The following is a 228,083-nucleotide window of genomic DNA, read 5'->3' as shown; positions in this document are numbered from 1 at the left end:
CGCACCAGCGCGCCGACGGCGCCGCAGTGCGAGTGCCCGCAGACGACGATGTCGCCAACGCCCAGCACCTCCACGGCGTACTCGATGGTGGCCGCCTCGCTGGTGGGGTGCTCCGAGGCGTACGGGGGGACGATGTTGCCCGCGGTGCGCAGCTCGAAGAGCTCGCCCGGACGGGCGCCGGTGATCAGGGCCGGGACGACCCGGGAGTCGGAGCAGGTGATGAACAGCACCTGCGGGGACTGGCCTTCGGCGAGTTTGGCGAACTCCTCAGGGCGCTGTCCGAACGTACGGGCGTTGTCGATGAGGGGCTGCATGGCGTGTGGACTCCTCCTGGCGCGCCGGAGCGGCGCGTCGGGCTTGCACGACGGTTGTGGGGGTGACGAGCCGGGGCAGAACCCGTCGCTCAGCAGCGGAAGACCTGAAGCGCGGCAGGCGAGTGGGTTCTGGACGGTCTTGACGTGCGTTGATGCTCGGCCGCGGCGGCCACGGAGGCCGGTATCGCCTCGGTGTGCCGGGCGGTGGGCGGACGGTCGTCGGCCCAGCCGGCGGTGGCGGTGCGGTGGCGGTCGGCGGTCCGCGGCGGGCTGGTGGGCTCCCCGCAGAGGCCATGGGCGCGGAGGGTGTGCGACCCGTCGCGCACCAACTTCCCCGAGAGCGTCGGACCGGGCTGGGCCTTGGCCTCGGCGTGACTGAGTGTGTGCGCGGCTGCGAAGGTTGCCGCGGGCGCGAAGAACTGGACGGCGAGCAGGGCGGCGGCCAGGAGCGAGAACACGGTCCGGGCCGTCGTACCTCGGAACATGAGCCCCCCTTGCAGCAGTTCGCGCCTCTTGTGTGCACCAAGCACAGGTCAATGGTTGGTCAAGAAACACGTTAACCCTGCAAAGTCGTTTGCAGGGTTAACTCGGTGTTGCGAACCGAAGAGAGCGTGAAAAATGCCGGTGGGGTGGCTCGATCGGGCTCTTGACCCGGCGATCTTGATCGAATAGAGGGGCCTACTCGGCGGCGACGAGCCCCTTGGCGTCCCGGGCCAGGGCGGTGAGCCGGGATATCGCGCGGAAGTATTTCTTCCGGTAGCCGCCGTTCAGCATCTCCTCGCTGAACAGCCTGTCGAACGGCAGTCCGGAGGCCAGGACCGGGATCTCCCGGTCGTAGAGCCGGTCCGCGAGGACCACCAGCCGCAGCGCGGTCGACTGGTCGGGCACCGGCCGCACATCGGTGAGGCAGACCGCCGTCACGCCGTCGGTCAGCGCGCCGTACCGGCTGGGGTGCACCTTGGCCAGGTGGTCCAGGAGCTGCGGGAAGTCGTCGAGCGAGGCGCCCGGGGTGGCGTACGCCGCCTTGGTCACCAGTTCCTCGGAGAACGGCGCCGGTGCCTCGGGCAGGCCGCGGTGGCGGTAGTCCTCGCCGTCGATGCGCAGGGCGCGGAAGCGGGCTGACAGGCCCTGGATCTCGCGCAGGAAGTCGGCCGCCGCGAACCGGCCCTCGCCCAGCTTGCCCGGCAGCGTGTTGGAGGTGGCGGCGAGCGCGACACCGGCGTCGACCAGCCGGCCCAGCAGCGTAGACACCAGGACCGTGTCGCCGGGGTCGTCCAGTTCGAACTCGTCGATGCACAGCAGACGGTGGCCGGAGAGGGTCTGAACGGTCTGCTGGAAGCCGAGGGCGCCGACCAGGTTGGTCAGCTCCACGAAGGTGCCGAACGCCTTCAGCGCGGGCTCGGCCGGGGTGGCGTGCCAGAGCGAGGCGAGCAGGTGGGTCTTGCCGACGCCGTACCCGCCGTCGAGGTAGACCCCGCGGGGGCCGGCCGGGGTCTTCGGCGCCCTGGCCTTCCCGAAGCCGAGGAAACCGCGCCTGCCGCCGGCCGCCGCGTGCGCGCCGCCGAGACCGGCCGCGAAGCCTTCGAGGACCCGTACGGCCTCGGTCTGGCTCGGCTGGTTCGGGTCCGGCAGGTAGGTGGCGAAGCGGACCGAGTCGAAGCGGGGCGGCGGCACCATCTCCGCGACCAGCCGGTCCGCGGGGACGTGCGGCGAGCGGGCGCACAGCGACAGCGGGGCCGCGTCGGCTATGGGGCTGACCTCGGAAGCGGCGGGAGAAGACGACACGGTTGTCCATGGTAGTTGCCGTGCCACACTGCACGACATGCGACGCCTGTTCCCTGTGACCGAAGAGACAGCACCCGGCGCCTTCGGCGGTTCGGCCGAGGGGGAGGGGTTGGCGGGCAGGGCCGGTGTCTCCGGCGGGGCGGGCCGTGGGGATGAGGTCGGTGCCGCTGGTGGGGCAGGCCTTGGGACGGGGGCCGGTGCTGCCGGGCGGGCGGAGGCCGGGGCGGGTGGTTCCGGTTCTGTCGCGCGGGAGTGGGGTCTCGCCGAGCTGGCGGACGCCTATGGCTATCCCGTCGGGCGGGGAGTCTGGCTGCGGGCCAACATGGTGTCCACGCTCGACGGCGCCGGTCAGCACGACGGGCGTTCGCAGCCCATCTCCGGCGCGGCCGACATGCGGATCTTCGGCACGCTGCGGGCCCTCGCGGATGTGGTGGTCGTGGGAGCGGAAACGGTACGGCAGGAGGGGTACCGGCCGGCCCGCGCGCGTGCGGAGTTCGCCGGGCCCCGGGCGGCGGCGGGGCAGGGCCCGGCCCCCGCGGTCGCCGTCGTCACCGCGAGCCTGGACCTCGACTTCTCGCTCCCGCTGTTCACCTCGCCCCTCGTCCCCACGCTGATCCTCACCGGCGCGGCGGCCGCCCCCGACCGTGTCGCCGCCGCCGAGCGGGCCGGCGCCCGGGTGGTGGTCGCCGGTGACGGCGCGGGCGTCGACCCCGCCCGCGCGGTGAGCGCCCTCGTCGGCCTCGGGCACACCCGGCTGCTCACCGAGGGCGGACCCCGGCTGCTCGGGCAGTTCATCGCCGCCGATGTCCTCGACGAGCTGTGCCTCACGATGTCCCCGATGCTCACGGCAGGGAGCGCGCAGCGCATTTCCGGGGGCCCCGGTGTCACCGTACCCAGGCGTTTCGAACTAGTGTCCCTGCTGGAGGAGGCCGGATTCCTGTTCAGCCGCTATCAGCGGTCCTGAATTCGGCGGAATCTACCGTTCCGCTTAGCTTCCGGCGGGCACACTGAATCCGGCAGTACCCGTGCGTTCACGGGGCAGGATGGTTTCCGCAGGGCTGCTAGGCCCCAGGGAGGACAGAGGGCCCGAGCGGCCCTCTCAGGAGAAGAGGCGCCTGGTGTTCACAAGCGTTCTGATGATCGAGAAGGCCCTGACGTCTGCCGACGTGGAGTTCGTCACCACCTTGCACGGGGACGAGCAGGTTTCCTTCCATGTGTTGCTCCAGCCGCGCGGCGACCAGGCGGACCGCCTGCTGCGGGCCATCGACGACATCGCGCTCGGCGAACTGGACGAAGCCGCGCGCGAGCGGGAGACGCCCGAGGGGGACGAGGCGAAGGGGCCGGCCGAACAGGCGCTGGACGTGTCCCTGGCGGCCCTGCGGGCGGCGGGGAGCACGGCGGAGGGGCGGATGGTCGAGGACCACCCGCTGGACGCGCTGAAGACGGTGGTGGAAGAGGTCGGCGCGGACGAGGTGATCGTGCTGACCGATCCGCACTACGTGGAGGAGTTCTTCCACCGGGACTGGGCCTCCCGGGCGCGGCACAAGGTGGGGGTGCCGGTGCTGAAGCTGTTCTCGCACAGTAAGGCGTAGACGCCCTGCGTGGACGGGGCGGCCCGTGGGCGGGTGCGGGTGCGGGTGCGGGTGCGGGTGCTTGGTGGCTGGTCGCGCCCACGCGGCGGAGCCGCATATCAAACACGGCCCCGCGCCTCTGAAGGGGCGCTGATGCTCGTGCCCGTTGCACGGCACCCGGTGCCCGAGCGCATAGGCTAGGGCCGCTTTCGCACGTCACCGTCTCTGGGAGAAACACATGGCACCCGGCCTTCCTTCCGCCATGGAGCGACCGCACTTCATCGGCATCGGCGGCGCCGGGATGTCGGGGATCGCCAAGATCCTCGCCCAGCGCGGTGCCGAGGTGGCCGGGAGCGATGCCAAGGAGTCGGCCACCGCCGAGGCGCTGCGGGCGCTGGGCGCCACCGTGCACATCGGGCACGCGGCGGAGTACCTGGCCGACGACGCCAGCTGCGTCGTCGTGTCGTCGGCGATCCGCGAGGACAACCCCGAGCTGGCGCGCGCGGCCGAGCTGGGCATCCCCGTGGTGCACCGCTCGGACGCCCTCGCCGCCCTGATGGACGGCGCGCGGCCGATCGCCGTGGCGGGCACCCACGGCAAGACCACGACCACCTCCATGCTGGCCGTCTCGCTGACCGCGCTGGGCCGCGAGCCGTCGTACGCCATCGGCGGCGACCTGGACGCCCCCGGTTCCAACGCCCTGCACGGCGCGGGCGAGATCTTCGTCGCCGAGGCGGATGAATCGGACCGCAGCTTCCACAAGTACGCGCCCGAGGTCGCCATCGTCCTGAACGTGGAGCTCGACCACCACGCCAACTACGCCTCGATGGACGAGATCTACGAGTCCTTCGAGACCTTCGCCGGCCGGATCGTGCCCGGCGGCACGCTGGTGATCAACGCCGATGAGGAAGGCGCGCGCGAGCTGACCCGGCGGCTGGCCGGGAAGGTGCGGACGGTCACCTACGGCGACGCCGCCGACGCCGACGTCCGGGTGCTGTCCGTCGTACCGCAGGGGCTGAAGAGCGAGGTCACCGTCGACCTGGACGGGACCGAGCTGACCTTCACGGTCTCCGTGCCCGGCCGGCACTACGCGCACAACGCCGTCGCCGCGCTCGCCGCGGGCGTGGCCCTCGGGGTCCCGGCCGCCGAGCTGGCGCCCGCGCTGGCCGCGTACACGGGCGTCAAGCGCCGCCTCCAGCTCAAGGGCGAGGCGGCCGGCGTCCAGGTGATCGACTCCTACGCCCACCACCCCACCGAGATGACCGCCGACCTGGAGGCCATGCGCGCCGCCGCCGGGGACGCCCGGATCCTGGTCGTCTTCCAGCCGCACCTGTTCTCCCGCACCCAGGAGCTGGGCAAGGAGATGGGCGACGCGCTGGCCCTCGCGGACGCGTCCGTGGTCCTGGACATCTACCCGGCCCGTGAGGACCCGGTTCCCGGTGTCACCAGCGAGCTGATCATCGAGGCGGCGCGGGCCGCGGGCGCCGACGTCACCGCCGTCCACGACAAGGACGAGGTCCCCGCCGTGGTCGCGGGAATGACGAAGCCCGGTGATCTGGTTCTCACCATGGGCGCGGGCGATGTGACCGACCTGGGCCCGAGGATCCTGGAACGCCTGGCGAAGTGAGGGGCTGAGAGTCATGTCGTACGACGTCGACAAGCCGGACGAGCAGTGGCGGTCGGAGCTGACGCCGGCCGAGTACGCCGTGCTGCGTCAGGCGGCGACCGAGCCGGCCTTCGTCGGTGAGTACACCGACACCAAGACCAAGGGCGTGTACTCCTGTCGCGCCTGCGGTGCGGAGCTGTTCACCTCCACCACGAAGTTCGAGTCGCACTGCGGGTGGCCGTCCTTCTACGACCCGAAGGACACCGACGCGGTCGAGCTGGTCGAGGACCGCACGCACGGGATGGTCCGCACCGAGGTGCGGTGTGCGCGGTGCGGTTCGCACCTCGGGCACGTCTTCGAGGGCGAGGGGTACGCGACCCCGACCGACCAGCGGTACTGCATCAACAGCATCTCGCTGCGGCTGACGCCGGACGAGGGCTGACACGAGCCTCGTTACGGACCCTGCGGGGGCCGGACGAGGCTGGCGCGTTGTACCAGGTCCGGGCCCGACTCGCCCCCGAGGGACCCCGCGCGGGGCTCCGGGTCGGTGGTCCGGTCTGTGCTCGGCGTCGCGGCGCACCGCGGTTGTCGCCGCGGTGCGCCGGGGGTGGGGGTGCGTGGGGGGCGGCCGGTCACGTGGGCTCGGCGACCCGGCTCCCGGAGGCGAGGACCACCAGGCCGCCGGTGACGGCGAGGGTCGTCAGGACGACGGCGAACACCGTGGCGCCGTTGGTCAGCCCGATCGCGTCGCTGAGGTAGCCGGCCGAGACCGGCAGCAGGCCCGCCGGGACGTAACCGCCCACGTTGAGCGCCGCGTTGGCCTCGGCGAGCCGCTGCGCCGGGACGCTGTGGTTGAGCAGCGAGAGCCCGCCGAGCTGTCCCATGCCCTGGCCGGCACCGGCCAGCAGCGCGGCGGCGATCAGCGCGGGGACCGACGAGGTGTGCACGGCGGTGGCGAGCGCGATCATGCTGAGCGTGGTGCTGACGGCACCGGCGGTCAGGATGGTGCGCAGGGGCAGCTTCCGCACGGCGAACTGCACCCCGGTGGCGGCCAGGAACATCGCGAACGCCATGGCCCCGGCGACGATCCGGCTGGTGGTGCCGAGCAGGCCGGACAGCAGCGAGGGACCGAGCGAGAGCACGAAGGACGTCGCGGTGATGCCGGGTGCGAACACCGCGATGCCGAGGGTGAGTTGCAGGCCGTTGCCGTGCGGGACGCCGGGTACCCGGAGCCACGCGCCCCTGGCGGGTGCGGCGGGGCGGCGCACCGGCATGCGCAGCACGGCGAGGATCGCGGTGGCGAGCAGCACCGCCTCCACCGCGAAGACGGTGACGGTGGGACCGGGCACGGTCTCGGACAGGACGCCCGCGAGGAGCGGCCCGAGTCCGGCCCCGAAGACCATCGCGCAGGAGGCGAGCAGGGCCGCGAGCCGCTTGCGGTGCCCGCCGGCCACGTCCGTCACGGCGGCCATGCCCGCGGAGACCACCGCGCCGACGGCGATACCGGTGAACAGCCGGGCCACGATCAGCGCGGCCACGCCGGCCGCGGTCGCGAAGATGACACAGGCGGCGAGCGCCAGCCCCAGGGCGGGCAGCAGGACCGCCTTGCGGCCGAGCCGGTCGGAGACCACGCCGCAGACGAGCAGCGACCCGAGCAGGCCGACGATGTAGAAGGCGAAGATCACGGTGAGGGTCCCCTTGGAGAACCCGATCTCACGCTGCCACATCACGTACAGCGGCGTCGCCGCGTTGGACAGGACGAAGACCGCCGTCACCGGCCAGGCGGCCAGCCATACCCACCAGATGGGAGCGGGCGAGGCGCCCGGCCCCGAGGGCTCGCCGGCCGCGGCCTCCCGCTCACCCGCCCCCTGTGCGGGCGCGGTTGGACTCTCCGGCATGACAGGTACCCCCTGCTGGTTCAGTACGAGTTTTCTCGAACATAGCATGCAGTACGATTGGAGTCGTACATAGGATTCGGGGGGATGAGGAGTCGCCCATGCCTTCCACGGCGCGTCCGGCGTCCGTACGGGTGCCGGACTTCAAGGTGCTGCCGCTCCCCGCGGACCTGCCCGAACCGCTGCCCGAGCCGGCGGTGGCGGACCTGCGCCTGGAGACGGTGCTGGGGGCGCTGAGCGATCCGCTGCGGCTACGGATCGTGCAGAAGCTGCTGCTGGACTCGGAGCAGTACGACCACACCTGCGGGTGGTTCGGGTTCGACCGCCCCAAGTCCTCGCTGACCCACCACTTCAAGGCCCTGCGCGAGGCCGGTGTCACCCGGCAGCGCCAGTACGGCCTGGAGCGGCGCAGCCATGTCCGCGTCGACGACCTGAACGCGCGCTTCCCCGGCCTGCTGGACCTGGTCGCGGCCTGGACGCCCGGCGAGGGCTGACGCCCCTTCCCGCCGTTCGGGCGTAACCGGTGTGCCGGACCACCGGGCCCGTCCGATGCCCGCAGGCCCGCACACCCGAGCCGTCCACGGCCCGGGGAGCCCGCGCGCCGGATCCGTCCGTGGCCCGCTCGCACACCGGATCCGAACTCCCCGGACGCGAGCGCGCACCGCCACCGACGGCGGGGCGGCCGGAGCTTCGGCCGCCCCGCCGCACCGCTTCGGCAGGCCGTGCGGCGCGGGTGGCTGGTGCCCCCTGGGGCGCTGTTTGAGATTCTGTGAGGGTGTTGGGTGTCGCGCGATGGTTCCAGTCCCGCAGGGGACCCGCGTCCGCCGACGGCCCCGGGGCAGTGGACGGGCCCATCGCGGGCGCCGACCCCGCCGCGCCCTTCAGGATGCTGCGGGCGGCCGCGGCCGGCATCGGCACCACCCTCGACGAGTCCACGACCTGCACGGAACTGTCCCGGGCGGCGGTACGGCTGACCGGCGGCGGGGCTGCCGTGATGCGGCGGGTCGGCGAGACCGTCTCCGGCTACGAGTCGATCACCGGCGACGCCGACATGCTGCCCGACGCCCGCTGGGCCACCGCGGTGGCCCGGGACGCGGGCTCCCCGGCCGCCGACCACTGGACGGACCCCTGGCTGGCCCGCCCGGCCGGCAGCCGCACCCGTCCGGCCGTGTGCGTGCCCCTGACCAGCGGCTCCGACCAGTACGGCGTACTGGTCTGCGCCCGCGAGGGGATGGCCTTCGTCCGTGCGGAGGCCGAACTGCTCGCCCTCCTCGCCGAACGCGCCGCCTCCCACATCCGGCACGCCCGCGAGTACGAGCACGTCAACCGCACCGCCGGTGACCTGCAACGCGCCCTGCTGTCCGAGCCCGGCCGGCCGCATCCCAACCTGGACGTGTCGATCCGCTACCTCCCGGCCGGCGGCCGGGTGCTGGTCGGCGGCGACTGGTGCGAGACGGTACGGCTGCACTTCGGCCGCACCCTGCTCGTCGTCGGCGACGTGATGGGCCACGGCCTGGAAGCCGCCGTCGACATGAACGCCTACCGGTCCTCGCTCCGCTACATCGCCTCCTCCGAGCTGCCCCCGCACCGGGTGCTGCGCCAGATGGACGCCATCGCCGCCCACGAGGCGGACCGCAGACCCGCCACCTGTCTGCTGGTGCGCGTCGACCCGAGCCGCCGTCAGGTCACCCTGTCCAGCGCCGGCCACCTTCCGCCCGCCATGATCACCGGGGAGGGCCGGACCTCCCTGCTGCCGGTCCCCGTGGGCCCGCCGCTGGGCACCGGCTTCGGGGGCTATGAATCGGCCACCCACCAGTTCGACCCCGACCACGCCCTCGTCCTCTTCACGGACGGACTGGTGGAACACCGTGGCGAGGACATCGACCGCTCCCTGAACCGCCTCGCGGAACTGCACTTCACCCCGGCCGTCGGCGTGGACGCCCTGCTGGAGTCCATCCTCACCCGCCTCGACGCCCGCAACGCCGAGGACGACGTCGCGGTCATGGCGGCCCGCCCGCATCCCCGCAAGGGCGGCTTCACGTCCGTACCGGAGGAGGAGGAAGAGCGGCCGGCGGGCCTGTGACGGTGAGCCCGGAGACACCGCAGGACCGCGCCGCGGCACGTACCGCCCGGGATCCCGTTGCCGACGCCGGACGGGGAGGCCGAGCCGACGCGGGGCCCCGGCGTCGGCTGCCCGCCCGCCGCCGCTGCCCCGCTCCGGGCCGCCGTGGGCTACCTGGGCAACGTCAGCGTGAACACGGTCGTGCCGTCCGGGCCGTCGCCCAGCCCGATGGTGCCGCCGTGTGCCTCCACCAGGGCCCGGGCCACCGACAGGCCGAGGCCGCTGCCGCCGCGGTCGCGGCTGCGGGCCTTGTCGACGCGGTAGAACCGGTCGAAGACCCGGGCCCGGTCGGCGGCCGGAATGCCGGGGCCACGGTCGGTGACGCTCACCGACGCCGAGCCCGGGGCCGTCGCGACCGCCACCGACACCGGCGTGCCGGTGGGCGTGTGGACGGCCGCGTTGGTGAGGAGGTTGTCCAGCACCTGGCGGATACGGACCGGATCCAGGCGGAGCGGCACCGGGCCCGGACCGACGGTCACCGTCAGCGGATGGTCGGCGTGCGCCGCCCGGAAGGCATCCGCGGCCTCCCGCACCAGCTCCGCCAGGTCGGCGTCCTCCAGCCGCAGCGGTGTCTCCACCTCGGCCGCGTCCAGGCGGGCCAGGAGCAGCAGGTCGTCGAGGAGGATGCCCATCCGGGCCGCCTCGGCGCGCAGCCGGGCCAGGTGCTTGTCGCGTTCGTCGGGGGCGTTGGCGGCGGCGTACTGGAAGAGGTCGGCGTAGCCGCGCACCGACATCAGCGGGGTGCGCAGCTCGTGCGAGGCGTCCGCGACGAAGCGGCGCAGCCGCTGCTCGGCCTCCGCGCGGACGGCGAGGGAGTGGTCGATGTGTTCGAGCATCGTGTTGAACGCGGTGCGCAGCTCCTCGACCTCGGGGCCGCCGCCCCGTTTGGCCGCGCGCAGTGGCAGCCGCGCCGCCGACTCCGTCAGATTGTGCGAGGCGATGCCATGGGCGGTGTGCGCCATGTCGCTCAGCGGTTCCAGGCCGTGCCGCAGCAGCCGCCGGCCGAACACCACAAGGGCCAGCAGCGCGAGACCGAACGCGACCACCTGGACCGTGACCAACTGCCGGACCGTGTCGTCCATGCTGCCCATCGGCGCGCCGCTGACCAGCACCACCCCCGGCTCCACCTCGCAGCCGCGCAGCCGGTACTGGCCCTCGCCGGTCAGGTCTTTGGTCCGCAGCACCTCCGTGCCCGCGGCGATCTGCGCCTTCGCCACCGAAGTGAGGTCGCCGATGTCCTCGGGCAGGTCACTGGTCTCCTCGGGCTTGCGCAGCACCGGGGTGCCGTGCGAGACGTCGTACACGGCGTAGTACCAGTGGTAGTACTTCTTGCCCTGGAGGGTGCCGTGCTGCGCGATGCTCTTGGACTGGGCCACCTGGGCCAGCCCCAGCTGATCGTCCAGCTGGGCCGACAGGTAGTCCCGCATGTACATGGTCAGGGCCGAGCCGACGACCGCGAACACCACCAGTGCCAGCGCCCCCAGCCCCAGTGCCAGCCGGGTGCCCAGGCGCATGCTCCGGTACGAGCGCCACAGCCGCCGGATCACTCGGCCGCCTGCTGCCGGACCACGTACCCGAAACCGCGCACGGTGTGGATCAGCGGTTCTCCGCCTGCCTCGTCCAGCTTGCGGCGCAGCCGGCTGACCACCAGCTCCACCACGTTCGAGCGGCCGCCGAAGCCGTACTCCCAGACATGGTCCAGGATCTGCGCCTTGGTGAGCACGGTCGGTGACTTGCGCATCAGATAGCGCAGCACCTCGAACTCGGTCGGGGTCAGCGAGAACAGCCGCTCGCCGCGCCGGACCTCACGGGTGTCCTCGTCCATCGTCAGGTCGGCGACCTGGAGGACCGAGCGCTGGAAGCCGGGCCCCGCGCTGCGCCGCAGCACCGTGCGCAGCCTGGCCATCAGCTCCTCCACCGCGAACGGCTTGACCAGGTAGTCGTCCCCGCCCCGGGTCAGGCCCGCGACCCGGTCGGCGACCCCGTCGCGGGCCGTGAGGAACACCACCGGCACCATCGTCCCGGAGCGCCGCAGCCGGTCCAGCACACCGAAGCCGTCCACGTCCGGAAGCATCAGGTCGAGCACGACGATGTCCGGCCGGAAGTCGGCGGCCCGGGCCAGCGCGTCCTCACCGGAGTACGCGGTGACCGCCTCCCAGCCCTCGTACCGTGCGACCGTCGCGACCAGGTCGGCGATCGGCGGGTCGTCGTCCACGACGAGGAGTCGTACTTTTTCCACCCGCTCATACTGCGCCACACGGCGGTGGGCGCCAGACCCGCGCCCACACAGAGAACACATCGATAACCAGTTGAAAGCAGCCCGACAGGAAAACGACAGCGATCACGGGTGAAGCTCGACTCCCAGGATCCGATCAAGGAGCTGCCGACCCGTGACGACCGTCCAATCGCCCCCTGCGCCCCCCACGGCGATACGCCCCAGGGTGGTGGCCCGCACGGGCCTGTACGCCGTGCTCGCCGTGAACGCGGCCGTGGTCGCCTACTTCTTCGCCCAGGCGGGCTTCGCCTCCAACGCCCTGATCGTCATCGGCCGCTTCCTCGGCCTGTACGGCGCCCTCGTCATGGCCTTCCAGCTGGTGCTGGTGGCCCGGCTGCCCTGGCTGGACCGCCGGATCGGCATGGACCGGCTGACCTCCTGGCACCGCTGGACCGGCTTCGCCCTGCTGTGGACGCTGCTCGGGCACGCCGTCTTCATCAGCTTCGGCTACGCCGACGGCGCCGGCGTCGGTCCGGTCGGCGAGATCGTCGACCTCGCCGAGACGACCGAGGGCGTGCTCCGCGCCGTCGTCGCCCTCGGCATCATCCTCGTGGTCGGCGCCGTCTCGGCCCGCTACGCCCGCCGCCGGCTCGCCTACGAGACCTGGCACTTCGTCCACCTTTACACGTACGTGGCCGTGGTGCTCGCCTTCACCCACCAGGTCGCGGTCGGTACGACGTTCACCGCGTCGTCCGCCGCGACGGCGTACTGGTACGCGGTGTGGGGCGTCGCGCTCGGCTCGGTGGCCCTGGGCCGGCTGGTCCTGCCGCTGTGGCGCAACCACCGCCACCAGTTCCGGGTCTCCGCCGTCGTCCCCGAGTCGGACAACGTGGTCTCGGTCCATGTCACCGGCCGTGACCTCGACAAACTGGGCGCGCGGGCCGGCCAGTTCTTCCTGTGGCGGTTCCTGACGAAGGACCGCTGGTGGCAGGCGAACCCCTTCTCCCTCTCCGCCGCCCCCGACGGCCGCACCCTGCGCCTGACCGCCAAGGCCGCCGGTGACGGCAGCGCCGCCCTGCGCCACCTGAAGGTCGGCACCCGGGTCTTCGCCGAGGGCCCCTACGGCGCCTTCACCACCCTGCACCGCCGGAAGACCGAGTCCCTGCTGATCGCGGGCGGTGTCGGCGTCACCCCCATCCGCGCCCTCCTGGAGGACATCGAGGGCCACGCGGTCGTCATCTACCGCGTCGCCGCCGACCGGGACGCCGTCCTCTACGACGAACTGCGCGACCTCGCCGTCGCCAAGGGCGCCGAACTGCACCTGGTCACCGGCCCGCCGGTCCCCGACAAGCTGGCCGCGCGCGAGCTGATCCAGCTGGTGCCGGACATCGCCGACCGGGACGTCTTCCTGTGCGGCCCGCCGCCGATGATGAACGCGGTGCTGCGCAGCCTGGGAGACCTGGGCGTGCCCAAGCCGCAGATCCACTTCGAGCGTTTCAGCCTGGCGGGATGAGAGAGACATCGTGAAGCGAGCCATACCTGTCGTCGCCCTGAGCATCGCGGGCCTGATCCCCGTCTGGCGCTACGAGCCGTCCGTCGGCGGTACGACGACCACCACCGCCGAGCAGCCCGTCACGACCCCGTCCACCTCCGCGACCGGCGCTTCGGGCACGGTCGTCAAGGGCACCACCGTCAACACCGAGAAGGGTCCCGTGGAGGTCCAGGTGACCTTCGACGGCGACAGGATCACCGCGGTGAGCATGCTCCAGCAGCCCGACCATCCGCAGACGACCGCGGCCGTCCCGGTGCTGATCTCGGAAACGCTGAAGGCGCAGAGCGCGGACATCGACACCGTGTCGGGCGCGACGATCACCAGTGACGGCTACCGGGAGTCCCTCCAGGCCGCGATCGACGCGAAGGGCTGACCGTGCGCCGAGTCGAACACGTCATGGGCTTCCCGGTCTCCCTGCGGATCGACGACCAGGACGTCCCGGAGAGCGCGGCGGACGCCGTCTTCGCCTGGCTGCGCGAAGCCGACGAGCGGTTCAGCCCGTTCAAGCCGGACAGCGAGGTCTCCCGGCTCGACCGGGGCGAACTCTCCGAGACCGAGGTGAGCGCGGACCTCGCCGAGGTGCTCGCGCTGTGCGAGGAGTACCGGCTGGCGACCGGCGGCGCGTTCGACGTACGGCTGCCGGGGCGGGGCCTCGACCCGTGCGCGGTGGTCAAGGGCTGGTCGGTGCAGCGGGCGGCGGACCTGCTGTCGGCGGCCGGGGCGCGGCGGTTCGTGCTGAACGCCGGTGGAGACGTGGTCGCCTCCGGCGGGCCCTGGCGGGTGGGCGTACGGCACCCCGAGCACGCCGACCGGCTGTGCACGGTCCTCGAACTCACCGACGGGGCGGTCGCCACCTCCGCCCGCTACGAGCGCGGCGACCACATCCTCGACGGGCGTACGGGACGTCCGGCGACCGGGCTGCTCAGCGTCACCGTCGTCGCCCCGACCCTGACGGAGGCCGACTCCGTGGCGACCGCCGCCTTCGCGATGGGGGCCGAGGGCACCGCGTGGGCGGCGGGGCGGCCGGGCTGCGAGGTGTTCGTGGTGGACACCGAGCACGCTGTGCTGCGTACTGCGGGGTTGCCCGTCGCGGATACGGGGCGGTCGGCCGCGTAGCCGTCGCCGGTCCCCGACCGATCGGCCGCCCAAGTCGTACGGAACGGTCGCGGCCCTGTGTCACGGCTGGCTACTCTGCTACAAGGCTGGAAAACGCGCGGCAGCGCTTTGTGGTTCGGGGGGACACAGATGGCCGAGATCCGGGTCGAGACGGTTGCTCTGGACGCCAGCGGGAGCCGACAGATAGCCAGTCGCACACGGACCAGCGCGCCCCTGGCCGACCGGGCGGCCGAGCTGGAGCAGGCCATCGTGCAGGCCTCGGCCATCGCCCAGGACTCGCTCTCCCGGGTCCCGCGCCAGCATGGCTGGCAGGTGTCCAGCATGGAGGTGACCTTCGGGCTGACGCTCGCCGCGGAAGCCGGGGTAATCCTGTCCAAGGCGTCGGCGGAGGCGTCCTTCGAGGTCAGCCTCACCGTCGAGCGGGTCGCGGAGACGTCGTGACCGTCACGGGCTACTGGGTGGAGCTCCATGGGTCCCAGCAGCGGCTCGGCGGCGGCTTCCTGCTGACGCGCCGTTACGTGCTCACCGCACTGCACTGCCTGCGCGGCTTCACCGCGCCGGACGAGCGCGTGGAGATCGTTCTGGCGGACGGCAGCCGCCTCGCCGGGCAGGTGTGCCAGCGCGATCAGGCCGCCGACCTCGCTCTCATCATGGTTCTCGGTTCGAACGGGGTGAAGGTTCCCATCCCCCGTTCCGGGACCGCCCGCAGCGGAGACGCCTGGCACGGGCCGTACCGCCCCGCGCGGACGGAGATGCACCTTCGCGGCCATGTGGACAACGGCGCGATGGACTACGAGCTGGAGAGCGGGGCGTCGATTCAGGCCCTGCAGCTGACGGCATACCAGTACTCCGGCGACTACTCCGGATACTCCGGCGGTCCGGTGGTCAAGGGAGCACCGGACGATCTCGCTCCGGTGGTCGTCGGCATCCTCCTGGAGCAGGCACCGGACCGGATCGCCCCGGGCCGCGCGGCCAACGTGCTCTTCGCCGCCACCATCGGGGAAGCCATGCGGCGTTTCGACCACTTCGACGTCGAGCACCTGATGGACGTCCTGCACCCGGCCAGTTCGCCCTCCCGCGACAACGGGGAAGCCAAGGACGCCAAGGACAGGACCATACAGGCGGCGATGACCTCGACGGAGTTGTTGCTCAAGCAGATCGCCCAGTGGGCGGAGGACCGACTGCTCGACCCCTCACAGGTCGCGGAGTTGAAGTTCCAGGCCGTCAAGACCCTTGTGGAACACCAGTGGGGCGGTGACACGGCATGACCGACCCCTGGCAGGAGGCCATCACCTGCGCCCAGGGCGCCTTGCGCGGAAACACCGCGGATCGGCAGCGCATCGAGGCCGCCACGGCCGCACTGCGCGGTGACACGCAGTTGCTGGACCGCCCTGGGATCGGCAAGGAGGCCGCCCACCTCGCGGCCCTGCTCGAAGCACTCGGCCTGGCCGACGAAGCCCGCGCGCTGCTGGAACATGTGGCGTCCCGCCTGATGTTCGATCCGCAAGCCCTGTCCGTGCCCATGGAGGTCCGGAACGAACTGGCGGTTGCGCTGGCTGACCGCGGCGACCTCATGGCAGCGGTGACCGTTCTGTCCACAGCCGTCATCATGGACGCACATGACCGGGACGGCCGTACGCCGGACGGCGTGGAGGCCCTGACCCTGGCGAATCTGGCGGCCCTCCGACTGCGCCTCGGCGATCTCGCGGGAGCCCGGGACACGGCCCGGCAGCTCCTCCTGGGTACCCCCGCTTCCCCCGGTGCCTCGATCGATCAGCTGGAGATCCGGCTGTTGATGGAAGCGGTACTGGCCGAGGTGGCCCGCCGAGAGGGGGACGACGCCTCGGCGGACGAGCTGGTGCACGCGTTGGCCCGCACGGCCCGCCAGGTGATGGGCCATCGAGGTCGTGATCACCCCGCCTCGCTGTCCGCCTTGGTCACCCTGGCGCGCGCCGAGTTCGCCTCGGCGCTCGCGGCAGGCGATCGGGTGCGGATGGAGAAGGCGGCCGACGTGCTCGACATCGCGGCGCAAAAGGCCTCCGCGACGCTGGGCCCGCAGCATCCCCTGTCCCAGTCGGCGTTGTTCAACCTCGCCATGGCCGAACTCGACGCCCCTGATGTGACAGGAGGCCAACGGCACGTCGAAGAAGCCCAGGCCCTGATCCAGGCGAGGCAGCGGCTCATCGTTCCGTCGCAGAGGCCCGCGCCCGCTGCGTCCGAGCAGGGTTCGGTGGCTTTCCTGCGGACGCCCCTGCGCCTCCCGGATTCGGCGCGACGCCTGAGGAAACTGCCGGCCGGGGTACGGCTCCACTTCCGCACCGACCTCGAGGAGGTCGCCTCGGCGATGCGCAGGGCCCAGGCCGATGCCGAGAGGTTCGCCGACGTGCTGGCCGGCACCGTTGTTCCGGACCGTCCGGTTCCCCGCGTCGTCACCCGTGAGCTCATCCGCGAACTCGTCCAGGACCTGGCCCGTGACCGCGCGGTCACCCTCGATCCCGGCCTGGTGCGCGATCAGGGGCTCGTTCCTGTTCTGAACCACGGTCGCTCCCTCGGACGTGCGCTGTCCCACGTCCGTAATCTCTCGCTCGATCTGGTCGGCAAGGTCCTTGACGCGGTGGCCGTCGACCTCGACCGGATCCGCGCCCGCGTCCTCGATCTGTCCGCCGATCTGATGCGCTCGCTCGACCGCGATCTCGCCCTCGAACTCGCTCGCACCCTCGACACGGACATCGCGGCCGACCTGGTGCGCGTCTTCGACAGTGTTCTCGACCTCGATCAGGTCCTCGACCGGGTACAGGACCTCGACTTCGACGGTGTTCTGGACCGCATCCGAGTCCGTTGCCTCGACCTCGCCCAGGCCCTCGCCGACGCACAGCGGGAATTCGTGGAACTGGCGGAGAATTTCGAAGGCGCGGACCTCGGGTGGGCCGACAACCTTGATACGGCAAGGCTGGGCGGGCTTCGCTGGAACGAACAGACCCGCTGGCCGTCGAGGCTGGCCGAGCGGATCCGGCGTTCCTCCCACGAGGCGTCACCGGGGGTGTTCGTCGTCGACCTCGCGTGGTCCGGCGAAGCGGCCGGCAGAGCGGGCATGTAGGAAGGGCGGGCTGCCGGTGGCAGCCCGCCCATGGTCCGTACGGCAGGGTCAGCCGACGTCGGACGCGTCCAGGCGGTACAGGCCGCTGTACGCGCTCACGGCCGTGCCGTGCTTCTTCACCCAGGTCGCGATCTCCGAGTTCGTGCCCTGGCCGCCCTCGCTGCTGACGACGATGTAGTGCAGCTTGCCCGCCTTCACCAGGCTCTTGAGCTTGGCGAGGGTCATCGCGTTGTCGCTGCCGGACCAGCCGCCCATGGAGATGACGGGCTGACCGGACTCCAGGATGACCGAGGAGGCCGTCTGGTCGGTGGCCACCGCGACCAGCCAGGTGGCGCCGTCCTGGTGCTTCTTCAGGTACGTGATCATCGCGGAGCTGACCTGGGTGTCGCCGCCCATGCCTCCGGCGGTCCGACCGGACTGCGACTGGCTGCTGGAGCTGGAGCTGGAGCTGGAGCCGGAGTCGGTGCCCGTGCTTCCCGTGCCGGTCGGCGGCTGCCCCATGGACTGCCCGCCGGAGCCGCCGGAACCGCTCGGGGCGGTGCCGCTCCTGGTCCCGCTCGGTGCGCTGCCGCTCGGTCGCTTGCCACCGCCGCCGCCCATACCGCCCCCGGTGCTGGGGCCGGCCGTCGGGTTGGTGCCGTTGGTGCTCGCGGTCGTGGCAGCCGAGACGGAGTAGGCGGCCGGGCCGGCCAGCAGGGCGACGATCGCCGCCACCGCCGCGAAGCCCATCAGCCTCCGCCGTTGCGTGAACCGGCCGACCAGCAGCCCGGCCACCGCCAGCGCACCGCCCAGCGCGACCACCACCTCGGCGACCGTGTACACCGTGCCGGAGCCCGAGACCCGCTGGAGCAGGACGACCGCCCACACCGTGCTGAGGCCGACGGCCGCCGGGAGCACCCAGCCCCACTTGGCCGCCGAACCGTCGCGGAAGGCCTGGTACAGCATGACCCCGCCGGCGCCGGCCACGGCCGCGACGCCGGGGGCCATCGCGGTGACGTAGTACGGGTGGAAGGTGCCCTCGGCGAGGGAGAAGGTCAGGAAGTGCAGGACGAACCAGCCGCCCCACAGCATGAGGGCCGCCCGCCTGGCGTCGGTGCGCGGCGCCCGGCCGCGCAGCACCAGGCCGCCGACGAGGGCGATCGCGGCGAACGGGATCAGCCACGAGATCTGACCGCCCATGATGTCGTTGAACATCCGGTACAGGCCCGAACTGCCACCGAAGCTCGCGCTGTTGCCCTGCGAGCCCACCGAGGAACTCGCCCCGAAGATCCGGCCGAAGCCGTTGTAGCCGATGACCAGGTCCCACACCGTGTTGTCGGTGGAACCGCCGATGTAGGGCCGCGAGGAGGCCGGGATCAGGTCGACGATCACCATCCACCAGGCGCTGCTGACGACCAACGCGACCGTGGCGACCGCGAGATTGCGGACGCGTCGGCCCAACGACGCGTTCGCTGCCCACAGGTAGACCAGGAAGAACGCCGGCAGCACGACGTACGCCTGCATCATCTTGGTGTTGAACGCGAAGCCGATCGCGACCGCCGACCAGACCAGGGGCAGCAGCCTGCCCGTCCGCACGGCCTTCAGCAGCGCGGCCGCGCCGAGCAGCATCAGGAAGACCAGGACGGGGTCGGGGTTGGTGTCGCGGTTGATGGCGACGGTGATCGGCGTGAGGGTCAGGACGAGGGCGGCGATCGTGGCCGCCACGACCCCGAAGTCCCGCTTCACCAGCCGGTACAGCAGCGCCACCGAGCCGACGCCGACGGCGACCATCGGCAGCAGCAACTGCCAGGTGCCGTACCCGAGGACACGGGCGGACAGGCCCATCACCCACAGGGCGAAGGGTGGTTTGTCGACGGTGATGAAACTCCCGGCGTCCAGGGCGCCGAAGAAGAACGCCTTCCAGCTCTTGGTGCCGGAGTAGACCGCCGCGTCGTAGAAGGTGTTGCCGGTGACGGAGGTGAGGTTCCAGGCGTACAGGGCGGTGGCCAGGAGCAGGATTGCCCACAGGGCCGGGCGGGCCCAGCGCGGGTCCTCGGGCGCGCCCATGAACAGCCTTCTGGCGCGGGAGACGGGCGGGGCGGCGGACCGGTGCCGGCCGTCCTGGACCGGGGCGGGCGGCGGGGCGAGGGTCGTCATGACGCGTACTCCATGGGCTCGGCGGCGCTGGCTGCCCCGGTGGGCAGGGCCGTGACGTTCTGGGGGACGGTGGTGCGGCGGGGTACGGCGTGGACGCGGGTGCGGCCGGTGACGGTGGCCCGGAGCATGCGGGCCATGCCCAAGAGGTCGTCGACGGCGGTGCGGACGATGTCGACCCGGCTGTCGGGGTCGTCGACCCAGTCGACCGGGACCTCGTGCACGCGCAGCCCGTTGCGCTGGGCGAGCACGAGGAGTTCGGTGTCGAAGAACCAGGCGGTGTCCTCGATGTGCGGGGCGAGCGCCCGGAACACCTCGGTGCGCACGGCCTTGAAGCCGCACTGCGCGTCGGAGAAGCGCGCGCCGAGGCCCGCCTTCAGCAGCAGGTTGTAGGAGCGCGAGATGAACTCCCGCTTCGGGCCGCGCACCACCGCCGACTGCCGGTGCAGCCGGCTGCCGACGGCGAGGTCGCTGTGCCCGGAGAGGAGCGGGGCGACGAGGGGCAGGAAGCCGTCGAGTCCCGTCGACAGGTCGACGTCCATATAGGCGACGACGTCGGCGGTGGACCCGCTCCACACGTGCTTCAGGGCACGGCCCCGGCCCTTGAGTTCCAGCCGCCGTGCGTGGACGTGCGGCAGGCGCAGGGTCAGGTCGGTCGCCACCGCCCAGGTGGCGTCCGTGCTCGCGTTGTCCGCGATCGTGATGCGGAACGGGAACGGGAAGGAGTCCTCGAGGTATGCGTGGAGACGGCCGATGCTGCCGGCGAGGACATGAGCCTCGTTGTACACCGGCACCACGATCTCGACCGACCGGCGCCGGACGCCTCCCGCGTTCGTTTCGTTCATGACCATGACGATCGAGGCGCTGTCTGGGGCGGCCGTGAGGCTTCACTGAGCGAGGAATGAGAATCAGGGAACTCACAGACTGCGCACAGCGGACGCCGGTCGGGCGCCCAGGAAGCGGCCCCGTGCGGGGCGGCAGGTCACAGACTGAAGACGACCAGTCAGCCGCCAAAGTGCTGAAACACTTGCGGTCTAGACTCTCCCCGCAACGGCCTGCACCACGGCGACCGTGGTCGAAACTGGGCAGTCTCAGCCAAACCCGAAGGGCATTCGGCGTTTTGATACGGATAGATTCAGTCACCAAGCGGTACCCGGACGGTACGGTCGCCGTCGACCGACTCTCCCTGGAGATACCGGATCGCTCGATCACCGTCTTCGTCGGCCCCTCGGGCTGCGGCAAGACGACGACCCTGCGGATGATCAACCGGATGGTGGAGCCCAGCGAGGGCCGTATCCTCCTCGACGGCGCCGACATCCAGGCGCAGCCGGTCAACACCCTGCGCCGGTCGATGGGTTACGTCATCCAGAACGCCGGTCTCTTCCAGCACCGCACGATCATCGACAACATCGCCACGGTGCCCCGGCTGCTCGGCTGGAGCAAGCAGAAGGCGCGCGTCCGCGCGGCCGAGCTGATGGACCGGGTGGGCCTGGACCCGGCCCTCGCCAAGCGCTACCCGTACCAGCTCTCCGGCGGCCAGCAGCAGCGCGTCGGCGTGGCCCGGGCGCTCGCCGCCGACCCGCCCGTGCTGCTGATGGACGAGCCGTTCTCCGCCGTGGACCCCGTGGTCCGCAAGGGCCTCCAGGACGAACTCCTGCGCATCCAGGACGAGTTGGGCAAGACCATCGTCTTCGTCACCCATGACATCGACGAGGCGATCAAAATCGGCACGATGGTCGCAGTGATGCGCACCGGCGGCCACCTCGCCCAGTTCGCCCCGCCCGCCGAACTGCTCACCGACCCCGCCGACGCCTTCGTCGAGGACTTCCTCGGCGCCGACCGGGGTATCCGCCGGCTGTCCTTCTTCCCCTCGGCGGACCTCGCGCTGCAGACCGCCCCGATCGTCCCGGTCGACGCCGACGCCACCAAGCTCGGCGCCCGCACCGCGACGGACGCCCCCTATCTCCTCGTGACGGACCTGGACGGCAGGCCGCTCGGCTGGGGCGAGCCGCGTGAGCTGACCGCCGGCTCGATCGACCCGGAGCGGCTGCTTCCGTACGGACGGCCGTTCGTGCCCGGCAGGGACTCGCTGCGCGCCGCCCTCGACGGCTCCGTGCTCTCGCCGACCGGCTGGGCGGTGGCCGTGGACGGCGAGGGCCGCGCGGTCGGCGTCGTCTCCCAGCAGGTCATCGGCGCCGCGATCCGCACCGCCCACGCCGAGGGCCGCGACCACACGAAGGTCGGGGGATGAGCGGCTTCTTCGACATCCCCAGCGACCTCCAGAACACCTACTTCGGGCTGATCGGCCTCCATCTGCGCGAGGCCCTCATCCCGGTGCTGGCCGGGCTGGTGGTGTCCCTTCCGATCGCCCAGCTCTGTGTCCGCTTCCGCTGGTTGTACCCGCCGGTCCTGGGCGTGACCACGATCCTGTACGCCATCCCCTCGCTGGCCTTCTTCGTCGTCCTCATCGACTACACCGGCCAGACCGAGACGACGGTGATGATCCCGCTCGCGGTGTACAGCCTGGTGGTCCTGGTCCCGGCGATCGTGGACGGCGTCCGCTCGGTCCCGGCCGAGACCCTCGCCGCCGCCACCGCCATGGGCCTCGGCCCCGTACGCCGTTACTTCCAGGTGCAGTTGCCGATCGCCGTCCCCGCGATCATCGCGGGCCTGCGGGTGGCCACCGTCTCCAGCATCTCGCTGGTCAGCGTCGGCATGCTGATCGGCAACCAGGGCGCCCTCGGCAACCTGCTCAACGACGCCAACACCTACCACCGCCCCGAGCTGGCGGTGAACTCCGTGGTGACGACGGCCGTGCTGGCGATCCTGGCGGACGCCCTCCTCGTCCTCCTGCGCCGTGTGCTGACGCCCTGGATGCCGAAGGAGAGCACCCGGTGAACGTCCTCAACTTCATCCACGCCTTTTTCAGCGACAGTTCGCACTGGCACGGCTACGACGGCATTCCCACCCGCCTGTGGGAGCACGTCCAGTACTCGCTGGAGGCGCTCGCCTACGCGGCCGTCATCGGTCTGCCCATCGGCCTGGTCACCGGCCACTACGGGCGTGGCGGCAACACCCTCGCCCTGATCGCCACGGCCGGCCGGGCGCTGCCCAGCTTCGGCCTGCTGGTCCTGATGTTCATCTGGCTGGGCTTCGGCCTGCTGCCGGTGATGATCCCGCTGGTGATCCTCGCCGTACCGCCGATCCTGGTCACGACGTACGAGGCGATGCGCTCGGTCGACCCGTCCCCGGTGGACGCGGCGCGCGGCATGGGCATGCCGGAGGCACGCGTCCTCTTCCAGGTCGAACTCCCGGTCGCCCTCCCGCTGATCCTCAGCGGTCTGCGTTCGGCGGCCATCCAGATCGTCTCGACGGCGACGATCGCGGCGTACGTCAGCCTGGGCGGCCTGGGCCGCTACATCATCGACGGCCTCTACCAGAAGAACTACGAGAAGGTCGTCGGCGGAGCCACCCTGGTGGCGGCGATGGCCCTGGCCACGCTCGGGATCTTCTGGGCGGTACAGAGACTGACGGTTTCTCCCGGCGTACGCAGGAGCAGCTGACTCAGGGGCGCGGGGCTGTATTGAATGTGCGGCTACCGCCGCGTGGGCGCGACCAGCCCCACGCGGCGGGCCCGTGGTTCCCCGCCCACCGCGCTACCCCTCAGGTCGCACTACCCCTCACGACGAGCCAGCGCCAGCTCCAGCACAACGAGCAGCGCGTCCCGCACCGAACCCCGTTCCCGCGCGTCGAAGACGACCAGCGGAGTGCCCTCCGCGACGTCCAGCGCCCACCGCACCTCGTCCAGCGTGTGCTCGACATGCCCGTCGAACGCGTTGATGGCGATGGCGAACGGAATCCCGCGGTGCTCGAAGTAGTCGACCGCCGCATAGCAGTCGTCGAGCCGCCGTGTGTCCACGATCACGAGGCCGCCGAGCGCCCCCTCGACGATGTCGTCCCACATGAAGCCGAACCGTTCCTGCCCGGGCGTGCCGAACAGGTACAGCTTCAGCGTCGGGTCGATGGTGATGCAGCCGAAGTCCATCGCCACGGTCGTGGTCGTCTTGCGCGGGGTGAGCGTCAGGTCGTCCACGCCCGCCGCGACCTCGGTGATCGAGGCCTCGGTGGTCAGTGGCTCGATCTCCGAGATCGAGCCGACGGCGGTGGTCTTGCCCACGCCGAAACCGCCCGCGATGACCATCTTCACCGGCAGCGGCGGCCGGACGGCCGTACGCCCGGCCCCCCGGGTCAGCGAGTCAGTCGGTGTCACGGAGTACCCCTCGGGAGTCTGGGATGGCCCGCAGGCCGTCGATAACCCTGCGCAGGACGGACGAGTCGTGGGTGGCTTCGAAGTCGGGCACATGCACGGTCAGCTGTCCCGCCTCTCGCAGGTCTTCGGCGAGCACCCGGACCACGTTCAGGTGCAGCCGCAGCCGCGCCGCCAGTTCCGCGAGCGACTGCGGAATCCGGCACGCGGCGACGATGTCGTGCTGCTCGAAGGAGAGCCGGGCGAGCGCGTCGAGCCCGGCGGTGGTCGCCACCACCTGGGTCTCGACGGGCATCGCCGGTCCGGAGGCGCTGTCCGCCACCCGGCCGGCGGTGACCAGGAACGGCCGTACGGCGGGGGCGGGGCCGACCGGGTCCGGGCCCGGGGGCGGGAAGCCGTCCGCCATGGCTGTGTCTTCCTCTCTCGACCGGCTCCGCCGGTCAGCGCGTCTGTGGGACGCCGACGCTGTTCTTCAGCTCCAGGACCAGCTGCGGGCTGAGCGCGGAACCGGCCCGGTTGGCGAACAGAGTCATCTCGTAGGCGATGTTGCCGAGCTTGGCCTCGTTGTCCGCGACCACGCCGAGCACGGCGCCGCTGCCGATCGCGGAGACGATGACATGGCCGCCCTCCAGGTCGATGATGACCTTGTTGAGGCCGCCCAGGCCGTAGTTGCCGGAGGCGCCGGCGGCCAGGCTGGTGATGCCGGAGACGATCGCGGCCAGCCGTTCGGAGTGCGCGCGCTCACGCAGCTCCGACACGGCGATCAGCAGACCGTCGGAGGACACGGCGATCGCGTCCACCACGCCGGCTGTCTCGGTCGCGAAGCGGTTCAGCAGCCAGGTGAAGTCGGCTGCGGCCGCCTGCAGGTCGGTCGGCGTGGCGGCGCCGCCCGTCGGGGTGTCACCTGTCGACGTGCTCACTGCTCGGCTCCTTCCGGAAGGTGGATCTGGTGGTGCGGCGGGTTGGTCTCGGGGTGCGGCGCGGGCCGCTCGTGGCTTCCGGTGTCGCTCTCGCGCCGGGCGCGCTCCACCGCCGCCTCGAACTCCTCCAGCGCGTCCCGCTCGGCGTCGGCGTCGCGTTTGCGCGGTGGCTGGGCGAGGGTCTGGGCGGCGCCGACGGTGGTGCGCAGGGTCGCGCCGCGTACCCGGCGGCGCAGCGGGCGCGCTCCGTCGGCGGAGTCGGCCGGGTCCTCGCCGGTGCGGGCGGCCGGGATCAGCGGGGCCGGTGCGGCCGGCGCCTCGGCGGCCGGTTCGCGGCGCGGCACCCGGCGGGGGAGCGGGCCCTCGGGCTCGGCGGCGGCCGGGACCGAGGCGGCGGCGGTCGGTCCGGTCGGCTCGGCCGGCACCGTCGGTTCCACGGCGAGCGGGGTGCCGGCGGTGTCGGCCACCGCGCTCATCGTCAGCAACAGCCGGGAGGGCAGCGTCACTTCGGCGGTGACACCGCCGCCCGGGGTCCGGGTCAGCTCGACGCCGATCTCCCAGCGCCGGGCCAGCGCACCCACCACGAACAGGCCGAGCACCTTGGTCGGCACCAGGTCGAGGCGTTCACGGCGGATCAGCCGGGCGTTCTCCTCGGCCAGCCGCTCGGCGCTCATGCCCAGGCCGTGGTCGGTGACAACGATGTGCGCGCCGTCGTCGCCGGTGCGGACGGTCACCTCGACCGGGCTGCCCTCCGGCGAGAAGGACACCGCGTTCTCCAGGAGTTCGGCCACCATCAGGGTGAGGTCGCCGATGATGTCCGGCTCGATCATGGCGTCCGAGCCGGCGTACAGCCGTACCCGCTGGTAGCCCTCGATCTGGCCGAGTGCGGCCCGGACCACGTTGGACAGCGGGGTGGGCCCGGAGGACAGCACCGTCTCGCGGATGCCCGCCAGCAGCATCAGGCTGTCGGCGTTGCGGCGCAGGCGGACGGCGATGTGGTCGATGGAGTAGAGGCGTTCGAGGAGGGCCGGGTCGGTCTCCGCGCGCTCCACCGCGTCGATGAAGGCGAGCTGACGGGTGGTCAGGTTGCTGACCCGGCGGCCGACGTTGCCGAACATCTCGGCGGTGTTGCGGCGGCTGAGCACCTGGCGTTCGAGCAGGGCCGCGGCCGTGGTCTGCACCTGGTTGAACGCCTCGGCCAGGTCACCGATCTCGTCGCGGGCGGTGACCGGCATGTCCCGCAGCCGGGGCGGGCTGTCGTCCTCGGTGTCGTCGTCGGCGACCCGGGCGAGTTCGCGGCCCGCCACCTCGGCGACCTCGTGCGCGACCCCGGTCAGGGCCTGCACCGGGCGGATCACCGAGCGGCGCACCAGCGCGGCGAGGGTGATCCACAGGACGAAGCCGAGCAGGGTGCCGTTCAGCAGGTAGATGGCGCGCCACTTGGCCGATTCGGCGCTGGCGTCGGCCCGGTCGGCGATCTGGCCGATGAGCGAGGCGGTGATGTTCAGCCGGGCGTTGGCCTGCTCGAGATAGTCCGGGTAGTCGGTCAGCGCGTCCTTGACCGCCCGCCGGATGTCGTCCTGGCTGCCCGCCTCCAGCCTGCTCGGGTCGATCTGCAGCTCGGCGTAGGACTCGGCGATCTTGCTCTGGGCCTTGGTGTGCTCGACGGAGGCCAGCTGGGCGGCCTGCCCCTCGGTGGCGAACCGGGTGAAGCGCTGAGCCTGGTGCTGGTACAGGTCGTAGGCGCCGACCGAGTTGGTGAACTCGATCAGCGCGTTGGTGTCCCCGGTGGTGGCCGCGAGCACGTTGGTCTCGAAGGCGCCGTGGGCGGCGTCGGCGCGCAGCAGCGAGTCCAGCAGGTTGCCGGTGAAGGTGGCGGCGAGGTCGGCGTTGCGGTCCAGACCGAGGCCGTCGATCAGGTCGTTGGCCGCGTTGCTGTACGCCGGGTCGATGTTGTCCGCCGGCAGGTACGACTGCTCGACGGACTCGCGCAGGCTGGACAGTCCCTCGACCTGCCGCAGGGCGTCCGACTCGGTGTCCGGCAGCCGGTCGCCGAAGGCATCACGGACCGTCCGGAGCTGGTCGGTCACCGCTTTCTGGGCCGCGCGGTAGGCGGCCTGCGAGGGGGTGTCGTCCCCGGACTCGTACCGCGCGGAGAGCAGGATCGCCTGCTGGTGCTCCGCCTCGACCTTGTCCACGAGCCGCGCCACCTGGGTGCTGTCCCGGACCAGCTGCGCCGCGTCTTCCGCGCTGGTGGACTGCTGCGCCAGATCGGTGAAGACATAGGCGAGCAGTACGGCGATGACGGCGAGCGGTACACCGACCAGCAGGTTCAGCTTGCGCCGGAAGGGCCAACGGTCGGCGAAACCCCGTATCCCGCCCCGCGCCTGGGCGGGCCGGACGGGCGCGTCCACCTGGTTCGTGGACACCGGGCCTCCTTCATGAGGGTGTTCTCGACTGTGGGGGGCGTCTTCACCCCGAGCTGTTGCGGAACGACACCGAGAAGCGGGCCCCGTGCACCGCTGTGACCGATATCAACTGCCGTGAGACTACAGCGTTCTTGAAGCGCGATTCCGCTTGCTCTTTATCAAGAATCCGTTACAAAGAGACCGCTCTCCGTCCACAACCGGCCACGGATTGAAGCCAATCGGTGACCCGGAGATACTTGACTGACCGAGAACCGGCTGGATTGGATCGTGTGGAGTGGTTCGCAACAACCCCACGTGGTTCGCAACACCCCCACCCTTCTGCCCACAGCTCCCGGAACGGCAACCGTGACTTCCAACACCCTTCCCAGCAGGTCAATCCGGACATACCGAGGCGCGGCGGCCGTCGCGCTCGCCGCGACGACGGCCCTGCTGGCGGGCTGTTCCTCTTCCGACGACAGCAAGTCCGACCCGCTGTCGGACAGCAAGGCGAGCGGGGACACCGTCGTCGTCGGCTCCAACAACTTCGCCGAGAGCACCCTGATCGCCGACATCTACGGCGAAGCACTCAAGGCCAAGGGCATCAAGGTCACTTACAAGCCGAACATCGGCAGCCGTGAGACGACCTACGGTCTGCTCAAGAACGGCTCCGTCTCGGTCCTGCCCGAGTACAACGGTGCCCTGCTCGCCTACCTCGACCCCAAGGCCACCCCGAAGACCGTCGAGGAGACCACCAAGGCCGTCGAGGCCAAGCTCGACTCCAAGCTGACGCTGCTGGACCCGGCGGAGGCGCAGGACAAGGACACGGTGACGGTCAACGCGGCGACCGCCGCCAAGTACAACCTCACCGAGAAGTCGTCCATAGCCGACCTCAAGGACATCGCCAAGGACCTGGTCATCGGCGCCTCGCCGGAGTTCCAGACCCGCCAGCAGGGCCTGGTCGGCCTGAAGTCCGTGTACGGCCTGGAGTTCAAGTCCTTCAAGGCGCTCGACGCGGGCGGCGCGCTCACCGAGGCGGCCCTGACGAAGAACGCGGTGCAGGCCGGCGACATCTTCAGCACGGACCCGACCATCTCCAAGGAGAAGTTCGTCGTCCTCCAGGACCCGAAGAACCTCTTCGGGTTCGAGAACGTCCAGCCCCTGGTCTACAAGAGCGCCGTGAACCAGACGGCCATCGACGCCCTCAACGCGGTCTCAGCCAAGCTCGACACCGCGACCCTGCTGGACCTGGACACCCAGGTGCAGTCCGACAACAAGGACCCGCTGGACGTGGCCCAGGCCTGGCTGAAGAAGGTCGGCCTCAGCAGCTGACCCGAACCGCGCCCGATCTCCCTTGGACAGCACCAGCGACATACCGACACAGGTGCCCGCGCGCTCCTGTGTCGTGCTCGACGGCAACGGCCTCGGCCTGCCCGGACTCGTCCGGCTGGCCGACGCCGTCGCCGACCCGGTCGTACCGCCCGAGGCGCTCGACCGGGTCGGCCACGCCCACGAGACCGCCGAAAACCTCGCGGGGCAAGGCCTTTGGTACGGCCGTGGCACCGGCGTGGGCGCCCACCGCTCGATCGCGGTCGACCCGTCGGACTCGGCCGGCCACACCCTGCGCCTGCTGCGCAGCCACGCCGGCGGCGCCGGCCCCCTGCTCCCGCCGCGCCGGGCCCGTGCCCTGCTGGCGGTCCGTGCGAACCAGCTCCTGGCCGCCGGCTCCGGCATCCACCCGTCCTTCGTCACCGCCCTGACCGAGGCGCTGCGTCTTGGCGTGTACCCCGCGATCAACGAGTACGGCGGTGTGGGCACCGGCGACCTGACCGCGCTCGCCCAGACCGGCCTGACCCTGATCGGCGAACGCCCCTGGCTGACGACGTCCCCCGACGCCGAACTGCCCGCGCCGGTCACCCTCCGCCCCGGCGACTCGCTCGCCCTCCTGAGCAGCAACGCCCTCGCCCTGGGCCGGGCCGCCCTGGCCTGCCACGACCTGGACGTGCTGCTGAGGGCCACCCACGCGGTGGCCGCTCTCTCCCTGGCCGCCGTCTCCGGCTCGCCGGAGGCCTACGCGCCCGAGGTGCACGCCCTGCGCCCCTACCCCGGCCCGGCCAGGGCGGCGGCGGAGATACGACGCCTCCTCGCGATACCCGACCACCCCCGCACCGCCGGCCGCCGCGTCCAGGACCCCTACGCCTTCCGCGCCTTCCCCCAGGTCCACGGCGCGGCCCTGGAGGCCGCCGACACCCTCCGCCGCGTCATCGAGACGGAGATCAACTGCCCCACGGAGAATCCCGTACTGGCCCCCGACGGCCACGTCTACCACCACGGCGGCTTCTTCGTGACGCCGCTCGCCCTGGCCCTGGACGGCCTCGACCTCGCCCTCCTGCAGACCGCCCAGCTCTCCGCGGCCCGCCTCCAGGCCCTGGGCCGCGCCGACCTCACCGGCCTTCCCGGCTTCCTGGCCACGGGCCCGGCGGCCAGCTCCGGCACGATGATCCTGGAGTACACGGCCAACTCGGCCCTGGCGGAGGTCCGTTCGTCCGCGACCCCGGCCTCGGCGGGCCACACGGTCCTCGCCCACGGCCTGGAGGAGGCGGCGACCTTCGCCGGCCAGGCGGCGAAACAGGCGGAACGGGCCGCGGAGGCCTACGGGGTGGTACTGGCCTGCGAACTGGTGGTGGCGGTGCGGGCGTTGCGGCTCGGGCCGGTGAAGCCGACGGTGCCTGCTTTCCGGGTGGCGGCGGCAGCGCTGCCGGCGGACACGGAGGACCGCGCGCTGACGGGCGACGTCACCGCCGCGACGGAACTGCTGCCGGTGCTGGCCGACCTGTGAACGGCTCGGCGGAGGCGGCGTGCGGTGCGGCGATCGCTCGCACCGGCGTGCCTCATGCCTTCCGTTCCATGGTTCGGTGCCGCTTGAGCCAGTGCAGCGCGAGATCCACCGCAGGCCGCAACGGAAGCAGGCGGGTGGGGGCCGCGCCGACCAGCCCGTGACGCACCAGCGGTCTGCCGGGGCCGATGGACTGGTCCTCCAGCCAGGCCCCGATCCGGGCGAAGTCGCTGTCGTCGAGTGCCACGTCCTCGAACTCGCGCCATTGCCTGCCGCGTTCCGCTCCCTGGGCGGCGAGGACACAGCTGTAGGTCTGGCGGGGCGGGTCGGCCAGGCGGTATTCGGCGAGGTGCAGGGCGGTACAGCGGTCGAAGCCGACCCCGAGCAGCAGGACATGAGCCTGCAGGCGGTAGAGGCGGCCGAGCGGCGACGCCTCCCCGAGGTGGCAGTCGAGAGGATGACTCGCGGTGATCTCCCGTGCGTGTCGTCCCAGGGCGGCCATCGAGGTCTGGGGATGGCCGCTGCGCAGGGCTCCCGGTGAGGTACGGAGCCGCTCGGCGAGCGCCCCCATACCGGAGCTGGCCGTGGTGCCGGGGTCGAAGCCCGGCATGTTCGCACGGAACGCGGCCGACTGCTCCGCCGTCATACCGCGGATCCGCTCCCGATGGGCCGACGAGGTGAGGGAGTTGTCGGCGGTGAAGGCCGGCACGACGATCGTGCCGGACGGTCCCACGGCTCGTCGCAGCGCGCCGAGCACCGTCTCCGCCCCCTCAGCGGTCCTGCCGACCGTGCGCAACGACGCGTGGACCAGGACCACGTCCCCCTCGCGCAGACCGAGTTCGCGCAGGTCGTCTCCGAGGTCTGCTGCGGTGTGTGCCGACTTCATCGGTGAACCTCCGCCGGTGCGGACAGGGCATGGGCCGCGCGCCGGATCCCCGTGGCCAGCAGACGGCCGGGACCCGAGAGGGACCGCTCGGTGCCGGCGAGGGCATCCAGGGCGCTCAGCAGGCTGCCGTGGCTCTGGGCGAGGACCCCGCCCGGGACGGGGAGCGCGCGGGCGGCTTCGGCGACCGCCAGTCGCAGGTAGGCGTCGCGAAGGGCCGGGCGGCCGGGACCGGCCAGGTCGTACAGGTCGTGGAGCGCCGCGAATTTCGCGTGCTGGAATTCCCTGACCAGCGACATCGCCAGTCGTGCGGGCGATGCCGAGAGGTGCAGGGCCACCGCGCCGAACGGCGGCCGGGGGACGTCCTCGGGCATGTCGTCCACCAGGGGGATCACGGTGTGCACACCTGCGGCCAGACCGTGCGCGCGGCGGGCGTGCCCACGGCGCAGGAGATTCCAGGCGGCCGTGAAGCGGGTTCGCAGCACCGCGGTTCCGGCAGTGTCGAGCCGCGGGACCTGGCCGGCCCCGCCGGACATGCCGAGCACGGGGCGGAGGAGATACGGCGGACAGAAGTCGCCGTCCGCCAACAGCGTCCGAAGAGCCCCGGCTTCGAGGCGGGGCATCGCCTGCCAGCGGGCGGCCCCGCCGTCGGCACGCCGGACCCGGACGCCGTCGGTGGCGAACGTGAGGGAGCGGCCCGAGGCCGAAGCCGGCAGCAGCAGCCTGCCGGCGGACGGCAGGACCACCGCTCCCGAACCCACGGTGATCGTCAGCTCCAGGGGCCGGCCGGCGAAGACCGCCGCCGACAGGGCGATGCACTCGAGCCGGCCCTCGTCGGGTGGCATCAGCCCGCGCGCGTGCGCCGTCCAGGAGTGCGCCGCCCAGCCGTGCACGGCCGGATCCGCGAGCACCGTGTCGAGGGCGGGGCCGTCCAGGGCGAACAGCGCCTCCCAGGCGGCCGGCGAGCCGATGCCCGCCCGGTGCAGGCCTGCCAGCATCGAGCGCCGCAGACTCGTCTGGGCCGCCCCCAGGGTCCGTACGGCCGCGGTGTCGTCGGCGTCGATCGCCGTCAGTGTCTCGAAATCCGACGTGGTCAGACCGTGCCGGGACGGCTTCTCCGCCTGCTGCACGTGGCGGACCAGGGTGAACAGGTCGGCACAGTAGACGGAGGGATTGTCGAATCCGTGGCCGGAGCGATGCCGGTGACCGTACAGGCCCCCGCCGCAGATGCCCACCACCGCGCAGCCGCGGCACTGCTCGCACAGACTGTCCGGGCCCGGTCGGCGCCGCTGGAAGCCGGGATGGGTCGCCGCCTCGTCGAAACTGTGGGTCAGGACATGGAATCCGGTCTCCGGCGCCCCCCGCGCCACGGTCTTGAGCCAGTCCGCCTGTTCGATGGAACCGTCCGTCTCGACCACCACGAGGTCCGGGCTGCCCAGCCCCAGTGCCTCGGTGAACGAGTTCTCGCCCGCGGCCGCCGCCTCGATCGACTCGAACAGACGGATGCCGAAAGGCCTGCCCGCCGCGTTCCAGCGTTCGTAGACGGTGATCAGCCAGTCCGCGTAGTCGTGGGTGCCGTGCGGACGGGGCGGCGGATGGTCCCAAGTGGCGTGCGGCAGCAGCAGATCGACACGGGGCGGGTGCAGTTCCGCCAGCGCCTCGTAGACCGCGTCCGGATCGTTGCGCACGTCCACCGTGCACAGCAGGCCGGCGAAGACATGCCGGTAGGCGGGCCGGGCAAGCAGCCGTACCGCCCGGACCACGGTGTCGTGACTGCCCGTGCCGTCCGCCCGCACGCGATGCCGGTCGTGGGAGGCCCGGTCCCCGTCGAGGGACACCCCGGTGAGGACCCGCTCCCGGGCGAGCATGGCGCACCACTCGGCGTCGAGCAGCATGCCGTTGGTCTGCATCCCGAGATCCAGCGCGGCCACCCCGTCCAGAGCCCGGCGCAGCTCACCGGCGGCCCACTGGAGGTTCTCCCGCCCCATGAGCAGCGGTTCGCCACCGTGCAGGACCACTCCGACCCTCTTCAGCCGGTGCGCCGCCGCGTGTTCCGCGATGCGTGCGGCGGTGGCCAGCACCGTGGGCCGGGCCATGCACCGGGGCCGGTCACGCCAGCTCTGATCGCGGTGCCGGTAGACGTAGCAGTGGTCGCAGGCGAGATCGCAGCGGCTGTGCACCTTGACCACGAACTGCTGGAAGGGGCGGACAGCGGCGGACGCCTCCATGGTCCCGGCCAGGCCTCAGAGGAACGAATTGAAACCGGGAATGTCCACATCACCGGTCGACATCGCCCGGTGCACGGCCCGTTCGTCCTGGAGGGTGCAGCGGTCCAGGGGAACGCGCCTGCGCTCGACCAGCCGGCCCGCGACGAACAGCGCGGCGGAGTCGGACGCGTTCGCTTCACACGGGGTGCCGACCTCGCGGATCGGGGCGCCCGTACCGAGCCGGGCGAGCCGCTTCGCCATGTCTGCGTCCACGGACGCTCCCCTCGGACGTGCGCGTCTAGGTGACTCATGTCTCGCGAACTGCACTGCTGCGCACGGAGGTTCGCAGACGTATCGGCAGCCGGGCGCTTTCATACTGCACGCCGGGCGCAGCCGCGACAAGGCGCCGTTCGGCCTAGGCACCTCCTTAGCCGCGGACGGCGGCGGGTTCGTCCGGACCGTGTCCCTCCAGCTCGGCCAGAAGAGCGGCTGCGGCTCCGGCGTCGGCGGAGCCGATGCGGCGGAGGATGTCGACTCCCCGCCGTAGGTTCCGCACCGCCGCCGCCCGCTCGCCCAGCTGCGCCTGGCAGCGCGCCGCCCCGGTGAGCGCGCGGGCCTCGTCGAGGTGACCGTGCACCGAGAGCGCGATCCGCAGGGCCTCCTGATAGAGACCGAGACCCCGCGCCGGCCCTTCGACCGCGGCCAGCAGGGCCGCCTTGCTGTTGAGCACCTCGGCCTGTCCCTGCCCGTCGCCCAGCTCCACGAAGAGGGCGAGCGACTCCTCCAACAAGGGGGCCGTCGCTCCGTACTCGCCCATCGAGAAGTGGTCTTCGCCGAGGTGATGGAGGGTGTTGGCCTGCCCACTGCGATGGCCGAAGTCCTGGAACAGGGACAGCGCACGGTGGTGCAGCGCGATCGCCTCGTCGAACCGGCCTGCCGCGCGGTGCACGGAACCCAGGTGATCCAGCGTGGCGGCCAGCCCCATCGTGAAACCGCTCTCCTCGTCGTCGGCCCGGGCCTTCTGCAGCAGACGGAGTGCCGTCTCGAGGTCCCCGGTGCCAAGGCCCACGCGCGCCAGACCCAGAGACGCCAGTGCCACTCCGGACGCGTCGCCGTACTCTCGGCACAGCTTCAGGCACTCTTCGAGCACGGGGGAGGCCGCGCGGAAGTCCCCGGTCGTCAGGTGCAGCTCGCCCAGGCGGTAGAGCGCGTTGGTCTGGCCACGGCGGTCGCGCACCTTCCGGTACAGGGCCAGCGCCGTCCGGAACTCCTCCTCCGCCTCGTCGAACCTTCCGGTCGCCAGCAGGGCATGGCCGCGGTTGTAGATGGCGTTGGCCTGTCCGTGCCGGTCGCCCAGGTCGTTGTACAGCGTCAGCGCACGCTCATGGGCATGGATCGCCTGCGGATAGTGCCCGGTCAGGAACCGCACCGCCCCCAGGGCGACGAGTGCGTCGGCCTCGGCGGCCCGGTCACCGATGTGCCCGGCGGCGGTGGCGGCTCGCTGGAGGAGGCCGGCGGCCTGGGCCCATGGGCCTTCCAGGCGGAGGAACGAGGTGAGGGCGACGGTGAGACGGATCGTGCGGGATGCGTCCTCGCGCATGTCGTCAAGACACGCGAGGAGGTTGGCGCGTTCGGCACGCAGCCAGGTCAGAGCGGCGCGTCTGTGCGGCAGGGCGGGCATCGCGGCGGGGGGTGGCACCGGCAGGGGCCGAGGGGACTGGGCGGAGCGCAGGTGGCTGTCGGCGGTGTGCGTGGTGTGCTCGTAGTAGTCCAGGAGCTGTTCCAGAGCCCGCGCGCGTTCGTGGACGGGATCGCTCTGCTCGCCGAGGGCGCGGGCGTAGGCACGGAGAAGGTCGTGGAGGCGGAAGCGTCCTGGCGCCGTCTCGTCCAGCAGGTGGTCGGTGTACAGCTCCTCGAGCTGCCAGCGGGCGTCGGCGAGAGGGAGGGCGCTGAGCGCGGCGGCGGCGTAGGGGTCGGTGTCGAGCCCGGGATGCAGGCTCAGGAAGCGGAAGACTCTTTGCCGTTCCGGCGGCAGGCCCTCGTAGGACATGGCGAACGCGGTCCGGACGGCGAGGTCGCCGGGGCGATCGCCGGCCCGCAGTTCGCCGAGGCGGTCCTGGGTGTCGGCGAACTCCCCGGCGAGCCAGGGGAGCGTCCATGAGTCGTGCCGGGAGAAGCGGCCGGCCAGCAGCGCGATGGCGAGCGGCAGGCAGCCGCACAGTTCCACGAGGGTGCGCAGCGCCGCCGCGGCGGACGCGTCGACAGGGCGGCGGGCCAGCCGGCGGAACATGGCTTCGGCCTCGTGGACGGGCAGGACCTCCAGAGACAGGGAGAGCGCGCTGTCCAGCCCGATCAGCCGACGGCGACTGGTGATCAGCGTGAGGCAGCCGGAGCCGCTGGGAATCAGCGGGGCCACCTGGGCATGGCCCACGGCGTCGTCCAGGAACACCAACAGCCGCTTGCCGGCGGTCTGGTCCCGCCACAGCGCCTGACGGCCTTCCAGCGTGGCGGGCAGTTGCTGGGCCGTGATGCCGAGCCGGGTGAGGAGGTCGGCCAGCACATCGGTCGGCCGGGCCGGCCGGTGACCGGGCGTGTGGGCGTGCAGGGCCTCGAAGAGCTGACCGTCGGGGTACTGCTCCCTGAGCCGGTGGGCGACATGGGTGGCCAAGGCGGTCTTGCCGATACCGGGCATGCCGTCGACCGCGTGGACCGACAGGACACGCTGGGGCCCTGCCGCCTCCAGCAGACGGCGCAGCTCGCTGTCGCGGCCGGTGAAGTCGGCCAGGTCGGGCGGCAGACTGTGCAGGGCGGTGGGAGCGGGGGGCGGCCCGGCGGAGGTCGTCGTGTTGATGTTCTGCGTGGTGATGTGCCCGGCGACGACGGTGGTGCCCTCCCCTGCCGCGTGGACCTCCTGCCGGATCCGTCGGGGGGAGGCGTTGTCGTCGCTCATGACGCTCGGGTCCGCGTCACCTGTACGACCGCGCCGGGGCACTTCTGCCGGGCGCCGGGCGGCGGGGCGGGCCGCCGGACGCCTTCGATCCACCCGGCCTCCGCCGTGGCTCCCCCCGACGCCGTGGACGCGACCGGTCTGATCGGATCCATCCCGCACCACCTCACGAACTCTGTCCCGGGCCCGACTACCAGCGTGCGGCCCGCACCGGAGAGTGCGCCATCGGCCAAAATGCATCGAACGCTGATCGAACGGCGAGGTGCCGGGGCTTCCCGGAGTGACGGGACAGGACCCTCCGTCGGTGTGCGGGCGGGGATGGGTGCGCGGCCCGAGACGTCGAGCGCGCCCCATCCCTCACACCTGGCGGACGGTCAGAGGTCGAACTCGTGCGGCGGCAGGTCGAGGGTGAAGCAGGCCTCGCGGACCACGGCCTGCTCGGTCTTGTCGAAGTCGCCGTCCGCGCCGCCGATCACGATGCCGATCTGGATGACGGCACGCGCCTCGGCCGGCTTCTTCTTCGCCTTGGCGACCTCCTGGAGCACGCTCACCTTGCCGAAGGCGAAGTCGGCGGTGAGTTTGTTCAGGTTCTCCTCGAAACGGCGGCGCAGGTCGTCCGCCGGGAAGTTCTGCAGCACCTCGTTGGTGGAGATGAGCTGGGCGACCCGCTGCCGCTCCGCCGGATCGATGGTGCCGTCGGCAGCGGCCACGAGCGCGCACATCGCCATGCTCGCATCGCGGAACGCACCGCTCTTCAAGTCGTTCTTCTTCGCCACGAGCTGGGTCTGCATCTGCGTCGCGGAGTCCTTGATGCGGTCCCACAGAGCCATGCGCACTCACTCCTCGGTCGGTATGTGCTTGCCAAGAGTCTTGCTTGCCCAAGAATTTACTTCTACAACAACGTAGAAACTGACGTGGAAGCCGAGAAGTTCCCGCGTCCTAGACTGGTCCCTTCGATCCGGAACGGGTCCCCTCGACGCGGTGGACAGGAGGAGTACGACAGTGGCGACAGCGCCCGGCAGCGGCCACGACGACCCCTCCGCGGACGTCCTGACTGAGGCGGCCGCGGCCTTCGGGCTGCTCGCCTCGCCCGCCCGGCTGCACATCGTCTGGGCGCTGGCGCAGGGCGAGAGCGATGTCACCGGCCTCGCCGAGCGGGTCGGCGGCGCGCTGCCCGCCGTCAGCCAGCACCTCACCAAGCTGAAGCTGGCCGGCCTGGTCCGCTCCCGCCGGGAGGGCCGCCGCCAGGTGTACCTGGTGGACGACCCGGACGTGGTCGACGTCGTACGCCTCCTGGTCGGCCGCCTCACCGCCCGCACGACCGGCGCCGAACTCCCGGCCCCCCGCCACCTCCGTGGTCTCTGAGGGCAGGACCGCCACCGCGCTGCAGGTGCTGCGCCGGCTGGACACGGGACCGCGCGGGCTGACCGAGGCCGAGGCCGCGGCCCGGCTCGCCGACGCCGGCGAGAACACCCCGCCCCTTCCGCACACCGCCTCCTGGCCGCTGCGCTGCGCCCGGGCCCTGCGCGACCCGTTCACCGCCGTCCTGCTCACCCTCGGCCTGGTCTCCGCCGCCGTCGCCTCCTGGGGCACGGCCGTCGTGATCCTCGCCCTGGTCGCGGTCAGCTGCGGACTGCGCGCCGCCGGCGAACACCGCGCCGACCGCTCCCTGGCCGCCCTGCGCGAACTCGTCGCCGGCACCGCCACCGTGCTCCGCCGCACGGGGGAGGAGGCGGCACCGCGGGCCCGGGAGGTCCCGGTCGCCGAGCTGGTCCCCGGCGACGTCCTACGGCTCGGCCCCGGCGACCTGGTCCCGGCCGACGTACGCCTGTTGCGCGCCCGTGGGCTGACCGTGCACCAGGCCGTGCTCACCGGTGAGTCGGCGCCCGTCGCCAAGGCCGCCGCCGAGGTCCCTGACGCGGGCTACGCGGCCGACGCGGGCCCTTTCCAGGAGCCGTACCTCTGCTTCCAGGGCAGCGGGGTCGCCTCGGGCAGTGCCACGGCGGTCGTCGTGGAGACGGGAGAGCGGACCCGGTTCGCCGCCGCGCAGAGCACGGCGGGCGGGCGGCGGGCGGCGAGCGCCTTCGACCGGTCCGTGCACGGCATCTCCTGGGTGCTGATCCGGTTCATGCTGCTCACCCCGCCACTGGTCCTCATGGCCAACGCCGCGCTGCGCGGCCGGGGTCTGGAGACGCTGCCCTTCGCGGTCGCGGTCGCCGTCGGGCTCACCCCCGAGATGCTCCCGGTGATCGTCACCACCTGTCTGGCCCGGGCCGCCGCCCTGCTCGCCCGCACCCACCGGGTCGTCGTACGACGGCTGCCCGCGCTGCACGACCTCGGCGCGGTCGACGTCATCTGCCTCGACAAGACCGGCACCCTCACCCAGGACCGCCCCGTCGTCGAACGCGCCCTCGGTCCCGACGGGCAGGACGATCCGGAGGTGCTGCGCTGGGCGGCCGTCGGCGCCTGGTGGACCCTCCAGCTCGCCGAACTGCCCGCCGCCGACGCCCTGGACGAGGCCCTGCTCACGGCGGCCGGCCCGGTGGGGGAGGAGTACGACGGCATCGGCGCCGTTCCCTTCGCCCCCGGGCGGCGCACCGCCACCGCCGTCGTCGCCGGCCGCCTCGGCACCCATGTCCTGGTCACCAAGGGCGCCATCGAGGACGTACTGGCCCGCTGCGACCTCGACCCCACCGAACACGGACGCCTGCTCGCCCTCGCCGCCCGCGAGGCCGGCGCCGGGCTGCGCGTGCTCGCCGTCGCCACCGCCGAAGCACCCGCCCGCACCCGCCCCTACACGGCCGCCGACGAACGCGGCCTCACCTTCCGGGGTCTGGTCACCTTCCGGGACGCCCTCGCCCCCGGCGCCGCCGAGGCCCTGCGCGACCTCACCGGCCTCGGCATCGCCGTCCGCGTCCTCACCGGCGACCACCCCGCCACGGCCGCCCGCGCCTGCCGGGACCTCGGCCTGGACGGGGAGCGGGTGACCGTGGCCGGTGATCCCCTCGACCTGGACGCTGTCGTCGTCGCCCGCTGCACCCCCGAGGACAAGGCCCGTATCGTCAGCGGGCTGCGCGCCGCCGGGCACACCGTCGGCTTCCTCGGCGACGGCGTCAACGACGTCCCCGCCCTGCGCGCGGCCGACGTCGGGATCGCGCCCCGCACGGCCGTGGACCTCGCCCGCGAGACCGCCGACGTCGTGCTCGCCGAGAAGGACCTCGGCGCGATCGGGCACGCCGTCGCCGCCGGCCGGCACAGCAGCGCCAACATCGCCTCCTATCTGCGGGTCACCCTCTCCTCCAACCTCGGCAACGTCATCGCGATGCTCTGTGCCGGTCTGCTGCTCCCCTTCCTGCCGATGCTCCCGGCCCAGGTGCTCGTCCAGAACCTCTGCTTCGACGCCGCCCAGCTCGCCTTCGCCCACGACCGCCCCGGCCGTGCGGCCCTGCGCCGCCCGACCGTGCTGCGGCCGCGTGCCTTCCTGCGGTTCATCACCGGCTTCGGCGTGCTCAACGCGATCGCCGACCTCGCCACCTTCGGCGTGCTCGCGCTCGCCCTGCGCGGCCCCGACGCCCTCGACGACCAGGCGGTCTTCCACTCGGCCTGGTTCACCGAGAACCTGCTCACCCAGGCCCTGGCGATGTTCCTGCTGCGCGGTGGCACCCGGCCCGGGCCCGTCGGCCGGGCCGCCGCCGCGCTCGCCGCCGTCGGCCTGCTGCTCCCGCCCAGCCCCCTGGGCGCGGCCCTCGGCATGACCGGGCTGCCGTCCGCCTGCCCGCTGCTGCTCGCCGCCGTCCTGGCGCTGTACGCCCTGGCCCTGAGGGCGGTGCGGGCACGCCACGACCGGCGCCTGCCGTAGCGATCACGGGGCCGTGTCAGGAACACCGCCGCCCGGCCCGGGTTGTACAGTTGCGCAATGTAGCAATCGTCGCTGCTCGGCCGGGCGCGTGAAGCACCCTCCGCCGGCACGGATCAACGTGAGAAAGGGAGGGGGCGGTCATGTTCCGCAACGGACTCGAACCCTGGCATCTGCTGGTCGTCGCGATCGTCTTCATCGTGCTCTTCGGCTCCCGGAAGCTGCCCGACACCGCCCGGGCCCTGGGCAAGTCGATGCGCATCCTCAAGAGCGAGGCGAAGGCGATGAAGACGGACGACACGGCGGCACCCGTGGAGCCGACGTCGGTACAGCGGGCGGCGGAGCCGGCCGCGGCGCCGGCGCAGCCGGGGCCCGGGACGGCCACCGAGCCGACCGTCACCACGAACTGACGCCTCCTGCCCCCGCGCTGCGCGGGTAGCCTCCGGATCGCCCTGGCCCGGCGCACGGCCGCCCCGGATCCGCAGCAGTGTCCGGTGGTCGCCGGCGGGCGCGACGGCACCTGGCGGGAGTGCGCGGTCGGGATGCTCGCGTTCCTGGTCGGCGTGGTCGGCGTGGTCGACGGGACGGCGGGGCGGTGGTCCTGGTCGTGGTGCACGTAAAGCGGCCTCCGCATCCCCCGCCGCCGGCCGGCGGGGAGGGCGCGGAGGCCGTGGTTCCCGGTCCCGTGAGCGCGCCGTCCGCGGAGCAACCGTCAGGAAGACGCTTCGCCTGTGGAGCACACGTCACTGCGCCTGCACGGAGTCCGTCGCCCGCGCCTGCTTCTTCCGTTGCCGCCGGCTCACCCGCGGCTCCTGGTCCGGCAGCCAGCCGAAGATCATGCAGCTGCCGACGGTCCCGAGGGCGAGGCCGACGAAGAAGCCGCCCAGGTTGGAGGTGACCCAGCTGCCCAGGGAGCACAGGATGCCGACGACGGAGTAGAAGAGGCGCTGCGAGGGGCTGAAGAGGGCCAGCAGGCCGCACACCACCATCACCACCGGCAGCAGATAGCCCGCCACGCCCTGCATGCCGACATGGATGACGACCTTCAGCGAGGCCTTCTCGGTGAGCAGGATCCACCCGCCCCCCAGGGTCAGCAGCAGCCCGCCCCAGAACGGCCGACGGGCCCGCCAACCGCGGAAGGCGGGCCGCCACCCCTCATTCGGAGTGTCTGTGCCGGACATCAGCAACCCGTGTCGCTGAAGCTGAGCTTCAGGCCGGGAAGCGTGAACGTCCCGGCGGTGGTCTTGTAGTTGGTCTGCCGCAGGTTGTCGATGTGCACGGTGTCGGCCTGCTGGCTGAAGACGCCCAGCGGGCCCTTGACTCCGGCCTTGGTGAGTGTGCTCGCGTCGTTGCCGATCTCGATGTTGTTGAAGGACGCGTCGCCCGTCAGCAGGGTCGAGTCGGTGGTCAGATCGGTCGCCTGCACCTTCGACGAGCCGCTGCCCGCCTTGATGAGCAGGTTGGTGCCGCCGAGGTCGACGCTCTGGCACAGGCTGTCCAGAGTCGCCTTCTTGATCGCGGAGGTGACGACCAGTACCTGGCCGCCGGTGTCACCGGCGTTCGGGCTGCCGTCGGCCATGGTGTCGAGCGCGCCGAACTGCTCGAAGCCGGTGCCGTCGAGCGACTTGGCGGTGACGGTGAAGGGCATGCCGGAGATGTAGAGCGTCACCCCCAGCGCCCCTTGGGCGGTCAGGACCGCGAGGCCGGCGAGGGCCAGGGTGGCCGGCACCGCCATCACCGCGGCGCGGCGCCCGCGGACCCGTCCCCGTCTCTGTCCCCCTCCGGTGGTCCCGGCGGTGTCTGGTGTGTCGGAAAGAGAACCGCTTCCCGGGTTCTCAGGCGGGTTGTCGGCGGACGGAACGTCCGGGGACGAGGCCATGTCTGCTCCCATGCATCAAGTCACGCGGGTTGGGCTTCAGTGGCACGTTGTCCTGGCGCGGACAGCGGCTGCCGCGTACGCCTCCTCGCAACTCCCGGCGGACGCAAGGGATTTCTGGTTACGCAGCAGTAGCCACGCCGCAAGTTACCGGCGGTTACTTTAATGGGTCAAGGCAGTTGTGAAAAAAGGGTGTTGAATATGCGTCAATTGTGTTCCGACCTCGTATTCCCTTGATCGGTTTCTCAACTCCCGTGATCGGCCTTGACGTTGACGGGAGATCAGGTCTAGAACTCTCCCTGGTTTCCTTCGGATCCGTGGCGCCGGATCCGCCGAGCGGCATCGACCGCTTCCCGGCCTCTTCGATCACCGCTCCGCTCAGCGGCGTCGGCACGGTCGCTTCCCCCCAGGGATCGTGCCCGAACGCCTTTGACCGGCCCGGCCGGAGGCCTAACCCCCCCAGGCTTTCGGCCGGTGTCCGGCCTGGCTGCCGTTGCCGGCCCGTCACGTACGGAGAAGGCGTGACGAGCCGGCAACGGCCGGCGCCGCATCCGCGCCCCCCACCCCCCCAACCCCCCACTTCACCCCACGCAAGACCCCCCAAAGAAAGAGGCAACCCGCATGCGTACGCGATCCCTTCTCGCCCTCGCCGGTACCGTCGTCGCCCTCTCGGTCGCGGCCACCGTGCCTGCCTCCGCCGACGGCGCCGTGCTCACCACCGGCAGCGCCGGCGGCACCGCCGTCGCGGTCGGCGACACCCTCAGCGCGTCGCTGGCCAGCGGCACCACCGCCACCCTCTACTCCAGCGCCACCAGCACCAGCGGCATCACCTGTGCGGCCTCGACCTTCACCGCGACGGTCACCGACAACCCGGCCGCCTCCGGCACCGCCACCGAGTCGGCCACCGCGCAGACCTTCGGCAGCTGCACCAGCAACGTGACCGGCGTGACCGGCGTCTCCAGCATCACCGTCGACAACCTGCCGTACACCACCGCGGTCTCCTCGGACGGCACGGTCGCGGTCACCCCGCCGAGCGGCTCGACCATCCAGACCACGGTGAAGCTGACCACCCTCCTGGGCAGCATCACCTGCGTCTACCAGGCCGCGAGCCTGTCCGGTACCAGCTCCAACACCGACAACAGCCTCGCCTTCAGCAGCCAGGCGTTCGCGAAGTCCTCCGGCTCCATCCTCTGCCCCTCCGCCGGCTACTTCACCGCCAAGTACGCCCCGGTCACCGACAACGGCGCCACCGTCTTCGTCAACTGACCTTGCAGCAAGGGCCGTCAGCGTCGACGTAGGCGCAACGCCAGGGCGGCGCCCCCGGTGAGCACCAGCACCGCGGCGGCGCCGCCCGCCAGCAGTGGCGCGGACGGGCCCGAACCCGAGCTCGTGTCGGAGGCCACGGGAGTGCTGTCGGCGGCGGTGGTTCCGGTCTTTGGGGAGACCGGGGCCGCCGCCGTCCGCCGTGTCGGGACGGCAACACTCTTCGAGGCGGTGGGAGCCGGGGTCTCGGAAGCGCTCGGAGTCGGCTCGGCACTCGCCCGCGGGCGCGCGCTCGCCGTCGCCCCGCCGTCCTTCTTCGCCGTGAACACCACGTCGGAACACGAGTAGTAGGTGTCCGTCGTGCTGCTGTTCTGCCAGATCGTGTACAGCATCTGACGGCCCGTCCGGTCGGCGGGCAGCTTCGCCGTGAAGTGGTACGCCCCGTTCGTCAGCGCGGGGTCCTTGAACTCGGCGAACGGCTGCGCGGGCAGCTCGGACCACGTCAGCGGCTTCGTCGGGTCGTACCCCTGCCGCGTCAGATACAGCTTGAACGTGCCGGCGTGCGCGATCGTCGAGGCGTACGTCATCGTCATCCGGGCGCCCGGGGTCAACCGGGTCGCGGGCCAGTCCGCGCGCGCCAGGTCGAGCCCCTTGTACGCCGGCAGGTTGCCGCTGCACAACTTTCCGTCCGGAATCACCTGCCGGTCACGGCCGTTGACCCCCGCCACCCGCAGGTTGTCCCACGCCACGAAGTTCTGCCCGCTCGCCGAGATCGCCGCCTTGCAGGCCGCCGTAGCCGCGCTGCCGCCGCTGGGGGAGCAGGCGTAGACCCGGCTGACCGGGTCGGTGGGTGCGCCGTGCGCCTGGGCGGAGCCCGCCGCCCACGACAGGAGCAGCAGCGGAGCCGCGACGGCGGCTCCCGTCAGACGGGCGGTCGTCCGGGTCATCGGGACCTCTCCTAGGCAGGCGCGGGTACGGGGTCTGCTGAGGTGAGTACGGGATGCGGGCGCGTACTGTTCACTGCGGTTGATCACAGGGCACGGCGGTGTGTGCGGCGCCGACCGGGTCGTCCCATTTGTGGGCAGCGCAGGCGTCGTTGAGAACCAACCGTCCGGCTCGTATCGTGGTGATCGCCGATGTGCGCCCGGCCGCCCGCGTCGCCTTCGAAAAACCGGCACGGACACGAGGGAGTGGCGTGTTCTGATCTCGTGCGTTTGTGCAGCGTGGCCGCCGATCACGGGGCCACGCCCGCGACTTGCACGAGTCCGTCACCAGGTCCGCACAGGTTGCCCCTCGTTCCCGCACGGTGAGCTATCGTGTGCACGGGGTAAAAAACAAACCGCATGCCCCGTCGGTTTGGAGCCGTGAGGAGTGTTGAGTCGATGGCGAGGCAGTTACGCGCGGAGCAGACCCGCGCCACGATCATCACGGCCGCCGCCGACCTCTTCGACCGGCGTGGCTATGAATCCACCAGTCTGAGTGAGATCGTCGAACACGCGAAGGTCACCAAGGGGGCGCTCTACTTCCACTTCGCCGCCAAGGAGGATCTGGCGCACGCCATCATGGAGCTCCAGTCGCGCACCTCCAGCCAGTTGGTGAAGGAGCTGGACAGCCGCGGTTACTCCTCGCTGGAGGCCCTGATGCGCACCACGTTCGCGATCGCCCGGCTCTCCGTCGACGGCCCGATCCCGCGTGCCGGACTGCGGCTCGCCACCGCGGACGTCACCGTACGGCCGCCGCTGCGGCATCCGTTCACCGAGGGCCTGGAGTTCGCCACCCGCAAACTCCAGGGCGCGGTCAAGGAGTCCGACGTCCACCCGGACATCGACATCGGCGCGGTCGCCCACTCACTGGTCTGCTTCTTCGTCGGCACCCGGGTGGCCGGCCGCAACCTGGAGCCGGTGGGACGACTGCCGCGCAGGGTCGCGGAGATGTGGTACCTGATGATCCGCGGCCTGGTCCCGGTGCACCGGCGCGCCCGTTACATGACCCTCGCCACCCAGCTGGAGCGCGAGATCAGAACGGCGTGACCGGCGCCGCCGGTTCGGCGGAGCCGGGCGACCCGCGCGATAGCGTGGCGCCCATGCCCGACTCCGCCGCCGCACCCGTGATCCTCGGCTCCACCGGCCCGTTCCCGCACAGCGTGCTGGCCGAACGGCACCCCGCGATCATCCGCCAGGTGCGGGACGCCTTCCCGTACGGCCCCGCACAGCACCGTGCCCTCGACGCGCTGCTGCACCACTGCACCGAAGGCGTCATCGAACCCCTGCCCGACGACGACCGGTGGCGCGGCTGGGGCCTGGACGGCTACCTCGGGCAGTCCTGGTTCGACGTGCCGTGGCTGTGGTCCGAGAGCTACTTCTACCGCCGGCTCCTGGACGCCGTCGGCTACTTCGGCCCCGGCCCCTGGCAGGGCATCGACCCCTTCCGGCCCTTCAAGCTCGCCGAGCTGGACGCCAAGGAGACCGACGAGGAACTGGCCGCGCTGGACGCCCTCGACGACGACCCCGACCGCGCCCTGCTGCACGGCTCCCTCTGGGGCAACCGCGCCGACCTCGGATTCCGACTCTCCGCCGAGTCCGGCGAGGCCGTCTCCGCCCTCGTCGCCGACGACAGCGCCGGCCTCTGGCCGCTGCTCCGGGGCGGCACCCTGTGCCTCGTCGCCGACAACGCGGGCCGTGAACTCGTCCCCGACCTGCTGCTGATCGCGCACCTCCTGGACACCGGGCGCATCGCGGACGCGGTCCTGCACATCAAGCCCTACCCCTACTACGTCTCCGACGCCACGACCGCCGACGTGCTCGACGCCCTGCGCAGGCTCACTGCGGCGTCCGGTGCGGCCGCCGGGTACGGCCGCATCCTCTGGTCGGCGCTGTCGGACGGCCGGCTCACCGTGCGCGCCCACCCCTTCTCCTGCGCCCCGCTGCCGTACAGCGAGATGCCCGGGGACCTGCGTGCCGAGTTCGCCTCCGCCGACCTCACCATCTTCAAGGGCGACCTCAACTACCGCCGTCTGGTGGGCGATCGGCTCTGGCCGCCGACCACTCCCTTCGCCGAGGTCACCGCCTGGTTCCCGGGTCCGGTGGCCGCGTTGCGCACCCTCAAGTCCGACGTGATCACCGGCCTGGCCGCGGACACCGAGGCGGCCCTGGACGCGGCCGAGGGGCAACGCTGGCGTACGGCCGGAACCCACGCCCTGATCCAGGTCAACGCACAGACACCGGAAGGGACTTGATGCCGTCGACGAAGTGGGAGACCGGCCGTTCGGCGGGCCCGGCCGGCTCCAGGGGACACGACCACGGTGACCCGCCCGGCGGTGCCCGGCAAGGGGACAGGCCCTAGCCCGTCTGCCAGACCGTCAGGTCCGCCATCAGGAAGCTGCCCCCGCTGTCCGGCAGCGCGTCCGACTTCACCTGGACCACGAACAGGGCGATGTCGCCGTCGCGGTCCTTGGCGCAGATCTCGCTTCCGGCCGCCACCGAGGCCAGCGTGCTGCGGTGGCTGGTGGCGTCGCCGAGCAGTTGACGGCACACCTCCAGGGAGCCGCGCGGGTCTCCCAGCACGTCGACGAACACGCTGGTCCGGCTCTCCAGCGAGCAGCCGTCCTTGGTGCACACGAAGCGGACGTCGCCCTTGCGGTCCTTGCGCTCGGCCTGCGCATCGATGTCGACGGAGTTCTTCTGGTCGAGAAACTCGGCGGGGAAGGGGTAGGCCACCGTGTGCGGCGAGGGTGACGCGCTCGGGGACGACGACGCCCGGGTCGTACCGCCCGAGGAGACGGCGCCGCCCTTGCCGGACACCGTCGAACCCGAGGTGCCGGACGAGGACGCCGCCTCGACCTGCCGGCGGACCCAGCTGTCCGTGTCCCTGACGATCAGTACCACGGCCGTCATCATCAGCACGACCGACGTCACGGCGGCGGCCGCTATCAGCGCCTTACGACGGCGGCTCATCGGCTGCCCGGCCGGCGGCGTCGGCAGCGGCCTCGTGCCCGGGGGCACGGGGTAGGCCCAGGTGGGGTCGGCGACCGGCGCGGGGACCGTCGGCTCCGGGCCGGTCAGCTCCTGCCACACGGCCGGCCCCGCGCCCGCGTCGGCGTCCGGGCCCAGTCGCCCCCGGCACCACTCGACGATCTCCGCCAGGGTGGCCCGCCGCTCCGGATCGGCATCCAGGCAGCGGGCGATCAGCGGACGCAACTCCTCGGGCAGCAGGCTGAGATCGGGCTTCGAGTGCACGATCCGGTACAGCACGTTGACCGCCGGGCCGTCTCCGTACAGCGGCTCGCCCAGCGCTGCGAACGCTGCCGTCTGGCCGAGAGCGAAGACATCGGTCGCCGGGGTGACCTCGCCTCCGGACGCCTGCTCGGGAGCCATGAACGAGGGCGTGCCGATGGCGGTGCCCGTCGCGGTGTGGAAGGTGGCGTCGGCGGCCAGCGAGATACCGAAGTCGATCACGCGCGGGCCGTCCGAGGCCAGCAGCACGTTGGACGGCTTCAGGTCCCGGTGCACGATGCCCGCGCCATGGATGGCCTGGAGCGCCTCGGCCACCCCCGCCATCAGCCACAGCACCGCCGGCAGCGGCAGCGGTCCGCGCCGCGCGACGACGTCGGAGAGGGCGGGTCCGGGCACGTACAGCGTGGCCAGCCAGGGCGGTATGCCGTCCGCGTCGGCGTCGATGAGTTCGGCGGTGTACGCGCCCCGGACCCGGCGGGCCGCGGCGATCTCCCTGCGGAACCGGCGCCGGAAGTCCGGATCGTCGGCCAGCTCCGGCCGCACCACCTTGATCGCCACCGGCCTGCCGCCTTGTGTGTGCGACAGATAGACCCGGCCCATGCCGCCCGCGCCGAGCCGCGCGGCGAGCCGGTAACCGGCCACCATCGGCGGATCGTCCGCCCGCAGCGATTGGAACACCCCGGTCGCGTTGTTCATCGGCCCCCGCCCCCTGATCCGTTGATCCGGCGAATGGACCAACAGCGGCAGCCTAAAGGATGCCCTGTGAAACCTTCGGAGGGAGGACGCCCGTCCGGAGCGGGCGGCGGAAGCGAGCGGCGGAAAAGCACCGGCAGAAAGGCAAAGGCAAGGAGTTCTTCCGCTCCTTGCCACTCTCAACTTATAGCGCACCGGGGGCCTTGCGGCAAGGCCCGGTCGGTGTTGCAGAATCTCGGACCGAAGCCGGTACCTGCGGAAATCAGTGATCCGTGACGTGTGCCTGCCTTTCTTTTCCTATGGGGGAATTTGATGCTCGATGTGATCATTGCCGGCGCCGGGCCCACGGGACTCATGCTGGCGAGCGAACTGCGGCTGCACGGTGTGCGGGTGCTCGTGCTGGAGAAGGAAGCGGTGTCGACCGGTCAGTCCCGCGCGCTCGGCCTGCATGCGCGCAGTGTCGAGATAATGGACCAGCGCGGATTGCTGGAGCGGTTTCTCGCGCTCGGCGAGAAGTTCGCGGCCCCCGGTTTCTTCGCCGGCATTCCCGCGCCGTGGCCCGACCGGCTGGACACCGCGCATGCCTATGTCCTCGGCATTCCGCAGACCACCACCGAGCGTCTGCTGGCCGAACACGCCGGGAAACTCGGCGCCGAGATCCGGCGCGGCTGTGAACTGGTCGGACTGAGCCAGGACAAGGACGGGGTGACCGTCGAACTCGCCGGTCCGGGCATGCCCGCCGGCGGGGGAGGCACGCGGCTGCGCTCGCGTTACCTCGTCGGCTGCGACGGCGGCCGCAGCACGGTGCGCGGGCTGCTCGGCGTCGGCTTCCCCGGTGAACCGGCCCGGAGCGAGACCTGGCTGGCCGAGCTGGAGGTGGCCGTACCGCCGGAGGAACTGGCCGCCGTGGTGGCCGAAGTCCGCCGGACCAGCGTGCGGTTCGGCGTCATGCCCCGCGAGAACGGCGTGCACCGCGTCATCGTGCCCGCGGTGAAGGTGTCCGAGGAGCGCAGGGTGCCGCCGACCCTTGAGGAGTTCAGGCAGCGGCTGCGGGAGTTCGCCGGTACCGACCTCGGGGTGCACTCCCCGCGCTGGATCTCCCGCTTCGGCGACGCCACCCGGCTGGCCGAGCGCTACCGGGACGGCCGGGTGCTGCTGGCCGGTGACGCGGCGCACATCCACCCGCCGACCGGCGGTCAGGGCCTCAACCTCGGCCTCCAGGACGCGTTCAACCTCGGCTGGAAACTGGCCGCCGAGGTGCGCGGCTGGGCGCCGGAGGGGCTGCTGGACAGCTACCACGGCGAACGGCACCCGGTGGCCGCCGCCGTGCTCGACAACACCCGTGCGCAGACCGAACTGCTGTCCGCCGAACCGGGTGCGCGGGCGGTCCGCCGGCTGGTGACGGAACTGATGGGCTTCGAAGAGGTGAACCGGTACCTCATCGAGAAGATCGCCGCGATCTCCGTCCGCTACGACTTCGGCGAGGGGCACGAACTCCTCGGCCGGCGGCTCCGGGACATCCAGCTGAAGCGGGGGCGCCTCTACTCGCTGATGCACGGGGGCCGGGGGCTGCTGCTCGACCGGACCGGCCTGCTCTCGGTGGCGGGCTGGGCCGACCGGGTCGACCACGTCGTCGACGCCGGCGAGGAACTGGACGTGCCCGCCGTACTGCTGCGGCCGGACGGCCATGTGGCGTGGGCCGGCGAGGACCAGCGGGAGCTGTTCGACGTGCTGCCCAAGTGGTTCGGGACCGCCGCCGGTTGAGTACCCGGGAGGATGCCGGGGCGGGCCGGGGTACGCGGCGGACGCCACAGAGGCCGTCCGAAGTTCCCGGATTCCGCCCCGGTTCACGCGATGGTGTGATCATGTGCCCCACGGTGGATGGGCGTCGGAGCCCACGGGTAGGGCCCCGGCCATGACGCAGCCGTTCGAACTCCCGCACTTCTACATGCCGTATCCCGCGCGGCTCAACCCGCACCTGGAGGAGGCCCGCGCCCATTCCACCGAGTGGGCCCGTGGGATGGGCATGCTGGAGGGTTCCGGGATCTGGACGCAGGCCGACCTGGAGGCACACGACTACGGCCTGCTGTGCAGCTACACCCACCCCGACTGCGACGGCCCCGCCCTGTCGCTGATCACCGACTGGTACGTGTGGGTGTTCTTCTTCGACGACCACTTCCTCGACATGTACAAGCGCACCCAGGACCGCGCCGCCGGCAAGGCCCACCTCGACCGGCTCCCGCTGTTCATGCCGCTCGACCCCGCGACGCCCGTGCCGGAGCCGCGGAACCCGGTCGAGGCGGGCCTCGCCGACCTGTGGGCGCGCACGGTGCCGTCGATGTCGGTCGACTGGCGCCGCCGCTTCTCGGTCGCCACCGAGCACCTGCTGAACGAGTCGATGTGGGAGCTGGCCAACATCAACGAGGGGCGGATCGCCAACCCCGTCGAGTACATCGAGATGCGCCGCAAGGTCGGCGGCGCCCCCTGGTCGGCCGGGCTCGTCGAGTACGCGACGGCCGAGGTGCCCGAGGCCGCCGCCGGGACGAGGCCGCTGCGGGTGCTGATGGAGACCTTCGCGGACGCCGTCCACCTGCGCAACGACCTGTTCTCCTACCAGCGCGAGGTGGAGGACGAGGGCGAGAACAGCAACGGCGTGCTGGTCCTGGAGACCTTCTTCGACTGCACCACCCAGGAGGCCGCCGACACGGTCAACGACATCCTCACCTCCCGCCTGCACCAGTTCGAGCACACCGCCCTCACCGAAGTGCCCGCCCTCGCCGTCGAAAGGGGCCTCACCCCCGACCAGGCCGCCGCGATCGCCGCCTACACCAAGGGCCTGCAGGACTGGCAGTCCGGCGGCCACGAGTGGCACATGCGCTCCAGCCGCTACATGAACCAGGGCGCCACCCGGTCCTCCCCCTGGCAGCACCTCACCGGACCCGGCACCTCCGCCGCCGACGTCGGGGCGCTGCTCGCCGCGGCCGCCGCGGAGCGCTTGCGGGCCTACTCCCATGTGCCCTTCCAGCAGGTCGGGCCCTCCCTCCTGCCCGACTTCCACATGCCCTACGAGGTCGAGCTGAGCCCGCACCTCGACGCCGCCCGCCCCCGGTTGACCGCCTGGATGCACGGCACCGGCATGCTCGCCGAGGGCGTCTGGGACGAGGACAAGCTCGCCGCCTCCGACCTGGCGCTCTGCTCCGCCGGCCTCGACCCGGACGCCACCCCCGAGGAACTCGACCTCAGCGCCGACTGGCTGGCCTGGGGCACCTACGCGGACGACTACTACCCCCTGGTCTTCGGCACCCGGCGGGACCTGGCCGGCGCCCGGCTCGCGACAGCCCGGCTCTCCGCCTGCATGCCCCTCGCCGACGAGCCCGTCCCGGTGCCGGCCACCGGCATGGAGCGCGGCCTGATCGACCTGTGGGCCCGCACGACCGCCGGGATGAACCCTGAAGACCGGCTCGCTCTGCGGCAGTCCGTCGACAGCATGACCGAGAGCTGGCTCTGGGAGATGTCCAACCAGCTCCAGCACCGCATCCCCGACCCCGTCGACTTCCTGGAGATGCGCCGGGCCACCTTCGGCTCCGACCTCACCCTGAGCCTGGCCCGCCGCGGTCAGGGACCCGCGATCCCTGCGGAGGTCTACCGCAGCGGCCCGGTCCGCTCCCTGGAGAACGCCGCCATCGACTACGGCATGCTCGTCAACGACGTCTTCTCCTACCAGAAGGAGATCCAGTACGAGGGCGAGTTCCACAACGCGATCCTCGTCGTCCAGAACTTCTTCGGCGTCGACTACCCGACCGCGCTCCGGGTCGTGCACGACCTGATGACCCAGCGGATGCAGCAGTTCGAGCATGTCGTCGGCAACGAACTCCCGGTCGTGTACGACGACTTCGAGCTGACGGCCGAGGCCCGTGCGGCCATGGACGGCTATGTCCGCGATCTGCAGAACTGGATGGCCGGAATCCTGAACTGGCACCAACGGGTCGACCGCTACAAGGCGGACCACCTGGCCCGCCGGGCCCACGGCTTCCTGCCGGACCGGCCCCCGCTCGCCCCGGCGCTCCCCGTGGGCTGACGCCGTACAACCCACCGGTGAGCCGTGCCATCGCCTCCGGTGGCGGCGCGGGCCCCTTCCGATGGCTCCGCCCGGTCCGCCGTCTCCCAGCAGATCGCCGCCCTTGGGACCCCGGCGCGACCGGATGTACCCTCGCCGCCACCCCGACCGCGCTCGGTCCCGCCGTCCTCGCCGCGGGCGTCACCATGCGCGTGTTCGCCCGCGACGACATCCCGGCCACCGCGTCCCGGCTCGTCCACCGGGTAGAACTGGTGTACGGCGGGACACCCGTAGGGGTGGCGGCGGACCTGGTGGCAAACCTTCCCGGCGAGGCCCGAGGTGCAGGTGGGCGCTGAGACTTCCCGCCCCTGACCCCGGGTCAGTCTCACTCGTTCGTGTCTCGTCGCGCCCGCGTGCGCCGGGTAGAGCTGCGGCTGGAGGCGAACCATGGAACAGACCGCTTTGCGTCCCAAGCCGATCCCAGGTCAGGAACGCCGGGACGACCCCGAACCCGGCCCGGCCCGGCACCCGCACGCCGTGCGCCGGCGCGGCCGGCGGGTCAGGTCCCTGCTCTTCGGCCTGATCGTCGGCACGGTCCTGGTGCTGTGCGGGGTCGGCATCGGCACCGTCGGCGCCACGGTGATCGGCATGAGCAGACTGGCGGAGCTCCGGCAGCAGGCTCCGCCGACGAAACCGAGCCCCGCACCCTCGGCGCCCCCGACTGCCTCACGGACGGTCGCCGCGACCCTGGGCGTGGAGGCCGTGGACGCCGAGAAGGTGGGCGCGGTGGTGGTGGGCGTCCATGTGCCGGGGCCGGGCTACACGGCGGGGCTGGTCCGGGGCGATGTACTGCTCCAGCTCGGCGACCGGCGGATCGACAGCGCCGCCGACCTGGTCCGGGCGGTGACCGAGGCCAGCCCGGGCAAGGAGGCCAGGCTCACGGTGCGGCACGAGAGCGGGGGGTACCAGCAGCTGACGGTGGTGCCGGGGGTCGTTACCTGAGAACACCCGCACGGAAGCGCCCCCAAGGGGCGCGGGACTGTATACATGTGCGGCTCCGCCGGGTGGGTGCGGCCGGCCGCACCCACCCGCACCGGCAGCGCAACCGCAACCCACGACGGCGGCTCTGCCCAAACCGGCTCGCGTGGCCACGCCGCACCCGGCAGGATGCATGCCGAGGCCACTACAGCCCCCTCACCCGCGCAAGGAGGCCCTGGATGACCGGCACCGCACCCGGCGCGCCCTTCACCGCCGACGACTACAAGTCCCGCATGACGCGCGCGGCGCACACCGCGGCCGACGCCGGACTCGCCGGCCTCCTGATCGCCCCCGGCCCCGACATGGTGTGGCTCACCGGCTACACCCCCACCGCGGTCACCGAACGGCTCACCCTCCTCGTCCTGACCCCCGGCGAGGACCCCGTGCTGGTCGTCCCCACCCTGGAGGCCCCGGACGCCGAGAAGGCCGACGGCTCGGCCGCCCTGACCCTGCGGGACTGGACCGACGGCATCGACCCCTACACCGTCACCGCCGGCCTGCTCGCGGAAGACGGCCGCTTCGGTATCAGCGACAACGCCTGGGCCATGCACCTGCTGGGCCTGCAGAAGACGCTCCCCGACACCTCCTACGCCTCCCTCACCGACGCGCTGCCCATGCTCCGCGCCGTGAAGGACACGGCCGAGCTCGAACTCCTCGCCGCCGCCGGGGCGGCTGCCGACGCGACGTTCGAGGAGATCCGGAAGGTTCCCTTCGCCGGCCGCCGCGAGTCCGACGTCGGCCACGACCTCGCCGACCTGCTGCGCGGCTTCGGCCACGAGCAGGTCGACTTCACCATCGTCGGCTCAGGACCCAACGGCGCCAACCCGCACCACGAGGTCGGCGACCGCGTCATCCAGGACGGCGACATGGTCGTCCTCGACTTCGGCGGCCTCAAGGACGGCTACGGCTCCGACACCACCCGAACGGTGCACGTGGGCCTGCCGACCGCCGAGGAGTGCGAGGTGCACGACATCGTGCGCGCCGCCCAGGAGGCCGGCTTCCGGGCTGTCCGCCCCGGTGTCGCCTGCCAGGAGGTCGACCGGGCCGCCCGCGCCGTCATCACCGACGCCGGGTACGGCGAGTACTTCATCCACCGCACCGGCCACGGTATCGGCGTCACCACGCACGAGCCGCCGTACATGATCGAGGGCGAGGAGCAGCCGCTGGTGCCCGGGATGTGCTTCTCCGTGGAGCCCGGCATCTATCTGCCCGGCCGCTTCGGGGTGCGGATCGAGGACATCGTCACGGTGACCGAGGAGGGCGGGCGTCGTTTCAACAACACCACCCGCGAGATGGTCATAGTGGGCTGACCGACCCGGCCCCGGGCGTATCCTCTCGCCCTACCCCACCCCGAACGGCGACGGCGCGATCCATGACCCAGGCACCGACACCCACCGCGGACACCGTCCGCCGACTGGTCCGTTCGCTGCTCAAAGAGAGTGCGACCGGAACCCCGGGCCCCGACATCCGGCCCGTCGTGGCGGGCGGTGAGCACTCCACCTGGTGGGTCGGCACGCGTTATGTGCTGCGCCTCGCGCCCGACCGCGAGGCCGCCGCACGCCAGCGCCGCGAACTGCGCCTGCGCGACCTGGTCCGTCCGCACCTGCCCGTGGCCGTCCCGGCCGGCGTCGCGCACGGCGAGTGGGCGCCAGGGCTGACCTACACCCTGGACACCGCGATTGCCGGCGGTACGGCCGAGGAGCACGACGTCTCCGCGGTCGGCGAGGCCGATCTGGCCGGGCTGCTCACCGGGCTGCGCGAGGTGCCGGTACGGCAGGCCGAGACGCTCGGCGTGCCGCGCACCCCGCCGCGCTCCCTGGAGGCGCTGCGCCGGATGGCCGTGCCCGCCGCCGAACGCCTCGCCGTCGCCGACGAGTTCGACCCCGCACCCCTGCTCCACTTCACCTCGCCGGGCGCCGCCCAGCTCGCCGCCCAGGCCGGTACGGCCGTGCTGGTCCACCACGACCTCAAGGGCGAGCACCTGGTGGTCAGCGCCGACGGCAGGGTGCGCGGGGTCCTCGACTGGACCGAGGCGGCGGTGGGCGACCCCGCCGAGGACATCGCCGGGCTCGCCCTCGCGGTCGGCTCCGGCGCGGCCGTCCGCGCGGCCACCCTGGCCGGCTACGGCGCCCGCCCCTGCCTGCGCGGCCTGTGGCTCGCCCGCTGCGACACCGTCATCCGCCTCACCGACCGCCTCGAAGGCCGCGACGACAGCCCGCTGCCCCTGCTGCGCACCCAACTCCGGCGCGCCTGGGAGGCGATCCTGCTGGAGCGCGTGTCGGACCTCCGGGAGGACGACGCGGACGAGGAGACGTAGGGCAGGCGCGCGTGCGGACGTACGCGTGTCCCAGCGCGCGCGTGCACCTCATACGTCGGAACGCGCGTGCTCACACCTGGATCAGTACCACGCAGGACTCGCCCGGCACCCGCAGCAGCCCGTTCGTGTCCGGTGGCGTCACGGTGTCCCACGCGGCCAGGACCTCCACCCGGGCGGTGCCCAGCGGGATCGCGGCCGGCTCCTTGCCCAGGTTCACGGCGACCCGAACGTCACCGCGTCGGAACGCCAGCCAGCGGGCCTCCTCGTCGTACGCCACCTTGGTGTCGGCGAGGTCGGGGTCGGTGAGGTCCGGCTGCTCGCGGCGCAGGACGAGCAGCCGGCGGTACCAGGTCAGCACGCGCGCGTGCGGCTCGCGTTCCGGCTCCGACCAGTCCAGGCAGGACCGGTCCCGGGTCGCCGGGTCCTGCGGATCGGGTACGTCCTCCTCGGCCCACCCGTGCGCCGCGAACTCCCGCCGCCTGCCGCGCCGTACGGCCTCCGCCAGATCCGGGTCCGTGTGGTCGGTGAAGAACTGCCAGGGGGTGCCCGCCGCCCACTCCTCGCCCATGAACAGCATCGGCGTGAAGGGCGCCGTGAGCGTCAGTGTGGCCGCGCAGGCCAGCAGGCCGGGGGAGAGGGTGGCCGAAAGCCGGTCGCCCTGGGCGCGGTTGCCGATCTGGTCGTGGGTCTGGGTGTAGCCGAGCAGCCGGTGCCCGGCCACCCGCGCGCGGTCCAGCGGCCGGCCGTGGTGGCGGCCCCGGAAGCTGGAGTACGTGCCGTCGTGGAAGTAGCCGCCGGTGAGGGTCTTGGCGACGGCGGCGAGAGGGGCGCGCGCGAAGTCGGCGTAGTAGCCCTGGGACTCACCGGTCAGCGCGGTGTGCAGGGCGTGGTGGAAGTCGTCGTTCCACTGCGCGTCCAGGCCGAGCCCGTGTTCCGCGCGCGCGGTGATGACCCGTGGGTCGTTCAGGTCGGACTCGCCGACGAGGAACAGCGGCCGGCCCGACTCGGCCGCCAGGCCGGCCACGGCCGACGACAGCTCCTCCAGGAAGTGGCACGCACGCGTGTCGCACAGCGCGTGCACCGCGTCCAGGCGCAGTCCGTCGATCCGGTAGTCGCGCAGCCAGGCCAGCGCACTGCCCACCAGGTAGGCGCGCACCTCGTCCGAACCGGGCGCGTCCAGGTTGACCGCCGCGCCCCAGGGCGTGTGGTGCGTCTCCGTGAAGTACGGCCCGAACGCGGGCAGGTAGTTGCCCGACGGGCCGAGGTGGTTGTGGACGACGTCCAGGACGACACCGAGCCCGAGTCCGTGCGCCCGGTCGACAAAGCGCTTCAGCGCCTCGGGTCCGCCGTACGGCTCGTGCACCGCCCACAGGGAGACCCCCTCGTACCCCCAGCCGTGCCGGCCCGGGAACGGGCAGAGCGGCATCAACTCCACGTGGGTGACGCCCAGTTCCTTCAGGTGGTCCAGGCGGCCGGCGGCGGCGTCCAGGGTGCCCTCGGGGGTGTACGTTCCCACGTGCAGCTCGTAGAGCACCGCGCCCGGCAGCGCGTGTCCCGGCCACGCGGCACGCCACTCGTACCGCTCGTGGTCGACGACCGCGCTGAGCCCGTCCGGTCCGTCCGGCTGGCGGCGCGAGCGCGGGTCGGGCAGCACCGGGCCGTCGTCCAGCGCGAACCCGTACCGCGTGCCGTCCTCGGCGTCCGCCTCCCCGGCCCACCAGCCCGGCCGCCGCGGATCACGCTCCAACGCGCGCGCGGCGCCGCCGCAATGGAGCGTCACACGGTCTGCCTGCGGTGCCCACACCTCGAACTGCACGGACGGTTCCCCTTCGTCTGGCTCATCGTGAGGTAGTCCGTCCATCGTGCCGTGAAAAGAGATCAATCCGCTTTGAATCCCGGCTTTGCCGACGGGTGTCGCCGTACGTACGCGCGCGTGACGGCCGTTTCCCCGTTTTCTGGACACCCGGGGTTCACTGACCCAGAATCGGCAGCGTGACGTCGTCCTTCGAGTTCAACACCTATCCCGCGCGGTTGTCCGACGCGGAGCGCGAGAAGGCGCTGAGTGTGCTGCGCGACGGCGTCGCCATGGGACGGCTGTCGCACGACACGTTCGTGCGCCGTATGGAACTGGCGCTCGCCGCCCGCCGCATGGACGAACTCGCCGTACTCACCGCCGACCTGCCCCAGGAGAGCCGCTTCGCACGCGTGCTCCTCGGCACCGTCGAGGCCGTCTCCGGGTTCACGGTGCGGCTGCGCCGGGCCTGGCAGGCCGAGCGGCTGCCCAAGCTGCTGCTGCCGCACCCCGGCACCGGGCATCCGCTGCGCATCGGCCGCGACCCCGCCAACGGCCTGCGGCTCAACCACGAGACGGTCTCCCGGGTGCACGCCGAACTCCGCCGGCAGGGCGGCCTGTGGGTGCTCAGGGACCTCGGCTCCACCAACGGCACGACCGTGAACGGCCGCCGGGTGACCGGCTCCGCGGTCGTCCGTGAGGGCGACCAGATCGGTTTCGGCCGGGTGTGCTTCCGGCTCTCGGCCCACTGAGTTCGCGCCTTCTCCCAGGTGGCTGAAAAACGTTTGTCCGCGACGGTGTTGACGTACCCCCCAAGTCGTGACTGACTGTGCGTACTCCATGCACATCATGTGAACCGACGGCACAGCATCGTGGAGGTGTGACCTGCCGCCCCTCCACCGCTTTCCGTCCGTGGACGAGCTGGCCTCGCGCGCGGCCGCACTGGTCGCCGACCACCCCCGGCACGCCCGGCTGCACCGGATCGGCACCTCCCGCGCGGGCACTCCGCTGTGGCTGCTTTCGATCGGTCACGGCAGCCGGCACGCCCTCGTCGTGGCCGGCCCGCACGCCAACGAACCCGTCGGCGGCGCCACCGTTCTCCGGCTCGCCGACCGGGTCCTGGCCGACCCCCGGCTCACCGAGGACGCCGACGTCACCTGGAACCTGCTGCTGTGCCTGGACCCGGACGGCTCGCGCCGCAACGAGGGCTGGCTGGCCGGGCCCTACACGCTGGGCCACTACTTCCGGAACTTCTTCCGGCCCGGCTTCCTGGAGCAGCCCGAATGGCTGCCCGACGGGGCCGACGCCGCCGCGCTGCCCGAGACCCGGGCACTGCTGGACCTCCAGGACGAGCTGCGGCCCTTCCTCCAGTGCTCGCTGCACGGCGTGGACGTCGGCGGCGGCTTCGTCGAGCTCACCGATGACCTGCCGGGCCTCGCCAGGCGCCTCGCGCACACCGCGAGCCGGCTCGGCATCCCCCGCGAACTCGGCGCCTACGACGCGCTGTACTGGCCCACCCTGGGCCCGGCCGTCTACCGGGTGCCGCCGCCCCGCCGGGGCGACCTGGCCGCCGCCATCACCGAGGCGGCCGTCGAGTCCACCTGGTTCCATCCGCACCGGCACGGCACCGTCACCGCCATCGTCGAGGCCCCCATGTGGGGCGTGGCCGCCGTCCAGGACAGCGCGCCGGCAGCCGACCGGGACGCCGCGCTGCGCGCCGTCAGCCACACCCTGCGGCACGACACCGGCCTCCTGGAGGCCGTCCTGGCCCGGATCCGGCCCCAGTTGTCCGGCGCGCCGGACGCGGCCCGGCTGCTCGCGCCGGTGGACGACTACCTGCTGGTCTGCCCGGGCCTCGCCGACGCCTGGGACCCCGGCACCGACGCCGGCCGCGCCCGCCCGCTGCCCCCGCTCAGCGCCGCCCATCTGGCCGCCCTGCGGATCGCCGGGCGCCGGCTGGTCCTGCGCACCGCCGGGCTGCTGCACCAGCTGCTGCGCGGCGCCGGCCACGACCCGGCCGGCGCCCTGCCCGACCTGGACCGGCTGATCGACACCTGGTGCGCGGACTACCACGAGGGCTTGGGCGCGCGCTGGATCCCGGTCGCGCGCCAGGCCGAGTACCAGACGCGCGTGGTCCTGAGCGCTTTCGAACTGGCACACCGCCACGCGCGCGTGCGTGCTCGTTCGGGTGAGTCGGACTGGGGTGCCGGGGCCGCCGTGCCGATGCACCGGGAATGACCCCTCTGATCAGAGCGACAGCGGCCGGTGGTGCCCTGCTGGCGGCCGCCGCCCTCCTCGCCGCCGGCCCGGCCCAGGCCGCGCCCGGCACCACCGACGGCGGCGACTACCTGTACCTGACCGTCGCCAAGGGCGACGGCCGGTCCGGCGACACGCCCGGCACGCTGCTGCTGTGCGACCCGCCCCAGGGGCACTCCCGCGCGGCCGAGGCGTGCGCCGAACTCGACACGGTGGGCGGTGACATCGCGCGCATCGCCCCGATCAAGGACGCCATGTGCCCGATGGTCTACGCCCCCGTGACCGCGCAGGCGCACGGGCAGTGGAACGGCCGGCCGATCGAGTACCGCGAGACGTTCTCGAACTCCTGCCAGATGGCCGCCCGTACCGGACCGGTCTTCGCCCTCGACAGCTGACCCCGAGGGCGGTGTGCGGCGCCTGGGGCGTGCTCCCACCGGGCAGGCCCCGGCTCCTCACGCCGCCCGCTCACGGGCGTGCTGCGCGGCCGCCAGCACCGTCCGGGACTGATGCTCCACCTGGCGCTCCAACGGCACCCAGCGGGCTTGGAAGCGCTCCCCGTAGGCGTCGCACCAGGAGGCCACCAGCTCTTCCAGCCGCGGCACCGCACGGTCGTCCGCCTCCCGCAGCACCCGCAGCAGCATCGACGCCGCCCGCAACGGCAGCCGCCGCCCGAAGGCGTCCACGCTGCCGACGTACGCCATCGTGGTGTCGATCGGCGGCCGCCGGATCCAGTCCTCGGCCAGCCCGGGAATCAGCCCCAGCGCCCAGCGGGCCGCCCGCAGCAGCGGCCCCTCCAGGAGGCCGTCCAGCCGGGGCAGCGCCTCGGTCAGCACCCGCTCCACCTCCCGCGAGTCCCGCAGCAGCCGGCCCGCCAGCCGCCGCATCGCCGCGGCCGGCGCCGGATGCGGCGCCGGGTCGTCGACCAGGTCGCTCGCCCACATCGGCACCTCGACCACCGCCGTCAGACCGCCGTAGCGATGCGCGTGGTACCAGGTGCTGTGCCGTGCGTCGTCCGGCATGCTCGGGTAGGCCACCCCCGACCCCGGACCCGGCATCACCCGGACCCCGGGACCGGACGCCGGCCAGCCCGCGGCGTCCGAGGCTCCCGTCTCCACCGGAATGTGCAGCTCCGCCGCGGACTTGGCGAACGGCTCGGCGAGCCCGGGCACGTCCTTCGTCAACTGCACCCAGCTGCCGCCCAGATCGGTGCCGTGCAGGGTCACCTGGAGGTAGGGGCGCAGCTCGTCGATCACCCCGAGCAGGGCCAGGGTCTCGGGCGGCAGCCGGTCCGGGGGCAGCACCGACGGCGACCACTCCGGCTGTTCGGGGCCCGCCGGGCGGTAGAAGCCATGGTGGTAGTCGAGCAGGCTGCGCGGTGCCGGGGTGACGTGCAGGCTCGCCCCGTCCGGGTCCGCGCACAGCAGGAAGTGCCAGGAGGTCTCCGCCCGTAGGTCCCGCTCATTCAGCACCCGTTCGGCGAGCACCTGGAGGGTGCCGCCCCCGGTCGGCTCGTTGGCGTGGGCACCCGCGACCACCAGCACCGCCCGCCGGGCGTGCCCGACGGACAGCAGGTGCAGGGGTCTGCCCGCGCGGGAGACGCCGATCTGCCGCAACGTGCACAGGCGGGGCCGGTGAGCGGCCAACGCCCGGGCGGTCGCGACCAGTTCGGAAACACTGGGGTAACGCAGCTCCGGCAGGAGACTCACCCCCGACTTGTCCGCCCGGCTTCGCTTTCCCCAGTCCCGCACGGCATAGGTGAACTGTCAAGAACCTCCCGGGGGAGGCTCCAGGGGGCGCCCAGGTGCATGAGCCGTCGGCCGACGAGGCGATGGACGCCGACGGGGGTGCGAAGCCATTTCGGGGCGCGGAACGGCTCCGCGCGCCTTTACGGACGCGGCGGGCGCCCGGCGAGTTTCGGCAACCCCCCGACCCGACCCCATCTTCACCCGTACGAGTGAATATGACCCGCAGTGCCCGCGGTGGCCTCAGTGCCCGCAGTGCCCGCGGTGGCTTCAGTGCCCGCACTCCCAGCAGTGCCCGCAGTCCCGCAGAGCCCTCAGTGCCCGTCGTTTTCGTCGCCCCCGCCGACCACTCGCTCCAGCAGCGCCACCGGCAGCCCCTCGAAAAGCTCGGCCATGCGCGCGTGCCCCGTGAACTCGCGGTCCGGCGCCAGCACGTCCGCCCACCGTCCCGGCGGCAGCGGCAGCACCGTGTCCCGCCAGCCGCCCGCCGCGGCCAGCCGCAGCGACAGCCGGGTCACCGCCGCGACCACATCGCCGGAGCGCGTGAACGCCAGACAGTGTGCCGCGGCCGGGCCCTCGGCCGTCAGCGGCGCGTACGTCGCCGTAGCGCCGAAGACCCCCGGGCGGCGCGCCCGCAGCCGCAGCGCCGCCGCCGTCACCGCGTCCTTCTCGCCCGGGTGCGCGGGCGGGAAGGAGACCGGCCGCCGGTTGTCCGGGTCCACCAGCGCCCGGAACTCCCCCTCCGTGCCCTGGTAGACGTCCGGCACACCCGGCATCGTCAGGTGGACCAGAGCCGTACCGAGGACGTTCGCCCGGACGTGCGCCGCCAGTGAGGCCCGGAAGGCCGCCACCCGCTCTCCTGGCGCCCCGCACGGGCCCGCCGCGACGAAGGAGGCCACCGCCTCCTCGTACGGCGGCTCCTGCTCCGTCCAGCTCGTGTACAGGCCCGCCTCCCGCACATGCTTCAGCAGCGCCCCCTGTACCCGCTCCGGGGCCGCCGGGCCGAGACCGAACACCGTCTGCCAGGCCGCCCAGGCCAGCTGTGCGTCCGGTACACCCGCGCCGTCCCCGGTCACCTCGGTCAGCACCTCCGCCCAGCGCTCCGGGCACTCCGTCAGCACGGCCAGCGCCGCCCGCACATCGGCGCTGCGCTTGGTGTCGTGCGTCGTCACCACCGTCCCGGTGAGCGGCCAGTCGCGCTGCACGCGCGCGCAGTACGCGTGGAAGTCGTCGGGGGAGACGCCCGGGCTGCCGGGAGCACCGCCCACCTCGGTCGCGGACAGCAGCGGCACATAGCGGTAGAACGCCGTGTCCTCCACGGACTTGGCCCGCAGCGCAGAGGAGGTCTGCGCGAACCGGGTCCGGAACTCCGCGGGCCCGGGGCCGTCGTCGCCCGCCAGCAGCAGCCCGCGCACCACGTCCACCGCCCCGCCCTCCTCGGGCACCATGAACGCCGACCGGGCCTCCTCGGCCGCCTGCTCGGTGACCACGGCGGCCGCGTCACCTGAGGTGTAGGGCCGGTACACCCGCATCCGCACCAGCAGCTCCTCCAGTGCGATGCGCAGCGCCCAGGGCGCCCGGTCGCGCAGCGCGGGGTCCGGCGAGGTCGCGCACGCGCGCGTGGCGACCCGGGTCAGCCGGTCCGTCTCGGCGGCCAGCTCGTGCGTGAGGACCTTGTACGCCGCCCGCCGCACGGTCGCCTCCCAGTCGCCGCCCCGGTCCGTCAGCGGGGCCGCGAACCGCCGGTAGCCGTCCAGCAGTTCACCGGCGCCGACAGGATCCGTGAACAGGCCGTCCACCTGCCGCAGCGCGTCGTACCCGGTGGTCCCCGCGACCGGCCAGGCGCCCGGCAGACGCTCGCCGTCGGCCAGGATCTTCTCCACGACCGTCCAGCGCCCACCGGTCGCCTCGTGCAGCCGCGCGAGATAGCCGTCCGGGTCGGCGAGCCCGTCGGGATGGTCGACGCGCAGTCCGTCCACCACCCCCTCGTGCAGCAGCTGGAGGATCTTGGCATGGGTGGCCTCGAACACCTCCGGGTCCTCCACCCGCACCCCGATCAGCTCCGAGATGCTGAAGAACCGCCGGTAGTTCAGCTCCGTCCGGGCCAGCCGCCACCACACCGGGCGGTACCACTGGGCGTCCAGCAGCTCCGGCAGCGGCAGGTCCGCGGTGCCCTCCCGGAGCGGGAAGGCGTGCTCGTGATAGCGCAGCACGTCGCCGTCGACCACGAGCTGCCCGAGCACCTCGCCGACCGGGCCGCCGAGCACCGGCACCAGCAGCTGCCCGCCCTGTGCCTCCCAGTCGACGTCGAACCAGCGCGCGTACGGCGAGCTGGGGCCCTCCCGCAGAACCTCCCACAGGGCGTGGTTGTGCCGTGGGGACATGGCCATGTGGTTCGGCACGATGTCCACGACCAGACCGAGACCGTGCTCGCGCGCGGTCCGCGCGAGCGCGCGCAGCCCCTCCTCGCCGCCGAGTTCCGCACGCACGCGCGCGTGGTCGACGACGTCGTAGCCGTGCGTGGAGCCCGGGACGGCCTCCAGGACGGGGGAGAGGTGCAGGTGGGTGACACCGAGCGAGGCGAGGTACGGCACGGCGGCTTCGGCGGCCGGGAAGGGGAAGCCGGGCTGGAGCTGGAGGCGGTAGGTGGAGGTGGGCACGGTGGCGGGGATTCGCTCGGCTGTCATGGAGACCTACGTACCCGCCCCGCCGGATTCTCTGTCACCGGCTACGGCAGAGCGCCCGCTAGGGCCTGTATCCATGTGCGGCTCCGCCGCGCGGGCGCGACCAGCCCCCGGCCGGCCCGCACCCGTACGACAGCCCACCGGAGCGCGCCCCCTACGCCGGCCTCTTCAGAACGGTCAGACTCCGCCCCACCAACGTCAGGCGTGCCCCGCCGTCCACCTTCGGCCCGGGTGGCACCGGCTCCGCGCGTGCCGTGTCCACCACCACCTCCCACTGCCGGCCGTGGTTCACCGGCACCAGGAACTCCAGCGGATCCGGTGACGCGTTGAACATCAGCAGGAAGGAGTCGTCGGCGATCCGCTCCCCGCGGGTGCCCGGTTCCGAGATCGCGTTGCCGTTGAGGAACACCGTCAGGGCCGACGCCTGTGCCGACCCCCAGTCCTGCTGGGCCATCTCATGGCCCTCCGGAGTGAACCAGGCGATGTCGGACAGCTCGTCGTGGGTGCCCTCCACCGGGCGGCCGTGGAAGAAGCGGCGGCGCCGGAAGACCGGGTGCTCCTTGCGCAGCCGCGCCATCGCGCGCGTGAAGGCCAGCAGGCCGCTGTCGTCCTCGGGGTCCGGCCAGTCCACCCAGGACACCTCGTTGTCCTGGCAGTACGCGTTGTTGTTGCCCTGCTGCGTGCGCGCGAACTCGTCACCGTGGCCGATCATCGGCACACCCTGGGAGAGCATCAGCGTGGCGACGAAGTTGCGCATCTGCCGCTCGCGCAGTTCGAGGATCCCGGGGTCGTCGGTGTGCCCCTCGACCCCGCAGTTCCAGGAGCGGTTGTGACTCTCGCCGTCCCGGTTGTCCTCGCCGTTGGCCGCGTTGTGCTTGTCGTTGTACGACACGAGGTCGTGCAGGGTGAACCCGTCGTGGCAGGTCACGAAGTTGATGGAGGCCAGCGGGCGGCGGCCGTCGTCCTGGTAGAGGTCGGAGGAGCCGGTCAGCCGGGACGCGAACTCCGCGAGCGCGCGCGGCTCACCGCGCCACAGGTCGCGGACGGTGTCCCGGTACTTGCCGTTCCACTCGGTCCACAGCGGCGGGAAGTTGCCCACCTGGTAGCCGCCCTCGCCCACGTCCCAGGGCTCGGCGATCAGCTTCACCTGGGAGACCACCGGGTCCTGCTGCACCAGGTCGAAGAACGACGACAGCCGGTCCACCTCGTGGAACTGCCGGGCCAACGTGGCCGCGAGGTCGAAACGGAAGCCGTCGACGTGCATCTCGGTGACCCAGTAGCGCAGCGAGTCCATGATCATCTGAAGGACGTGCGGGGACCGCATCAGCAGGGAGTTCCCGGTGCCGGTCGTGTCCATGTAATAGCGGGGGTCGTCGGTCAGCCGGTAGTACGACGGGTTGTCCAGGCCCCGGAAGGACAGCGTCGGGCCCAGGTGGTTGCCTTCGGCGGTGTGGTTGTAGACGACGTCCAGGATCACCTCGATCCCGGCCTCGTGCAGCGCCCGGACCGCCGACTTGAACTCCAGGACCTGCTGCCCGCGGTCGCCCCAGGAGGCGTACGCGTTGTGCGGGGCGAAGAAACCGATCGTGTTGTAGCCCCAGTAGTTGTTCAGGCCCATGTCGACCAGCCGGTGGTCGTTCACGAACTGGTGGACCGGCATCAGCTCCAGCGCCGTGACGCCCAGCTCCGTCAGGTGCTCGATGACGGCCGGGTGCGCGAGGCCCGCGTAGGTGCCGCGCAGCTCCTCGGGCAGGCCCGGGTGGCGCATCGTCAGGCCCTTCACATGGGCCTCGTAGATCACCGTGTGGTGGTACTCGGTGCGCGGCCGCCGGTCGTCGCCCCAGTCGAAGTACGGGTTGATCACCACCGAGGTCATGGTGTGCGGGGCCGAGTCCAGGTCGTTGCGCTTGTCGGGGTCGCCGAAGTGGTAGCCGTACACCTCCTCGCCCCAGCGCACCGACCCGCTGACCGCCTTCGCGTAGGGGTCGAGCAGCAGCTTCGCCGAGTTGCAGCGCAGCCCGCGTCCGGGGTCGTACGGGCCGTGCACCCGGAAGCCGTAGCGCTGTCCGGGCATCACCCCCGGTAGGTACGCGTGCCGGACGAAGGCGTCGCTCTCGCGCAGCTCCACCGCCGTCTCGGAGCCGTCGTCGTGCAGCAGACACAGCTCCACTCGGTCCGCGGTCTCCGTGAACACCGCGAAGTTGGTCCCGGCGCCGTCGTACGTGGCACCGAGCGGATACGCCTCTCCAGGCCAGACCTGCATGAAGTCGACTCTTCCAGGTGTGCATTGCGCGCGGGGGCGCCTTGGTCATGAGTCTGCCCGAAAGTAATGGAACCCCAGGTGACTTACACCCCTCTTACCCGGCGACCAGTGCACACAGCGACCCATGTGGCGAAGTGTGCCGAACCAGTGGGGCAAACACGTACTCCCTGTGACCAAGGGGGAGTAGGGGGAAGATGTGCGCAAGATAGTGCACCGCCATCTGGGCAAAGTGGTGGCCGGTGCGGGCCTGGCGGTTGCGGGGACCGCCGTGATGGTCGGGATCACCCTGCCGGGTACGGCGGGGGCGGACGACTCGGGAGGGAGCGACGGGACCGGCTCGGTCGCCGCGCAGCAGGCGGGACAGGGCAAGGACGCCGTCAAGCCGGGCGTGGTGGAACAGGCGCCGGCCGAGGGGAAGAAGGGCACGGGCAGCGACCCGCTGACCGACGACGAGACCAAGCGCGTCGAACAACTCGCTCTGACCAAGCAGATGTTCAACGCCGGGGAGAACGTCGAGGGCCGGCGCGGCCCGCAGCGGATCAGCGTCGACCTGGCCGAGCCGAACGCGAACGAGCTGGACGCCACGAACCCGCCACGGCGCGCGGACGTGACGTTCTACGACTACCGGGACGACAGCCTCGTCACCCGGACCGTCAACCTCGACACCGGCAAGGTCGAGCAGACCACCACCCGGCAGGGTGTCCAGCCGCCGCTCAGCCACGACGAGAACGTCGAGGCACTCCAGCTGCTCGTCGCCGACCCGCTCGGCGCCGGCCTGAAGGCGGACTTCAAGGACGCCACGGGTGAGGACCTCACCTCCCCGGAGCAGCAGCTGCTGCTCAACAGCGCGGTCTACCGCGCCACCGAGGGCGCCCAGCCGGCCGCGCTCGACAAGTGCGGCGAACACCGCTGCGTGCGGCTCTTCCCGAAGGTCAAGAACGGGCCCTGGATCGACGCCCGTTCCCTGATCGTCGACCTGAGCGCGCGCAAGGTCGTGAAGCTCGGCGGCTGAGCCCGTCCCGTTCGCCTTTCCCGAACTCCTTCTCCTTTTCGACTGCATCTCCCGCACGAGGAGTCACTTCGTCATGCACCCGAACAGAATCCGCCGCGCCCGCCGGACGGCCGCCGTGGGCCTGTCCGTGGCCGCGCTGGCCGCCGGCGCGACCACCGCGGCCGGACCCGCCGCCGCCCAGCCCAAGCAGGCCGCCGCGCCCGCCGCCGACTGCTCCGCCGCCTACCGGATCGAGCAGAAGCTCTCCACCGGCACCACCTGGCGGATGTGCTGGCGCTACGACAGCAAGGCCGGACTGGTCCTGGAGCACATCTCTTACCAGCCCAAGGGCGAGCCGGCCCCCATCAAGGTGCTCTCCAGCGCCCGCCTCGGCCAGATCGACGTCCCCTACGACGACGGCAGTGTCGAGTACGACGACCTGACCGGCTTCGGCTTCGCCCAGGGCCTGGTGCCGCTCGATTCGGCCGAGTGCCCCGGCGGCACCATCAAGACCGTCAAGGTCCCCGACGCCTGGGACCCGGCCCACCCGAACGTCAACGGCCTGTGCACCACCACCCGTTCGCGCGGTCACGCGTACCGCATGCAGGCCGACACCGGCAACAAGGTGTACCAGGCGCAGGGCAAGGACCTGCTGGTCTACACCGTCAACAAGGTCGGCTGGTACGAGTACATGACCGAGTGGCGGTTCCAGGACGACGGCACGATCAACATGAACATCGGCGCCACCGGCAGCCTCTCGCCGAGCGACTACGACGCCGGGGACGGCCGCGGCTGGCCGATCGGCAAGGGCGCCCACGCGTACGCCACCAGCCACAGCCACAACGTCTTCTGGAAGCTGGACTTCGACCTCGACGGCTCCTCCAAGAGCCGCATCGAGCAGTACGACTCGGTGGTCAGCGCGCCCGCGCACGGCCAGCAGGCGCCCAGCAACAAGACCACCCGCACCAACGTCACCAAGGAACTCGCCGGTGACTACAAGAACATGCGCTGGTGGCGGGTGGTCAGCTCGGCCGGCAAGAACAAGGACGGGCACGCCCGTTCGTACGAGATCGTGCCCGGCGCCAGCAACAAGTACCTGGGGCACGGCTTCACCAAACACGACGTCTACTTCACCCAGTACGACAAGTGCGAGCTGTTCGCCAGCAACAACCCGGGCTGCGCCAACGGCCACCCCAAGACCGTCGACCAGTGGGTGAACGGACAGACCCTCACCAACCCCGTGGTCTGGGTGAACGTCGGCTTCCATCACATCGCGCGTGACGAGGACCAGCAGCCCATGCCGGTCCACTGGCAGGGCTTCTCCCTCGCCCCGCGGGATGTCACCGCTATGAATCCGCTCACTCCGGCCGCCCTCGCTGATCAGAACGGACGGCCCGGAAACGGTAGTTGAGAAACGACCTGTCCATCCTGCTGCACCGCCGACCGCTCCCGGAGTACCCTTCCTTGATCGTTGGCACAGGGAGAGCTCGGGGGAGCGGAAGGCGGTGCACGGGTGGGCTCGGGAGGCCTGGAGCTGCCCCCTGGTGACGAGGGTCACGAGGGGAACTCCACAGACGTCCCGCCCGGCGCGGTGTCCCTGGCCCGGCCGATGGACGCCTCGGGCTCCATCGGTCCGGAGCTGGACTGGGACGCCGACGCCTGGCTGGAGGTGCGTACGCGCGCCCAGCGGGCCGGCCGTGCCTACATCTGGCTGAACCTCGTCGAGCAACGGCTGCGGGCGGTCGTGGCCGCCGTGCTGCGCCCCATCTACGAACCCGTCCACGGCGACGAGTGGGTGGTCGCCGCGGCCGGTCCCGCCGGTCAGGAGTGGGTCCAGCGGGCGGTCGCGGTCCGCGAAGTCAGCCGCCGCAAGGGCTACTTGCTGGACCCGGCCGACGACAACGTGATCAGCTTCCTGACGCTACCGCAGCTGCGCGAGCTGATGGTGCAGCACTGGCCCTGCTTCGAGCCGTACTTCGACGAACGCCGGGACGTCGAGCTCGCTCTCGACGAGCTGGAGGTGACCCGCAACGTCGTCTCCCGCAACCGCGCGCTCTCCGAGGCCGTCCTCAGCCAGGCCGAACGGGCCTCCGCCCGGCTCCTGGAGATGCTCGGCACCGGCGGCGACGTGCCCTCCGCGCGCCGGCTGCCGGTGGACGCGGTGGAGGACCTGGTGGGCGACCGCTACGCGGACGTCGTCGCCGTCCATCCCGACCGGGTCCGGCTCATGCGCCAGTTCCCGGCCGAGGACCTGTTCGGCGGCGCCCGCCGGCTGGACGCCATCGGCATCGGCCTCAACCTGCTCGTGCAGAACTTCTCCGGCCGCCGCCTGGTCCGGCTCGCCGAGACCGGCTGCCGGGTCCGGCTGCTCTTCCTCAACCCCGCCTCCAGCGCGATCAAGCGCCGCGAGCGCGAACTGGGGATGAAACGGGGCGAACTCTCCCGCTCGGTCGAGATGAACATCCTCCACATGCGCCGGGTCCGCTCCCGGCTGCGCGACCCCGGCGCCTTCGAGATCCAGGTCTACGACGACACCCCCCGCTTCTCCGCCTACCTGGTGGACGGCGACGGCGCCGACGGTGTCGCGATCGTCCAGTCCTACCTGCGCGGGGCGCGGGGCATGGAGTCGCCGGTGCTGGTCCTGCGCAACGGCGACAAGGTGGTCAAGTCGGACGACGCCCTGGAAGCAGGACTCTTCCCGACATACCGTGAGGAGTTCGAAATGGCGTGGGCGGATTCGCGCCCTGTGTCCTGAGGCGGGCGTGGCGGTAAGCGGAACGCGGTCCTCTGATTGTCAGTGGCGCATGCGAGGGTGGAGACCACTGGGGGAAAGCACCACCAAGAAGGGGGACCGCCCATGGGCTGGCACCAAGAGCTCCTGATCGGCTTCGATCTGGAGACGACGGGTACGGATCCGCGCGAGGCGCGTATCGTCACGGGCGCCGTGATCGAGGTCAGGGCCGGGCAGGAGCTGGGCCACCGCGAGTGGCTGGCGGATCCGGGCGTGGAGATTCCGGCCGACGCGGTGGCCGTGCACGGCATCAGCAACGAGCGGGCGACCGCCGAGGGCCGCCCCGCCGACCAGGTCGCCGACGCCCTCGCGGACATTCTCACCGGGTACTGGAAGACAGGTGTGCCGGTCGTCGCCTACAACGCGACCTTCGACCTCACCCTGCTCTCCGCGGAGCTGCGCCGGCACGGCCTGCCGTCGCTCTCCGACCGCCTCGGCGGCCTCGACCCCGCACCGGTCATCGACCCGTACACCATCGACCGCTGGGTCGACCGCTACCGCCGCGGCAAGCGCAACCTCGAAGCGGTCTGCGCCGAGTACGGCATCACCCTCGCCGCCGCCCACAACGCGTCGGCCGACGCCCTGGCCGCGGCCCGCCTGGCCGGGGCCATAGCCGAGCGCCACCCGAAGATCGCGGCGCTGGGTCCGGCGGAGCTGCACCGGCGCCAGGTGGAGTGGTACGCGGAGTGGGCTGCGGACTTCCAGAGCTTTCTGCGCCGCAAGGGAGAGGCCGACGCGGTGGTGGACGGGGCGTGGCCGCTGCGGGAGCTGGCCGAAGCGGTCTGAGCGTTCCGCTGCAAGTGCCGAGATGCGCCGTCGGTCGTCTGCGGCTTCGTCGTGGCTGGTCGCGCCCACGCGGCGGTAGCCGCACATCCAATACAGCCCCGCGCCCCTGCGGGGCGCTGGTGCTCAGAAGGGATACCAGCGCACCGACTCGTCGCCCTCCCGCAGCGATGCCACCCGCCGCTCGAACTCTGCCAGCGCCTTCGGGTTGCTCGGCGCGTGTTGGGCGACCCACGCGCAGCTGGCCGTCTCCCGGGCTCCGCGCAGCACGCCGCACCCCTCCCACTCCCGCACATCCCACCCGTAGGCCTCGACGAACGAGTCGTAGGCCCCGGCAGGCAAGCCGTACCGGTCCCGGGACAGCGCCATGACCACCAGGTCGTGCTCGCGCAGGTCGGACGAGAAGGTCTCCAGGTCGACCAACACCGGTCCGTCCGGACCGACGTGCACATTGCGGGGCAGCGCGTCCCCGTGGATCGGCCCCGGTGTCAGGTGTGGCGCCGGCGCGGCCGCGGCCACCGCGAAGCCGTCCCGGCGCTCGCGCAGATACGCCGCGTCGGCGGGGTCGATCGCGTCGCCGGCCAGCCGCAGCCAGCGCTCCACACCGCCCAGCAGCTCGCGGGGCGGCAACGCGAAGGGAGGAGCGGGCAGTGCGTGCACGATCCGCAGCAGTTCGGCCAGATCGCGCGGCTCGGCCGGCCGTACCGGATCCGCCAGCCGGTGCCACACGGTCACCGGGTGGCCGTCCACGAGCCGCGCCTTCGGCTCGGCGGCCCGTACGGCCGGGACGCCCGCCTCCGCCAGCCACCCGGCGATCTCCACCTCACGCCGGGCCCGGTCGAGGAGTTCGGCGTCCCGGCCGACCTTCACCACCAGGTCCCCGGCGGCGAACACCGCGTTCTCGCCCAGGGCGAGGAGCGGGGCGTCAGCCGCCGCACCGGGCAGCACGCCCGCCGCGGCCAGTACATCCCGTGCCCTGGCCTCGTCCATCGTCCGCCTCCGTGTCCGTTCCCGGTGCCCGCGCGCCCCCGCGGCTGTGCGGGTGCACACGGCGCCCTCTTCTCGCCATCCGCCGGCCAGTCTCGCATCCACGGAGGTCGCGGCGTGTGCGCGGTGCCTTGACGAGACCACCTGCCTTCACGACCATGACCAGGCCCGACCGGGCCGCGCAAAGGGGGATGACGTGGCATTGGCGACGAACGTGGCCACCGTACGGCGACCGGCCGCCGCACGCCTGACCGGCCACGGCGCCTGGTTCCTGGTCCTGCCCGCCCTGATCCCGATCCTCGTGCTGAGCGTCGGCCCGCTGCTCTACGGGATCCTGCTGGCGTTCACCGACGCCCAGTCCGGCCGGACCGCGGCCACCCGGTGGATCGGCGGCCTCAACTTCCAGGACCTCCTGCACGACACGCTCTTCTGGGAGTCGTTCCGGATCGGCCTGGTCTGGGCCGTCGGGGTGACCGTGCCCCAGTTCCTGCTCGCCCTCGGCCTGGCCCTCCTCCTCGACCAGGAGTTACGGCTGCGCTGGCTGGCCCGCGCCCTGGCGATCGTGCCCTGGGCGATGCCCGAGGTCGTCGTCGGGATCATGTGGCGACTGGTCTACAACCCGGACGCGGGGATCCTCAACGAGACCCTGCGCGACCTCGGCCTCGGCGACGGCCGGGACTGGCTGAGCGGACTCGGCAGCGCCCTGCCCGCCGTGATCGTCGTCGGTGTCTGGGCCGGACTGCCGCAGACCACGGTCGCCCTGCTCGCCGGCCTGCAGAACACCCCGCGCGAACTGCACGAGGCCGCGGCCGTGGACGGCGCCGGCGCCTGGCGCCGCTTCCGTGCGGTCACCTGGCCCGCCCTCAGACCCGTCGCCCTGGCCGTCACCGCGCTCAACCTCATCTGGAACTTCAACTCCTTCGCCCTGGTCTACGTCCTGACCAACGGCGGCCCCGGCGGCAAGACCCGGCTGCCGATGCTCTTCGCCTACGAAGAGGCCTTCCGCTACGGCCAGTTCGGCTACGCGGCGGCGATGGGCTGTGTGATGGTCGCGGTGATCGCGGTGCTGCTGGCCGTCTTCCTGGCGGGCCGGCTGCGGGGAGGCGAGGACGCGTGAGGACCCGTACCGGCGCCCGTGTCGCCCAGTACGCCGCCCTGCTCGGCTACCTCGTCTTCCTGGCCTTCCCGCTGCTCTGGCTGCTTTCCACGGCCTTCAAGTCACCGACCGAGCTGGGCAGTCTGCACCCCACCTGGATCCCCCGGCACCCGACCCTGGCCAACTTCCGCCAGGCCTTCGACGAACAGCCCCTGCTGCGCGCCGGCCTCAACTCCCTGCTTGCCGCGGTCGGCGCCGCGCTGATCGCCGTACTGCTCGCGACCCCGATGGCGTACGTCATGGCCCGGCGGCGCGGGGCGCTGTCCCGGGCGGCCACCGGGTGGGTGGTGGTCAGCCAGGCCTTCCCGTTCGTGCTGGTGATCATCCCGCTGTTCCTGGTGCTGAAGCACCTGCGGCTGATCGACTCCCTTTTCGGGCTGGTGATGGTGTACGTGGTGTGGGCGCTGCCGTTCGCGCTGTGGATGCTCGTCGGCTACGTCCGGGCGGTCCCCGTCGAACTGGAGGAGGCGGCGGCCGTGGACGGCGCCGGGCGGCTGCGGACGCTGGTGTCGGTCACGGCACCGCTGCTGGCCCCCGGGATCGTGGCGACCGGGCTGTTCGCCTTCGTCACCGCGTGGAACGAGTTCTTCTTCGCGCTGGTGCTGCTGAAGACACCGGAGAAACAGACCCTGCCGGTCGTCCTCACCCACTTCATCGGTGCGGAGGGCGTGGCCGACCTGGGCCCCCTCGCCGCGGCCGCCTTCCTGGCCACGCTGCCCTCGCTGGTCGTCTTCGCACTCGTCCAGCGGCGGATCACGGGCGGGATGCTCACCGGGGCGGTGAAGAGCTGATGCGGACCAGAGCCACCACCGCACTCGTCGTCCTGCTCCTCCTGCTCGCCGGCTGCTCGGCGGGCGGGAAGGGCACCGGCGGCCCGATCACCCTCCGGTTCCAGTCCCTGGCCTGGCAGGAGGAGTCGGTCGCGGCCAACAAGGAGCTGGTGAAGGAGTGGAACGCCACCCACTCGGACGTCAAGGTCGAATACGTGCAGGGCAGTTGGGACAGTGTCCATGACCAGCTGCTGACCTCGTTCGAGGGCGGTGAGGCCCCGGACATCATCCACGACGCCTCCGACGACCTCGCCGACTTCGCCTACGGCGGCTACCTCGCCGACCTGACCGGCCTGCTGCCTGCCCGGCTCAAGTCCGACATTCCGCAGCGGAGCTGGCAGACGGCGACCTTCGGTGACGGCATCTACGGCGTGCCGTTCCTCCAGGAGCCGCGGGTGCTGATCGCCAACACCACCTGGCTCGCGAAGGCCGGAGTGCGGATACCGACGCCCGAACAGCCCTGGAGCTGGGCGGAGTTCAGGCAGGTCACCAAAGAGCTCAGCGGCGACGGCAGGTACGGCGTCGCCTGGCCGCTCAAGGAGCCCGTCTCCGCCACCCTCAACCTCTCCCTGTCGACGGGCGGACAGCTCTTCCACCGGGGCGCCGACGGCAAGGTGACCGTGCGTTTCGAGGCCGCCGACCAGATCGTGCCGCGCACGGTCCACGACCAGGTCGGCATCGACCACAGCGCACCCGGCTCCACACTGGGCAGCGGCGGCTCGGACACCCTGCCGGGCTTCTTCGGCGGCAAGTACGCGATGGTCCCGCTCGGCTTCTCCTACCGGCAGCAGATCGTCCAGCAGGCGCCGAAGGGCTTCGACTGGGAGGTGCTGCCCGCCCCGGCCGGCGCCGACGGACTCGCCCAGGGCGTCAGCCCGCAGACGCTGTCCGTCGCCGAGGACAGTCCCCACAAGAAGGAGGCGGCCGAGTTCATCGACTTCCTGCTCCGGCCGGAGAACATGGTCCGGCTCGCCCTCGGCGACTGGATGCTGCCCACCGGCACCCAGGCCCTGCAGGACCCGGCCCTGCACACCGCCAAGTACGGCTGGGCCACCGGCACCGCCCTGGCCGGCCGGCTCAGCCCGGCCCCCGCCCAGACCGTCCGCGGCTACCCGGAGTGGAAGGACAAGGTGGCCACCCCTGCCCTCCAGTCGTACTACAGCGGCGCCATCGGCCTCGACGAACTCCGCCACCGCCTGGAGAAGGACGGCAACCTGGTCCTGGCCCGCTACCAGCGCTGAGCACCAGCGGGCAGCGAACAGGGCCCGTTGGCTCCCCCGGAGACCAACGGACCCTGTGTCAGAGGGTGTCACCCGGACGTCAGACCGGCAGCCGGTCCTGCTCGACCCGGGCCGCCGGCGGTGCCACCGGCTCCGGCGACTCGTCGTGGGTCAGGTCCGGCAGCCAGCGCAGCCGGCGGGGCAGGTACCAGTTACGCTCGCCGAGCAGGGCCATCACCGCCGGGAGCAGCACGCCCCGGATGACCGTCGCGTCGATGAGGACCGCGGCCGCCAGACCCACGCCCATCTGCTTCATGGACTGCATGGACAGCGTGCCGAAGATCGCGAACACGGCGACCATGATGACGGCGGCGCTGGTGACGACCCCGGCCGTGGTGACCACCCCGTGCTGGATGGCGTCCCTGGTGGACCGGCCGCGCAGCCGGGCTTCGCGGATCCGGGAGACCACGAACACGTGGTAGTCCATCGACAGGCCGAACAGGATCACGAAGAGGAACAGCGGCAGCCAGCTGACGATCGCGCCGACGCCCTCCGCGCCCACCAGTGAGGCACCCCAGCCGTGCTGGAAGACGGCGACCAGGATGCCGTAGGCGGCGCCCACCGAGAGCAGGTTGAGCAGGATCGAGGTGATCGCGACCGTCAGCGAGCGGAACGACAGCAGCATGAGGAGGAAGGCGAAGACCACCACGAAGGCGAAGACCGGGACGACCGAGCCCATCAGCTGGTCGTTGAAGTCCTCGTTGCCCGCGACGTTCCCGGTCACCGGCGCCTGCACCCCGTCGACCTGGCCGAGCGTGGCGGGCCGTACCTGGTCGCGCAGCTTCTCCAGGCTCTGGCCGGCCTTGTCCAGGTCGGAGCCGCCGACCAGCGGTACGGAGATCAGCGCGACGTTCTGGGCGTCGTGCACCTTGATGTCGACCGGGCCGCGCGAGGCACCCGAACTGATCGCCTGCTCCCGGAAGGCGGTCAGCGCCTGCCTGACCTCGGGGGCGTTGATGTCCTTCGCCTTGACGACCACCTCGGCCGGCTGGGAGCCGCCGGGGAAGGCCTGGTTGACCCGGTCGTAGGTCTGCACGATCGGCAGCGAGCCGCCGAACTCCTGGTCCAGGGTGAGCTGGGAGGTCTTCATGCCGAGGGCGGGTGCGGCGACCGCGAGCAGGGCGCCGGCCGCGACGAGCACGGAGACCAGCGGCTTGGCGAGCACGCCCCGCAGCACGGCGGTCCACAAGCGGCTCTCGGAAGGGCCGTGCGCGCGCCGGCGGCGGCGCAGGAACGGTATACGACCCTTCTCCACCCGGTGCCCCAGCAGGGAGAGCAGCGCGGGCAGGACGGTCACCGAGCCGACCATGGCGACCGCGACGACCATCAGGGAGGCCAGACCCATCGCCTCGAACTCGGCGAGACCGGTGAACAGCATGCCCGCCATCGCCACGCAGACCGTGACACCGGAGACGATGATGGCCCGGCCGCTGGTGGCGGCGGCGATCCGCAGCGCCGCGCCCGCGTCCCGGCCGGCCTCCCGCTCCTCGCGCTCCCGGCGCAGGTAGAACAGGCAGTAGTCGACGCCGACGGCCATGCCGACCAGCAGCATCACGGAGTTGGCGGTGTCACTCATCGGCTGCAGGTGGCTGACCAGGCCCATCAGGCCCATCGTCGCCATGATCGCGGTGACCGCCAGGCCGACCGGCAGCAGCGCGGCCACCAGCGCGCCGAAGGCGATCAGCAGGATGCCGAACGCCACGGGCACGGCGGAGTACTCGGCCCGCTTGAAGTCCTTGCCGAAGGCGTCGCCGTACTGCTTGTCCATGCTGGCGCCGCCGATCTCCGCGATCCGCAGCGTGCCGTGCGCCTTCTGCACCCCGGCCACCGCGTCCAGCACCGGCTCGACCCGGTCGGCGGCGGTCTCCGCGTCGCCGCGCAGGTCGAACTGGACCAGTGCGCTGCGGCCGTCCTTCGAGATCGTCCGGGTGTCGTACGGCGAGGTGATGTCCGTGACCTCGCCGGTGCCGTCGACCGCCTTGACGACGTCCGCGACGGCGGACCTGAACTCGGCGTCCGTGGCCTTGACCGACGGATCCTCGGACTGGACCAGGACCGTCTCCGCGGCCGGCTCCTTGATCCCCGCGTCGTCGATGATCTTCGCCGCGGTGTGCGTCTCGCCCTTGAGCTGGTCGCTCTCGTCGACGTCGACCCGGCCGGCCGCCGAGCCCAGTCCCATCGCCAGGACGACGAACAGTACCCATATGCCGACGGCGGCCCAGCGGTGCCGGGCGCTCCAGCCGCCGGCCCGGGCGGCCAGGCCCCGCACCCGCGTCTCTCCGTTTCCCATGACGGGATTGCCCCCTCGTGTGCGGTGGCGGCCGCCCCGGCCACCACGGTTTCTTCACGACTTCCTTCGTTCGATTCGAAGGTATGGGCCGGACAAGACCGACTCCTCGTGCTGTCCGGTGAAGTGCGACGGCCGGCTCTCATCGCCTGGGAGGATGTCGGGCCCCTACATCTATCGACCCATCTCGGGGGTGTTGATCAGGGGTGTCCCTTCCGACGACGCGGATCCGCTTTGTGATTACAGAACCTTGTTGAACAAGTCACAGGTGCGTGTAGGAGTTGATCCGAGGCGGTCCCATCGGCCAGAGTTTCGGGCAGTCCGGCACGCCCGGCACGGCCGTCGTGCCCACCCCCACGGGGCACGACGGCCGTTCTAAGGTGTTCGAATGACGATGTATGCGGCACTGCTGCGCGGGATCAACGTGGGCGGCAGGAAGAAGCTCCCGATGGCCGAGCTGCGGGCGCTCATGACCGGTCTGGGGCACGACTCCGTCGGGACCTACCTCCAGAGCGGGCAGGCCGTCTTCGCCGCCGCCCACGGGGATGCCGAGTCGCTGGCCGCGGAGCTGACCGAGGCGATCGAGGAGCGGTTCGGCTTCTCCGTCGACGTGCTCGTCCGCGACCACGCCTACCTCAAGGCGATCGCCGAGGCCTGTCCGTTCCCGGCCGCCGAGCTGGAGGCCAGGCAGCTGCACGTCACCTACTTCTCCGCGCCGGTCACCCCGGAGCGGTTCGCGGCCATGGACCCCGCCGCCCACCTCCCCGAGGAGTTCCGGCTGGGTGACCGCGCGCTGTACCTGTACGCCCCGGACGGGCTCGGCCGCTCCAAGCTGGCGGAGGCGCTGTCCCGTCCCCGGCTCAACAAAGGGCTGATCGCCACCACCCGGAACTGGAACACGGTCGTCAAGCTGGTGGAGCTCACCGCCCCGGGAGCGTGACCGTCGGCGGGCCGAGGAAGGGCACCGGCGACATGCTCTCGCGCGGTACGGCGAGCAGCGGGTCCCCCGCCCCAGGGTCAGGGTCAACGCCTGTGCGAGGCTCCTCCCATGCGCTACATCATCATCGGGGCAGGGGCCGTCGGCGGTGCGATCGGCGGGCGGCTCGCGGGATCGGGGCACGAGGTCGTACTGGTGGCGCGGGGCGCGCACCACGCGGCGCTGCGGGACGGCGGGCTGCGGCTGAAGGTGCCGGACGGTGAGTACACGTACCGGCTGCCGGCCGTCACCGGGCCCGGGGAGCTGGGCGAGCTGCGGGCGGACGACGTCCTCGTCCTCGCCGTCAAGACACAGGACACCGTGACCGCCCTGGCGACCTGGGGTCCGGCTCCGGTCGCCGGCGGCGGCACGGTGGCGGAGCGCCTGCCCCTGTTCTGCGCCCAGAACGGCGTGGAGGGCCAGCGCCTCGCCCTGCGCGTCTTCCGGCACGTCTACGGTGTCTGCGTCTGGCTGCCGTCGACCTACGTCGAACCGGGCGTCGTCTCCGCCGGCGGCGCCCCGCTCACCGGCATGCTGCACCTGGGCCGCCACCCCCACGGCACCGACGCGACCGCCCGCCTGGTCGCCGCCGACCTGGCGAAGTCGTACTTCGAGGCACCGGTCGTGCCCGACGTGGCGCGCTGGCAGTACGCCAAGCTGCTGTCCAACCTCGGCAACGCGCTGGAGGCCGTCGCCGGGCCCATCGCCGACGACGCGGCCATAACCCTGTTCCAGCGCGTGCGGGCCGAGGGCGAGGCCGTGCTCGACGCCGCCGGGATCCCGTACGCGAGCGTCGAGGAGCAGCGGGCGCTGCGTGGCCACAAGGTGGACCTGGTCCCGCTGGACGGCGCCCCGCGCGGGGGCGGCTCCTCCTGGCAGTCCCTCAGCCGTGGCACCGGCACCATCGAGGCCGACTACCTCAACGGCGAGATCGCGCTGCTGGGCCGCCTGCACGGCGTCCCCTTCCCGCTCAACGAACTCCTGCAGCACCTCGCCAACACGTTCGCGCGCGAGCGCCGGGCGCCCGGCTCGATGCCGGTCGCGGAGCTCGCCCGTCTCGCCGACGAGGCGGCGCGCGGCGCGAGCGACTCCCCGAGGAGCTGACGGCCCGCGACCTCACCGCGGACCCCGACCGGCGTTCCGGACGACGCCCCTGACGCCGCCCGCGCGCTCGCCTCCGGCGGGCGGGAGCCCGGCGCGGCCGGGCCCGGTCAACTGACCGACAAGGACGAGTCGTTGGCGGACCGAATTGGTAAAGCCCCTGGTGTGACACGTTCGCGGACCGCGGCGCAGAAGTAAGAGCCGGCCATGGCGGTGACGCTCGTGAGAGCCTCGCCGCGGGCCGGCCGTTCGCGGTCCGACGTCACAGGGGAGCGCCGGACCGCGAACCCCGAGCGTGCCTCTCGGACCCGACGCCGGACGGCTCAGGCCCCTACGGCGGCCAGGGCGGGGGTACGGGCCGCGTCGTACCGTTCCAGCAGGACCCGCGCCACCTCCGGCGCGGGGCCGAGCACCTCGGCCAGGACGTCCGCCTCCGCCGCGCCCCGCGCGATCCGGTCGGGCAGGAAGCCGGGGGCGAGGACGTACGGAGCCACCGCCACCCGGGCACAGCCGAGGTCGCGCAGTTCCCGTACCGCGTCCTCGGTGCGGGGGAGGGATGCGGAGGCGAACGCGGGCCGCACGGCGCACCAACCGGTGTGCCGCCACTCCCGCGCGATATCTGCGATCACCGCGATCGCCTCCGGGTCGCTGGACCCCGCCGAGGCCAGCACGACCCCGGTCGAGGACTTGTCGGCGGGGGTCAGCCCCGCCTCGTACAGCCGCCGTTCGAGGGCCGCCAGGAGCAGCGGGGACGGGCCGAGCACCTCGGCCTGCCGGATCCGCAGCCGGGTCGGCGCTTCCCGCAGGACGGCCGGGATGTCCGCCTTCGCATGGAAGGCGCGGGTGAGCAGCAGGGGGAGAGCCACGACATCGCGCACGCCCTCCGCCGCCAGCGACTCCAGCACCCCGTGCACGGACGGGATGTTGAAGTCCAGGAAGCCGGTCTCCACGCGCAGCCCGGGCCGCAGCGACCGTACCCGCCGTACCAGGGCGTGCACGGTCGCCGCGTGCCGCGGATCGCGGCTGCCGTGGGCGATCACCACGAGGACGGGGCGGACCGGCTGGCGCATGGGCGACCTCAGCTCTTCACCAGCAGACCGCGGCTGCGCAGCACCCACCGCTCCAGCGGGCTGAAGATCAGCAGGTCGATCGCGATACCGACGAACAGGATCAGGATGATGGCCTCGAACACCATGGCCATGTCGCTGGCGGTGCGCGCGTTCTCCAGGAGCTGGCCGAGGCCCACGCCGAGGTCGGGGAAGCTCGCGATGATCTCCGCCGCCATCAGCGAACGCCAGGAGAACGCCCAGCCCTGCTTCAGGCCCGCCACATAGCCGGGCATGGCGGCCGGCAGCACCACGTGCCAGATGCCCTTGACGCCGGTCGCGCCCATCGTGCGGCCGGCGCGCAGGAACAGCGGTGGCACCTGGTCGACACCGGAGACCAGGCCGTTGGCGATGGAGGGGACCGCGCCGAGCAGGATCACGGCGTACATCATCGAGTTGTTCAGGCCCAGCCAGATCACGGCCGGCGGCACCCAGGCCACCGACGGCAGCGACTGGAGGCCGGACAGGATCGGGCCGATGGCCGCGCGCACGAACTTCACCCGGGCCACCAGCAGACCCAGCGGGGTGCCGATGACCAGCGCGAAGAGGAACCCGAGGAGGCCACGGCTGACACTGGTCCAGATGTAGCCGAGCAGGTCGCCCTTGAGCCAGGCGTCCTTGAAGGCGTCGCCCACCGCGGTCGGCGAGGGCAGCTTGGACGGGTCGTCGACGACCGGGACGAGGAGCGTCCAGACCACGAGGACCACGGCGAGCGCGATGATCGGCGGCAGGATCTTGGTGCCGAAGGTCTGCCGGAACGGGGTACGGCCGGTGACGCCGGTCTCCAGGGCGTCCAGACCCGCCTCGATGCCGGCCAGCTCGCCGCCGACCGTCGCGGCCGTCCCCGGCGTCTTCGTCTCACTGCTGGCCATGACGGCGGATCTCCCCACGCAGTACATCGGTGATCTCAAGGGACAGTTCGGCCACGGGCGCGTCCTCGATGCGGCGCGGCTGCGGTATGCCGACCTCCCACTCGCGCGCTATCCGGCCCGGCCGGGACGACAGCAGGACCACCCGCTGGGCGAGCCGCACCGCCTCGCGCACATTGTGCGTGACGAACAGGACGGAGACCCCGGTCTCCTCCCAGATCCGGGTCAGCTCGTCGTGCAGCACGTCCCGGGTGATGGCGTCCAGGGCCGAGAACGGCTCGTCCATCAGCAGCAGTCTGCTCTCCTGGGCGAGCGCGCGGGCCAGTGCGGCCCGCTGGCGCATACCGCCGGACAGCTCGTGGACGCGCTTGTCGTACGCGCCCTTCAGCCGGACCAGTTCGAGCAGCTGCTCGGTCTTGGCACGGCGGTCGTTCTTGGGAACCCCCCTGAGCCTCAGGGCGAGTTCGATGTTCTTGCCCGCGGTCAGCCACGGGAAGAGGGCGTGCTCCTGGAACATCAGGGCGGGCCGCCCGTCCGTCGCGATGGAACCCGCCGAGGGCTGGTCGAGCCCCGCCACCAGGTTCAGCAGCGTGGACTTGCCGCAGCCCGAGGCCCCCAGGAGGGTGACGAACTCACCCGGCGCGACATCGAGCGTGATGTCGTCCAGGACGAGCTGCTGCCCGCCGGGAGTCGCGAAGGACTTCGAGACATGCTCAAGGCGTGCCGCGTACTCCACCGACTCGCCGGCCTTGGCGAGTGTCGTGGTCGTGGCCATGGTCGTCACCTCCTGGGAACGCGTCGGGACCGGGGTCAGCTGCTGCCGAGACCGGCGGCGTCGACCGTGCTCGCGCCCTCGGACTTGAGGATCTTGTTGAGGATCGTCAGGTCGTAGATGTTCTTCAGCAGCGGGTCGGAGAGCAGACCGGCCTTGACGGCGTGCTCGGCCTCGGTGTTGAGGGTGGAGGCCAGCGGGTCGTCGGTGAACTGGATCGAGGACCAGGCGGAGTTCAGGACGTCGTCCGGCAGCGCCTTGCCGGAGTCGATCGCCAGCTGCTTGTTGGCCGAGGTCTTGGCCGCGTCCGGGTTGGCGTTGATCCACTTGTTGGTCTCGACCGAGCCCTTGAGGACCGCCTCGACGACCTTCGGGTGCGCCTTGAGGAACTTCTGCGACACGATGATGTTCGTGATCACGAACTTCTTGTCGGGCCACAGCGTGGACTCGTCGAGCAGCACCTTGCCGCCCTCGGCGACCAGCTTGGACGCGGTCGGCTCCGGCACCCAGGCGCCGTCGATGGAACCGGCCTTGAAGGCGTCCGGGGTGATCTTGTTGTCGGTGCGGACGACGGTGACGTCACCCTTGCCGCTCTGCGCGTCGACCTTCCAGCCCTGGTCGGCGATCCAGTTGAGGAACGCCACGTCCTGCGTGTTGCCCAGCTGAGGCGTCGCGATCTTCTTGCCCTTGACGTCCTTCAGGGACTTGATCTTCTTCGGGTTGACGACCAGCTTCACGCCGCCGGACGCCGAACCGCCGATGATCTTCAGGTCGGTGCCGTTGGACTTGGTGTAGCCGTTGATCGCCGGGGAGGGGCCGATCCAGCCGATGTCGATGGAGCCCGAGTTGAGCGCCTCGATCTCGGACGGGCCCGCGTTGAAGATCGCGTACTTGGCCTTGGTCGCGCCGAGCTCCTTCTGGAAGAAGCCCTTCTGGTTGCCCACCAGCGCGGTCGCGTGGGTCAGGTTGCCGAAGTAGCCGATCTTGACGGTGTCGAGGCCTTCGATCTTCTTGGCCCCGGCAGCGACCTTGGTGGTGTCGCTCTTGTCGGAGTCCGACCCGTACCCGCAGGCGGCGAGCGTGAGCAGGGGGAGTGCGGCGAGCGCGGCTATGCCGCGGCGAAGCAGCGTTGAGCGGTTGGCAGGCACGGGAGGCTTTCCTCTCGTTGGCCCGGCGGTCACGGTCTCTCAGGTCGTGGCCGGGAGGTCGGCAGGTCTTCGTCGCATCCGGGACGTCGGGTGGGGGGCCGGGGCGCGCAGGCAGTGCGCGTACGTCAGCACGCACATCGCGCCACCCCGCCCTGCCCGCTCCCGAGGTCGCCGCTGCCGACGCGGCCGCCCTCCTTCGCGAACGTCGAGTAGACGTCGGTCATCGTCATGTCAGAAGTCCCACCCGTCCTCCTCGGCCGCGTCCTTGACGGGCTCGGGGGAGGCGAACGACTCGCCGACCATGCCCGCGGTGAGCGTGGTGCCGTCGGCGGGGTCGATCAGGATGAACGAGCCGGTGCGGCGCGAGTCGGCGTAGGAGTCGACCGGCAGCGGCTCGGCGGTACGGATCTTCACGCGGCCGATGTCGTTGGCGACGAGCTGTCCCGGGTGCGGGTGCAGGGACAGGTCGTCGAGCGTGAGCCGGGACGGGATGTCCTTGACGATCGCCTTGACCGTGCGGGTGCCGTGCTTGAGCAGCACCCGGTGCCCGACCGTCAGCGGCTGGTCGGCCACGTGGCAGACGGTCGCCTCGACCTCCTGGGTGGTGGCCGGGGCGTCCTTCGTCGGCACGATCAGGTCGCCGCGCGAGACGTCGATGTCGTCGGTGAGCAAGAGGGTCACCGACTGGGTCGTCCAGGCCGCCTCGACCGGCTTGCCGAGCAGGTCGATGCCCGAGATCGTGGTCGTACGACCGGACGGCAGGACCGTGACCGGCTCGCCGACGTGGAAGGTGCCGGCGGCGATCTGGCCGGCGTAGCCCCGGTAGTCCGGGTGGTCGGCGGTCTGCGGGCGGATCACGTACTGCACGGGCAGCCGGGCGTGGCAGTGCGCCAGGTCGTGGCTGACCGGGACGGTCTCCAGGTGCTCCAGGACGGTCGGGCCGCCGTACCAGTCCATGGTGGCGGACGGCTCCACGACGTTGTCGCCGACCAGCGCCGAGATCGGGATCGCGGTGACCTCGGGGACGCCCAGCTCGGTCGCGTACGCCGTGAACTCCTCGGCGATCCCCGCGAAGACCGCCTCCTGGTAGCCGACCAGGTCCATCTTGTTGACGGCGAGGACGACGTGCGGGACGCGCAGCAGGGCGGCGATCGCGGCGTGCCGCCGGGTCTGTTCCACGACCCCGTTGCGGGCGTCGACCAGGACCACGGTCAGCTCGGCGGTGGAGGCACCCGTCACCATGTTGCGGGTGTACTGCACATGGCCGGGCGTGTCGGCGAGGATGAACCGCCGCCTGGGCGTGGCGAAGTAACGGTAGGCCACGTCGATCGTGATGCCCTGCTCGCGCTCGGCCCGCAGCCCGTCGGTCAGCAGCGCCAGGTCGGGCGCGTCCTGCCCACGCGAGGCCGACGCGCGCTCCACGGCTTCCAACTGGTCGGTGAGGACCGACTTGGAGTCGTGCAGCAGCCGACCGACGAGGGTGGACTTGCCGTCGTCGACCGAGCCGGCGGTCGCGAAGCGCAGCAGGGTGGTCTCGGTCAGGCCGAGTTCCGTGGTGGTCGTGCTCATCTCTAGAAGTACCCCTCGCGCTTGCGGTCTTCCATCGCGGCCTCGGAGAGCTTGTCGTCGGCCCGGGTGGCGCCGCGCTCGGTGAGCCGGGAGGCGGCGATCTCGGTGATCACGGCCTCCAGCGTGCCGGCGTCGGAGTCCACCGCGCCCGTGCAGGACATGTCACCGACGGTCCGGTAGCGCACCTGCCGCTTCTCGACGGTCTCGCCGTCCTTCGGGCCGCCCCACTCGCCCGCCGTCAGCCACATCCCGCCCCGCTGGAAGACCTCGCGCTCGTGCGCGAAGTAGATCTGCGGCAGCTCGATGCCCTCGCGGGCGATGTACTGCCAGACGTCCAGCTCGGTCCAGTTGGAGAGCGGGAAGACCCGGACGTGCTCGCCGGGGGCGTGCCGCCCGTTGTAGAGGTTCCACAGCTCGGGGCGCTGGCGGCGCGGGTCCCACTGGGAGAACTCGTCCCGCAGCGAGAAGACCCGCTCCTTGGCGCGGGCCTTCTCCTCGTCCCGCCGGCCGCCGCCGAAGACCGCGTCGAAGCGCTCGCTCTGGATCTTCTCCGTCAGCGGCAGCGTCTGCAGCGGGTTACGAGTGCCGTCCGGGCGCTCCTTGAGCACACCCCGGTCGATGTAGTCCTGTACGGAGGCCACATGGAGGCGCAGCCCATGTGCGGCCACCACACGGTCCCGGTACTCGAGGACCTCGGGGAAGTTGTGTCCGGTGTCCACATGCAGCAGCGAGAAGGGGACCGCCGCCGGGGCGAACGCCTTCAGCGCGAGGTGCAGCATGACGATGGAGTCCTTGCCGCCGGAGAACAGGATCACCGGCCGCTCGAACTCGCCCGCCACCTCACGGAAGATGTGGACCGCCTCGGACTCCAGCGCGTCCAGGTGGGACAGGGCGTACGGGGTGCCCGTGCCCTCCCCGTGAGCCGCCACGGTCGTCGTCATGCCAGTCCCTTCCCGCTCAGCAGGGCGTGCACGGACACCGCGGACTCGCGCACGGTCTGGTGCTGCGACTCGATCCGCAGATCGGGCGTCTCGGGCTCCTCGTAGGGGTCGTCGACACCGGTCAGCCCGGTCAGCTCGCCGGCGGCCTGCTTGGCGTACAGACCCTTCACGTCCCGCTCGCTGCACACCTCGACCGGGGTCGCCACATGCACCTCGACGTACGCGGTGCCGTTCTCCTCGTGGCGCTTGCGCACCGCGTCCCGGCTGTCCGCGTAGGGGGCGATCACCGGGACAAGGGCCGTCACGCCATTACGTGCCAGAAGTTCGGCGACGAAGCCGATACGCTGCACGTTGGTGTGCCGGTCCTCGCGGCTGAAGCCGAGGCCCGCCGAGATGAACTCGCGGATCTCGTCGCCGTCGAGCACCTCCACGAGGTGGCCGTCGGCCCGCAGCAGGCCGGCCAGCTCGTACGCGATGGTGGTCTTGCCGGCACTCGGCAGACCCGTGAGCCAGACGGTGGCTCCGGTCGTCACGTTGTTCTCCTGGTTCGTCGAAGGCGTGGTGGCCGTCATCCGTGCAGGCCGCACTCGGTCTTGGCGCGCCCCGCCCAGCGGCCGGCGCGGGCGTCCTCGCCCTCCAGCACCCGGCGGGTGCAGGGGGCGCAGCCGACGGAGGCGTAGCCGTCCATCAGCAACGGGTTGGTCAGTACGCCGTGTTCGGCGACGTAGTCGTCCACGTCGTCCTGGGTCCAGCGGGCGATCGGCGAGATCTTGACCTTCTGCCGCTTCTCGTCCCAGCCGACGACCGGGGTGTTCGCCCGGGTCGGGGACTCGTCGCGGCGCAGCCCGGTCGCCCAGGCGGCGTACTTCGTCAGGCCCTGCTCCAGCGGCTGCACCTTGCGGAGCTTGCAGCACAGGTCGGGGTCGCGGTCGTGCAGCCTGGGCCCGTACTCCGCGTCCTGCTCGGCGACCGTCTGGCGCGGGGTGAGGGTGATGACGTTGACGTCCATCACGGCCTCGACCGCGTCCCGGGTGCCGATGGTCTCCGGGAAGTGGTAGCCGGTGTCGAGGAAGACGACGTCCACGCCCTTCTGGACGCGGGACGCCAGATGGGCCACCACCGCGTCCTCCATGGAGGAGGTCACGCAGAAGCCCTTGCCGAAGGTGTCGACCGCCCACTGGAGGATCTCCAGGGCGGAGGCGTCTTCGAGGTCGCGGCCGGCCTGCTCGGCCAGCGCCTTCAAGTCGTCGGTGGTGCGGTCTTCCTGAGCTGTGGTCATATCTGTTCCCCTCCGCTTTCGGAGTGCTTCAGCCCCCGGGCGAGCAGCCCGAGGAACTTCAGCTGGAATGCGCGGTTGCAGGCCGCGCATTCCCAGGCGCCGTGACCCTGCTCGTTCGGACGCAGATCCTCGTCGCCGCAGTAGGGGCAGTAGAAGGGGGCGGCCCGCTCGCTCATGAGAGGGCCTCCTCGCTGGCGCGGGACGCCCAGGCGGCGAACCGCTCGCCGTCCTCGCGCTCCGCCTGGAAACGCTTGAGCACCCGCTCGACGTAGTCCGGCAGTTCCTCCGAGGTCACCTTGAGGCCGCGGACCTTGCGGCCGAAACCGGCCTCCAGACCCAGCGCGCCGCCCAGGTGCACCTGGAAGCCCTCGACCTGCTCGCCCGCGTCGTTCAGGACCAGCTGGCCCTTGAGACCGATGTCCGCGACCTGGATGCGGGCGCAGGCGTTCGGGCAGCCGTTGAGGTTGATGGTCAGCGGTTCGTCGAAGTCGGGCAGCCGGCGTTCCAGCTCGTCGATGAGTGCGGAGCCGCGCGCCTTCGTCTCGACGATGGCGAGCTTGCAGTACTCGATGCCGGTGCAGGCCATGGTGCCGCGCCGGAACGGGGACGGCCTGGCGGTCAGGTCCAGCGCCTCCAGGGCCTCGACCAGCGAGTCGACCTGGTCCTCCGTGACATCGAGGACGATCATCTTCTGCTCGACCGTGGTGCGCACCCGGCCCGAGCCGTGTGCCTCGGCGAGGTCGGCGATCTTCGCCAGGGTGGTGCCGTCCACGCGGCCGACGCGCGGGGCGAACCCGACGTAGAAGTTGCCGTCCTGCTGCCGGTGCACGCCGACGTGGTCGCGCCAGCGCTGCAGGGGCTCGGCCGGCGCCGGTCCGTCGACGAGCTTCCGCTTGAGGTACTCGTCCTCGAGGATCTGGCGGAACTTCTCCGCGCCCCAGTCGGCGACCAGGAACTTCAGCCGGGCGCGGGTGCGCAGCCGCCGGTAGCCGTAGTCCCGGAAGATGCCGATGACACCGGCCCAGACGTCCGGGACCTCGTCCAGCGGCACCCAGGCGCCGAGCCGGACGCCGATCTTCGGGTTGGTGGACAGACCGCCGCCGACCCACAGGTCGAAGCCGGGGCCGTGCTCGGGGTGCTCGACGCCGACGAAGGCGATGTCGTTGATCTCGTGCACCACGTCCAGCAGCGGCGAGCCGGAGATCGCGGACTTGAACTTGCGCGGCAGGTTGGAGAACTCCTTGCTGCCGATGAACCGCCGGTTGATCTCGTCGATCGCCCAGCTGCCGTCGATGATCTCGTCCTCGGCGATGCCGGCGACCGGCGAGCCGATGACCACACGCGGGGTGTCGCCGCAGGCCTCGGTGGTGGACAGGCCGACGGCCTCGAGACGGTTCCAGATCTCCGGGACGTCCTCGATGCGGATCCAGTGCAGCTGGATGTTCTGCCGGTCGGTGACGTCCGCGCTGCCCCGCGCGAACTCCTGCGAGATCTCGCCGATCACCCGCAGCTGCTGGGTGGTGAGGCGGCCGCCGTCGATCCGCACCCGCAGCATGAAGTACTTGTCGTCCAGCTCCTCCGGCTCCAGGATGGCGGTCTTGCCGCCGTCGATGCCGGGCTTGCGCTGCGTGTACAGACCCCACCAGCGCATACGTCCGCGCAGGTCGTTGGGGTCGATCGAGTCGAAGCCGCGCTTGGAGTAGATCGTCTCAATGCGTGTCCGCACATTGAGACCGTCATCGTCCTTCTTGAACTGTTCGTTGCCGTTGAGCGGGGTGAAGTGACCCATAGCCCACTGACCCTCACCGCGGTGACGACTCACCTTGCGGCGGGGCGCGGAGGCGGCAGGGTTCTGCGGGGTGGCGGCCATGGTGAATACGTCCTTCGGGACAGGCGGGGAAGCGGCTCTTACCTGCGCGTACGGGCGCACGTGGGCATATCTGCGCGACACTGCGCAAGGGAAGGTCTGGACAGGAGACGGCGGCGGTGCTGTGCTCTCAGCCCGCCGGACAGATGGCGCTGGACATGCGGCCGAGGTCGACGTGCCGCCGACTCACCAAGGCGATTCCAGTTCCAGACATGACGGAAGCGTGTCACGCGGATCTCGGGGCAGTCCACCATCGTCCGCGATTCGGACGGATCTATTCTGAATACTGAGACAGGGTGGTGTGCGTCACGCCTCGGCGTGCGCCTGGGGCCAGGGTCCCGGCGCCGGGACGGCCGGTTCCTCCTCGGTCTTCGTGTCGAAGAGCCGGAACCCCCGCCGCTGATAGTTCGCCATCGCGTGCTCGCCGTCCAGACTGCACGTGTGCACCCACACCCGCTTCGTCGGCGGCCGCCCGTCCCACCGCTCCGCGAGGTCCCAGGCGCGCGCGGCGCCGTACGAGAGCAGGTGACCGCCGATGCGGCGGCCCCGGAACGCCGGGATCAGCCCGAAGTAGGCGATCTCCACCACCCCGTCGTCCTGCGGATCGAGTTCGACGTAGCCCGCCGGGGTGCCCCGGTCGTAGGCCACCCAGTTCTCCACGCCGGGCCGCCCCAGATGCTCCTGCCACCGGGCGTAGCTCCAGCTCAGCCGGTCGGTCCAGGTGATGTCGCCGCCGACCGAGGCGTACAGGAAGCGGCTGAACTCGGGGGAGGGCACCTCGGCGCGGACGATCCTGACCGCGTCACCGGCAGGGGCGGCGGCGGGGAGTAGGTCGGCCGGGGACGTCTGCTCCAGGTACCAGGTGGTCACGACGATGCTGCTCATGGGGCCAGGCAATCATCCCGGCCCCGGACGTGTCGACAGCCGTCATCCGAGCGACGCGTCGATCGAGCGCAGCGGCACCGAGAACAGCATGCGGTCCGTGACCGACCACACCTCGCCCGTGTCGGGGGCGTAGGAGAGCGAGCCGGTGGCCTCGCCCCAGCAGCGGTGCGAGGCGTCCGAGCCGCAGCGGGCCGCCTGCGCGCCCTCGGTGTCCTGCCGCCACAGACTGCCGTGCCCGTCCATGGCGCCGGGGAGGTGGCCGACGTACCACTCGGAGGCGATCGCGCCCGGCGGCCGGTACGACAGGACGCCCCGGATCTCGGAAGCCCCGGTCCGGTACGCCTCGACCGCGTCCACCCGGCCGGCGGCATCGGTGGCGAGCGATCCGTCGTGCTTCGGGTTCTCGTCGAACGCGTACCGCCACAGCCGGGCCCGCTGATCGCCGCCGGCGGGGGTCCACTCGCCGAGGACCAGGCTGTCCGGGGCCGTCCCGCGGTCCACGGAGAGCGCGCTCGGACAGGGTGCGCCGGCCGCTGAACAGGCTCCCGCGGAGAACCGGTACGAGCCCACGGCGGGCATCACGTACCGGAAGCCGTCGGCCGACCAGCCGCCGGGCACCCGGCCGACCGCGTCGGTCAGCACCGAGGTGCGCTGGATGCGGTTGAGGTCGTAGACGTAGAGCGCGTCGGCGCTGCCCGGGGTGGTGGTGACCAGCAGCTTGTCCTCATACCAGACCATGCCGGAGATCTCCGAGGTCAGACCGCGGTAGGTGCTGCCGTCGGCGCTGGGCACGGTCAGCAGGACCCACGAGTAGGAGGGGTGCGCCGGGTCGTTCTCGTTCACGACCGCGACCCTGGCCAGGCCCCGCGAGGCGGCCGGGCCGCTGGAGGTGCTGTGCGTCCAGCCGGCCAGGACGACCCTGTTGGCGCCCCACAGGCCGTCGTCGTCCGCGTCGGAGGAGGTGGTCACCGAGGCCGGCCGCCAGTCGTCGGTGAGGGTGTCGGTGGGGTCCCAGCAGTAGGCCTCGGTCGCCGCCGGGGTGGTCGGCAGCGAGTCCCGGTCGTCCGAGTCGCAGTCGGCCGCCGCGCGCAGGCTGTGGTCGGCGTCCGCCAGGACGTCGGCGACCCCGACGGTCCCGCCCATCGCCGAGGCGAGCCGGTCCAGCGAGCGGCGTGGCACGAGGTGTTCCTGAAGCTGGAGCGGCGCGGTGTCGGCGGCGGAGGTCAGCGGCTTCAGCGCGCCCGGGTTCTCGGCGACCGTGGCCTGCGAGGCGCTGACGATCGTGGCGGTCGCGGTCAGTGCCAGCGCGGCCCCGGCCAGGGCCGCGCGCAGTGCCGTGCCCCGCCTGCGCCGCCGGTGTCTGCCGCGATGCTTCATGTCTCCTCCCGAGGCGGGCCAACTGCGCCCCATGGTCCGTACGTTGACCGAGGAGCAGCTGGGGATGCCCGCACCGGGATGCTACGGCAGTCAGGGCGGCCGTACCGCGAAGACCCCGTAAATATGCGGAAGATACGTCACCTTATGCCCCCGATGCGTTAAATGAGCCCCGTGGTGCGGGCCTTCACCTGGACCGGGGGTCAGGCCCTCGGCCCGCCGTCACCGCCGGGGCGGTCGAGCAGGGCAGCAGGTCGTGCGGGTCGGAGGGGAGCAGCACCTCGATCTCCGCGTCCTCCCGGAAGCGATAGGGCCGGTGTTCGAGCAGCGCCCCCAGATAACGCCGGATCCTGGACATCTCGGCGCGCACGGTCACCGTCCGTGAGGCGTCCCCGAAGACGTCCTCGGCCAGCCCGGCCGCGCTCCGCCCGGCACGTCGTACCGCCAGCAGATACAGCAACTCGGCGTGCCGGGGGCTCAGTTCCCGGGACCAGGAGGAGGCGCCGCCGCCCACCGTCACCGAGGGCCGGCGCGGCCTGGCCAGGTCGAGCACCAGCCGGCCGCCGCCCGCCGGTGCCGGATCGTCCACCGCCCGCAGCAGCCAGCCCCCGGCCAGCGGCTCCACCGAGCACAGCCCGAGCGCCGGCAGCCAGCGGCGGTCCGGCGAAAGGGGCTTGGGCAGCGCGAGCCGCTGTGGATACGGCATGCCGGTGACCGCCGCCGTCCAGCCGTCGGCGTCCACCACCAGCGCCCGCCCGCCCAGCCGGGCCAGCACCGGCGCCGCGACCGCGCGCAGCCGCTCCAGCGCGTCCAGATGCAGCTCCCGCAGCCGGGCCTCGGCGAGCTTCGCCACCGAGTTCACCCAGGCCAGGGTGGCCGGATGCATGGTCTCCAGCGGACCGCTCACGTCCACCACACCGAGCAGCCTGCCGTCCCGGGGGTCGGAGATGGGGGCGCCGGAACACGTCCAGGAGCCGAGCGAGCGGACGAAGTGCTCGGCGGCGAAGACCTGGACGGGGCGCCCTACCACCGCCGGGGTGCCGACCCCGTTGGTGCCGACGACGTCTTCCCGCCAGTCGGCGCCGGGAGCGAAGCCGAGGCCGTCCGCCTTGCGCAGCACCGGCGAGGAACCCTCGCGCCACAGCACCCGGCCCTCGGCGTCGGCCACCACCATGATGTGCCGGGCGACGTCCGCGACCGAAAGCAACCCCTCCCGCAACACCGGCAGTACGTCCCTGAGCGGTGACTCCTCACGTCTGCGCCGGACCTCGTCGGCGGACAGCAGTCCCGAACGGAGGCGGTGGTCGGGGTCGACGCCGCTGCGCAGCGTCCGCCCCCAGGACTGCTCGATCACCGGCCGGGGCGCGATCCGCCCACGCTGTCCGGCGAGTCTGGCCTCGCGCAGCTCGCTCAGTAACCGCGCCGCCTGCGCCGCGTCCACCGCGGCCAGTCGCGCCACGTCCATCGGCGGGTTCCCCACTGAGGTCCTCCTGGACAGTCCTCGCAAAAAGGCATGGAAGAGTCTTGTCAAGCCGTCCGGGCGGCGGTTTCCGGTCCGACTGCGCGTCTCATACTGCCGTTTTCCAGGGCCCGAGGCACACAGTCCGCTCACAGACACCGATATGTTGCAACCCCTTGCAACCCTGGTGAACGGACCCGGGGTGGCCGAAAATTGAGCCGACGCTCCGGCGTCATGGCCTGACATGGGCCGAAACGGGGGTGGTGCCGTGTCGGCGCAGCACCACCCCCGTGCCCCGGCGGAAAGCCGACCGCGGCAGGGGGTGCGGCTCGCGGTGCGTCGGCGGCTGCGGCGGGGTCGTGGCTGGTCGCGCCCACGCGGCGGTAGCCGCAGGCCGGATACGGCCCCGCGCCCCTAGGGAGTCGCGGAGAGCCTTCTCAACAAGCTCGGGCCCGCTCTGCCACCGCCGCCAGGTCCAGGCCCTTCGGCAAGGTACCGAAGGATGAACCCCAGTCGTTGCCCAGCCTTGACGCGCAGAAGGCGTCGGCCACCTCCGGGGGTGCGAAGCGCACCAGCAGGGAGCCCTGGAGGACCGTCGCCAGGCGTTCCACGAGGCGTCGGGCCCTGGCCTCCATGCCCTCCAGGTCGGCCAGTTCGGAGAAGAGGTCCTTGACCGCGCGGTCCAGGCGATGGTCGGCACCGTGGGCGCGGCCGATCTCCTGGAGGTACGCGTCCAGCGCCGCCGGCTCGCGTTGCAACGCCCGCAGGACGTCCAGCGCCTGGACGTTCCCCGCGCCCTCCCAGACCGAGTTCAGCGGTGACTCGCGCACCAGCCGGGGCAGCCCCGACTCCTCCACGTAGCCGTTGCCGCCCAGGCATTCGGCGGCCTCCATGACGACCGGCGGACAGCGTTTGGTCACCCAGTACTTGGCGGCCGGCAACGCCAGCCGCAGCAGGGCCCGTTCGGACTCGCCCCCGTCGTCGTAGGCGGCGGCCAGCCGGAGCGCCAGCGTCGTCGCGGCCTCCGACTCGATCGCGAGGTCGGCCAGGACGTTGCGCATCAGCGGCTTGTCGGCGAGCTTCCCGCCGAACGCCTCGCGGTACGTGCAGTGGTGCACGGCCTGTGCCACCGCCTGCCGCATCAGCCCCGCCGAGCCCAGCACGCAGTCGAGCCGGGTGGCGGCGACCATCTCGATGATGGTCCGCACCCCGCGCCCCTCCTCGCCCACCCGCCGCGCCCAGGTGCCGTCGAACTCGACCTCCCCCGACGCGTTCGACCGGTTGCCGAGCTTGTCCTTGAGGCGCTGGAGGAGGAAGACGTTGCGGGTGCCGTCCGCCAGGACGCGCGGTACGAGGAAGCAGGTCAGTCCGTCCGGCGCCTGGCCCAGCACCAGGAAGCCGTCCGACATCGGAGCCGAGCAGAACCACTTGTGTCCGGTGAGCGTGTACGTCCCGGACTCGGCTAGCGGGACGGCGCTGGTCGTGTTCGCGCGTACGTCGCTGCCGCCCTGTTTCTCCGTCATGCCCATGCCGAAGAGGGCGCCGGCCTTCCGGTCGGCGGGCCGCAGCTCACGGTCGTAGATCACGGACGTCAGCAGCGGCTCCCACACGGCGGCCAGCTCCGGGTCGGCGCGCAGCGCGGGCACCGCCGCGTTCGTCATCGACAGCGGGCAGCAGTTCCCGGCCTCGGCCTGGGTCCAGACCAGGAAGGCGGCCGCCCGCCGGACGTGCCCGGACGGCCGGACCCAGCCGGTGGTCAGGCCCGCGCCCACGCCCTTGCCGAGCAGCCGGTGCCAGGCGGGATGGAACTCGACCTCGTCGATCCGGTGGCCGTAGCGGTCATGGGTGCGCAGCCGCGGCGGGTGCTCGTTGGCCTGCGCCGCCCACTCCTGCACCTGCGCCGAACCGGCCGAGACGCCGATCGACGACAGCTCGGCGCGGACCTCGTCCAGCAGCTCCGGGCCGGTGTGCCGGGCCACGGCCTCGACGAGGGCGCGGTCGGTGGCGAAGAGGTCGTACCCGGCCAGCGGGGGCGGCTGGTTGGTCACGGTATGGGTGGTGGTGCCTGCCATGTCTGCGAACCTACCCGGGACGACGGCGGTGGTCTCCAGCGTGACACGGCGGTACCCCCGGTCGCGCCGCAAGGTCCCGCCGGGGGCCGGAAGATCGCCTCGGGGCCCCGGAAGATGAGTACCGCCCCGGACGGCGGATACCGTTAGGGCGTGCAGCCAGCAAGCGATACCCCCGAGCGGCCCTCCGGCCGGCTCCACCGGGCCAGGGCCCTCTACCGGAACGTCTCCAAGCGCAGGACGGCCTGGCTGCTGCTCAAGGACACCGTCAATTCCTGCATGGAGTACCGCATCCTCGGCCTCGCCGCCGAGGCCGCCTTCTTCACCCTGCTCTCCGTGCCGCCGCTGCTGCTCAGCCTCATCGGGCTGCTCGGCTACGTCGACGACTGGACCGGCGCCGACACCATCGCCAGCCTGGAGGCCAACCTCCTGGACGCCTCCCGCACCGTCCTGTCCGACAAGGGCGTCAAGGAGATCGCCGAGCCGATCCTGCACGACGTGATGCGGGGCGGCCGCCCCGACGTGATCTCCATCGGCTTCCTGTTCGCCCTGTGGTCGGGCTCCCGCGCGGTGAACGTCTTCATCGACACGATCACCGTGATGTACGGCCTCGACGGCGTCCGGGGCATCGTGAAGACCCGGGTCGTGTCCTTCCTGCTCTTCATCGCCGCGCTGCTGATCGGCTCCGTGGCGCTGCCGCTGATGGTGGCCGGGCCGGACGCGGTGGTCGGGATCGTGCCCTGGTCGGAGACGCTCGTACAGGTCCTGTACTGGCCGGTCGTGATCGTCCTGTCCATCGTCTTTTTGACCACGCTGTACCACGTCTCCGTGCCGGTGCGCTCCCCGTGGATCGAGGACGTGCCGGGCGCCCTGGTCGCCCTGGCCATGTGGGTCCTCGGCAGCTTCCTGCTGCGCATCTACCTGACCAGCACCATCGAGGGCGCGACGATCTACGGCTCCCTGGCCGCGTCCGTCGCCGTGCTGCTGTGGATCGGTGTGGCGGCCTTCGCCGTGCTGGTCGGCGCCGCCATGAACGCCGCCATCGACCGGGTCTGGCCGGCCGCCGCCACGGCCGCGGCCCGCGCCGCCAACGAACGGCTGCGGGAGGCCCAGGTCGCCGACTACGTCGCCCGCGCGGCCGCGGCCCGCGAGGTCGACCCCGACGATCCCGACATGCCCTCCGAGTTCCCGGAGCGCTGGTCCCGCTTCCTGCCGCCCGAGGACGTCACGGCCCGGCTGCGCACGCACGTGAAGAGCAGCCATCCGCCGCCGCGTAAGCCGGAGGCTTGAGGGCCGGGGCGGATTCGCCGTGGGGGTGGTGTTCGGCGGGGTGCGGGTTGTGGGTGGTTGCTCGCGCGGTTCCCCGCGCCCCTGAAGGGGCGCGGTGAGGTCGGCGTATCTCACACAGCCCCGCGCTCCTGACGGGCGCGTCTACGCTGGCGTACGTGTACAAGGAACGGGCGTCTCGGCTCTCCGGTGCCGTCGTCTGGATGAAAAGGCCGGACGGGGGCGGCGCCGGGCGCGTGCTGCCCGACGGGTGTATGGATCTGCTCTGGCACGAGGGGCGGCTGCTGGTCGCCGGGCCTGATGCGCACGCCTACGTCACCGAGGGCGACCGCGGTGTGTGGGTGGGCCTCCGTTTCTACCCCGGCACCGCGCCCGCCGTCCTCGGCGTGCCGGCGTACGAACTGCTCGACCGGCGTGTGGAGCTGGGCGACCTGTGGCCGGCCTCCGTCGTACGGCGGCTGCGCGGCCGGGTCGGTGCCGCCGACGATCCCGCCGCCGCGCTGGAGCAGATCGCCCTGGAGCGGGCCGGGCCGCCCGACCCGACGCTGCGGCGGCTCGTCGAGGCGCTGGACGCGGGGCGCCCGGTGGCGGCCACCGCGGACGAACTGGGCCTCGGCGCCCGCCGGCTGCACCGGCGCAGTCGCGACGCGTTCGGCTACGGGCCCAAGACGCTCGCCCGGGTGCTCCGGATGCAGCGGGCCCTCTCGCTGGCCCGGGGCGGGATGCCGCTCGCCGAGACCGCCGTCCGGGCGGGGTACGCGGATCAGCCCCATCTCTGCCGTGAGGTGCGGGAGCTGGCCGGGCTGCCGCTGACCGGGCTACTCGGGTAGCGGGGCGAACAGGTCGACGCCGTTGCCGTCGGGGTCGTGCACGGTGGCGTACCGCTGGCCCCAGAAGGCGTCCCACGGCTTGAGCTCGCCGTGGTACCCGGCGCCGACCAGGTCCTCGTAGACCGCGTCCACCTCGCCCGGCGACCCGCAGCGGAAGGCGAGCCCCACCCGGCCGCCGCCGGCCGGCGGGCGCCAGGCCGGGTGGAAGGAGCGGACCGTCTCCTCGGTGTCCAGGGCGAGGGTGAGCCCGCCGGGCAACTCGGCCTCGACATGCGGCTGTTCCTCGGCGCCGGGCGGGAAGTCCAGGCCCAGGCGACGGTAGAAGGCAAGGGACGCGGTCAGGTCGGAGGCGACCAGACCGAGCACGGCGAATCGTGGAGTCATGGAGTCACCGTAGGCGCAGGGCCGAACGCCGGTCTTGAAGGAATCGGACACCCGGCCAGGGACACCGGATGGTTGCGAGTGCCGAGTTCCAGGTGGGCGCCGCCGGCGGGGGTCACACCGGTCCGCCGGGCGAAGGCGGCGACCGTCGCGGCGAGGCCGGGGGCGCCGGCACCAGGTGGTCGAGGAGGGGCCGGGTGGCGTTCATCGAGGCCGAGGCCGGGCACGGTCGGCGAGGACGGCCAAGCGGTGGGGCGACCGGAAAAACCGATGCCTGTGGAACGCCTGTGCGGCACGATGGGCGCATGATCCGTGCCGTGCGCGCTCTGCCGCCCCTGCTCCTCGCCGCCGCCCTGCTCACCGGATGCGGTACCGAGAAGGCGGCCTCCGGAGCCTCCGGCTCGCCCGCCGACCCGGCCGAACTCGCCGCCAAGGCGAAGGCGTTGGGCATGGACCCGGAGCTCGTCTACGTCACCGAGGCCCCGGGGTTCACCCTCGCCCAGCAGTCCGTCGGCGTACAGGGAGACGACGGCTTCTCCGCCTCGTACGCGGACAGGACCGGCGCCGTCATCCACCTCTACACCGACCACCCGCGCTACGCCGGTCAGCACAAGTACGAGGTGACGGAGAAGGATTGCGTGGTGTGGCTCGAAGGCGAGGGCGGGGTCTCCGACGCCGTGCTGGGCAAGGCGGTGCGCGCGATCCACCGCCCCACCGCCGACGAACTCGACGCCCTGCTGCCCACGCCCGACCCGGCCTTCACCGACGACCAGCCGGTACAGCGCGGCGACCTGCCGTCCAACGGCGACGGCGCCCCCGACAACAGCGTGCCGACCCCCGGCCTTTGAACCGTCGCCGGCCATGGGCGACCATGCGGCCATGGCCCCACGACTGCTCCTCCACACCCGCACCACCGGCTACCGCCACGACTCGATCCCCGACGCCGTCGCCGCCGTACGGGAGTTCGCCGATTTCGACGTCGACGCCACCGAGGACCCGGCCGCCCTCGAACAGCCGCTGGACGGGTACGCGGCCGTCGTCTTCCTCTCCACCAGCGGCGAGATCCTGACCCCGGCGGGCCGTGCCCGGCTGGCCGCCCACGTCGAGGCGGGCGGTGGCTTCGCCGGCGTGCACGCGGCGGCCTGCACCGAGTACGACTGGCCGTACTACGGCGAACTCCTCGGCGCCCGCTTCGACCGCCACCCGGAGTACCAGCCCGGCCGGGCGGTCGTCGAGGACCACGGCCATCCGGCCACCCGGCAGCTGCCCGCCGTCTGGGACTTCACCGACGAGTGGTACGACTTCCGGGACAACCCGCGCGGGCGGGTACGGGTGCTGCTGCGCGCCGACGAGTCCTCGTACGACGGCGGCGCGATGGGGGACGACCATCCGCTGGCCTGGTGCCGCGAGCAGGGGGCCGGACGGGTGTTCTACACGGCACTGGGACACGCCCGGGAGGCGTACCGGGATCCGGCCTTCCTGGCCCATCTCCACGGGGGTCTCGCCTGGGTGGCCCGGCTCGGCCAGTGACGTTTCTCCGGTGAACCCGATCCGCCATTGGGGTGAGTAAAGCTCGCGCACGGAGAGAGTCACGTGCGTATCTAGACATGCTCTTGTCTTGGCAAAGGGCGTCGAGACGCGGAGGCCGCCGAGCCGCCGCGCCACCCACCCACAGGAGGAGCCGGACCTTGACTTACGGGAAGAAGCTGCGCGAGCAGATCGCCGGGCCGGGGACCACCCCGTTGATCGGCGTGTATGACATGTACTCGGCATCGATCGCGGCCAAACACTACGACGGGATGTTCGTCTCCGGCTTCGGCTTCGCCGCGTCGTACTACGGACTGCCGGACATCGGATTCATCGCCTGGCCCGACATGGTGGCCTTCGTCCAGCGGCTGCGGGGCGCGTTCCCGCACCACCACCTCCTCGTCGACATCGACGACGGCTACGTCGACCCCGAGGTCGCCTGCCACGTCGTGGAGGGGCTGGAACGCATCGGCGCCTCCGGGGTGATCCTGGAGGACCAGAAGCGGCCCCGCCGCTGCGGGCACGCCGACGGCAAGCAGGTACTGCCCCTGGAGGAGTACCTGGACAAGCTGGAGAAGGTCCTGGCGACCCGCCAGGACCTGCTCGTCGTGGCCCGTACGGACGCCACCGACGAGCACGACATCCTGCACCGCGCGGAGCGGCTGGCCGCCACCGCCGCGGACGTGATCCTCGTCGACGGGGTCCGCAGCGAGGAGTGGATCCGCCGCATCCGCAAGGTCGTCGGCGACAAACCGCTGCTCTTCAACCAGATCGGCGGCGGCAAGTCGCCCCGGCTCTCGCTCACCGAACTGGACGAACTCGGTGTCGACGTCGCCATCTACTCCACTCCCTGTCTGTTCGCCGCGCACGAGGCCATGGAGAGCGCGCTCGGCGAGCTCAAGGCGGCGGACGGCCGGCTGCCCGAGGTGGACGCGGCCGGTGGCGTCGGGGTCAAGGCGTCCACCACCCTGCTGGAACGCAACATCGCCCGGGAACGGCTCGACGAGCCCCAGGGCGTGGGCGTGTGACGCGGTTGCCGACGGCGGTGGTGGTCGCGGCGGTGCTGCTCGGCGCGGCCGTGGTTCCCGCGTACGCGGCCGGGAGTCTGATCACCGTGATCGACAACTCCAACGCGGACTCCATCCTGGAGGTGGACCGCACGGCGAACGTCCAGGCCGGGAGGGGTACGGCCGGCAGCGACCACGACGGCAGCGCCGTGGACGCGATCCAGGCGTTGCTCGGTGAGCCTCTTCGGGACGACGACTGAAAGACCGGCCGGTGGGGAACTGCGGGACCGTTGTGGCTGGTCGCGCAGTTCCTCCCCCAGCCTTCGTCCGGGGGTACCCCCAGCGCCCCTGACGGGGCGCTCCGCCTCAGTCCTCGTTCAGGTCCGGGCGGCCGATCTCGTCCAGTTCCACGTCCTCCTTCGGGTCGTGCTCGTCGGTCGGCGCGTCCACCCTGGCGTGGTGCTGGGCCGGGGCGACGGTGCGGGTCGTGGCCTGGGCGCTGCCCAGGACCGTGGTCACGGCGGCTGCGGCAAGGGCACAGGCCGCCGCGGTGCGCAGGGTGAGATTCACGCACGAGAAACGATCTTGAAGGGGTTCCGGTCACCCTCGTACGGCCGATCGGGCGGGCGGGGCGGCCGTACTGGCCCGCTCCACCAGCCGGGTCGACAACTCGGTCCGGGTGCCCTCCGGACGGTCCCCGTGCATCAGCCGCACCAGCAGCCGCAGCGCGGTCGCCGCCATCTCCGCGAGCGGCTGGCGGACTGTGGTCAGCGCCGGGGTGCCCCAGCGCGCCTCGGGCAGATCGTCGAAGCCGACCACGCTGATGTCGTCCGGCACCCGCAGCCCGCGCTCGGCCAGCGCCGTGTACACCCCGAGCGCCATCCGGTCCGAGCAGACGAACACGGCGGTCGGCGGCTCCGGCAGGTCGAGCAGTTCGTGCATCCGATGCCGGGCCGTGCCCTCGTCGAAGCCCGCGTGCCGGACGTACTCGCCGCGATGGCGCAGCCCGGCCGAGGCGAGCGCCGAACGGTATCCGGCCACCCGGGCGCCGCTGCACATCCTGCGCCGGTTGCCGGCGATCACCGCGATCCGGTCATGGCCGAGCGAGAGCAGATGCTCGGTCGCGGACACCCCGCCCTGCCAGTTCGCGGCCCCGACCGACACGACCCCCGCCGGGGGTTCATGGACGGGGTCGAGCAGCACGTACGGGATGCGGTGGTGGTCCAGCCAGGCGTACTGCGACTGCGTCAGCTCGGCCAGGTTGAACAGCACCCCGGAGGAGCCGCGCGCGGTGAGCTTGTCCAGCCAGCCGCGCTCCGGCCGCCCGGCCCGCGTCCGGGTCAGCCCCGCCGACACCACGACCTCGAGACCGGCCTCGTACGCCGCCTCCTCCACCCCGTGCAGCACCGCGCCCGACCACGAGCTGTCCAGCGCGTGCACGACCAGGTCGATCAGGGCGGGGGCCTTCGCCGCGTCGAACCGGGGTCTGCGGACATACCCGAGCCGTTCGAGGGCCTCGGTGACCCGGCGGCGGGTCTCGGGGGCCACGTCGTCACGGCCGTTGACCACCTTCGACGCGGTCGGAACGGAGACGCCGGCTTCGCGGGCCACCACCGCCAGCGTCGGACCGGCCGCCGCCACGCCCGTACCCCCGGCACGAACCATGGGGAACCGCCTCTCCGGCCCGCCCTTGGGCCAACGAAGGTGACGAAAGTTGCGACCAACGCCACTTCCGCGGTCTGCGCGCAAGCCGTGGAGTAAGCGCTTCCTACGATAGGTGCGCGTCAACTCGGCGTGAAGACCTGGGAATTCGCGGGATCGTCCGTGGCGGGGCTTTCGAAACTTCGAACAGGGGCGGTCGGATCAGGCGGGTGTGCAGATGACTCGGAAATCGGTGAAGTCGGCGGTGAAGGAGGCGTCGACGAGGTCCACGGCGTGGATCGCGGCCAGGGCGCCGGTGAAGCGGAGACGGGAGCCGTGGTCGTCGGAGAGGCGGGTGAAGTCGAGGGGTGGGCCGATGGGGGAGCGGGCGTTGCCGGTGAGGTGCCAGAACTGGGCGTCGGCGCCGTCGACGGTGACGCCGAGGGTGAGCGGGGAGGCCGCGTCGACCTCGGTTTCGGACACGCGGTGGGTTTCGTTCTCGTCGCGCGTGGTCAGGGCGAGGACCGTTCGGCCGGTGTGCTGCCATTGCTGACCGTGCTGGGTTTCGCCCGCTGGTTCCGACCAGGTGAGATCCAGGGCGTAGTAGGCCGAGGTGTTGTACCAGAGGAGCAGGCCGGCGGACTGGGTGAAGGTGGTCGGGGTCGCGTGGAGGGTGACCTGGGCTTCGGTGTGGTGTTCGGTGATGCGGCGGGCCAGGAGGTGGTGGGACCAGAGGGAGTCGGGGCCGTGGTGGCCGCGGAGGCGGTGACCGTTGGGGATGGGCTGGAGCCAAGAGGGGTCTGCGGGGGAGCGGAGGGTGTACCAGGGTTGTTCGCCGGGTGCGGGCCGACGGGGGCTGGTCGCGCCCACGCGGCGGTAGCCGCATGTCGAAAACAGCCCCGCGCCCCTGACGGGGCGCTGTGGACCACCCACATCGACAAGGACCGCAGGCCTGTGATCCCTGTACCGGAGTCTCGGCCAGCCCTCCGCGTCCCATGTCACCGCCTGGATCGCCGTCTCGCGGCCGAGCGGGCACCGCAGGCCCTCCGGCGTTTCCAGCGGGCGCGCTGTCAGGTGGCTCAGGAACCACTCGCCCTCCGGCGTCTCCACCAGCTCCGCATGCCCCGCCTTCTGCAACGGCCACTCGGGGTCGTCCCGTGCCGTCAGCAGCGGGCGTTCGTCCAGCTCGTACGGGCCCGTGAGATTCCTGCCGCGGGCCACCCGCACCCCGTGCTCGAACCCCGTCCCGCCCTCCGCCAGCACCAGCAGGTACCAGCCGTCCCGCTTCAGCAGCTTCGGGCCCTCGATCAACCGGTCGTGCTGGAGGAGGAGCTGGGTGGGGGAGACGGGGGCGAGCGTCTCCCGGTCCAGTTCCGTGGCGACGATGCCCGCGAAGCGTCGGCCGCCCGGGCGGTGGTCGTTCTGGAGGTTGAGGAGCCAGAGGCGGCCGTTCTCGTGGTGGAGCGCGGGGTCGAAGCCGTGGCTCGGGATGCGGCGCGGGCGGCTCCAGGGGCCCGAAACCTCCGTGGCCGTACTGACGTACGTGTCCAGGTCGAAGTACGGGGTGCCGACCGAACGGACGACCGAGTACGTCACCCAGAATTGTTCCCCGTCCCAGCTCAGCGAAGGGGCCCAGATGCCGCCCGAGTCGGGGACACCTGCCAGGGAGCCGCCGGGGGCCGCGCCCTCGACATGGCCCGCGTACTCCCAGTGCGCCAGGTCGCGGGAGCGGTGGATCGGGATCGTCGGGAACCACTCGAAGGAACTGGTCGCCAGGTAGTACCCGTCGCCGGCCCGGACCAGGGAGGGGTCGGGGGCGAAGCCGCGGATCACCGGGTTGTGGAGCACGGTCACTTGAGAGCCCCCAGGGTGACGCCGGTGCGCCAGTAACGGCGCATCGCGATCATCATGACGGCCATCGGGACGATGGAGAGCAGGGCCCCGGTGAGGACCAGACCGGTCAGGTCGACCCCGGATTCGAGCCGCTTGCCCGACCAGTTGTACAGGCCCAGGTTCAGGGTCCAGTTCTCCTCCCCGCGCAGCATGGTGAGGGGGAGGAAGAAGGCGTTCCAGGTGTTGACGAAGGCCAGGAGGAAGACCGTGGCCCCTCCCGTCGTCATCATGCGCAGGACGATCGAGAAGAAGATGCGCAGCTCGCCCGCTCCGTCGATCCGGGCGGCCTCCAGGAGTTCGAAGGGGACCGTGGCCTCCGTGTAGACCTTGGCGAGGTAGACGCTGAACGGGTTGATCAGACAGGGGATCAGCATCGCCCAGACCGTGTCCACCAGGCCGATCTTCGAGAAGAGGAGGTAGAGAGGGAGGGTGAGAAGGGCGATGGGGACCAGGAAGGAGCCGACCACGCAGGCGAACACCAGGCCCCGGCCCGGGAACTGGAAGCGGGCCAGGCCGTAACCCGTGGCGAGGGCGATGAGTGTCCCGCCGAGCGAGCCGACTCCGGCGTAGAGGACGGAGTTGGCGGTCCAGCGCAGGAAGATGCCGTCCTCGTAGGTGAACAGCTGGTGCAGGTTGTCCCACAGGTGCCAGCCGGAGAACCAGAGGCCGTTGCTCTGGTAGAGGGCGGTGCGGTCCTTGGTCGCGGCGACCAGCAGCCACCAGACCGGGAAGAGGCTGTAGGTGCCGGCCAGGATCAGACCGAGGAGGAGGAAGCGCTGGCCGCCCCGGGAACGGGAGGCCGGATCGGGCTTGGTGATGCGGCGGACCGGGTTCGTGCGGGTGCGCTCCTCGGTGAGTGCCATCAGTCGGCCTCTTTCGCGGTCAGTCGGTAGAAGAGGAAGGAGGCGACGCCGAGGATCAGGGCCAGCAGTACCGAGAGGGCGGCCGCGTAGTGGTAGTCGCCCGCGTTGAACGCCTGGTTGTAGATCACCATGATCGGCGTGAAGCTGTCGCTCACCGTCTGGGGCGTGACATTGCGGAACAGGGCCGGCTCGTTGAAGATCTGCAGCATCTGGATGATCGACAGCATGCCGGTGAGGACCAACGCCCCCCGCACGTAGGGCACTTTGATGCTGAGAGCGATACGGCGTTCCGAAGCGCCGTCCAGCCGGGCCGCCTCGAAGAGTTCGCGGGGCACACCTTGCAGCGCCGCGTAGATGATCACCATGTTGTAGCCGATGCCGTGCCAGGTCAGCAGGTTGCCGATGGACGGCCACACCATCGACGGCGCGAAGAAGTTCCAGGACAGTCCGAACGCCTTGCCCAGCGGGGTGAGCGGGCCGACGTCCGGGCTGTAGAGGTTGATCCAGACGATCGCCGCGACCACCCCGGGGATCATGTACGGCACCAGCAGCAGCACCCGGAAGCGCCCCGCCGTCCGGGACGCGAGCGCGTCCAGGAACAGCGCGAGGAGCAGGCTGACCAGCAGCATCACCGGGATCTGCACGCAGGCGAACAGGAGCACGCGGAACACGGAGTCGAGGAACGCCGAATCCGTCAGGCCCTGACGGTAGTTGGCCAGGCCGGAGAACTCGTCCGTGGTGCCGCCGAGGCCGAGTCCGGACGACCGCGAGCGGTACAGCGACTGGTGGACGGCGTACCCGATCGGGACCAGGTAGAGGAAGACGAAGCCGAGTTGGAAGGGCAGGGTGAAGGCGGCGCCCTTCCAGCGCTGCGAACGGACCATCCGTGCCGCCTCAGCCCTTGACGCTGATGCCGCGGGACTTCAGGTCGCCCACCGTCCACTCCTGCATGTGGGCGAGGAGGTCGGTGACCTTCTCCTGCTTGCTGACCACCTTCGCCCAGCCGTTCTGCAGCTCGGTGAACATGGCCGTCCAGTCGGGGCCGAAGGTCCAGTCGGTGGTGACGTCGGCCAGGCTGTCGGTGACGACCTTCTTCGCCGGGGCGTAGTTCGGGCCGAGCAGTTTCTGCGAGATCGCCTCGTCGACGTAGGCGCTGCTGTCGGCCAGTGCGGGCATCACCCCGTTGCCGGTGGTCGGGCTCGCCATCGTCTTCACCGCGCCGGGATCGGTCGACATCCACAACGCGGCCTCGGCAGCCTGCTGTTGGTGAGCGCACTGCTTGGTGACGAGGGTGACGCTGCCGGTGAGGTTGGTGCCGGCCGGGGTCTTCGCGGCCTCGCCGGTGAAGGCGGGCCAGGGGGAGAGGGCCCATTTGCCGAAGGACTTGGTGAAGTTCTGCACCATGCCGGCCATCTGCCAGGTGGAGATCTGCCGGGTCGCGGTCCCGCCGTTGTCGTAGTTCCGCTGTACGGCCGCGTAGTCGGCGAACGACAGCTTGGAGTCGAGGTCGTTGTCGATGATCTGCTGGATCACGTCGGCGGCCTTCAGGGTGCCCGCGTCCTGGAAGTCGACCTTCCAGGAGTCGCCGTCGATCGCGTACCAGTGGGCGCCGGCCTGCATGGCGAGCACTTCGAGGGTGCTGGGGTCCTCACCGGCATAGTTGGTGATCTTGATGCCGTGCTTCTTCAGCACCTTGCCGGCCGCGATGAACTCATCCCAGGTGGTGGGGGCCTTGAGGCCGTACTTCTGGAAGATGTCGGTGCGGTAGACGGTGAAGTTCGGCGCGGAGCTGGTGGGGACGCCGTAGAGCTTGCCCTGCACCTGGGCGGCCGACCAGGAACCGGAGTTGAACGTGTCCTTGGCCGACCCGACGTACTTGGTGATGTCGGCGAGGGCGCCCTGGGCGACCCAACTCGTCACGTATTCCGCGGTGTTCTGCACCAGGCAGGGCGCGTTGCCCGCCTTCACCGCGTTGGTGAGCTGCTTCTGCATGGTCAGCTGGTCGGTCACCTTCGTGTACTTCAGCTGGACGTCCTTGTGGGAGGCGTTGAACGCCTTCACCACGGTCTCCTGGCCGTTCGCCCAGCCCCAGAAGGGCAGCGTGACCGGGCCGGCGGCCGCGTCGGAGCCGGAGCCCGATCCGCCGCAGGCGGAGAGCAGACCCGTCAGTGCGAGGCCCGCGATCGCGGCGCGGACCAACCTGGTGGAGTTCATCAGACCGTGTTCCTTCGGAGGTGGGCGCTCTCGGCGAGGAGGGCGGCGGCTCGGCAGTGCCTTAGAAACCGGTTTCCACGAGACGGTAGGACGGTCCGGCCGCTCCCAGCAAGGGGTATGAGTCGGAATCTTTCGATGTGCGGTCGGCCGAACGGCTCGTGAGCAGCAACCGGTACACACGAGCAACCGGTTGCCGCCGAAGGGTTTTCGAAAGTTCGTCACCCCCCTTGACGATGCCTCCGTACGGGTCGAAGCTCCCCTCACCGCTCATAGCAACCGGTTGCCAAACGAGCCGACGCCTCGTCATCTCCCCGAAGAGAGTGGGTAGTCCATGCAGACGCATGCCCGAGCCCCGGTCAGCCGGCGCCGCTTTCTCGCCCTGTCGGCGGCGGGTGCCGCGGCCGGTGCGGCGTCGCTCGGCGGCTGTGCGCTCCAGGTGTCCACCGGGGTGAGCAGCTCGGGCGAGACCGTCACCATGATGGTCAAGGCCGACGACCTCAGCCCCGACCTGGTCAAGCAGGCCAAGAAGGAGACCGGCGTCACGATCGAGCGGGTGGACTACGACATCACCAAGCTGATCGCGATGCTCACCAGTGGCAGTCCGCCGGACCTGGTGCGCGGTGTCGGTGCCGTGGACGCGGCGTACTTCGCGGCCCGGGACGTGATGCAGGAGCTGGACGACTACTTCGCCGGCAGCAGCGTCCTCAGGCTCGATGACCTGGACCCCGTCAACGACCTGTGGCGCTACGACGGCAAGGTCCAGGGGCAGGGGCCCCGCTACGGCATGGCGAAGGACTTCTCCCAGGACTCCATGTTCTGGTTCGACACCGCCGCCTTCGACAAGAAGAGCGTCACCTACCCGTCCGAGACCGAGCCCGTCACCTTCGACGAGTGGCTGGACGACGCCCGGCGGCTCGCCCGGCGCTCCAAGGGCCAGACGACCGTCTTCGGCGGCAGCTACAACGGCCTGGTCAAACTCACCCTCATGGCGACCATGACCGCCTCCGCCGGCGGCAGCCTCTTCAGCGACGACTTCTCCCAGGTCGACTTCACCACCCCCGAGGCCCGCAAGGCGCTGGCCTGGTACCTCGACTACTGCAGGCTCAAGGTCGGGCCGAGCCCGGTGCTGCCCGACCCCAACGGCTGGGACGGGCCGACCTACCAGGCCGGGCGGCTGGCCATGTCGAACTCCGGCTACTGGCTGGGCGGCATGATCGGCACCGACAAGAAGCTGGCGCAGGTCTCGCGGCTCGCTCCGGCCCCCGTCTTCGCGGGCGGTCCGCGCATCAGCGCCTGTCAGGGCGGCACCGGCCTGTGGATGCCGCGGAAGGCGAAGAACAAGGACGCCGCGTGGCGGATCTTCGAGTGGTTCTTCGGCGAGGCGCCGGCCAAGGCGCGCGCCTCGAGCGGCTGGGGCATCCCCACCCTGAAGTCCCTGCGGCCGCTGATGCCCACCAAGGAGGAGTACCAGAAAAGGACCTTGAGGGCACAGGAGAACGAGCTCAGGCACTTCTCGGTGGTCTCCCTGTCGCCCTATATCTCGGGGGACGCCTTCGAGGCGCTCTTCAACCAGGTCGCCACACCCGCGATGACGGGCGGGACCTCCGTCGACACCGTTGCCGGGCGCCTGAACTCGACCATCAACCAGCAGCTCAAGCGGGGTAAGGAGCAGGTGGGATGACGGCCGATCAGGTCTCCTCTGTCGCCACCCGGCCGAGTACGACCGAGGGTGCCGGCCGGCCCGGGTCCGCCGAGCGCACCGGGCCCTCGATGACGGTCCGCAGGCACCGGGCGTTCTACCTGTTCACCTCCCCGTGGATCACCGGGTTCGCGCTGCTGACCATCACCCCGATGGCCTACGCGCTGTGGCTCAGCTTCACCACGTACGACGGCATCTCACCGAACTGGCACTACGTCGGTCTCGGCAACTACCGCGAGCTGATGGGTGATTCGGCGACCTGGGACGCCCTGGGCCGGGCGGGCCTGTTCGCGCTTCTCTCGGTGCCGCTGTCGATCATCGCCGGGCTCGCACTCGCCGTTCTGGTCAACCGGCCGATCAGGGGACGCGGCGTCTTCCGCACCCTGCTCTATCTGCCGGCCGTGGTGCCCCCGGTGGGCGCGGGCATCGCCTTCAAGAACCTCTTCGACCAGAACTCCGGTGCGGCCAACGGGGTTCTGACCTTCTTCGGCTTCGACGCGATCGGCTGGCTGGCCGACCCCTACGCCCGCTATGTCCTCGTCATGACGGTCCTCTGGGCCGCCGGCAACATCATGATCATCTCGCTGGCGGGGCTCCAGGACGTCCCCCGCGAACTCCACGAGGCGGCCCGCATCGACGGGGCGAGCGCCTGGCGGACCTTCCGCAGCATCACCGTGCCGCTGCTGTCACCGGTACTGCTCTTCCAGACCGTGACCGGGGTGATCGCCTCGGTGCAGACCATCATGCCGATGCTGCTGGCCCCCGTCGCCACCACGGGCGGCCTCACCACGATCCCGCAGTCCAACTACACGTACATGATCCACGTGTTCTCGGAGTACTTCGCGCTCGGCCGCTACGGATACGCCTCCGCACTGCTGTGGGTGCTCTTCGTCCTGATCCTCATCGCGACCGGACTCATCTTCAGGTTCACCTCCGGCGTGGTGTTCTACAACGTCGACCCGGAGGCGAAGAAGTGACCGCCACCAGCGTGACCCCCAAGTCCCCGGCCCGGACGCGGATACGCGTCAACCGGCTCGTCCTCTACACGGTCCTGGTCGCCGTCACCGGCCTGTTCCTCGGCCCGTTCGGCTGGCTGGTCCTCACCGGCCTCAAGGCCCCGGCCGAACTGGCCGCCGCCCCCGTGCACTGGCTGCCCACCCACTTCCAGTGGCACAACTTCGCCGACGCCTACCAGCTCATCGACTTCCTCGGCTACGCCCGCAACTCCCTGATCATCGCGACGATCTACGCGACCCTCGTCGCCCTCAGCTCCGCCTGGGTCGGCTTCGGCTTCGCCCGGCTGACCGCGCCCGGCAGGAAGACCCTGTTCGGCATCCTCATCGGCTCGATGATGCTGCCCCAGATGATCACCCTGCTGCCGACCTACCTGATCTTCGCCAAGCTCGGCATGGTCGACACCTACTGGCCCTGGGTGCTGTGGGGCCTGTCGTCCGCCCCCTACCTGGTCTTCCTCTTCCGGCAGTTCTTCGCAGGACTGCCCCGCGAACTGGAGGAGGCGGCCATCGTCGACGGCTGCGGATACGCCGGGATGTTCTGGCGGATCTTCCTGCCGCAGTCCTGGCCGGTGCTCTCCGCGAGCTTCGTCATCGCCTTCACCTGGACCTGGGGCGACTACATCGCGCCGCAACTCCTGCTGTCCACCGACCGCTCCACCCTCGCCGTCGCCGTGATGACCACCTACGTCTCCTCGGCCGGCACCCCCATCACCAACCTCCAGGCCGCCGCCTCCGTGATGTACGTCGTCCCCATCCTGCTGGTCTTCCTCGTCGCGCAGCGCGGCTTCGTCGCCGGCCTGTCGACGTCCGGCCTCAAGTAGCCCGCACCGCCGACCTGTTGCAAGGAGTCAGAGATGAACGCACCCTTCTCCCGCCGTACCGCCCTACAAGCGGCCGGAGTCACCGCGCTCGCCGCGGGACTGTCCGGCGGGCTGACCGCCGGCGCAGCCCACGCGGACGCCCGCAACTCCGCACGGAGGCTCGTCACCTACCCCCGCCCGTCCGCCGTACCGACCAACACCAGCTTCCAGGTGCGGGTGCGCACCGCCCCCGACGGCGACTGGCAGACGCTGGACATCTACCGCCCCCAGTTCGAGGAGATCAACCCGGCCACCGGCTCCGGCAAGGTCTACAACTCCTCCCTGGTCTACTTCGACTTCCGGGGCTCCGTCGAAGTCGAGGTGACCTACCTCAAGGGCGGCACCACCAGGGCCCGGGTGAGACCGGACTCGTACGACATCACGCCCGAACTCCTCGGCGACACCCTGCGGTTCACCCTCGACGAGCCGAAGGACCTGGTCGTCCAGATCAACGACGAGATCTTCGACTGCCTGCACATCGTCACCAACCGGATCGAGCACCGCCCGCCGGCCGCCGACGACCCCGACGTCATCTACTTCGGCCCCGGCGTACAGACCGTCACCGGCGGCGTCCTCACCGTCCCCAGCGGCAAGACCGTCTACCTGGCCGGCGGCGCCGTCCTCAAGGCGACCGTCTACTTCAAGGACGTCGAGACGGCCGCCCTCAAGGGCCACGGCATGATCTGGGCCAGTCCGGGCGGGGGCGTGCTCTGCGAGGGCAGCAAGCACATCCGGGTCGAGGACGTCATCATCATGAACCCGGGCGGCTACATCACCACCCTCGGCGAAGCCAAGAGCGTCCACATCAAGAAGGTCCGCGGCTTCAGCTCCCGCGGCAACGGCGACGGCATCGACATCTTCTCCTCCAGCGACGTCGTCCTCGACGGCTGCTTCCTGCGCAACTCCGACGACTGCGTCGCCATCTACGCCCACCGCTGGGACTACTACGGCGACACCCGGAACATCACCGTGCGGAACTGCTCGCTGTGGGCCGACGTCGCCCACCCGATCAACATCGGCACGCACGGCAACACCGACGCCCCCGAGGTCATCGAGAACCTGGTCATCCGCAACATCGACATCCTCGACCACCGCGAACCCCAGATGAACTACCAGGGCTGCATCGCCCTCAACCCCGGCGACTCCAACCTCATCAGGAACGTGCGCATCGAGGACGTGCGGATCGAGGACTTCCGCTGGGGCCAGGTCATCTACATGAAGGTCATGTACAACACGAAGTACAACACCTCGGTCGGCCGCGGCATCGAGGACGTCTACGTCAAGAACCTCACGTACACCGGTACCCACGCCGAACCGTCGCTCCTCCTCGGCTACGACGCCGACCACGCCATCACGAACGTCACCTTCGAGAACCTGGTGATCAACGGGGTCGTCGTCGCCGACTCGATGAAGAAGCCGAGCTGGTACTACACCACCGACACCATCCAGTGGTTCTCCAACGAGCACGTGACGAACCTGAAGTTCCTCACCACCGCCGAGGCGGCGGCCGCCCAGTGAGCCCGCTCAGCCGCCGCGCCCTGCTGAAGTCCTCCGGCGCCGTGCTGCTCGCCACGGGCACGAACACGCTGTTCGTACCCGCGGCCCGGGCGGCGGGCGGCCTTGCGGGCTTCGCCTTCACCCACCCCGGCATCCTGCACACGGCCGACGACCTGGCCCGCATGCGATCCGCGGTCTACAGTAGGCAATCCCCCGTCTACGACGGCTATCTCGCCCTCGCCGCCCACGCCCGCTCGCAGAGCACGTACACCGTGCAGAACACCGGGCAGATCACCTCCTGGGGCCGTGGCCCCGCCAACTTCCAGAACCAGGCCGTCGCCGACTCGGCCGCCGCCTACCAGAACGCCCTCCTGTGGGCCGTCACCGGCGACCGCGCGCACGCCGACAAGGCCCGCGACATCCTCAACGCCTGGTCGGGCTCCCTCACCATCGTCACCGGTGCCGACGGACCGCTCGGCGCGGGCCTGCAGGGCTTCAAGTTCGCCAACGCGGCCGAACTCCTGCGCCACACCGGCTACGACGGCTGGGCGGACCCCGACATCGCCCGCTGCGCGGCGTCCTTCCTCGACGTCTGGTATCCGGCCGTGTCCGGCTACATGCTCTACGCCAACGGCAACTGGGACCTGACGGCCCTTCAGACCATCCTGGCCATCGGCGTGTTCTGCGAGGAACGCACCCTCTTCGAGGACGCCCTGCGGTTCGCCGCCGCCGGCGCGGGCAACGGCAGCGTCCGCCACCGCATCGTCACCGACGCCGGCCAGGGCCAGGAGTCCGGCCGCGACCAGGGCCACGAACAGCTCGCGGTGGGCCTGATGGGCGACGCGGCCCAGGTCGCCTGGAACCAGGGCGTCGACCTGTGGGGCCACGACGGCGACCGCATCCTCGCCAACGCGGAGTACGCGGCCCGCTACAACCTCGGCCACGACGTGCCCTTCACCCCGGACCTGGACCGCACCGGCAAGTACGTCAAGACGGCCGTCTCGGGGATATCCCGAGGCACCCTGCCCCCGGTCTACGAGATGTACTACGCCCACTACGCGGGGGTCCGCGGCCTCCCCACGCCTCACACGGAGGCCGCCGTCTTCCGCGGCACCGGCGGTACCCGGGTCGTCGAGGGCGGCAACGACGACCTGCCGAGCTGGGGCACCTTCGCCTATGCGGGCGCCGCGGCCCCCGCCCCGGCCGTGCCGACCCCGCCCGCGGGCCTCACGGCGGACGGTGACGAGCACGCGGTCACGGTGTCCTGGCTGCCGTCGGTGGACGCGACGCGCTACGAGGTGCGGCGCGCCGAACACCCCGACGGTCCCCACGAGCGGCTTGCCGAGGTCCGGTCGCCGTCGTACAGCGACGGAGGGGTACGCCCGGGCCGGACGTACTACTACTCGATCGTCGCCGCCAACTCCCTCGGCGAGAGCGGGACTTCGGCCGTCGTCCCGGCGACCGCAGGGCTCCCGCGGCCCTGGCGGACCCGGCACCTGGGCGCCGTACGCGTCCCCGGATCGGCGCGCTTCGACGGTGAACGGTTCGTGCTGGAGGCGAGCGGCACCGCGGACACCTACCGGCTCGTCCACCTCCCGCTGCACGGCGACGGCAGCGTCACCGCCCGGATCGTCTGGCCGCTCAGCTCGCAGTACGCCAAGATCGGCGTCACCCTCAGGGCCTCGCTCGACCCGTCCGACGCCCATGCCTCGACGCTGATCCAGGGACTGCCCCTGCACACCTGGAGCGGGGTGTGGAGCGTGCGCCCGGCGGCCGGTGCCGGGATCTCCGCGACCGGGAGCACCCCGGTGCCGCCCAGCCAGCAGCAGGCCATCACCACCGGCGCCGGCTTCCCGATCTCCGACCTGGGCACGCTGCCCGAGTCGGCGACCCCGCTGGCGGCCCCGTACGTCGAGGGAGCGGGCGACGGCTACCGGCTGCGGGCGCCCTACTGGGTGCGGGTGACCCGGGAGGGGGACCGCTGCACCGGGGCGATCTCGGCGGACGGGGTGCGGTGGACCGAGGTGGGGTCGACCGTGTGCGAGCTGCCGCGTACCGGGTACGCCGGGCTCGTCCTCACCTCCTGTCTGGGCGTCGACGAGGAGTACGCCGAGACCGGCACGGGCGCCTTCGACAACGTCAGTGTGGTGTCCCGGGTCGGCGCGGGGTGGCGGGTGCCGCGCCCGGTCCGCCGGGCCGCCGATCTGCTCGCCGCCGCCGGCTCCGACGGGGTCGAGCTGGCCTGGACCGACCCGGACCCGTCGGCCCGCTACACCGTGCTGCGTGCCCCGGCCGCGCACGGGCCGTACCGGACCCTCGCCCGGGACGCGGGCGCGGTCGGCTTCGGCACCCGGGTGCGGTACACGGACGGGAGCGGCACGTCCGGGACGACGTACCACTACGCCGTGGCCAAGACCAACTGCGCCGGTCGCGGGCCGCGTTCGGCGTCCGTCAGCGCGGTGATGCCCGCCGTCACCACGGCCACGGCACCCACGTCCGCCGTCGTCCCGGCCCTCCCCGAGCCCTGGACCGGCGGCGACCTCGGTGACGTGGTCCTCGATCGCAGCGCCTACGGCACCCTCGGCGTCGTCGCCGTCCTCGCCCAGGGCGACGCGGCCTACGCCGACGGCACCTTCACCGTGCGCGGCGCCGGAACCGACCTCAACGTCAACTCGCAGGGCATGACCGGGCAGTTCGTACGGAGGCCGGTCACCGGCGACTGCGAACTCACCGCCCGGCTGGTCGCCCGCTCCGGGGCCACCACCGACCGGGTGGGGCTCCTCATGACCAAGTCGCTGTCGCCGTTCGACCAGGCGGCCGGCGTGATCGTCACCGGCGGGACCAGCGCCCAGCTGATGCTGCGCCCGACCGTCGCCGGAGCCTCCGCCTTCACCGGCAGCACCGCCGTCCGACTGCCCCTGCTGCTGCGGCTGAAGCGCACCGGGACCGCCTTCGCCGCCGCCGTCTCCGCCGATGACGGCGTCACCTGGAGCCCGCTCGCCACGGGCACGATCCCCGCCTTCGGTGACGCCCCCTACCACGTGGGCCTGGTGGTGTGCTCCCGCACCCCGTCGGCCCTCGGCACCGCGCAATTCGAAGAGGTGAGTGTCTCACTCACCTGACCCCCCCCACCGAAGGAGAACCATCGCGATGAGCCGCCGCGAGCAACACCGCCCCGGGACAGGCGGGTTGAGCCGCCGCAGTGTCCTGAAGTCCGCCGCCGTCCTCTCCGTCGCCGCCTCCGTCACGGCCCCCGGGGTGGCCGGCGCGGCCCCGGCCACCTTCACCCACCCCGGCATGCTCCACAACGCCGGTGACATCAACCGCGCCAAGGTGCGGGTCGCCGCCGGCACCGACCCCTGGCTGTCCGGCTGGAACAGACTGACCGCCAACTCCCACTCCCAGTCGACCTGGACCAACCGAGCGACCGCCACGATCATCCGCGGCGGCGACGGGCAGAACTACAGCCTGCTCTACAACGACATCGCCGCCGCCTACCAGAACGCCCTGCGCTGGAGGGTCGGCGGCACCGAGGCCAACGCCGTGTGCGCCGCGAACATCCTCAACGCCTGGTCGAGGACGCTGACATCGGTCACCGGAAACGCCGACCGGTTCCTCGCCGCAGGCCTCTACGGCTGGCAGTTCGCCAACGCCTGCGAGCTGATGCGCGACTACGCCGGCTTCGACCTCGCCGCGGCGCAGGCGATGCTCGCAGGCGTCTTCTACCCGCTCAACAACAGCTTCCTGACCAACCACAACGACGCCTGCATCACCAACTACTGGGCCAACTGGGACCTGTGCACCATGGCCTCGATCCTGGCCATCGGCATCCTCAACGAGGACAAGGCCAAGTACGACCAGGCCGTCACGTACTTCAGGTCCGGCGCCGGCAACGGCTCGATCGCGCACGCCGTGCCCTACCTGTACACCGACTCCGACGGCTACGCCCTCGGCCAGTGGCAGGAGTCCGGCCGCGACCAGGGCCACACCGTCCTGGGCATGGGCCAGATGGGCGCGATCTGCGAGATGGCCTGGAACCAGGGCGACGACCTGTACTCGTACGACAGCCGTCGCTTCATGAAGGCCGCGCAGTACGTCGCGAAGTACAACTCGGGCAGCGACGTGCCCTTCACCACCTACACCTGGGGCACCGGGCAGAGCTGCGCCCAGTCGTCCCAGACGGTGATCTCCTCCGCCTCCCGCGGCCAGATCCGCCCGGTGTGGGCGATGCTCCACTTCCACTACAACCGGCGCGTCAACCTCGACGACAAGTACATCTCCGCCATGTACTACAACCTGGCCGCCCCCGAGGGCGGCGGCGGGGACTACGGCTCCGACAGCGGCGGCTACGACCAGCTCGGCTTCGGCACCCTGATGTACGCCAAGTAGCCGCGCGCAGCCCCCCGAACGCCGTGGGTGCCGGAATACCGCGAGCCGATGTGGTGCTCTTGTCACACCGGCGTTGAGGCACGCGCGGCGGGAGGAGCTGGTGGCGGATGACGGCAGACCGGACGGACATCGAGGACCCCGTGGTCGGCACCCCGTTCGGGGCGGTGCGCGGCAGGTGGGAGAAGTCGGTTGCGGCGTTCCGCGGCATCCCCTACGCCGCCCCGCCCTTCGGGGCACACCGGTTCCTTCCGCCCGTGCCGCCCGAACCCTGGGACGGCGTCCGGGACGCGGCCGCCTTCGGGCCGACGGCGCCCAAACCGCCGTACTCGGAGGCGTTCGCGGAGTACCTGTCCGACCCGGTGATCCCCGGCGACGACTGCCTCAACCTCAACGTGTGGACCCCGGAGCCGGGCCCCGCCGCCCGGCTCCCGGTCCTGGTCTGGCTGCACGGCGGCGCCCTGACCAGGGGCTCATCCGCCGTACCCGTGTACGACGGTCATGCGTTCGCCCGTGACGGGGTGGTCTTCGTCTCGGTCAACTACCGGCTGGGGGTCGAGGGCTACGGCCTGTTCCCCGACACCCCGCACAACCCGGGCCTGCGCGACCAACTCGCCGCCCTGTGCTGGGTGCACGACACCATCGCCGGCTTCGGCGGCGACCCGGACCGCATCACCCTCTGCGGCCAGTCCGCCGGCGCCATCAGCGTCGGCGCCCTGCTCGCCGCACCCCAGGCCCAGGGCCTGATCCGCCGGGCCGTGCTGCAGAGCGGCCCGCCCGAGGCCGCCGAGCGCGACAAGGTCCGGCGCATGGTCCGCCGGATGGCCAACCGCCTGCGGATCCCCGCCACCGCCCAGGCCTTCGCCGAGGTCGACCGCGAACTGCTGCTGCGCACCCAGGCCGAGGTCGGCCGGCTGAGCAGCCCGGTCCTGGGCGGCCCCGCCTTCGGCATCGTCGTCGACGGCGACCTCGTCCCGCGCGACCCCCTGCAGGCCCTCCTCGACGGCGATGCCGCCAGAGGCGTCGACCTCCTCATGGGCTGGACCCGCGACGAGTACCGGCTCTGGCTGGTCCCCGGCGGCCTGCTCGACCACGTCGACCGACTCGGCCCGGTCGCCCTCGCCGGCGCCATGGCCCGCTGCCACGTCGGCCACGAGGTGCCGCGCGGTTACCGCGCCCTGCACCCCGAGGCAGGACCCGCCGAGACCGTCGGCCAGATGGTCACCGACCACCTGCTCCGCCGCCCGCTGCACCGGCTGGCCGAGGCCCGCCCGGGCTCGTCCTACCTCTACGAGTTCGCCTGGCCCTCCCACCGCCCCCGACTCGGCGCCTGCCACGCCCTGGAGCTGGGCTTCGTCTTCGACACCGGGGACGGGCCCGACGCGGCCCGGCTGGCCGGCGAGGGTGCCCCGCAGGAACTGGCCGACGAGATGCACGGCGCCTGGGTCCGCTTCGCCACCACCGGGGACCCCGGCTGGCAGCCCTGGGACGACACCCACCCGGTCCGCGTCCTCGGCGACGGCCGACCTCACACGGTGTCCGGCCCCCGGGACCGCGAGTTCGCCCTCTGGACACCCGCCCCCGTGCCGCCCCCCGAGCGGACTGCCGAACTGGCCCTGGCCGTACGCCGGCTGCGCCGCTCAGTGGCCGCCGTACGCCGCCACTGAGTCCCGTACGACCACATGCGTGCCGAGGAGCAGATGCTCGTCGGCCGACTCCCCGCCGTGCCCGAGCGCGGTCCGTACGGCGAGCCGCCCCAGCTCCTCGTAGGGCACGTGCACGGTGGTCAGGGCCGGGTGCAGATCACGCGCGAAGGGGATGTCGTCGTACCCCGCCACCGACACGTCCCCCGGCACCTCGAGCCCCGCCTCGTGCAGGGCGGTCAGCGCACCCGCCGCGACCATGTCGGTGGCGGCGACCACGGCGCTGAACTCCAGCCGCCGCGCGAGCGCCTCCCGCATCAGCCGGTGCCCGGAGTCCCGGGTGAAGTCGCCGTGCAGCAGCAGAGCGGGGTCGGGTTCGAGGCCCCGGGCGCGGTGGGCGGCGACGTATCCGCGCTCGCGCCCCATCGCCGTCGTGTGGTCCGGCTTCCCGCCGAGGAACAGCACCCGCCGATGACCCTGCGCGAGCACATGGGCCACCAGGGCGTGGGCGCCGCCCTCGTTGTCGTACTCGATGACCGTGACCGGCGCGCCGGGCCCGAGCGGCGGCCGCCCGCACAGCACGAGCCGGGAGCCGGCCGAGGCCAGCGAGTCGGCGACCCGGCGGGTCCGCTCCCGGTACTCGGGCGTGTCCGCCGCCCCGCCCACGAGGATCACGGCGGCGGCCCGCTGGGCCCGCATCATCCCGATGAACTCCAGCTCACGCCCGACGTCGCCGTCGGTGCTGCACACCAGGCTCAGATGCCCGAGCCGAGCCGCCTCCCGCTCCACGCCGTACGCCATGTGCGCGAAGGACGGCCCGGTGATGTCCTCCAGCACGAAGGCGAGGGTGGGCGTACCGGCCCCGGCGACGGCCTTGGCACGGGCGTCGGCGACGTAGTCCAGCTCGCGGACGGCCCGCAGGACGCGCTTACGGGTGGCGGCGCTGACGGGATAGTCGCCGCCGAGCACACGGGAGACGGTGGAGGCGGACACCCCGGCGCGTGCGGCGACATCACGGACGGTGCTCCGCCCCGCTTCTGCGCTCTTCCTGGTCAACCCCACCCCCGCCAACCGGTTCCCACGGGGACCTTAGCGCCCCGTCACGGATGTAGGGAACGGGACTGCAGCGCCCCGTCACGGGTCCGGGGAACGCGATACAGCGCCCCGAAAGGAACGGGATACAGCGCCCCGAAAGGAACGGGACTACAGCGCCCCGAAAGGGGCGCGGGGAACTGCGCGACCAGCCCCCACCGAGCCCGCAGCCGCCCACCCCCCAACCACCCACGGCGAGCAGGCGACCTCAAACCACCCGAGCAATCCCGGCGATCGCCTCCGGCCCCACCCGGCAGCACCCTCCGATCAACCGAGCCCCCGCGTCCCGCCACCCCTCCACCTGCCCGGGGTCGAACAGCGACCGCCCCGTCCACGCCCGAGCCTCCGCGTCCCACACCTCCCCGCTGTTGGGATAGACGACCACCGGCTTCCCGGTGACCCGCGCCGCCACCTCGACCGCCCCGGGCACCTCCTCGGGCGCACAGCAGTTCACCCCCACCGCGATCACCTCGTCCACATCGGCGGCCAGGGCGAACGCCTCCGCCAGCGGCTGCCCCGCCCGAGTCCGCCCACCCGCCACGCTGTACGACAGCCAGGCCGGGACCCCAAGCCCCCGCACCGCCCGCAGCAACGCCTCCGCCTCGTCGGTGTCCGGCACGGTCTCCAGCGCCAGTACATCCGGCCCCGCCCCGGCCAGCACCTCAAGGCGTGGCCGGTGGAACCGCTCCAGCTCGTCGACGCCCAGCCCGTACCGCCCCCGGTACTCGGAACCGTCCGCGAGCATCGCCCCGTACGGCCCGACCGAGGCGGCCACCCACAGCGGCCGTATGATCCCCTCCGCCCGTGCCCGCCGGGCCGCGTCCCGACCCAGCTCCACGCTCAGCGCGAGCAGCCGCGCGGCCTCCTCGCGCGCGATCCCGCGCTTGGCGAAGCCCTCGAAGGTGGCCTGGTAGCTGGCGGTGATCGCGACGTCCGCGCCCGCCCTGAAATACGCGAGGTGCGCGTCGCGGACCGCGTCGGGCCGGTCGGCCAGCAGCCGCGCCGACCACAGCTCGTCGCTCAGATCGTGCCCGGCGGACGCCAGCTGGTTGGACATACCACCGTCGAGCACGACCGTCCCGGTGGCGAGGGCGTCGGCGAGGCCGGGGGAGTGGTCGCTGGTCATGCCTCCGACGCTAGTCGACCCGGTGGCGAACAGTCCGGCCGCGTCCACTGCGTGAACAGACCGCCCTTCATACGGAGACCGGGGTCCTGAGCCCGCGAACTCGCCGTCCGTCACCCCGGCCGGGTCGAACACGCGCCGGCCGGTTCGGGCGGACGCTCCGGCCGGTGCCCGGCCCCCGTGCCGTCCAGGGCCGTGGCCGGCCTTCTGAGGGTGCCGAAGAGCGCCTCGATCCACTGCCGTCCCCGGGCGACTCCGCTCCTGTGGTGCGGGCGGCGGGCCGTGGGCCCGCGTGTCTGAGCCGGGCCCAGGTCTTGTTCCGACCAGACGACTTTGCCGCCCGACACCGGCCGGGAGTCCCATCTGCGCGACAGCTGGGCGACCAGGAAGAGGCCCCGGCCGTTCTCGTCGGTGGGGTGCGCGCGACGCGGCCGCGGGAGGCAGTCGCTGGTGTCGAACACCTCGCAGGTCAGGGCTTGATGCTGGATCAGCCGCAGACCGATCGGGCCGGCGCTGTGGCGGACGGCGTTGGTGACCAGTTCGCTGACGATCAGCTCCGTGGCGTCCTCAAGGCCGTCCAGGCCCCATTCGGCCAGCTGACGGGCTGCCAGGTGGCGGGCGCTGCCGACAGCGGCCTGGTCGGACGGCAGCGTCCAGGAGGCGACCTGGGTCGGGCTGAGTGAGAGGGTGCGCACGAGGAGCAGGGTGACGTCGTCGGACGGTGCGTGGCCCGGGACGGTCTCCATCGCGCGGGAGCACAGGTCTTCCAGGGAGCGCCGCGGTTGTGCCAGGGCGGTGCCCAGGCGGTGCATTCCCGCGTCGATGTCGTGGTCGCGGGTCTCGATGAGGCCGTCGGTGTACAGGGCGAGGAGACTTCCCTCGGGCAGTTCCAGCTCCACGGACTCGAAAGGGACCCCCACCCCGATACCGAGGGGGGTTCCGGTGGGGAGGTCGGGGAAGACGACCCGGCCCCGCGGGTCGACGATCGCGGGCGGGGGGTGCCCGGCCCGGGCCATGACGCACTTCCGGGTGGCCGGGTCGTAGACGGCGTACAGACAGGTGGCGCCCACCACGGCGGTCATCTGGCCCGGAGTGTCGGGGGCTCCCTCGCCCAGGCGCTGGATCGTGTCGTCGAGGCGGGTCAGCAGTTCGTCGGGGGGCAGCTCCATCTCGGCGAGCATGTGTACGGCGGTGCGGAGCCGGCCCATGGCCGCGGTGGCGTTGATGCCGTGGCCGACCACATCGCCGACGACGAGGGCGACCCGGGCGCCGGACAGCGGGATCACGTCGAACCAGTCGCCCCCGACACCGATGTCCAGGTCGGCGGGCAGATAGCGGGAGGCCGCCTCGACCGCCGTGCCACCCCTCAAGCGCTGAGGGAGCAGGTTGCACTGGAGCGCGAGTGCGGTGGCGCGTTCGCGGGCGTACAGGCGAGCACTGTCCAACGACAGCGCGGCGCGACTGACAAGTTCCTCGGCGAGGAGCAGATCGTCCTCGTGGAACGGCACCGGGTCCTCGGTGCGGATGAACACCGCCACCCCCAGCAGGACCTGCCTCGCACGTATGGGTACGACCATCAGGGAGTGCACGCCGTTCTCGTGGACCTTCCGCGCCCGTACCGGGTCCTGGTCGATCCAGGTGCCCGGAGCGGTGTCCAGTACCGGCTCCAGATGGGACCTTCCGGTGCGCAGAATGTCGGTGAAGGGTGCGACGGGCGGCACGGGAACCGGCTCACCGCGAACCCACGGGGATTCCGGGACCCCCTGGCGGATCGAGGCCAGACCGGCCCGCCGGAAGACGGGGAGGCGCTCACCCATCGGGCCGATGCGGACCGGGGGCCCTTCGCCGGACGGGACCGAATGCTCCAGGTCGACGATGGCGAAGTCGGCGAACAGCGGCACGGCGAGGTCGACCAGTTCCTGGCTGGTCCGCATCGCATCCAGGGTGCCCCCGAGACGCGTACCGGCCTCGGTGAGGATGGCGAGGCGCTCGTGCGCCTGCCGGCTCTCGGTGACATCGACGCTGATGGCACACACCCCCAGCGCCTGCCCTTCGGCGTCCAGGAGGCAGAAGAACGAAGCCGTGAGGACGCGCTCCGGGCGCGGGCTCGTCGGCACCCGCCTGCGGAACTCGTGGACCCGGGTGGTGCCGCTGCGGAGTACCTGCCGCAGCACCGTCTCGAGTGCTTCGGCCTCGACACCGGGCAGCGCCTCGGCGGCCCGGCGGCCGAGCCGTCGGTCACGGGAGAGGCCGTCATGGCTCTCCATCGTGTCGTTCACCCAGGTGCACCGCAGTCGCGGGTCATGGACGACGATGCCGATCGGTGCGCGGGTGAGGAGCGACTCCCGCACCGATCCGTTCATCGCCTCCTGTGAGAGCTTGCGGATATCGGTCACGGAGACGAGCCACCGAACCGCCCCGTCCTGCCCCCGCAGCATCGACATCCGCAGGCTGACGGTGAGCATGCGGCCGTCTCGGTGGCGCACTGCCGTGGTGCCCGACCAGCCCTTCTGGGCGCGGCATCGCTCGACGAACGCCGAAATCGTGGGCGCCTCCTCGGGTGACGGCAGCACGAGTGCGGCGGACCGGCCCACCACGTCCCCGGCGGGGTAGCCGACGAGCCGCTCGGCGGCCCGCGTCCATCCGAGCACCGTCCCCTGCTCGTCGAGCATCGCGACTGCCGAGTCGGCTATCTCGCGCGTGTTCATCCGGTTACCGACTGTCGCCTCATGCGTGCTGACCATCGAACTCTGTCCTTAGGTGCAGAAGATGCCTGTTTGACGGTTTTGCGCCATTTAAGGTGATTGACCGGATGGCGCTCTGATGTGTGACAGGCCCGTGCGTGCGCACCCGTACCAAACAGGAAGGGCCCCGCCCTGCGAGGTCCGCTACGGCCTCTCGCAGGGACGGGGCCGCCCGCCACCGTCGCTCGGTCGGGCGGGCCGCGGGTGACTGTCCCCTGACGCCCGCTCCACGAAAATAAAACGAACAGTCATTTTTTACAACCCTCGGCATCGCGTCCCGCAAGAAAAACGAATGTTCGTCTTGACCGGGTCTCGTCAGAGCCGCAGGATGAGGGCGAAAGGGAACGATCATTGCGGGAAGGGGGCGGCGGTATGAGCGCGATGCAGGCCGGGGCGCTCGGCGGTGCTGCTGACGCCGCCCCGTCCGTCCGGCCGGAGGCGGTCGGCTCGCTGCCGTCGATCGCGGATGGCGAGGGCCGCGTGCGCCCGGAGGGCCTGGTGCGCGAGCTGCACCCGTGGCCGGTGCGGCGATGAGCGGCTCGCGCCGGACCGAGCCCGGCGGCCGCGGAGGCGGCCGGGTCGCCGCTTCGGGAGCGCAAGCCCGGGCGGAACCGGCGGACGAGGACGACGGGTGCGCGTCCCGGTCACGCTCCCGACCACGCGTCGCGCTCGCCACGGGGGCCGTCGTGACGTTGCTCTGTGTCGAGCTGGCGTTCGCCGCGCCCCACGCACGCCGTGCGGCCGGCCGGCTGTCCCACGCTCAACCCGCGTGGTTCCTGCTGGCTGTCGTCGCCGAGATGGTGTCGATGGCTGCCTTCGCCCGGCTGCAGCGCCTGGCGCTGGGCGCGGGCGGGTTGATCGTGGGGCTGCGCGCCGCGGCGTCCGCCGTGTTCGCCGGGAACGCTCTCAGCGCGACCCTGCCCGGCGGCAGCCTGGTGTCGATCACCTACCGGACGCGGCGTATGCGTGCCTGGGGCGCCAGTGTGCCCCTGATCGGCTTCACCCACGCCGTCACCGGTGTGCTGAGTGCGGTCGCACTCGTCCTGCTGGCCGGCATCGGCGGGACTCTGGCCGGGGACAGCGCCCGGCTCCCGGGGGCGGCCGTTCAGGTCTCGGCGGTGTGCGGCGGCACCGTCGCCGCGCTCGCGCTGGTCCGGCGTACCCGTGTGCTGCGCCGGCCGGTGAGCGGCCTGCTCCGCGTGTGGCGGAGACTGCGGCGCGGCGCGGGCGGGCAGACCTCGGCCGACGGCCTGCTGGGGGAGTTGGCCGCCCTGCGGCCGCCGAATCGCTTCTGGGTCCTGGGGTTCGGCGCTGCCCTGATCAACTGGGTCGGCGATCTCGTGTGTGTGCTCGCCGTGTGCCATGCGGTGGGCTCGGCCCCGGCCTCGGGCCAGGTGCTGCTCGCCTATGTCGCCGCGATGACGGCCGTATCGGCCCTGCCGCTGTTGCCCGCGGGACTCGGCCCTCTCGACGCGGCTCTGGTCCTGACCCTGCATCGCGGCGGAATGCCGATGGCGGCCGCCACGGCCGCCGATCTTCTCTACCGGACCCTCAACCCGGGACTGATCGGCGCCGCCGGGTGGTCGGTCCTGCTCGTCCGGCGACGGAGCAGGTCAGGGCGTGGCCGGGTCCGGCCACAGGGCCCGCACCGCTTCGCCCACCCCCGCCACGAGCGTGGGGTCGAGCATGGCCACCTGGAGGATGTAGCCGGGTAGGAGGCAGACCAGCGCACCGGCGATCGACTCTGCGGTCACCTCGGCGGGCAGGGCGCCGCTTTCCTGGTGCTCTCGTACGACCTCGGCGAGGTCGGAACGCATCTGGGTCAGCAGGGTGCTGAACTGTCCGGCCAGCGTCTCGTTGCGCAGGGCCTCGGACCATGCCAGCACGGCCAGCCTGGCGGTGTCGTGTTCCGCGGACCGAGCCGACACGAGGTCGAGGACATCGGCGACGACCGCCCCCACGGAACCACTGGGCCGAGTCGTGGCGACGGTGTGGACCAGGGTCAGGACCTCACGCATGTTCTCCTCGGCGATGGCCAGGATCATCTCGTCCTTGCTCGCGAAGTGCCGGTACACCGCGCCCGCCGAGAGCCCGGACTCGGTGAACAGATCCTGCATCGACGTCGAGTGGAATCCGTCGCGCAGGAAGCATCGTCGGGCCGCGTCCAGGATCTGGGTACGGCGAGCGTCCATGTACTCCTGGGACACCTTCGGCATGGGGGCGTCCTCTCAAAGAAAAACGAATGTTCGTCTTGACTTGCCGATACAGAGCCTAACAGACTGGATTCCTGGAGAACGATCATTCGTTTTTGGGAGGCGAGACCGTGCGAACCCCGTTGGCGGGAAACCAGTCATGGCGTCATGTGGCCATCATGGCAGTGGCATTGCCGCTGGTGATCGCACTGGCAGTGCTGGCCTACGCGTGGCCCGCGGCACGCATAGCGCCGCGTGACCTGCCCGTGGGGATCGTGGGCACGAGCACGGCGAGCCAGGCCGCGGTCGAAGGCCTGGCGCACAGCAGGCCGGGCGCCTTCGACTTCCGTCTCTACCCCGACGAGGAGTCGGCGCGGTCCGCTGTCAGGGAGCGGGACGTCTACGGTGCCTTCGTGGTCACCCCCGGCAGCCTCACCGTGCTGGAGTCCACTGCCGCGAGCCCGACCGTCGCCCAGTTGCTGGGCAGTACGGGCCGGCAGCTGGCCGCCCGGGCATCCAAGGCGGCCGCGGACCGTGCCGCCTCGTCCGCCCACCGCACCTCCGCACGCTCCAAGGGAGGCAAGGCCGGCGCCGAGAAGCCCGCGCGGATCCGGGTGCGGGTCGTGGACGTCGTTCGGATCTCGGCAGCCGACCCCCGGGGTGTGGTCATCAGCTCGGCGCTGCTGCCGCTGACGATCTGCGGCGTCATCATCGCCTTGGCCGCGCTGTCGCTGCGGCTGCGACCTGCGGCACTGCTCATGGCCCTGATCCTGGTGAGCGGAGCGGCGGCGCTCGGGGTCTACGTGGTCGCCCAGGGCTTTCTCGGTGCGCTGCCGCACGAACACCTCGCGACCTGGGCTTCCCTGGCACTCACCGTGCTCGCCATCAGTGCCACCACCGCCGGGGTGGTCTCGCTGGTGGGTTCGGCGGGGCTGGGGCTGAGCGCGGCGCTCATGGTCTTCGTCGGCAACCCGTTCTCCGGCAGCACGTCCGCACCGGAGCTGCTGCCCAAGGCGGTCGACGACATCGGCCAGTGGCTGCCGCCGGGCGCCGGCGCGAGCCTCGTACGCGGTACGGCGTACTTCGACGGCAATGACAGCGCGGGCCACATCGCTGTCCTCGCCCTGTGGAGCGTGCTGGGACTGGCAGCCGTCCTGTTCGGCCACCGTGCGTCGCCCGTCGCGAAGGGTCCCGTCGCCGACGGGGGCGCGACGGTGGGTACGGACGATCCGGCGAACGACGTCGCACCGCCCCACGTGCCGCCGTCCCCCGAGGAGCCCGCGCAGTCGTCTTCGCCCGTACGCGTCGAGATACACGCACACTCGCATGCCCGACACGCTGCGAGCACCTGATCGTCCGCCGGCGACCGGCCCGGTGCGGGAGCAGCGCGGAAGACGGGCCGGTCCAGGTGCGCGCCGCCGGCCGATCCGTGCTGACGGCCGCCGGCTGACGGCAGGGCCCCGCGGCCGACCGGGTGCCGTCCCGGGTCATGCCGCGTGTCGCCCGCCGCCCCTCCGCCGCCCCTTCTTCTGGCTGCGCAGGCCCGCCGGGACCATCAGGCCGCCGAGGAGGCCGAGGGCCAGGGCGTAGGGCCACCAGCCGAAGGCCTGTGAGGAGTCGGCGGCGGTGCGGGTGGTCACGGCCGGGGGAGCGGTGGAGGCCGCGCCGGCGGTGTCGGCCTTCGGGGCGGCCTTCGTCGTCTGCTTCGAGTCCAGGACCACGTCGTTGCCGTCGCCGCCCCGGTAGGTGAGCCGGTAGACCGTGTCGGCCAGCTTGACCTCGGCGCCCTCGCGCAGACCGTCGAAGGAGCCGGTGGTGCGGGCGGTGCCGGTGTGGTCGATCACCGTGACACGGCCGGCCGGGGACCTGCCCGCGGCGGACATGTCGAGGGCGCCGGCCAGGGTGAGGCGGCCCGTCACCTTCAACGGCTTGTCCCGCAGGACCAGTTCACCCCGCTGGTGCTGGGTGTAGTCGCCCCGCACCGTCACCCCGCCCGCCACCAGGCTGTCGTTGGTCACCGAGCCCCGCACCGTGCCCTTGCCGGACAGGGCGGTGGCGACCCGCAGGCCGGCCGGCCCCACGTCCAGCCGGGCGGTCGCCGACGTGAGCCGGATCGCCTTGCTGTGCACGAGAGTCGCTCCGGACCGCAGCGCCAGCGTGCCGCCGCTCACGGTCGTCGTTCCCGTGTACGTCACCGCGTTTCCGCTCAGCGTGGTCGTCGCCGTGCCCGACTGGACCAGTGACCCCGCGCCGCCCAGGTACTCCAGTGTCACGGGAGCCGACGTGTTGCGGACGTACAGCGTGCCGTCGTTCACGATCCGGCGCCGCTCCGTGCCGGTCAGCAGGGAGCCGTCGCCGCCCTTCGCGCCCGAGCCCAGGCGCAGCACCGCGCCCTTCTCGACCGTGGTCGAACCGTCGTAGTCCTGGGCGGCCGCGAAGGTCACGTCGTTGCCGCGCGTGCCCGCGATCACGATGTCCCCGGCGCCGGGTGCGGCCAGCGTGTCGTGGTAGCGGCCGCCGCCGATGGGGGCGCCCAGCGTCACCGGGCCGTCGTAGTCGAAGGTGAGCCGGGAGCGGCGGCCGCTCGCCTCGTGCAGGTTGATGTAGACGGTGTCCTTCGTTCCCGGCATGAAGATGCGACGGGTGGTGCCGTCGCCCCACCGCACGTCGGCGCCCTCGATGTTGGTGCCCCGCTTGTTCAACTGGTGTGCGATCGGCCTCCAGTTGAGGGCCGCGTCGCTGAGCGACGGGTGGGTGTCGCCGCCCCGGTCGCTGTAGCTGTACTGGCCGGTGAGGACCACCGTGCTGCCCGGCCGCGAGTGGACGTTGACGTCACTGCCGTACTCCCGCTGGTAGAAGTCCTGCCGCAGGGTGATGGTCTGGTTCAGCGGGGTGTCGATGATCCAGGAGCCCCGGTTGAGGATCGCGCGGGCGTGGGGCAGCGCCACCGGGTATTCGGGGCGGCCGACCGCCATGCCGGTGCCGTTGTCGATGACCCCGGTGAAGGGGTGGGTGCCGGCCAGGTCGAGGGTGCCCCACATGTTGCGGGGCTGGGTGACCAGGCCCGAGCCGCTGATCGTGCCGATGTTGAAGGTGCGGGTGAGGGACAGGCGCAGGGTGCCGTCGACCCGGACGTTGAGCTGGTTCAGCTGGTAGCCGGGGGTGTTGTAAGGGAAGTGGCCGATCAGGCCGGTGCCGCCGCCCGTGCCGTACTGGAGGGTCGTGCCGCGCTCGACGGTGATCGCGGGTGGGTCGGGGTGGGTGACGGTCGTGTACGGGTGGTTGCCGCCCTGGGTGCGCACGACCTGCCGTTGCCGGGACTTCGGCAGCGTGAAGTCGCTGTCCCTGGTGAGGACCAGCGTGCCGCCGCCGCGCACGGTGAGCGTGCCCTCGCCGTGCAGGACGCCGTCGTACGTCGTCGTCCCGGCCGGCACGGTGACGACCGTGTCGCCGGTGAGGGTCACGTCCCTGTCGGCCAGTACGTCGGCGGTGACGTCCCGGGGGCCGGCGGCTGACGCCGGGGGAGCGGAGGCCAGGAGGGCGGCGAGGGCGCCGACGGCCGCTGCGGTGGTGTGGAGGTGGCTGCGCACGTCATCGGAGACGCGGTGGAAGGCGCCGGATAACAGAAAAACGCGGCCGGTCCGCGATCGGTTGGAAATCGCTTTCCCCCTTGTCTCGTCAGACCCGTTGACCTGCCCGTAACACACCCTTACCTTTTCGGCGATCACAACGTTCGTGATGGCAACCGCCGTTCGTGATCTCGAACCTGAAGGAGCGTGTGTGAGATGAGACGTGCGTACGCGATCCTGCTGTCCCTCTGTCTGGCGGTGATCGGCGCCCTGGCCACCGCGGGCCCGGCCGCGGCCGCCGCCCAGACCGTCACCAACGGCACACAGTTCACCGACACCTCGGGGAACATCGTCCACGCCCACGGCGGCGGGGTCGTCAAGGTCGGCTCGTACTACTACTGGTTCGGCGAGGACCGCAACTCCGACAACACCTTCAAGTACGTGGACGCCTACCGTTCCACCGACCTGAAGACCTGGGAGTTCCGCAACCACGTCCTCACCCGGTCCTCCGCCGCCGAACTCGGCACCGCCTACATCGAGCGTCCGAAGGTCATCTACAACGCCGCCACCGGCAAGTTCGTCATGTGGATGCACAAGGAGAACGGCGTCGACTACAGCGAGGCCCGCGCCGCCGTCGCCGTCTCCGACACCGTCGACGGGACCTACACCTACCAGGGCAGCTTCCAGCCGCTCGGCCAGTACATGTCCCGGGACATCACGACGTTCGTCGACACCGACGGCACCGCCTACATGGTCTCGGCCGCCAACGAGAACTACGACCTGCACATCTACAGGCTCACCGCCGACTACACCGCCATCGCGAGCCTGGTCGCCAACCCCTGGGCGGGCGGCCACCGCGAGGCGCCCGCCCTCTTCAAGCGCAACGGCGTGTACTTCATGCTGACGTCGGGCGCCACCGGCTGGAGCGCCAACCAGCAGCAGTACGCCACCGCGACCTCGCTCTCCGGCCCCTGGACGGCGTTCACCAACGTCGGCGACTCCACCGCCTACAACTCCCAGACCGCGTACGTCCTCCCGGTCACCGGCACCTCCGGCACCTCGTACCTCTACCTGGGCGACCGCTGGGGCAACTCCTTCGGCGGCACCGTCAACGACTCCCGTTATGTCTGGCTCCCGCTGACCTTCCCGACCACCACCACGATGTCGATGTCCTGGTACCCGGAGGTGTCCCTCGACACGACCGCCGGGACGGTCTCCGGCACCGGCGCCACCTACAACACCCTGATCGCCCGGCACAGTTCCAAGTGCGCCGACGTCCCGAACCAGTCCCTCTGGGAAGGGGTCGCGATCAGCCAGTACACCTGCAACAGCGGCACCAACCAGAAGTGGTGGTTCAAGGACCTGGGCACCGGCTACTACGAGCTGATGGGCCGGGGCAGTTCGCTCTGCCTCCAGGAGAACTCCACCGACGTCACCCAGGAGGACTGCACGGGTGCCACGGCCCAGCAGTGGTCGGTCGTCACCTCCGGCTCCTACGTCAATATCAAGGCCCGGACCAGCGGTGAGTGCCTGGACGTGAACGGCGCGTCCACCGCCAACTCGGCCGCCCTCATCACGTACACGTGCAACGGCGGCACGAACCAGCAGTGGACGCGCGGTACCTGATGCCGGACCAGATCAGGTCAGCAGGTCGATCGCGTCGATCGAGGTGCCGGCGCTGAGGAAGGACGTCGTTCCCGAGCCGCTCGCCACGTAGATCTTCAGCGTGTTGTAGGCGCTGGTGTCCGTCAGCCAGGCGGATGCCGGGACGCTGTAGGTGAACGTGTGGTTGTTGCCCCGGTAGGAGCCCACGGTCAGCGACCGGGTGCTCGGCTGGGTGGGCGGCGAGGGGACGGCGGAGGTCCAGGTGTCGTTGACGACGACCTGCGGCCGGCCGTTCGCGTAGGCCGTCGTCACGCCGATCCGCAGGGTGTGCGCGGCGGCGGCCTGGGCGGCCGTCAGTTTGAAGTAGACGATGATCCCGCTGTTGACGTCCTTCCACAGATAGCAGGGGAAGGACGAGGTCTCCGTGCCGCTGCCGATGACCACGTTCCCGGTCCAGGACGCGGCCCGCACGTCCGACGGATGGGCGTACGTCATCAGGTCGGCGTTCTTGAACCCGCCCGGCGTGCCGTCCCAGTTGTTGATCCGCCAGATCGCGCTCGCGTTACCGGGATCGTTCGAGGACGGGATCGCGAGGGTGTTGAGCGTGGTCGTGCCACCCGCGGTCACCGTCACCGACGTGCTGTACACCGCCAGTTCGCCCTTGAAGACGGTCAGCGTGTACGTCCCCGGGAGCACGCCACCGATGGAGAAGTAGCCGTCCGACGCACGCGCCGAACCCCAGTACTGCGCCGCGGAGTTGGCGAGCCCGACGGTATAGGCGTACGCCGTGTTCCGGCCGCTGATCCCGACACCCGCGACCTTGCCCCGGCCGCTCGCCGCGACGTATCCGGAGATGCCGAGCGAGTCGGCCCACGAGGTGGTGAGGGTGCCCGGGTAGAGGGCGGAGGAGGGTGCCCCGCCGTCCGTGAGGGCGATGACGTACGGGCCCTGGAGGCCGTAGCGCTCCGACTCGGTCTGGTTCTCGCCGTAGTACAGGATCTCGTACAGCCCGCCGCCGTCCGCGCTCTGGTGGCGCAGCAGCGAGCGGTAGAACGGGCCGCCGGAGGCCTTCTCGTGGTTGCTGCGCACGATCCACAGACCGACGCTGCCGGTGGTCCAGCCGATGTAGTCGTAGTCCATCACCCGCAGCTTGGAGTAGTGCTTCGCGCGGGTCTGGCCGTCGGACTTCTCGAAGACGTCCGCGGACTCGATGACGGTGGGCGCGTAGGTGTAGGAGTCCGGCTCGTCGTTGAGGAACAGGCCGGCCTTGACGCGCACGATGTAGCGGGTGGCGCTGACCGACGAGTCGGCCTTGTTGGTCCACAGGTATACGTTGTTCTCGCCGCTGCGGGCCGCGTAGTAGTGCTTCAGCGTGCCGTACGTGACCGAGATCAGGATCGTGGTGCCGGACTGGGCGATGGTCACCGTGGAGGTGCCGAGGCCCGACTCGACGTGCGAGTTCTTGCCGCCGTAGCCCTGGTAGTCGGTGCCCTTGTAGACCAGCGAGGTCAGGTCGCCGTTGGTCTTGCTGACCTTGAAGACCAGGCCGGCGCCGGTGTCGACGACGTAGTTGGAGCCGTCGTCGGACCAGCCGAAGCTCGCGGCCGAGGCGGTGCCGGCGAGCGGGCCGGTGAGGGCGGCGGTGCCGGCGGCGGCCGCGCTGCCGAGGACGAAGGTACGGCGTCCGAGGGGTCTCCCGTTGACTCCGGACATGGGGGTGCCTCCTTCGGGGGGCGGGGTTGCGGGTGACTGTGAGAGTGGCAGTTGAATCGATTTCGCGAAAGGGCTTTCACGGTCCCGGAGTTGGCAGTCCTGTGAAATCAGTCCAAGGTCTAGAAAGCGCTTGTGAGTGGCGGTACGGTCCCGGCCAGGCCCTGTCACCGTGACGGAGGAGTCCCGAGTGAGACGTTTCAACGGTGTCCGTGCCGCCGTGGCCGCGGCGGTCGTCCTCAGCACAGCCACCGGCCTGACAGGCTCCCCGGCCCAGGCCCATGAACGGCGGCCGCCGCTCTCCCTCGCGGACTGCACCGCCGCCGCCTGCCACTTCGGTGTCCCGCCGGGCGACTACGACGTGACGGTCCGGCTCGGCGGCGCGGCCGCGTCCAGCACGAGCATCAGCGGGGAGACCCGGCGCTCGCTGCTCCCCGAGACGTCCGCCGCGGCGGGACGGCACATCACCCGCAGCTTCACCGTGAACGTCCGGACGCCGGAGGGCGAGCCGACCGGACCCGACGGAACGCCCGGCCTCGACCTGGCGATCGGCGGCTCGGCACCCGCGCTCGCCGGCATCCGGGTGACCGCCGCCCGCCACACCCGCCGACTCTTCCTGGTCGGCGACTCCACCGTCTGCGACCAGCCCGCCGACCCGTACTCCGGCTGGGGCCAGCAGCTCCCGCGGTTCCTGCGCCGGGGCGTCTCCGTCGCCAACTACGCGGACTCCGGGGAAAGTACGGTGACCTACCTCCAGAACCCTCGACTCTGGGGTACCGTCCAGCCGTTGATCCGCCGCGGTGACCTGGTCCTGATCCAGCTGGCGCACAACGACAAGACGACCGACGAGGCGACCTACCGCGCGAATCTGGAGACGCTGGTGGCGGGCGTACGGGAGAAGGGCGGACGGCCGGTACTGGTGACACCGATCGTGCGCCGCTGGTTCAATTCCGACGGCACGCTCAACAACGACATCGCGCTTCTGGTCAACGGGCTCGGCGTCAATCATCCTGAGGTGATCCGCTCGGTCGCCGCCGCCGAGGACGTTCCGCTGATCGACCTCACGGCGAGGACCAAGGCGCTCGTGGAGTCCCTCGGCGTGGAGGGCTCCAAGGCGCTGTACCTGTACAACGAGAAGAAGGACAACACGCACACCTCCGCGTACGGAGCCACCGTCTACGCGGGCCTGGTGCGTGACGAACTGCTCGCCCGGCATCTGGTGCCCCGGGGCACCGTGCGGGTGGGATGAGCCCCTGGGGCGTCCCGACCGGAACCGGGGCGCCCCAGGTCCTGACGGCACGAGGTTCGGTACGAGGTTCGGCACGAGGTTCGGCACGAGCGAGAAAGAGCACCGATGCAGCTGCCTCCCGAGGACCGCGGTCTCAGCCCGCGCACCGGCTACACCCGCGCCCACTGGGAGGCCGCGGCCGACACCCTGCTCGCCGCCGTGGAGCCGTACGCCACCCCGGACCGTGCCCTCTACCACCTCCCCGGCGACCACCAGAGCTGGTCGGGGCGCCTCTCCGACGGCCTGGAGGGCTACGCCCGCACCCTGCTCCTCGCAGCCTTCCGCCGGGACGAGACCGCGCTCCAGCGGTACGCCGACGGGCTCGCGGCCGGTGTGTCGGGCGTCTGGCCACGGATCGAGGACCGCGGCCAGCCGCTGGTGGAGGCCGCCTCCGTCGCCCTCGCCCTGCGCCTGACCCGACCCCTGCTCTGGGACCGCCTCGACGACGGGGTACGACAGCGTGCCGCGGCCTGGCTCGCCGACGCGCTGACCGCCGAACCCTGGCCCTGCAACTGGGAGTTGTTCCCGGTGACGGTCGGCGGCTTCCTCGCCGAGGTCGGGTATGAGCCGGAGGCCGCGCACAAGGCGGTCGACCACGGCCTGGCCCGCATCGAGGAGTGGTACGTCGGCGACGGCTGGTACACCGACGGCGACGGCCGCAAGTTCGACTACTACAACGGCTGGGCCATGCACCTCTACCCGGTGCTGCACGCCTGGCTGGCCGGCGACGAGCAGCTGCTCGACCTGTACGGCGGCCGCCTGGAACGCCATCTCGCCGACTACGCACGGCTGTTCGGCGGTGACGGTGCCCCGATGCACCAGGGCCGCTCGCTGACCTACCGCTTCGCGACCACGGCCCCGCTCTGGCTGGGCGCCCTCACCGGCCGTACCCCCCTGGCCCCCGGGGAGACCCGGCGGCTGGCCTCCGGAGCGCTGAAGTACTTCCTGGACCGGGGCGCGGCGGACGCCCACGGACTCCTGACCCTCGGCTGGCACGGGCCCAACGTGGCGGTGTTGCAAGGCTATTCGGGGCCGGCGTCCCCGTACTGGGCGAGCAAGGGCTTCCTCGGCCTGCTGCTCCCGCCGGACCACGCGGTGTGGACGGTGCCGGAGGAACCGGGCCCGGCCGAGCATGCCGACGCGGTCACGCCGATCGCGCCCGCCAACTGGCTGCTCCAGTCCACGCGTTCGGACGGCGTCGTCCGCCTCCACAACCACGGCAGCGAGGACGTCCGCTACGACCCCTACTACACCCGGCTCGGCTACTCGACCGTGACCGAGCCGTCGGCGTCGTACGACAACAGCGTGCTCGTCGGCGGCGATCCGAGCCGGACGGACATCGTGCCGCTGGGCGTCGGGCAGGGCTGGGCGGCCTCCCGGCACACGGCCGCCTCGGGGGCTCGTGTGACGAGTGCCGTGCTGGTGCGCGGGGCCGTGGAGGTGCGGGCCTTCCTGGTGGCCGGGGCGGAACCGGGGACGCCGGTACGGGTCACCGGCTGGGCCGCACCGGAGGGGCTCCGGGCCGAACTGCTGCCCGTCGTGGGCCTCGACGCCGAGCTGACCGGGGCCACGGGGGAGGGCCCGACCCTGTTCGTCGCGCTGAGCCGGCTCACCGGGGCGGCGGATGCCGTGCCGCTGGGGGAGACGGTGACCGTGCGCGCCGAGGGGACCCGGGAGCTGGCGGTCCTGTGGAGCGACGGTCCAGGCCTGCGGGTCCGGTGGCAGGACTCCGGAGTTGATGTGGAGCACACCGCGCCGGACTGACCCGCGTCGGGCAGTATGTGGATCATGGGGTGGAGAGACGAGCTGACCGAACTGCTGGGGCGGGCCGGGCTGGAGCTGGTGGCGGACCCGTGTGTCGAGGACGTGGTGCCGCCGTCGGTGGCGTGGCGGTACGTGATCGCGTGGGAGGCGGAGCCGACCGTGGAGGTCGCGCTCGACCGGCCCGATTCGGTCGCGGAACTCAACGCGCAGTGGCGTCGGTTGGCGTCCGAGGCGGGACTGTTCAACGGGGACGGGGTGTTCCTCGCCAACTTCTCCGGCAATCCGAGCAGGCGCTGGGTACGGGTTCGGCTCACCGACGCCTGGGACCTCGCGGGAGTCTTCGGTGAGCGGCCCGGACAGCCGGAGTTCGTGACGCTCTCCCTGGACGGGGACGCCCTGGTGGGGGCCACGACGGAGGAGTACACGGTCTGGCTCGTCGCCGTCGACCGGATCAGGGAGCGGCAGGAGGCGGCCGCGCAGGCCGCCGCCGCGGAGACCGAGGAGGACCGGGCGGCCGCCTGGGAGGGGCTGTTCCGGGGGCCCGGACCCACGGAGAAGCTGCTGGACGCCTGGGCACGCGGTCTCTCGTACAACCGGGCCTTCCCGAAGGACCTTCGGCCGCTGCTGCTGGAGAGATCCCACGTCGCCAGGTACGGCGCCATGCCGGAGGACGTCGTGGACGCGATGCTGGCCCACCCGGACTGGAAGATCCGGTCGCACGCGGCCGAGGTCCAGCTGAACATCACCCCCGAGCAGTGGGTGCGCGTGATCGAGGGCGAGCGGGAGGAACGGTACCGGTGGGTCCTCACGCTGATAGCCGCCGACCGCCAGGCCGAGCTGCCCGAGGGCACCCGCCGCGGGCTCGCCGCGGATCCGTCCGCACGCGTGCGCCGCGAGGCCGTACGCCTCAAGGACCTGCCCACCGCCGTGCTGGTCGCCCTGGCCACCACCGACCCCGACGGTGAGGTGCGGGCGGCGGCCTGCCCGGTCGCCTGGCCGCGTCTCGACGCGGCGGCACGGGCGGCGCTCCTGGCCGACCCCGACGGCACGGTACGCGAGCGGGCCCAGGTGCTGCACCACCGGGACCACCCGATGCCCCGCTCGGTGTACGAGTCCCGGCGCCCGAAGACCGAGGTGCTGGAGAGCTGCCGGCTGGAGCGCGGTCTCGCGGAACACCTGGCACGGCACGGGGAACCGGACGAGCGCAGTTCCCTCGCCAGGAACCCGCGACTGGACCCCGACCTGGTCGCCCTGCTCGCCGAGGACCCCGACGCCCGCGTGCGCTGGGAGGTGTCCATCCGGGGCGACCTCACCGAGGAGCAACGCGGGGCGGTCCTCATCGACTTCCGTCCGGAGAGCCGCCACCACGCACTCCCGTGGGTCGTGGCGCTCCATGACGACCACGAGGCCATGCGCCGCCTGGCCGCCTCCAGCCACCCGCTCGTCCGCCGAAGCGTCGCCCACGCCCGGCACCTGCCACCGGAGGTCGTCGCCCGCCTCGCCGACGACGAGGACCAGGTCGTACAGCTCTTTCTCGCGGAGTCCTGCGACGACGCGCCCGCCGACATGCTGCTGCGGGTGTGGCAGTGGTGGACCGGCAGCATGAGCGTCCCCGACCGCCCCCGCGGCCACCCCAACTTCCCCCGCCACGACCTCCTCCGCCACGCGGACGACCCGAGCCCGCGCATGCGCCGACTGGCCCTGGACGACCCGGAGTCGACGCCCGGCCTGGTGGAACGGCTCAGCCGCGACCCCAGTGAGGAAGTGCGTTACCGAGCCGCGACCGACCCCCGGCTGTCCGCCGTCGCCGCCGCGCGGCTGCTGGAGGACCCCCACCAGAACATCCGACACGCGGCCACCCGCCACCCTCACCTGCCGGTAAGGCTGCTGACCCGCCTGCTGCGGCACCATGACACCGCCGAGGAGGCCGCCAACAATCCGGCGCTGCCCGTCGAGGTCATGCGCCGGATGGCAGCGGCGCTCGGCGCCGACGGAGGTACGGCGGCACCCGTCACGGCGTGAGACGGGCGATCCGCAGCGTCGTCGTGGTCGGGGACGCCCCGGTGAGCGGAGTGCCGTAGGCCGGGGTGACCGGCGCGTAGGCCCAGGTGAGGGCGGAGTCCTTGAGGACCGCGATGTCACCGGTGATCCGCGCGCTCACCACCTTGTCGGCGCTGACGAACCTGCCGCTCCAGTCGACCAGCCGCAGATGCGTGCCGGTGAAGGTGCCGGTGCAGGTGCCGGCCGAGCACTTGGCGTTCTTCAGGGACTCCCAGGAGAGCAGGAGCCGGTCCTTGCCGTAGGGGGCGACGTGCACGTTGACGTTCTCGACGGTCTTGGCGCTGGTGAGGTAAACGGCCTTGCCGGGGCCGGAGTTGCGGTTCTTGAGGAAGGCGACGGCGACCTGGTGGACGGCGGTCTTCGCGGTGACCGTCCAGCCGCGCCCGCTGGAGTCGTCCGGGTTCTTCTTCGCGGAGGCGGCGCCCCGGGAGGCGAACGCCGTCGCGTACCTGCCGGTCGACGACTTCACCAGGTCGCCGGTGCGGCTCGGGAAGGTACCGCCGCAGTAGCCCGCCCAGCACTGCTCGCGCTGGACCACCGGAGCGACGTCCGGGGCGCCGATGCCGGTGGAGACGAACAGCCCCGAACGCCAGTCGTCGAAGCAGAGGGAGGTGAAGGCGCCGGAGGTCTCGGCGTGCAGGGCTATGCCCTCGTCGTGGCTGCACCCCCAGCTCCAACCGCCGCCGAGCTTCGCGCCCTTGGCACTGACGTACGACAGCTTGTCGCCGTAGTGCCCGTCGGCGAAGCCGCCCGCGCCATGCACCACGAAGTAGGCGCCGTATCTGGAGCCGTTCCAGGTGAGCTGGCCGTCGAGGGTGGGGGAGGTGTCGTGGGAGGCGGTGCCGGTGAGCTTGGCGGACCAGGTCTTCCTGCCACCCGTGTAGCGGACGATCGCGGCGGCCGTCTCCTTCCACTTGTTGCTGTCGGAGACCCGGGTGAGCAGCGCGAAGCCGTCGTCGTGGGCGACCAGGCCGCCGACCTCCTTGGCGCCCTTGACGACCGTGTCGGCCCCGGACCGCTTGCCGGCCGCCGTGAGCGGGGTGACATGGACGCCGTCGGCGGCGGGCCAGGCGACCCGGATCCTGCCGTTGGGGGCGACCGCGGTGGCGGTCCGGTTCCACTCCCGGGTGTTGTTGTAACCGGCCGACAGATAGGGGTACCTGGCGCTGAGGCTCACCGCCGTGGACGTGACCCGGAGGTCGGGGGTCGTCGCCGCGCCGGCGGTGGCGTACCAGGCGCCGGCCAGCAGACCGGCGGCCGCGAGTGCGCCGATCGCGGGCCTGCGGAAGGCGTGGACGCGGCGGTGGCGTGTGGTGCGTGGTGCGGAAGTCATGCCTCCTGGTCGTCGCCGGCGCGGGGAAGGTTGCCGTGTTCCGGCGCGGCCGCCGCGGGCAGTGGCGCCGCCCTTCTGATCGGGGTGCCGAGGGCGGCGAGGCCGGTCAGTGTGCAGCAGACACCGGCGACGGCGGCCACGGCGGCGGTGCCGTACCGCTCGGCCGCCCAGGTGAGGAGGGCGGCGCCGGCCGGGGCCAGCGCGTACTGGAGGGTCCAGTGGGCGGAGGTGACCCGGCCCAGCAGGGGTTCCGGGGTGATCTCCTGGCGCAGGGACATGGAACAGGTGCCCGCCACCCCCACGCAGGCCAGGTAGACCGCGCACAGGACGGCCACCACGGGCACCGAGTCCACCCGGCCGAGCCCGGCGAAGGCCAGTCCGCACACCGTCATCGACGCGATCCAGGTCGGCCCGAAGCCCAGCCGCCGCCGGAGCCGGGCGACCAGCAGCGCCCCGGTGATCGTGCCGACCGCGCCGACCGCCAGCACCGTGCCCACCGTGCCGTCGTCGTGGCCGAGGTCGTGCTTGAGGTGGTAGATGACCAGGTCGTTGATGCCGAGGCTGAGGAAGCTGAAGACGGCGAGCAGCCCGGTGACCGACCGCAGGACGGGGTGCCGGACCAGGTAGCCGATCCCGGTGCGCAGGTCACGCCACACGCCCCGCTTCCCGGCCGGCTGGTCGTCCCCGGCGCGTTCCCGGACCCGGACCAGCAACAGCAGGGCCGCCGACACGGCATAGCTCGCCGCGTCCACGGCCACCGCGTCGGCCGGCCCCGTCCAGGCGGCCATCAGACCCGCGCCCAGGGGACCGAGGACACCGGCCGCCGCCGCGGTGGCGTTGACCCTCCCGTTGGCCTCGGTGAGCCGGGTGACGTCGACAAGTCCCCGTACGACGGTGACGTACCCGACGGCGAAGAGCATGCCGACGGCCTCGCACAGCGGCAGGACCACGTACAGCAGCCAGAGATGCGGCCCGGCGAGCCAGACGACCGGGACCAGGCCGTAGAGGACCATACGGACCAGGTCGCAGGCGATGAGCAGCTTCCGCCGGTCGACCCGGTCCACGACCACCCCGGCGAAGACCGCCGCCAGCACCATCGCGACTCCGCCGACGGCGGTGAGCAGGCCCATCCGGGCCACCGAGCCGGTCGCCTGGAGGACCAGCAGGGGCAGCGCGACGAGACTGAAGGAGTCGCCGAGCACGGACAGCGTCTGGGCGAGCCAGAAGAAGCCGAAGTCCCTTTGCCTCCACAGCGGTTGCCCGACCGCTGTCTGCTTCGTGCGCTCCGCCCGCCGCGCCTCGTACGTCACGGCTCCCCTTCCGCGTCCCGCCAACCCTACGCCGAGCGCCCACCGGCGAACCGACGCCCTTCGGGATCTTCCTCGGCCGGTCAGCCGTTCACCCCCGTGTAGTGGCCCAGCGCCCACCGCCACAGCCTGCGTGACGCCAGGTAGGCGAGGAGGCCGAGGAGCGGGGAACCGGCCGCCAGCCAGTAGGGGACGCCGGTCGAGTGGCCGTGGCCGGTGAGGACCGCCGCCGGGAAGTAGGCGACGAAGGCGAGGGGGAGGCCGTAGGTGAGGAGGCCGCCCACCGCGCGGGGGAGGACGTTCAGGGGGTAGCTGCCGAAGGTGCCGAGGAGTTCCTCCAGCCAGCGGCCCCAGTAGTCGGCGGCCGGGTAGCGCAGCGAGGCGCAGGCCACCACCGTGAAGAGGGCCGCCTCCAGGAGCATCCCGCCCAGGACCGCCGCGACCAGGTAGCCGACGCGGCCCGCCGTCCAGTCCAGGTCGCTGCGGCTGAGCGCGCCCACCATCAGGCCGGCCGCCACCGTCAGGTCGCCGATCGCGTTGGTGGGGAAGAACTCCAGCTGGACCTGGCGGTAGACGGGCAGCGGGCGCAGGAGATAGGCGTCGATCCTGCCCTCCTGGATGCTCCGGCCCAGGCCGTGCACCCGGCCCAGGAGGAGTACGAACAGGCCGTGCGCCAGCATGCGGGTCGCCGGGATCAGCAGGACGTCGCTGCTGTCCCAGCCGCCCATCCCGGCGAACCGGGTGAGCAGCACCGTCGCGAACACGATCACCGACACCTGCCAGACCGCGCCGATCGCGATCATCATCAGGAACTCGGTGCGGTATTCCAGCTGGGCGCGGAAGTTGAGGCGCGTGATGCGCCACATGATCCGTACGGCGTTCATCGGCCTCAGCCTCCTTGCGAGATCACACGGCGGGCGGCCCGCCGCCACACGAACCGGGTGAACAGGTAGAGGGCCACGACCCAGGCGGCCTGGACGCCCAGCTGGAAGGGGGCGTCCGACAGCGGGATGCGGCCCACGTACAGCGACAGCGGCACGCTCAGGGTCGCCTGGAAGGGCAGGAAGGAACTCAGCGTGATGAACCAGTGCGGGAAGTACCACAGCGGCGCGTACACCCCGGACAGCAGGTTCTGCGCGAAGACCAGGATCAGCATCGCGGCGGTGTTCCGCAGCGTCCAGAAGCACAGCTGGTCGATGAGGAGCATGACGTGGTAGAGGACCAACTGGCCCAGCGCGAGGCTGAGGACGAACACGCCGGCCACCGCCGCCGAACCCGGCGGCTGCACGACTCCGACCGCAAGACAGACCACGTATCCGGTCAACGCCCAGGTCAGGCCGTACAGTTGCTCGCCGATCGCGCGCAGGGCGTGGTAGCGCCGGGGCGGCATCGGACGCAGATACCAGTAGACGATCGTGCCGAAGTGCACATGCTGCATGACCGTGTCCCGGCCCGCGTACTGGTCCAGCTCCCGCAGCCGGGAGGCCAGTACGGCCATCACCGCGTACGTCACCGCCTGGCCGCGGTCGAGACCCGCGGTCGTACCGGACTGGGCGTACAGGCCGCGCCACAGCGAGGCCACCAGCACCACCTGCACGGTCAGCCGCAGCAGGACCCCGGTGATCCGGGGCGGGGTGTACAGCTCGCCGAGCGGGGTGACCCGGGCGGCCCGCCAGCCGTAGGACAGGGCCATCTCAGACCGCCTCGGCCTGCACGTAGGCCGCCCGCATGACGTCCTCCAGGTCGGCCTCGTCCACCGCCACGCCCGTCACCTCGTACCGCTCGATGACCAGCTTCAGCGCCTTGTGGACCGTGGGCGCGGCCGGGCCGTCCGGGCCGAACACCACCTGGGGGCCGTCCCGGCTCACCAGAGTGATGCCCGGCAGCGGGCCGACCGGGGTGTGCGGGTCGGTGAGGGTGGCCCGCACCTGCCAGGTCGAGCCGAAGGTGCGGCGGATCTCGTCCAGGGTGCCGTCGAGCACCAGCCGCCCGTGGTTGACCAGCACCACCCGCTCGGCGAGCCGCTCGACCTCGGTCATGTCGTGCGTGGTCAGCAGCACGGTACGGCCGCGCTCGGCCACCTGGTACCGCAGGAACTCGCGGACCTGCTCCTTCACCACCACGTCCATGCCGATGGTCGGCTCGTCCAGGAACACCACCGGCGGGTCGTGCAGCAGGGCCGCCGCCAGGTCGCAGCGCACCCGCTGGCCGAGCGAGAGGTGCCGGACCCGGGTGTCCCAGAACGCGGAGAGATCGAGGAGCTGGTCGAACTCCCGCAGCCGTGCCGCGTGTTCGGCCCTCGGCACCTCGTAGATGTCCCGCAGGATCGCGAACGACTCCCGCACCGGCAGGTCCCACCACAGCTGGGTGCGCTGCCCGAACACCGCCCCGATGTTACGGGCGTTGCGCTCCCGCTCCTGGTACGGCACGACGCCGGCGACCCGGGCGTGGCCGGAGCTCGGGGTGAGGATGCCGGTGAGCATCTTGATGGTGGTCGACTTGCCCGCGCCGTTCGGGCCGAGCAGGGCGAGGAGTTCGCCGGGGGCGACGTCGAAGGTGATGTCGGAGACCGCGTGCTTCTCGACGCGTTCGGGGTTGACCAGGGATCGCAGGGCGCCGGAGAGGCCCGGACGCCGGACGGTGGTGTGGAAGGTGCGGGACAGACCGCGGACCTCGATGCTTCCGGCCACGCTGGGGGACTCCCTCGTTCCGTACACGACGTACGGCCGGCCGGTTTCGGGAGGCCGACCGGCCGCGGATACGCAACGACGGTCGCAGAGCGCCGACGAGCCCGGCAATGGATTAAAGGACCCGCGAGTTGGACTAATCGATCACCGGGAGGCGGACGCGGGACGGCCCGGGCGCACCCCGTTGCGCTGTCCCACGGACCGCAGGGCACCCTCCAGCGCGAAGGTGGCCGCGCCGAGGCACACCGGGTCGGTGGGGATGGGGGAGAGGACGATCTCGGCGGCGGCGAACGGCCGCCCGAGCGCGTGCCGCCGGACGGCCTCGCGGACCTCGCCGAGCAGCGGTTCGCCGAGCCTGCGGGCGACCCAGCTGCTGAGCACGACCAGTTCGGGGTTGAGCAGGTTGACCAGATTGGCGACCCCGGCGCCGATGTACCGGGCCGTGTCGCGTACCACCTGGACCGCGACGGGGTCACCGTCCGCCACGCCCCGCGCCAGCGCCTCGATCGTGGCCGTCTGGTCATCGGGGTGCAGCAGCGGGCTGTCCGGGTTCGACTCGCGCAGGTTCAGCATGATGCCGGGCGCGCCGACATAGGTCTCCACACAGCCGTGGTTGCCGCAGTGGCACGGCCGCCCGTCCAGGACGAGCGTGGTGTGCCCCCACTCTCCGGCGCTGTTGCTGACCCCCCGGTGCAGTCCGCCGCCGAGGGCGAGCCCGGCGCCGACCCCGGTGCCGAGGTTCACCACCACCGTGTCCCCGCGCCCGCGCGCCGCCCCGAACCACTGCTCGGCCACCGCGCAGGCGCGCAACGGATTGTCCAGGTGGAGCGGATAGGCGATGTGTTCGGACAGCAGGTCGAGCAACGGCACGTCGTGCCAGTCCCAGTTGGGCGCGTACTCGGCGATGCCCGTGTCCCGCTCCACCTGCCCGGGCGCGCTCACCCCGACGCCCAGCACCCGCGCGCCCTCCACCCCGGCCTGCGCCACCACCGAGCCGACGGTGGCGGCGACATGGCTCACCACCTGCTCGGGCCGGTGCTCGCCAGGGCGCATGTCCTCCTCGGCGCGGGCCAGTACATTCAGCGCGAGGTCGAACAGCTCCACGTGGACGTACGTCTCCGCGATGTCGACGCCGATCAGCGCGCCCCCCGAGGCGTTGACCGCCACGAGTCCCCGGGGCCGGCCGCCCGCCGAGTCCTCGAAGCCGACCTCCGTGATCATCCGCAGGTCGAGCAGTTCGCCGACGAGCGTGGCGACCGTGGCCAGACTCAGCCCGGTGACGGACGCCAGCTCCTGCCGTGAGGTGGGAGACTCGGCGATGATGTGCCGCAGCACCTCGTAGCGGTTCGCGGTGCGGATGTCACGTGATGTGTGCTTCACACGGCGCAAGGCTATGGGCTGCGGCAGGCTTTCGACAAGGTATTAGGAAAAGGGCTTTATTAAGTCCGTGAAATTGGTCCCGTCACAGCGCCAGCGCATCGTGTACGAAGGGATTGGCGAACTTCCCCTCGGGGTCCAGGCTCCGGGCCAGTGCGCGGAAGTCCGCCAGGCGCGGGTAGCGGCCGCGGAGCACCTCGCCGGGGACGGTGTGCACCTTGCCCCAGTGCGGACGCGGCTCGAAGGGCGCCAGCGCCTCCTCCAGCCGGTGCACGGCGGGCAGTACGGCCGCCAGGTCGTCGACCCAGGTGAAGTGCAGGGCGACGGAGTCCCGGCCGTGGGCGGGGCTGAGCCACTGCGGATCGGCGGCGATCGTCCGCACCTCGCAGGTCAGCAGAACGGGGGAGACCGCCTGCCGGACGGCTTCGACCGCGTGCAGCGCCTCGACGGCCGCCGGCCTCGGCAGCAGGTACTCCGACTGCAGCTCGTCCCCGCTGCTCGGCGTGAACTCCGCCCGGAAGTGCGGCAGCCGCTCGTGCCAGGGCCCCGGCACCCCGAACTGCTCGGTGCAGTTGCCCGCAGGCATGCCCGGCACCGGGTGCATCGCCACCGTCGCGGGCGCGGCCCAGCCGAAGTCCACGGCGGCCCGGTCGGTGCGCCGCTTCACCCACACCTGACGGAAGCCCGGCTCCCGCCAGTCGGTGAACAGGCTCACGCTGTACCCGGCCCCGGACACGGCTTCGAAGTCCAGCCCCGCCAACGGCAGTTCGACGTACACCGTCTGCGCGACCTCGTAGGCCGGTTCCAGGTCGAGAGTGAGGGCGGTGACGACCCCGAGCGCGCCCAGTGAGGTCACGGCACCCTCGAAGCGGGCGTCGCCGCGTGCGATGGTCTCCGTCGAACCGTCGGCGAGGACCAACTCCACCTCCCGCACGGGCGCCGCGAGCGACCCGTTGGCCACCCCCGAGCCATGGGTGCCGGTGGCCACCGAACCGGCCACCGAGATGTGCGGCAGCGAGGCCATGTTCGGCAGGGCCAGGCCGTACGCGTCGACCGCGCGGGCCAGTTCGGCGTACCGCACCCCGCCCGCGACCCGGACCGTACGGGCCGCCGTGTCCACCTCGATCACCGGCGGCAGCCCGGCGATCGAGACCAGCAGGCCCTGCGGACCCGGGTCGGCGATGCGGTTGAAGGAGTGCCCGCTGCCCAGCACCCGCACCCGCGTACCGCCCGCCACCAGCGACCGGAGCGCGTCGAGCGAGTCCGGGCGGTGGAACTCCTTGGCCGTGTACGTGATGTTGCGCGCCCAGTTGGTGACCGTCTGCGCCGGATCCGTCATCGCTGTCTTCCCATCCCTGTGGTCCCCGCCGCTCGTCCGTCGGAGAGTGCGTGTGCATTGACCCTCTCATTCGCCGAGACCTACGGTAGAGACCGGTTGCTATCCGCGCGTCACCGAGCCGGAAGGTCACTTCCTTGCCCGAGCGTCCCCAGGCAGTGTTCGCCATGACAGCCCAGAACGTGCCGCATATCTTCCCGCCGGAGGTGCTCGCACGACTGCGCGCGTGCGTAGAAATCGATCCCACTCTGGTGGTGGACGACTTCACCGATCCCCGGGCCCGGGAGACGCTCGCCCGCGCCGAGGTCCTCGTCACCGGCTGGGGCTGCCCGACCCTGGACGCGGCGGCCCTGGACGCGGCGCCCGCGCTGCGCGCCGTGCTGCACGCGGCCGGCTCGGTCAAGGGCTTCACCACGCCCGAGGTGTGGAAGCGCGGCATCCTGGTCTCCTCGGCGGCCGCCGCCAACGCGCTGCCCGTCGCCGAGTACACCCTCGCGATGATCCTCCTCGCCGGAAAGGACGTCTTCGCCTTCCGTGACCTGCTGCGCACCCGGCGCACCTACCCCTACGGCGGCATCGTCCCCGGCATCGGCAACTTCCAGCGCCGCGTGGGCGTCGTCGGCGCCTCCCGCATCGGCCGCCGCCTCATCGAGCTCCTGCGCCCCCACGACCTGGTGGTGAGCCTCGCCGACCCGTACGTCGACGAGGCGGAGGCCGGCCGGCTCGGTGTGCCCCTGCTGCCCCTCGACGAGTTGCTGCGCACCTCGGACATCGTCACCGTGCACGCCCCGCAGACCCCCGAGACCCGCCGTCTCGTCGGCGCCCGCGAACTCGGCCTGATGCCCGACGGATCGGTACTGATCAACACCGCGCGCGGCTCGCTCGTCGACCACGACGCCCTGGTCGAGGAGCTGCGCACCGGCCGTCTGACCGCGATCCTCGACGTCACCGACCCCGAGCCGCTGCCCGCCGGCTCCCCGCTCTTCGACCTCCCCAACGCATTCCTCACCCCGCACCTCGCGGGCTCGCAGGGCAACGAGCTGGCCAGGCTCGGGCTCACCGTCGTAGCGGAGGCCGAACGGCTGCTGACCGGCGACGGACTGCGGTACGCGGTCGACCACTCGGTCCTCGAACGGGCCGCGTGACGGCCGTCTCGTAGGGTGACCTGAACACATGACGAAGGGGAGCCGAGCGGTGGCGAAGCGGACACAGCCGGCGCCGAACGGGGACGCCTCGACGGTACGGGACGTGGCCGCACGGGCCGGGGTCTCCGCGTCGACCGTCTCCCGGGTGCTGGGCGGCACCTACCCGGTGGCCGCCACCACCCGCGCCAAGGTCCTGAAGGCGATGCGCGAGCTGGACTACGTGGTCAACGCGCACGCCCGCGCGCTCGGCGGCGCCACCAACAAGACGGTCGCCTTCGTCGTCGACGACGTCACCGGCCCCTTCTACGCCCACATCGCCCGCGGGGTCGAGGAGCAGGCCTCGGCGGAGGGCCGGCTCTGCATGCTCTGCACCACGCACGGCGACCCGCGGCGCATCCTCGCCGTCGTCGAGACCATGCGGGAGCAGCGGGCGGACGCGGTGATCGTGGTGGGCGGCGCCCTGGAGGACAGGGCGTACCACGACCGGATGACCCACTTCGCGCACGCCCTGGACCGGGCGGGCTCCCGGCTCGTCCTGGTCGGCCGGCCCCCGCTCGGCCCCGGCGTCCCGGCCACGGTCGTCGACTACGACAACGAGGGCGGCGCCTTCGCCCTCACCAGCCACCTGCTCTCCGGCGGCCACCGGCGCATCGCCTACCTCGGCCGCGTCCCGGGCCTCTCCACCAGCGCCCAGCGCATCGCCGGCTACACCCGCGCCCATGAACTCCTCGGCCTCACCCCCGACCCGGACCTGATCACCGACGGCGTCTTCTCCCGCTCGTACGGCTACCAGGCGACCCGCGAACTCATCACCTCCGGACGGGAGTTCACGGCGGTCTTCGCCGCCACCGACATGATCGCCTCGGGCGTGATCCAGGCCCTGCGCGAGTCCGGCCGCCGTATCCCCGACGACATCGCGGTCGCCGGGTACGACGACATCCCGGTCGCCCGGGACGTCTACCCGACCCTCACCACGGTCCACGTGCCCCAGGAGGAGCTGGGCCGTGCGGCGGTCCGCCTCGCCCTGCACCGCGACGACCTGCCGGACGGGCAGCACCTGGTGCTGGGGACGCATGTGGTGCTGCGGGAGTCGACGCGGCGGGCCGGCGGCAGCTGAGGAAGAGTGACGAAACATCACTGACCAGGATGAATCGCACGACCTGAGGGGACCCGGCACGGCCGGCGAACGAGCGGGGGCATACCGTGAGGAGTCGAACGCCTGAGTCGGAAGGAGACACGGGATGGGCAGCCGTACCGCGCTGGTCGAGGATCTGATGGAGAGGTTCCCGCACGTACCGAGGGAAGCCGTCTTCAAGGAGGACCTGCTCCGGGGCGGTGTCGCCTTCGACCCGTCCGCCCTGAGCGACAACGAGAACGGCGAGGTCAAGCCGAAGTCCTACTTCATCTTCTCCTTCGACCACGGCACCCTGCCCGAGCTGGGCGAGGCCGCGCTGCGCCGGCCCCCGGAGGAGATCATCCTCACGGGCGGCCCGTACGACCTGCGCCGGACCGTCGTGTCCGTGCGCGTGAACCCCACCTCGCCCTACCGCGTGGCCGCCGACGAGGAGGGGCTGCTCGGGCTCTACCTCGACGGCAAGCGGATCGCCGACGTCGGGGTGCCGCCGATGCCGGAGTACTACCGGCACAAGCTCGCCAGCGGGAAGTCCGTGATGGAGGTCGCACCGACCATCCAGTGGGGCTACCTGATCTACCTCACGGTCTTCCGGGTCTGCCAGTACTTCGGCGCCAAGGAGGAGTGCCAGTACTGCGACATCAACCACAACTGGCGACAGCACAAGGCCGCCGGCCGGCCGTACACGGGAGTGAAGGACGTCGACGAGGTCCTGGAGGCCCTGGAGATCATCGACCGGTACGACACGGCGAAGACCTCCACCGCCTACACCCTCACCGGCGGCGCCATCACCTCCAAGCTCCAGGGCCGTGACGAGGCCGACTTCTACGGCATGTACGCCAAGGCCATCGAGGAGCACTTCCCGAACCGCTGGATCGGCAAGGTCGTCGCCCAGGCGCTGCCCAAGGACGACGTCCAGCGCTTCAAGGACTACGGCGTGCAGATCTACCACCCCAACTACGAGGTGTGGGACGAGTACCTGTTCAAGATGTACTGCCCGGGCAAGGAGCGGTACGTCGGCCGCGACGAGTGGCACAAGCGGATCCTCGACTCCGCCGACGTCTTCGGCGCGCGCAACGTGATCCCCAACTTCGTGGCCGGTGTGGAGATGGCCGAGCCGTTCGGGTTCAAGACGGTCGACGAGGCGATCGAGTCCACCACCGAGGGCCTGCGCTTCTTCATGTCGCACGGCATCACGCCCCGCTTCACCACCTGGTGCCCCGAGCCGACGACCCCGCTCGGCAAGGCCAACCCGCAGGGCGCCCCGCTGGAGTACCACATCCGCCTGCTCCAGGCCTACCGGCAGACGATGGAGGACTTCGGCCTGTCCTCGCCCCCCGGCTACGGCCCGCCCGGCCCCGGCAACGCCGTCTTCTCCGTCAGCTCCTTCATGGACAGCCTTCCGGCGGAGGAACCGACGAAGGTGTAACTCCCCCCGGGCCACCGGACACAGGAGGGCGTCAGGCAGACCGCTGACGCCCTCCTGGGCATTCCGGAAGGCGTCGGCCGGGCTTCCCGCTCCTGCTCCGGCGGTGACTGCGCTTGCCTTCCGGGCATCGGATTGCGAGAGACTGACGAGGACGCTGAGTCGGAACGCGGTTGCGGTGCGTATAGGAGGTCGGAGTTGTGGGCCACGGCGGACACGAACACGTTCTCCGGCCGGACCACGATCCACGGCCATGCGCCCGCATCGGCCGTCAGCGCTCCTTTCGCCCGGTACGGTGACCGCGAGGATCCCGCGTGGTCGGCGCACCCGGTGCGGGCGCTCGACGGGCGGGGGCGGGTGGTGGCCGAGGCGCGGTCGGGCAGCTGAGCACGGCGGTTGACGTGACGCCGGGGGCCGGTGGTACGGGTGACACGGAGGATCCGTGGCACGACCACCGGTAACCGGTTTTGAATATGCCGCTTGTCAGTTGTGCAGGAGACGTGAAAAGCTCGGGTCCTGCCGCGAGGTTCCCCCCAACTCCATTGCCGATGTGGTGAGTTGACCTCGCTTTCGATGCAGGAGACCCATGCCCGACCTGCCGATCCCCCAGGACGCCGCCGAGGCAGCGCTGTTCTCCGAATGCTGGGACGCAGTGCTCTCCTACGCCGACCTGTGCACGTCCGGCTCTCTGACGGCCAACCAACTGGCCACCGAGGCCTTCGCCCTCGGTATGCGCGAGGCCCGTGACACGGACTTCACCCCCGTCCGCAGCGCCGGACGGCGCGCCGCCCGGCTGCCGATGATCCCGCTGCTGCTCACCGCCGTCCGCACCACGGCCTCCAGTTGGGAGGTCGATGGTCTGGGCCACCAGCTCGACCCGGACCTCAGGCTGTGGCTCAACTCCGAGAAGGCCGCGCGATTCACGGGTCCGCCGTTGCAGCGGCCCGTCGCCCTGCGCGGCCTGCGCGACATGCAGGAGGCGGACGCCTCACTGCTGTGGCTGGCCGAGGTGGAGGCGCTGCCGCTGCCCTCGGTGGCACGCAGGCTCGGCATCGACCCGGCCGTCGCCGCCCAGGAACTGGAGCAGGTGCGCGTCCTGTTCCGGGACCGCTGCCACCGCGCCCACCTCGACACCCCGATGGCCGCCGAGTGCCGCAGCTACGCCCGCCTCCTGGACGCGGTCACCCGGTCCGCCGGGGCCGACACCCCCGAGGACCTCTCCCGGCACCTCGCCACCTGTGTGCAGTGCGCCGAGGCCGCCGCCTGTCTGCGGCTGCACGGCGGCGGACTGCCCGCGGCGCTCGCCGGCGGGGTCATCGGCTGGGGCGGCCTCGCCTACCTGGAGCGCCGCCGCCGTGCCGCCGAGGTACGGCTCGGCGCGGGCCGACCGGGCACCGGCGACCACGACGGCGGCGACCCCAAGGAGGGCACCGGCCGGGGCCGGGTGCTGCGCCACGGGCTGCTCGGCGCGGCGGTCATGATCTCGCTGGTGGCGCTCGGCGTGTCGATGATGCCGATGGGCAACGGCTCCGGCGACGACACGGCCACCGCCTCGCACGACGACCGCCAGCCGGTCGCCGACCCCACCTCCGTGCCGCCTCCGTCCACCGCCCCGCCCGCGACCCCCACGGCCTCCGCCGCACCGTCCTCCTCGGCCACCGCGGGCAAGCCGGTCGACAAGAACCCCGACCCGGAGCCCCAGGGCACCTCCACCGCCACGGCGAGCACCGGCGGCAAGGCCACCGCCTCCGCCGCTCCCGCTCCCTCGCCCACAAAATCCACGGCTGCCACCTGCGAGGTCTCCTACGACCTGGTCAACCAGTGGACCGACGGCTTCCAGGCCACCGTCACCGTCACCACCACCCAGGCCCTGTCCGGCTGGCGGGTCCAGTGGTCCTTCCGGGACGGCCAGAGGGTCACCCAGATGTGGGACGCGAGCGTCAGCCAGAGCGGCGGCCGGGTCACCGCCGACTCCGCCGACTACAACCAGTCGGTCTCCGCGAACGGCACCCTGTCCTTCGGCTTCCTCGGCACCTGGAGCGGCAGGAACTCCGCGCCGTCCGGCTTCACGCTGAACGGCGGTTCCTGCTCGTCCAGTTGAGCAGGCCCTGGCGGTACGAACGGCGGCCGGGTGGACCCAAGAGGGCGGGTCCACCCGGCCGCTGACCGTCTGTCAGGAGTCCGTCTCAGACACGCGTGCCGGACACCCGTGTCGGACTCCGTGTCGAACCTGGTGTCAGCACTGTGACTTGTAGAAGTACTTGCTGACCGACGGGTCGGCCATGTTGTCCTTCGTGATCGCCACCATGTCGGTGCCGATCGACTTGGTCACCGACTTGCCCTCGAAGGCGTCGGCGAGCTGGTCCACCGCCTGCCGGCCGATCGCCGCCGGGTCCTGGGCGACCAGCACCTGGAGAGTGCCCGCCTTCAGCGCGGCGACCTCGTCGGGCTCTGCGTCGAACGCGGCGACCTTCACCTTGCCCTGCTTGCCGGCCTGCTTCAGCCCGGTGGCGATGCCCGTACCGGTGTTGGTGTTGCCCGCGAACGCACCGCCCAGGTCCGGGTGGGCGGCGAGCGTCGACTGGATCTGGGAGGCCGCGGTGGCCGGCAGGTCGTTGTCGTAGAGCGTCGGCAGCACCTTGATGTTCGGGTACTTGCCCATCTCCTCGGTGAAGCCCTTGATCCGGGCGTCCGTCGTCGACACACCGGGCTTCACGCTGATGACGATGACCGAGCCCTTCTCGTTCATCAGCTTGGCCAGCGCGTCGGCGGCGACCCGGCCGCCCTTCTCGTTGTCCGACGAGATCCGGGTGATCCCGACGGAGTCGTCGCTCACCGTCGTGTCCACCAGGGCCACCTTGGTGCCCGCCGACTGGATCTGCTTGAGCGACGGAGTCAGCGCGCTGGTGTCCACCGGCGAGATCAGCAGCCCGTCGGGCCGGGCCGCCGCCACCGAGTCGAGGAGCGGGCGCTGCACCGACACGTCCCACTGCGCGGAGCCGTCGGCCGTGAAGTCCATCCCCTTGGCCTTGGCCTCCTGCTGCGCGGCACAGGTCATGGTGATGTAGAAGGGGTCGCTCTTCACCCCCGTGATCAGCCGGACCTTCTTGCCCTTGGCGCCGCCCGCACCCCCCGAGCCGCCACCGTCGTCCGACGAACCGCATGCCGAGGCCGCGCCGAGGGCCAGCACCGTGCCCACCGCGACCAGCAACCCGCGCCTGCTGCGAATGCTCCCCATCACAGAGTTCTCCTTGTCCTGCGCGAACGAGTCGTCCTACGCGATCGAGTTGTCCTGTGCGATTCCGTGCCGCGCGATGCGGTCATGCCTGACGGCGTCATGCGCGTTCCCGGGTCTTCCTGCGCATCTGGTCGATGTAGACCGCCACGACCAGCACCACGCCCACCGCCACGTCCTGCCAGTACTGCTGGACGCCGATCACGATCAGCCCGGTGGTCAGCACCGCCGGAATGAACACACCGATCACCGTGCCCAGCACCGAACCCCGCCCGCCGAACAGGCTGGTACCGCCCAGGACCACCGCGGTGATCACCTTGAGGTTGTCGGTGGAGTGCCCGGCGATCGACGTCGTCCCGTACGAGGCCAGCCACATCACCGCGCCCAGCCCGGCCAGCAGCCCCATCAGGCCGTACACCTTCACCAGATGCCGGCCCACCGGAATACCCGCCCGCCGTACGGCCGTCGGGTTCGACCCGATCGCGAGCGTGTGCTCGCCGAACCGGGTCGCGGCCAGCACCGCGCCGAAGATCGCGGTCACCACGGCGGCCAGGATCACCATCCACGGGATGCCGAGCAACTTGCCGAAACCGAGGCTGTTCTGCAGATGGGTGGAGGCCGCGCCGGCCGGGTCCTGACCGCCGGTGGCGAGTTCGGCGATCCCCAGCGCCGCGCCGAGCCCGCCCAGCGTCACGATCAGCGGTGGCACCTTGCCGCTGGCCACCACCACGCCCTGCAACGCGCCCCAGGCCGTGCCCACGGCCAGCGCGATCACGGCGCAGATCGCGACCGTGCCCCAGCCCGACGCCGGGCCGCCGTGATGGATGTTGTACTCACCCGCCGCCACCGCGGCCAGCACCAGCACCGACCCGATCGACAGGTCGATGCCCGCCGTGATGATCACGAACGTCATGCCGACGCCGAGCACCAGGTAGATGGCCGCGTTCACGGCGATCTGGGTGATGTCGTACGTGGTGAAGAACTTGCCCGGCGCCGCGATGGTGAAGAACACCACCAGCGCCAGGAGGATCACGAAGGTCCACAGTTCATTGAGCGTCGCCGCGCGCCGGAGCCAGTCCGGCACCCCGGCACGGCTGCCGACGGCCACGGGGGCCTTCTCGCTCTCGGCCGTCATCGTGCGCCCTCCGCTTCCTTGCCCCCGCCCGGGCCGTCCAGCGACCCGGTCATCGCCCCGACGAGCTCCTCGATCGTGGTGTCCGCCGCGGTGTACGACGCGACGCGCCGGCCCAGCCGCAGCACCTCCACCCGGTCCGCGACCGACAGCACCTCGGGCATGTTGTGACTGATCAGCACCACACAGATGCCCCGGTCGGCGACCCTGCGGACGGTCTCCAGGACCCGGGCGCGCTGGACCACCCCCAGGGCGGCGGTCGGCTCGTCCATGAAGATGACCTTGTTGGCGAAGGCGACCGCCCGGGCCACCGCGACGGACTGCCGCTGCCCGCCGGACAACGTTGTCACAGGAGCCGTCACATCCTTCAGTTCCACGCCGAGTTCGGCGAAGGCCTTGACCGCCTCCCGGCGCATCGCGGGCCGGTCGAGGACGCCGACCCGTCCGAGCAGGCCGCCGCGCACGATCTCCCGGCCGAGATAGAGGTTGGCCGCCGCGTCGAGATCCGGCGCGAGCGACAGATCCTGGTACACCGTCTCCACGCCCTGCCGTTGGGCGTCCATCGGCCCGGAGAACCGCACCGGCGCTCCGTCCAGGCGGACTTCGCCGGCGTCGGGGGCGAGGACGCCCGACAGGACGTTCACCAGAGTGGACTTGCCGGCGCCGTTGTCGCCGATGAGGGCGACGACCTCGCCGGGGTATGCCGTGAAATCGGCGCCCTGGAGCGCCTGGACGTGACCGAAACGCTTGACCACGCCATGTGCGGTGAGCAGTGGTTCCCTTGCAGAGGCCATGTTGTGCCTTCTGGTTGGTATCGTTAACAGCTTGGCTGATTCTTGGGGCGCTCACAGCGGGGTGTCAAGGGTGGTGCAGCCGTTCCCGGACCGTGCGGTCGGGCTTCCCAACTCCTCGTATTCGTAGGTCTGTTGATATGCCGTCGAGTTGGTAACGTTAACGAGTCGACGCTCAAACGTGACGCAGGTGGAGGACGTGGCGTGGCAGCCACCCGGCCGACCATGAAGGACGTTGCCGCGGAAGCGGGCGTCAGCGCGATGACGGTGTCCCGGGTCGTCAACGGCGATGCGGCCGTCGCCCCGCGCACCGCGGCGCGGGTGGAGGCCGCGGTCCGCAAACTGGGCTACCAACGCGACGACGTGGCACGCCAGTTGCGCCGCACCCACGAACTGAGCCAGACCATAGGGTTACTGGTCGACGATGTCGCCGACCCCTTCATGGCCGCCGTCGCCTCCGCGGCCGAGGATGTCGCCCGGCAGCGCGGCAGCGTCATGCTCATCGGCTCCAGCCGCGCCGACCTGCGCCGGGAACGCGAGGTGATCGCCGCGTTCACCGCCCGCCGCGTCGACGGCCTGATCCTCACCCCGGCCGCCGGCAGCCACCGCTTCCTGCGCCCGGCCCAGGCGCAGGGCACGAAGATCGTCTGCGTGGACCGGGCGGCACCCGGGCTGAACGTGGACGCCGTGGTGGTCGACAACTTCGGCGCGGTGCGGGAGGCGGTGGGGCGGCTGGTGGCACACGGCCACCGCAGGATCGGGTACATCGGCGACACCCCGCGGATCTGGACGTTCGGCGAACGCCGGCGTGGGTACCTGGCCGCGCTCGCGGCGGCCGGTATCGCCCCCGACCCGGCACTGGTCGGGGACGGCCTGCGGCCGGGCCCGGAGGCGGCCGGGGCGGTCACCGAGATGCTGGCACTGCCCGACCCGCCGACCGCCCTGCTGGCCGGCAACGAGATCCTCGCCTTCAGCGCCCTCGCCGTCCTCCCCGCCGGCCTCGCGTTCATCGCCTTCGACGACTTCGCACTCGCCGACCGGCTGACCCCGCCCGTCACCGTGATCGCCCAGGACCCGGTGGCGCTCGCGACCAGCGCGGCACACCTGCTGTTCGCCCGGATCCACGGCGACGTCTCACCACCGCGCACGGTGGTCATGCCGACCCGGCTGATCCAGCGGGGGTCGGGGGAACTGCCGGGCCCGTTCGCGGCGTAGCGAGGCCGTGCGGCGACCGGGGGAGGCCGGCGGGGGCGGGCAGGAAGGCCGGTGGCGGCGGCTGGGAAGCTCGGTCGCGTCGGGCGTCGGGCGTCGGGTGGTGGGGTGCGGGCGGCGCACGGTGGTCGCCGCCGGCTCACCGCATACGGAAAGCCGCGCACACCGCGTGCGGAGAGCCGCGGCCGGTCGGGTGAACAGCGGACCGCGCGCCGGGGTTTCGCCGGGTCTCCCGGCGGTCACGGTGTCCGTCCGGCCGCTGCTCTCACACCCGGCCCGTAGCCCGGGCCACCCTGGGCCGGTCGAGCTGGCGTGCCGTCGTCCACCGGGTCAGCATCACCAGCGCCGTGCCCAACGCCAGCCCTGTGGTGGGCAGTACGGGGAGCCGGCCGTCGGGCGCGAAGCCCCGCACGGCAAAGCGGCCCAGAGCGGCGACGTCCATGGCCAGACCGAGCCACAGCGGCCAGGCGCGCTGCAGGCCGACGTCCGGAGCGGTCCGTTCGTACAGCACGGCCAGCCCGCGTTCCAAGGGCCGGAGCGCCGACACGACGCCGGCCAGGACGAGGCCGAGCACCAGCAGCCACGGGATCCGCAGCCCCCACCACGCGGCGGACCCGAGGACCGGCTCGGGCGCGAGGCCGGTCAGGTAGAACACGGCGGCGACGACCAGCACCGGCAGCATGTGCCACAGGTAGAGGGTCATGCTGGTCGCCCCCACGGGGCCGACCACGCGCCACACCCGCTCGCGGTCCAGCAGCCGCCGCACCGCCGGCGCGGCGAGGAGGCACAGCCCGACCTGGGTCACCACCCACGCCAGCATCGCGGCCGACGGCGGATTGGTGTTGCTGGGGTCCTGCCCGGTCACCAGGATCAGGCTGACCGGGAACGGCCCGAGGGCCACCAGCGCGGCGAAGGCCACCGCGCCGCCCGCCGCCATCATGACCGGCACGAGCCGACGCCTGGTCAGCAGACCGTCCCGCCAGCAGAAGCCCAGCTGATAGGCGACACCCCACACGAGCACGTAGTCGAGCAGTCCCACGTACGGCACGTGCGCGGCCACCACGAGCACGTCGGCTGTCAGGGCGACCGCCCCCATCACCGGCGGGACGAGGAGTCCCCAGCGCCGGTGTGCCGCGTACATCAGCGGCGTCAAGGCGCTGAGCAGCAGATACACCGGCAGAAACCAGAACTGCATGGCCATCGCCCAACCCACGAGCGACAGCGTGTCCGCGTCCACGCCGGCCACCGAACAGACACCGACGGCGAGCAGTACCAGACCGCTGTAGAGGCCCGTCGGCAGCAGCAGCCGCAGCGCCCGCCGCCCCAGCCACCCGGCGGCCGTCCCGCCGGCCGCGTGGGCACGTGGCCAGGATCCGCCCACGGCATGGCCCCCGGCCAGGAAGAACAGCGGCATGATCTGGAACGCGAGCGTCAACCACTGGGTCCAGGGAACGGTCGCCAGCAGCTCCGGGGCGGTGATCTGTCCTCCGGGCTCCCGGACCAGGGCGGTGATCAGCCAGTGGCCGAGGACCACCAGCACGATGGCCCACGCGCGCAGGAAGTCGACGTAGCGGTCTCTGCTCATGGGCCGTCATGCTGCCGCAGCCCCGGCGCCATGGTGCCGGGAAGCCCGTGCCGCAACCATTCCGTGCCCGGTACGACACCGTCCCCCGCACCGGCGACCGGGTCGCCGTGGAACCCGGCGGCAACCCTTGCCGAAGACCTCGTTGCAGTACGAAATCTGTTCCGGCCGCACCGCGTGCGTGGCCGGCCGAGGTAGTACCTCGGCACCGGCCCTGCGCCGTGTCCCTAGGTGGCCGAGGTGCGGCGGCCGCCCCGGCGCCCGGAGTCGCGGCCGCCGGTGCCGGCAGCGCCGCCGGTGGCTCCGTCGGCCGCCCCTCGTCGGCGGGAACCGCGGGCGTCCTTTCCGGAGGCGGTGCCGGTCGCCGCACCGGCCGCGGCGCGGCGGACGGAACCGCGGCCGCCCGCGCCGCCGGCACCACCCGTGGCCCCGGCGGTTCCTGCCCGGCGGGCAGCACCGCGCCCACTGGTTGCGGAAGTGCCACCCGTTGCGGCCGCCCCGGCCGCGGCCCGGCGGTCCGAGCCCCGGCCGCCCGTCCCGGTGGCAGCACCTGTCGCCGCTCCGGACTCGCCGCCGTTTCGGCGGCGGCCGGACCGCCTGCCGCGCCCGGTGCCGGCCTTCCCGTCCGGGCGGGATGCGGTCGGTGTCGTCGGCTGGGGGATCTCGATGACGACGGGCACGCCGGAAGGCTCGCGGGCGGCGGTGATGGTGGCCAGCTCCGCGTCGCTCGACGTGATGCGGGTCGTCCGGGGGCGGATGCCCGCGTCCGACATAAGCCGGGTGACGTCCCGTTTCTGGTCGGGCAGGACCAGTGTGACGACGCTGCCGGAGTCGCCGGCGCGGGCCGTACGGCCGCCCCGGTGGAGGTAGTCCTTGTGGTCGGCGGGGGGATCGACGTTCACGACGAGGTCGAGGTCATCGACATGTATGCCCCGGGCCGCGACGTTCGTCGCCACCAGCGCGGTGACCTGGCCGTTCTTGAACTGTTCCAGCGTCCGGTTGCGCTGCGGCTGGGAGCGGCCGCCGTGCAGTGCCGCCGCGCGGACGCCGACGGCCAGGAGCCGCTTGGTGAGCCGGTCCGCGGACCGCTTGGTGTCGAGGAAGAGGATGACCCGGCCGTCACGGGCGGCGATGCGCGTGGTGACGGCCTTCTTGTCGGTCTCGTCCTGGACGTGGAGCACATGGTGCTCCATGGTGGTCACCGCCCCCGCGGACGGGTCCACGGAGTGCACCACGGGGTCGGTCAGGAACCGCTGCACCAGGCGGTCGATGTTGCGGTCCAGGGTGGCCGAGAAGAGCATGCGCTGTCCGTCGGGCCGCGCTTGCTGGATCAGCTTGGTGATTTGCGGCAGGAAGCCCATGTCGGTCATCTGGTCTGCTTCGTCCAGCACCGTGATACGTACGCTGCCGAGCACGCAGTCCCCGCGTTCCACGAGGTCGTTGAGCCTGCCGGGAGTCGCCACGAGTACTTCGGCGCCGCGCCGGAGCACGCCGGCCTGCTTGGTGATGGACAGACCGCCGACCACGGTGGCCAGCCGGAGGTTCACGGCGGTCGCGTAGGGGGTCAGCGCGTCCGTCACCTGCTGGGCGAGTTCACGGGTGGGCACCAGCACGAGGGCGAGGGGTGCCTTGGGCTCCGCGCGCAGTCCGGCCGTGCGGGCCAGGAGCGCGAGCCCGAACGCGAGGGTCTTGCCGGAGCCGGTGCGCCCCCGTCCCAGCAGGTCACGGCCGGCGAGCGAGTTGGGCAGCGTGGCGGCCTGGATGGGGAAAGGGGTGGTGATGCCTTGCGCGGCGAGCGTCTTCAGCAGTCCCGCGGGCATGTCCAGCCCGGCGAAGTCCTCGACTGCGGGAAGTGCGGGTGTCGTGTTTTCCGGCAGCCGGAACTCCGTCGGCGACGACGCGGGCGGTGGAGGTGACGAGGCGCGCCGGTTCGGCTTCTGGGGCCTGCGGGACATGCAGCTTTCTGCCTTCCTGGAAACAGCACAAACCGGGGTCCGCACCATGGCGGTGCCGACCCCGGTGAGGGGATACGCGTCCGGCGATCAGGCGGGGACGATGTTCTCCGCCTGCGGGCCCTTCTGACCCTGCGTGACGTCGAAGGAGACCCGCTGGCCCTCCTGGAGCTCACGGAAGCCCTGGGACGCGATGTTCGAGTAGTGGGCGAAAACGTCGGGGCCGCCGCCGTCCTGCTCGATGAAGCCGAAACCCTTTTCGGCGTTGAACCACTTCACGGTTCCCTGTGCCATGACCTTCTCCGTTCTGTCGGCAGAGGCCCCATCCGGAGATGCCGGAGAACAAATAATGCGCCTGCAGGAGAATATTCCCGTCAGGCGCACATAGGCTTATGGGTACCACAACTGCAACACAGGCAGCTTAGCACAACTCGACGGCACGCCGTGGATCATCGAGGTGCGCGCCGGGGCTCGTCAGAGCTTCCCGCCGATCTCGCAGGCCCGGCACGGCGGTCGGCCGCAGGTGCACTGCATGATGGCGTCGAGGACCCCGCGGTCGTGGTAGAGGCACTCGTCCTTGCAGGTGTGGCGCGGGATGAATCCTGCCGGGATCTCGCCGGGCCACGGCTCGTGGCCGTCCCGGCAGCGGATGAACCGCTCGGGGTCGGCGGAGTGCAGTTCGTGCATGCTCGACCGCGCCTCGTCCTCCAGCTCACGCACTCGCTCCACCAGGGCCTTGAGCTCGGCGGCGATGCCGGAGTACCGGTCGGCGCCGGTCCTTACGTGCGCGGCCCGCAGCGCCATCGCCGCGTTGCCCAGAAACCTGCCGGCATCCTGAAGGTCGGTCACGTGGTGCATCTGAATGCCGGTCACGCCCCGGACCCACACTGCGTCCATGCTCACTGATCCACCTTCCCGGCGTCCGCCTGGTTTCTTACGAGAGATTACCCGCGGCGCCGGTATCCCTGTATATGGAAAACAATCTATTTATGGACGCTAAGGGTTTCGCCTGTGCCCGTCCAGTAAACCGTGGGTGAATCGGCTCACAGCCGGATTGGTGGATCTTCTATTCGATCTGCCGCTGATTTCCTGTCCGTCGGACATCACCCCCGTCCGTGCCGGTCATCCGGGGACCGTGTAGGAGCTCGCTCCCGTCCCGGCCAGCCCACCGCCCTCGACGATCAGGTACTCCGGGCGAATGGGGCGGCCGTCGAGCCAGCACTCCAGGATCTCCCGCGCACCGGCCGCGTAGCGTGCCTGCGCCGAGAGGGTCGACCCGGACACGTGCGGCGTCATCGCCTCGTAGGGCATGGTGCGCCAGGGGTGGTCGGGCGGTGGCGGCTGCGGGTACCAGACGTCACCGGCGTAACCGGCCAGTTGTCCGCTGTTGAGGGCCCGCACCACGGAATCCCGGTTGACGATGAGCGCCCGTGCGGTGTTGACGATGTACGAACCGCGCTTCATGGCCCCGATCAGCTCGTCGTCGAAGAGGTTCTGTGTCTGTGGGTGCAGCGGAGTGTGGATCGAGAGCACATCGACGGAGGAGGCCAGCGAACGGGCGTCGGGATGCCAGGTCAGCTCCAGCTCCTCCTCGACCTCCTTGTCCAGCCGGTGCACGTCGCAGTAGTGCAGCGTGACGTCGAACGGCTTGAGGCGGCGCAGTACCGCCTGGCCGATTCGGCCGGAGCCGAGGACGCCGACGTCCATGCCTTCGAGGTCGTAGGCGCGCGAGACGCTGTCGGCGATGTTCCAGCCCTTCTTGGCGGTCACCCACTCGTGCGCCGGCATGTAGTTGTGCACCAGGGTGAGAATCTGCATCACGGCGTGCTCCGACACGCTGATGCTGTTGCTGAACGTCACCTCGGCCACGGTCATGCCGTGGGCGATGGCGCTCGGCAGGTCGACGTGGTCCGACCCGATCCCCGCGGTGATCGCGAGTCTGAGGCGGGGAGCCGCGGCGATGCGTTCGGGGGTCAGATAGGCGGGCCAGAACGGCTGCGAGACGACCACGTCGGTGTCGGGAAGCTCGCGGTCCAGGGTGGAGTCCGCCCCTTCCTTGTCGCTCGTGACGACAAGGGTGTGCCCCTGGCCCTCCAGGAACCGGCGCAGCCCCAGTTCTCCTGAGACGCAGCCGAGGAGGTGCCCCGGGGTGAAATCGACGGCCTGTGGGGTCGGCGCGGTCTGACCGCCCGGATAGCCGCTGATGGTGGGAATCTCGTCGCGGGCGTAGTCGGGAGGATAACCGCCCACGGGGTCCGGATAGAGCACCGCAAGGATTTTCGCCATGGCCGTCCTCCATCGGTGGGGCCATTGCTCCTGTGAACGGGTACGGCACCGCAAGTCGGCAACGCCGATGATCTTGAATTTTAGTCGAGTGCGCGCCGACATTGCAATCCCCTGGGATAATGGGGGGTGTTCCGGTGGACAGGGATGCGGCTATTTCGATGAGGCTTTTGACAGGAGTTCGGGAGCCGTTCCGCGTACGTGTGCGTGGGGGCGTCCTGGCGGCGGTCGCGCTCGGCGGCCTGCTGGGCGGGACGGCCCGTTACGCACTGGTGCTGGCCTTCCCCGCCCCGGGGGCGGCGTTCCCGTGGACGACGTTCGCCGTCAACGTGTCCGGGGCGTTCGTGCTGGCGCTGCTGCTCGTGCATGTGCTCGAGATCTGGCCCCCGACCCGGTACGTGCGGCCGTTCGCCGCCGTCGGCTTCCTCGGCGCCTTCACCACTTTCTCGACCTGGATGGTCGACACCGATCGCCTGCTGGGTCACGGCCACTACGCGACCGCGGCGTTGAACATCTTCGGGAGCCTCTTCGCCGGCCTGGCCGCCACCGTTCTGGGCCTGGTCATCGGCAGGCTGACAGCGGCCCGGCGCATTCGGATCGACGCCCGGCGCGGGCGCGCCCGCCGGCACGGCCGGTGGATACGGTGATCACCCTGCTCGCCGTCGCCGCGGCGGCCGCCGTCGGGGCGGTCGCGCGTTACGTGCTCGACCAGTACGTGCAGTACCGCAGCCCGGGCGCGTTCCCGCGCGGCACCTGGCTGATCAACGTGACCGGCTCGTTCGTGCTGGGGCTGCTGGTGGGTCTCGGCGCACGGCACGCACTGCCGGAGCAGGTCGTGGTCATTGCCGGTGTCGGTTTCTGCGGCGCCTACACGACATTCTCCACATTCAGTTACGAGTTGATCCACCTGTGTGAGAAAGGGCAGGTCGGCAAAGCCCTGCTGTATGCCGTTTCGAGTATTGCGGTGGGACTTGCGGCAGCAGCGGCGGCGCTCGCCATCGGGTCGTCATGAGAAGGTCCACGCCCGGTCGACCGGTACTTGACACCGGGATTTACGAGACGTCTCCTTGAAGGTAGGAAATGCGCTGTGGCGTGCGCCAGTCGGTGTGCACCGCACGCACTCGGGTCTGGCAGCGTCCACCGGCATCCGGAGGCTGCTGATGGCAACCTATGAATACCTTTGCAGCCGATGCGGGCCCTTCGATGTGAAGTTGGCGATCGGGACGGCACCCAAGGCGTATGGCTGCCCTGTTTGCGCAGGCGCTGCGCGACGTGTGTACTCTTCGCCCGGCCTTACGCAGACCTCGCACGCGGTCACGGCTCTCCATGTCCTGGAGGAGCAGGCGCGTGAGGCCCCTGCAGTGGTCTCCCAATTGCCGCGCCGCAGAAGGTCGCACCCGCACCCGGCGCTCTCGCGGCTGCCGCGTCTCTGAAGGCGGTGGTCGGCAAGGCAGAACGTCTCATGCGGGTTTCGGCATCGGAACACGAAGTCGTTCCCGCAGCGGTGTGCGGAATGCGGAATCACGCAACGCGGGGCCGGGAGCCGAGCCGTATCCTCGGCAGCTCATCGGCGGCTCTGGCGCCACGCGATTCCACTCCCCACGCGGACTTAGGAGGTGTGTCCCCGTGGGAAACGTGGGACTGCTCTTCGTCGGTGCGGTGCTCTTCATGAACGGACTGCTGCTGCTCGGGAAGGTCGAAGCCCGAGCGGGAGCGGTGTTCAACCTTTTCATAGGCGCACTGCAGGTACTGACGCCGACTTACCTCATCTTCACCGCCAACGATGACCCCATGAAGATCCTGGCGGCATCCGGCATCTACCTCTTCGGCTTCACCTACCTCTATGTAGGTGTCGGCCTGCTCGCCGGTCTCGACAGCACGGGCGTCGGCTACTACTCGCTGTTCGTGGCGATTGTCGCCCTGGGATACTCGTACGCCAATTTCCGGCTCCTCAAGGACTACCCCTTCGGGGTCATCTGGCTTTACTGGGCCTACCTGTGGTTCCTGTTCTTCCTGTTGCTCGGCCTCAAGAAGGACGACCTCAAGGTCTATACCGGCTGGGTCACGGCGATCGAAGGCTGGGTCACCGGTGTGATTCCCGCCGCGCTGCTGCTCTCCGGCTACTGGAAGCACCCCACCGAGATCGCCATCGCGCTGGCGGCCTTCGGCGTCGTGGCATTCGCGGGGCTGTGGCCGCGCACTCATAGAAAGCCCCGGCCGTCCTCGGCTGCCCCGCGGGCCGGAGGCGTGGGCGCGCCGACGTGACCGGATCAGAAACGAGGAGTTCTCATGCCTGAGATTGTCTTCAGTGTGGACCACAGCAAGTCGATGCGTGACCAGGCCGTGCCCGGCCACAACAGGTGGCACCCGGACATCCCCACCGTCGCCATGGTGAAGCCGGGAGCGGAGTTCCGCATGGAGTGCCGCGACTGGACCGACTGCCAGGTCGGCAACAACGACACCGCCAACGACGTACGCGACATCGACCTGACCATCCCTCACATGCTCAGCGGCCCGATAGGCGTGGAGGGCGCCGAACCCGGCGACCTGCTCGTCGTCGACATCCTCGACCTCGGCCCCGTGCCGCAGCAGACCGGGGACGCGGCAGGACAGGGTTGGGGCTACACCGGCATCTTCGCCAAGGCCAACGGCGGAGGCTTCCTGACCGACTACTTCCCGGACGCCTACAAAGCGGTATGGGACTTCCACGGACAGCAGGCCGTCTCCCGTCACCTTCCCGGGATCCGCTTCACGGGGATCACCCACCCCGGGCTGTTCGGAACGGCCCCGTCCACCGAGATGCTCGCCCGTTGGAACGCCCGCGAGAAGGCGCTGATCGACACGGACCCCAACCGGGTCCCGCCCCTCGCCGTCCCGCCGGACGCCACCAACGCACTCGCCGGTACGGCCACCGGAGATCTGGCACGCCGCATCGGTGAGGAAGGCGCACGCACGGTGCCGGCGCGCGAGAACGGAGGCAACCACGACATCAAGAACTTCACCCGCGGATCGAGGGTCTTCTACCCCGTACACGTCAAGGACGCGAAGCTGTCCGGAGGCGACCTGCACTTCAGCCAGGGCGACGGAGAGATCACCTTCTGCGGCGCCATCGAGATGGGCGGGTTCATCGACTTCCACGTCGACCTGATCAAGGGCGGCATGGAGACGTACGGCATCTCCACCAACCCCGTGTTCATTCCGGGCAACGTCGAGCCGAGGTACACGGAGTTCCTCACCTTCATCGGGATCTCCGTCGACCACGACACGGACACGAACTACTACCTGGACGCGACGCTGGCCTACCGCCGGGCCTGCCTCAACGCCGTCGAGTACTTCAAGAAGTTCGGCTACAGCGGAGAGCAGGCCTACCTGCTGCTCGGCTCCTCCCCCATAGAGGGACGCATCAGCGGCATCGTCGACATCCCCAACGCCTGCTGCTCGCTGTACGTACCTACCGCGATGTTCGACTTCGAGGTCCGTCCCAGCGCGGCCGGACCGATGAAAGCCGACCGAGGCCACTGTGCGGTGGCCACCGCCTGACCGGGCCCCGGCCGGGGCCCCGCGGATCGCCGACCGCGGGTGTCGTACGGATGAGCCCGGACGGTTAATCGCTGGCGCCGTGCCCTGGAGCGAGGCTACGGTTTCCTCGTTCCCGGGCACGGTCGTGTTCCGTTCCCGAGGAGACAGCGTTGGTTCGTTGAGGAAGCAGGAGGTGAGGACATTGATGACTGTCACGGTGACGGGTGCTGCCCGCATTCACGAGTTCATCATCGTTTCCACCCCTGTGGTCTCCGGCTGACACCCACACATCTTCCGCGCGCCGAGCGCGCCGCCGGGGCCACCCTTCGAAGGGTTTCCCTTGTTCCACACTTCGCTCAACACCTCCGCCACTTCTGATGGCCGGCACGCCCTCGCTTCCTACGGGTGGGATGAAGGCTGGACCGCCGAGTTCGCTCCGCACGCCGAGCAGGGTCTGCTGCCCGGCCGTGTTGTGCGGGTCGACCGTGGGCAGTGCGATGTCGTCACTTCGGCAGGCGTCATTCGTGCCGATACCGAGTTCGTCGTGCCCCGTGACCCGATGAAGATCGTGTGTACGGGGGACTGGGTCGCCGTCGACCCCGAAGGTGACGATCCGCGGTATGTGAGGACGCTGCTGCCTCGGCGTACGGCTTTCGTGCGCTCCACCTCATCCAAGCGGTCCGAGGGGCAGATCCTCGCGGCCAACGTCGACCACGCGATCATCGCGGTGTCCCTCGCCGTCGAGCTCGACCTCGGCCGCGTCGAACGGTTCCTGGCGCTGGCCTGGGAGTCCGGGGCCCAGCCGGTCGTCGTCCTCACCAAGGCCGACCTGGTCCCGGACCCGGTGACGCTCGCGCATCTCGTCCAGGACGTCGAGACGAGCGCGCCCGGCGTGCCGGTCCTCACCGTCAGCGCGGTGGCGGGCGACGGCCTCGACGTCCTCGTCGCGCTCGTCTGCTCCGGTACGTCCGTCCTGCTCGGCCAGTCCGGCGCGGGCAAGTCCACCCTCGCCAACGCGCTGGTCGGCGAGGACGTGATGGACGTCCGGGCCGCCCGGGACATCGACGGCAAGGGACGCCACACCACGACCACCCGCAACCTGCTGGCGCTGCCGGGAGGGGGCGTGCTGATCGACACGCCCGGGCTGCGCGGCGTGGGCCTGTTCGACGCCGGGACCGGGGTCGGGCAGGTGTTCTCCGAGATCGAGGAACTGGCGGAGGGGTGCCGGTTCTCCGACTGCGGGCACGAGAGCGAACCGGGCTGTGCGGTGCGCTTCGCGGTGGAGACCGGGGAACTGCCCGTGCGCCGGCTGGAGAGCTACCGCAAGCTGATGCGGGAGAACCAGTGGATCGTCGCGAAGACGGACGCACGGCTCCGGTCCGAGATCAAGAAGGACTGGAAGAAGAGGGGGGCGGAGGGGAAGGCGGCGATGGAGGCGAAGCGGGGCCGGTGGTAACAGAGGCGGTGGTGGTTGCCGGTCGCGGGCGACCCGTCAACGGCACCCTCCAGGCGCCGGCAAAGGCCAGCCCCACGTCCGAATCCCGCCAGCCCCACCCCTCCCCATCGCCCACACTTGAAGGGTGATGGACGAAGAGACCAGGTACGAGGCGGTGCGCAGCCGGGACGGGCGGTTCGACGGTGCGTTCTTCTTCGCCGTGCGGACCACCGGCATCTACTGCCGTCCCAGCTGCCCCGCCGTCACCCCGAAGCGGCACAACGTCCGCTTCTTCCGCACCGCGGCCGCCGCGCAGGGCTCCGGCTTCCGGGCCTGCCGCCGGTGCCGCCCGGACGCCGTGCCCGGCTCCGCCGAGTGGAACGCCCGCGCCGACGTCGTCGGCCGGGCCATGCGGCTGATCGGCGACGGCATCGTGGACCGGGAAGGCGTCGGCGGCCTCGCCGACCGGCTCGGCTACAGCACGCGCCAGGTTCAGCGGCAGCTCACCGCCGAACTCGGCGCCGGCCCGGTCGCCCTCGCCCGGGCCCAGCGCGCCCACACCGCACGCGTGCTGCTGCAGACCACCGAGCTGCCGATCACGGAGATCGCGTTCGCGAGCGGATTCGCCAGCGTGCGGCAGTTCAACGACACCGTCCGCGCCGTGTACGCCACGACCCCGAGCGCACTGCGCGAGGCGGCGCCCGGCGGCCGGGGCGCCCGGCGCGGCTCGCCGGCCGCCGGGATCCCGCTGCGGCTCGCCCACCGCGGCCCGTACCAGGCCGGCCCCGTCTTCGACCTGCTGGAACGCGAGGCCGTACCCGGTGTGGAGGAGGTCACCGGCGCCCCCGGCGCCCGCACCTACCGCCGTACCCTGCGACTGCCGTACGGCCACGCCGTCGTCGCCGTCGAGGAACGGACCGGTGCCATGGCCGGCGCGGGCGGCGGTGCCCATCCCGGCGGCTGGCTCGACGCCCGGCTGCGCCTCACCGACCCACGCGACCTGACCACCGCCGTACAGCGGCTGCGCCGGCTGTTCGACCTCGACGCCGACCCGTACGCCGTCGACGAGCGGCTCGCCGAGGACCCACGGCTGGCTCCGCTGGTCGCCGCGCGACCGGGGCTGCGCTCACCCGGCGCCGCGGATCCGGCCGAGGCCGCCGTACGGGCCCTGGCCGGCACCGCCGACGCCGAGCGGCTGGTCCAGCGGTACGGCAAGGCACTGGACGCGCCCTCCGGCAGCCTCACCCACCTCTTCCCGGAGGCCGCCGTGCTCGCCGAGGCCGAGCCGGACGGCACCCTCGGCACACTCGCCGCCGCGCTCGCGGACGGCACCGTACGGCTGGACCCGGGCGCCGACCGGGACGACGCGGAGGCGGCCCTGCGGGCCCTGCCCGGACTGGAGCCGGCGGTCGTCGCCGCGATCCGCGTCCGGGCGCTCGGCGACCCCGACGTGGCCGCGCCCGGCCTGGACATACCGGACGACTGGCGGCCCTGGCGGTCCTACGCCGTCCGGCACCTGCTGGTGGAAGGAGAGCTGAGGAACTGATGGGTGTCACGTACTGGACGCGGACCGCCTCGCCGGTCGGGGAACTGCTCCTGACGGCCGACACGGGCGGGGCGTTGACGTCGCTGTCCGTCCCCGGACAGAGGGGCGGCCGCAGCGTCGAGGCGGGGTGGCTCGCGGACGCGGGCCCCTTCCGGGCGGCCGAGGAGCAGCTCGCCGCTTACTTCGCCGGTGAACTGAAGGAATTCCAGCTGGAGTTGAGCGCGCACGGGACGGAGTTCCGGGAGCGGGTGTGGGGTGCGCTGGACGGCGTTCCGTACGGGGGGACGACGACGTACGGGGAGATCGCCGCGCGCATCGGGGCGTCCAGGATGGCGGTACGGGCGGTCGGCGGGGCGATCGGGGCCAACCCGCTGCTGATCGTGCGGCCTTGTCACCGGGTGATCGGGGCGGACGGTTCGATGACCGGGTATGCGGGGGGACTTGAGCGAAAGGCGCGGCTGCTGACCCTGGAGGGGGCGGTGGCGGTGGGTCAGGGCGGCACTGGGGGAGGCACGACTGCCCGCAGCTGAGGAGATGCGGCTGGGACAGCGCCCCGTGAGGGGCGCGGGGAACTGCGCGAGCAACCACCCGCCACCCGCGGCCGGGATGCGGCCCGCAGATCCACGGCGCCGCTCCGTCAGGCACGCGCTCCGCCACCCGGGTGGTCCCCCGGTCAAGTTGCCGCCGCGTTCGCCCTCCGTATGTCACCTTCCCCTCCAGTGGGCCTCAGGAAGGGCGGGTGTGGATGGGCAAGGTCGGGCGGGTCCTCGGCGCGGCGCTGCTGATCGCGATGGGCACGACGGGGCGGGCCGGTGCCGAGTCCGGCCCCTCGCTCTGGGCGGGGAGCTGGGAGACCGCGCCTTCCGGTACCGCTCCCGCCGTACCCGGCGCCGCCTACCGCAATGTCGTCCACCTGAGCGTCGGAGGCAGCGCCGTACGGGTCCGGATCAGCAACCGGCTCGGCAGCGCGCCGCTCCGCCTCGGCGCGGTCACCGTCGCGCTGCGCCGGGGCACCGGCGCGGACGCCGTACCCGGGTCGATGCGCGGTGCCACCTTCGGCGGCGCCGGCACCGCGGTCGTACCCGTCGGGCAGGACCTGGTCAGCGATCCCGTGTCCCTCGCCGCCCCGGCCGCCGCCGATCTGCTGGTCACGGTCGAGACCCCGGGCGACTCCGGTCCCGCCACCTATCACCGCGTCGCGCTCCAGACCAGCTACCTCGCCAGGCACGGCGCGGGCCGGGCCGCCGACGAGGACGGGGCCGCGTACGGCAGGACCACCGGGAACTGGTACTACGTCACCGGCGTCGACGTGCGCAGCGTGACCCTCGGCACCGTGGTCGCCGTCGGCGACTCCCTCACCGACGGCAACGGCTCCTCCTTCGGCGCCAACCACCGCTGGCCCGACCGCCTCGCGGAACGGCTGCGGCCCTTCCGGATCGGCGTCCTCAACGCCGGGATCTCCGGCAACCGGCTGCTGCTCGACAGCACCGGGGGACCGGACGCCCTGACCCGGCTGGACGCCGACGCGCTCACCCGGGCGGGTGTCCGGACCCTGGTCGTCCTCGAAGGCATCAACGACATCAAGGGCACCCCGGAGGCCACCGACCCCGGTGACTTCGTGCGGGCGTACCGGACGATCGTGGCCCGTGCCCACGCGCGCGGGATCCGGGTCGTGGGCGCGACGCTCACGCCCTACGAGGGGTTCAGCGGCTACACCGAGGCCCGGGAGGCCGTACGGCAGCGGGTCAACGCGCTGATCCGCACCCGGCACGTCTTCGACGCGTACGCCGACTTCGACGCCGTCGTCCGCGACCCGGAGCAGCCGACGCGGATCCGGCCCGCCTACGACCCCGGCGACCACCTGCACTTCAACGACGCCGGCATGCGCGCCCTGGCCGCCGCCGTCCGGCTCGTCGACCTGCTGTGAGCCCTCAACCGCCCCAGACCACCGTCACCAGCCAGCCCGCCGTGATCAGCAGGCAGGCGAACAACTCGGCCAGCACGCTGGAGCCGCCCGCGTTCATCGTCGCGCGCAGCGCGGCCGCCGCCTCCGCGCGGCGGCCGAGGCGGAGGCGCTCGTGCAGGTAGATCCCGGCCATGAAACCGGGGATCGCGCCGACCACGGGGAGCAGCACGAAGCCGAGGACGGCGCCGGTACCGGCGTACACGCCCATGCGGGCGGTGGCGCCGCTCGCCCGCAGCCGGCGCGGCGGCAGCGTCCAGCGGACCACCTGGGTGAGCAGGAGGACGACCGTGGCGCCGACCAGGACCGCCCATGCCACCGGACGCGGGTCGTACAGCGCCCACCACAGCACCGCGGCCCACACCAGCCATGAACCCGGCACACCGGGCACCAGTACTCCGCACAGGCCGAGCACCAGCACCAGGCCGACCAGCAGGAGTTCCCCTGCTCCCATCTGCCCAGAGTGCCGCGCGCGTCAGTCCCGGGCCACCCAGCCCCGCTCGTAGGCGTGCCAGCCCAGTTGCAGCCGGGTCGTCACCCCGGCCAGCTCCATCAGCCGCTTCACCCGGCGCTGCACGGTCCTGAGGCCCAGGTCGAGCTGTTTGGCCACGCTCGCGTCGGTCAGCCCGGCCAGCAGCAGGGACAGCACCTCCAGATCGGTGGCGTCGGGCGCGTCCGGCCGTTCCTCGGTCACCCCGGACGTGCCGAGGCGGAGCGGCAGCGCGGTCCGCCACACCGACTCGAACAGTTCGAACAACAGTTCCAGCAGGCCGCTGGCGTGCACCACCACCGCGGCGGGCTCCGAGGTGTGCGAGGTGAGCGGGACCATCGCGAGGGCGCGGTCCGCCACGACCAGTTTGGTCGGGACCCGGTCCACCACCCGCACCTGCTCGTCCCGGCCCAGCGCCGCCGTCAACTCCGTGATCCCGTGCGGCAGGTCGAGCACCGCGCGCTCCACCACCACCCGGTAGCGCACCCCCCGTCCGGCCGCCTGCTCCTCCGCCTCGTTCTCTGTCCCGGAGACCACCATCGGGCTGCCGGTGACCAGCGCGCACACCTCGTCGCCGGCGCCCAGCTGGAGCTGGAGGAACCGCTGGGCGACGGCCGGGGCGCCGGTCACCACCTCCACCAGGTCGTGCACCGCCGGCTCGGCGGCCGCCGCCCGGTACTCCTCGGCCAGCAGCGCCGCCGCCAGCTCCGCCTTCTCCAGTTCGTGCCGCTGCTGAGTGAGGAGCGCGCCCAGTGCCACCCCGGGCGGCGCCGCCACCCAGCGGCCCGGCCGGCCCGAGGACTGGGCGGCGAGGCCGTGCCGCTCCAGCCGGCGCAGCGCGCGCTCGGTGTCCGGCTCGGCCAGCGTCAGCCGCCGCGCCAGATCGGGCACGTCCCCGGCGCCCACGGAGACCAGCGTCCGGTACGCCGACTCGTCCCTCTCGTCCAGACCCAGCGCTGCCAGCATCGACCCGCGTTCCTCCCTCGCCGTCGGGCGCCATGGCGGAAACCGGCCACGGCGCAAACCCGCCGCCGCACATCATCGCCGCACCGGCGGCCACTCTGCCAAGATCACGTCATCGCAGCACGTTCACAAGGGATCCGGATCCGCGATTCACAGCTGGTCGCAAGGAACACCCGTCACAATCTGGCCTCCGGCCGACGCCGCCGCGTCCGGCCGTGCGAACGGTGACCCGGGCCCATGACGCGTGTACGCGCAGGGGACGCGGGCCGGGTCCCTCAGGTGTCGCCGGGTGGTTCTCCCGTGGGGGGTGGGACCACCCGGCGACTCACACGTGTCATCCGTACCGTCTTTCTCACGCGTGTCGTCGACCCCCTTTCCTCGCACGGGTGTTCAGCGTGTCCCTCGACGCGCCGTTCGACACCGGGTCGTGTGCGGGATTTTCCCGATGCCCCGTTTTCATCCGGCCCGCGCGGTGGACAATTGGGGGCATGAGTCAGCCAGGGGGTAGGCCCACCCGTCATGAGGACGACTGGTGGGGGCAGTTGTACGACGACTCCACGGAGGACACCGGCCCCACGGCCGCACCCGATTCCCTGGACGACCGCTTCGCCTCGGTGAAGAACACGGTGGCGGGACGGGGACGGCGGGGCGGCGCGGAGGGACCGGACACAGAGCCGCCCGTCCCACCGGGCGCATCGGCCCCACCGAACATGCCGGCCCCACCGGCCGTGCCGGTGCAGCCGGGCCCGTCCGGGCCCCCGGCCGCGCCGCTCCCGCCGGCCGTGCCGGCCCCGCCGACCGTGCCCGCGCAACGCGCGCCCGCCGTTCCCACCGAGCCACCGGGCGAGGGCACCACCGCCGCCCGGAGGCCCTGGCCGTGGGATGAGGAGGACCAGGAGTTCCTGGAGGCGGACGACGACGCCTGGGCGGACTCGCACCCCGCCACCCGCGCCGATCTGGCCACGCTCCCGCCGCACTCGGCCCCGGCCGCCGCCCTGGTCCCCTCCGTGGACTACGTCGGCTCCGGCCCGCCCACCTACGACGCCGAACCCACCGCTCTGCCCGCCGCCGACCCCGACGAACTCGACGACCTGGTCGCCGACACCGTGCTGGACGGCGCCCGCTACGGCACCTGCACCCTGCGGGCCGTCTCCCAGCGCGGCGACTCCGCCCGGTACCGGGGCGAGCCGCGCCGCGACGCCCTGCTCACCGCCCGGTTCGGATCAGGCGACCAGGCGCTGCTCCTGGTCGCGGTGGCCACCGGCGCCCGGGCCACCCCCGGCGCCCACCGGGCCGCCGCCGAGATCTGCGAGTGGATCGCCCGGGCGGTGGGCCGCAGCCACCAGCGGCTCACCGAGGACATCCAGGCGGCCCGGCGCGGCGACCTCAAGTCCGGGCTGCACCGGCTCACCGACCGCAGCCTCGGCAAGCTCCGTGCCAGCGCCGCCGAACAGGGCGTGGCCGCCGAGGAGTACGCGGCCAGCCTGCGCTGCCTGCTCATCCCGGCCCACCCCCAGTGCCGTACCCGGGTCTTCTTCGGGGTCGGGGAGGGCGGGCTGTTCCGGCTCCGGGACGGCGAGTGGCAGGACATCGAACCGCACGTCGACACCGACACCGTCGGCGAGGCCGTGGTCGGCTACGGTTCGCCGCCCGCCGAGACCCCGGAGGGCGACCGGCTCACCATGGACCTCGGCATCCCGACCCCGCCGAGCCCCTACGAACCGGCTCCCGAACCGTCCCGCGACCCCTTCCTCTTCCGGGCCTCGGTAGCCCGCCCGGGCGATGCCCTGGTGATGTGCAGCGGCGGGCTCGCCGACCCGCTGCGCGGCGAGCCCGCCCTCTGCGCCTACCTGGCCCGACGCTGGTCCGGCCGTACCCCGCCGGGCCTCGCCGCGTTCCTCGCGGACGCCCAGGTGCGGGTGAAGGGCTACGCCGACGACCGTACGGCGGCGGTCGTCTGGGAGGCGTGACGCCCGTCCCTGTGCGTGGATGGGACATATCCACCGGGAGGTATCCGCCCACAGGGAAGGGGCACCCGTCCGCCATGGCCAAGCAGAACGTCGCCGAGCAGTTCGTCGACATCCTCGTCCGCGCCGGAGTACGCCGCCTCTACGGCGTCGTCGGCGACAGCCTCAACCCGGTGGTCGACGCTGTCCGCCGCAACTCCGCCATCGACTGGATCCACGTCCGCCACGAGGAGACCGCCGCCTTCGCGGCCGGTGCGGAGGCCCAGGTCACCGGGAACCTGGCGGCCTGCGCCGGCTCCTGCGGCCCGGGCAACCTGCACCTCATCAACGGCCTGTACGACGCCCACCGTTCGATGGCCCCGGTGCTCGCCCTGGCCTCGCAGATCCCCTCCAGCGAGATCGGCCTGGGCTACTTCCAGGAGACCCACCCCGACCGGCTCTTCCAGGAGTGCAGCCACTACAGCGAGCTGATCTCCAGCCCCAAGCAGATGCCCCGGCTGCTCCAGACCGCCATCCAGCACGCGGTGGGCCGCAGGGGGGTGAGCGTGGTGAGCCTGCCGGGCGACATCGCCGACGAGCCCGCCCCGGACCATCCCGTCGAGAGTGCGATCGTCACCTCCCGGCCCACCATCCGCCCCGGGGACGAGGAACTCGACAAGCTGGTCGCGATGATCGACGCGGCGGACAAGGTGACGCTGTTCTGCGGCAGCGGTACGGCCGGCGCGCACCCGGAGGTGATGGAACTCGCCGGGAAGATCAAGTCCCCGGTGGGCCACGCCCTGCGCGGCAAGGAGCACATCCAGTACGACAACCCGTACGACGTCGGCATGAGCGGGCTGCTCGGCTACGGCGCCGCCTACGAGGCCACCCACGAGTGCGACCTGCTGATCCTGCTCGGCACCGACTTCCCGTACAACGCCTTCCTCCCCGACGACGTGCAGATCGTCCAGGTCGACGTGCGCCCCGAGGTGCTGGGCCGCCGGTCCCGTCTCGACCTCGCCGTGTGGGGCGACGTACGCGAGACGCTGCGCTGTCTGGTGCCGCGGCTGCGGACCAAGGAGAACCGGCGGTTCCTCGACCGGATGCTCAAGAAGCACGCGGACGCTCTTGAGGGGGTGGTGAAGGCGTACACCCGCAAGGTCGAGAAGCACGTCCCGATCCACCCCGAGTACGTGGCCTCCGTACTGGACGAACTCGCCGACGAGGACGCGGTGTTCACGGTCGACACCGGTATGTGCAACGTCTGGGCCGCCCGGTACATCACACCCAACGGCCGCCGCCGGGTGATCGGTTCCTTCTCGCACGGCTCGATGGCCAACGCGCTGCCGATGGCGATCGGCGCGCAGTTCACCGACCGGCGGCGGCAGGTCGTGTCGATGTCCGGGGACGGCGGATTCGCCATGCTGATGGGCGACTTCCTGACCCTCGTGCAGTACGACCTGCCGGTGAAGGTCGTCCTGTTCAACAACTCGGCCCTCAGCATGGTCGAGTTGGAGATGCTGGTCGCGGGCCTGCCCTCATACGGCACCACCAACGTCAACCCCGACTTCGCCGCCGTCGCCCAGGCCTGCGGTGCCTACGGGGTGCGGGTCGAGAAGCCCCGGCAGCTCGCCGGTGCGCTGAAGGACGCCTTCCAGCACAAGGGTCCGGCCCTGGTCGACGTCGTCACCGACCCCAACGCGCTGTCCATCCCGCCGAAGATCAAGGCCGACATGGTCACCGGCTTCGCGCTCTCCGCGTCCAAGATGGTCCTCGACGGCGGCGTGGGCCGGATGGTCCAGATGGCCCGCTCCAACCTGCGCAACATGCCGAGGCCGTAAGGGGTGTCGTCTGTCGTCTGGCTCAGCCCTCGACCGGCACCCACTGGCGGACGCCGTTCACGAAGCCGTACCAGTACTCCGGCAGGCCCTTGATGGAGCTGGTGCGGAACGGCCGGCCGTGGTCGTCGATCCGGACCGTGCCGGAGCGGCCCTGTGAGGACCAGTCCAGTTCGAGGTACCAGCGGCAGTCGCAGCCCTCGGTGCGCGCGTTGACGCGCAGTACCTCCGGGTCCGTGGACGAGACCCGGTAGGGCAGCCGCATGGTCGAGACGGTCTGCCCGTCCGGGCCCTCGCCGGCCACCGGGCGGGCGAGGGGGCGGTCCTTGTCCAGGTCGACGTCGAAGTAGCGCGGGGTGAGTCCGCCGCCGCAGCCGTCCGCCATGGAGTAGGCGATGCCGGGTGCGGGCGCGGCCCGGCCGACGACCCGCACCCGCAGGTCCTCCAGGACGACGGCCGTGGACGAGCGGCCCTGCACCGAGATCTGGACGATCGTGTCGCGGCCGTGCACCGCGTTCTGGGTGGCCGCCCAGGTGCCGGCGTCCTGCGGGACGGGCGGCGGCGGGACCTGCGCCGGCTGCTTGTCGATGACGTAGTCGTGATCGCAGCCCAGCTCCCAGACCTGGGAACTGGCGGTCCAGGCGAGCGGGACACCGGTCTGGGCGGGGGCGGCGGTGGACGTGCTCGGAGCGGCGGACGAGGGGGTCCTGGTGCCGTCCGGCGTGGGGGACGGCGAACGGCGGCCGGGCGTGCCGGAGTCGTCCGGTGTCGGGCCGGCGGGCGTGGGGTCGTGGCGTCGGGCGTCGCCGGCGGCGGTCGTGGGCGAGGAGCCGGGGGACCGGGCCGAGGTGTCGGCGGGCGGCCGGTCGTCCGAGGGGGCGATCAGGCTGCCCAGCGTCACCAGGAGGACGACGGCCACGGCCGAGCCGACCAGGGTGCGGCGGCGCCGGTACCAGGGGCGCGGCGCGGGCACGGGCCCCGGCTGCGGTACCGGGTCCTCTCGGCCCTCGGCCGGGGTCTCCGGGGCCGCCGGGGTCTCCGGTTCCACCGCGGTCCGCTGCGAGGCCTCCGCGGCCGTCGGTGCGGGGACCTGGGTCCCGGTGTTCTCCGTCGTCCGCGGCCGCTGCCGTGCCGCCACCGCCCGTAACCAGCGTTCGTGGAGTTCGAGCCGTTCCTGCGGGGTCGCCCCGCAGAACGCGGCCAGGCGTTCGACCGGAGCGAAGTCCAGCGGCACCGCCTCGCCCGCGCAGTAGCGGTGCAGGGTGGAGGTGTTCATGTTCAGGCGGCGGGCCAGGGAGCCGTAACTCCGGTCCGTACGGTCCTTCAACTGCCGCAGCAGCGCCGCGAACTCCTCGACGTCCTCGCGCACGGGCACCTTCCCCCGGTCGTCCGTATCCCAGGCACTCATATACCTGCACGTCAGCGGGGCTGGGATGGTTCCAGGCCGGCGGAACGGGCGATGGCCGTTGCGGTTGCCGCGGAGGACGGCCGATGCTTCTGGTGTCGCACCGACCAGGGCCGGACCGACCAGCCGGCGCCGTCCGCGGCATCCCACACCCATGCACTGATCCAACGGGGGACCACCCATGCCCAAGCGCACCCGAGCAGGCGCGCTCACCGTACTCGCCGGCGCCGCACTGGCCGTAGGCACCACACTCGCCGTCCCGGCGGCGGCCGCCCCGAAGGCGCCCGGCTTCCTCGCGGCGGCCGACCTGCCGCCGCACCCGAGCTCGACCTGGACGGCCGGCAAGGTCACCGCGGGCGTGCCGGAGGCGGTCAGGCAGGACACCTGCCTGGGCGTCGCCCTCGGCGGCGGACAGAACACCTGGTACCGGGAGTTCCGGACCGATCTCGACACCGCCGCCCGTCAGGTCAGCGTCGAACTGCCCGGTGTCCGCGCGGCGAAGGGCCGGGTCGCGAAGCTGGACGAGGACATCGTGTCCTGCGCGGACCGGATCGAGATGGAGGACCCGGAGACCCAGGCCGCCTTCCAGGACCACGGCGACCTGCCCGTCGGGGACGGCGCCCATGTCTACGCCCTGCACACCGAGACCTCCTGGGGCGCCAGTGACATCCGGCTGCTGTCGCTGGGCCGGGAGGGGAGCACCGTGACGGTCGTGGACTGGGGGCAACTGGGCGGCTTCCAGGACGCGCCGGTGAAGGCGTTCAAGAGGACGACCACCACGGCCGTGAACAAGCTCCACTGAGAGACGGGGGCCGTCCTCCCGCTCGGGGGAGGGGAGGACGGCCCCGACAGCCATCAGCCACATCAGCCATCAGCCACATCAGTCATCACCGCGGAAAAGCAGAAAACGGGGAATCAGACATGAGCACCAAGACCCGCACCGTCCTCACCGCCGGCGTGCTCGCCGTGGCCCTCGGGCTCGGCGCCACCGCCCAGGCCTCGGCCGGCGCGCCGCGCAGCGTCGGCGGCGACCCGTCCGACAACCTCACCCGGATCGCCGACTTCTACGGCGCCTACATCGACGCCGAGAGCGACCCGGACGGAAGCGGCGACCTGCGGACCGCGCTGCGCGCCTACTACATCGCCCCGACCTACCTGAAGCAGCTGCAGGCCTGGGAGGACCGGGAGCACGCCGACGGGGTGCTGCGGGCCCAGAACACCCCGCTCAAGTGGAAGGTCACCGCCAACGGCACGGCGAAGAACCACACCGAGGCCGTCATCACCCTCACCTGGAGCCGTGACACGACCACGAAGCTGTTCGTCGACATGAGCCGCGGCTCCCACAAGATCATTCACATCGGCACCAAGGGCCTCGGGGGCAAGTAGGCGGAAGGGAAGGTTTCGGCCAGGTTCGTCGGTGCCGTGGACCGCGTGAATCAGCTCGGGGGGTTGTGCGAGGGGCTGTTTCACGCCGGGTGCGCGGCACCGTTGGCGCGTACGGGACGGTCCGGGAGGCGACGTACGGGCCGGGGCCGGTTCAGGACATGGCCGAACACCCGGCCGTCATCGGCGTGACATGACTGGCCCGTGCCCGAGCGGGCATGGATCCCCGTGAACGTGTTCGATCAGGAGGGGATCCGGCAACAACGTGCGGGCGGGGGTCATGAACAGTCAGGCACGAGGGGGCGGTCCCGTGGCCATCGGGGCCTCCTCGGCGCAGACGGCGGGGGAAGAGACCGACACGACGGAACGGGGACACCCGTCACAGCTCAGGCGGCGGCTGGGGCGGTCGGATCTGCGGGCGGTGCCCGAAGCGCGCCGGGAGCTGCGGGAACTGCTACGCCACTGGGGGAAACCGGGCCGCTCGGAGATCGCGGAACTGCTCACCAGTGAACTCGTCACCAACGCTCTCGTCCACACCGACCGCGAGGCCGTCCTGACGGCCGTCGTGGGACCCGGCCAACTGCGGGTGGAGGTACGGGACTTCGTGGGCCGTCGGCCGCGCGTGTGCGCCCCGGACACCGGGGACGGCACCCACGGCCGGGGCCTGGTCCTGGTCGACTCCCTCGCGGACGCGTGGGGCGTCCAGCCGCACGAGGTGGGCAAGTCGGTGTGGTTCGAACTGGACGCGGACGCCGCCTGAAGGCGCCTGCGCACAACGGGACGGGGGCGTGACCCTGAAGGTCACGCCCCCGTCCCGAGGTGCCGTCCAGCAGCGGCTGATCAACCGAACTGCTGCTCAAGGTCCTTGAGCTTGCGCTCCAGGGAGTCCAGACGCGGCAGCGCCATTGTGTCGTCCTCCGCGGTCAGGTCGACCGTGATCGGGTCAGACCCTTTGCGGACGGGCTGGAGGGAGGGCCGCTGGCGTACGGGCAGCTGCTCCGGCGCCGATATGGCAGGCTCCGCGGTGGGCTGGGAGGCGCGCTCCACCTGGTGCACCTCGTCCTGCCGGCCGCGTCCGACGAAGCCGCGGTGGCCCCGGCTGATGGCCTTGAGCTGGGCCCGCTCCAGACGGTCCTGCTCGCGGCGGCGCATCCGGTTCGTCTCCTTCTGCCGCTTGTCCTCGCGCACCTCGTCGACCGCCTCGTCGAGGCTGCGCACGCCCTCCAGGAGCATCAGCGACCAGGCCTTGTAGGTCTCGCGGGGGGCGCGCAGCCAGCGGACGATACGGATCTGCGGCAGCGGACGCGGCACCAGGCCCTGCTCACGGAGGGCGGCCTTGCGGGTCTGCTTCAGCGCGCGGTCGAAGAGGACGGCCGCCGACAGCGACATGCCGGCGAAGAACTGGGGAGCGCCCGCGTGGTCGACACCCCTGGGCGCGTGCACCCAGTTGAACCAGGCCGCGGCGCCCGCGAACGTCCACACGAGTATCCGGGAGCCGAGGGCCGCGTCACCGTGGCTCGCCTCGCGCACCGCGAGGACGGAGGAGAACATCGCCGCGCCGTCCAGACCGAACGGCACGAGGTACTCCCAGCCGTCGGAGAGGCCGAGGTTCTGCTGGCCGAAGCCGACCAGGCCGCGGAACGAGAGGGCCGCGGCGACCGCCGCCGAGCAGAACAGGAGCGCGTAGGAGACGGTGCCGTATATGGCTTCCTTGCGCCGGCGGCGCTCCTCGCTGCGCTCCCACGAGTCGTCCTTCGCGTGCTCCCCGCCGGACCGCTTGGAGCGCGCGAGCACCGCCACCGCGACCAGCATGCCCAGGAGCAGTACGGCGCCGGGAAGCAGCCAGTTCAGCGATATGTCGGTCAGTCTCATCTAGGGGTCCCTTGCATTGGGATAGGGCGTATCGCCCGCCATAGTGGCCCAATCCCACTGGCCCTCAGGGGGTTTCGGGGCAAGAGGCCGCCAAGGAAGTGCAAGGGGATGCCCAGGGCAGCGTTCTGCTCGAACTGCCGCGTGAGGGGCGGGAGTTGAGTTCGAGTAAGACTACCCATACGGGTGGTTCCTCGGAAAGTTCCTGCGGCAAGTGAGGAAGTTGTGAATTCCCTGTCGGCGCAGGGGTGATCCCGCCCTCGGTGATCTTAGTGGATCCGGTGGGGTGCTCGATGCCGAGGGGCCGCCTGAGGGTGCCTCAGGCGGCCGCGACCGCCGTGAGTTTGGCTATCCGCTCGTCGTCGCAGGTCCGCGGGCAGGTGACGCAGGTGTCCTCGGGGCGGAGTGTGTAGTACATGCAGCAGCTCGCCCGGTCCCGGGTGGGCAGCGGCTCGCCCGCCGGGCCGGTCAGCTCCCGGAAGGCGGCCGAGCCGACGTACGGCTTGGTGGCGCCCGGCAGCAGCCGGTCGAGTTCGCGTACGGCCCGCTCCTCGTCGCCGAGCATCTCGGCGAGGTACCAGAGCCCCTCGACGATCTCGTCGGTCGCCATGCCCCACAGCGCGCGCCCGCGCCGCCGCATCCGCGGCCCGAAGGCGCCGAGGACCGGTTCCAGGTGCTCGGCGACGGCCGCCCGCACCTCGGCCCGCAGTGCCTCCTCGTCCGCGACGACGACCGCGCCGGGCAGCGCCGCCGCCGGGTCGTCCGGCAGGCAGGCGAAGGAGGCGACGCGTACGGCCATGCGGCCGGCCACCCGGTCGTACGAGACATGCGTCACGGGCAGCCGCGGGACCCGGCGGTCCAGGAACCACGGGAGGGTGATCAGGAGGCAGGCGGCCCAGCCGTAGCGGTGCAGGCCGAAGCTCGCCACCACGTCCGGGCGGCCCGGCTGTCCGTGGTCCCGCAGGATCTGGTCCTCGTCCCAGGTGAGGAAGGTGTCCAGGCCGGGCCCGCCCGCCGCCAGTTCGGCGGCGCCGACCCAGTCGCCGCCCCGGGGTGCCGGCTCGCCCGGGCCCAGCTCCGTGACCACCAGGTCCGGGCAGGCCTCGGCCAGGCGGGCGTAGGCGGCGGAGACGGGGGAGGTCATGGGCTACCACCGATCGGGTGCGGGCCGACTGCTGGATAAGTAAGCCTTACCTTACCCATCATTCGGAAATTTGAACTATCGCCCGGGGCGCCTAAGGTGCTTGACGGACAAGTAACAACCCGCCGTTAATGACCCAAGTCCCGACGAGTCGGAGGAGGACCCGTGAACCATCGCGCGCACCCGGCTCCGGCCGAGACGGCCAGGGTGCCGGCGCAGACGCGGTCCGGGGAGACGGCCCGGGAGGCGACCGGACACCCCGGCGGCGCGCCGGCCGCGCGTGGCGAGCACACGCACTGCGAGAGTCCGATCCCGCAGCCCAGGCCCGCCGTGCAGCGGGCGTCCGTGCGGGGGCAGATCCTGGACGCGCTGCGTACGGCACTGGCGAGCGGGGAACTCGCGCCCGGTGAGGTGTACTCGGCGCCGGCGCTGGGGGAGCGGTTCGGGGTCTCCGCGACGCCCGTGCGCGAGGCGATGCAGCAGCTGGCGCTCGAGGGCGCGGTCGAGGTCGTGCCCAACCGGGGGTTCCGGGTGGTGGAGCGGGGGGCACGCGAACTCGCCGAACTGGCCGAGGTGCGGGCGCTGATCGAGGTGCCGGTGATGATGCGGCTGGCGCGCAGCGTGCCGGCCGAGCGGTGGGCCGCGTTGCGGCCGCTGGCCGAGGAGTCGGTGCGGGCGGCGGCGAAGGGGTGCAGGGCGACTTACGCGGAGGCCGACCGGGCTTTCCACCGGGCGGTGCTGGCCCTTGCGGGCAACGAGCAGCTGGTGGCGATCGCGGAGGATCTGCATCGGCGGGCGGTTCCGCTGCGCGGGGGCCGGGCCGACCTGATGGCGGACGCGGGTGAGCATGCGGCGCTGCTGGAGGCGTTGATCGCGGGGGAGTTGGACGCGGTGCGGCGGTTGGTGGCCGGGCATTTCGCCACCGCGGGCTGAGCGGGGAGGGTGTTCGCGCGGCGGCCCGCCGTAGGCGTGCCGGCCGGGGGTTTCGGGCGTCGGGACGTGGTGGGTGCCGGGGGACCGTCGTAGCGGTGCGGATCGGTCGCCGGGTGCGTCGCGGCTGGTGGCCGCAGTTCCCCCGCTGTCCCGCGCGGGGCACGTCCTAGCCGCGGCGACCCGGGTGGGCGCCGGGGGTCACCTCCGGAGAGGTGCCCTTCCGGCGCCGGTGAGCGAAAACCCCAGGGTCCCGGCCCCGCACCCGGCTTGGGCGGCGTCAGTTCCCCTGTGCGGTCTTGTCGTACGCGTCGTGCCAGGCCGCCTTCGCGCCGGAGTCGCCTATGCGGTAGACATCGACCACCGCGCCGACGCCCACGGCCACCGACAGCACGCCCACCGCGATCCGCACCGGGAGGGTCGACCAGCGGCTGCCCTGGCCGGGAGTCTGTTCCTCCCCGGTACGCCGCGTCGCCCACCACACGACCGAGGCCAGCACGAACAGCCCCAGCGCCCATGGCAGCAGTCCGTCACCCAGTTCGGTGTGGCGGCGGACCAGGCTGTCCTCGGTGACGTGCCGCTCCAGCCACTCGCCGGCTTGGGTCGCCAGCGGCACGCTGACCAGGGCGACCAGCGCGAGCGCGGGCAGCAGGACGCCCAGCCGCCGGGCGGCCCGCGGCCACAGCGCGGCGGCTACCAGGGCGAGGGCGGTCAGCGGGACCAGCACGACGACGATGTGGACCAGCAGGACATGGGCCGGCAGGCCGTTGACGGTGCTCATGGCAAAGCGCTCCTGAGGGGGTCGGGGCGCGTCAGCCTGGCACAGCAAACTCTCAGTTTTCTCTGAGGCGCGTCTCAGGCGGTCGCCGCTCCCGGGGCGGGCGGGGTCAACTGTCCTGCCAGCCACGTCGGGACGCCCCCCAGGAGGCGGAACAGGCGGCCCGCCTCCTCCCGTAGCCGCGAAGCCTCAGGTTCCGGCTCCGTGTCGGCCAGGGACGCGAGGGCCGGTGCCGTGCCCACCAGGTAGCCCAGTTCCTCCCTGATCCGCAGCGACTCCGCGAAACCGTGCCGGGCCTCCGCCAACTCCCCCTCCCGCAGCGCCAGTCCGGCCAGGTGACGCCAGGTGAAGGAGAGCAGCAGCGGGTCCGCGTGGGCGGTGGCGGCCGCGTGGGCCCGGCGGTAGGCCGCCCGCGCCGCCTGCGGGGAGCGGGTCAGGTTCTCCGCCAGCAGGCCCCGGCGGAAGTCGAGAAGGGCCCGCCCCGGCGCCCCCGGAGGGATCAGCGCGGCCGCTCTGCCGAGCGCGGCCCGCGCCTCGTCGGCCCGGTCCCGCACCCCGTGCAGCGTCGCCGCGTAGGCGAGTTGGCCGCGCTCGCACGCGGCGGCGCCCCGTTCCTCGTCGGTGCGGGCCACCGCCTCCGCCGTCCGCAGCGCGTCCTCCGCCTCTCCCCAGCCGCCCTCGGTGTACAGACACCGTTCGACCATCAGCCCCGCCCGTTGCAGGGAGGACGTCGGCGTGTCCGTCGGCAGCAGTGCCGCCGCGTCGGCCCAGCAGGCCCGCGAGCGCAGCCGCCATACCGCGGTCTGGAGCGGATCGTCACCGGCGTTCGTTCCGTTCCCAGACATGGCGGAGTACGCCACGTTGCCCTCCCCTTGCACGCCGTCGAGCAGTTGAGTGGTGGCCGCATTCCAGCATCGATCGCCACGCGGGGCCAAGAGGGTGGGTGAATAATTTCACAAAGTCGTGGGACGGCGAGGGCACTTGGCGTGGGTCGGTCGCACGCCCGCGTGACCTCAGCTCATCCGCAATGCCAAGAAGAAATCGAGCTTGTCCTCCAGCCGCGAGAGGTCCCGGCCCGTCAACTGCTCGATTCTGCCCACGCGATAGCGCAGCGTGTTGACGTGCAGGTGGAGACGGGTGGCGCAGCGGGTCCAGGAGCCGTCGCAGTCGAGGAACGCCTCCAGGGTCGGGATCAGCTCGGCGCGGTGCCGGCGGTCGTAGTCCCGCAGGGGGTCCAGCAGGCGGGCGGTGAAGGCGCGGCGGACGTCGTCGGGGACGAACGGGAGCAGCAGGACGTGCGAGGCCAGCTCCTGGTGGCCGGCCGCGCAGACCCGGCCCGGGCGGGCGGCGGCCACCCGGCGGGCGTGCCGGGCCTCCTCCAGGGCCCCGCGCAGCCCCTCCGCCGAATGCACGGCCGCGCTGACACCGACGGTGACCCGGCCGTCGTCGTCCAGGCCCGCGGCCAGCGGGTCCCGCACCGACTCCAGGAGGGCGTCGGCGTGGATACCGGACTCCGAGCCGTCGTGCTCGGCGGGGACCGCGGGGAGCGGAACCAGGGCGATCGCCTCGTCGCCGGTGTGGGCCACCGCTATCCGGTCGGACGGCTCCGGGCCGGTGGCCAGCGGGTCGACCAGGATCTCCTCGAGCAGCGACTGCGCGACCGGGCCGCCCTCGACCTCGCCGCCCTCCCACTCGACGCGGGCGACCACCACCTGCCAGTGCGGGGCCGCTCCGAGACCGGGCAGCAGGACGGGCGCGGCCACCCGCAGGCGCGCGGCGATCTCCGCCGGGGCCGCGCCCGTCTGGACCAGCTCCAGCACCTCCTGGGCGAGCCGCCGCCGCACCGTACGGGCCGCGTCGCGGCGGTCACGCTCGACGGCGATCAGCTGGGTGACGCCCTGGAGCAGGTCGAGGCGCTCGTCCTGCCAGTCGCTCGCGTCCGCCTCGACGGCCAGCAGCCAGTCCGAGAGCACGGTCTCGCGCACGTCCCGCGCGCCCTGCGGGGAGCGCCCTTCCCCGGCCACCGCCGGGCGGTGCCCCCAGGAGCGGATCGGGAAGAGCGAGTACGTCGTGCCGTCGAGGAGGACCCGGTGCGGGCCCCGGCGGCCGGTGCGGGTCGCGGCCAGGTGCTCGGCGGCCAGCCGGGCGCAGGTCTCGGCGGGCAGCGCGGGCCCCGACACCTTGGAGCCCGCGATCAGCCGGCCGGTCGGGGAGAGCACCCAGGCGCGCAGGTCGAGGTCCGATCCGAGCAGGTCCAGGACCACGTCCGGGCCACCGCCCGCCGGGCCCGAGGTCATCATCCGGCGGTGCCGGTCGACGACCGCCGCGAGGTCCCCGGCCCGCTCGCCGCTGACCTGCCGTACGACATGCTCGGTGACCGTCGCGAACGCCACCGACTCGTGCACCGCGAAGAGCGGGAGCCGGTGCCGGGCGCAGGCCACGACCAGGTCGTCCGGGATGTCCCCCAGCTCGGCCTCCCCGGCCGCCAGCGCGACCACCCCGGCCTGCGTGAGGAGTCGTACGAACGGCTCGGAGTCCGCGGCGTCCCGGCGCCAGGCCAGGCCCGTCAGCACCAGCTCACCGCCCGAGAGGTAGCGGCTGGGGTCACGCAGGTCCGTGGTCATCACCCCGCGCACGGTGCGGTCCAGCTCGTCCTCGCCGCCGAGCAGCCGCAGGCCCAGCGCATCGGTGTCCAGCAGTGCGCGCAGCCGCATCTCGTCGCCGCCGTTCTGTGTCTCGAAATCTACGATGAATCTTGCAGTGTCATGGATAAGGCGCCCGGCGTGCGGGGTCACGGGCCGCGATCATGGGGTGCCTGGGCGTTTCCTGCGTTTCCACAGGAAAACCAGGAGGTTACTGATGACTTCCGTTCATACGAATCTACAAGATGCCCGTGCTGGCCAGCCAACTCCTTCATGGTTTCGGTGACTGACCCCACTGGAGTACGGGGCGGTGTACTGGCGTCATTCCGCGTTAACAGGACATGAACGAGCCGGGCCCGCCGCACACGGATTGGCTCAATCCGCACGACTCACGAGACTTAACGAGACGGAGAAGAGAGCCGGTCATGGACTTCCTTCGCCCCGCCAGCTGGGAGGAGGCGCTCGCCGCGAAGGCCGAGCACCCCACCGCAGTGCCGATCGCGGGTGGCACCGATGTGATGGTCGAGATCAACTTCGACCACCGCCGGCCCGAGTACCTCCTTGATCTCAACCGCATCGGCGATCTCTACGAATGGGAGGTCGGCGAGGAGAGCGTACGGCTCGGCGCCTCCGTGCCGTACAGCCGGATCATGGAGAACCTGCGCACCGAGCTGCCGGGCCTGGCCCTCGCCTCGCACACCGTCGCCTCCCCGCAGATCCGCAACCGCGGCGGTGTCGGCGGCAACCTCGGCACCGCCTCCCCGGCCGGCGACGCCCACCCGGCGCTGCTCGCGGCCGGCGCCGAGGTCGAGGCCGAGTCGGTGCGCGGCACCCGGCTCATCCCCGTCGACGACTTCTACACCGGCGTCAAGCGCAACGCCCTCGCGCCGGACGAGCTGATCCGCGCGGTCCATGTGAAGAAGGCCGACGGACCCCAGCAGTACTCCAAGGTCGGCACCCGCAACGCGATGGTGATCGCCGTGTGCGCCTTCGGGCTGGCCCTGCACCCCGAGACGCGGACGGTCCGTACGGGCATCGGTTCGGCCGCCCCGACGCCGGTGCGCGCGAAGACCGCCGAGGACTTCCTGAACGCGGCGCTCGACGAGGGCGGCTTCTGGGACAACGGAAAGATCATCACGCCGTCGGTCGCCAAGCAGTTCGCGGACCTGTGCGCCGCCGCCTGCAACCCGATCGACGACGTCCGGGGCACCGCGAGCTACCGCCGCCACGCGGTCGGCGTGATGGCCCGCCGGACGCTCACCTGGACCTGGGAGTCGTACCGCGGCACCCGCCGCCTCACGGAGGGAGCCGCGTAATGCGCGTCAACTTCACTGTCAACGGACGCCCGCAGGAAGCCGACGACGTCTGGGAGGGCGAGAGCCTGCTCTACGTGCTGCGCGAGCGCCTGGGCCTGCCCGGCTCCAAGAACGCCTGCGAACAGGGCGAGTGCGGCTCCTGCACCGTCCGGCTGGACGGCGTGCCGGTGTGCTCCTGCCTGGTCGCGGCCGGCCAGGCGGAGGGCCGTGAGGTCGTCACCGTGGAGGGCCTGGCGGACTACGCCAAGGACCGCTCCTGCGGTACGACGCTCGACGAGGCGAAGCGGTGGCAGGCCAGGCCCGCCGCCGACTCCCACACCGGCGAAGGCACCCCGCTCTCCCCGATCCAGCAGGCGTTCATCGACGCCGGCGCCGTGCAGTGCGGTTTCTGCACCCCGGGTCTGCTGGTCGCCGCCGACGAGATGCTGGAGCACAACCCGAACCCGACCGACGCGGACATCCGCGAGGCGCTCTCGGGCAACCTGTGCCGCTGCACCGGCTACGAGAAGATCTTGGACGCGGTCCGCCTGGCGGCCGCCCGGCAGGGAGAGGCGGTCTGAGCGACATGCCCACCAACAGCGCTCCGCTCGGCACGCCCACCAAGGTCACCCAGGGCTCCCAGACCAGGGGCGGTGTCGGCGAGTCCACGCTCCGCCCGGACGGCACCCTCAAGGTCACCGGAGAGTTCGCGTACTCGTCCGACATGTGGCACGAGGACATGCTCTGGGGGCAGATCCTGCGCTCCACGGTCGCGCACGCCGAGATCGTCTCGATCGACACCAGCGAGGCCCTGGCCCAGCCCGGCGTCTACGCGGTCATGACCTACGACGACCTGCCGACCGAGGTGAAGAACTACGGCCTGGAGATCCAGGACACCCCGGTCCTCGCGCACGGCAAGGTACGCCACCACGGGGAGCCGGTCGCGATCGTCGCCGCCGACCACCCGGAGACCGCCCGCCGCGCCACCGCCAAGATCAAGGTCGACTACCGCGAGCTGCCCGTCATCACCGACGAGGCCTCCGCGACCGCGCCGGACGCGATCCACATCCACGAGAACCGCGACGACCACCACATCGGCCACGTCCCGCACCCGAACATCGTGCACCGCCAGCCGATCGTCCGCGGCGACGCCGACGAGGCGGCCAAGAAGGCCGATGTCATCGTCAAGGGCGAGTACTACTTCGGCATGCAGGACCAGGCCTTCCTCGGCCCCGAGTCCGGCCTCGCGGTGCCCGAGGAGGACGGTGGCGTCCACCTCTACATCGCCACCCAGTGGCTCCACTCCGACCTGCGTCAGATCGCCCCGGTGCTCGGCCTGCCCGAGGACAAGGTGCGGATGACGCTGGCCGGCGTCGGCGGCGCCTTCGGCGGCCGCGAGGACCTGTCGATGCAGATCCACGCCTGCCTGCTGGCCCTGCGCACCGGCAAGCCCGTCAAGATCGTCTACAACCGCTTCGAGTCCTTCTTCGGCCACGTCCACCGCCACCCGGCCCGCCTCTACTACGAGCACGGGGCCACCCGCGAGGGCAAGCTGACGCACGTCAAGTGCCGGATCGTGCTCGACGGCGGCGCCTACGCCTCCGCCTCCCCGGCCGTCGTCGGCAACGCCTCCTCGCTCGGCATCGGCCCGTACGTCGTCGACGACGTCGAGGTCGAGGCCATCGCCCTCTACACCAACAACCCGCCCTGCGGCGCGATGCGCGGCTTCGGCGCGGTCCAGGCGTGCTTCGCCTACGAGGCGCAGATGGACAAGGTGGCGAAGCAACTCGGCATGGACCCGGTGGAGTTCAGGAAGCTGAACGCCATGGAACAGGGCACCCTGCTGCCCACCGGCCAGCCGGTCGACTCCCCGGCCCCGGTCGCCGAACTCCTGCGCCGGGTCAAGGCGATGCCCCTGCCGCCCGAGCAGCAGTGGCTCTCGGCAGGCGAGGAGGCGGACGTACGACAGCTGCCCGGCGGCCTGTCCAACACCACCCACGGCGAAGGCGTCGTCCGCGGTGTCGGCTACGCGGTCGGCATCAAGAACGTCGGCTTCTCCGAGGGCTTCGACGACTACTCCACCGCCAAGGTGCGCATGGAGGTCATCGCCGGCGAGCCGGTCGCCACCGTGCACACCGCGATGGCGGAGGTCGGCCAGGGCGGTGTCACCGTCCACGCGCAGATCGCCCGCACCGAGCTGGGCGTCACCCAGGTCACCATCCACCCGGCCGACACCCAGGTGGGCAGCGCCGGTTCGACCTCGGCCTCGCGCCAGACGTACGTCACCGGTGGCGCCGTCAAGAACTCCTGCGAGCTCGTCCGCGAGAAGGTGCTGGAACTCGGCCGCCGCAGGTTCGGTACCTATCACCCGGCCTGGGCCACCGCCGAGCTGCTGCTGGAGACCGGCAAGGTCGTCACCGACGGCGGCGAGGTGCTCGCCGACCTGGTGGACGTGCTCGGCGACGACGCCGTCGAGATCGAGGCGGAGTGGCGGCACCGGGCGACCGAGCCCTTCGACCTGCACACCGGCCAGGGCAACGGCCATGTCCAGTACAGCTTCGCCGCCCACCGCGCGGTCGTCGAGGTCGACACCGAGCTGGGCCTGGTCAAGGTCATCGAACTGGCCTGCGCCCAGGACGTCGGCAAGGCGCTCAACCCGCTCTCCGTCATCGGCCAGATCCAGGGCGGTACGACCCAGGGCCTGGGCGTGGCGGTGATGGAGGAGATCATCGTCGACCCGAAGACGGCGAAGGTCAGGAACCCGTCCTTCACCGACTACCTGATCCCGACCATCCTCGACACGCCGACCATCCCGGTCGACGTCCTCGAACTCGCCGACGACCACGCCCCGTACGGGCTCCGTGGCATCGGCGAAGCCCCGACCCTGTCGTCGACCCCGGCCGTCCTCGCGGCGATCCGGAACGCGACGGGCCTGGAGCTGAACCGCACGCCGGTCCGACCGGAACACCTCACCGGCACGGGACCCTCCGGGGGCTGAACCGGTGAGTTCTCCTGGGGGACATCGTCCCCCAGGAGCCCTGAATGTTCGTCTCGGGCCGTCCCCCGGGTCGGGCACCTCCCCAAATCCCGCCGTCCGCCGAAGGCAAGCAGCGGGTGCCCCTTTGAACCTTGGGAGTAGGCCCATATGACCCAGCAGTCACTCGAGCCGAAGACCGTCGCCGAAGACGCGGGTGAGGGAACCCGCGTCCCGGCCGGACGGTCCTGGCTCGACCGGTACTTCCACATCTCCCTGCGGGGGTCCACCGTCGCGCGTGAAGTGCGCGGCGGCGTCACCACCTTCATGGCGATGGCGTACATCCTCCTGCTCAACCCCTTGATCCTGTCCGGCAAGGACGCGGCCGGGGACACCCTCGGCCAGAAGGCGCTGATCACCGCGACCGCCTTCGCCGCCGCCTTCACCACGCTGCTGATGGGCTTCGTCGGCAAGGTGCCGCTCGCGCTGGCCGCCGGCCTCTCCGTCTCCGGCGTGCTGTCCTCGCAGGTCGCCCCGCAGATGACCTGGCCGCAGGCGATGGGCATGTGCGTGCTGTACGGCGTGGTGATCATGCTCCTGGTCGTCACCGGCCTCCGCGAGATGATCATGAACGCGATCCCGCTCGCGCTCAAGCACGGCATCACCATGGGCATCGGCCTGTTCATCGCCCTCATCGGTCTCTACAAGTCCGGCTTCGTGCACCAGGGCAAGGCGACCCCGCTCACCCTCGGCCCCGCGGGCGAACTCACCGGCTGGCCGGTGCTGCTCTTCGCCGGCACCCTGCTGCTGATCTTCATGCTCCAGGCCCGGAACGTCTCCGGCGCCATCCTGATCGGCATCGTCAGCGGCACGGTGGTGGCGGCCGTGCTCAACGGCCTCGGGGTCATCGACCCCAAGGAGTGGGCGGGCGGCGCCGCCCCCGCACTGCACGGCTCCGCCGTCTCCATGCCGGACTTCTCGCTCTTCGGGCACGTCGAGTTCGGCGGCTGGGGCAAGGTCGGCGCGATGACGGTCGCGATGATCGTCTTCACCCTGGTACTCGCCGGGTTCTTCGACGCGATGGCCACCATCATCGGCGTCGGCACGGAGGCCAAGCTCGCCGACGACAAGGGCCGGATGCCGGGCCTGTCCAAGGCGCTGTTCATCGACGGAGCGGGCGGCGCGATCGGAGGCGTCGCCGGCGGCTCCGGGCAGACCGTGTTCATCGAGTCGGCGACCGGCGTCGGCGAGGGCGCCCGCACCGGACTCGCCTCGGTGGTCACCGGCCTGTTCTTCGCGGCGTGTCTCTTCTTCACCCCGCTCACCGCGATCGTCCCGCAGGAGGTCGCCTCGGCCGCCCTGGTGGTCATCGGGGCGATGATGCTGATGAACGCCCGGCACGTGGACTGGGCCGACCGGGCCACCGCCATCCCGGTGTTCCTGACGGTCGTGCTGATGCCCTTCACCTACACCATCACCACCGGTGTGGCCGCCGGCGTCATCTCCTACACCGCCATCAAGGCAGCTCAGGGCAAGGCCCGGGAAATCGGGGCATTCATGTGGGGCCTGACAGTGATCTTCCTGGTCTATTTCGCCCTCAATCCCATAGAGAGCTGGCTCGGCGTGCGCTAGCCCGCCTCGCCAAGACCCTCTGCACCAACCGCCGTTGTGTAAGGAGACCGAGAGATGCTGGACATCGCCGAGGAGCTGAACCGGTGGGTCGCGGACGGCCGTGACTTCGCCGTGGCCACGGTGGTGGCGGTCGGCGGCAGCGCCCCGCGCCAGCCTGGCGCCGCCCTCGCGGTGGACGCCGACGGCACCGCCGTGGGCTCGGTCTCCGGCGGGTGTGTGGAGGGCGCCGTGTACGAGCTGTGCCGGCAGGCGCTGGAGGACGGCGACACCGTCCTGGAGCGCTTCGGCTACAGCGACGAGGACGCCTTCGCCGTCGGCCTGACCTGTGGCGGCGTCATCGACATCCTCGTCACCCCGGTACGGGCGGACGACCCCGCCCGGCCGGTGGTCGAGGCCACGCTGGCCGCCGCCGCGCGGGGGGAGGCGACGGCCGTCGCGCGGATCGTCACCGGGCCACCGGAGCTGTTGGGCCGCGCCCTCCTGGTGGACGCCGACGGCGGCTACCGGGGCGGTTTCGGCGCCCACCCCGAGCTGGACCGCACGCTGGCCGCCGAGGCCCGGGCCTTCCTGGACGCGGGCCGCACCGGCACCCTGGAGATCGGGGAGCAGGGCTCTCGCTGCGGAGCGCCGCTCACCGTGCTGGTCGAGTCCTCGGTCCCGGCGCCCCGGATGATCGTCTTCGGGGCGATCGACTTCGCGTCGGCGCTGGTCCGTGTCGGCAAGTTCCTCGGCTACCACGTGACGGTGTGCGACGCGCGGCCCGTCTTCGCCACCGAGGCCCGCTTCCCGGAGGCCGACGAGATCGTCGTCGAGTGGCCGCACGAGTACCTGGAGCGGACGCAGGTGGACGGCCGTACCGTCCTGTGCGTCCTCACCCATGACGCCAAGTTCGACATCCCGCTGCTCCGGCTCGCGCTGCGCCTGCCGGTGGCGTACGTCGGCGCGATGGGCTCCCGCCGCACCCACCTGGACCGCAACCAGCGGCTGCGCGAGGTCGGCGTCACCGAACTGGAGCTGGCCCGCCTCAGGTCCCCGATCGGCCTGGACCTCGGCGCCCGTACGCCCGAGGAGACCGCCCTGTCGATCGCGGCCGAGATCGTCGCCAACCGCCGCGGCGGCAGCGGACTCCCCCTGACCGGTGCCCACACCCCGATCCACCACGACACGGCATCGACGCGGACGCGGCGGATCGGGTCGGTGGCCTGACTCCCCCCGGGGCCGGGCCACCCCGCAGGGAGCGGAGCGCCCGGTCCGTTCCCCCGATCGCCGTACCGGTCCGGGCGCCAGGGGATGATGGAAGCGCCTTCACGGGTGTCGTACAGCGTCAAATGACGCATTCGGCGCGGGGAGTTCCGTTCTGATGCGTTCGCGGTGCAAGCCTCTCCTGCTCTCTCCTGCTCCCGTGGCCCGAGCGGGGCGGCTCACTCCTCCGCCCAGCGCCGTAACCCCGCCAGGTCGAGGACGACGGTGCGGCCCCGCCGGGTGGCCACCAGGCCCTCCTGCTGCATCGCCCGCAGACAGCGCACCACCGACTCCCTGGACGCCCCGGTGGCGGCGGCCAGCTCCCGCTGGTTGACCTGGACGGAGACGGCACCCGGCAGGGTCTCCGGCGCGGCCGAGCCGTACTGCACGGCGAGCTTCACCAGCAGCCCGGCGACCCGGGCGCGGGTGGTGCGGGCACCCTGTTCGGCGCGCAGCCCGTCGGAGTCCCGCAACCGGCCCACGACACTGCGCAGTACGGACAGACACAGTCCCGGGTCCCGCTCCAGAAGCCTCAGGAAGGCGTCGGCGGTGACCACCACGCCCTCCGAGCGGCGCATCGCGGTGACGGTCGCGCCCCGCGGGCCGCCGTCGACGCAGGCGAGCTCGCCGAGGAGTTCACCGGGGCCGCGCAGGGCGAGCAGGCTGGTGTAGCCGTTGGCCGAGTCGACCGTCGCCTTCACCAGACCGGCCGTCAGCAGGACGACGGAGTCGGCCTCCTCGCCCTCCCGCATCAGCACCTCGCCGCGCACCCACCCGTGCGGGTGCCCGGCCTCCCGCAACAGCTTCGTTTCCCCGGGCGAGAAGAACGCCACCTCCGAGCCTCCCGGCCGCATCGACCCACGGTGACCGTTCGGCACCGGAGGGCCACTGTCCATCGTGCGGCCGGGATCTGCCAAGGGGAGACGGGCGGGGCGGCGCCTACGGTTTCCTGAGCAGCGCGTTGACCGCCCGCCCGAACACCGCCCGGGCCGCCCGGTCCAGCAGTGGGTCGAAGGCCGACGGCAGACCCCGTACCCGCAGCTCCTCGTGCCAGATCACCCGGGTGCGGCCGCCGGGCCCGGGGCGCACCTCCAGTTCGGCCCAGCCGAGCACCACCCGGCCGCGCTTGACCAGGCGGCACCGACCGGAGCCGCCGTCCTCGGGAGGCTCCCAGACGGTCACCTCCATGGGGTCCTCGAAGGACAGCGGCCCGAGCCCGGAACGGGCCACGAAGACCGTGCCCTCGTGGGTCGGCGGTTCGGTGAGCACGGTGACGCGGGTCAGCGGGACCGCGTCGGCGTGCGCGGACCACTCCGTGAGCCGGCGCCACGCCTCGTCGATCGGCAGCGGGGCCGTGCGTTGGAGAAGGAAGGTGACCACGGAACGATCGTAGGGAATCGGCCAGGCTCCGCGGGTCGCGCACCGTCTGTTCACAGGACCGACAGAAACGTCCAAGGCGGACCGGAACCGGCCCCGGGCCCGTACGATTCCCGCCATGGGCGGGCAAACCGCCTGCCTTCACGGGGAGTTGGCCGACATGCCGTTGAAGACCTATGGCGTACTGATCACCCGGGCCGTCGACGTCCGGCGCGAGGGCGCCGGCGACAGCCCGCACTACCAGATCCACCTCACCGACGACACCGGCATCCAGTACCGGGCCGCCGTCAACGTCCTCTCGCAGCAGAAGCCCGCCGAACTGCTCTATCTCGTCGACGACGACTTCAAGCACCCCCTCACCGCCCGCCTGGAGGACCTGACGAGCGGCTGGAACACGCTGCCGCCCGGGCCCGGCGGACCCAACCTCGACTTCGTGCGCGGCAACCTCTTCGACCCGGCGAAGATGCGCGTCCTGCCGGCCGACCGCTCCGGTCCCGACAACGACCTGGCCGACCTGCTCGACCACTACGTACGCCGGGCCGTCGACGACCCCCGCGCCCGGCTCTACCTCTTCGGCGAGCGCTGGGGGCCCGAGACCGGCGTCAAGGACAAGATCTTCGGCTTCCTGCCCGGCAACGGCGTCCACGACATCCATATGAACCAGGGCAACAGCGGCCGCTTCAGCAGCGACGACGGGGTGTGGCAGGACGGCGGGCTGCTGATCCGCCTCCCCGGTGACGACCAGGGCGAGGAGCGGTGGGTCGGGATCTTCCTCGCCTTCCAGAACCAGGCCTGGCACACCGACGACGTCACCGGCCACGCCCTCGACGGCGTCGACACCTCCCGTCCGGCCCCCGGCGACCAGCCGGTCCGGATCGTCGCCGCGCTGGTCAACCCGACCGGTCCCGCGCCCGAGGCGGAGACCGTCACCCTCCTCAACGCCTCGCCCGCCCCGGTCGACCTCACCGGCTGGCGCCTGCTCGACCGCATCGGCCAGGCCTCCCCGGTCCCGCCCGGCCCCCTCGCCGCCGGTGCCGCCCTCGCCGTGCCGCTGTCCGGCGGCGCCCGACTCGGCAACCACGGCGGCGAGATCACCCTCCTCGACACCGCCGGCCTCAAGGTGCACGGGGTGTCCTACACGGCCGAGCAGGCGGCCCGCGAAGGCTGGTGGGTCGTCTTCTGACCGGACCCCGCCGGGGGCGGACGGCGCCACGCGCCGCCCCCGCCCCGGCACGTTCGGCATCCCCGTCGGCCGGCCGGCCGGTCGCCGCCGCACCCTCGGCGACGCGATCCACGCCCGCCCCGGCGCTCGGTCGGCCTGTACGCAACTCCGGCTCAGGGATGCGGAGTTGATCGGCGCGGGCCGGCCGACCGCACCTGGTCCGGTGGCAGCTCCAGGACCTAGGGCCGGTACACCTTTCCGGGTTCGGCCCTGCCGGGTGCCAGCAGTTGCGGGACGGTCACGAAGACGTACCCGCGCTCCTTGAGCGCGTCGATGATCCCGGGTACGGCGGGCACGGTGCCCCGGTATATGTCGTGCAGCAGGATGATCCCGTCCCGGGACACCTGGTCCAGCACCCGCTTCTCGATCAGCGCCGAGTCGGTGGTCAGGTAGTCCTTGGCGGTCACGCTCCACAGCACCTCGGACAGCCCCAGCTCACGGCAGATCCGGTGCACGTCCGCGTCGGTACGGCCCTGGGGCGGCCGCATCAGCGTGGGCTCGCGCCCGGTGATCCGCTCGATCGCGTCGTCGGTCCGGGTGAGCTCCTCGCGTATCTGCCGGTCGGAGATCTCCGTGAGGATCTTGTGGTCCCAGGTGTGGCTGGCGACCTCGTGGCCCTCCGCGGCCATCCGCCGGACCAGCTCCGGGTACTTCTCGATGTGCCGCTTGCCCAGCAGGAAGAAGGTCGCCGGGACGTGCTTCTCCTTGAGGATGTCGAGCAGCCGGGCCGAGTTCTCGCTGGGCCCCGCGTCGAAGGTGAGCGCGACGCACTTGGCCTCACGGCAGTCGACGGTCCCGAACCCGGCCTGGCTCGTCCGTACGGCGTGACCGCGGGCGTCGGCGGGCGAGGTCGTGTCGACCTGCGCGCAGCCCGACAGGGTCAGGGCGAGCGAGACGGCGGCGGCGGCGGTGAGCGCCGGTACCCGAAAGCCGGGGGACGACCGGAACCGGTAGGCGCGTCTTTCCCTCTTCTTGGTCGGAAGCTTGCTCCACAGTGGCATGCCGGGACTATACACACAGTTTATAGAATGCGTGTACGGATTCTCCTGGTGGACTCGGCCCTCGACACCTTCCGGTGTGAGCATGGAAGAAGGGGGCCGACCCCGACCGGAGAGGACGAGCCGTGCGCTACCGGGACCGCGCCCAGGCCGGTCGCGAACTCGCCGCCGTACTGCGGAAGTTGAGCGACGAGGACGGCCTGCCGGACCCGATCGTGCTGGCGCTGCCGCGGGGCGGCGCGGCCGTCGCCGTGGAGGTCGCGCGCGAACTGGCGGCCCCGCTCGACGTGCTCGTCGTACGCAAGATCGGGGCCCCGCACCACGAGGAGTTCGGCATCGGCGCGATCGCCGGGGACGACCCGCCGCTCCTCGACCGGGCGACCCTGGCCCACCTGGGCCTGAGCGAGGACTCCCTGGCCCCCGTGGTGGAACGGGAGCGGCAGGAGCTGCGCCGCCGCGAGCGCCGCTACCGGCAGGGCCGGCCGGCGCCCGAGCTGCGCGGCCGTACCGTGATCGTCGTCGACGACGGCCTGGCCACCGGCTCCACCGCACGCGCCGCCCTGCGCCACGTGCGCGGCCGAGGCCCTGCCCGGACCGTGCTGGCCGTCCCCGTCGGGGCGCCCGACTCCCTCGACGCGCTCGCCGCCGAGGCCGACCTCGTCGTCTGCCCGTACCGGCCGGCCGTGTTCAGCGCGGTCGGCCAGTGGTACGACGACTTCGCACAGCTGACGGACGCCGACGTGCTGGACGCGCTGCGCGGCGCCTGACGGGGGAGGGGACACCGTGCCGGAACTGGCCGAGGGCGAGGCGCGGCGGCGGTTCGCCGCGGCACGGGTGGCGCGGCTCGCCACCGTCGACGGGTCCGGCCGCCCGCATCTGGTGCCGGTCGTCTTTGCGCGGCACGGCGCCGACGGGATCGTCACCGCCGTGGACCACAAGCCCAAGACCACACCCCGGCTCCAGCGGCTGCGCAACATCGCCGCACAGCCGTCCGTGAGCCTGCTCGTGGACGAGTACGACGAGGACTGGGACCACTTGTGGTGGGTCCGGGCGGACGGAGACGCACGGGTGATTCCCGCAGACGCGGCGCTCATCGAGCCACTGCGCGAGAAATACCCGCAGTACCGGGAACGCCCGCCGAGCGGTCCGGTCGTATTCGTGACCGTCTCGCACTGGACCGGCTGGCAGGCGGCCGCCCTTTAGGCGCTGAATTTCCGCCTGTCAAGTCCCGAGCTGTCGGAACGTGACCCTGCCGCGCGCCGCGGGCCTACTGGAAGCACGAGCCCGATTCGCTTTCAGGAGGAGAAGGAAATGATCCGCGAAATGCGCAACGCCAGCAGCGGGAATGCCCGTCCCAAGCGCCGTCTGGGCGCGGCGGCCGTCCTGGCCTCCGCGGTGGCGGTCGCCGGTGGGGTGGTCCTGCCGGCCGCGGTGGCGACGGCGGCACCGATGCCGAAGGCGCCGGTGAACGGGGCCCACCTGTCCAAGGAGCTCAAGAAGAACTGCGGCAAGAAGCCGCCGGCGCGCCATACTCAGGGCCGCGTGTACTCGTGCTGGTCCAACGGCAAGAAGTACCACTGGGACGCGAAATACCACTGCTACTACTACCTCGTCGACTCGCACCGGTATTACTGGGACTGGGACCGCGATTGCTATTACGTGGTCAAGAACCACCACAAGTACTACTGGGACCACCACCACGACTGCTACTACGTCGTGCACAAGCACCACAAGTACTACTACTGGGACTCGTATCGTCAGTACAACTACTGGGAGCACAACAAGCACGAGAAGCACTGGGACCACTGGAACAGCGACAACTGGAAGAAGCCCGAGTGGGTGGAGAAGCACGACAAGGAACACCCGGACGACAAGGGCAAGAACCCCGAACACGGCCAGCCCCCGGCCAAGGGCCCGGACGACACGGACACGACGGGGACCCATGAGAAGGGCCCGGATGAGGGGACCGACCACGGCACCGATCAGGGGACGGATCACGGGACGGATCAGGGGACCGATCACGGCACCGATCAGGGGACCGATCACGGCACCGATCACGGCACCGATCAGGGAACGGACCAGGGGACCGATCACGGCACCGATCAGGGGACCGACCACGGCACCGATCAGGGTGGGGCCGATCAGCAGGGTGGTACCGATCAGGGCGGGACTGACCCGCAGGGCGGTACGGATCAGCAGGGTGGTACCGGCCAGCAGGGCGGTACGGATCAGCAGGGTGGTACCGGCCAGCAGGGCGGTACGGATCAGGGTGGTGCTCCGGCTGACGACGGTGGTACCGACCAGGGTGGCTCCGCCGACCAGCCTGCCGACCAGGGCAACACAGACCAGGGCAACACAGACCAGGGCGGCACGGACCAGGGCGGTGCTCCTGTCGATGATGGTGGGGCTGACCAGCCCGCCGACCAGGGTGGGGCTGACCAGCCTGCCGATCAGGGTGGTGTGGACCAGGGCAGCGGTGCTGGCCAGGGCGGTGGCACGGATCAGGGTGGCGGGGCCGATCAGGGTGGTGCTCCTGACGGTGGTGACCAGGGTGCCGGTGCCGACCCGGCGGCTCTCGTCGGCTGAGGTGTGTGGCTGGGCGGTGGGTGAAGGCCGCAAGACCTTCACCCACCGCTCTTTCGCGTGCGCCCGCCGCCCAGGCGGGACGCCGCCACGCTGGATAGGATTTGGGAAGGTTTGACACGCTACGGGGTGGACATGTCATGGCGACACGCATCGCGGGCTACGAGGTCGAGGGCGAGATCGGGCGGGGCGGCATGGCCGTCGTCTACCGTGCGACGGACCTGCGCCTGGACCGCACCGTCGCCCTGAAGCTGCTCGCCCCGGAGATGGCCCGCAACGACACCTTCCGCCGCCGCTTCACTTACGAGTCGCGGGTGGCGGCCGCCCTCGACCACCCCCACATCGTGCCGATCTTCGAGGCCGGCGAGACGGACGGCGTGCTGTACATCGCGATGCGCTACGTGTCCGGTCCGGATCTGCGCGCGCTGCTGGACAAGGAGGGCGTGCTGCCGGTGGATACGGCGCTGCGGATCGCCGCCCAGATCGCCTCGGCGCTCGACGCGGCCCACGAGCATGACCTGGTGCACCGCGATGTGAAGCCCGGCAACGTGCTGGTGGCGCGCGGCACCGACAGCGACCACCCGGAGCACGTCTATCTCACGGATTTCGGGCTCACCAAGAAGTCGCTGTCGCTGACGGGGTTCACGACGGTCGGCGAGTTCGTCGGCACGCTCGACTACGTGGCGCCGGAGCAGATCTCGGGCCGCCCGGTGGACGGCCGGTGCGACCTCTACAGTCTGGCCTGTGTGGTCTTCGAGATGCTCGCCGGCGGTCCGCCGTTCGTCCGGGACGAGGACATCGCGCTGCTGTGGGCGCACCAGTACGACCGGCCGCCCGCGCTGAGCGAGGTGCGGTCCGGGCTCCCCCCGGGGCTGGACGAGGTGTTCGCCAAGGCGCTGGCCAAGGTCCCCGAGGACCGTTTCGGCTCCTGCCTGGAGTTCGTGGGCGCGCTGCGGCTCGCCGCGTACGGCGTCGTACCGGGAGAACCGGCGTCGTCGGACCGCCCCACGGACCGGACCCCGACCGTCCGCCGGGACACCGGACCCACCCCCGGCCCGCCCGCCCCCGGCCCGCCCACCTGGGCCCGCCCGATGTTCGGCCCCTAGGGCCTGTCTGACAATTCCCGTCGTCGCCCGGAGGGCGGCCTCGCGGCGTCAGGTGCGTGCTCTCGGCGTGCCGGGCGTAGGCCCTCGTACTGGCCGTACTTGGGTCTGCGCCCGGTGCGGCGAGAGTGCGTGCATGGCGTCGTGAGGCAGACGGGAATTGTCAGACAGGCCCTAGCCTCCCCGGTCCGCCCGAGCCCTCAGTCCTCCGTGAGGAACTGTTCCGCCCAGACGGTCTTGCCGGTGGTGGCGTGGCGGGTCCCCCAGCGTTGGGTGAGCTGGCCGACGAGGAGCAGGCCGCGGCCGCCCTCGTCGTAGGTGTGGGCCCGCCTCATGTGTGGGGCCGTGTTGCTGGAGTCGAAGACCTCGCAGGTGAGGGTGTGGTCGTCGTGGATGAGCCGGAGCCGGACGGGCGGCCGGCCGTACCGGAACGCGTTGGTGACCATCTCGCTGACGATCAGCTCGGTGATGAACGCGGCCTCCTCCAGCCGCCAGGCGATCAGCTGGTCGGTGGCCTGTTTGCGGGCGTCGGAGACGGCGGCGAGGTCGAAGGGCAGTTCCCAGGTGGCGACCCGGTCGGAGTGCAGGGCCCGGGTGCGGGCCACGAGCAGGGCGATGTCGTCGTCGGGGCGGTGGGTGAGCATGGTCGTCAGGACCCGGTCGCAGACGGTGTCCAGGTTCTGCGCGGGGCGGGCGAGCGCGTCGAACATCTTGTCGAGGGCCTCGTCGATGTCATGGTCGCGGGGTTCGAGCAGACCGTCGGTGTAGAGGGCGATCAGGCTGCCCTCGGGCAGTTCCGTCTCGAAGGACTCGAAGGGCAGCCCGCCCAGTCCCAGTGGGGGTCCGGGCGGCACGTCGAGGAAGTGGACCGCGCCCGAGGTGACCACGGCGGGCGGCGGGTGTCCGGCCCGGGCGACGGTGAACCGGCGGGTGACCGGGTCGTACACGCCGTACAGGCAGGTCGTGCCGACGCCGCCGGCGGTCTCCTCGGCGTTGTCGGCGCCGGCCTCCTCGGCGGAGAGATGGACGACCAGGTCGTCCAGGTGGCTGAGGAGTTCGTCGGGCGGCAGGTCGACGTCGGCCAGGGTGCGGACGGCGGTGCGGACCCGGCCCATGGTGGCGGCGGCCCGCATGCCGTGCCCGACCACGTCGCCCACGACGAGCGCGACCCGGGTCCCGGACAGCGGGATCACGTCGAACCAGTCGCCGCCCACCCCGGCCTGGCCGACCGAGGGCAGATAGCGGGTGGCGATGTCCAGCGCCGCCTGCTGGGGCAGGGTCTGCGGAAGCAGGCTGCGCTGGAGGGTCATCGTGGTGGTGTGCTGGCGCTGGATGCGTTCGGCGCCGTTGATGCTGGTGGCGGTGCGGGCCGCCAGCTGCTCGGCCACCCACAGATCCTCCGGGTCGAACGGCTCGCTGCGCAGGTTCCGCCCGAACAGGGCCACCCCGAACGTGGTGCCGGCCGCCCGGAGCGGCACCGCCATCAGCGAGTGCGCTCCGCTCTCCCTGATCCACGCGGCCGCCAGCGGATCCTCTCGCGTCCAGCGGGTCACGATCTCGTCGTCGCTCGCGTACACCGTGCCCCGTCCCTCCGCCAGGCACCGGCCCGACGGCGACCAGGGCGGGCAGCGCAGCACCTCGCCGGAGGGGTGGGGGAGCGGTGGGCTCTGGGGCGCCGCCCGTACCGCTGCCCGTCGCAGCGCGCGGCCGTCGGCGGCCGGCGCACCGGGCCTGGCCGCGTCCAGCAGGTCCACGGCGCAGGCGTCGGCGAAGGTGGGGACGACGACATCGGCCAGCTCCCGCGCGGTGCGCTGCACGTCGGAGCTGGTGCCGATGCGTACCCCGGCGTCGCTCAGCAGCAGCATCCGCCGCCACACCAGTTGCTCGGACGGATCGGCGTGGGCCGTCAGGGTCACCGCCCGTACCTCCCCGTCCGTGTCCGTCAGCGGGGCGAGTCGTCCGTGCCAGTCGTGGTCGGGGTCGGCCGGGTCCGGACGCAGGTGGACGTCCTCGGGACCGCCGCCGGCCAGGATCCGCCGCATGGCGGCCTCGGCCTCGGTGCCGCCCTCGTACGGTGCGATGTCGGTCAGCCGCAGCCCGCGCATCGTGCCCTCGGCGAGGGACAGGCTGCGCTGCATCCCGACGCTGGCCAGGACCAGCCGCAGCCCGTCGTCGAAGACGGCGGCGACGCACGGGGACTGGTCGAAGGCCCATTCCCCGAGGGTCCGGTCGGCGTCGGCGGCCGTCGGCGGCCCGGTGACGGCGGACACCACCCGCCACTCCGTGCCGCCCGGCCGGTCGCCGGAGGGCCGGCGGTGTACGAGTACGTCCCGGTCCAGTCGGTGCCCGTCACGGTGGCGCAGGGCCGCGGTCCCGCTCCACCGCGGGCCGGCGGCCGCCTCCCGCCAGGTGTCCCTGTCCGGCTCGGCGAGCAGCCGGACGGCGTGCTGCCCCAGGATCTCGGCGGGCGGGTAGCCCAGCAGCAGCCTGGCCCCGTCGCTCCAGCCGGTCACGGCACCTCGCTCGTCGACCGTGACCGCGGCGGTGTAGGTCCCCTGCGGTACGGCGTAGGTCTGCGCCCGGTTGCTGGGAGGGGTGGGACGTCGTTCCATCGCCGCTCATCCTTCGCGGAACCTGCCTGGCCGGCTCTTCTCCCAGGATGGTCCCGGCCGACACGGAGCACCAATCCGCCGCCGCTACCACCCGGCCACCGTGGTCACGCTCGTCCGGGGTTCCTGTGACACGCCTGTGACGGACGGCGGACAGCGTCATGACGTCGGCTTGTCAGGGTTTTGTAAACGGACAAATCGCCGTTATCGGTCAATTCGGCAAGGGAATCCTCATGAGCTTCGCCGTTGTCACCCAGCACACCGAGACCGCCGCCGTCGCGCTGGCCCCGCGTGAGCGCGAGACGCTGAAGCACATCGCCGCGGGCTGTACATATCTGCAGGCGGCGCGGCAGATGGGGCTCTCCCGGCACACCGTCGACGCCTACCTCCGCCGGATCCGCGCCAAGCTCGACATCAACACCACGGCCGAGCTCACCCGCCTGGCCATCTCCCTTGGCCTGTGAGATCCGCCCGGCCGTGACAGCGTGGGAACAACGGTGAGCACGGTGTCCTGGAGGCGGAGATGACGGTGAACGGGCTCGGACTTGTGGTGCACGGGGGCCGGGCGGAGGCGGCGGACGCGGCCCGAACCGTACGGGCGTGGGCGGCGGAGCACGACGTGCGGTGCACGGACATCGACGTCTGGCACGACGGCGGACGGCACAGCTCCGGGGAGGAGGTCGCGGCCGCGGGCGATCCCGACCTGATCGTCACCCTCGGCGGCGACGGCACCTTCCTGCGCGGCGCCCGGCTCGCCGCCCACCACGACGCCCTGGTCCTCGGCGTCGACCTGGGCCGGGTCGGCTTCCTGACCGAGGTGGCGGCCTGCTCGGTGACGGATGCGCTGGACGCGATCCGCGAGGACCGGTTCACCGTCGACAGCAGGATGCTGCTGACCATGCGCGCCTCCCGCCGGCTGGAGGTGCCCTCCGACATGGAGCAGCTGATGCGCTACGGCCGCGGGCCGCTGCTGCCGGCGCCCGAGGTGCGCACCGACTGCGAGGAGGACGCCGACTGGGGTGTGCCGCTGCACATCACCGCGGTCAACGACGTCGTACTGGAGAAGCTGTCCCGGGACCGCCAGGTGTCCGTCGGCGTGTACGTCTCCGGGCGGCTGCTCGCCTCCTACTCCGCCGACGCGCTGCTGGTGGCGACGCCGACCGGCTCGACCGCCTACAGCTTCGCGGCCGGCGGTCCGGTCGTCTCGCCGTGCGCGGACGCACTCGTCTTCACGCCGGTCGCCCCGCACATGATGTTCAACAGGTCGGTCGTCACCGCCCCGGACGAGGCCGTCGGCCTGCGCGTCCTGGAGCGCTCGGGGCAGGCCGCGGTCAGCGTCGACGGACAGGTGCGGGGCGTCCTGGGGCCGGGGGACTGGATCGGCGTGTACGCCGCCCCGGCCCGGCTGCGGGTGGTCCGGCTCGCACCGATGGACTTCTACGGCCGGCTGCGTGAACGCATGAACCTCACCGACGCCCCGGCCGCGGTCGCCGACGGCACCCCCGCGCCCCTGTGGTCTACGCGGACGCCCCCGCCCGGCGACATGTCCCACCTCTCCCTGCTGCCCGCCAGCCTGTGGGACGCCGAACCGGAAGAGCCGTGCGTCGAGGTGAAGCAGGGCGATGCCGCCCCGCCCCCCGGACGCGGCTGACCACCGCACCGTCCGGGCGCCCGTGCCTCAGGCGCGCCCGGTCGCCCGCGCCGGTGCCTCAGGGGTGCCGCCCGGCCGCACGCCCCCGCGCCTCAGGCGGTGCCCCCGTCGGGCCGTGCTCGGTGTCATGCCGAACTCCGATCGGAACGCGGTCGCGAACGACGCGTGACTGGCGAAGCCGCAGGAGTACGCGATCTGTGCGATCGACAGGAAGTCGGCGTCGTGCGCGAACCGCATCGGGCGGTCGATGTCGCACAGCACCATGCTGCCGGGCCGGATCTCCGTGGCCGACGGCCCCTGTTCCATCCAGGCCTTGCCGGCGAGCGGGACCAGGAGTTCGTACGTCCCCCGGGGGTCGGAGCGGATGTGCCGGGTCTCCCGCTGCACCACCTTCCGGCCACCGGCGCACAGGGCGAGGCCGTACACCGTCGACTGCTGCCACTCCAGGCGGGCGCTCCACGGGGCCTCGATGTCGGGCACGCTGATGCGGCTGCTCGCCGAATCGGGCGCCGGGGTCGCGCACTGCCCGGGCTCCAACGCCAAGCTCGCCTCCGGGACGGCCGCCGTGCACGCCCTGCGCGCCGCGTCCGTCACCGTGGGCCTGGGCACCGACGGGCCCGCGAGCAACGACGACCTCGACCTGTGGGAGGAGGCGCGGCTCGCGATGATGTCCAGCCGCCTCGCCTAGAGGGGTCGGGTTTCCTCGCGGGTGCTCGTCACGAAGCCCGTCACCGCCCGGGTGAAGGCCTCCGGCTCCTCGATGTGGCCGAAGTGCCCGCTGTTCTCCAGGATCAGTAGTTCCGAGCCGGGGATCAGCCCGTGCAGTTCCTCGGCCCAGCGCACTCCGCAGATGAAGTCGTGGCGGCCGGCGAGCACGAGGGAGGGCACGGTGAGCCGGCCGAGGTCGGCCCGGTCGTCGACGACGACCGGGGAGAGGTCCTCGTCCAGACCGGAGATGTGCGTGGACGTCACGGCCGCCCGGAGGGGGGCGAACTCCGCCTCCCGGCCCCAGTAGTCGGCGAAGTACGCGGGGAACAGCCCCCGGGCGACCGCGGTGTGCTCGCTGTCGCCGCTGACGGTGGGAATGGCCTGGAAGGCCGCCAGCACCTCGGGGAGCCCGGGCTGGTCGGCGTTCCGCGCGGCGAACGCCTCGACCTGGCGCACGGTCTCGGCGAGGTGCTCGGGGCCGGTCACCGGCAGGCTGTCGTAGAGGATCACCCCGGCGAGGCGCTCGGGGTGGTGCAGGGCGTGGTACTGGGCGACGAAGCCGCCGTGCGAGTGGCCCAGCAGGTGCACCCCGGTGACGCCGAGGTGCTCGATCAGCGCGCCGAGGAACCGGCTGTAGCGGGCCCGGCTGTAACCGTGCGGGTGGGAGGGCAGGCGGTCGGAGCCGCCGCTGCCGACCGGCTCCGGGTAGACGACCGTGAGATGCCGCTCCAGTTCGGGCATCCGCAGGTACTCCCAGGCGATGCCCGGCCCGCCGGAGTGCGCGACGCACACCGGCCCGGTGCCGTGCACGTGGTAGCGCTGCACGAGACCGTCGATCTCGACGGTGTGGGTTCCGGTGGTGAGGGGATCGGTCAGGGGCGTGGTCATGGCTTCTCCGTGTTCGGCGGTTCGTGGTGACAACGGCAGGACGCCGGGGCGAAGGAGAAGTTCGAACCGAGTTGTGTGACGGCGGTCACAGGTCGGTGGTGTCTCAGTAGCGGCCGCCCACCGTCTGCGCGGCCAGGCCGTCCAGCGTGGCGAGCTCCTCGGTGGTCAGCTCGATGCCCGCGGCGGCCACGTTCTGCTCCAGCCACTTCACGCGCTTCGTCCCCGGGATCGGCACCACGGGCACACCGAGCCGCGCACCGCGCGCGTGCACCCAGGCCAGCGCCAGCTGCGCCGGGGCGACGTCCCGCGCCTGGGCCAGCGCGCTGATGGCGTCCGCGATCGCCTGGTTGTCCGCCGTCTGGAAGCGCGGCAGCCGTCGGCGGGCGTCACCGGCCGGCAGGGCACCGACGTCCACCGTGCCGGTCAGGAAGCCCCGGCCGAGCGGCGAGTACGCCACCAGCGCCACGCCCAGCTCGCGCAGGGCGTCCCCGACGGTGGTCTCCAGGTCGCGGGACCAGATCGAGTACTCGCTCTGCACGGCCGCGACGGGGTGGACGGCACTGGCGCGCCGCAGCAGTTCGCCGTTCACCTCGGAGAGGCCGATGTGCCCGATCTTGCCCTCCTTCACCAGCTCCGCCATGGCGCCGACGGACTCCTCGATCTCGGCGGTCTGCGGCGGCCGGTGCAGGTAGTAGAGGTCGATGTGGTCGACGCCCAGCCGCAGCAGGGAGGCGTCACAGGCGCGCTTGATGTAGCCGGCCTCACCGCGCAGCACCCACGTGTCGCTGCCCGTGCGGTCGATGCCGGTCTTCGTGGCGAGCTGGACCTGGTCGCGCCGGCCGGCGATGGCCCGGCCCACCAGCACCTCGTTGTGTCCGAAGGCGTAGGCGTCGGCGGTGTCGATGAGGGTGACGCCCAGGTCGAGGGCCCGGTGGACGGTGGCGATCGCGTCGTCCCAGCTGGTCGGGCCGTACCCCTCGCTCATGCCCATGCAGCCGAGGCCCTGGGCGGAGGTGGTGAGGCCACCGAGAGAAACCGTGTCCACGGCATGTCTCCGTTCGATGTCGGCAGTGCGTACGATGACAGATACCGGAGGATCCTCCGGTAGTGACGACGCTAACGGAGGATCCTCCGGTAAGCAAGTGGCAAGAATGCCGGGTACGGTGACCGGCCTGGAGGGGAGTACCGCATGAACGGACAGGGACCCGCGCGGCCCGTGCGCGCCCACGCCCGCCGCAACCGGGAGAAGCTCGTGGCGGCGGCCTTGGAGGAGTTCACGCGCACCGGCAAGGACGCGCCGCTCGACAGCATCGCCCGGGCGGCCGGGGTCGGCATCGGCACCCTCTACCGGCACTTCCCGACCCGGGAGTCCCTCGTCCTGGCCGCCTACGAGCACGAGGTGGACCAGCTGTGCGCCGTGGGGGACGAACTGCTCGCCGAGCTGCCGCCGGACCGGGCGCTGCGCGAGTTCATGGGCCGGCTGGCGAGCCTGCTGGTGACGAAGCAGCACATGTCCGAGGCGCTGCGCAGCGCCGGACCCGACGGCGGGGAGTCGTACGCGAAGGTCTACGACACGATCGGCACCCTGTTCACGGCGGGCGTCGCCGCCGGGACGCTCCGGTCCGACATGGAGACCGGTGACGTGGTGCGGGCCATGGGCGGCCTGCTGCGCCTGGACGTGGACGGGGACTGGAAGGGGCAGGCCGAGCGCCAGATCCGGCTCCTCATGGACGGCCTGCGCACAGGAGCTCCGGCCCGCGCCGAAGGGCACGAGCCGGAGCGGTAGGGCCGGGAACGGTCAGTCCGCGGACCGTACCGTCGGCATCGCGAGCGCGACCGGCCCGCTCTTGCAGGAGTCGTGGCAGTCCTTCTCCAGACTGCAGCACAGCGAGCAGATCGCCCCCGAGTGGAACGGGCAGTTGGCCATGTCCGGCCGCTCGAACTCGGTCGTGCACACCGTGCAGGTCAGGACGGCCGCCGACGGCAGCCCGTCCGCGCCCAGCAGCGGCTGTGCCAGGTCGTCGACGCGGGCGATGTAGTACTTCCCTTTGGTCAGCACCGCGAACAGCGGCGAGAGCACCATCGCCAGGAACAGCGCGATGAACGGCGAGTACGCCTTGCCGTACTCCCCGAAGGCGTGGAAGTAGGCGGCGATCGAGACCGCCGACGCGATCAGCATCGAACCGAAGCCGACCGGGTTGAAGTTGTACAGATGGGCGCGCTTGAACTCGATGTACGACGGGCTCAGCTTCAGCGGCTTGTTGATGACCAGGTCCGCGACGACCGCGCCGATCCAGGCGATCGCCACGTTGGAGTAGAAGCCGAGGACGGTGTTCAGGAAGCCGAAGACGCCGCCCTCCATCAGGGCCAGCGCGATACCGACGTTGAGGAAGATGTAGACGACGCGCCCGGGGTGGCGGTGGGTCAGCCGGGAGAAGAAGTTCGACCAGGACAGCGAACCGGAGTACGCGTTCGTCGAGTTGATCTTTATCTGGGAGAGGATCACGAAGAACGTGGCCAGGCCCAGCGCGATGGGTGCGGCGAAGGTCTTGAAACCGGACACGTACTGCTGGATCGGCTCGTTGGCCTTCGCCAGGCCCACGCTGCCGGCGATGTAGAAGGCGAGGAAGGCGCCGCCGATCTGCTTGGCCGCGCCGAGCACCACCCAGCCCGGACCGGCGGAGAGCACGGCCGCCCACCACTTCCTGCCGTTCTCCGGCGTCTTGTCCGGCATGAACCGCAGATAGTCCACCTGTTCACCGATCTGCGCGATCAGCGACAGCGCCACACCGGCACCCGCGCCCACCCCGAGCATGCTGATGCTCGACCCGGTGGGCGAGTTCCCCGCGAAGTGCGTGAACTCCGAGAACTTGCCGGGCTCCTGGATCGCGATCGACACGAACGGCGCGACCATCAGCACCAGCCACACCGGCTGCGTCCACACCTGCATCTTCGACAGCGCGGTCATGCCGTAGATGACCAGCGGCAGGATGATGACCGAGCAGATCAGATAGCCGACGGCGAGCGGGATGTGCAGGCCCAGCTCCAGGGCCTGCGCCATGATCGAGCCTTCGAGGGCGAAGAAGATGAAGGTGAAGCTCGCGTAGATGACCGAGGTGAGCGTCGAGCCGAGATAGCCGAAGCCCGCGCCCCGGGTCAACAGGTCCATGTCGATGGAGTACTTGGCCGAGTAGTACGAGATCGGGATGCCGGTGAGGAAGATGACCACCGCCGCGGTCAGGATCGCCACCATCGCGCTGGAGAACCCGTTGGAGATGGCGATCGAGCCGCCGATCGCGAAGTCCGCGAGATAGGCGATACCGCCGAGCGCCGTGGTGGCCACCACGTACGGGGTCCAGCGGCGGAAGGACTTCGGCGCGTAGCGCAGCGAGTAGTCCTCCAGCGTGTCGTTCTTCGCCCAGTCGTTGTAGGTCCGTTTGCCGTCCGTCCCGCCGTCCGCCACGGCCGGCGGCGCCTCTTTCCCGACGATCTCCGTCACGACTCTGCCCTCTCTCGTCCCCGGTCGTTTGCACGGAAGAGTCGCGGCGCGCTGTTTCCCGAACGTTTCACCTGCTTTAAAAGACAAAGCTTGATACTTCCCGTGGGAAGTATTGGACGTGGTGGGGGAGTTGGGCTCAGAGCTGGGTGACGATGTGGAAGTCGAAGGCGTCCGCCCGCGCCAGGTACAGCCGTTGCGCGACATGGTTGCCGTGCAGCCGTACGACACCGCGCGGGCCCTCGTACGACACCGAGTCCCGTACCGCGCACATCGTCCGCACGTCCAGCGACCGGGCCCGCTCGGCCAGCGCCGCCAGCAGCCGCACCCCTTCGAAGCACGACTCGCCCGGGCTGCCCACGACGGGTGCGTGGGCGCCGAACCGGGCCGCGTGGCGGGCGCTGAAGTCGAGGCTCTCGGCGGTCGCCAGGGTCTCGAAGAAACCGGCCGTCGCCCACAGCCCGTCGGTGGCCTCCGCACCCGTGGCCAGCAGGATGTTCTCGTCCATGTGGGTGCTCAGCCTGAGACACCGCTGGTGCAGCCCGTAGCCGGCGAACGCCCGGTTGAAGCGGGCCGCGTCCGCCCCCACCAGCAGCATCAGCACCGCGTCCGCCTCGCACCGCTCGACCCGGCGCAGCACCGGCCCGAACTCCTCCGTCCCGAGCGGCACGAACACCTCGTCCCGCACCCGGCCCCCGCACTCCCGCGCATACGCCCGTACCGTACGGGCGGTCACCCGGGGCCAGACGTAGTCGTTGCCCACCGTGCACCAGCGCCGCACCCCGGCCGCCCCCGCCAGCAGCCGCATCGCGGGCAGCAGTTGGGCGGCATCGGTCTCACCGGTCAGGAAGACACCGGGAGTCCGCTCGCCGCCCTCGTACTGGGCGGTGTAGACATACGGCACCCGGCCCGCGATCCGGGGCAGCAGCGCCTGCCGTACCGCCGAGGTGTGCCAGCCCACCACCCCGTCCACGGCACCCGGCGCGACCAGGGATCCGACCTCGGCCGCCACCCGCCGCGGCGGCGCCCCGCCGTCCACCGTGACCAGCTGGACCTCCCGGCCCAACACGCCGCCGGTGGCGTTGAGTTCCTCCACGGCCAGGCGCGCGGCCGACTCGCACGACGGCCCGAAGACCCCCGCCGGTCCCTGCAACGGCACGACCAGGGCGACGACCAGGGGCGTACCCGAGGGGCCGCTCGGCGGCGCCCTGTGCATCAGGCCACCTCCGTGCGCGCGTGGGGAGCGGATTCCGGTCCCGGGCCCCGGCGCCCTCGCGGAGGCTCGTATTCTGCGCGCACAGTAGACCTACCGGAAGGACACCGGCAATGCCGTCCGTACCCTCCTCGCCGGACCTCGCCCACCTCCTCAGCCACGCCGAGCGGCGCGTCGTGCAACGGCTGGCAGCGGTACTGGCCGAGGAGGACTGCACGGTCGAGGAGTGGCGGGTGCTGTCGATCGTCGGGGACGGCGAGGGGCATCCGATGTCCGAGATCGCCGAGCACGCGCTGATGCCGGCGCCCAGCCTGACCAAGCTCGTCGACCGCATGGTCGCCGGCACCCTGGTGTACCGCCGCCCCGATCCGCACGACCGCCGCCGCGTCCTGCTCCACCTCACCCCGCGCGGCGAGGACCTGCACCGGCGCGCCGCCCGCCGGGTCCGCGCCGACCAGGCCCGGCTGCTCGCCGAGACGGCCGACGGGGGAGATCTCGCCCGGCTGCTGCCCCGGCTCACGGCGGCGGCCGGCCACCTGCCCACCGCCCGCGATCCCCGGCCCACGGCCGTCCCCCACGCTTCCGCGTAGACCGGTACCGCCGCCGAGGCGTGGGCACGGACAGGCACATTTTCCAGGCAGCCGGGCAGCCCGCGCGGTTCGGCGGTCTCCGGCCGGCGGCGCCTGCCCACGATGGGGAGACGGATCAGCCGGTGGGTGCGTACGCGTGCGCGTTCGCCGCGACGACGTACCGAAAGGAGGAGGCATGGCCTCCACCCAGGTCGATATTCAGGGAATGATCACCGCCCGGGGCGCCTTCCAGGACGCTCTGGAGCACACGACCGGTGCCTACAGCCAGATGGACGGGCAGATCTCGGGTCTGCTCGGCAGCTGGCAGGGCGACGCGTCGAACATCTTCCACCAGGCGATGCAGGAATGGCTGGCCGACTTCGGCAAGGTCAACACCGCTCTCCAGAAGATGCTGGACCAGCTGGTGGCGAACACCAGCCTCTACGACAACGTGCACAACACCACCACGGACAGTGCCACCTCGGTTCGCAACGCCGTGGGCAACGGGCTGCCGAACTTCAAGATCTGAGCCGCAAGGATCCCGGAAAGGAGCACACCACCATGCCTACGTACAGCGTCGACATGCCGCAGGTGGACACCATCGTGGGTGAGATGAACGCCATCACCCAGCGCATCACCCAGACCCTCTCCGACCTGGAGAGCCAGGCCCAGAGCTCGCTGAGCGAGTGGACCAGCGACGCCCGCAACGTCTACACCGAGGTCAAGGCGCAGTGGGACGCCGCCGCGGCCGAGATGGCCCGGCTGGCCGGACAGGCCACCTCCACGCTCGGCAACATCAACGGCTACTACAGCGACGGAGAGCGCCGGGGCGTGCAGATCTGGGGGAACTGAGCGTGGATCCCGCCAACCCGGGGCACAGGTCGCCCACCGCGCCTCCGGTCAAGACCACACCCGATCCGTACACCGGGCCGACCCACATCGATCCCGGTCACGGCACCGTGAACCCCGACGCCGGGAAGTTCCAGCCGCCGCCGGTGCCCTCCGGCAGCGGGAGCGGCAGCAAGACCCAGGTCGACACGGCGCCGATGGAGGTCTTCGCCTCCAACATGGAGCAGTTGGTCGACCCGGTCCGCAGGGCCCTCGACCGTCTCGACGGCATCGACGTGCGCGCCGGCGCCTTCTACGACGCCAACGTCATCCGGAAGGACCTGAACGGACCCAACGGGGACGACGGGCTGAAGAAGAAACTGTCGGCCGTCCTGCACGACCTCACCGAAGGCCTCACGGACATCGCCAAGGGCGTCAGGGACATCGCCGGCCAGTACGGCAAGGTCCATGACGCCTCCCTCGTCGACGTGAGCGATCTGACGAAGGCCATGCAGCCGGCCCAGGCCGACTTCGAAGCGCTGTCCAAGGACAACGGCGGATCGGGAACTCCCAGCTCCACGTCGTCCGGAACGTCCGACAGCGATCCGGACACCCCCGACAGCGGCAAGGGGAGCTGACCCACCCGTGGGCGGGGCCTCCCCACCCGCCCACGGCAGGGCCTGACAGGACAGGAACGCCATGCCCGACAACAACGACAAGTACAACGGCGGCGGATTCACCCAGGGCGGCGACGGCGCCGTCTACGGGGACAGCGGCAGCACCCCCGGCTCGACGTCGGACTACGACACCTGGGACTGGAAGCAGATCCAGGCCGCCATCGTCGGTATGTCGGCAGGCGTCCACAGCCAGGCCAACGAGGACCACGCCGCCGCGGTGGCCTCCCCGCAGTCGCTGCGGGACGCGGCCGACATCCTGGTCGAGGTGCAGGGCGTGCTCGCCACCGTCGCCCAGTCGCTGACCGCCCAGGCCAAGGCCCTCGCAGGGGACAACGGCCCGTGGCAGGGCGCCGCAGCCGACGCGTTCGCCGGGATGATCGACGGTTTCTCCAAACAGGTGCAGGCCAATGTCGAGGCGCTGGCCGGCGGCTCCACCGGCGCCCACAACGTCCCGCAGCAGGTGGCCGACAACGCGGTGAACCTGGCCAACGCGCAGCACCTGATCGCGGAGATCGACGTCTGGTACGCCAACCAGGCGCGGCAGATGGGCGTGCAGCCGATGAGCAACGGTCTCATCCCGATCAGCAAGAAACCGCAGCTCGTCGAGATGATGACCAACGACATGCGCAAGGTGCTCAAGAGCCTTGCCGGCAACTACCGGGTCACGATCGACAACATCAAGTCGCCCTCGCCCATCGACAGTCCCGGCACCAACACCTCCCCCACGGACGGCCTGCCGCAGCCCGACCCCCTGTCGCCCGACGGCCTCCCCGACACCGGTACCGGAACCGGCACGGGCCTCGACACCGGCACGCCGGACCTGGGGACTCCGGACGGCACCCCGGCGTTCAGCACGGACGCGGCCACGGGCCTCGGCACCGACGGCACCCCCACGCCCTTCTCGGGTTCCCTCGATCCCGGCGGGACGGGGGCCCTCGGCACCGACGGCCTGTCGCCGAACAACCTCCTGGCGACACCGTCCGCCTTCCCCGACGACACAGGTACGGGTACGGGCGTCGGTGCGGACGGTCTGCCCGGTGACGTCTCGGCCTTCCCGGGGGATACGGGTACGGGGGCAGGTGCCGGCGGTCTGCCCGGCGATGTGTCCGCCTTCCCGGGGGACACGGGTACGGGTGTCGGTGTCGACGGTCTGCCCGGTGACGTCTCCGCCTTCCCGGGCGACACCGGTACGGGGGCAGGTGCCGACGGTCTGCCCGGCGATGTGTCCGCCTTCCCGGGCGACACGGGCACCGGGCTCATCGCGGACACCGGTACCGGGGCGGGCACCGGCGGCTTCGGCCTGCCGACGGCGACCGCGCTGCCCCTGCCCGGGTTCTCCGGTTCCACCGGTACGGGGGACACCTCGCTGCCCGTTCCCGGTCTCGCGGACAGCGGTTCCGCCTTCACCGACGACGGCCTGCCCACCGGCTTCCCCGGCGACACGGGCCTCGCGGACACCGGCGCCGGCCTCCCCGGTACCGGCGCCGGCCTCCCCGGTGCCGGCGCGCTGGACAACCCGTCGGCGGCCACCACGCCGTCGGCGTTCCCCGGCGACCTCGGCCTGGAGTCGCCCGGTCCCACGGCCGCCGGCAGCCTGAACCTGCCCACGTCCACACCGACGGCGTTTCCGGGGGCGACCGACGTGGCCGTCCCGGATACGACGTCGGGTGCTGCCGGGCAGGGGTCGGGTGCGGGCATGCCGTTCCTGCCGCCGGGTATGGGTGCGCCCGGTGGGGCGGGGGCTGCGTCCGGGGCTTCGGAGCCGAGTGACTCCTCCGGTCTTCTCGACAATGTCGCGGAGCCGTGGACGGGTTCGACGGCCACGGATCCTGTCGATGTGCCCACCGTGGACACGGCGGCGCTTCCGGGTGCGGGCAGTCTGGATCTGCCGACGTCGACTCCGGCGGCGTTCCCGGGCGGGACGGGTGTGGGGGTTCCGGACGGGGACGGTGTGCCGGACGGCGTGAGCGGTTTCCCCGGCGGGGCGGATACGACGTCGGGTGCTGCCGGGCAGGGTGCGGGTGCGGGGATGCCGTTCCTGCCGCCGGGTATGGGTGCGCCCGGCGGGGCGGGGGCTGCCTCCGGGGCTTCGGAGCCGAGTGACTCCTCCGGTCTTCTCGACAATGTCGCGGAGCCGTGGACGGGTTCGGCGAGCACGGATCCCGTGGACCTGCCCACCGTGGACACGGCGGCGCTTCCGGGTGCGGGCAGTCTGGATCTGCCGACGTCGACGCCTGCCGCCGGCGAACTGCCGGACGGCGCGACCGGCTTCCCCGAGGAGCCCGTGACGGGTGCTGCCGGGCAGGGGTCGGGTGCGGGGATGCCCTTCCTGCCGCCGGGCATGGGGGCGCCCGGGGCGGCGGGGGCTGCCTCCGGGGTCTCGGAGCCGAGCGATTCCTCCGGGCTTCTCGACGGCAGCAGCAGCCCGTGGGAGGAGACGGGGAATGTGCCTGCGGGCTCCGTCGAGGGGGTCGGCGTGGCCGTCGCGCCGGGCGGGGCCGCTCTGGCCATGGGGGTTCACGCGGACGGCGGTGCGGCCACGCCGTCCGGCCTGCCGGTGGGCGTCCCCGGAACGCCCGTCGCGGCCGCCACGGGTCCGGACGGCCGACGGGGCGCGGAGCCGGAGCCGCGGACCGTGCGGCTGCCGGCGGCGGAAACCGAGTGGGCCGACACGGCGACGGACGAATCCCCGCTCGCTCCACAAGAACCGCCCTACCGCGAGGCGGCGTTGCTGGGCGAGGCCGCCCTGGTCGCCGCGGCCGTGATCGGCGGCCTCGCCGGCCGGACACGCGAGGAAACCCCGCCGGAGCCGGAACCCGCGGCGTCCGGTCCCGGGGGGCCCGACCCCGCGCCCGACCCCGAGGGGCTCGGGGCGGCCGCGGAGGCCGAAGAGGACTTCGCCGCATGGGACCGTACGGACGGCTCCTTCGTCCCGCTGTTGCTGAGCACGGCGGCCGAGGAGGAGGGCGACGGGCCGGCCGCGCGGTTCTCCGGGGAGGACGAGGAGACCTGGACGGGCGTACCGGGCGCGCGATCCGCCGAGTCGGCGCCGTCCGGCCTGGTCACGTGGCAGCCCAGCCGTCAGCAACCCTCCGGGACGGGAACGCCGGACGGGTTCGGCCTGTCCGCGAGCGGCCTGATGTGCGCGGACGTTCCCTACGACCCGGAACTCGACGAAGAGAACGACGAGGACGACGAGGAGGACGACGGCGAGCGGAAGCCGGCCGCCGTCAGCGCCGCCGACCTGCTGGTACAGGACCACGGCGCCTGGGGAGAGCAGGACGACACCGACAACGGCTTCCTGTGATGTCCGCGCGTCGGCACGACAAGGCCGTACGGACACAACCGGAAGTACGAACGGGACGACCGGCCGGGACGGGCTGGAAGTCGGGGCGCGGGCTGGTGCTGACTGGATCCGGGTACGGCCGCTACGGGCGGCGCCCTCGACGACGGCTGGGGACGGCCGGGTACGGCGCAGGACGGAGGACGGGCGTTGTCCGGGTACGAGCAGGAGATCGAGCAATTGCTGGCGGAGTACCGCACGCGACGGGACGAGGCCGACTCGGTCCGGCGCCGTATCAACGAGGTCACCGGCACCGCGACGGCACCGCGACGGGTCGTGAAGGTGACCGTCAGCGCCCGCGGTGAGGTGATCGACATCGACTTTCCGACCGGCGCGTTCCGGCGGATGACGCCCAAGGAGCTGGCCGATGTCCTCAGGACCACCATCGCCGAGGCACGGGCCGCGGCGCTCACCGAGGTCGACTCCATGGTCTTCGACCATGTGCCGCTGGGCCTGTCACCCTCGGCGCTGCTGTCCGGCACCGCGGACATCGGGGAACTGCTGCCCGCCGAACCGGAGCCGCAGGAGGCCGTTCGGGACTTCCTGAAGCACGGACTCTTCGAGAGCCGGAAGAACGACTCCTGACAGGTGACGGGCGTCATGTCGCTTTCGTCGGGCGGGTTCGCTGAGTGGAGAGGGATTCGGTATGGGTGAGCGATTCGGTGCGGACACCGACGAGATGGGCAAACAGCTGCCGTATTTCGACGGATTCACGAACGACCTGGACGAGGCGGCCGGGAATTTCGAGAACCTGCCGGCGGATCCCGAGATCTGGGGTCCCGACGCCTTCGGGAATCAGTTCGCGGCACAGTTCCTTCCCGCTCTCCGCGGGATCACCGATGCCGTACGTGGGGCGCACGGCCTGAGTCTGGACCTCAGGGCCGGCACCGACGCCATGCACGTGAATCTCGGGAAACTGGAGGACACCAACACGGAGGCGGCCGACGAACTGCGGCGTGCCAGCGGTACGAGGGAGCACCGCCCCCCGTCGGGATCCGGGCCGCACGTATGAGTCTGAAGATTCCGCCCGAGCTGGACTGGGTGGCCAAAATCGCGGTGGGCCAGGACTTCCCGAAGGGGGACGAGGACCGGCTGCACGCGCTCGGCGACGCGGTGGACGCCGCCGCGCAGCATCTGGCCCAGCTGGTGGGCGTGGTGGACCCGGCGACGGCGGGGGTGCTGGCCGCGGTCGGCGGCCAGCTGCACGACGAGTACCAGCAGTACACGCGGCAGATGGCGACGGTGCTGCCGAACGTGGCGTCGTCGGCCCAGGGGCTGGGCGAGCTGGCCCGTGAGACCGCCGTGCAGATGGAGTACGCGAAGTACTCGCTGCTCCTGCAGATCATCTGGCTGGCGTACGCGCTGGCGGAGTTGTTCGCGTGGGGTCTGCCGGAGGCGGCCGCGGCGATCGTGAAGGGCGTGCAGGCGATCTGCCGGCAGATCCTCCTGGCCGCCCTGCGGAACGCGGCGATCGGTACCGCGTTCATGGTGGGCTCGGACGCGGCGGTGCAGGTCGTCCAGTTCCTGAAGGGCGACCGCACGCACTGGGATCTGCGCAGCACGCTCCAGGCGGCGGAGGGCGGGGCGATCGGGGGCGCGTTCGCCGGCATCTTCAGCGAGGTCGGGCAGCTGGTCGCACCGAAGTTCGCGGCGTCGCTGGCGGGACAGCTGACCGTGGGCGCGGCGACCGGGGTGGCCACGACCCTGACGACGGACGCCATCAACGGGTCCGAGGGGAACGGCCTCGCCGCCGGGCTGGCCGCCGTCTCCGGTGCGGTGGGCGGGCTCTACGGGGGGCGCAAGGGCGAGGCCACGGGTGCCCCGAAACTCCCGGACCATTTCGACCTCCCCGACCTGTCGGGGACGGGCGACCTGGCCGCTCCGGGCGAGTTCGGCGACGGGGCGGGTGACGGTTTCGGGGTGCCGACTCCGGAGCAGGCCACCGACGGTGCCTGGCTGCGCGGGCAGTGGGAGACCGCCGAGCCCGTCGCCGCGTCCGGCAGTACCGGCGACACCCCGGGCACCGACACGGCTGACACCGTCGGCCCGGCCCGCGTGGTCACCGAGACGCCCGACGGGGCAGAGGCCTTCGCCGTGGGCACCACAGCCGGTGCCGGTGTGCCGGTGTCGGCCGGGACCTCCGCATCGAGCCGTGGGGCGGTGGCGGAGCGGGTCGTCGCGGAGGTGCGGGAGCCTTTCGACACGCGCTTCACGACCTGGGCCCGCGGTCTCCCCGACACCGGTGTGCGGGAGCACCTGCTGACCGAGCCGGGAGCCGCCGTACGCGTGCACCGGGCCGCATGGCAGGCATTCACCTCGGACGTGCGTACGGCGCCGGAGGGGGCGCCGCTCACCGTGCGCGAAGGGTCCACCGGGCATGCCCTCACGCACACCGGGACCGCGTCCGGACTCGGTGATCCGGCGGTCGTGCACGGGCTGCTGGACCGCGCGGCGGCCGCCGACATGCGCCAGGTCGCAGCCGTACGTGCCTTCGACGGCGCCGTACCCACCGCCGGTCACGGCGCGGGGGCCGAGGGCGTCCTGTCGCCGGCCGGGCGGGAGTCGTTGCGCCAGGAGTGGTCGGCGCAGACGCGGGCCGACCACGACAGCGTCTTCGGCCGCCTCAGCGTCGACGACCGCACCGCACCGACATCGGCCGACACGGTCTCCACCAGCGGCGGTACCACCGGTGACACGGCGGGGATGGTCGCCCGCACGGCGACCGAGGCCGATACGGCCGGGGCGGGCCCGGCTTCTACGGTGGAGCACCCGTCCATCGGTGAGCGCATCGCACCGACGTCGGCCGACGCGGTCCGGCCCGCTGCGGACACGGTCTCCACCAGCGGCGGCGCCACCGGTGACACGGCGGGAGTGGTCGCCCGTGCGGCGACCGGTACCGGAACCGCCGGGGCGGGCCCGGCTTCCACGGTGGAGCACCCGTCCGTCGGCGTGCGCACCGTACCGACGTCGGCCGACGCGGTCCGGCCCGCTGCGGACACGGTCTCCACCAGCAGCGGCGCCACCGGTGACACGGCGGGAGTGGTCGCCCGTGCGGCGACCGGTACCGGAACCGCCGGGGCGGGCCCGGGTTCCGCGGTGGAACACCCGACCGCCGGCCCGCACTCCACCGTCGGCGGGCCCGAGCGCGCCACGGCGGTGCCGGACCGGGGCGTGGACGAGGCGCGGCCTGCCACGGCCGGCACGGAAGCGGGGGCCTCCGGCGCGCTCGGGACCGGATCGCACACGGCATCCACCCCGAACCCGGACGCGGGATCCGGCCCGGTGGTTTCGGAGCATCGTCCCGAGGCCGTGTGGCAGGACCGGATCGCGACGCGGGTGGCGGAGCTGCCGGCCCGGGTGGATGACCAGCTCGGCCGTGAACAGGCCGCACGCGCCGCCGTGGCAGCGGTCCAGAATCCGACCGGGGGATCGTGGCACCAGATCCTGCCCACCCTCGGCTCCCACTTCACCGACACCTTCAGGCTGCGCGAACACCCCCTGGAGATCGGCCCGGTCAAGGAGGCCGCGGCCGCGGTGTCCCTGACCGGTGCCCAGCGGCATGCCGAGCGCCCGGACGCCCTCACCCCGTCAACTCCCGCGGGCGAGGCGAATCCCCGCGGAACGGACCTCCGCGAGGCGCAGTATCACGTGGCCAGGGCGGCCGCCCGCGACGCGGCGGTCGGTGACGCCGTCGCCGAAGCCCGGACCGTCACGAGGGAGACCGGCGGTCTTCCGGCCGACCTGGCCCAGCGCCACATCGACGCCCATCGCACGCGCGTGGCCGACCTGTTCGACACCGTCGTTCCCGGCCGCTCCCCCGTCACGGACACCGCCGTGTCCCGCACCGCGACGAGCCCGGAACCGGGCAGGGCCGCCCTGACGGCGGGCACCTCCCCGGGCGCCGGCGCGCTGGACGGAGCCACCGCTTCCTGGCACACCCGGCGCGCCGACCTGACCGCACGCCTCCAGGCGGATCTGCGCACCACGCACAGCTCCCGCGACGAGACGACGGCCACCACCCCGCCCCCCGACCCGGGGGGCACACCGCCCGTCCCGGGCAGGCCGATCACGGACGCGGAGGGTCCCGCGGGCCGGCAGCCCGGCGCCGTATCCGGCGAACTGCCCGGCTTCACCACCAGATTGACGGCCCAGGACCACGACCGGGCCACTGCCCACGTGACCGCGGACGGGACCCCGCCGATGCCGGCGGGCGACCCCGCCCGCTCGGTGGCGCGCGACGCGCAGTGGCGCGGATTCCTGCAGCGGCGTGACCGTGCGCTGAACACCCGGCTCGACCTGGAGGCCGGGTTCGAGCGGGTCTCGGGGGACCTGCCCGGCGAGGTGGGCCGGGCCGTCGAGCGATTCTCGGCGGAGGACCTGTTCGCCGGCCGCTATCTGGAAGGCGGGCATCCAGAGACGTCCGGTACGGCGCGCACGGTGGTCGAGGAGTCCTACCGGGAGCAGTTGCACGACGCCTATCTGCTGCTCGCCACGGAGGCGGACGGCGGTGTGGTGTCCGAGGCGCGGTGGCAGGCGGCGCACGATGCGCTGCGCGAGCAACTGCCGGTGCACGTCGAGCGGATCGCGACACGGCAACGTGCCATGGACCTGTTCGCGCGGGAGTTCGACGGGGCGCTGGAGAACTTCCGTCGGCACGACGTGTTCGGCGGACGGAATCTCCCCGAGGGCGGAGAGGATGTGGCCGGTCGGCTGCACCGTCAGCCGGTCGCGCTGGCCGACCGGCTGCGGCACCCGGAACCGGACGACGTGCCCGCCACGCTGGCCGACGTCCGGCAGCGGGCCATGCTCGGCCACGCCCGGGCCGTGGACGCCGTGTTCGCCGAACGGATCCGGCACGGGATCACCGAGACGGTGCGCACCGCGCTCGGCAGGAGCGCGTCCGGCGAGGAGCGGACGGGCCCGCAGACCGGCGGTGAGTCCGCCGTGGCGCGCGGCCGCGCGGCCGACCCGTTCGCCGAGGACGGTGTGCGGGAACTGCGCGCGGATCTGGACCGGCGGTTGCGGGAGCTGAGCGACCAGGAGCGGTCGGTCGGCCATGCCCTCCAGGTCATGGACCGCGAACTGGCCGCGCCGGAGGAGGACCTGCGGGGCGAGCACGCGCCGCAGGAGGCGCGGGACTGGGCCCGCCGGTCGTTCCAGTCGGACCTGCGGTCGGCGTTCGCGCGTCTGCGTGCCGGGGCGGACGGGCAGGCGGGGGAGCGTGCCGCGGCCTGGGAGGCGCACGTCGAGCAGGCGACCACGAAGGAGGCCCTCGCGGCCCGGGTGGCGTACGCCGAGTACCGCCACCACCGGATGGCCGAAGCGGAGCGCGCCTTCGAGCAGGCGGACACCCACTTCCGCCGCACCCACACACTCATCCCCCTCAGCGAGTCCCAGCGCGAGAGGGTCCACGAGGAGTGGACGAAGGTCGCGGAACAGGCCGTCGAGGACCACTGGTTCGGCCACCTCGCCCACCCCGACTTCCGCAGCCCCGCCCCCGGCGAGGCCGCCCGGACCCCGAACCCGCGCCCCTTCACCGACGCCCTGCCCAGGCTGCGGGCCACCCTCCCGGACAGGTTCACGCACGAGGCGGACCTGGAGCACGTCCTGTCCGACGCGGGCCGGGACTTCCACGCCCTCGTCGGCCACCCCGACAGCAGGTTCAGCCACCGGCACACGGTCCGTGACACCACCGTCGACACGCTCGGCAAGGACTTCCGCGAGAAGACCGTCACCGCGTACGACGAGGCCTGGTCGCCGGTCGCGCACGACATCACCGCCTGGCTCGCCCACGAGGCCCGCCACGAGAACCTCTTCGCCGAGACTCTGACCGCTCACGCGACAGCCCCCCTCGCTCCCCGCGAACCGGACGCGCCGCCCGCCCGGGCACCCCGTCCGGCCGACCCTGCCCAGGGCCCGGCGACCCCGGCGGACGGCCCCCGTGCCGACCACCCGGCGGACGACTCCGGGATCACCGCCGCCGACCGGGTTCAGGAGCGGCTGCCCGAACCGACCCGGTCCGTGGACTCCCCGGTGCGCGACGAGCAGCGGCACAGCACGCCCGATCGGACCCCGGCTCCGGCCGCCGGCGAGCAACTCCAGCAGCAGAGCGTCGCGGAGCGCCCCGAGCGCCCCGAACCCGCCGACGCGCCACCGGTGCAAGCACCTCCGGCGCTGCGGAGTGAGGTCCGTCCCGGCGAGCCCTTCCACTCCGGCCCCCGGTTCGACGCCAGGCGCGTCGAAGGCCGGGACGGCACCGAGCTGACCGAACTGACCGTCAAGGTCGCCTTCGCCGAGACCACGGCCGACACCGCTGCGGCCGGCGTCCTGGAGCGGACCCGCACGGGTGTGAGCCGCCTGTTCCACGGCCCGGGCCTGTACTCCCACCGGGGACGCCTGCGCATCACCGTGCAGCAGGTGCGGCCGGACCAGAGCCCGCACCTGACGGTCGGCCTGACCGGCCACGACGACCGGGCCACGGACCGGCACACGGACCGGGTCACGGACCTGTCCACGTGGCCGCGGAACGCCGAACCTGAGCACTACGCCCGTCTGATCGGCCTCCACACGGGCCTGCTGAACCCGTTCACGTCCGAGCCGGCCGACGCGTCGTCACCCGGCGGCCCGCCGGTGGTCCCGGTCCCCTGGCAGACGTTCGAGCGGCAGTCGCTCGCGCCGGTCACCGACCACCCCTTCCTGATCCGCCACACCGTCACCGGCGAGGCCGGCCCCGCCGTCCAGGTGCACCTCACGGTGGAGACCCCGGACCTCGCCCACCAGCCCCCGTCGGCCCGGGACAGCCTCCACGCCGACGTCCGTGCCTCCGTCACCGACCGCCTCGGTCCTCTGCTCACCGCCTTTGCGAACGGACGGGCGACCGACGTCTTCGCGCACTTCGTGGGCCCCGGCCGTGGCGCCCTGATCAAGCTCGCCGGCGACCCGGCCACCGGTGGCCGGCACCTGCAGGCGCCCGTGGAGGAACTGACCTCCCGGCTCGCCGCAGCCCTCGGCGGCATCGGCGGCGACCACGGTTCCGACACGCTCTCTGCGGCGGCCGGTGACGACGGCACGCTCCTCGGGGAGGACACGACCGGCGAGACCGGCACCCTCGTGGGCACCGATCCGCATGCGGAGGACAAGGGCTTGGAGAGGCCCTTCGCAGAAGCCCCGAAGTCGGCTGCCGACATCACGGCCTGGCTGAGGGGTGTGACAGACACAGACCGCGAGGCGACGGCGCTGTTCGACCCTGCCGGCGTCTCGGCCGACAAGTCCCTTGCGAAGATGTCGTCCGAGCCGCCTCAGGTCCGGCGCAGGGAGATGACGGACGAGGAATTCGAGCGGTTCTTCGGATCGCGTCGTACGAGTCCTGTCGCGGTTCCCGGGGGAGCCCCAGGAATCCGGTTCTGGAAAAGGAAGAAGTCGTCCGCGGCAGGGGCCGAAAACAATATCGGGCAGGCTTTCGCCGCGGCGCCGGGGCCCAGCCGGATTCCGTACGGCGGCGCGCCCGGCTGGAACAGTTCAGGGCAGGCGAGTGCTGCTGTGCCACCGGTTCCCGTGCAGGCGGCGCCGGTGTATGTGCCCCCCGCCGTCGAGGGGTATGCGGGAGCTCTGGGTTTTGAAGCCGAGCTGCATGACTACCTGGTAAGTATTCCGCCGGGAGACAGCGAGGGCAATTACCCTGTTGCTGTTGATTCGCCGAATCTGATGATCACCTTCGATGCCGCCAATGGCGTCGTCCTGGAGGTGGTGAGCAAGCCGGCGCGCGTGCTCGACGGGGGATCGCCCGACGGCCGCGCCGACAGGCGGCAGGTCATGGAGGAGTTCGCCGACGTCATGCGGCGGTTGGGCCAGGCGCGTCCCAACCAGCCGTTGGGAAGCATCTTTCCTGAGCGCGCCGGTTACCGCGTCGACCCTCTGGCCGCTGAGTTCCCCGTTCGGCGCAGATCTGGGGGAGGGGGAGCGGAACGTCTCTTCCTGCACTACACGGTCGGGGTACCCATCGGCGGTCTCGCCGAGTTCATCAGGCACGCCAGTAGCCATGCCCGACAGGACTCCTTCGTCAACCGGGCGGCGCGGCAGCATGCCACCGACGCCCTGGAATTCGGGCGTCAGGGCGCCGAGCGGTTCCGGCAGTGGAGGGCGGCGCCGCAGTTCGCCCATTACGGCCAGGGTGACGACGTACGGGAGATCGAGGGTTTCCTTGCGCTCACGTATACGCAGGTGGCCGCCGTGGCCCAGTACGCTCTGACCCGGCAATCTCTTCTGAAGAACTTCAGCATCGTATCGTCACGCGAATCACTCGCCGGAATGCGTGCGGAACTCAGCGAGCTGGCCAGGGGGTTCCTGCAGGCGGATGCCGGTTATTTGCGTCAGTCCTTCCTGGCGGCATTCAGTAATCACGCTCCCGTCGCCTCCTCGTTCGAAGGCGGTCATGTTCTCGACCGTCCCCTGCCCCTTCGCTGGGCCCGCGACACGGAGAGAGTCCATGCCCGGATCGGCGACTACCTCGACAACGCGTTGCTCGCCAACCCCGCGCGCCCTCTGCGGCAGCGCGACGTCATGGGGATCAGAAGCGACTTCACCGAACTCGACCACAACCGTCATGGCGGCACTCCGCTGATCCAGCCGTCCGTGGCGCGGCTCGAACTGCGGTCCCATGGAGCACGGGACGCGACGACGGCGGACCTCACGGCCAACGTCGACGACCTCGCACGGACCTCGCTCCGCTTGTACAACGACGCCCGTGGACGTCGTGGACTGCCACCGGTCGGCCGCCCTGTCGCGGTCTCACCGGCATACGGAGCACAGACGGGTGTCATGAGGCAGTCGGCCGTACCCGGGCCGCCGAGCAGATCAACCCGTCTCCGCGGGCCTTACGGTGGTGTGCTCCGGGCCGGGCAGCCGGCGCACTCGGCCGCCGTCGGCGACCGTCCGGTCGCGGGGCACACCTCCACCGCCGGGCCGTCGCGCGTGGGTCTCGACGGGCCGCGGCAGGGTGTCCCGTCCACTCCGCGCGCTTCGCAGGAAGCCCACCTCACCGAAGTCGTGAGTGATGGGGTACGGACGGGCGCGGACGACCTGACCGCCTATCTGACACCGGCCAGCGGGATCCTCCAACAACACGCGCCCTTCCCCCCGGTGATCGGCAACCTGCCCGGGGAGAAGGCCGCACGTGCGGAACACCGCGCGGCCGCCAAGCGCGTCGCCGAGGCCCTGCGCGACGGCGGACCTGAAGCGGCCGAGCGAGTCGCCCGTGGCATCGCCGAACAGCGCAAGGCAGCCGATCCCGGTGAGAAGACACCGCAGCGGGTGACCGGCGAGGTCTCGGCCGGCGACGGCGCCAGGGCCGGTCTGTTCGCGGGTTCGCCCGCCTCACGGGGGAACGACGAGCGGCGGTCCGGGCCGTCCACACCGTACGGTTCCGCGGGTCGGCGATCGGCGACGCGCGGCGGGGCCCCCGGGCCGGTGGCCGGTCCCTCCCAGAGCCATGGCGGGGCGGCCGCGGTCTACCAGAGCGCCGAGGAGCTCACCGCCGATCTGCAGCGGGCGCTGATACCCGCCACCGTGCCCCAGTTCCTGCCGCCCGGGCCCCTGGGCCCCGACCTGTTCGGTCTGCGGCGAGCGCCCGGCGTTCCGGCCGTGCTGCGCAACCAGGCGGGTGTCCCGTACGACTACTCGGGGCTGTCCGTCGACGCGAAGGTGGAGTTCCTGCGGCGCGTGGACATGGCCGCGCAGAGCTCGAACCAGGTCATGGACCCACGGGGATGGCAGGTACCGCAGCGCCGGTTCAGCCACTCCCGCGCGCTGTTCACCACACAGTGGCACTCCGGTGCCGCACGCCGACGCGTCGATCCGCTGCCGTTCACCACGCTGGAGATGCCCCGGCTGGTGCACGCCATCTGGCTGGGCGGTCCGCTCAACACGGCCGACGCCCCGCAGTTCTGGGAGCGTTTCGGCAACGACGCGAGGCGTTTCGGCAACGAGGCGACCTTCGTGCTGTGGACCGACGTACCGCGTGCGGAGGTCGGGGCCGCCCTGGCGGGGCACCGGGGGCCCGCCGGCACCCGCGCCGCCAAGGTCTACGACCTCGTCCAGTGGGCGGGACGCGCCGGCATCCGTCTCCTCAACGTCGACGAGGTGTTCAACGAGAACCGTCCGATGCGGCTCAACGACGCGTTCCGCACCGAGCTGGCGAAGCAGACCGGGCCGGGCTGGGCCGCCGCGAGCGACCTGCTGCGGGTGGCGGTCGTCAAGGAGTTCGGCGGCCTGTACAGCGACGGCGACCATGTGATCGACAGCCTGGCGGACCTGCACGACATCGGCCAGGGGAATCGCCACGACACCTACGCGGTCTACTCCGAGTTCGTTCCGCAGACCCAGAACTACGACATCGCGAACGGGGTCCTGCTCGCGCCGGCCGGCCATCCGGTCCTGACGATGCTCGAGGACACCCACCTGCGGAACTACGAAAAGACCCAGCGGCAGCTGTACCAACCCTTCAGCAATGCCATTCAGGCCGGCCGGGTCGACATGAGCACACATCGCTATTCCGTCATGTTCCGGACGGGGCCCAACACCTTCACCGACCTGTTCGTCGATCTCGGCTATGTCAACACCGTCCGGGTTCCCTCCGTCCAGCACATCACGATGAGTTTCGAGGGCAGCTGGCGGGCGGCGGTGCCTCCCGTGAGCGTCGCCGAGAACTGGTCGAAGGACCGCACCCGGGCTCTTGCCAAGAGTCTCGTCCACACCGCGGTCCGGGGCCTGTCCAACCGCGACGGCGACTTGCACCTCACCCAACTGGACAAGGCGATCCGGAAATCGGGGCACCCCGACCGGGATCTGCTGTGGCGGAGCGTCTTCCAGTTCCTGCAGTCCCGGAACGACTTGGCGAGCCGGGTCAGAACCGTGACCCCCACGTCCTGGGACGACGGCACAGGTCGCTGGGAACAGGTGGAGCTGCCCCGGGACGTCGCCGCCACGATCCAGTACGCGCAGGCGCCGCCGGACGTGTGGCTCGCGGAGTACTCCTACCGGGCGAGGCTGTGGCAGCCCGGCCTGGCCGGCGGTGCACCGGTCACCGGTCGTGGCCCGGACTTCGCGCAGGATCCCGCGTCGGCAGGCCCTTCCCCCCGCGCACAGAAAGCACGTCAGGAAGAACCGGCGCACCAGGATCCGCCGGCCGAGGCCGGCTCCGAGACCCTCGACGCCCTCGCGGAGGCCGACACGTCGCCGGACCTCGCGGAGCGCTTCGACGCGCTCGTGGAGGCCCTGGTCAGGGAGCGTGGCAGTGCGATACGTGAGGCCGTGCCGGCGAACCGCCACGACCGGCGCGACGCACGGGTCCTGATCGGGAACGACATCGAGACCGTGCTCGCGCGTCAGCGGCGGGCTCTGCGGCTGCTCACGGCGGCCGAGGAGCGGGAGCCCGGGGAGGCGCGTCACCGGGAGCTCCTCGACCGGCTGAACGCCCTCCACACGGCTTTCGAGACCAGCGTGAGAGCACCGGCTGCCACGAGCTCTCACGAGGACCCCGCCGGTGCGGAGACCACGGACAGCGACGTCACCGAGCAGACCGTCCGGCCCCCCTGGTACACCGCCCACGGCATGCTAGGAGTGCACACCCTCCGGGATGCCGGCGGCTGGTCGCACGACGAGGCGAACGGCCATGCCCGCGAGATCGCGGCGCGGCTCGCCGACCGGGAACTGGCCCGGGCCGTCGAACCGCACATCGCCGAACTGCTCACCGCGAAGGGGGCCGCCAAGTGGCACTCCCTGCTGGCCGGCGGACGGATGGTGCCGCTGGACGGACGGGTGGTGTGGCTGCGGCCGGTGCTGCACAACTTCAGGGCGACCCAGGTGCCGGCGGCGGCCGACGCGGTCCGCGACTACGAGGTGCGGTACGCCGCCACCTCCGTCCAGAACTCCGAGACCCGGGCGACCACCCGAGCCGCCGACACGCTGCTGTTCGCCGCCCTGAACCTCAAGACGGCGGTGGCTTCGGCGTTCGTGGGGACGCCGGTGATCACCGGGCAGGCGGAACGGATCACGAACACCAAGGTCAAGCAGGACGTCGTCAGCGGGCGCAAGGTATTCGTGGCGGACGTCAACGCGTTCGACGCGGATCTCCGGGTCGAGATCTTCACCGACGGGCAGCGCAGCGACCCCGAGCACCCGTACTCCGTACCCCGGGCCATGACCGTGGAATTCCCGGACGCCTACTCACAGCCCGACGAACCCGTGGTCGCGCCGGGCGGGGAGCCCGTCGCGGCGGAGGCGCCGGCGTCGACGAGCGGCCCGCAGGCTGCCCACAGTCCCCGGCCCAGGCTGGCCGGCGAGGTGGTCAACGCCCTCGACACGGCCCCCGTCGTCGTCGCGCTGCAGCACGCGCTGCGCGCTGAGGGCCTGAATCCGCGGATCACCGCGGAGGTGGTCCGCGAGGCCACCAAGCTGCTGAACGAGTCCACCCTGCTCGACCGCAGCCGGTGGTCGTTCACCAGCGGTGACCCGAGCAACCCCGTCGTGAGGGGCCTCAACCTGCCCGGCCTGCCCGGCTTCGACGGCCATTTCCGGCTCCGTACCGACATCGTCGGCCTCCAGCTGATCGGTTTCGCCCCGTCCAGGACCCGGCAGGACCTCGGAGTCGGCCTCGCCCGGCTCGACGGTCACGGCGGCAAGAGCGCGATCACCTACAGCGTGCTCGCCAACGTCAGCGGACTCAACGTACCGACCCTGTCCGAACGGGTCCGCGCCTTCGCACCGCTGGGGGGTCTCGGCCTCGGTACGGGCCGCAAGTGGAGCCATACGCTCACCTCGCAGCCCCTCTCCCACGCCATCCTCAACACCGACACGATGCAGGCCCGGTACCGGGCGAGGGTGCGGGTCAACGTCGAGTGGACGAGCCGCAGCCACCCGCGGCTGGGCACGGTCGACGCGCTCACCGACGCGGACATCAGCGTGCCGTGGCGCGACGGCGCGGGCGCCCGGGAGTTCGAGGAGCACGTTCTCGGCGGGGTGCACAGCCCCGCCGTACGGGACGCGGGACCGGTCGTGGAGCGCGGCCCGGTAGCCGCGCAGCCGCATGTCCGGGCGCTGCTGCGGGAGGCGGGGATCGCCCCCCGCCGCACCGAGGTCCGCCCCGCACGCCTGGACACCCCGGTCGAGGAACAGGTGCGCCGGGCCAGGGCGCTGCCGGCCGCCGAACCGCCGGCCCTGGCGCGGCGGCACGGCATCGGCTACGCCGTGGCCGCCGCCCTGCCCGGTGCCGCGCTGGTCGAGGAGCACTTCCGGTCGGCGGTGCGGGACCTGGCCGGCCGGGACCGCGGTGTCTCCTGGGCGCTGGTCGACCGGCAGCTGTCGTCGTACTTCGGCCAGCCGGCGCTGGAGGGCGAACTGCACAATCTGCTGGCCGGGGTGGCGCACACGATCCACGTCGGCGACCACCGGCTGAGGCTGTCCGTCCGGGCCCATCTGCTCGATCACCGCGGCACGGTGTCCTATCCGATGACCGTCAACAACCGGGCAGCCCTCGGCGAGACGCTGACC

Annotated in this window: 192 protein-coding genes (2 of these 192 only partly in view); 104 read left to right on the top strand and 88 right to left on the bottom strand. The window is 71.7% G+C overall.

What is annotated here, in order from left to right; genetic code table 11:
* The 3 genes from ACZ5K7_RS02285 to zapE form a co-directional block, all read right to left on the bottom strand.
* On the bottom strand, positions 1 to 314 hold the 5' portion of the coding sequence (locus ACZ5K7_RS02285; RefSeq protein ID WP_468909457.1) for a carbonic anhydrase. 265 nt of this gene lie to the left of the window's left edge; only the first 314 of its 579 coding nucleotides appear in the window; its start codon is at positions 312 to 314; the stop codon falls past the left edge of the window.
* An 89-nt stretch (positions 315 to 403) separates the two neighbouring features.
* Complete coding sequence (locus ACZ5K7_RS02280; RefSeq protein ID WP_468909454.1) at positions 404 to 799, bottom strand: hypothetical protein; 396 nt, start codon at positions 797 to 799, stop codon at positions 404 to 406.
* A gap of 193 nt (positions 800 to 992) precedes the next feature.
* Complete coding sequence (zapE, locus tag ACZ5K7_RS02275) at positions 993 to 2,099, bottom strand: cell division protein ZapE (protein ID WP_468909451.1); 1,107 nt, start codon at positions 2,097 to 2,099, stop codon at positions 993 to 995.
* A 37-nt stretch (positions 2,100 to 2,136) separates the two neighbouring features.
* Between zapE and ACZ5K7_RS02270 the strand changes: the two genes are divergently transcribed.
* From ACZ5K7_RS02270 to msrB, 4 genes are all read left to right on the top strand, one after another.
* The gene (locus ACZ5K7_RS02270; protein WP_468909449.1) at positions 2,137 to 3,063 is read left to right on the top strand and encodes a pyrimidine reductase family protein; all 927 of its coding nucleotides are present in this window, start codon (positions 2,137 to 2,139) and stop codon (positions 3,061 to 3,063) included.
* 154 nt (positions 3,064 to 3,217) lie between these two features.
* The gene (locus ACZ5K7_RS02265; RefSeq protein ID WP_384479626.1) at positions 3,218 to 3,691 is read left to right on the top strand and encodes an indole-3-glycerol phosphate synthase; all 474 of its coding nucleotides are present in this window, start codon (positions 3,218 to 3,220) and stop codon (positions 3,689 to 3,691) included.
* Positions 3,692 to 3,908: 217 nt separating this feature from the next.
* Positions 3,909 to 5,297 carry a UDP-N-acetylmuramate--L-alanine ligase gene (gene murC, locus ACZ5K7_RS02260; protein ID WP_351710337.1) on the top strand — a complete coding sequence of 463 codons (1,389 nt, stop codon included), beginning with the start codon at positions 3,909 to 3,911 and terminating at the stop codon, positions 5,295 to 5,297.
* 13 nt (positions 5,298 to 5,310) lie between these two features.
* Positions 5,311 to 5,718, top strand: a complete 408-nt coding sequence (gene msrB / locus ACZ5K7_RS02255; protein WP_351710335.1) for a peptide-methionine (R)-S-oxide reductase MsrB — start codon at positions 5,311 to 5,313, stop codon at positions 5,716 to 5,718.
* 190 nt (positions 5,719 to 5,908) lie between these two features.
* Here msrB and ACZ5K7_RS02250 read toward each other — a convergent pair whose 3' ends face one another.
* A complete protein-coding gene (locus ACZ5K7_RS02250) occupies positions 5,909 to 7,174 on the bottom strand; it encodes an MFS transporter (protein WP_468909444.1) in 1,266 nt (421 codons plus the stop codon).
* Positions 7,175 to 7,272: 98 nt separating this feature from the next.
* Between ACZ5K7_RS02250 and ACZ5K7_RS02245 the strand changes: the two genes are divergently transcribed.
* Positions 7,273 to 7,665: an ArsR/SmtB family transcription factor gene (locus ACZ5K7_RS02245; RefSeq protein WP_382531241.1), complete on the top strand. Its 393-nt coding sequence runs from the start codon at positions 7,273 to 7,275 to the stop codon at positions 7,663 to 7,665.
* A gap of 347 nt (positions 7,666 to 8,012) precedes the next feature.
* Positions 8,013 to 9,254, top strand: coding sequence for a PP2C family protein-serine/threonine phosphatase (locus ACZ5K7_RS02240; protein ID WP_468909439.1), 1,242 nt, complete (start codon positions 8,013 to 8,015; stop codon positions 9,252 to 9,254).
* A 149-nt stretch (positions 9,255 to 9,403) separates the two neighbouring features.
* Here ACZ5K7_RS02240 and ACZ5K7_RS02235 read toward each other — a convergent pair whose 3' ends face one another.
* Both ACZ5K7_RS02235 and ACZ5K7_RS02230 read right to left on the bottom strand, forming a co-directional pair.
* Positions 9,404 to 10,840: a sensor histidine kinase gene (locus tag ACZ5K7_RS02235; protein ID WP_351710319.1), complete on the bottom strand. Its 1,437-nt coding sequence runs from the start codon at positions 10,838 to 10,840 to the stop codon at positions 9,404 to 9,406.
* Positions 10,837 to 11,592, bottom strand: coding sequence for a response regulator transcription factor (locus tag ACZ5K7_RS02230; RefSeq protein WP_468909435.1), 756 nt, complete (start codon positions 11,590 to 11,592; stop codon positions 10,837 to 10,839). The genes ACZ5K7_RS02235 and ACZ5K7_RS02230 overlap by 4 nt, the downstream gene beginning before the upstream one ends.
* 91 nt (positions 11,593 to 11,683) lie before the next feature.
* Between ACZ5K7_RS02230 and ACZ5K7_RS02225 the strand changes: the two genes are divergently transcribed.
* The 6 genes from ACZ5K7_RS02225 (at position 11,684) to ACZ5K7_RS02200 (ending at position 17,273) form a co-directional block, all read left to right on the top strand.
* On the top strand, positions 11,684 to 13,021 hold the full coding sequence (locus ACZ5K7_RS02225; RefSeq protein ID WP_468909432.1) for a ferredoxin reductase family protein: 1,338 nt from the start codon (positions 11,684 to 11,686) through the stop codon (positions 13,019 to 13,021).
* Between the two features lie 10 nt (positions 13,022 to 13,031).
* Positions 13,032 to 13,433, top strand: coding sequence for an FMN-binding protein (locus ACZ5K7_RS02220; protein WP_468909429.1), 402 nt, complete (start codon positions 13,032 to 13,034; stop codon positions 13,431 to 13,433).
* A gap of 2 nt (positions 13,434 to 13,435) precedes the next feature.
* Positions 13,436 to 14,176 (top strand): FAD:protein FMN transferase, encoded by a 741-nt coding sequence (locus ACZ5K7_RS02215; RefSeq protein ID WP_468909426.1) that lies wholly within the window; start codon positions 13,436 to 13,438, stop codon positions 14,174 to 14,176.
* Positions 14,177 to 14,305: 129 nt separating this feature from the next.
* Entirely contained in the window at positions 14,306 to 14,617 is a 312-nt protein-coding gene (locus tag ACZ5K7_RS02210) for a CU044_2847 family protein (protein WP_351710309.1), read from the top strand.
* Positions 14,614 to 15,444, top strand: coding sequence for a S1 family peptidase (locus tag ACZ5K7_RS02205; protein WP_468909422.1), 831 nt, complete (start codon positions 14,614 to 14,616; stop codon positions 15,442 to 15,444). Before ACZ5K7_RS02210 ends, ACZ5K7_RS02205 begins: the two co-directional genes overlap by 4 nt.
* On the top strand, positions 15,441 to 17,273 hold the full coding sequence (locus ACZ5K7_RS02200; protein WP_468909420.1) for a hypothetical protein: 1,833 nt from the start codon (positions 15,441 to 15,443) through the stop codon (positions 17,271 to 17,273). The genes ACZ5K7_RS02205 and ACZ5K7_RS02200 overlap by 4 nt, the downstream gene beginning before the upstream one ends.
* A gap of 48 nt (positions 17,274 to 17,321) precedes the next feature.
* Here the strand turns inward: ACZ5K7_RS02200 and ACZ5K7_RS02195 are convergent, their stop codons facing one another.
* A complete protein-coding gene (locus tag ACZ5K7_RS02195; RefSeq protein ID WP_468909418.1) occupies positions 17,322 to 19,409 on the bottom strand; it encodes an ArnT family glycosyltransferase in 2,088 nt (695 codons plus the stop codon).
* Positions 19,406 to 20,251 carry a dolichyl-phosphate beta-glucosyltransferase gene (locus ACZ5K7_RS02190; protein WP_468909416.1) on the bottom strand — a complete coding sequence of 282 codons (846 nt, stop codon included), beginning with the start codon at positions 20,249 to 20,251 and terminating at the stop codon, positions 19,406 to 19,408. The genes ACZ5K7_RS02195 and ACZ5K7_RS02190 overlap by 4 nt, the downstream gene beginning before the upstream one ends.
* A gap of 275 nt (positions 20,252 to 20,526) precedes the next feature.
* Between ACZ5K7_RS02190 and ACZ5K7_RS02185 the strand changes: the two genes are divergently transcribed.
* The 3 genes from ACZ5K7_RS02185 to ACZ5K7_RS02175 are packed head-to-tail and all read left to right on the top strand — an operon-like array spanning position 20,527 to position 22,969.
* Positions 20,527 to 21,657 carry an ABC transporter ATP-binding protein gene (locus ACZ5K7_RS02185; protein WP_351710299.1) on the top strand — a complete coding sequence of 377 codons (1,131 nt, stop codon included), beginning with the start codon at positions 20,527 to 20,529 and terminating at the stop codon, positions 21,655 to 21,657.
* A complete protein-coding gene (locus ACZ5K7_RS02180; protein WP_351710297.1) occupies positions 21,654 to 22,304 on the top strand; it encodes an ABC transporter permease in 651 nt (216 codons plus the stop codon). The genes ACZ5K7_RS02185 and ACZ5K7_RS02180 overlap by 4 nt, the downstream gene beginning before the upstream one ends.
* Positions 22,301 to 22,969, top strand: a complete 669-nt coding sequence (locus tag ACZ5K7_RS02175; protein ID WP_468909413.1) for an ABC transporter permease — start codon at positions 22,301 to 22,303, stop codon at positions 22,967 to 22,969. The genes ACZ5K7_RS02180 and ACZ5K7_RS02175 overlap by 4 nt, the downstream gene beginning before the upstream one ends.
* A 110-nt stretch (positions 22,970 to 23,079) precedes the next feature.
* Here the strand turns inward: ACZ5K7_RS02175 and ACZ5K7_RS02170 are convergent, their stop codons facing one another.
* Genes ACZ5K7_RS02170 through ACZ5K7_RS02155 form a run of 4 tightly spaced genes read right to left on the bottom strand, consistent with a single transcriptional unit; the run spans position 23,080 to position 27,022 of the window.
* Entirely contained in the window at positions 23,080 to 23,676 is a 597-nt protein-coding gene (locus ACZ5K7_RS02170; RefSeq protein ID WP_351710293.1) for a GTP-binding protein, read from the bottom strand.
* Positions 23,663 to 24,079, bottom strand: coding sequence for a DUF742 domain-containing protein (locus ACZ5K7_RS02165; RefSeq protein ID WP_351710291.1), 417 nt, complete (start codon positions 24,077 to 24,079; stop codon positions 23,663 to 23,665). Before ACZ5K7_RS02165 ends, ACZ5K7_RS02170 begins: the two co-directional genes overlap by 14 nt.
* A 34-nt stretch (positions 24,080 to 24,113) precedes the next feature.
* A complete protein-coding gene (locus tag ACZ5K7_RS02160) occupies positions 24,114 to 24,593 on the bottom strand; it encodes a roadblock/LC7 domain-containing protein (RefSeq protein WP_351710289.1) in 480 nt (159 codons plus the stop codon).
* Positions 24,590 to 27,022 carry a sensor histidine kinase gene (locus ACZ5K7_RS02155; protein WP_351710287.1) on the bottom strand — a complete coding sequence of 811 codons (2,433 nt, stop codon included), beginning with the start codon at positions 27,020 to 27,022 and terminating at the stop codon, positions 24,590 to 24,592. Before ACZ5K7_RS02155 ends, ACZ5K7_RS02160 begins: the two co-directional genes overlap by 4 nt.
* Before the next feature lie 345 nt (positions 27,023 to 27,367).
* Here ACZ5K7_RS02155 and ACZ5K7_RS02150 point away from each other — a divergent pair, with 345 nt between their 5' ends.
* Together ACZ5K7_RS02150 and ACZ5K7_RS02145 are read left to right on the top strand one after the other, a co-directional pair.
* Entirely contained in the window at positions 27,368 to 28,330 is a 963-nt protein-coding gene (locus tag ACZ5K7_RS02150) for an ABC transporter substrate-binding protein (protein WP_351710285.1), read from the top strand.
* Positions 28,331 to 28,382: 52 nt separating this feature from the next.
* The gene (locus tag ACZ5K7_RS02145; protein ID WP_351710283.1) at positions 28,383 to 29,837 is read left to right on the top strand and encodes an aromatic amino acid lyase; all 1,455 of its coding nucleotides are present in this window, start codon (positions 28,383 to 28,385) and stop codon (positions 29,835 to 29,837) included.
* Between the two features lie 52 nt (positions 29,838 to 29,889).
* On the opposite strand, the gene ACZ5K7_RS02140 is transcribed toward ACZ5K7_RS02145, so the two are convergent.
* From ACZ5K7_RS02140 to ACZ5K7_RS02120, 5 genes are all read right to left on the bottom strand, one after another.
* Complete coding sequence (locus ACZ5K7_RS02140; protein ID WP_468909408.1) at positions 29,890 to 30,720, bottom strand: AAC(3) family N-acetyltransferase; 831 nt, start codon at positions 30,718 to 30,720, stop codon at positions 29,890 to 29,892.
* Positions 30,717 to 32,945, bottom strand: coding sequence for an FxsB family cyclophane-forming radical SAM/SPASM peptide maturase (locus ACZ5K7_RS02135; protein WP_468909405.1), 2,229 nt, complete (start codon positions 32,943 to 32,945; stop codon positions 30,717 to 30,719). The genes ACZ5K7_RS02140 and ACZ5K7_RS02135 overlap by 4 nt, the downstream gene beginning before the upstream one ends.
* A 15-nt stretch (positions 32,946 to 32,960) precedes the next feature.
* Positions 32,961 to 33,197: a hypothetical protein gene (locus tag ACZ5K7_RS02130; RefSeq protein WP_351710276.1), complete on the bottom strand. Its 237-nt coding sequence runs from the start codon at positions 33,195 to 33,197 to the stop codon at positions 32,961 to 32,963.
* Positions 33,198 to 33,351: 154 nt separating this feature from the next.
* Positions 33,352 to 35,874, bottom strand: a complete 2,523-nt coding sequence (locus tag ACZ5K7_RS02125; protein WP_468909401.1) for an ATP-binding protein — start codon at positions 35,872 to 35,874, stop codon at positions 33,352 to 33,354.
* A gap of 371 nt (positions 35,875 to 36,245) precedes the next feature.
* Complete coding sequence (locus tag ACZ5K7_RS02120; protein WP_351710270.1) at positions 36,246 to 36,701, bottom strand: tellurite resistance TerB family protein; 456 nt, start codon at positions 36,699 to 36,701, stop codon at positions 36,246 to 36,248.
* Positions 36,702 to 36,873: 172 nt separating this feature from the next.
* Here ACZ5K7_RS02120 and ACZ5K7_RS02115 point away from each other — a divergent pair, with 172 nt between their 5' ends.
* The 4 genes from ACZ5K7_RS02115 (at position 36,874) to ACZ5K7_RS02100 (ending at position 40,347) form a co-directional block, all read left to right on the top strand.
* The gene (locus tag ACZ5K7_RS02115; RefSeq protein ID WP_351710267.1) at positions 36,874 to 37,236 is read left to right on the top strand and encodes an ArsR/SmtB family transcription factor; all 363 of its coding nucleotides are present in this window, start codon (positions 36,874 to 36,876) and stop codon (positions 37,234 to 37,236) included.
* Positions 37,226 to 39,730: a magnesium-translocating P-type ATPase gene (gene mgtA, locus ACZ5K7_RS02110; protein ID WP_468909398.1), complete on the top strand. Its 2,505-nt coding sequence runs from the start codon at positions 37,226 to 37,228 to the stop codon at positions 39,728 to 39,730. The genes ACZ5K7_RS02115 and mgtA overlap by 11 nt, the downstream gene beginning before the upstream one ends.
* A 140-nt stretch (positions 39,731 to 39,870) precedes the next feature.
* Positions 39,871 to 40,137: a Sec-independent protein translocase subunit TatA gene (tatA, locus tag ACZ5K7_RS02105; protein ID WP_351710262.1), complete on the top strand. Its 267-nt coding sequence runs from the start codon at positions 39,871 to 39,873 to the stop codon at positions 40,135 to 40,137.
* An 84-nt stretch (positions 40,138 to 40,221) separates the two neighbouring features.
* Positions 40,222 to 40,347: a hypothetical protein gene (locus ACZ5K7_RS02100; RefSeq protein ID WP_468909395.1), complete on the top strand. Its 126-nt coding sequence runs from the start codon at positions 40,222 to 40,224 to the stop codon at positions 40,345 to 40,347.
* Between the two features lie 123 nt (positions 40,348 to 40,470).
* Here the strand turns inward: ACZ5K7_RS02100 and ACZ5K7_RS02095 are convergent, their stop codons facing one another.
* Positions 40,471 to 40,908, bottom strand: coding sequence for a DUF6114 domain-containing protein (locus ACZ5K7_RS02095; protein ID WP_351710256.1), 438 nt, complete (start codon positions 40,906 to 40,908; stop codon positions 40,471 to 40,473).
* Positions 40,908 to 41,606, bottom strand: coding sequence for a DUF6230 family protein (locus tag ACZ5K7_RS02090; RefSeq protein WP_351710253.1), 699 nt, complete (start codon positions 41,604 to 41,606; stop codon positions 40,908 to 40,910). Before ACZ5K7_RS02090 ends, ACZ5K7_RS02095 begins: the two co-directional genes overlap by 1 nt.
* 618 nt (positions 41,607 to 42,224) lie before the next feature.
* Between ACZ5K7_RS02090 and ACZ5K7_RS02085 the strand changes: the two genes are divergently transcribed.
* Positions 42,225 to 42,869 (top strand): Tat pathway signal sequence domain protein, encoded by a 645-nt coding sequence (locus tag ACZ5K7_RS02085; RefSeq protein WP_468909391.1) that lies wholly within the window; start codon positions 42,225 to 42,227, stop codon positions 42,867 to 42,869.
* Positions 42,870 to 42,886: 17 nt separating this feature from the next.
* On the opposite strand, the gene ACZ5K7_RS02080 is transcribed toward ACZ5K7_RS02085, so the two are convergent.
* Positions 42,887 to 43,813, bottom strand: coding sequence for a lytic polysaccharide monooxygenase auxiliary activity family 9 protein (locus ACZ5K7_RS02080; RefSeq protein ID WP_351710247.1), 927 nt, complete (start codon positions 43,811 to 43,813; stop codon positions 42,887 to 42,889).
* Positions 43,814 to 44,248: 435 nt separating this feature from the next.
* Between ACZ5K7_RS02080 and ACZ5K7_RS02075 the strand changes: the two genes are divergently transcribed.
* The gene (locus tag ACZ5K7_RS02075) at positions 44,249 to 44,896 is read left to right on the top strand and encodes a ScbR family autoregulator-binding transcription factor (protein WP_351710244.1); all 648 of its coding nucleotides are present in this window, start codon (positions 44,249 to 44,251) and stop codon (positions 44,894 to 44,896) included.
* Positions 44,897 to 44,949: 53 nt separating this feature from the next.
* On the top strand, positions 44,950 to 46,101 hold the full coding sequence (locus ACZ5K7_RS02070) for a damage-control phosphatase ARMT1 family protein (protein ID WP_468909387.1): 1,152 nt from the start codon (positions 44,950 to 44,952) through the stop codon (positions 46,099 to 46,101).
* Positions 46,102 to 46,204: 103 nt separating this feature from the next.
* Here the strand turns inward: ACZ5K7_RS02070 and ACZ5K7_RS02065 are convergent, their stop codons facing one another.
* Positions 46,205 to 47,794, bottom strand: a complete 1,590-nt coding sequence (locus ACZ5K7_RS02065; protein ID WP_468909384.1) for a serine/threonine-protein kinase — start codon at positions 47,792 to 47,794, stop codon at positions 46,205 to 46,207.
* 309 nt (positions 47,795 to 48,103) lie between these two features.
* Between ACZ5K7_RS02065 and rox the strand changes: the two genes are divergently transcribed.
* The 6 genes from rox to ACZ5K7_RS02035 all read left to right on the top strand — a co-directional run bounded on the left by rox (position 48,104) and on the right by ACZ5K7_RS02035 (position 55,203).
* Entirely contained in the window at positions 48,104 to 49,555 is a 1,452-nt protein-coding gene (rox, locus tag ACZ5K7_RS02060; RefSeq protein ID WP_468909381.1) for a rifampin monooxygenase, read from the top strand.
* Between the two features lie 151 nt (positions 49,556 to 49,706).
* On the top strand, positions 49,707 to 51,869 hold the full coding sequence (cyc2, locus tag ACZ5K7_RS02055; RefSeq protein WP_468909378.1) for a germacradienol/geosmin synthase Cyc2: 2,163 nt from the start codon (positions 49,707 to 49,709) through the stop codon (positions 51,867 to 51,869).
* A gap of 17 nt (positions 51,870 to 51,886) precedes the next feature.
* Positions 51,887 to 52,204, top strand: coding sequence for a hypothetical protein (locus ACZ5K7_RS02050; protein ID WP_468909376.1), 318 nt, complete (start codon positions 51,887 to 51,889; stop codon positions 52,202 to 52,204).
* Between the two features lie 91 nt (positions 52,205 to 52,295).
* Positions 52,296 to 52,850, top strand: coding sequence for a PDZ domain-containing protein (locus tag ACZ5K7_RS02045; RefSeq protein ID WP_468909373.1), 555 nt, complete (start codon positions 52,296 to 52,298; stop codon positions 52,848 to 52,850).
* Between the two features lie 215 nt (positions 52,851 to 53,065).
* Positions 53,066 to 54,196: an aminopeptidase P family protein gene (locus tag ACZ5K7_RS02040; RefSeq protein ID WP_468909370.1), complete on the top strand. Its 1,131-nt coding sequence runs from the start codon at positions 53,066 to 53,068 to the stop codon at positions 54,194 to 54,196.
* A 62-nt stretch (positions 54,197 to 54,258) separates the two neighbouring features.
* Positions 54,259 to 55,203 (top strand): aminoglycoside phosphotransferase family protein, encoded by a 945-nt coding sequence (locus tag ACZ5K7_RS02035; protein WP_468909367.1) that lies wholly within the window; start codon positions 54,259 to 54,261, stop codon positions 55,201 to 55,203.
* A gap of 70 nt (positions 55,204 to 55,273) precedes the next feature.
* Here the strand turns inward: ACZ5K7_RS02035 and treZ are convergent, their stop codons facing one another.
* On the bottom strand, positions 55,274 to 57,019 hold the full coding sequence (treZ, locus tag ACZ5K7_RS02030; protein WP_468909365.1) for a malto-oligosyltrehalose trehalohydrolase: 1,746 nt from the start codon (positions 57,017 to 57,019) through the stop codon (positions 55,274 to 55,276).
* 176 nt (positions 57,020 to 57,195) lie between these two features.
* On the opposite strand from treZ, the gene ACZ5K7_RS02025 reads away from it, so the two are divergent.
* The 3 genes from ACZ5K7_RS02025 (at position 57,196) to ACZ5K7_RS02015 (ending at position 59,646) form a co-directional block, all read left to right on the top strand.
* Complete coding sequence (locus ACZ5K7_RS02025; protein WP_351713503.1) at positions 57,196 to 57,747, top strand: DUF1707 and FHA domain-containing protein; 552 nt, start codon at positions 57,196 to 57,198, stop codon at positions 57,745 to 57,747.
* 160 nt (positions 57,748 to 57,907) lie between these two features.
* Positions 57,908 to 59,233 (top strand): M14 family zinc carboxypeptidase, encoded by a 1,326-nt coding sequence (locus tag ACZ5K7_RS02020; protein WP_468909362.1) that lies wholly within the window; start codon positions 57,908 to 57,910, stop codon positions 59,231 to 59,233.
* Positions 59,230 to 59,646, top strand: coding sequence for an SSI family serine proteinase inhibitor (locus ACZ5K7_RS02015; protein WP_468909360.1), 417 nt, complete (start codon positions 59,230 to 59,232; stop codon positions 59,644 to 59,646). The genes ACZ5K7_RS02020 and ACZ5K7_RS02015 overlap by 4 nt, the downstream gene beginning before the upstream one ends.
* 57 nt (positions 59,647 to 59,703) lie before the next feature.
* Here the strand turns inward: ACZ5K7_RS02015 and ACZ5K7_RS02010 are convergent, their stop codons facing one another.
* The 3 genes from ACZ5K7_RS02010 to glgX form a co-directional block, all read right to left on the bottom strand.
* Complete coding sequence (locus ACZ5K7_RS02010) at positions 59,704 to 60,957, bottom strand: M14 family zinc carboxypeptidase (protein ID WP_351713509.1); 1,254 nt, start codon at positions 60,955 to 60,957, stop codon at positions 59,704 to 59,706.
* 350 nt (positions 60,958 to 61,307) lie between these two features.
* Positions 61,308 to 63,680, bottom strand: a complete 2,373-nt coding sequence (gene treY / locus ACZ5K7_RS02005; RefSeq protein ID WP_468909357.1) for a malto-oligosyltrehalose synthase — start codon at positions 63,678 to 63,680, stop codon at positions 61,308 to 61,310.
* A 151-nt stretch (positions 63,681 to 63,831) separates the two neighbouring features.
* Positions 63,832 to 65,940 (bottom strand): glycogen debranching protein GlgX, encoded by a 2,109-nt coding sequence (gene glgX, locus ACZ5K7_RS02000; RefSeq protein WP_351713513.1) that lies wholly within the window; start codon positions 65,938 to 65,940, stop codon positions 63,832 to 63,834.
* A 196-nt stretch (positions 65,941 to 66,136) separates the two neighbouring features.
* On the opposite strand from glgX, the gene ACZ5K7_RS01995 reads away from it, so the two are divergent.
* The 4 genes from ACZ5K7_RS01995 to ACZ5K7_RS01980 all read left to right on the top strand — a co-directional run bounded on the left by ACZ5K7_RS01995 (position 66,137) and on the right by ACZ5K7_RS01980 (position 70,508).
* Entirely contained in the window at positions 66,137 to 66,952 is an 816-nt protein-coding gene (locus ACZ5K7_RS01995) for a Tat pathway signal sequence domain protein (protein ID WP_450973719.1), read from the top strand.
* Positions 66,953 to 67,025: 73 nt separating this feature from the next.
* Positions 67,026 to 68,342 (top strand): copper amine oxidase, encoded by a 1,317-nt coding sequence (locus ACZ5K7_RS01990; protein ID WP_351713517.1) that lies wholly within the window; start codon positions 67,026 to 67,028, stop codon positions 68,340 to 68,342.
* A gap of 102 nt (positions 68,343 to 68,444) precedes the next feature.
* Positions 68,445 to 69,686 (top strand): SAV2148 family HEPN domain-containing protein, encoded by a 1,242-nt coding sequence (locus ACZ5K7_RS01985; protein ID WP_468909351.1) that lies wholly within the window; start codon positions 68,445 to 68,447, stop codon positions 69,684 to 69,686.
* A gap of 102 nt (positions 69,687 to 69,788) precedes the next feature.
* Positions 69,789 to 70,508: an exonuclease domain-containing protein gene (locus ACZ5K7_RS01980; protein WP_468909348.1), complete on the top strand. Its 720-nt coding sequence runs from the start codon at positions 69,789 to 69,791 to the stop codon at positions 70,506 to 70,508.
* Between the two features lie 123 nt (positions 70,509 to 70,631).
* Here ACZ5K7_RS01980 and ACZ5K7_RS01975 read toward each other — a convergent pair whose 3' ends face one another.
* Positions 70,632 to 71,495 (bottom strand): phosphotransferase, encoded by an 864-nt coding sequence (locus ACZ5K7_RS01975; protein ID WP_468909345.1) that lies wholly within the window; start codon positions 71,493 to 71,495, stop codon positions 70,632 to 70,634.
* A gap of 193 nt (positions 71,496 to 71,688) precedes the next feature.
* On the opposite strand from ACZ5K7_RS01975, the gene ACZ5K7_RS01970 reads away from it, so the two are divergent.
* From ACZ5K7_RS01970 to ACZ5K7_RS01960, 3 genes are read left to right on the top strand one after another with little or no spacing between them, the layout of a single operon-like run.
* The gene (locus ACZ5K7_RS01970; protein WP_468909343.1) at positions 71,689 to 72,609 is read left to right on the top strand and encodes a carbohydrate ABC transporter permease; all 921 of its coding nucleotides are present in this window, start codon (positions 71,689 to 71,691) and stop codon (positions 72,607 to 72,609) included.
* Positions 72,606 to 73,439 (top strand): carbohydrate ABC transporter permease, encoded by an 834-nt coding sequence (locus tag ACZ5K7_RS01965; RefSeq protein WP_351713525.1) that lies wholly within the window; start codon positions 72,606 to 72,608, stop codon positions 73,437 to 73,439. Before ACZ5K7_RS01970 ends, ACZ5K7_RS01965 begins: the two co-directional genes overlap by 4 nt.
* Positions 73,439 to 74,719 (top strand): ABC transporter substrate-binding protein, encoded by a 1,281-nt coding sequence (locus ACZ5K7_RS01960; RefSeq protein ID WP_468909339.1) that lies wholly within the window; start codon positions 73,439 to 73,441, stop codon positions 74,717 to 74,719. The genes ACZ5K7_RS01965 and ACZ5K7_RS01960 overlap by 1 nt, the downstream gene beginning before the upstream one ends.
* A gap of 79 nt (positions 74,720 to 74,798) precedes the next feature.
* Here ACZ5K7_RS01960 and ACZ5K7_RS01955 read toward each other — a convergent pair whose 3' ends face one another.
* A complete protein-coding gene (locus tag ACZ5K7_RS01955; protein ID WP_468909336.1) occupies positions 74,799 to 77,048 on the bottom strand; it encodes an MMPL family transporter in 2,250 nt (749 codons plus the stop codon).
* A 385-nt stretch (positions 77,049 to 77,433) separates the two neighbouring features.
* Here ACZ5K7_RS01955 and ACZ5K7_RS01950 point away from each other — a divergent pair, with 385 nt between their 5' ends.
* Both ACZ5K7_RS01950 and ACZ5K7_RS01945 read left to right on the top strand, forming a co-directional pair.
* On the top strand, positions 77,434 to 77,985 hold the full coding sequence (locus tag ACZ5K7_RS01950; RefSeq protein WP_468909334.1) for a DUF1697 domain-containing protein: 552 nt from the start codon (positions 77,434 to 77,436) through the stop codon (positions 77,983 to 77,985).
* 108 nt (positions 77,986 to 78,093) lie between these two features.
* Positions 78,094 to 79,125 carry a ketopantoate reductase family protein gene (locus ACZ5K7_RS01945; RefSeq protein WP_468909332.1) on the top strand — a complete coding sequence of 344 codons (1,032 nt, stop codon included), beginning with the start codon at positions 78,094 to 78,096 and terminating at the stop codon, positions 79,123 to 79,125.
* A gap of 320 nt (positions 79,126 to 79,445) precedes the next feature.
* Here ACZ5K7_RS01945 and ACZ5K7_RS01940 read toward each other — a convergent pair whose 3' ends face one another.
* The 15 genes from ACZ5K7_RS01940 to ACZ5K7_RS01870 all read right to left on the bottom strand — a co-directional run bounded on the left by ACZ5K7_RS01940 (position 79,446) and on the right by ACZ5K7_RS01870 (position 94,463).
* Positions 79,446 to 80,192 (bottom strand): sirohydrochlorin chelatase, encoded by a 747-nt coding sequence (locus tag ACZ5K7_RS01940; RefSeq protein ID WP_468909329.1) that lies wholly within the window; start codon positions 80,190 to 80,192, stop codon positions 79,446 to 79,448.
* Between the two features lie 8 nt (positions 80,193 to 80,200).
* Complete coding sequence (locus tag ACZ5K7_RS01935) at positions 80,201 to 81,100, bottom strand: ABC transporter permease (RefSeq protein ID WP_351713537.1); 900 nt, start codon at positions 81,098 to 81,100, stop codon at positions 80,201 to 80,203.
* Positions 81,087 to 81,872, bottom strand: coding sequence for an ABC transporter ATP-binding protein (locus tag ACZ5K7_RS01930; protein WP_351713539.1), 786 nt, complete (start codon positions 81,870 to 81,872; stop codon positions 81,087 to 81,089). Before ACZ5K7_RS01930 ends, ACZ5K7_RS01935 begins: the two co-directional genes overlap by 14 nt.
* A gap of 35 nt (positions 81,873 to 81,907) precedes the next feature.
* Entirely contained in the window at positions 81,908 to 83,017 is a 1,110-nt protein-coding gene (locus ACZ5K7_RS01925) for an aliphatic sulfonate ABC transporter substrate-binding protein (protein WP_468909324.1), read from the bottom strand.
* A 231-nt stretch (positions 83,018 to 83,248) separates the two neighbouring features.
* A complete protein-coding gene (locus tag ACZ5K7_RS01920) occupies positions 83,249 to 84,586 on the bottom strand; it encodes a sulfate adenylyltransferase subunit 1 (protein WP_351713543.1) in 1,338 nt (445 codons plus the stop codon).
* A 2-nt stretch (positions 84,587 to 84,588) separates the two neighbouring features.
* On the bottom strand, positions 84,589 to 85,527 hold the full coding sequence (gene cysD, locus ACZ5K7_RS01915; RefSeq protein WP_468909321.1) for a sulfate adenylyltransferase subunit CysD: 939 nt from the start codon (positions 85,525 to 85,527) through the stop codon (positions 84,589 to 84,591).
* Positions 85,524 to 86,060 carry an adenylyl-sulfate kinase gene (gene cysC, locus ACZ5K7_RS01910; protein WP_450972153.1) on the bottom strand — a complete coding sequence of 179 codons (537 nt, stop codon included), beginning with the start codon at positions 86,058 to 86,060 and terminating at the stop codon, positions 85,524 to 85,526. The genes cysD and cysC overlap by 4 nt, the downstream gene beginning before the upstream one ends.
* Before the next feature lie 35 nt (positions 86,061 to 86,095).
* Positions 86,096 to 86,806 carry a phosphoadenylyl-sulfate reductase gene (locus tag ACZ5K7_RS01905; protein ID WP_351697291.1) on the bottom strand — a complete coding sequence of 237 codons (711 nt, stop codon included), beginning with the start codon at positions 86,804 to 86,806 and terminating at the stop codon, positions 86,096 to 86,098.
* Positions 86,803 to 86,982 carry a hypothetical protein gene (locus ACZ5K7_RS01900; protein WP_351697294.1) on the bottom strand — a complete coding sequence of 60 codons (180 nt, stop codon included), beginning with the start codon at positions 86,980 to 86,982 and terminating at the stop codon, positions 86,803 to 86,805. Before ACZ5K7_RS01900 ends, ACZ5K7_RS01905 begins: the two co-directional genes overlap by 4 nt.
* Positions 86,979 to 88,676 carry a nitrite/sulfite reductase gene (locus ACZ5K7_RS01895; RefSeq protein ID WP_351697297.1) on the bottom strand — a complete coding sequence of 566 codons (1,698 nt, stop codon included), beginning with the start codon at positions 88,674 to 88,676 and terminating at the stop codon, positions 86,979 to 86,981. Before ACZ5K7_RS01895 ends, ACZ5K7_RS01900 begins: the two co-directional genes overlap by 4 nt.
* 127 nt (positions 88,677 to 88,803) lie before the next feature.
* Positions 88,804 to 88,887 (bottom strand): putative leader peptide, encoded by an 84-nt coding sequence (locus tag ACZ5K7_RS01890; RefSeq protein WP_309500612.1) that lies wholly within the window; start codon positions 88,885 to 88,887, stop codon positions 88,804 to 88,806.
* 92 nt (positions 88,888 to 88,979) lie between these two features.
* On the bottom strand, positions 88,980 to 89,558 hold the full coding sequence (locus ACZ5K7_RS01885; protein ID WP_468909318.1) for a GNAT family N-acetyltransferase: 579 nt from the start codon (positions 89,556 to 89,558) through the stop codon (positions 88,980 to 88,982).
* Positions 89,559 to 89,600: 42 nt separating this feature from the next.
* Positions 89,601 to 90,935 carry a hypothetical protein gene (locus tag ACZ5K7_RS01880; protein WP_351697302.1) on the bottom strand — a complete coding sequence of 445 codons (1,335 nt, stop codon included), beginning with the start codon at positions 90,933 to 90,935 and terminating at the stop codon, positions 89,601 to 89,603.
* A 184-nt stretch (positions 90,936 to 91,119) separates the two neighbouring features.
* Entirely contained in the window at positions 91,120 to 92,397 is a 1,278-nt protein-coding gene (locus ACZ5K7_RS01875; RefSeq protein WP_468909315.1) for a GAF domain-containing protein, read from the bottom strand.
* A gap of 431 nt (positions 92,398 to 92,828) precedes the next feature.
* Positions 92,829 to 94,463, bottom strand: a complete 1,635-nt coding sequence (locus tag ACZ5K7_RS01870; RefSeq protein ID WP_468909312.1) for an acyl-CoA dehydrogenase family protein — start codon at positions 94,461 to 94,463, stop codon at positions 92,829 to 92,831.
* Between the two features lie 150 nt (positions 94,464 to 94,613).
* Between ACZ5K7_RS01870 and ACZ5K7_RS01865 the strand changes: the two genes are divergently transcribed.
* Both ACZ5K7_RS01865 and ACZ5K7_RS01860 read left to right on the top strand, forming a co-directional pair.
* Positions 94,614 to 95,750 (top strand): YihY/virulence factor BrkB family protein, encoded by a 1,137-nt coding sequence (locus ACZ5K7_RS01865; protein WP_351697310.1) that lies wholly within the window; start codon positions 94,614 to 94,616, stop codon positions 95,748 to 95,750.
* Between the two features lie 155 nt (positions 95,751 to 95,905).
* Positions 95,906 to 96,577, top strand: coding sequence for a helix-turn-helix transcriptional regulator (locus tag ACZ5K7_RS01860; protein ID WP_468909309.1), 672 nt, complete (start codon positions 95,906 to 95,908; stop codon positions 96,575 to 96,577).
* Here ACZ5K7_RS01860 and ACZ5K7_RS01855 read toward each other — a convergent pair.
* The gene (locus tag ACZ5K7_RS01855; RefSeq protein WP_468909306.1) at positions 96,566 to 96,961 is read right to left on the bottom strand and encodes a VOC family protein; all 396 of its coding nucleotides are present in this window, start codon (positions 96,959 to 96,961) and stop codon (positions 96,566 to 96,568) included. The two genes, ACZ5K7_RS01860 and ACZ5K7_RS01855, sit on opposite strands and share 12 nt — an antisense overlap.
* A 302-nt stretch (positions 96,962 to 97,263) precedes the next feature.
* On the opposite strand from ACZ5K7_RS01855, the gene ACZ5K7_RS01850 reads away from it, so the two are divergent.
* The 4 genes from ACZ5K7_RS01850 (at position 97,264) to ACZ5K7_RS01835 (ending at position 99,752) form a co-directional block, all read left to right on the top strand.
* Positions 97,264 to 97,806, top strand: coding sequence for a membrane lipoprotein (locus ACZ5K7_RS01850; protein WP_351697318.1), 543 nt, complete (start codon positions 97,264 to 97,266; stop codon positions 97,804 to 97,806).
* A gap of 31 nt (positions 97,807 to 97,837) precedes the next feature.
* Complete coding sequence (locus ACZ5K7_RS01845; protein ID WP_351697320.1) at positions 97,838 to 98,488, top strand: ThuA domain-containing protein; 651 nt, start codon at positions 97,838 to 97,840, stop codon at positions 98,486 to 98,488.
* A 158-nt stretch (positions 98,489 to 98,646) separates the two neighbouring features.
* Positions 98,647 to 99,513 carry an isocitrate lyase/PEP mutase family protein gene (locus ACZ5K7_RS01840; RefSeq protein WP_351697322.1) on the top strand — a complete coding sequence of 289 codons (867 nt, stop codon included), beginning with the start codon at positions 98,647 to 98,649 and terminating at the stop codon, positions 99,511 to 99,513.
* Positions 99,510 to 99,752: a hypothetical protein gene (locus ACZ5K7_RS01835; RefSeq protein WP_351697325.1), complete on the top strand. Its 243-nt coding sequence runs from the start codon at positions 99,510 to 99,512 to the stop codon at positions 99,750 to 99,752. Before ACZ5K7_RS01840 ends, ACZ5K7_RS01835 begins: the two co-directional genes overlap by 4 nt.
* A 106-nt stretch (positions 99,753 to 99,858) precedes the next feature.
* Here ACZ5K7_RS01835 and ACZ5K7_RS01830 read toward each other — a convergent pair whose 3' ends face one another.
* From ACZ5K7_RS01830 to ACZ5K7_RS01805, 6 genes are all read right to left on the bottom strand, one after another.
* On the bottom strand, positions 99,859 to 100,062 hold the full coding sequence (locus ACZ5K7_RS01830) for a hypothetical protein (protein ID WP_468909301.1): 204 nt from the start codon (positions 100,060 to 100,062) through the stop codon (positions 99,859 to 99,861).
* 30 nt (positions 100,063 to 100,092) lie between these two features.
* On the bottom strand, positions 100,093 to 101,157 hold the full coding sequence (locus tag ACZ5K7_RS01825; RefSeq protein WP_468909298.1) for a LacI family DNA-binding transcriptional regulator: 1,065 nt from the start codon (positions 101,155 to 101,157) through the stop codon (positions 100,093 to 100,095).
* Between the two features lie 198 nt (positions 101,158 to 101,355).
* Complete coding sequence (locus ACZ5K7_RS01820) at positions 101,356 to 102,987, bottom strand: glycoside hydrolase family 43 protein (protein ID WP_468909296.1); 1,632 nt, start codon at positions 102,985 to 102,987, stop codon at positions 101,356 to 101,358.
* A complete protein-coding gene (locus ACZ5K7_RS01815; protein ID WP_468909294.1) occupies positions 102,984 to 103,889 on the bottom strand; it encodes a carbohydrate ABC transporter permease in 906 nt (301 codons plus the stop codon). The genes ACZ5K7_RS01820 and ACZ5K7_RS01815 overlap by 4 nt, the downstream gene beginning before the upstream one ends.
* Positions 103,889 to 104,773, bottom strand: a complete 885-nt coding sequence (locus ACZ5K7_RS01810; protein ID WP_468909292.1) for a carbohydrate ABC transporter permease — start codon at positions 104,771 to 104,773, stop codon at positions 103,889 to 103,891. Before ACZ5K7_RS01810 ends, ACZ5K7_RS01815 begins: the two co-directional genes overlap by 1 nt.
* 10 nt (positions 104,774 to 104,783) lie before the next feature.
* Complete coding sequence (locus tag ACZ5K7_RS01805) at positions 104,784 to 106,103, bottom strand: ABC transporter substrate-binding protein (RefSeq protein WP_468909289.1); 1,320 nt, start codon at positions 106,101 to 106,103, stop codon at positions 104,784 to 104,786.
* Between the two features lie 331 nt (positions 106,104 to 106,434).
* On the opposite strand from ACZ5K7_RS01805, the gene ACZ5K7_RS01800 reads away from it, so the two are divergent.
* From ACZ5K7_RS01800 to ACZ5K7_RS01770, 7 genes are all read left to right on the top strand, one after another.
* Complete coding sequence (locus ACZ5K7_RS01800) at positions 106,435 to 107,784, top strand: extracellular solute-binding protein (protein WP_468909287.1); 1,350 nt, start codon at positions 106,435 to 106,437, stop codon at positions 107,782 to 107,784.
* Positions 107,781 to 108,779 (top strand): carbohydrate ABC transporter permease, encoded by a 999-nt coding sequence (locus ACZ5K7_RS01795; RefSeq protein WP_468909284.1) that lies wholly within the window; start codon positions 107,781 to 107,783, stop codon positions 108,777 to 108,779. The genes ACZ5K7_RS01800 and ACZ5K7_RS01795 overlap by 4 nt, the downstream gene beginning before the upstream one ends.
* The gene (locus ACZ5K7_RS01790) at positions 108,776 to 109,639 is read left to right on the top strand and encodes a carbohydrate ABC transporter permease (RefSeq protein WP_468909282.1); all 864 of its coding nucleotides are present in this window, start codon (positions 108,776 to 108,778) and stop codon (positions 109,637 to 109,639) included. The genes ACZ5K7_RS01795 and ACZ5K7_RS01790 overlap by 4 nt, the downstream gene beginning before the upstream one ends.
* A gap of 33 nt (positions 109,640 to 109,672) precedes the next feature.
* Entirely contained in the window at positions 109,673 to 111,196 is a 1,524-nt protein-coding gene (locus tag ACZ5K7_RS01785) for a glycosyl hydrolase family 28 protein (protein ID WP_468909279.1), read from the top strand.
* Complete coding sequence (locus ACZ5K7_RS01780; RefSeq protein WP_468909277.1) at positions 111,193 to 114,297, top strand: alginate lyase family protein; 3,105 nt, start codon at positions 111,193 to 111,195, stop codon at positions 114,295 to 114,297. The genes ACZ5K7_RS01785 and ACZ5K7_RS01780 overlap by 4 nt, the downstream gene beginning before the upstream one ends.
* 28 nt (positions 114,298 to 114,325) lie before the next feature.
* Complete coding sequence (locus ACZ5K7_RS01775; protein WP_468909274.1) at positions 114,326 to 115,564, top strand: alginate lyase family protein; 1,239 nt, start codon at positions 114,326 to 114,328, stop codon at positions 115,562 to 115,564.
* A 107-nt stretch (positions 115,565 to 115,671) separates the two neighbouring features.
* Positions 115,672 to 117,228: a carboxylesterase/lipase family protein gene (locus ACZ5K7_RS01770; RefSeq protein ID WP_468909272.1), complete on the top strand. Its 1,557-nt coding sequence runs from the start codon at positions 115,672 to 115,674 to the stop codon at positions 117,226 to 117,228.
* Here the strand turns inward: ACZ5K7_RS01770 and ACZ5K7_RS01765 are convergent.
* From ACZ5K7_RS01765 to ACZ5K7_RS01755, 3 genes are all read right to left on the bottom strand, one after another.
* The gene (locus ACZ5K7_RS01765) at positions 117,202 to 118,260 is read right to left on the bottom strand and encodes a LacI family DNA-binding transcriptional regulator (RefSeq protein ID WP_468909270.1); all 1,059 of its coding nucleotides are present in this window, start codon (positions 118,258 to 118,260) and stop codon (positions 117,202 to 117,204) included. The genes ACZ5K7_RS01770 and ACZ5K7_RS01765 overlap by 27 nt on opposite strands.
* A 244-nt stretch (positions 118,261 to 118,504) precedes the next feature.
* Positions 118,505 to 119,422, bottom strand: coding sequence for a homocysteine S-methyltransferase (gene mmuM / locus ACZ5K7_RS01760; protein WP_468909268.1), 918 nt, complete (start codon positions 119,420 to 119,422; stop codon positions 118,505 to 118,507).
* 110 nt (positions 119,423 to 119,532) lie between these two features.
* Complete coding sequence (locus tag ACZ5K7_RS01755) at positions 119,533 to 122,163, bottom strand: SpoIIE family protein phosphatase (RefSeq protein WP_468909266.1); 2,631 nt, start codon at positions 122,161 to 122,163, stop codon at positions 119,533 to 119,535.
* A gap of 372 nt (positions 122,164 to 122,535) precedes the next feature.
* Here ACZ5K7_RS01755 and ACZ5K7_RS01750 point away from each other — a divergent pair, with 372 nt between their 5' ends.
* Together ACZ5K7_RS01750 and ACZ5K7_RS01745 are read left to right on the top strand one after the other, a co-directional pair.
* On the top strand, positions 122,536 to 122,697 hold the full coding sequence (locus ACZ5K7_RS01750) for a hypothetical protein (RefSeq protein ID WP_468909264.1): 162 nt from the start codon (positions 122,536 to 122,538) through the stop codon (positions 122,695 to 122,697).
* Positions 122,698 to 122,849: 152 nt separating this feature from the next.
* Entirely contained in the window at positions 122,850 to 123,878 is a 1,029-nt protein-coding gene (locus ACZ5K7_RS01745) for a lysylphosphatidylglycerol synthase transmembrane domain-containing protein (protein ID WP_468909261.1), read from the top strand.
* Here the strand turns inward: ACZ5K7_RS01745 and ACZ5K7_RS01740 are convergent.
* Entirely contained in the window at positions 123,777 to 124,379 is a 603-nt protein-coding gene (locus tag ACZ5K7_RS01740; protein ID WP_468909259.1) for a TetR/AcrR family transcriptional regulator, read from the bottom strand. The genes ACZ5K7_RS01745 and ACZ5K7_RS01740 overlap by 102 nt on opposite strands.
* Before the next feature lie 155 nt (positions 124,380 to 124,534).
* On the opposite strand from ACZ5K7_RS01740, the gene ACZ5K7_RS01735 reads away from it, so the two are divergent.
* Positions 124,535 to 125,707: an ABC transporter permease gene (locus ACZ5K7_RS01735; RefSeq protein WP_468909257.1), complete on the top strand. Its 1,173-nt coding sequence runs from the start codon at positions 124,535 to 124,537 to the stop codon at positions 125,705 to 125,707.
* A 135-nt stretch (positions 125,708 to 125,842) separates the two neighbouring features.
* Here the strand turns inward: ACZ5K7_RS01735 and ACZ5K7_RS01730 are convergent, their stop codons facing one another.
* Positions 125,843 to 127,945, bottom strand: coding sequence for an autotransporter (locus ACZ5K7_RS01730; RefSeq protein ID WP_468909255.1), 2,103 nt, complete (start codon positions 127,943 to 127,945; stop codon positions 125,843 to 125,845).
* 195 nt (positions 127,946 to 128,140) lie between these two features.
* Here ACZ5K7_RS01730 and ACZ5K7_RS01725 point away from each other — a divergent pair, with 195 nt between their 5' ends.
* Positions 128,141 to 129,550 (top strand): RICIN domain-containing protein, encoded by a 1,410-nt coding sequence (locus ACZ5K7_RS01725; protein WP_468909252.1) that lies wholly within the window; start codon positions 128,141 to 128,143, stop codon positions 129,548 to 129,550.
* 12 nt (positions 129,551 to 129,562) lie between these two features.
* Here the strand turns inward: ACZ5K7_RS01725 and ACZ5K7_RS01720 are convergent, their stop codons facing one another.
* The gene (locus tag ACZ5K7_RS01720) at positions 129,563 to 131,242 is read right to left on the bottom strand and encodes a rhamnogalacturonan lyase B N-terminal domain-containing protein (RefSeq protein WP_468909249.1); all 1,680 of its coding nucleotides are present in this window, start codon (positions 131,240 to 131,242) and stop codon (positions 129,563 to 129,565) included.
* 187 nt (positions 131,243 to 131,429) lie between these two features.
* On the opposite strand from ACZ5K7_RS01720, the gene ACZ5K7_RS01715 reads away from it, so the two are divergent.
* The 3 genes from ACZ5K7_RS01715 to ACZ5K7_RS01705 all read left to right on the top strand — a co-directional run bounded on the left by ACZ5K7_RS01715 (position 131,430) and on the right by ACZ5K7_RS01705 (position 136,313).
* Positions 131,430 to 132,488, top strand: a complete 1,059-nt coding sequence (locus tag ACZ5K7_RS01715) for a rhamnogalacturonan acetylesterase (RefSeq protein ID WP_468909247.1) — start codon at positions 131,430 to 131,432, stop codon at positions 132,486 to 132,488.
* A gap of 105 nt (positions 132,489 to 132,593) precedes the next feature.
* Complete coding sequence (locus ACZ5K7_RS01710) at positions 132,594 to 134,291, top strand: DUF2264 domain-containing protein (protein WP_468909244.1); 1,698 nt, start codon at positions 132,594 to 132,596, stop codon at positions 134,289 to 134,291.
* A gap of 24 nt (positions 134,292 to 134,315) precedes the next feature.
* Complete coding sequence (locus tag ACZ5K7_RS01705; RefSeq protein WP_468909242.1) at positions 134,316 to 136,313, top strand: PE-PGRS family protein; 1,998 nt, start codon at positions 134,316 to 134,318, stop codon at positions 136,311 to 136,313.
* On the opposite strand, the gene ACZ5K7_RS01700 is transcribed toward ACZ5K7_RS01705, so the two are convergent.
* From ACZ5K7_RS01700 to ACZ5K7_RS01670, 7 genes are all read right to left on the bottom strand, one after another.
* Positions 136,303 to 137,685 (bottom strand): hypothetical protein, encoded by a 1,383-nt coding sequence (locus ACZ5K7_RS01700; protein WP_468909240.1) that lies wholly within the window; start codon positions 137,683 to 137,685, stop codon positions 136,303 to 136,305. The genes ACZ5K7_RS01705 and ACZ5K7_RS01700 overlap by 11 nt on opposite strands.
* Entirely contained in the window at positions 137,682 to 138,995 is a 1,314-nt protein-coding gene (locus ACZ5K7_RS01695) for an MFS transporter (RefSeq protein ID WP_468909238.1), read from the bottom strand. Before ACZ5K7_RS01695 ends, ACZ5K7_RS01700 begins: the two co-directional genes overlap by 4 nt.
* 80 nt (positions 138,996 to 139,075) lie before the next feature.
* Entirely contained in the window at positions 139,076 to 139,876 is an 801-nt protein-coding gene (locus ACZ5K7_RS01690) for an ABC transporter permease (RefSeq protein ID WP_468909235.1), read from the bottom strand.
* 5 nt (positions 139,877 to 139,881) lie between these two features.
* Positions 139,882 to 140,685, bottom strand: coding sequence for an ABC transporter permease (locus ACZ5K7_RS01685; protein WP_351697404.1), 804 nt, complete (start codon positions 140,683 to 140,685; stop codon positions 139,882 to 139,884).
* A 1-nt stretch (position 140,686) separates the two neighbouring features.
* Positions 140,687 to 141,682, bottom strand: a complete 996-nt coding sequence (locus ACZ5K7_RS01680; RefSeq protein WP_468909232.1) for an ABC transporter ATP-binding protein — start codon at positions 141,680 to 141,682, stop codon at positions 140,687 to 140,689.
* Between the two features lie 141 nt (positions 141,683 to 141,823).
* Positions 141,824 to 143,059 carry an ROK family transcriptional regulator gene (locus tag ACZ5K7_RS01675; RefSeq protein WP_468909229.1) on the bottom strand — a complete coding sequence of 412 codons (1,236 nt, stop codon included), beginning with the start codon at positions 143,057 to 143,059 and terminating at the stop codon, positions 141,824 to 141,826.
* Between the two features lie 82 nt (positions 143,060 to 143,141).
* Complete coding sequence (locus tag ACZ5K7_RS01670) at positions 143,142 to 144,395, bottom strand: FAD-binding protein (protein ID WP_351697413.1); 1,254 nt, start codon at positions 144,393 to 144,395, stop codon at positions 143,142 to 143,144.
* Positions 144,396 to 144,529: 134 nt separating this feature from the next.
* Here ACZ5K7_RS01670 and ACZ5K7_RS01665 point away from each other — a divergent pair, with 134 nt between their 5' ends.
* The 5 genes from ACZ5K7_RS01665 (at position 144,530) to ACZ5K7_RS01645 (ending at position 150,196) form a co-directional block, all read left to right on the top strand.
* Complete coding sequence (locus ACZ5K7_RS01665) at positions 144,530 to 145,537, top strand: hydroxyacid dehydrogenase (protein ID WP_468909225.1); 1,008 nt, start codon at positions 144,530 to 144,532, stop codon at positions 145,535 to 145,537.
* Between the two features lie 49 nt (positions 145,538 to 145,586).
* Positions 145,587 to 146,654: a LacI family DNA-binding transcriptional regulator gene (locus ACZ5K7_RS01660; protein WP_351697419.1), complete on the top strand. Its 1,068-nt coding sequence runs from the start codon at positions 145,587 to 145,589 to the stop codon at positions 146,652 to 146,654.
* 124 nt (positions 146,655 to 146,778) lie between these two features.
* Entirely contained in the window at positions 146,779 to 148,098 is a 1,320-nt protein-coding gene (locus tag ACZ5K7_RS01655) for a radical SAM protein (RefSeq protein ID WP_351697422.1), read from the top strand.
* A gap of 195 nt (positions 148,099 to 148,293) precedes the next feature.
* Complete coding sequence (locus ACZ5K7_RS01650; RefSeq protein WP_351697424.1) at positions 148,294 to 148,482, top strand: hypothetical protein; 189 nt, start codon at positions 148,294 to 148,296, stop codon at positions 148,480 to 148,482.
* 199 nt (positions 148,483 to 148,681) lie between these two features.
* Positions 148,682 to 150,196 carry a cellulose binding domain-containing protein gene (locus tag ACZ5K7_RS01645; protein WP_468909220.1) on the top strand — a complete coding sequence of 505 codons (1,515 nt, stop codon included), beginning with the start codon at positions 148,682 to 148,684 and terminating at the stop codon, positions 150,194 to 150,196.
* Positions 150,197 to 150,331: 135 nt separating this feature from the next.
* Here the strand turns inward: ACZ5K7_RS01645 and ACZ5K7_RS01640 are convergent, their stop codons facing one another.
* From ACZ5K7_RS01640 to ACZ5K7_RS01630, 3 genes are all read right to left on the bottom strand, one after another.
* The gene (locus ACZ5K7_RS01640) at positions 150,332 to 151,333 is read right to left on the bottom strand and encodes an ABC transporter substrate-binding protein (protein ID WP_468909218.1); all 1,002 of its coding nucleotides are present in this window, start codon (positions 151,331 to 151,333) and stop codon (positions 150,332 to 150,334) included.
* Between the two features lie 97 nt (positions 151,334 to 151,430).
* Complete coding sequence (locus tag ACZ5K7_RS01635) at positions 151,431 to 152,465, bottom strand: ABC transporter permease (protein ID WP_351729377.1); 1,035 nt, start codon at positions 152,463 to 152,465, stop codon at positions 151,431 to 151,433.
* Complete coding sequence (locus ACZ5K7_RS01630) at positions 152,462 to 153,256, bottom strand: ATP-binding cassette domain-containing protein (RefSeq protein WP_351697436.1); 795 nt, start codon at positions 153,254 to 153,256, stop codon at positions 152,462 to 152,464. The genes ACZ5K7_RS01635 and ACZ5K7_RS01630 overlap by 4 nt, the downstream gene beginning before the upstream one ends.
* A gap of 222 nt (positions 153,257 to 153,478) precedes the next feature.
* Here ACZ5K7_RS01630 and ACZ5K7_RS01625 point away from each other — a divergent pair, with 222 nt between their 5' ends.
* Positions 153,479 to 154,468, top strand: a complete 990-nt coding sequence (locus ACZ5K7_RS01625; protein ID WP_468909853.1) for a LacI family DNA-binding transcriptional regulator — start codon at positions 153,479 to 153,481, stop codon at positions 154,466 to 154,468.
* Between the two features lie 262 nt (positions 154,469 to 154,730).
* Here the strand turns inward: ACZ5K7_RS01625 and ACZ5K7_RS01620 are convergent, their stop codons facing one another.
* From ACZ5K7_RS01620 to ACZ5K7_RS01600, 5 genes are all read right to left on the bottom strand, one after another.
* Positions 154,731 to 156,050: an acyltransferase family protein gene (locus ACZ5K7_RS01620; RefSeq protein WP_468909215.1), complete on the bottom strand. Its 1,320-nt coding sequence runs from the start codon at positions 156,048 to 156,050 to the stop codon at positions 154,731 to 154,733.
* A gap of 224 nt (positions 156,051 to 156,274) precedes the next feature.
* A complete protein-coding gene (locus ACZ5K7_RS01615; RefSeq protein WP_468909213.1) occupies positions 156,275 to 158,002 on the bottom strand; it encodes a DEAD/DEAH box helicase in 1,728 nt (575 codons plus the stop codon).
* A gap of 87 nt (positions 158,003 to 158,089) precedes the next feature.
* The gene (locus ACZ5K7_RS01610; protein ID WP_351697444.1) at positions 158,090 to 158,293 is read right to left on the bottom strand and encodes a cold-shock protein; all 204 of its coding nucleotides are present in this window, start codon (positions 158,291 to 158,293) and stop codon (positions 158,090 to 158,092) included.
* Between the two features lie 180 nt (positions 158,294 to 158,473).
* Positions 158,474 to 158,896 (bottom strand): hypothetical protein, encoded by a 423-nt coding sequence (locus ACZ5K7_RS01605; protein ID WP_351698153.1) that lies wholly within the window; start codon positions 158,894 to 158,896, stop codon positions 158,474 to 158,476.
* A gap of 225 nt (positions 158,897 to 159,121) precedes the next feature.
* Entirely contained in the window at positions 159,122 to 160,285 is a 1,164-nt protein-coding gene (locus ACZ5K7_RS01600) for an NAD-dependent formate dehydrogenase (RefSeq protein WP_468909210.1), read from the bottom strand.
* Between the two features lie 200 nt (positions 160,286 to 160,485).
* Here ACZ5K7_RS01600 and ACZ5K7_RS01595 point away from each other — a divergent pair, with 200 nt between their 5' ends.
* The 9 genes from ACZ5K7_RS01595 to ACZ5K7_RS01555 all read left to right on the top strand — a co-directional run bounded on the left by ACZ5K7_RS01595 (position 160,486) and on the right by ACZ5K7_RS01555 (position 168,709).
* On the top strand, positions 160,486 to 160,929 hold the full coding sequence (locus tag ACZ5K7_RS01595; RefSeq protein ID WP_468909208.1) for a fluoride efflux transporter FluC: 444 nt from the start codon (positions 160,486 to 160,488) through the stop codon (positions 160,927 to 160,929).
* Positions 160,926 to 161,294, top strand: a complete 369-nt coding sequence (crcB, locus tag ACZ5K7_RS01590) for a fluoride efflux transporter CrcB (RefSeq protein ID WP_351697452.1) — start codon at positions 160,926 to 160,928, stop codon at positions 161,292 to 161,294. The genes ACZ5K7_RS01595 and crcB overlap by 4 nt, the downstream gene beginning before the upstream one ends.
* 148 nt (positions 161,295 to 161,442) lie before the next feature.
* Positions 161,443 to 161,715 (top strand): FmdB family zinc ribbon protein, encoded by a 273-nt coding sequence (locus ACZ5K7_RS01585; protein WP_468909204.1) that lies wholly within the window; start codon positions 161,443 to 161,445, stop codon positions 161,713 to 161,715.
* Positions 161,716 to 161,908: 193 nt separating this feature from the next.
* Positions 161,909 to 162,547, top strand: coding sequence for an AmiS/UreI family transporter (locus ACZ5K7_RS01580; RefSeq protein WP_351697457.1), 639 nt, complete (start codon positions 161,909 to 161,911; stop codon positions 162,545 to 162,547).
* 24 nt (positions 162,548 to 162,571) lie between these two features.
* Positions 162,572 to 163,822, top strand: coding sequence for a formamidase (fmdA, locus tag ACZ5K7_RS01575; protein WP_351697460.1), 1,251 nt, complete (start codon positions 162,572 to 162,574; stop codon positions 163,820 to 163,822).
* 319 nt (positions 163,823 to 164,141) lie between these two features.
* A complete protein-coding gene (gene rsgA, locus ACZ5K7_RS01570; protein WP_351697463.1) occupies positions 164,142 to 165,257 on the top strand; it encodes a ribosome small subunit-dependent GTPase A in 1,116 nt (371 codons plus the stop codon).
* A 127-nt stretch (positions 165,258 to 165,384) separates the two neighbouring features.
* Positions 165,385 to 166,782 carry a DNA-3-methyladenine glycosylase 2 family protein gene (locus ACZ5K7_RS01565; RefSeq protein ID WP_468909849.1) on the top strand — a complete coding sequence of 466 codons (1,398 nt, stop codon included), beginning with the start codon at positions 165,385 to 165,387 and terminating at the stop codon, positions 166,780 to 166,782.
* Entirely contained in the window at positions 166,782 to 167,312 is a 531-nt protein-coding gene (locus ACZ5K7_RS01560) for a methylated-DNA--[protein]-cysteine S-methyltransferase (protein WP_468909200.1), read from the top strand. The genes ACZ5K7_RS01565 and ACZ5K7_RS01560 overlap by 1 nt, the downstream gene beginning before the upstream one ends.
* A gap of 215 nt (positions 167,313 to 167,527) precedes the next feature.
* Entirely contained in the window at positions 167,528 to 168,709 is a 1,182-nt protein-coding gene (locus tag ACZ5K7_RS01555; protein WP_468909197.1) for an SGNH/GDSL hydrolase family protein, read from the top strand.
* A 4-nt stretch (positions 168,710 to 168,713) separates the two neighbouring features.
* On the opposite strand, the gene ACZ5K7_RS01550 is transcribed toward ACZ5K7_RS01555, so the two are convergent.
* On the bottom strand, positions 168,714 to 169,199 hold the full coding sequence (locus ACZ5K7_RS01550) for a DUF456 domain-containing protein (RefSeq protein ID WP_351697471.1): 486 nt from the start codon (positions 169,197 to 169,199) through the stop codon (positions 168,714 to 168,716).
* Positions 169,200 to 169,220: 21 nt separating this feature from the next.
* A complete protein-coding gene (locus tag ACZ5K7_RS01545; protein WP_351697474.1) occupies positions 169,221 to 170,201 on the bottom strand; it encodes a helix-turn-helix domain-containing protein in 981 nt (326 codons plus the stop codon).
* Between the two features lie 485 nt (positions 170,202 to 170,686).
* On the opposite strand from ACZ5K7_RS01545, the gene ACZ5K7_RS01540 reads away from it, so the two are divergent.
* Both ACZ5K7_RS01540 and ACZ5K7_RS01535 read left to right on the top strand, forming a co-directional pair.
* Positions 170,687 to 172,168, top strand: coding sequence for a protein phosphatase 2C domain-containing protein (locus tag ACZ5K7_RS01540; protein WP_468909192.1), 1,482 nt, complete (start codon positions 170,687 to 170,689; stop codon positions 172,166 to 172,168).
* A 74-nt stretch (positions 172,169 to 172,242) separates the two neighbouring features.
* Complete coding sequence (locus tag ACZ5K7_RS01535; protein WP_351697480.1) at positions 172,243 to 173,985, top strand: pyruvate dehydrogenase; 1,743 nt, start codon at positions 172,243 to 172,245, stop codon at positions 173,983 to 173,985.
* Positions 173,986 to 174,007: 22 nt separating this feature from the next.
* Here ACZ5K7_RS01535 and ACZ5K7_RS01530 read toward each other — a convergent pair whose 3' ends face one another.
* Positions 174,008 to 175,390 (bottom strand): helix-turn-helix domain-containing protein, encoded by a 1,383-nt coding sequence (locus tag ACZ5K7_RS01530; protein WP_468909189.1) that lies wholly within the window; start codon positions 175,388 to 175,390, stop codon positions 174,008 to 174,010.
* Positions 175,391 to 175,568: 178 nt separating this feature from the next.
* On the opposite strand from ACZ5K7_RS01530, the gene ACZ5K7_RS01525 reads away from it, so the two are divergent.
* The 3 genes from ACZ5K7_RS01525 (at position 175,569) to ACZ5K7_RS01515 (ending at position 177,530) form a co-directional block, all read left to right on the top strand.
* A complete protein-coding gene (locus tag ACZ5K7_RS01525) occupies positions 175,569 to 176,189 on the top strand; it encodes a hypothetical protein (RefSeq protein WP_468909186.1) in 621 nt (206 codons plus the stop codon).
* A 119-nt stretch (positions 176,190 to 176,308) separates the two neighbouring features.
* Positions 176,309 to 176,773: a hypothetical protein gene (locus tag ACZ5K7_RS01520; RefSeq protein ID WP_351697488.1), complete on the top strand. Its 465-nt coding sequence runs from the start codon at positions 176,309 to 176,311 to the stop codon at positions 176,771 to 176,773.
* A gap of 307 nt (positions 176,774 to 177,080) precedes the next feature.
* A complete protein-coding gene (locus tag ACZ5K7_RS01515; protein WP_351697492.1) occupies positions 177,081 to 177,530 on the top strand; it encodes an ATP-binding protein in 450 nt (149 codons plus the stop codon).
* Positions 177,531 to 177,610: 80 nt separating this feature from the next.
* Here the strand turns inward: ACZ5K7_RS01515 and ACZ5K7_RS01510 are convergent, their stop codons facing one another.
* Entirely contained in the window at positions 177,611 to 178,642 is a 1,032-nt protein-coding gene (locus ACZ5K7_RS01510) for a DUF2637 domain-containing protein (RefSeq protein WP_351697495.1), read from the bottom strand.
* A gap of 316 nt (positions 178,643 to 178,958) precedes the next feature.
* Positions 178,959 to 179,783, bottom strand: a complete 825-nt coding sequence (locus ACZ5K7_RS01505; RefSeq protein ID WP_468909182.1) for a (2Fe-2S)-binding protein — start codon at positions 179,781 to 179,783, stop codon at positions 178,959 to 178,961.
* Positions 179,784 to 179,945: 162 nt separating this feature from the next.
* Here ACZ5K7_RS01505 and ACZ5K7_RS01500 point away from each other — a divergent pair, with 162 nt between their 5' ends.
* On the top strand, positions 179,946 to 180,713 hold the full coding sequence (locus tag ACZ5K7_RS01500) for a GntR family transcriptional regulator (RefSeq protein WP_468909179.1): 768 nt from the start codon (positions 179,946 to 179,948) through the stop codon (positions 180,711 to 180,713).
* Positions 180,714 to 180,990: 277 nt separating this feature from the next.
* Here the strand turns inward: ACZ5K7_RS01500 and ACZ5K7_RS01495 are convergent, their stop codons facing one another.
* The 3 genes from ACZ5K7_RS01495 to ACZ5K7_RS01485 form a co-directional block, all read right to left on the bottom strand.
* Positions 180,991 to 181,491, bottom strand: a complete 501-nt coding sequence (locus tag ACZ5K7_RS01495) for a DUF2231 domain-containing protein (protein ID WP_351697504.1) — start codon at positions 181,489 to 181,491, stop codon at positions 180,991 to 180,993.
* 74 nt (positions 181,492 to 181,565) lie between these two features.
* Entirely contained in the window at positions 181,566 to 182,333 is a 768-nt protein-coding gene (locus ACZ5K7_RS01490; protein ID WP_351697507.1) for a hypothetical protein, read from the bottom strand.
* Positions 182,334 to 182,501: 168 nt separating this feature from the next.
* Complete coding sequence (locus ACZ5K7_RS01485) at positions 182,502 to 184,202, bottom strand: PucR family transcriptional regulator (RefSeq protein ID WP_468909176.1); 1,701 nt, start codon at positions 184,200 to 184,202, stop codon at positions 182,502 to 182,504.
* Between the two features lie 353 nt (positions 184,203 to 184,555).
* Between ACZ5K7_RS01485 and ACZ5K7_RS01480 the strand changes: the two genes are divergently transcribed.
* From ACZ5K7_RS01480 to ACZ5K7_RS01460, 5 genes are all read left to right on the top strand, one after another.
* Positions 184,556 to 185,446, top strand: coding sequence for an FAD binding domain-containing protein (locus tag ACZ5K7_RS01480; RefSeq protein WP_468909173.1), 891 nt, complete (start codon positions 184,556 to 184,558; stop codon positions 185,444 to 185,446).
* Complete coding sequence (locus tag ACZ5K7_RS01475; RefSeq protein ID WP_351697512.1) at positions 185,446 to 186,006, top strand: (2Fe-2S)-binding protein; 561 nt, start codon at positions 185,446 to 185,448, stop codon at positions 186,004 to 186,006. The genes ACZ5K7_RS01480 and ACZ5K7_RS01475 overlap by 1 nt, the downstream gene beginning before the upstream one ends.
* A 5-nt stretch (positions 186,007 to 186,011) precedes the next feature.
* On the top strand, positions 186,012 to 188,423 hold the full coding sequence (locus ACZ5K7_RS01470; protein WP_468909170.1) for a xanthine dehydrogenase family protein molybdopterin-binding subunit: 2,412 nt from the start codon (positions 186,012 to 186,014) through the stop codon (positions 188,421 to 188,423).
* A gap of 147 nt (positions 188,424 to 188,570) precedes the next feature.
* Positions 188,571 to 190,031, top strand: coding sequence for an NCS2 family permease (locus ACZ5K7_RS01465; RefSeq protein ID WP_450972135.1), 1,461 nt, complete (start codon positions 188,571 to 188,573; stop codon positions 190,029 to 190,031).
* 54 nt (positions 190,032 to 190,085) lie between these two features.
* Positions 190,086 to 191,237, top strand: coding sequence for an XdhC family protein (locus tag ACZ5K7_RS01460; RefSeq protein WP_468909166.1), 1,152 nt, complete (start codon positions 190,086 to 190,088; stop codon positions 191,235 to 191,237).
* Between the two features lie 215 nt (positions 191,238 to 191,452).
* On the opposite strand, the gene ACZ5K7_RS01455 is transcribed toward ACZ5K7_RS01460, so the two are convergent.
* On the bottom strand, positions 191,453 to 192,127 hold the full coding sequence (locus ACZ5K7_RS01455; protein ID WP_351697523.1) for a Crp/Fnr family transcriptional regulator: 675 nt from the start codon (positions 192,125 to 192,127) through the stop codon (positions 191,453 to 191,455).
* A gap of 85 nt (positions 192,128 to 192,212) precedes the next feature.
* A complete protein-coding gene (locus ACZ5K7_RS01450; RefSeq protein WP_468909163.1) occupies positions 192,213 to 192,653 on the bottom strand; it encodes an SRPBCC family protein in 441 nt (146 codons plus the stop codon).
* Positions 192,654 to 192,810: 157 nt separating this feature from the next.
* Here ACZ5K7_RS01450 and ACZ5K7_RS01445 point away from each other — a divergent pair, with 157 nt between their 5' ends.
* Positions 192,811 to 193,833, top strand: a complete 1,023-nt coding sequence (locus tag ACZ5K7_RS01445) for a DUF2278 family protein (protein ID WP_351698162.1) — start codon at positions 192,811 to 192,813, stop codon at positions 193,831 to 193,833.
* A gap of 218 nt (positions 193,834 to 194,051) precedes the next feature.
* Here the strand turns inward: ACZ5K7_RS01445 and ACZ5K7_RS01440 are convergent, their stop codons facing one another.
* A complete protein-coding gene (locus ACZ5K7_RS01440; RefSeq protein WP_468909160.1) occupies positions 194,052 to 194,873 on the bottom strand; it encodes a polysaccharide deacetylase family protein in 822 nt (273 codons plus the stop codon).
* A 122-nt stretch (positions 194,874 to 194,995) separates the two neighbouring features.
* Here ACZ5K7_RS01440 and ACZ5K7_RS01435 point away from each other — a divergent pair, with 122 nt between their 5' ends.
* A complete protein-coding gene (locus ACZ5K7_RS01435) occupies positions 194,996 to 195,637 on the top strand; it encodes a phosphoribosyltransferase (protein WP_468909156.1) in 642 nt (213 codons plus the stop codon).
* Between the two features lie 16 nt (positions 195,638 to 195,653).
* On the top strand, positions 195,654 to 196,073 hold the full coding sequence (locus tag ACZ5K7_RS01430) for a TIGR03668 family PPOX class F420-dependent oxidoreductase (RefSeq protein ID WP_468909153.1): 420 nt from the start codon (positions 195,654 to 195,656) through the stop codon (positions 196,071 to 196,073).
* A gap of 18 nt (positions 196,074 to 196,091) precedes the next feature.
* Here ACZ5K7_RS01430 and ACZ5K7_RS01425 read toward each other — a convergent pair whose 3' ends face one another.
* On the bottom strand, positions 196,092 to 196,964 hold the full coding sequence (locus ACZ5K7_RS01425; RefSeq protein ID WP_468909845.1) for a hypothetical protein: 873 nt from the start codon (positions 196,962 to 196,964) through the stop codon (positions 196,092 to 196,094).
* A 629-nt stretch (positions 196,965 to 197,593) separates the two neighbouring features.
* On the opposite strand from ACZ5K7_RS01425, the gene ACZ5K7_RS01420 reads away from it, so the two are divergent.
* Complete coding sequence (locus ACZ5K7_RS01420) at positions 197,594 to 198,559, top strand: serine/threonine-protein kinase (protein WP_468909151.1); 966 nt, start codon at positions 197,594 to 197,596, stop codon at positions 198,557 to 198,559.
* Between the two features lie 197 nt (positions 198,560 to 198,756).
* On the opposite strand, the gene ACZ5K7_RS01415 is transcribed toward ACZ5K7_RS01420, so the two are convergent.
* Complete coding sequence (locus ACZ5K7_RS01415; protein WP_351697543.1) at positions 198,757 to 201,168, bottom strand: SpoIIE family protein phosphatase; 2,412 nt, start codon at positions 201,166 to 201,168, stop codon at positions 198,757 to 198,759.
* Between the two features lie 230 nt (positions 201,169 to 201,398).
* Here ACZ5K7_RS01415 and ACZ5K7_RS01410 point away from each other — a divergent pair, with 230 nt between their 5' ends.
* Together ACZ5K7_RS01410 and ACZ5K7_RS01405 are read left to right on the top strand one after the other, a co-directional pair.
* On the top strand, positions 201,399 to 201,629 hold the full coding sequence (locus tag ACZ5K7_RS01410) for a response regulator transcription factor (RefSeq protein WP_351697546.1): 231 nt from the start codon (positions 201,399 to 201,401) through the stop codon (positions 201,627 to 201,629).
* 59 nt (positions 201,630 to 201,688) lie between these two features.
* The gene (locus tag ACZ5K7_RS01405; RefSeq protein ID WP_351697549.1) at positions 201,689 to 202,816 is read left to right on the top strand and encodes an NAD(+)/NADH kinase; all 1,128 of its coding nucleotides are present in this window, start codon (positions 201,689 to 201,691) and stop codon (positions 202,814 to 202,816) included.
* A 27-nt stretch (positions 202,817 to 202,843) separates the two neighbouring features.
* Here the strand turns inward: ACZ5K7_RS01405 and ACZ5K7_RS01400 are convergent, their stop codons facing one another.
* Entirely contained in the window at positions 202,844 to 203,296 is a 453-nt protein-coding gene (locus ACZ5K7_RS01400) for a helix-turn-helix domain-containing protein (protein ID WP_468909146.1), read from the bottom strand.
* Between ACZ5K7_RS01400 and ACZ5K7_RS01395 the strand changes: the two genes are divergently transcribed.
* Positions 203,286 to 203,504 carry an amidohydrolase family protein gene (locus tag ACZ5K7_RS01395; protein ID WP_468909143.1) on the top strand — a complete coding sequence of 73 codons (219 nt, stop codon included), beginning with the start codon at positions 203,286 to 203,288 and terminating at the stop codon, positions 203,502 to 203,504. The two genes, ACZ5K7_RS01400 and ACZ5K7_RS01395, sit on opposite strands and share 11 nt — an antisense overlap.
* On the opposite strand, the gene ACZ5K7_RS01390 is transcribed toward ACZ5K7_RS01395, so the two are convergent.
* Positions 203,501 to 204,412: an alpha/beta fold hydrolase gene (locus ACZ5K7_RS01390; RefSeq protein ID WP_351697558.1), complete on the bottom strand. Its 912-nt coding sequence runs from the start codon at positions 204,410 to 204,412 to the stop codon at positions 203,501 to 203,503. The genes ACZ5K7_RS01395 and ACZ5K7_RS01390 overlap by 4 nt on opposite strands.
* 103 nt (positions 204,413 to 204,515) lie before the next feature.
* Positions 204,516 to 205,403 carry an aldo/keto reductase gene (locus ACZ5K7_RS01385; RefSeq protein ID WP_468909843.1) on the bottom strand — a complete coding sequence of 296 codons (888 nt, stop codon included), beginning with the start codon at positions 205,401 to 205,403 and terminating at the stop codon, positions 204,516 to 204,518.
* Between the two features lie 198 nt (positions 205,404 to 205,601).
* Between ACZ5K7_RS01385 and ACZ5K7_RS01380 the strand changes: the two genes are divergently transcribed.
* Complete coding sequence (locus tag ACZ5K7_RS01380; RefSeq protein WP_351697564.1) at positions 205,602 to 206,198, top strand: TetR/AcrR family transcriptional regulator; 597 nt, start codon at positions 205,602 to 205,604, stop codon at positions 206,196 to 206,198.
* A 12-nt stretch (positions 206,199 to 206,210) separates the two neighbouring features.
* On the opposite strand, the gene ACZ5K7_RS01375 is transcribed toward ACZ5K7_RS01380, so the two are convergent.
* Positions 206,211 to 207,911, bottom strand: a complete 1,701-nt coding sequence (locus ACZ5K7_RS01375) for a purine-cytosine permease family protein (protein ID WP_351697567.1) — start codon at positions 207,909 to 207,911, stop codon at positions 206,211 to 206,213.
* Positions 207,912 to 208,047: 136 nt separating this feature from the next.
* Entirely contained in the window at positions 208,048 to 209,124 is a 1,077-nt protein-coding gene (locus tag ACZ5K7_RS01370) for a substrate-binding domain-containing protein (RefSeq protein ID WP_468909138.1), read from the bottom strand.
* A 110-nt stretch (positions 209,125 to 209,234) separates the two neighbouring features.
* Here ACZ5K7_RS01370 and ACZ5K7_RS01365 point away from each other — a divergent pair, with 110 nt between their 5' ends.
* From ACZ5K7_RS01365 to ACZ5K7_RS01330, 8 genes are all read left to right on the top strand, one after another.
* Positions 209,235 to 209,711, top strand: coding sequence for a MarR family winged helix-turn-helix transcriptional regulator (locus ACZ5K7_RS01365; protein ID WP_351697573.1), 477 nt, complete (start codon positions 209,235 to 209,237; stop codon positions 209,709 to 209,711).
* Between the two features lie 175 nt (positions 209,712 to 209,886).
* Positions 209,887 to 210,219, top strand: coding sequence for a WXG100 family type VII secretion target (locus ACZ5K7_RS01360; RefSeq protein WP_351697576.1), 333 nt, complete (start codon positions 209,887 to 209,889; stop codon positions 210,217 to 210,219).
* A gap of 32 nt (positions 210,220 to 210,251) precedes the next feature.
* Positions 210,252 to 210,542: a WXG100 family type VII secretion target gene (locus tag ACZ5K7_RS01355; RefSeq protein ID WP_351697579.1), complete on the top strand. Its 291-nt coding sequence runs from the start codon at positions 210,252 to 210,254 to the stop codon at positions 210,540 to 210,542.
* A 2-nt stretch (positions 210,543 to 210,544) separates the two neighbouring features.
* Positions 210,545 to 211,156: a hypothetical protein gene (locus ACZ5K7_RS01350; RefSeq protein WP_351697582.1), complete on the top strand. Its 612-nt coding sequence runs from the start codon at positions 210,545 to 210,547 to the stop codon at positions 211,154 to 211,156.
* A gap of 61 nt (positions 211,157 to 211,217) precedes the next feature.
* Complete coding sequence (locus ACZ5K7_RS01345) at positions 211,218 to 214,502, top strand: hypothetical protein (protein ID WP_468909134.1); 3,285 nt, start codon at positions 211,218 to 211,220, stop codon at positions 214,500 to 214,502.
* 186 nt (positions 214,503 to 214,688) lie between these two features.
* Positions 214,689 to 215,123 (top strand): YbaB/EbfC family nucleoid-associated protein, encoded by a 435-nt coding sequence (locus ACZ5K7_RS01340; protein ID WP_351697587.1) that lies wholly within the window; start codon positions 214,689 to 214,691, stop codon positions 215,121 to 215,123.
* 61 nt (positions 215,124 to 215,184) lie between these two features.
* Entirely contained in the window at positions 215,185 to 215,550 is a 366-nt protein-coding gene (locus ACZ5K7_RS01335) for a hypothetical protein (protein WP_351697590.1), read from the top strand.
* A protein-coding gene (locus ACZ5K7_RS01330) for a WXG100-like domain-containing protein (protein ID WP_468909130.1) crosses the window boundary here: on the top strand, positions 215,547 to 228,083 show its 5' portion. The gene runs 6,339 nt beyond the window's last position; 12,537 of the gene's 18,876 nt are visible here — the first part of the coding sequence; its start codon is at positions 215,547 to 215,549; its stop codon lies beyond the right edge, outside the window. The genes ACZ5K7_RS01335 and ACZ5K7_RS01330 overlap by 4 nt, the downstream gene beginning before the upstream one ends.

The organism is Streptomyces sp. NPDC031497, from assembly GCF_055580905.1.
Note: the sequence above shows the minus strand (reverse complement) of the source record. Positions and strands in the feature narration are given on the sequence as shown.

What these genes read in the sequence shown, in the direction of transcription:
- ACZ5K7_RS02280 (WP_468909454.1), bottom strand. Translation starts at nt 799, where the DNA reads ATGTTCCGAGGTACGACGGCCCGGACCGTGTTCTCGCTCCTGGCCGCC.
- ACZ5K7_RS02270 (WP_468909449.1), top strand. Translation starts at nt 2,137, where the DNA reads ATGCGACGCCTGTTCCCTGTGACCGAAGAGACAGCACCCGGCGCCTTC.
- murC (WP_351710337.1), top strand. Translation starts at nt 3,909, where the DNA reads ATGGCACCCGGCCTTCCTTCCGCCATGGAGCGACCGCACTTCATCGGC.
- msrB (WP_351710335.1), top strand. Translation starts at nt 5,311, where the DNA reads ATGTCGTACGACGTCGACAAGCCGGACGAGCAGTGGCGGTCGGAGCTG.
- ACZ5K7_RS02250 (WP_468909444.1), bottom strand. Translation starts at nt 7,174, where the DNA reads ATGCCGGAGAGTCCAACCGCGCCCGCACAGGGGGCGGGTGAGCGGGAG.
- ACZ5K7_RS02245 (WP_382531241.1), top strand. Translation starts at nt 7,273, where the DNA reads ATGCCTTCCACGGCGCGTCCGGCGTCCGTACGGGTGCCGGACTTCAAG.
- ACZ5K7_RS02230 (WP_468909435.1), bottom strand. Translation starts at nt 11,592, where the DNA reads ATGTGTTCTCTGTGTGGGCGCGGGTCTGGCGCCCACCGCCGTGTGGCG.
- ACZ5K7_RS02210 (WP_351710309.1), top strand. Translation starts at nt 14,306, where the DNA reads ATGGCCGAGATCCGGGTCGAGACGGTTGCTCTGGACGCCAGCGGGAGC.
- ACZ5K7_RS02200 (WP_468909420.1), top strand. Translation starts at nt 15,441, where the DNA reads ATGACCGACCCCTGGCAGGAGGCCATCACCTGCGCCCAGGGCGCCTTG.
- ACZ5K7_RS02195 (WP_468909418.1), bottom strand. Translation starts at nt 19,409, where the DNA reads ATGACGACCCTCGCCCCGCCGCCCGCCCCGGTCCAGGACGGCCGGCAC.
- ACZ5K7_RS02190 (WP_468909416.1), bottom strand. Translation starts at nt 20,251, where the DNA reads ATGAACGAAACGAACGCGGGAGGCGTCCGGCGCCGGTCGGTCGAGATC.
- ACZ5K7_RS02180 (WP_351710297.1), top strand. Translation starts at nt 21,654, where the DNA reads ATGAGCGGCTTCTTCGACATCCCCAGCGACCTCCAGAACACCTACTTC.
- ACZ5K7_RS02165 (WP_351710291.1), bottom strand. Translation starts at nt 24,079, where the DNA reads ATGGCGGACGGCTTCCCGCCCCCGGGCCCGGACCCGGTCGGCCCCGCC.
- ACZ5K7_RS02140 (WP_468909408.1), bottom strand. Translation starts at nt 30,720, where the DNA reads ATGAAGTCGGCACACACCGCAGCAGACCTCGGAGACGACCTGCGCGAA.
- ACZ5K7_RS02135 (WP_468909405.1), bottom strand. Translation starts at nt 32,945, where the DNA reads ATGGAGGCGTCCGCCGCTGTCCGCCCCTTCCAGCAGTTCGTGGTCAAG.
- ACZ5K7_RS02125 (WP_468909401.1), bottom strand. Translation starts at nt 35,874, where the DNA reads ATGAGCGACGACAACGCCTCCCCCCGACGGATCCGGCAGGAGGTCCAC.
- ACZ5K7_RS02120 (WP_351710270.1), bottom strand. Translation starts at nt 36,701, where the DNA reads ATGGCTCTGTGGGACCGCATCAAGGACTCCGCGACGCAGATGCAGACC.
- tatA (WP_351710262.1), top strand. Translation starts at nt 39,871, where the DNA reads ATGTTCCGCAACGGACTCGAACCCTGGCATCTGCTGGTCGTCGCGATC.
- ACZ5K7_RS02095 (WP_351710256.1), bottom strand. Translation starts at nt 40,908, where the DNA reads ATGTCCGGCACAGACACTCCGAATGAGGGGTGGCGGCCCGCCTTCCGC.
- ACZ5K7_RS02090 (WP_351710253.1), bottom strand. Translation starts at nt 41,606, where the DNA reads ATGGCCTCGTCCCCGGACGTTCCGTCCGCCGACAACCCGCCTGAGAAC.
- ACZ5K7_RS02085 (WP_468909391.1), top strand. Translation starts at nt 42,225, where the DNA reads ATGCGTACGCGATCCCTTCTCGCCCTCGCCGGTACCGTCGTCGCCCTC.
- ACZ5K7_RS02080 (WP_351710247.1), bottom strand. Translation starts at nt 43,813, where the DNA reads ATGACCCGGACGACCGCCCGTCTGACGGGAGCCGCCGTCGCGGCTCCG.
- ACZ5K7_RS02075 (WP_351710244.1), top strand. Translation starts at nt 44,249, where the DNA reads ATGGCGAGGCAGTTACGCGCGGAGCAGACCCGCGCCACGATCATCACG.
- ACZ5K7_RS02070 (WP_468909387.1), top strand. Translation starts at nt 44,950, where the DNA reads ATGCCCGACTCCGCCGCCGCACCCGTGATCCTCGGCTCCACCGGCCCG.
- ACZ5K7_RS02065 (WP_468909384.1), bottom strand. Translation starts at nt 47,794, where the DNA reads ATGAACAACGCGACCGGGGTGTTCCAATCGCTGCGGGCGGACGATCCG.
- rox (WP_468909381.1), top strand. Translation starts at nt 48,104, where the DNA reads ATGCTCGATGTGATCATTGCCGGCGCCGGGCCCACGGGACTCATGCTG.
- cyc2 (WP_468909378.1), top strand. Translation starts at nt 49,707, where the DNA reads ATGACGCAGCCGTTCGAACTCCCGCACTTCTACATGCCGTATCCCGCG.
- ACZ5K7_RS02045 (WP_468909373.1), top strand. Translation starts at nt 52,296, where the DNA reads ATGGAACAGACCGCTTTGCGTCCCAAGCCGATCCCAGGTCAGGAACGC.
- ACZ5K7_RS02040 (WP_468909370.1), top strand. Translation starts at nt 53,066, where the DNA reads ATGACCGGCACCGCACCCGGCGCGCCCTTCACCGCCGACGACTACAAG.
- ACZ5K7_RS02035 (WP_468909367.1), top strand. Translation starts at nt 54,259, where the DNA reads ATGACCCAGGCACCGACACCCACCGCGGACACCGTCCGCCGACTGGTC.
- ACZ5K7_RS02015 (WP_468909360.1), top strand. Translation starts at nt 59,230, where the DNA reads ATGACCCCTCTGATCAGAGCGACAGCGGCCGGTGGTGCCCTGCTGGCG.
- treY (WP_468909357.1), bottom strand. Translation starts at nt 63,680, where the DNA reads ATGACAGCCGAGCGAATCCCCGCCACCGTGCCCACCTCCACCTACCGC.
- glgX (WP_351713513.1), bottom strand. Translation starts at nt 65,940, where the DNA reads ATGCAGGTCTGGCCTGGAGAGGCGTATCCGCTCGGTGCCACGTACGAC.
- ACZ5K7_RS01990 (WP_351713517.1), top strand. Translation starts at nt 67,026, where the DNA reads ATGCACCCGAACAGAATCCGCCGCGCCCGCCGGACGGCCGCCGTGGGC.
- ACZ5K7_RS01980 (WP_468909348.1), top strand. Translation starts at nt 69,789, where the DNA reads ATGGGCTGGCACCAAGAGCTCCTGATCGGCTTCGATCTGGAGACGACG.
- ACZ5K7_RS01975 (WP_468909345.1), bottom strand. Translation starts at nt 71,495, where the DNA reads ATGGACGAGGCCAGGGCACGGGATGTACTGGCCGCGGCGGGCGTGCTG.
- ACZ5K7_RS01960 (WP_468909339.1), top strand. Translation starts at nt 73,439, where the DNA reads ATGCGGACCAGAGCCACCACCGCACTCGTCGTCCTGCTCCTCCTGCTC.
- ACZ5K7_RS01955 (WP_468909336.1), bottom strand. Translation starts at nt 77,048, where the DNA reads ATGGGAAACGGAGAGACGCGGGTGCGGGGCCTGGCCGCCCGGGCCGGC.
- ACZ5K7_RS01950 (WP_468909334.1), top strand. Translation starts at nt 77,434, where the DNA reads ATGACGATGTATGCGGCACTGCTGCGCGGGATCAACGTGGGCGGCAGG.
- ACZ5K7_RS01945 (WP_468909332.1), top strand. Translation starts at nt 78,094, where the DNA reads ATGCGCTACATCATCATCGGGGCAGGGGCCGTCGGCGGTGCGATCGGC.
- ACZ5K7_RS01940 (WP_468909329.1), bottom strand. Translation starts at nt 80,192, where the DNA reads ATGCGCCAGCCGGTCCGCCCCGTCCTCGTGGTGATCGCCCACGGCAGC.
- ACZ5K7_RS01935 (WP_351713537.1), bottom strand. Translation starts at nt 81,100, where the DNA reads ATGGCCAGCAGTGAGACGAAGACGCCGGGGACGGCCGCGACGGTCGGC.
- ACZ5K7_RS01930 (WP_351713539.1), bottom strand. Translation starts at nt 81,872, where the DNA reads ATGGCCACGACCACGACACTCGCCAAGGCCGGCGAGTCGGTGGAGTAC.
- ACZ5K7_RS01920 (WP_351713543.1), bottom strand. Translation starts at nt 84,586, where the DNA reads ATGAGCACGACCACCACGGAACTCGGCCTGACCGAGACCACCCTGCTG.
- cysD (WP_468909321.1), bottom strand. Translation starts at nt 85,527, where the DNA reads ATGACGACGACCGTGGCGGCTCACGGGGAGGGCACGGGCACCCCGTAC.
- ACZ5K7_RS01905 (WP_351697291.1), bottom strand. Translation starts at nt 86,806, where the DNA reads ATGACCACAGCTCAGGAAGACCGCACCACCGACGACTTGAAGGCGCTG.
- ACZ5K7_RS01900 (WP_351697294.1), bottom strand. Translation starts at nt 86,982, where the DNA reads ATGAGCGAGCGGGCCGCCCCCTTCTACTGCCCCTACTGCGGCGACGAG.
- ACZ5K7_RS01895 (WP_351697297.1), bottom strand. Translation starts at nt 88,676, where the DNA reads ATGGCCGCCACCCCGCAGAACCCTGCCGCCTCCGCGCCCCGCCGCAAG.
- ACZ5K7_RS01890 (WP_309500612.1), bottom strand. Translation starts at nt 88,887, where the DNA reads ATGTCTGGAACTGGAATCGCCTTGGTGAGTCGGCGGCACGTCGACCTC.
- ACZ5K7_RS01885 (WP_468909318.1), bottom strand. Translation starts at nt 89,558, where the DNA reads ATGAGCAGCATCGTCGTGACCACCTGGTACCTGGAGCAGACGTCCCCG.
- ACZ5K7_RS01880 (WP_351697302.1), bottom strand. Translation starts at nt 90,935, where the DNA reads ATGAAGCATCGCGGCAGACACCGGCGGCGCAGGCGGGGCACGGCACTG.
- ACZ5K7_RS01875 (WP_468909315.1), bottom strand. Translation starts at nt 92,397, where the DNA reads ATGGACGTGGCGCGACTGGCCGCGGTGGACGCGGCGCAGGCGGCGCGG.
- ACZ5K7_RS01870 (WP_468909312.1), bottom strand. Translation starts at nt 94,463, where the DNA reads ATGGCAGGCACCACCACCCATACCGTGACCAACCAGCCGCCCCCGCTG.
- ACZ5K7_RS01855 (WP_468909306.1), bottom strand. Translation starts at nt 96,961, where the DNA reads ATGACTCCACGATTCGCCGTGCTCGGTCTGGTCGCCTCCGACCTGACC.
- ACZ5K7_RS01850 (WP_351697318.1), top strand. Translation starts at nt 97,264, where the DNA reads ATGATCCGTGCCGTGCGCGCTCTGCCGCCCCTGCTCCTCGCCGCCGCC.
- ACZ5K7_RS01845 (WP_351697320.1), top strand. Translation starts at nt 97,838, where the DNA reads ATGGCCCCACGACTGCTCCTCCACACCCGCACCACCGGCTACCGCCAC.
- ACZ5K7_RS01825 (WP_468909298.1), bottom strand. Translation starts at nt 101,157, where the DNA reads ATGGTTCGTGCCGGGGGTACGGGCGTGGCGGCGGCCGGTCCGACGCTG.
- ACZ5K7_RS01815 (WP_468909294.1), bottom strand. Translation starts at nt 103,889, where the DNA reads ATGGCACTCACCGAGGAGCGCACCCGCACGAACCCGGTCCGCCGCATC.
- ACZ5K7_RS01810 (WP_468909292.1), bottom strand. Translation starts at nt 104,773, where the DNA reads ATGGTCCGTTCGCAGCGCTGGAAGGGCGCCGCCTTCACCCTGCCCTTC.
- ACZ5K7_RS01805 (WP_468909289.1), bottom strand. Translation starts at nt 106,103, where the DNA reads ATGAACTCCACCAGGTTGGTCCGCGCCGCGATCGCGGGCCTCGCACTG.
- ACZ5K7_RS01800 (WP_468909287.1), top strand. Translation starts at nt 106,435, where the DNA reads ATGCAGACGCATGCCCGAGCCCCGGTCAGCCGGCGCCGCTTTCTCGCC.
- ACZ5K7_RS01795 (WP_468909284.1), top strand. Translation starts at nt 107,781, where the DNA reads ATGACGGCCGATCAGGTCTCCTCTGTCGCCACCCGGCCGAGTACGACC.
- ACZ5K7_RS01785 (WP_468909279.1), top strand. Translation starts at nt 109,673, where the DNA reads ATGAACGCACCCTTCTCCCGCCGTACCGCCCTACAAGCGGCCGGAGTC.
- ACZ5K7_RS01775 (WP_468909274.1), top strand. Translation starts at nt 114,326, where the DNA reads ATGAGCCGCCGCGAGCAACACCGCCCCGGGACAGGCGGGTTGAGCCGC.
- ACZ5K7_RS01770 (WP_468909272.1), top strand. Translation starts at nt 115,672, where the DNA reads ATGACGGCAGACCGGACGGACATCGAGGACCCCGTGGTCGGCACCCCG.
- mmuM (WP_468909268.1), bottom strand. Translation starts at nt 119,422, where the DNA reads ATGACCAGCGACCACTCCCCCGGCCTCGCCGACGCCCTCGCCACCGGG.
- ACZ5K7_RS01755 (WP_468909266.1), bottom strand. Translation starts at nt 122,163, where the DNA reads ATGGTCAGCACGCATGAGGCGACAGTCGGTAACCGGATGAACACGCGC.
- ACZ5K7_RS01750 (WP_468909264.1), top strand. Translation starts at nt 122,536, where the DNA reads ATGAGCGCGATGCAGGCCGGGGCGCTCGGCGGTGCTGCTGACGCCGCC.
- ACZ5K7_RS01740 (WP_468909259.1), bottom strand. Translation starts at nt 124,379, where the DNA reads ATGCCGAAGGTGTCCCAGGAGTACATGGACGCTCGCCGTACCCAGATC.
- ACZ5K7_RS01735 (WP_468909257.1), top strand. Translation starts at nt 124,535, where the DNA reads ATGGCAGTGGCATTGCCGCTGGTGATCGCACTGGCAGTGCTGGCCTAC.
- ACZ5K7_RS01725 (WP_468909252.1), top strand. Translation starts at nt 128,141, where the DNA reads ATGAGACGTGCGTACGCGATCCTGCTGTCCCTCTGTCTGGCGGTGATC.
- ACZ5K7_RS01720 (WP_468909249.1), bottom strand. Translation starts at nt 131,242, where the DNA reads ATGTCCGGAGTCAACGGGAGACCCCTCGGACGCCGTACCTTCGTCCTC.
- ACZ5K7_RS01710 (WP_468909244.1), top strand. Translation starts at nt 132,594, where the DNA reads ATGCAGCTGCCTCCCGAGGACCGCGGTCTCAGCCCGCGCACCGGCTAC.
- ACZ5K7_RS01705 (WP_468909242.1), top strand. Translation starts at nt 134,316, where the DNA reads ATGGGGTGGAGAGACGAGCTGACCGAACTGCTGGGGCGGGCCGGGCTG.
- ACZ5K7_RS01700 (WP_468909240.1), bottom strand. Translation starts at nt 137,685, where the DNA reads ATGACTTCCGCACCACGCACCACACGCCACCGCCGCGTCCACGCCTTC.
- ACZ5K7_RS01690 (WP_468909235.1), bottom strand. Translation starts at nt 139,876, where the DNA reads ATGAACGCCGTACGGATCATGTGGCGCATCACGCGCCTCAACTTCCGC.
- ACZ5K7_RS01685 (WP_351697404.1), bottom strand. Translation starts at nt 140,685, where the DNA reads ATGGCCCTGTCCTACGGCTGGCGGGCCGCCCGGGTCACCCCGCTCGGC.
- ACZ5K7_RS01670 (WP_351697413.1), bottom strand. Translation starts at nt 144,395, where the DNA reads ATGACGGATCCGGCGCAGACGGTCACCAACTGGGCGCGCAACATCACG.
- ACZ5K7_RS01655 (WP_351697422.1), top strand. Translation starts at nt 146,779, where the DNA reads ATGGGCAGCCGTACCGCGCTGGTCGAGGATCTGATGGAGAGGTTCCCG.
- ACZ5K7_RS01645 (WP_468909220.1), top strand. Translation starts at nt 148,682, where the DNA reads ATGCCCGACCTGCCGATCCCCCAGGACGCCGCCGAGGCAGCGCTGTTC.
- ACZ5K7_RS01640 (WP_468909218.1), bottom strand. Translation starts at nt 151,333, where the DNA reads ATGGGGAGCATTCGCAGCAGGCGCGGGTTGCTGGTCGCGGTGGGCACG.
- ACZ5K7_RS01635 (WP_351729377.1), bottom strand. Translation starts at nt 152,465, where the DNA reads ATGACGGCCGAGAGCGAGAAGGCCCCCGTGGCCGTCGGCAGCCGTGCC.
- ACZ5K7_RS01630 (WP_351697436.1), bottom strand. Translation starts at nt 153,256, where the DNA reads ATGGCCTCTGCAAGGGAACCACTGCTCACCGCACATGGCGTGGTCAAG.
- ACZ5K7_RS01625 (WP_468909853.1), top strand. Translation starts at nt 153,479, where the DNA reads ATGAAGGACGTTGCCGCGGAAGCGGGCGTCAGCGCGATGACGGTGTCC.
- ACZ5K7_RS01620 (WP_468909215.1), bottom strand. Translation starts at nt 156,050, where the DNA reads ATGAGCAGAGACCGCTACGTCGACTTCCTGCGCGCGTGGGCCATCGTG.
- ACZ5K7_RS01615 (WP_468909213.1), bottom strand. Translation starts at nt 158,002, where the DNA reads ATGTCCCGCAGGCCCCAGAAGCCGAACCGGCGCGCCTCGTCACCTCCA.
- ACZ5K7_RS01610 (WP_351697444.1), bottom strand. Translation starts at nt 158,293, where the DNA reads ATGGCACAGGGAACCGTGAAGTGGTTCAACGCCGAAAAGGGTTTCGGC.
- ACZ5K7_RS01605 (WP_351698153.1), bottom strand. Translation starts at nt 158,896, where the DNA reads ATGGACGCAGTGTGGGTCCGGGGCGTGACCGGCATTCAGATGCACCAC.
- ACZ5K7_RS01600 (WP_468909210.1), bottom strand. Translation starts at nt 160,285, where the DNA reads ATGGCGAAAATCCTTGCGGTGCTCTATCCGGACCCCGTGGGCGGTTAT.
- ACZ5K7_RS01585 (WP_468909204.1), top strand. Translation starts at nt 161,443, where the DNA reads ATGGCAACCTATGAATACCTTTGCAGCCGATGCGGGCCCTTCGATGTG.
- fmdA (WP_351697460.1), top strand. Translation starts at nt 162,572, where the DNA reads ATGCCTGAGATTGTCTTCAGTGTGGACCACAGCAAGTCGATGCGTGAC.
- ACZ5K7_RS01565 (WP_468909849.1), top strand. Translation starts at nt 165,385, where the DNA reads ATGGACGAAGAGACCAGGTACGAGGCGGTGCGCAGCCGGGACGGGCGG.
- ACZ5K7_RS01560 (WP_468909200.1), top strand. Translation starts at nt 166,782, where the DNA reads ATGGGTGTCACGTACTGGACGCGGACCGCCTCGCCGGTCGGGGAACTG.
- ACZ5K7_RS01555 (WP_468909197.1), top strand. Translation starts at nt 167,528, where the DNA reads ATGGGCAAGGTCGGGCGGGTCCTCGGCGCGGCGCTGCTGATCGCGATG.
- ACZ5K7_RS01550 (WP_351697471.1), bottom strand. Translation starts at nt 169,199, where the DNA reads ATGGGAGCAGGGGAACTCCTGCTGGTCGGCCTGGTGCTGGTGCTCGGC.
- ACZ5K7_RS01545 (WP_351697474.1), bottom strand. Translation starts at nt 170,201, where the DNA reads ATGCTGGCAGCGCTGGGTCTGGACGAGAGGGACGAGTCGGCGTACCGG.
- ACZ5K7_RS01540 (WP_468909192.1), top strand. Translation starts at nt 170,687, where the DNA reads ATGAGTCAGCCAGGGGGTAGGCCCACCCGTCATGAGGACGACTGGTGG.
- ACZ5K7_RS01535 (WP_351697480.1), top strand. Translation starts at nt 172,243, where the DNA reads ATGGCCAAGCAGAACGTCGCCGAGCAGTTCGTCGACATCCTCGTCCGC.
- ACZ5K7_RS01530 (WP_468909189.1), bottom strand. Translation starts at nt 175,390, where the DNA reads ATGAGTGCCTGGGATACGGACGACCGGGGGAAGGTGCCCGTGCGCGAG.
- ACZ5K7_RS01525 (WP_468909186.1), top strand. Translation starts at nt 175,569, where the DNA reads ATGCCCAAGCGCACCCGAGCAGGCGCGCTCACCGTACTCGCCGGCGCC.
- ACZ5K7_RS01520 (WP_351697488.1), top strand. Translation starts at nt 176,309, where the DNA reads ATGAGCACCAAGACCCGCACCGTCCTCACCGCCGGCGTGCTCGCCGTG.
- ACZ5K7_RS01510 (WP_351697495.1), bottom strand. Translation starts at nt 178,642, where the DNA reads ATGAGACTGACCGACATATCGCTGAACTGGCTGCTTCCCGGCGCCGTA.
- ACZ5K7_RS01505 (WP_468909182.1), bottom strand. Translation starts at nt 179,783, where the DNA reads ATGACCTCCCCCGTCTCCGCCGCCTACGCCCGCCTGGCCGAGGCCTGC.
- ACZ5K7_RS01495 (WP_351697504.1), bottom strand. Translation starts at nt 181,491, where the DNA reads ATGAGCACCGTCAACGGCCTGCCGGCCCATGTCCTGCTGGTCCACATC.
- ACZ5K7_RS01490 (WP_351697507.1), bottom strand. Translation starts at nt 182,333, where the DNA reads ATGTCTGGGAACGGAACGAACGCCGGTGACGATCCGCTCCAGACCGCG.
- ACZ5K7_RS01485 (WP_468909176.1), bottom strand. Translation starts at nt 184,202, where the DNA reads ATGCGGCTGCGCGCACTGCTGGACACCGATGCGCTGGGCCTGCGGCTG.
- ACZ5K7_RS01480 (WP_468909173.1), top strand. Translation starts at nt 184,556, where the DNA reads ATGGACTTCCTTCGCCCCGCCAGCTGGGAGGAGGCGCTCGCCGCGAAG.
- ACZ5K7_RS01475 (WP_351697512.1), top strand. Translation starts at nt 185,446, where the DNA reads ATGCGCGTCAACTTCACTGTCAACGGACGCCCGCAGGAAGCCGACGAC.
- ACZ5K7_RS01470 (WP_468909170.1), top strand. Translation starts at nt 186,012, where the DNA reads ATGCCCACCAACAGCGCTCCGCTCGGCACGCCCACCAAGGTCACCCAG.
- ACZ5K7_RS01465 (WP_450972135.1), top strand. Translation starts at nt 188,571, where the DNA reads ATGACCCAGCAGTCACTCGAGCCGAAGACCGTCGCCGAAGACGCGGGT.
- ACZ5K7_RS01460 (WP_468909166.1), top strand. Translation starts at nt 190,086, where the DNA reads ATGCTGGACATCGCCGAGGAGCTGAACCGGTGGGTCGCGGACGGCCGT.
- ACZ5K7_RS01455 (WP_351697523.1), bottom strand. Translation starts at nt 192,127, where the DNA reads ATGCGGCCGGGAGGCTCGGAGGTGGCGTTCTTCTCGCCCGGGGAAACG.
- ACZ5K7_RS01445 (WP_351698162.1), top strand. Translation starts at nt 192,811, where the DNA reads ATGCCGTTGAAGACCTATGGCGTACTGATCACCCGGGCCGTCGACGTC.
- ACZ5K7_RS01440 (WP_468909160.1), bottom strand. Translation starts at nt 194,873, where the DNA reads ATGCCACTGTGGAGCAAGCTTCCGACCAAGAAGAGGGAAAGACGCGCC.
- ACZ5K7_RS01420 (WP_468909151.1), top strand. Translation starts at nt 197,594, where the DNA reads ATGGCGACACGCATCGCGGGCTACGAGGTCGAGGGCGAGATCGGGCGG.
- ACZ5K7_RS01415 (WP_351697543.1), bottom strand. Translation starts at nt 201,168, where the DNA reads ATGGAACGACGTCCCACCCCTCCCAGCAACCGGGCGCAGACCTACGCC.
- ACZ5K7_RS01410 (WP_351697546.1), top strand. Translation starts at nt 201,399, where the DNA reads ATGAGCTTCGCCGTTGTCACCCAGCACACCGAGACCGCCGCCGTCGCG.
- ACZ5K7_RS01405 (WP_351697549.1), top strand. Translation starts at nt 201,689, where the DNA reads ATGACGGTGAACGGGCTCGGACTTGTGGTGCACGGGGGCCGGGCGGAG.
- ACZ5K7_RS01395 (WP_468909143.1), top strand. Translation starts at nt 203,286, where the DNA reads ATGTCGGGCACGCTGATGCGGCTGCTCGCCGAATCGGGCGCCGGGGTC.
- ACZ5K7_RS01390 (WP_351697558.1), bottom strand. Translation starts at nt 204,412, where the DNA reads ATGACCACGCCCCTGACCGATCCCCTCACCACCGGAACCCACACCGTC.
- ACZ5K7_RS01385 (WP_468909843.1), bottom strand. Translation starts at nt 205,403, where the DNA reads ATGGGCATGAGCGAGGGGTACGGCCCGACCAGCTGGGACGACGCGATC.
- ACZ5K7_RS01380 (WP_351697564.1), top strand. Translation starts at nt 205,602, where the DNA reads ATGAACGGACAGGGACCCGCGCGGCCCGTGCGCGCCCACGCCCGCCGC.
- ACZ5K7_RS01370 (WP_468909138.1), bottom strand. Translation starts at nt 209,124, where the DNA reads ATGCACAGGGCGCCGCCGAGCGGCCCCTCGGGTACGCCCCTGGTCGTC.
- ACZ5K7_RS01365 (WP_351697573.1), top strand. Translation starts at nt 209,235, where the DNA reads ATGCCGTCCGTACCCTCCTCGCCGGACCTCGCCCACCTCCTCAGCCAC.
- ACZ5K7_RS01360 (WP_351697576.1), top strand. Translation starts at nt 209,887, where the DNA reads ATGGCCTCCACCCAGGTCGATATTCAGGGAATGATCACCGCCCGGGGC.
- ACZ5K7_RS01355 (WP_351697579.1), top strand. Translation starts at nt 210,252, where the DNA reads ATGCCTACGTACAGCGTCGACATGCCGCAGGTGGACACCATCGTGGGT.
- ACZ5K7_RS01345 (WP_468909134.1), top strand. Translation starts at nt 211,218, where the DNA reads ATGCCCGACAACAACGACAAGTACAACGGCGGCGGATTCACCCAGGGC.
- ACZ5K7_RS01335 (WP_351697590.1), top strand. Translation starts at nt 215,185, where the DNA reads ATGGGTGAGCGATTCGGTGCGGACACCGACGAGATGGGCAAACAGCTG.